The sequence below is a fragment of the Stratiformator vulcanicus genome, from assembly GCF_007744515.1.
Lineage (GTDB): Bacteria > Planctomycetota > Planctomycetia > Planctomycetales > Planctomycetaceae > Stratiformator > Stratiformator vulcanicus.
Map to the genome: position 1 here is coordinate 4,812,741 of NZ_CP036268.1, position 230,686 is coordinate 5,043,426.

General features: G+C 59.4%; 216 protein-coding genes and 2 tRNA genes (1 of these 218 running past the window's edge). 57 read left to right on the plus strand and 161 right to left on the minus strand.

What is annotated here, in order from left to right:
- Positions 1-100: 100 nt before the first annotated feature.
- From Pan189_RS19200 to Pan189_RS19225, 6 genes are all read right to left on the minus strand, one after another.
- Positions 101-1,240, minus strand: coding sequence for a Gfo/Idh/MocA family protein (locus Pan189_RS19200; protein ID WP_145365697.1), 1,140 nt, complete (start codon positions 1,238-1,240; stop codon positions 101-103).
- A 52-nt stretch (positions 1,241-1,292) separates the two neighbouring features.
- The gene (locus tag Pan189_RS19205; protein WP_145365698.1) at positions 1,293-1,856 is read right to left on the minus strand and encodes a 3'-5' exoribonuclease domain-containing protein; all 564 of its coding nucleotides are present in this window, start codon (positions 1,854-1,856) and stop codon (positions 1,293-1,295) included.
- Positions 1,857-1,859: 3 nt separating this feature from the next.
- Positions 1,860-2,642, minus strand: a complete 783-nt coding sequence (locus tag Pan189_RS19210; protein ID WP_145365699.1) for a DUF4058 family protein — start codon at positions 2,640-2,642, stop codon at positions 1,860-1,862.
- A 126-nt stretch (positions 2,643-2,768) separates the two neighbouring features.
- Entirely contained in the window at positions 2,769-3,794 is a 1,026-nt protein-coding gene (locus tag Pan189_RS19215) for a sugar phosphate isomerase/epimerase family protein (protein WP_145365700.1), read from the minus strand.
- A gap of 43 nt (positions 3,795-3,837) precedes the next feature.
- Entirely contained in the window at positions 3,838-4,380 is a 543-nt protein-coding gene (locus tag Pan189_RS19220; RefSeq protein ID WP_145365701.1) for a hypothetical protein, read from the minus strand.
- 64 nt (positions 4,381-4,444) lie between these two features.
- Positions 4,445-5,668, minus strand: coding sequence for a class I mannose-6-phosphate isomerase (locus Pan189_RS19225; RefSeq protein ID WP_145365702.1), 1,224 nt, complete (start codon positions 5,666-5,668; stop codon positions 4,445-4,447).
- A 259-nt stretch (positions 5,669-5,927) separates the two neighbouring features.
- On the opposite strand from Pan189_RS19225, the gene argC reads away from it, so the two are divergent.
- Positions 5,928-6,935, plus strand: a complete 1,008-nt coding sequence (gene argC / locus Pan189_RS19230; protein ID WP_145365703.1) for an N-acetyl-gamma-glutamyl-phosphate reductase — start codon at positions 5,928-5,930, stop codon at positions 6,933-6,935.
- A 241-nt stretch (positions 6,936-7,176) separates the two neighbouring features.
- Here the strand turns inward: argC and Pan189_RS19240 are convergent, their stop codons facing one another.
- Complete coding sequence (locus Pan189_RS19240) at positions 7,177-7,665, minus strand: type II toxin-antitoxin system VapC family toxin (protein WP_145365705.1); 489 nt, start codon at positions 7,663-7,665, stop codon at positions 7,177-7,179.
- A gap of 92 nt (positions 7,666-7,757) precedes the next feature.
- A complete protein-coding gene (locus Pan189_RS19245; protein WP_145365706.1) occupies positions 7,758-8,429 on the minus strand; it encodes a CPBP family intramembrane glutamic endopeptidase in 672 nt (223 codons plus the stop codon).
- 139 nt (positions 8,430-8,568) lie between these two features.
- Between Pan189_RS19245 and argJ the strand changes: the two genes are divergently transcribed.
- From argJ to Pan189_RS19265, 4 genes are all read left to right on the plus strand, one after another.
- Entirely contained in the window at positions 8,569-9,771 is a 1,203-nt protein-coding gene (argJ, locus tag Pan189_RS19250; protein WP_145365707.1) for a bifunctional glutamate N-acetyltransferase/amino-acid acetyltransferase ArgJ, read from the plus strand.
- A gap of 291 nt (positions 9,772-10,062) precedes the next feature.
- Positions 10,063-13,062 carry an L-glutamate gamma-semialdehyde dehydrogenase gene (gene pruA, locus Pan189_RS19255; RefSeq protein ID WP_145365708.1) on the plus strand — a complete coding sequence of 1,000 codons (3,000 nt, stop codon included), beginning with the start codon at positions 10,063-10,065 and terminating at the stop codon, positions 13,060-13,062.
- A gap of 325 nt (positions 13,063-13,387) precedes the next feature.
- Entirely contained in the window at positions 13,388-14,785 is a 1,398-nt protein-coding gene (locus Pan189_RS19260; RefSeq protein WP_145365709.1) for an outer membrane protein assembly factor BamB family protein, read from the plus strand.
- Between the two features lie 60 nt (positions 14,786-14,845).
- Positions 14,846-15,496: a hypothetical protein gene (locus Pan189_RS19265; protein WP_145365710.1), complete on the plus strand. Its 651-nt coding sequence runs from the start codon at positions 14,846-14,848 to the stop codon at positions 15,494-15,496.
- A 107-nt stretch (positions 15,497-15,603) separates the two neighbouring features.
- Here Pan189_RS19265 and Pan189_RS19270 read toward each other — a convergent pair whose 3' ends face one another.
- From Pan189_RS19270 to Pan189_RS19280, 3 genes are all read right to left on the minus strand, one after another.
- Positions 15,604-16,215: a toll/interleukin-1 receptor domain-containing protein gene (locus tag Pan189_RS19270; protein ID WP_145365711.1), complete on the minus strand. Its 612-nt coding sequence runs from the start codon at positions 16,213-16,215 to the stop codon at positions 15,604-15,606.
- Positions 16,212-16,598 (minus strand): toll/interleukin-1 receptor domain-containing protein, encoded by a 387-nt coding sequence (locus tag Pan189_RS19275; protein ID WP_310820799.1) that lies wholly within the window; start codon positions 16,596-16,598, stop codon positions 16,212-16,214. The genes Pan189_RS19270 and Pan189_RS19275 overlap by 4 nt, the downstream gene beginning before the upstream one ends.
- 101 nt (positions 16,599-16,699) lie before the next feature.
- Positions 16,700-17,668, minus strand: coding sequence for a DNA-methyltransferase (locus Pan189_RS19280; protein WP_310820800.1), 969 nt, complete (start codon positions 17,666-17,668; stop codon positions 16,700-16,702).
- A 156-nt stretch (positions 17,669-17,824) separates the two neighbouring features.
- Here Pan189_RS19280 and mutY point away from each other — a divergent pair, with 156 nt between their 5' ends.
- From mutY to Pan189_RS19295, 3 genes are all read left to right on the plus strand, one after another.
- Entirely contained in the window at positions 17,825-18,997 is a 1,173-nt protein-coding gene (gene mutY, locus Pan189_RS19285; protein WP_310820801.1) for an A/G-specific adenine glycosylase, read from the plus strand.
- A 284-nt stretch (positions 18,998-19,281) separates the two neighbouring features.
- Complete coding sequence (locus Pan189_RS19290) at positions 19,282-20,154, plus strand: hypothetical protein (protein WP_145365713.1); 873 nt, start codon at positions 19,282-19,284, stop codon at positions 20,152-20,154.
- A 19-nt stretch (positions 20,155-20,173) separates the two neighbouring features.
- Complete coding sequence (locus Pan189_RS19295) at positions 20,174-21,085, plus strand: hypothetical protein (protein ID WP_145365714.1); 912 nt, start codon at positions 20,174-20,176, stop codon at positions 21,083-21,085.
- On the opposite strand, the gene Pan189_RS19300 is transcribed toward Pan189_RS19295, so the two are convergent.
- The 3 genes from Pan189_RS19300 to Pan189_RS19310 form a co-directional block, all read right to left on the minus strand.
- Positions 21,082-23,595, minus strand: coding sequence for a WD40 repeat domain-containing protein (locus Pan189_RS19300; protein WP_145365715.1), 2,514 nt, complete (start codon positions 23,593-23,595; stop codon positions 21,082-21,084). The genes Pan189_RS19295 and Pan189_RS19300 overlap by 4 nt on opposite strands.
- Positions 23,596-23,837: 242 nt before the next feature.
- A complete protein-coding gene (locus Pan189_RS19305) occupies positions 23,838-25,628 on the minus strand; it encodes a DEAD/DEAH box helicase (protein ID WP_310820802.1) in 1,791 nt (596 codons plus the stop codon).
- Positions 25,629-25,771: 143 nt separating this feature from the next.
- A complete protein-coding gene (locus Pan189_RS19310) occupies positions 25,772-26,281 on the minus strand; it encodes a hypothetical protein (protein ID WP_145365717.1) in 510 nt (169 codons plus the stop codon).
- 180 nt (positions 26,282-26,461) lie between these two features.
- Between Pan189_RS19310 and Pan189_RS19315 the strand changes: the two genes are divergently transcribed.
- Positions 26,462-27,748: a phenylacetate--CoA ligase family protein gene (locus Pan189_RS19315; RefSeq protein WP_145365718.1), complete on the plus strand. Its 1,287-nt coding sequence runs from the start codon at positions 26,462-26,464 to the stop codon at positions 27,746-27,748.
- A gap of 258 nt (positions 27,749-28,006) precedes the next feature.
- Here the strand turns inward: Pan189_RS19315 and Pan189_RS19320 are convergent, their stop codons facing one another.
- Together Pan189_RS19320 and glnA are read right to left on the minus strand one after the other, a co-directional pair.
- Positions 28,007-28,456 carry a heavy-metal-associated domain-containing protein gene (locus Pan189_RS19320; RefSeq protein ID WP_310820803.1) on the minus strand — a complete coding sequence of 150 codons (450 nt, stop codon included), beginning with the start codon at positions 28,454-28,456 and terminating at the stop codon, positions 28,007-28,009.
- A gap of 121 nt (positions 28,457-28,577) precedes the next feature.
- The gene (gene glnA / locus Pan189_RS19325) at positions 28,578-29,990 is read right to left on the minus strand and encodes a type I glutamate--ammonia ligase (protein ID WP_145365720.1); all 1,413 of its coding nucleotides are present in this window, start codon (positions 29,988-29,990) and stop codon (positions 28,578-28,580) included.
- A gap of 126 nt (positions 29,991-30,116) precedes the next feature.
- On the opposite strand from glnA, the gene Pan189_RS19330 reads away from it, so the two are divergent.
- Positions 30,117-30,461: a DNA polymerase ligase N-terminal domain-containing protein gene (locus Pan189_RS19330; RefSeq protein ID WP_145365721.1), complete on the plus strand. Its 345-nt coding sequence runs from the start codon at positions 30,117-30,119 to the stop codon at positions 30,459-30,461.
- Here the strand turns inward: Pan189_RS19330 and Pan189_RS19335 are convergent.
- A complete protein-coding gene (locus tag Pan189_RS19335) occupies positions 30,451-31,236 on the minus strand; it encodes a hypothetical protein (protein ID WP_145365722.1) in 786 nt (261 codons plus the stop codon). The genes Pan189_RS19330 and Pan189_RS19335 overlap by 11 nt on opposite strands.
- A 218-nt stretch (positions 31,237-31,454) precedes the next feature.
- Between Pan189_RS19335 and gltX the strand changes: the two genes are divergently transcribed.
- The gene (gene gltX, locus Pan189_RS19340; protein ID WP_145365723.1) at positions 31,455-33,026 is read left to right on the plus strand and encodes a glutamate--tRNA ligase; all 1,572 of its coding nucleotides are present in this window, start codon (positions 31,455-31,457) and stop codon (positions 33,024-33,026) included.
- Here the strand turns inward: gltX and Pan189_RS19345 are convergent.
- From Pan189_RS19345 to Pan189_RS19385, 9 genes are all read right to left on the minus strand, one after another.
- On the minus strand, positions 33,017-33,664 hold the full coding sequence (locus Pan189_RS19345) for a Uma2 family endonuclease (protein ID WP_145365724.1): 648 nt from the start codon (positions 33,662-33,664) through the stop codon (positions 33,017-33,019). The genes gltX and Pan189_RS19345 overlap by 10 nt on opposite strands.
- 140 nt (positions 33,665-33,804) lie before the next feature.
- Positions 33,805-35,019 carry a hypothetical protein gene (locus tag Pan189_RS19350; RefSeq protein ID WP_145365725.1) on the minus strand — a complete coding sequence of 405 codons (1,215 nt, stop codon included), beginning with the start codon at positions 35,017-35,019 and terminating at the stop codon, positions 33,805-33,807.
- Positions 35,020-35,425: 406 nt separating this feature from the next.
- The gene (locus tag Pan189_RS19355; protein WP_145365726.1) at positions 35,426-36,442 is read right to left on the minus strand and encodes a CNNM domain-containing protein; all 1,017 of its coding nucleotides are present in this window, start codon (positions 36,440-36,442) and stop codon (positions 35,426-35,428) included.
- Positions 36,442-37,758: a CNNM domain-containing protein gene (locus Pan189_RS19360; RefSeq protein ID WP_145365727.1), complete on the minus strand. Its 1,317-nt coding sequence runs from the start codon at positions 37,756-37,758 to the stop codon at positions 36,442-36,444. Before Pan189_RS19360 ends, Pan189_RS19355 begins: the two co-directional genes overlap by 1 nt.
- 158 nt (positions 37,759-37,916) lie before the next feature.
- Positions 37,917-39,662, minus strand: a complete 1,746-nt coding sequence (locus Pan189_RS19365; protein ID WP_145365728.1) for an ABC transporter permease — start codon at positions 39,660-39,662, stop codon at positions 37,917-37,919.
- Positions 39,663-39,908: 246 nt separating this feature from the next.
- On the minus strand, positions 39,909-40,901 hold the full coding sequence (locus Pan189_RS19370; protein WP_145365729.1) for a polyprenyl synthetase family protein: 993 nt from the start codon (positions 40,899-40,901) through the stop codon (positions 39,909-39,911).
- Positions 40,902-41,073: 172 nt separating this feature from the next.
- Positions 41,074-42,825 (minus strand): ArnT family glycosyltransferase, encoded by a 1,752-nt coding sequence (locus Pan189_RS19375; protein ID WP_145365730.1) that lies wholly within the window; start codon positions 42,823-42,825, stop codon positions 41,074-41,076.
- Positions 42,826-43,090: 265 nt separating this feature from the next.
- A complete protein-coding gene (locus Pan189_RS19380) occupies positions 43,091-43,663 on the minus strand; it encodes a helix-turn-helix domain-containing protein (protein ID WP_145365731.1) in 573 nt (190 codons plus the stop codon).
- A gap of 509 nt (positions 43,664-44,172) precedes the next feature.
- On the minus strand, positions 44,173-45,660 hold the full coding sequence (locus Pan189_RS19385; RefSeq protein WP_145365732.1) for an MATE family efflux transporter: 1,488 nt from the start codon (positions 45,658-45,660) through the stop codon (positions 44,173-44,175).
- 354 nt (positions 45,661-46,014) lie between these two features.
- Between Pan189_RS19385 and Pan189_RS19390 the strand changes: the two genes are divergently transcribed.
- The 5 genes from Pan189_RS19390 to Pan189_RS19410 all read left to right on the plus strand — a co-directional run bounded on the left by Pan189_RS19390 (position 46,015) and on the right by Pan189_RS19410 (position 53,892).
- Positions 46,015-47,550, plus strand: a complete 1,536-nt coding sequence (locus Pan189_RS19390) for a sialate O-acetylesterase (protein ID WP_145365733.1) — start codon at positions 46,015-46,017, stop codon at positions 47,548-47,550.
- Positions 47,551-47,667: 117 nt separating this feature from the next.
- On the plus strand, positions 47,668-49,209 hold the full coding sequence (locus Pan189_RS19395; RefSeq protein ID WP_145365734.1) for a sialate O-acetylesterase: 1,542 nt from the start codon (positions 47,668-47,670) through the stop codon (positions 49,207-49,209).
- Between the two features lie 263 nt (positions 49,210-49,472).
- Positions 49,473-51,725: an ABC transporter ATP-binding protein gene (locus Pan189_RS19400; RefSeq protein ID WP_145365735.1), complete on the plus strand. Its 2,253-nt coding sequence runs from the start codon at positions 49,473-49,475 to the stop codon at positions 51,723-51,725.
- A 194-nt stretch (positions 51,726-51,919) separates the two neighbouring features.
- On the plus strand, positions 51,920-52,600 hold the full coding sequence (locus tag Pan189_RS19405; protein ID WP_310820804.1) for a Uma2 family endonuclease: 681 nt from the start codon (positions 51,920-51,922) through the stop codon (positions 52,598-52,600).
- Entirely contained in the window at positions 52,597-53,892 is a 1,296-nt protein-coding gene (locus tag Pan189_RS19410) for an APC family permease (RefSeq protein WP_145365737.1), read from the plus strand. Before Pan189_RS19405 ends, Pan189_RS19410 begins: the two co-directional genes overlap by 4 nt.
- A gap of 24 nt (positions 53,893-53,916) precedes the next feature.
- On the opposite strand, the gene Pan189_RS19415 is transcribed toward Pan189_RS19410, so the two are convergent.
- Positions 53,917-55,389 (minus strand): sulfatase family protein, encoded by a 1,473-nt coding sequence (locus Pan189_RS19415; RefSeq protein WP_145365738.1) that lies wholly within the window; start codon positions 55,387-55,389, stop codon positions 53,917-53,919.
- 142 nt (positions 55,390-55,531) lie between these two features.
- Between Pan189_RS19415 and Pan189_RS19420 the strand changes: the two genes are divergently transcribed.
- On the plus strand, positions 55,532-56,632 hold the full coding sequence (locus tag Pan189_RS19420) for a PA0069 family radical SAM protein (protein ID WP_145365739.1): 1,101 nt from the start codon (positions 55,532-55,534) through the stop codon (positions 56,630-56,632).
- 40 nt (positions 56,633-56,672) lie between these two features.
- Here the strand turns inward: Pan189_RS19420 and Pan189_RS19425 are convergent, their stop codons facing one another.
- From Pan189_RS19425 to Pan189_RS19435, 3 genes are all read right to left on the minus strand, one after another.
- Positions 56,673-57,353 (minus strand): hypothetical protein, encoded by a 681-nt coding sequence (locus Pan189_RS19425; RefSeq protein ID WP_145365740.1) that lies wholly within the window; start codon positions 57,351-57,353, stop codon positions 56,673-56,675.
- Positions 57,354-57,449: 96 nt separating this feature from the next.
- Positions 57,450-58,079 (minus strand): hypothetical protein, encoded by a 630-nt coding sequence (locus tag Pan189_RS19430; RefSeq protein WP_145365741.1) that lies wholly within the window; start codon positions 58,077-58,079, stop codon positions 57,450-57,452.
- A gap of 71 nt (positions 58,080-58,150) precedes the next feature.
- On the minus strand, positions 58,151-58,696 hold the full coding sequence (locus tag Pan189_RS19435; protein WP_145365742.1) for a hypothetical protein: 546 nt from the start codon (positions 58,694-58,696) through the stop codon (positions 58,151-58,153).
- Between the two features lie 423 nt (positions 58,697-59,119).
- Here Pan189_RS19435 and Pan189_RS19440 point away from each other — a divergent pair, with 423 nt between their 5' ends.
- Positions 59,120-61,495 carry a DNA gyrase/topoisomerase IV subunit A gene (locus Pan189_RS19440; protein ID WP_145365743.1) on the plus strand — a complete coding sequence of 792 codons (2,376 nt, stop codon included), beginning with the start codon at positions 59,120-59,122 and terminating at the stop codon, positions 61,493-61,495.
- Positions 61,496-61,498: 3 nt separating this feature from the next.
- Here Pan189_RS19440 and Pan189_RS19445 read toward each other — a convergent pair whose 3' ends face one another.
- From Pan189_RS19445 to Pan189_RS19455, 3 genes are all read right to left on the minus strand, one after another.
- Complete coding sequence (locus tag Pan189_RS19445; RefSeq protein WP_310820805.1) at positions 61,499-62,968, minus strand: sulfatase family protein; 1,470 nt, start codon at positions 62,966-62,968, stop codon at positions 61,499-61,501.
- A gap of 79 nt (positions 62,969-63,047) precedes the next feature.
- Positions 63,048-63,722 (minus strand): hypothetical protein, encoded by a 675-nt coding sequence (locus tag Pan189_RS19450; RefSeq protein ID WP_145365744.1) that lies wholly within the window; start codon positions 63,720-63,722, stop codon positions 63,048-63,050.
- Between the two features lie 50 nt (positions 63,723-63,772).
- The gene (locus tag Pan189_RS19455; protein WP_145365745.1) at positions 63,773-64,453 is read right to left on the minus strand and encodes a hypothetical protein; all 681 of its coding nucleotides are present in this window, start codon (positions 64,451-64,453) and stop codon (positions 63,773-63,775) included.
- A 263-nt stretch (positions 64,454-64,716) separates the two neighbouring features.
- On the opposite strand from Pan189_RS19455, the gene Pan189_RS19460 reads away from it, so the two are divergent.
- Positions 64,717-65,451: an LOG family protein gene (locus tag Pan189_RS19460; protein ID WP_145365746.1), complete on the plus strand. Its 735-nt coding sequence runs from the start codon at positions 64,717-64,719 to the stop codon at positions 65,449-65,451.
- Between the two features lie 79 nt (positions 65,452-65,530).
- On the opposite strand, the gene Pan189_RS19465 is transcribed toward Pan189_RS19460, so the two are convergent.
- From Pan189_RS19465 to Pan189_RS19475, 3 genes are all read right to left on the minus strand, one after another.
- Positions 65,531-66,313: an anti-sigma factor gene (locus tag Pan189_RS19465; RefSeq protein WP_145365747.1), complete on the minus strand. Its 783-nt coding sequence runs from the start codon at positions 66,311-66,313 to the stop codon at positions 65,531-65,533.
- On the minus strand, positions 66,310-66,882 hold the full coding sequence (locus tag Pan189_RS19470) for a sigma-70 family RNA polymerase sigma factor (RefSeq protein WP_145365748.1): 573 nt from the start codon (positions 66,880-66,882) through the stop codon (positions 66,310-66,312). The genes Pan189_RS19465 and Pan189_RS19470 overlap by 4 nt, the downstream gene beginning before the upstream one ends.
- Positions 66,883-66,953: 71 nt before the next feature.
- Positions 66,954-67,427, minus strand: a complete 474-nt coding sequence (locus Pan189_RS19475) for a fasciclin domain-containing protein (RefSeq protein ID WP_145365749.1) — start codon at positions 67,425-67,427, stop codon at positions 66,954-66,956.
- 406 nt (positions 67,428-67,833) lie between these two features.
- Here Pan189_RS19475 and Pan189_RS19480 point away from each other — a divergent pair, with 406 nt between their 5' ends.
- Entirely contained in the window at positions 67,834-68,487 is a 654-nt protein-coding gene (locus tag Pan189_RS19480; protein ID WP_310820806.1) for a YMGG-like glycine zipper-containing protein, read from the plus strand.
- 33 nt (positions 68,488-68,520) lie between these two features.
- Here the strand turns inward: Pan189_RS19480 and Pan189_RS19485 are convergent, their stop codons facing one another.
- From Pan189_RS19485 to Pan189_RS19520, 8 genes are all read right to left on the minus strand, one after another.
- Positions 68,521-68,748 carry a hypothetical protein gene (locus tag Pan189_RS19485; protein WP_145365751.1) on the minus strand — a complete coding sequence of 76 codons (228 nt, stop codon included), beginning with the start codon at positions 68,746-68,748 and terminating at the stop codon, positions 68,521-68,523.
- 311 nt (positions 68,749-69,059) lie between these two features.
- Positions 69,060-69,326 (minus strand): hypothetical protein, encoded by a 267-nt coding sequence (locus Pan189_RS19490; RefSeq protein WP_145365752.1) that lies wholly within the window; start codon positions 69,324-69,326, stop codon positions 69,060-69,062.
- Positions 69,327-69,330: 4 nt separating this feature from the next.
- Positions 69,331-70,470: an aminofutalosine synthase MqnE gene (mqnE, locus tag Pan189_RS19495; protein ID WP_145365753.1), complete on the minus strand. Its 1,140-nt coding sequence runs from the start codon at positions 70,468-70,470 to the stop codon at positions 69,331-69,333.
- 61 nt (positions 70,471-70,531) lie between these two features.
- Positions 70,532-71,104, minus strand: coding sequence for a Uma2 family endonuclease (locus Pan189_RS19500; protein WP_310820807.1), 573 nt, complete (start codon positions 71,102-71,104; stop codon positions 70,532-70,534).
- Positions 71,105-71,165: 61 nt separating this feature from the next.
- A complete protein-coding gene (locus tag Pan189_RS19505; protein WP_145365755.1) occupies positions 71,166-71,726 on the minus strand; it encodes a Uma2 family endonuclease in 561 nt (186 codons plus the stop codon).
- Positions 71,727-71,729: 3 nt separating this feature from the next.
- Positions 71,730-72,299, minus strand: coding sequence for a Uma2 family endonuclease (locus Pan189_RS19510; protein WP_145365756.1), 570 nt, complete (start codon positions 72,297-72,299; stop codon positions 71,730-71,732).
- A 39-nt stretch (positions 72,300-72,338) separates the two neighbouring features.
- Positions 72,339-73,208 (minus strand): UbiA-like polyprenyltransferase, encoded by an 870-nt coding sequence (locus Pan189_RS19515; RefSeq protein ID WP_145365757.1) that lies wholly within the window; start codon positions 73,206-73,208, stop codon positions 72,339-72,341.
- A 234-nt stretch (positions 73,209-73,442) separates the two neighbouring features.
- The gene (locus Pan189_RS19520; protein ID WP_145365758.1) at positions 73,443-74,849 is read right to left on the minus strand and encodes an HD-GYP domain-containing protein; all 1,407 of its coding nucleotides are present in this window, start codon (positions 74,847-74,849) and stop codon (positions 73,443-73,445) included.
- Between the two features lie 273 nt (positions 74,850-75,122).
- Here Pan189_RS19520 and Pan189_RS19525 point away from each other — a divergent pair, with 273 nt between their 5' ends.
- The 4 genes from Pan189_RS19525 to Pan189_RS19540 all read left to right on the plus strand — a co-directional run bounded on the left by Pan189_RS19525 (position 75,123) and on the right by Pan189_RS19540 (position 80,373).
- The gene (locus Pan189_RS19525; protein WP_145365759.1) at positions 75,123-75,953 is read left to right on the plus strand and encodes a type III pantothenate kinase; all 831 of its coding nucleotides are present in this window, start codon (positions 75,123-75,125) and stop codon (positions 75,951-75,953) included.
- A 61-nt stretch (positions 75,954-76,014) separates the two neighbouring features.
- Positions 76,015-77,175: a GTPase gene (locus Pan189_RS19530; RefSeq protein ID WP_145365760.1), complete on the plus strand. Its 1,161-nt coding sequence runs from the start codon at positions 76,015-76,017 to the stop codon at positions 77,173-77,175.
- Positions 77,176-77,272: 97 nt separating this feature from the next.
- On the plus strand, positions 77,273-79,108 hold the full coding sequence (locus tag Pan189_RS19535) for an HTTM domain-containing protein (RefSeq protein WP_145365761.1): 1,836 nt from the start codon (positions 77,273-77,275) through the stop codon (positions 79,106-79,108).
- Between the two features lie 242 nt (positions 79,109-79,350).
- Positions 79,351-80,373 carry a serine/threonine protein kinase gene (locus tag Pan189_RS19540; protein WP_145365762.1) on the plus strand — a complete coding sequence of 341 codons (1,023 nt, stop codon included), beginning with the start codon at positions 79,351-79,353 and terminating at the stop codon, positions 80,371-80,373.
- A gap of 67 nt (positions 80,374-80,440) precedes the next feature.
- On the opposite strand, the gene Pan189_RS19545 is transcribed toward Pan189_RS19540, so the two are convergent.
- Both Pan189_RS19545 and msrA read right to left on the minus strand, forming a co-directional pair.
- Complete coding sequence (locus tag Pan189_RS19545; RefSeq protein ID WP_145365763.1) at positions 80,441-80,842, minus strand: hypothetical protein; 402 nt, start codon at positions 80,840-80,842, stop codon at positions 80,441-80,443.
- 90 nt (positions 80,843-80,932) lie between these two features.
- Positions 80,933-81,409, minus strand: coding sequence for a peptide-methionine (S)-S-oxide reductase MsrA (gene msrA, locus Pan189_RS19550; protein ID WP_145365764.1), 477 nt, complete (start codon positions 81,407-81,409; stop codon positions 80,933-80,935).
- Between the two features lie 124 nt (positions 81,410-81,533).
- On the opposite strand from msrA, the gene Pan189_RS19555 reads away from it, so the two are divergent.
- A complete protein-coding gene (locus tag Pan189_RS19555) occupies positions 81,534-82,928 on the plus strand; it encodes a sulfatase family protein (protein ID WP_145365765.1) in 1,395 nt (464 codons plus the stop codon).
- 153 nt (positions 82,929-83,081) lie between these two features.
- Positions 83,082-84,668, plus strand: coding sequence for a phosphoenolpyruvate carboxykinase (ATP) (pckA, locus tag Pan189_RS19560; RefSeq protein WP_145365766.1), 1,587 nt, complete (start codon positions 83,082-83,084; stop codon positions 84,666-84,668).
- A gap of 74 nt (positions 84,669-84,742) precedes the next feature.
- Here pckA and Pan189_RS19565 read toward each other — a convergent pair whose 3' ends face one another.
- From Pan189_RS19565 to Pan189_RS19580, 4 genes are all read right to left on the minus strand, one after another.
- Entirely contained in the window at positions 84,743-84,940 is a 198-nt protein-coding gene (locus Pan189_RS19565) for a hypothetical protein (protein ID WP_145365767.1), read from the minus strand.
- Between the two features lie 685 nt (positions 84,941-85,625).
- Positions 85,626-85,946 (minus strand): diacylglycerol kinase, encoded by a 321-nt coding sequence (locus tag Pan189_RS19570; protein ID WP_310820808.1) that lies wholly within the window; start codon positions 85,944-85,946, stop codon positions 85,626-85,628.
- Between the two features lie 161 nt (positions 85,947-86,107).
- Entirely contained in the window at positions 86,108-89,137 is a 3,030-nt protein-coding gene (locus Pan189_RS19575; protein WP_145365769.1) for an LPS-assembly protein LptD, read from the minus strand.
- A 182-nt stretch (positions 89,138-89,319) separates the two neighbouring features.
- Entirely contained in the window at positions 89,320-90,894 is a 1,575-nt protein-coding gene (locus Pan189_RS19580) for a hypothetical protein (protein WP_145365770.1), read from the minus strand.
- A 69-nt stretch (positions 90,895-90,963) separates the two neighbouring features.
- Here Pan189_RS19580 and Pan189_RS19585 point away from each other — a divergent pair, with 69 nt between their 5' ends.
- Both Pan189_RS19585 and Pan189_RS19590 read left to right on the plus strand, forming a co-directional pair.
- Positions 90,964-93,246, plus strand: coding sequence for an efflux RND transporter permease subunit (locus tag Pan189_RS19585; protein ID WP_145365771.1), 2,283 nt, complete (start codon positions 90,964-90,966; stop codon positions 93,244-93,246).
- Positions 93,247-93,271: 25 nt separating this feature from the next.
- The gene (locus Pan189_RS19590) at positions 93,272-94,051 is read left to right on the plus strand and encodes a ThuA domain-containing protein (protein WP_145365772.1); all 780 of its coding nucleotides are present in this window, start codon (positions 93,272-93,274) and stop codon (positions 94,049-94,051) included.
- 28 nt (positions 94,052-94,079) lie between these two features.
- Here the strand turns inward: Pan189_RS19590 and Pan189_RS19595 are convergent, their stop codons facing one another.
- Complete coding sequence (locus tag Pan189_RS19595) at positions 94,080-94,454, minus strand: sirohydrochlorin chelatase (RefSeq protein WP_145365773.1); 375 nt, start codon at positions 94,452-94,454, stop codon at positions 94,080-94,082.
- Positions 94,455-94,595: 141 nt separating this feature from the next.
- Between Pan189_RS19595 and Pan189_RS19600 the strand changes: the two genes are divergently transcribed.
- The 3 genes from Pan189_RS19600 (at position 94,596) to Pan189_RS19610 (ending at position 98,638) form a co-directional block, all read left to right on the plus strand.
- Positions 94,596-96,539 carry a serine/threonine protein kinase gene (locus Pan189_RS19600; RefSeq protein WP_145365774.1) on the plus strand — a complete coding sequence of 648 codons (1,944 nt, stop codon included), beginning with the start codon at positions 94,596-94,598 and terminating at the stop codon, positions 96,537-96,539.
- Positions 96,536-97,078, plus strand: coding sequence for an adenine phosphoribosyltransferase (locus Pan189_RS19605; RefSeq protein WP_145365775.1), 543 nt, complete (start codon positions 96,536-96,538; stop codon positions 97,076-97,078). Before Pan189_RS19600 ends, Pan189_RS19605 begins: the two co-directional genes overlap by 4 nt.
- 342 nt (positions 97,079-97,420) lie before the next feature.
- Positions 97,421-98,638, plus strand: coding sequence for a hypothetical protein (locus Pan189_RS19610; protein ID WP_145365776.1), 1,218 nt, complete (start codon positions 97,421-97,423; stop codon positions 98,636-98,638).
- A gap of 67 nt (positions 98,639-98,705) precedes the next feature.
- Here the strand turns inward: Pan189_RS19610 and Pan189_RS19615 are convergent, their stop codons facing one another.
- Together Pan189_RS19615 and Pan189_RS19620 are read right to left on the minus strand one after the other, a co-directional pair.
- Positions 98,706-99,110, minus strand: coding sequence for a hypothetical protein (locus Pan189_RS19615; RefSeq protein WP_145365777.1), 405 nt, complete (start codon positions 99,108-99,110; stop codon positions 98,706-98,708).
- Between the two features lie 80 nt (positions 99,111-99,190).
- Entirely contained in the window at positions 99,191-100,003 is an 813-nt protein-coding gene (locus Pan189_RS19620) for a hypothetical protein (RefSeq protein ID WP_145365778.1), read from the minus strand.
- Positions 100,004-100,152: 149 nt separating this feature from the next.
- Between Pan189_RS19620 and mazG the strand changes: the two genes are divergently transcribed.
- The 4 genes from mazG to Pan189_RS19645 all read left to right on the plus strand — a co-directional run bounded on the left by mazG (position 100,153) and on the right by Pan189_RS19645 (position 103,404).
- Positions 100,153-101,079, plus strand: a complete 927-nt coding sequence (mazG, locus tag Pan189_RS19625) for a nucleoside triphosphate pyrophosphohydrolase (RefSeq protein WP_145365779.1) — start codon at positions 100,153-100,155, stop codon at positions 101,077-101,079.
- 263 nt (positions 101,080-101,342) lie between these two features.
- Positions 101,343-101,606: a hypothetical protein gene (locus Pan189_RS19635; protein ID WP_145365781.1), complete on the plus strand. Its 264-nt coding sequence runs from the start codon at positions 101,343-101,345 to the stop codon at positions 101,604-101,606.
- Positions 101,603-102,466, plus strand: coding sequence for a 23S rRNA (guanosine(2251)-2'-O)-methyltransferase RlmB (gene rlmB, locus Pan189_RS19640; RefSeq protein ID WP_145365782.1), 864 nt, complete (start codon positions 101,603-101,605; stop codon positions 102,464-102,466). The genes Pan189_RS19635 and rlmB overlap by 4 nt, the downstream gene beginning before the upstream one ends.
- A 206-nt stretch (positions 102,467-102,672) precedes the next feature.
- Positions 102,673-103,404 carry a 23S rRNA (guanosine(2251)-2'-O)-methyltransferase RlmB gene (locus tag Pan189_RS19645; RefSeq protein ID WP_145365783.1) on the plus strand — a complete coding sequence of 244 codons (732 nt, stop codon included), beginning with the start codon at positions 102,673-102,675 and terminating at the stop codon, positions 103,402-103,404.
- A gap of 62 nt (positions 103,405-103,466) precedes the next feature.
- Here the strand turns inward: Pan189_RS19645 and Pan189_RS19650 are convergent, their stop codons facing one another.
- Positions 103,467-105,569: a site-2 protease family protein gene (locus tag Pan189_RS19650; RefSeq protein ID WP_310820809.1), complete on the minus strand. Its 2,103-nt coding sequence runs from the start codon at positions 105,567-105,569 to the stop codon at positions 103,467-103,469.
- A complete protein-coding gene (dxr, locus tag Pan189_RS19655; protein ID WP_145365785.1) occupies positions 105,557-106,702 on the minus strand; it encodes a 1-deoxy-D-xylulose-5-phosphate reductoisomerase in 1,146 nt (381 codons plus the stop codon). The genes Pan189_RS19650 and dxr overlap by 13 nt, the downstream gene beginning before the upstream one ends.
- Positions 106,703-107,156: 454 nt before the next feature.
- Between dxr and ftsH the strand changes: the two genes are divergently transcribed.
- The 3 genes from ftsH to Pan189_RS19670 all read left to right on the plus strand — a co-directional run bounded on the left by ftsH (position 107,157) and on the right by Pan189_RS19670 (position 110,947).
- Positions 107,157-109,169: an ATP-dependent zinc metalloprotease FtsH gene (ftsH, locus tag Pan189_RS19660; RefSeq protein WP_145365786.1), complete on the plus strand. Its 2,013-nt coding sequence runs from the start codon at positions 107,157-107,159 to the stop codon at positions 109,167-109,169.
- Between the two features lie 231 nt (positions 109,170-109,400).
- Complete coding sequence (locus tag Pan189_RS19665) at positions 109,401-110,354, plus strand: calcium/sodium antiporter (protein WP_145365787.1); 954 nt, start codon at positions 109,401-109,403, stop codon at positions 110,352-110,354.
- Positions 110,355-110,542: 188 nt separating this feature from the next.
- Positions 110,543-110,947: a phospholipase A2 family protein gene (locus Pan189_RS19670; RefSeq protein ID WP_145365788.1), complete on the plus strand. Its 405-nt coding sequence runs from the start codon at positions 110,543-110,545 to the stop codon at positions 110,945-110,947.
- Between the two features lie 66 nt (positions 110,948-111,013).
- Here Pan189_RS19670 and Pan189_RS19675 read toward each other — a convergent pair whose 3' ends face one another.
- The 26 genes from Pan189_RS19675 to Pan189_RS19800 form a co-directional block, all read right to left on the minus strand.
- On the minus strand, positions 111,014-112,483 hold the full coding sequence (locus tag Pan189_RS19675) for a sulfatase family protein (RefSeq protein ID WP_145365789.1): 1,470 nt from the start codon (positions 112,481-112,483) through the stop codon (positions 111,014-111,016).
- A 299-nt stretch (positions 112,484-112,782) separates the two neighbouring features.
- Complete coding sequence (locus Pan189_RS19680) at positions 112,783-114,015, minus strand: LL-diaminopimelate aminotransferase (RefSeq protein WP_145365790.1); 1,233 nt, start codon at positions 114,013-114,015, stop codon at positions 112,783-112,785.
- Positions 114,016-114,149: 134 nt separating this feature from the next.
- Entirely contained in the window at positions 114,150-114,677 is a 528-nt protein-coding gene (locus tag Pan189_RS19685; protein WP_145365791.1) for a hypothetical protein, read from the minus strand.
- Positions 114,674-115,204, minus strand: a complete 531-nt coding sequence (locus Pan189_RS19690; RefSeq protein WP_145365792.1) for a hypothetical protein — start codon at positions 115,202-115,204, stop codon at positions 114,674-114,676. Before Pan189_RS19690 ends, Pan189_RS19685 begins: the two co-directional genes overlap by 4 nt.
- Before the next feature lie 32 nt (positions 115,205-115,236).
- Positions 115,237-115,893 carry a hypothetical protein gene (locus Pan189_RS19695; RefSeq protein ID WP_145365793.1) on the minus strand — a complete coding sequence of 219 codons (657 nt, stop codon included), beginning with the start codon at positions 115,891-115,893 and terminating at the stop codon, positions 115,237-115,239.
- Positions 115,890-116,429, minus strand: coding sequence for a hypothetical protein (locus Pan189_RS19700; protein WP_145365794.1), 540 nt, complete (start codon positions 116,427-116,429; stop codon positions 115,890-115,892). The genes Pan189_RS19695 and Pan189_RS19700 overlap by 4 nt, the downstream gene beginning before the upstream one ends.
- A 535-nt stretch (positions 116,430-116,964) precedes the next feature.
- Positions 116,965-117,567 carry a hypothetical protein gene (locus Pan189_RS19705; protein ID WP_145365795.1) on the minus strand — a complete coding sequence of 201 codons (603 nt, stop codon included), beginning with the start codon at positions 117,565-117,567 and terminating at the stop codon, positions 116,965-116,967.
- Entirely contained in the window at positions 117,542-118,090 is a 549-nt protein-coding gene (locus Pan189_RS19710; protein WP_145365796.1) for a hypothetical protein, read from the minus strand. Before Pan189_RS19710 ends, Pan189_RS19705 begins: the two co-directional genes overlap by 26 nt.
- Positions 118,087-118,662 (minus strand): hypothetical protein, encoded by a 576-nt coding sequence (locus tag Pan189_RS19715; protein WP_145365797.1) that lies wholly within the window; start codon positions 118,660-118,662, stop codon positions 118,087-118,089. The genes Pan189_RS19710 and Pan189_RS19715 overlap by 4 nt, the downstream gene beginning before the upstream one ends.
- Entirely contained in the window at positions 118,659-119,177 is a 519-nt protein-coding gene (locus Pan189_RS19720; RefSeq protein WP_310820811.1) for a hypothetical protein, read from the minus strand. Before Pan189_RS19720 ends, Pan189_RS19715 begins: the two co-directional genes overlap by 4 nt.
- Before the next feature lie 8 nt (positions 119,178-119,185).
- The gene (locus tag Pan189_RS19725; protein WP_145365799.1) at positions 119,186-119,917 is read right to left on the minus strand and encodes a hypothetical protein; all 732 of its coding nucleotides are present in this window, start codon (positions 119,915-119,917) and stop codon (positions 119,186-119,188) included.
- The gene (locus Pan189_RS19730) at positions 119,905-120,474 is read right to left on the minus strand and encodes a hypothetical protein (protein ID WP_145365800.1); all 570 of its coding nucleotides are present in this window, start codon (positions 120,472-120,474) and stop codon (positions 119,905-119,907) included. The genes Pan189_RS19725 and Pan189_RS19730 overlap by 13 nt, the downstream gene beginning before the upstream one ends.
- Positions 120,468-121,016, minus strand: a complete 549-nt coding sequence (locus tag Pan189_RS19735) for a hypothetical protein (protein WP_145365801.1) — start codon at positions 121,014-121,016, stop codon at positions 120,468-120,470. Before Pan189_RS19735 ends, Pan189_RS19730 begins: the two co-directional genes overlap by 7 nt.
- Positions 121,017-121,090: 74 nt before the next feature.
- Positions 121,091-121,657: a hypothetical protein gene (locus tag Pan189_RS19740; protein ID WP_145365802.1), complete on the minus strand. Its 567-nt coding sequence runs from the start codon at positions 121,655-121,657 to the stop codon at positions 121,091-121,093.
- Positions 121,648-122,136, minus strand: coding sequence for a hypothetical protein (locus tag Pan189_RS19745; RefSeq protein ID WP_145365803.1), 489 nt, complete (start codon positions 122,134-122,136; stop codon positions 121,648-121,650). The genes Pan189_RS19740 and Pan189_RS19745 overlap by 10 nt, the downstream gene beginning before the upstream one ends.
- Entirely contained in the window at positions 122,133-122,633 is a 501-nt protein-coding gene (locus tag Pan189_RS19750) for a hypothetical protein (RefSeq protein ID WP_145365804.1), read from the minus strand. Before Pan189_RS19750 ends, Pan189_RS19745 begins: the two co-directional genes overlap by 4 nt.
- Positions 122,620-123,279, minus strand: coding sequence for a hypothetical protein (locus Pan189_RS19755; protein WP_145365805.1), 660 nt, complete (start codon positions 123,277-123,279; stop codon positions 122,620-122,622). Before Pan189_RS19755 ends, Pan189_RS19750 begins: the two co-directional genes overlap by 14 nt.
- A 780-nt stretch (positions 123,280-124,059) precedes the next feature.
- Positions 124,060-124,551, minus strand: a complete 492-nt coding sequence (locus Pan189_RS19760; protein WP_145365806.1) for a hypothetical protein — start codon at positions 124,549-124,551, stop codon at positions 124,060-124,062.
- A complete protein-coding gene (locus Pan189_RS19765) occupies positions 124,548-125,450 on the minus strand; it encodes a MauE/DoxX family redox-associated membrane protein (protein WP_145365807.1) in 903 nt (300 codons plus the stop codon). The genes Pan189_RS19760 and Pan189_RS19765 overlap by 4 nt, the downstream gene beginning before the upstream one ends.
- A gap of 58 nt (positions 125,451-125,508) precedes the next feature.
- Positions 125,509-126,774, minus strand: coding sequence for a TFIIB-type zinc ribbon-containing protein (locus tag Pan189_RS19770; protein ID WP_145365808.1), 1,266 nt, complete (start codon positions 126,772-126,774; stop codon positions 125,509-125,511).
- A 73-nt stretch (positions 126,775-126,847) separates the two neighbouring features.
- Complete coding sequence (locus Pan189_RS19775) at positions 126,848-127,279, minus strand: hypothetical protein (protein ID WP_310820812.1); 432 nt, start codon at positions 127,277-127,279, stop codon at positions 126,848-126,850.
- A gap of 14 nt (positions 127,280-127,293) precedes the next feature.
- Positions 127,294-127,491 carry a type II toxin-antitoxin system HicA family toxin gene (locus tag Pan189_RS21770; protein ID WP_145365810.1) on the minus strand — a complete coding sequence of 66 codons (198 nt, stop codon included), beginning with the start codon at positions 127,489-127,491 and terminating at the stop codon, positions 127,294-127,296.
- Positions 127,488-127,817, minus strand: a complete 330-nt coding sequence (locus Pan189_RS19785) for a type II toxin-antitoxin system HicB family antitoxin (RefSeq protein WP_310820813.1) — start codon at positions 127,815-127,817, stop codon at positions 127,488-127,490. Before Pan189_RS19785 ends, Pan189_RS21770 begins: the two co-directional genes overlap by 4 nt.
- Positions 127,818-127,833: 16 nt before the next feature.
- Positions 127,834-128,520, minus strand: a complete 687-nt coding sequence (locus tag Pan189_RS19790; protein ID WP_145365811.1) for a class I SAM-dependent methyltransferase — start codon at positions 128,518-128,520, stop codon at positions 127,834-127,836.
- Between the two features lie 237 nt (positions 128,521-128,757).
- A complete protein-coding gene (locus Pan189_RS19795; RefSeq protein ID WP_145365812.1) occupies positions 128,758-129,561 on the minus strand; it encodes a hypothetical protein in 804 nt (267 codons plus the stop codon).
- A 154-nt stretch (positions 129,562-129,715) separates the two neighbouring features.
- Positions 129,716-131,056: a sulfatase family protein gene (locus tag Pan189_RS19800; RefSeq protein WP_310820815.1), complete on the minus strand. Its 1,341-nt coding sequence runs from the start codon at positions 131,054-131,056 to the stop codon at positions 129,716-129,718.
- Positions 131,057-131,261: 205 nt separating this feature from the next.
- On the opposite strand from Pan189_RS19800, the gene Pan189_RS19805 reads away from it, so the two are divergent.
- The 3 genes from Pan189_RS19805 (at position 131,262) to Pan189_RS19815 (ending at position 138,052) form a co-directional block, all read left to right on the plus strand.
- Complete coding sequence (locus Pan189_RS19805) at positions 131,262-133,055, plus strand: TPR end-of-group domain-containing protein (protein WP_145365814.1); 1,794 nt, start codon at positions 131,262-131,264, stop codon at positions 133,053-133,055.
- A 197-nt stretch (positions 133,056-133,252) separates the two neighbouring features.
- Positions 133,253-136,111, plus strand: coding sequence for a M14 family metallopeptidase (locus Pan189_RS19810; RefSeq protein ID WP_145365815.1), 2,859 nt, complete (start codon positions 133,253-133,255; stop codon positions 136,109-136,111).
- Between the two features lie 102 nt (positions 136,112-136,213).
- Positions 136,214-138,052 carry an arylsulfatase gene (locus Pan189_RS19815; RefSeq protein ID WP_145365816.1) on the plus strand — a complete coding sequence of 613 codons (1,839 nt, stop codon included), beginning with the start codon at positions 136,214-136,216 and terminating at the stop codon, positions 138,050-138,052.
- A gap of 128 nt (positions 138,053-138,180) precedes the next feature.
- Here Pan189_RS19815 and Pan189_RS19820 read toward each other — a convergent pair whose 3' ends face one another.
- Positions 138,181-138,798 carry a MarC family protein gene (locus tag Pan189_RS19820; RefSeq protein WP_145365817.1) on the minus strand — a complete coding sequence of 206 codons (618 nt, stop codon included), beginning with the start codon at positions 138,796-138,798 and terminating at the stop codon, positions 138,181-138,183.
- A 224-nt stretch (positions 138,799-139,022) separates the two neighbouring features.
- Between Pan189_RS19820 and Pan189_RS19825 the strand changes: the two genes are divergently transcribed.
- Positions 139,023-140,609 carry a hypothetical protein gene (locus Pan189_RS19825; protein ID WP_145365818.1) on the plus strand — a complete coding sequence of 529 codons (1,587 nt, stop codon included), beginning with the start codon at positions 139,023-139,025 and terminating at the stop codon, positions 140,607-140,609.
- A 233-nt stretch (positions 140,610-140,842) separates the two neighbouring features.
- Here Pan189_RS19825 and Pan189_RS19830 read toward each other — a convergent pair whose 3' ends face one another.
- The 7 genes from Pan189_RS19830 to Pan189_RS19860 form a co-directional block, all read right to left on the minus strand.
- Positions 140,843-141,136 (minus strand): PLD nuclease N-terminal domain-containing protein, encoded by a 294-nt coding sequence (locus Pan189_RS19830; protein WP_145365819.1) that lies wholly within the window; start codon positions 141,134-141,136, stop codon positions 140,843-140,845.
- 307 nt (positions 141,137-141,443) lie between these two features.
- On the minus strand, positions 141,444-142,487 hold the full coding sequence (locus tag Pan189_RS19835) for a DUF1214 domain-containing protein (RefSeq protein WP_145365820.1): 1,044 nt from the start codon (positions 142,485-142,487) through the stop codon (positions 141,444-141,446).
- Between the two features lie 307 nt (positions 142,488-142,794).
- Complete coding sequence (locus Pan189_RS19840) at positions 142,795-143,049, minus strand: hypothetical protein (protein WP_145365821.1); 255 nt, start codon at positions 143,047-143,049, stop codon at positions 142,795-142,797.
- 80 nt (positions 143,050-143,129) lie between these two features.
- Positions 143,130-143,465 carry a hypothetical protein gene (locus Pan189_RS19845; RefSeq protein WP_145365822.1) on the minus strand — a complete coding sequence of 112 codons (336 nt, stop codon included), beginning with the start codon at positions 143,463-143,465 and terminating at the stop codon, positions 143,130-143,132.
- A gap of 384 nt (positions 143,466-143,849) precedes the next feature.
- Positions 143,850-144,605 carry a hypothetical protein gene (locus Pan189_RS19850; protein ID WP_145365823.1) on the minus strand — a complete coding sequence of 252 codons (756 nt, stop codon included), beginning with the start codon at positions 144,603-144,605 and terminating at the stop codon, positions 143,850-143,852.
- A 289-nt stretch (positions 144,606-144,894) separates the two neighbouring features.
- Positions 144,895-145,197, minus strand: coding sequence for a hypothetical protein (locus Pan189_RS19855; RefSeq protein ID WP_145365824.1), 303 nt, complete (start codon positions 145,195-145,197; stop codon positions 144,895-144,897).
- A gap of 284 nt (positions 145,198-145,481) precedes the next feature.
- Complete coding sequence (locus tag Pan189_RS19860; RefSeq protein ID WP_145365825.1) at positions 145,482-146,603, minus strand: SPFH domain-containing protein; 1,122 nt, start codon at positions 146,601-146,603, stop codon at positions 145,482-145,484.
- Positions 146,604-147,104: 501 nt separating this feature from the next.
- Between Pan189_RS19860 and Pan189_RS19865 the strand changes: the two genes are divergently transcribed.
- From Pan189_RS19865 to Pan189_RS19875, 3 genes are all read left to right on the plus strand, one after another.
- Positions 147,105-147,692, plus strand: a complete 588-nt coding sequence (locus tag Pan189_RS19865; protein ID WP_145365826.1) for a hypothetical protein — start codon at positions 147,105-147,107, stop codon at positions 147,690-147,692.
- Between the two features lie 222 nt (positions 147,693-147,914).
- Positions 147,915-148,481 (plus strand): YqgE/AlgH family protein, encoded by a 567-nt coding sequence (locus tag Pan189_RS19870; protein WP_145365827.1) that lies wholly within the window; start codon positions 147,915-147,917, stop codon positions 148,479-148,481.
- Between the two features lie 521 nt (positions 148,482-149,002).
- On the plus strand, positions 149,003-149,965 hold the full coding sequence (locus tag Pan189_RS19875) for an aldose 1-epimerase (protein ID WP_145365828.1): 963 nt from the start codon (positions 149,003-149,005) through the stop codon (positions 149,963-149,965).
- 94 nt (positions 149,966-150,059) lie between these two features.
- On the opposite strand, the gene Pan189_RS19880 is transcribed toward Pan189_RS19875, so the two are convergent.
- Both Pan189_RS19880 and Pan189_RS19885 read right to left on the minus strand, forming a co-directional pair.
- A complete protein-coding gene (locus Pan189_RS19880) occupies positions 150,060-150,635 on the minus strand; it encodes a cob(I)yrinic acid a,c-diamide adenosyltransferase (protein WP_145365829.1) in 576 nt (191 codons plus the stop codon).
- 97 nt (positions 150,636-150,732) lie between these two features.
- Positions 150,733-153,363 (minus strand): HEAT repeat domain-containing protein, encoded by a 2,631-nt coding sequence (locus Pan189_RS19885; protein WP_145365830.1) that lies wholly within the window; start codon positions 153,361-153,363, stop codon positions 150,733-150,735.
- 284 nt (positions 153,364-153,647) lie between these two features.
- Here Pan189_RS19885 and Pan189_RS19890 point away from each other — a divergent pair, with 284 nt between their 5' ends.
- Positions 153,648-154,385 carry a hypothetical protein gene (locus tag Pan189_RS19890; protein WP_145365831.1) on the plus strand — a complete coding sequence of 246 codons (738 nt, stop codon included), beginning with the start codon at positions 153,648-153,650 and terminating at the stop codon, positions 154,383-154,385.
- A gap of 35 nt (positions 154,386-154,420) precedes the next feature.
- Here the strand turns inward: Pan189_RS19890 and Pan189_RS19895 are convergent, their stop codons facing one another.
- Positions 154,421-155,026, minus strand: coding sequence for a hypothetical protein (locus Pan189_RS19895; protein ID WP_145365832.1), 606 nt, complete (start codon positions 155,024-155,026; stop codon positions 154,421-154,423).
- 180 nt (positions 155,027-155,206) lie between these two features.
- Here Pan189_RS19895 and Pan189_RS19900 point away from each other — a divergent pair, with 180 nt between their 5' ends.
- Positions 155,207-155,464, plus strand: coding sequence for a hypothetical protein (locus Pan189_RS19900; protein ID WP_145365833.1), 258 nt, complete (start codon positions 155,207-155,209; stop codon positions 155,462-155,464).
- Between the two features lie 335 nt (positions 155,465-155,799).
- On the opposite strand, the gene Pan189_RS19905 is transcribed toward Pan189_RS19900, so the two are convergent.
- Positions 155,800-156,168: a helix-turn-helix domain-containing protein gene (locus Pan189_RS19905; protein WP_145365834.1), complete on the minus strand. Its 369-nt coding sequence runs from the start codon at positions 156,166-156,168 to the stop codon at positions 155,800-155,802.
- Between the two features lie 170 nt (positions 156,169-156,338).
- The gene (locus tag Pan189_RS19910) at positions 156,339-156,875 is read right to left on the minus strand and encodes a hypothetical protein (RefSeq protein ID WP_145365835.1); all 537 of its coding nucleotides are present in this window, start codon (positions 156,873-156,875) and stop codon (positions 156,339-156,341) included.
- Between the two features lie 443 nt (positions 156,876-157,318).
- Here Pan189_RS19910 and Pan189_RS19915 point away from each other — a divergent pair, with 443 nt between their 5' ends.
- Positions 157,319-157,570, plus strand: a complete 252-nt coding sequence (locus Pan189_RS19915) for a helix-turn-helix domain-containing protein (RefSeq protein WP_145365836.1) — start codon at positions 157,319-157,321, stop codon at positions 157,568-157,570.
- Positions 157,571-157,676: 106 nt separating this feature from the next.
- On the opposite strand, the gene Pan189_RS19920 is transcribed toward Pan189_RS19915, so the two are convergent.
- Genes Pan189_RS19920 through Pan189_RS19930 form a run of 3 tightly spaced genes read right to left on the minus strand, consistent with a single transcriptional unit; the run spans position 157,677 to position 158,483 of the window.
- A complete protein-coding gene (locus Pan189_RS19920; RefSeq protein WP_145365837.1) occupies positions 157,677-157,934 on the minus strand; it encodes a hypothetical protein in 258 nt (85 codons plus the stop codon).
- A 56-nt stretch (positions 157,935-157,990) separates the two neighbouring features.
- Positions 157,991-158,257 carry a hypothetical protein gene (locus Pan189_RS19925; protein WP_145365838.1) on the minus strand — a complete coding sequence of 89 codons (267 nt, stop codon included), beginning with the start codon at positions 158,255-158,257 and terminating at the stop codon, positions 157,991-157,993.
- A gap of 10 nt (positions 158,258-158,267) precedes the next feature.
- Positions 158,268-158,483, minus strand: coding sequence for a hypothetical protein (locus tag Pan189_RS19930; protein ID WP_145365839.1), 216 nt, complete (start codon positions 158,481-158,483; stop codon positions 158,268-158,270).
- Positions 158,484-158,575: 92 nt separating this feature from the next.
- On the opposite strand from Pan189_RS19930, the gene Pan189_RS19935 reads away from it, so the two are divergent.
- Both Pan189_RS19935 and Pan189_RS19940 read left to right on the plus strand, forming a co-directional pair.
- Entirely contained in the window at positions 158,576-158,821 is a 246-nt protein-coding gene (locus Pan189_RS19935) for a hypothetical protein (protein ID WP_145365840.1), read from the plus strand.
- Positions 158,822-158,893: 72 nt separating this feature from the next.
- Positions 158,894-159,799 carry an immunoglobulin domain-containing protein gene (locus tag Pan189_RS19940; protein WP_145365841.1) on the plus strand — a complete coding sequence of 302 codons (906 nt, stop codon included), beginning with the start codon at positions 158,894-158,896 and terminating at the stop codon, positions 159,797-159,799.
- Here the strand turns inward: Pan189_RS19940 and Pan189_RS19945 are convergent.
- The 46 genes from Pan189_RS19945 to Pan189_RS20180 form a co-directional block, all read right to left on the minus strand.
- Entirely contained in the window at positions 159,779-161,239 is a 1,461-nt protein-coding gene (locus tag Pan189_RS19945) for an O-methyltransferase (RefSeq protein ID WP_145365842.1), read from the minus strand. The genes Pan189_RS19940 and Pan189_RS19945 overlap by 21 nt on opposite strands.
- Before the next feature lies 1 nt (position 161,240).
- Complete coding sequence (locus Pan189_RS19950; RefSeq protein WP_145365843.1) at positions 161,241-161,435, minus strand: hypothetical protein; 195 nt, start codon at positions 161,433-161,435, stop codon at positions 161,241-161,243.
- The gene (locus Pan189_RS19955; protein ID WP_145365844.1) at positions 161,436-163,025 is read right to left on the minus strand and encodes a hypothetical protein; all 1,590 of its coding nucleotides are present in this window, start codon (positions 163,023-163,025) and stop codon (positions 161,436-161,438) included.
- Between the two features lie 3 nt (positions 163,026-163,028).
- The gene (locus Pan189_RS19960; protein WP_145365845.1) at positions 163,029-163,862 is read right to left on the minus strand and encodes a hypothetical protein; all 834 of its coding nucleotides are present in this window, start codon (positions 163,860-163,862) and stop codon (positions 163,029-163,031) included.
- A 13-nt stretch (positions 163,863-163,875) separates the two neighbouring features.
- On the minus strand, positions 163,876-166,146 hold the full coding sequence (locus tag Pan189_RS19965; protein ID WP_145365846.1) for a phage tail tape measure protein: 2,271 nt from the start codon (positions 166,144-166,146) through the stop codon (positions 163,876-163,878).
- A 21-nt stretch (positions 166,147-166,167) separates the two neighbouring features.
- Positions 166,168-166,815, minus strand: coding sequence for a hypothetical protein (locus tag Pan189_RS19970; RefSeq protein ID WP_145365847.1), 648 nt, complete (start codon positions 166,813-166,815; stop codon positions 166,168-166,170).
- A 3-nt stretch (positions 166,816-166,818) separates the two neighbouring features.
- The gene (locus Pan189_RS19975; protein ID WP_145365848.1) at positions 166,819-167,013 is read right to left on the minus strand and encodes a hypothetical protein; all 195 of its coding nucleotides are present in this window, start codon (positions 167,011-167,013) and stop codon (positions 166,819-166,821) included.
- Positions 167,014-167,113: 100 nt separating this feature from the next.
- Complete coding sequence (locus Pan189_RS19980) at positions 167,114-167,563, minus strand: hypothetical protein (protein WP_145365849.1); 450 nt, start codon at positions 167,561-167,563, stop codon at positions 167,114-167,116.
- Positions 167,564-167,567: 4 nt separating this feature from the next.
- The gene (locus Pan189_RS19985; protein ID WP_145365850.1) at positions 167,568-168,155 is read right to left on the minus strand and encodes a hypothetical protein; all 588 of its coding nucleotides are present in this window, start codon (positions 168,153-168,155) and stop codon (positions 167,568-167,570) included.
- Positions 168,156-168,212: 57 nt separating this feature from the next.
- A complete protein-coding gene (locus Pan189_RS19990; protein ID WP_145365851.1) occupies positions 168,213-168,641 on the minus strand; it encodes a hypothetical protein in 429 nt (142 codons plus the stop codon).
- Between the two features lie 3 nt (positions 168,642-168,644).
- The gene (locus Pan189_RS19995; RefSeq protein WP_445785723.1) at positions 168,645-169,022 is read right to left on the minus strand and encodes a hypothetical protein; all 378 of its coding nucleotides are present in this window, start codon (positions 169,020-169,022) and stop codon (positions 168,645-168,647) included.
- 35 nt (positions 169,023-169,057) lie between these two features.
- On the minus strand, positions 169,058-169,459 hold the full coding sequence (locus tag Pan189_RS20000; RefSeq protein WP_145365853.1) for a hypothetical protein: 402 nt from the start codon (positions 169,457-169,459) through the stop codon (positions 169,058-169,060).
- Between the two features lie 74 nt (positions 169,460-169,533).
- Complete coding sequence (locus Pan189_RS20005; RefSeq protein ID WP_145365854.1) at positions 169,534-170,439, minus strand: major capsid protein; 906 nt, start codon at positions 170,437-170,439, stop codon at positions 169,534-169,536.
- A gap of 111 nt (positions 170,440-170,550) precedes the next feature.
- Positions 170,551-171,861: a hypothetical protein gene (locus Pan189_RS20010; RefSeq protein ID WP_145365855.1), complete on the minus strand. Its 1,311-nt coding sequence runs from the start codon at positions 171,859-171,861 to the stop codon at positions 170,551-170,553.
- Entirely contained in the window at positions 171,845-173,266 is a 1,422-nt protein-coding gene (locus Pan189_RS20015; protein ID WP_145365856.1) for a phage portal protein, read from the minus strand. Before Pan189_RS20015 ends, Pan189_RS20010 begins: the two co-directional genes overlap by 17 nt.
- On the minus strand, positions 173,266-173,478 hold the full coding sequence (locus Pan189_RS20020; protein ID WP_145365857.1) for a hypothetical protein: 213 nt from the start codon (positions 173,476-173,478) through the stop codon (positions 173,266-173,268). Before Pan189_RS20020 ends, Pan189_RS20015 begins: the two co-directional genes overlap by 1 nt.
- A gap of 41 nt (positions 173,479-173,519) precedes the next feature.
- Entirely contained in the window at positions 173,520-173,873 is a 354-nt protein-coding gene (locus tag Pan189_RS20025) for a hypothetical protein (protein WP_145365858.1), read from the minus strand.
- Between the two features lie 4 nt (positions 173,874-173,877).
- Complete coding sequence (locus Pan189_RS20030) at positions 173,878-175,983, minus strand: terminase gpA endonuclease subunit (RefSeq protein WP_145365859.1); 2,106 nt, start codon at positions 175,981-175,983, stop codon at positions 173,878-173,880.
- Positions 175,984-176,062: 79 nt separating this feature from the next.
- Complete coding sequence (locus tag Pan189_RS20035; RefSeq protein ID WP_145365860.1) at positions 176,063-176,389, minus strand: hypothetical protein; 327 nt, start codon at positions 176,387-176,389, stop codon at positions 176,063-176,065.
- 11 nt (positions 176,390-176,400) lie between these two features.
- The gene (locus Pan189_RS21540; protein ID WP_310820816.1) at positions 176,401-176,559 is read right to left on the minus strand and encodes a hypothetical protein; all 159 of its coding nucleotides are present in this window, start codon (positions 176,557-176,559) and stop codon (positions 176,401-176,403) included.
- Positions 176,559-177,203 carry a hypothetical protein gene (locus Pan189_RS20040; RefSeq protein WP_145365861.1) on the minus strand — a complete coding sequence of 215 codons (645 nt, stop codon included), beginning with the start codon at positions 177,201-177,203 and terminating at the stop codon, positions 176,559-176,561. Before Pan189_RS20040 ends, Pan189_RS21540 begins: the two co-directional genes overlap by 1 nt.
- 520 nt (positions 177,204-177,723) lie before the next feature.
- A complete protein-coding gene (locus Pan189_RS20045; protein WP_145365862.1) occupies positions 177,724-178,377 on the minus strand; it encodes a hypothetical protein in 654 nt (217 codons plus the stop codon).
- A 9-nt stretch (positions 178,378-178,386) separates the two neighbouring features.
- Complete coding sequence (locus Pan189_RS20050; RefSeq protein WP_145365863.1) at positions 178,387-179,055, minus strand: hypothetical protein; 669 nt, start codon at positions 179,053-179,055, stop codon at positions 178,387-178,389.
- A gap of 123 nt (positions 179,056-179,178) precedes the next feature.
- Positions 179,179-179,499, minus strand: coding sequence for a hypothetical protein (locus Pan189_RS20055; protein ID WP_145365864.1), 321 nt, complete (start codon positions 179,497-179,499; stop codon positions 179,179-179,181).
- A gap of 160 nt (positions 179,500-179,659) precedes the next feature.
- Positions 179,660-180,916 carry a S1 family peptidase gene (locus Pan189_RS20060; RefSeq protein WP_310820817.1) on the minus strand — a complete coding sequence of 419 codons (1,257 nt, stop codon included), beginning with the start codon at positions 180,914-180,916 and terminating at the stop codon, positions 179,660-179,662.
- Between the two features lie 82 nt (positions 180,917-180,998).
- Positions 180,999-181,655, minus strand: a complete 657-nt coding sequence (locus Pan189_RS20065) for an alpha/beta fold hydrolase (protein ID WP_145365866.1) — start codon at positions 181,653-181,655, stop codon at positions 180,999-181,001.
- A gap of 125 nt (positions 181,656-181,780) precedes the next feature.
- The gene (locus Pan189_RS20070) at positions 181,781-183,451 is read right to left on the minus strand and encodes a DEAD/DEAH box helicase (RefSeq protein ID WP_145365867.1); all 1,671 of its coding nucleotides are present in this window, start codon (positions 183,449-183,451) and stop codon (positions 181,781-181,783) included.
- Positions 183,451-183,801, minus strand: coding sequence for a PDDEXK family nuclease (locus Pan189_RS20075; RefSeq protein WP_145365868.1), 351 nt, complete (start codon positions 183,799-183,801; stop codon positions 183,451-183,453). The genes Pan189_RS20070 and Pan189_RS20075 overlap by 1 nt, the downstream gene beginning before the upstream one ends.
- Positions 183,794-185,224, minus strand: coding sequence for a DNA-methyltransferase (locus Pan189_RS21545; protein WP_310820818.1), 1,431 nt, complete (start codon positions 185,222-185,224; stop codon positions 183,794-183,796). The genes Pan189_RS20075 and Pan189_RS21545 overlap by 8 nt, the downstream gene beginning before the upstream one ends.
- Entirely contained in the window at positions 185,221-185,463 is a 243-nt protein-coding gene (locus Pan189_RS20090) for a hypothetical protein (RefSeq protein WP_145365869.1), read from the minus strand. The genes Pan189_RS21545 and Pan189_RS20090 overlap by 4 nt, the downstream gene beginning before the upstream one ends.
- A 41-nt stretch (positions 185,464-185,504) precedes the next feature.
- Positions 185,505-185,888, minus strand: coding sequence for a putative endonuclease domain-containing protein (locus tag Pan189_RS20095; protein WP_145365870.1), 384 nt, complete (start codon positions 185,886-185,888; stop codon positions 185,505-185,507).
- A gap of 338 nt (positions 185,889-186,226) precedes the next feature.
- Positions 186,227-187,462: a DNA cytosine methyltransferase gene (locus tag Pan189_RS21550; protein ID WP_310820819.1), complete on the minus strand. Its 1,236-nt coding sequence runs from the start codon at positions 187,460-187,462 to the stop codon at positions 186,227-186,229.
- A 91-nt stretch (positions 187,463-187,553) separates the two neighbouring features.
- Positions 187,554-188,927, minus strand: a complete 1,374-nt coding sequence (gene dnaB, locus Pan189_RS20115; RefSeq protein WP_145365871.1) for a replicative DNA helicase — start codon at positions 188,925-188,927, stop codon at positions 187,554-187,556.
- Positions 188,928-188,957: 30 nt separating this feature from the next.
- Positions 188,958-189,860: a hypothetical protein gene (locus tag Pan189_RS20120; protein WP_145365872.1), complete on the minus strand. Its 903-nt coding sequence runs from the start codon at positions 189,858-189,860 to the stop codon at positions 188,958-188,960.
- Complete coding sequence (locus tag Pan189_RS20125; RefSeq protein ID WP_145365873.1) at positions 189,850-190,332, minus strand: hypothetical protein; 483 nt, start codon at positions 190,330-190,332, stop codon at positions 189,850-189,852. Before Pan189_RS20125 ends, Pan189_RS20120 begins: the two co-directional genes overlap by 11 nt.
- A complete protein-coding gene (locus Pan189_RS20130) occupies positions 190,325-190,561 on the minus strand; it encodes a hypothetical protein (protein ID WP_145365874.1) in 237 nt (78 codons plus the stop codon). The genes Pan189_RS20125 and Pan189_RS20130 overlap by 8 nt, the downstream gene beginning before the upstream one ends.
- A 43-nt stretch (positions 190,562-190,604) precedes the next feature.
- Positions 190,605-192,302, minus strand: a complete 1,698-nt coding sequence (dnaN, locus tag Pan189_RS20135; protein ID WP_145365875.1) for a DNA polymerase III subunit beta — start codon at positions 192,300-192,302, stop codon at positions 190,605-190,607.
- A 3-nt stretch (positions 192,303-192,305) separates the two neighbouring features.
- A complete protein-coding gene (locus Pan189_RS20140; protein WP_145365876.1) occupies positions 192,306-193,085 on the minus strand; it encodes a hypothetical protein in 780 nt (259 codons plus the stop codon).
- 66 nt (positions 193,086-193,151) lie between these two features.
- On the minus strand, positions 193,152-193,409 hold the full coding sequence (locus Pan189_RS20145) for a hypothetical protein (RefSeq protein WP_145365877.1): 258 nt from the start codon (positions 193,407-193,409) through the stop codon (positions 193,152-193,154).
- Positions 193,406-193,711 (minus strand): hypothetical protein, encoded by a 306-nt coding sequence (locus Pan189_RS20150; protein ID WP_145365878.1) that lies wholly within the window; start codon positions 193,709-193,711, stop codon positions 193,406-193,408. The genes Pan189_RS20145 and Pan189_RS20150 overlap by 4 nt, the downstream gene beginning before the upstream one ends.
- A 44-nt stretch (positions 193,712-193,755) precedes the next feature.
- Entirely contained in the window at positions 193,756-194,673 is a 918-nt protein-coding gene (locus Pan189_RS20155) for a hypothetical protein (protein WP_145365879.1), read from the minus strand.
- Positions 194,674-194,743: 70 nt separating this feature from the next.
- On the minus strand, positions 194,744-195,199 hold the full coding sequence (locus Pan189_RS20160) for a hypothetical protein (RefSeq protein ID WP_145365880.1): 456 nt from the start codon (positions 195,197-195,199) through the stop codon (positions 194,744-194,746).
- 127 nt (positions 195,200-195,326) lie between these two features.
- Positions 195,327-195,400 (minus strand) — tRNA-Met (locus tag Pan189_RS20165).
- A gap of 6 nt (positions 195,401-195,406) precedes the next feature.
- Complete coding sequence (locus tag Pan189_RS20170) at positions 195,407-195,928, minus strand: helix-turn-helix domain-containing protein (protein WP_145365881.1); 522 nt, start codon at positions 195,926-195,928, stop codon at positions 195,407-195,409.
- 278 nt (positions 195,929-196,206) lie between these two features.
- The gene (locus tag Pan189_RS20175; protein WP_145365882.1) at positions 196,207-196,485 is read right to left on the minus strand and encodes a helix-turn-helix domain-containing protein; all 279 of its coding nucleotides are present in this window, start codon (positions 196,483-196,485) and stop codon (positions 196,207-196,209) included.
- A 131-nt stretch (positions 196,486-196,616) separates the two neighbouring features.
- Positions 196,617-197,687: a tyrosine-type recombinase/integrase gene (locus tag Pan189_RS20180; RefSeq protein WP_310820820.1), complete on the minus strand. Its 1,071-nt coding sequence runs from the start codon at positions 197,685-197,687 to the stop codon at positions 196,617-196,619.
- A 182-nt stretch (positions 197,688-197,869) separates the two neighbouring features.
- Between Pan189_RS20180 and Pan189_RS20185 the strand changes: the two genes are divergently transcribed.
- Positions 197,870-197,943 (plus strand) — tRNA-Ile (locus Pan189_RS20185).
- 33 nt (positions 197,944-197,976) lie between these two features.
- On the opposite strand, the gene pdeM is transcribed toward Pan189_RS20185, so the two are convergent.
- On the minus strand, positions 197,977-198,726 hold the full coding sequence (gene pdeM / locus Pan189_RS20190; protein WP_310820821.1) for a ligase-associated DNA damage response endonuclease PdeM: 750 nt from the start codon (positions 198,724-198,726) through the stop codon (positions 197,977-197,979).
- Between the two features lie 80 nt (positions 198,727-198,806).
- The gene (locus Pan189_RS20195) at positions 198,807-201,347 is read right to left on the minus strand and encodes a ligase-associated DNA damage response DEXH box helicase (RefSeq protein WP_310820822.1); all 2,541 of its coding nucleotides are present in this window, start codon (positions 201,345-201,347) and stop codon (positions 198,807-198,809) included.
- A gap of 126 nt (positions 201,348-201,473) precedes the next feature.
- Here Pan189_RS20195 and Pan189_RS20200 point away from each other — a divergent pair, with 126 nt between their 5' ends.
- Entirely contained in the window at positions 201,474-201,707 is a 234-nt protein-coding gene (locus Pan189_RS20200; protein ID WP_145365885.1) for a hypothetical protein, read from the plus strand.
- A 255-nt stretch (positions 201,708-201,962) separates the two neighbouring features.
- Here Pan189_RS20200 and Pan189_RS20205 read toward each other — a convergent pair whose 3' ends face one another.
- The 5 genes from Pan189_RS20205 to Pan189_RS20225 all read right to left on the minus strand — a co-directional run bounded on the left by Pan189_RS20205 (position 201,963) and on the right by Pan189_RS20225 (position 208,135).
- Positions 201,963-203,612: an ATP-dependent DNA ligase gene (locus Pan189_RS20205; RefSeq protein WP_145365886.1), complete on the minus strand. Its 1,650-nt coding sequence runs from the start codon at positions 203,610-203,612 to the stop codon at positions 201,963-201,965.
- 209 nt (positions 203,613-203,821) lie between these two features.
- The gene (locus Pan189_RS20210; RefSeq protein ID WP_310820823.1) at positions 203,822-205,342 is read right to left on the minus strand and encodes a sulfatase family protein; all 1,521 of its coding nucleotides are present in this window, start codon (positions 205,340-205,342) and stop codon (positions 203,822-203,824) included.
- A gap of 203 nt (positions 205,343-205,545) precedes the next feature.
- On the minus strand, positions 205,546-206,130 hold the full coding sequence (locus tag Pan189_RS20215) for a YdeI/OmpD-associated family protein (protein ID WP_145365887.1): 585 nt from the start codon (positions 206,128-206,130) through the stop codon (positions 205,546-205,548).
- A gap of 80 nt (positions 206,131-206,210) precedes the next feature.
- On the minus strand, positions 206,211-206,933 hold the full coding sequence (locus tag Pan189_RS20220) for a Uma2 family endonuclease (RefSeq protein ID WP_310820824.1): 723 nt from the start codon (positions 206,931-206,933) through the stop codon (positions 206,211-206,213).
- 161 nt (positions 206,934-207,094) lie between these two features.
- A complete protein-coding gene (locus tag Pan189_RS20225; RefSeq protein WP_145365888.1) occupies positions 207,095-208,135 on the minus strand; it encodes a ligase-associated DNA damage response exonuclease in 1,041 nt (346 codons plus the stop codon).
- A gap of 37 nt (positions 208,136-208,172) precedes the next feature.
- Here Pan189_RS20225 and Pan189_RS20230 point away from each other — a divergent pair, with 37 nt between their 5' ends.
- Complete coding sequence (locus tag Pan189_RS20230) at positions 208,173-208,991, plus strand: hypothetical protein (RefSeq protein ID WP_145365889.1); 819 nt, start codon at positions 208,173-208,175, stop codon at positions 208,989-208,991.
- On the opposite strand, the gene Pan189_RS20235 is transcribed toward Pan189_RS20230, so the two are convergent.
- The gene (locus Pan189_RS20235; protein ID WP_145365890.1) at positions 208,988-209,218 is read right to left on the minus strand and encodes a hypothetical protein; all 231 of its coding nucleotides are present in this window, start codon (positions 209,216-209,218) and stop codon (positions 208,988-208,990) included. The genes Pan189_RS20230 and Pan189_RS20235 overlap by 4 nt on opposite strands.
- Complete coding sequence (locus Pan189_RS20240; protein ID WP_310820825.1) at positions 209,211-209,741, minus strand: ATPase; 531 nt, start codon at positions 209,739-209,741, stop codon at positions 209,211-209,213. The genes Pan189_RS20235 and Pan189_RS20240 overlap by 8 nt, the downstream gene beginning before the upstream one ends.
- A gap of 86 nt (positions 209,742-209,827) precedes the next feature.
- Here Pan189_RS20240 and Pan189_RS20245 point away from each other — a divergent pair, with 86 nt between their 5' ends.
- Both Pan189_RS20245 and Pan189_RS20250 read left to right on the plus strand, forming a co-directional pair.
- Complete coding sequence (locus tag Pan189_RS20245; protein WP_145365891.1) at positions 209,828-211,093, plus strand: putative DNA modification/repair radical SAM protein; 1,266 nt, start codon at positions 209,828-209,830, stop codon at positions 211,091-211,093.
- Positions 211,090-212,496, plus strand: coding sequence for a UdgX family uracil-DNA binding protein (locus Pan189_RS20250; protein ID WP_145365892.1), 1,407 nt, complete (start codon positions 211,090-211,092; stop codon positions 212,494-212,496). Before Pan189_RS20245 ends, Pan189_RS20250 begins: the two co-directional genes overlap by 4 nt.
- Here Pan189_RS20250 and Pan189_RS20255 read toward each other — a convergent pair.
- The 7 genes from Pan189_RS20255 to Pan189_RS20285 all read right to left on the minus strand — a co-directional run bounded on the left by Pan189_RS20255 (position 212,493) and on the right by Pan189_RS20285 (position 222,195).
- Positions 212,493-213,326 (minus strand): 3'-5' exonuclease, encoded by an 834-nt coding sequence (locus Pan189_RS20255; RefSeq protein ID WP_145365893.1) that lies wholly within the window; start codon positions 213,324-213,326, stop codon positions 212,493-212,495. The two genes, Pan189_RS20250 and Pan189_RS20255, sit on opposite strands and share 4 nt — an antisense overlap.
- A gap of 24 nt (positions 213,327-213,350) precedes the next feature.
- Positions 213,351-214,526 (minus strand): sensor histidine kinase, encoded by a 1,176-nt coding sequence (locus tag Pan189_RS20260; RefSeq protein WP_145365894.1) that lies wholly within the window; start codon positions 214,524-214,526, stop codon positions 213,351-213,353.
- 28 nt (positions 214,527-214,554) lie between these two features.
- The gene (locus Pan189_RS20265) at positions 214,555-215,019 is read right to left on the minus strand and encodes a response regulator (RefSeq protein ID WP_145365895.1); all 465 of its coding nucleotides are present in this window, start codon (positions 215,017-215,019) and stop codon (positions 214,555-214,557) included.
- 114 nt (positions 215,020-215,133) lie between these two features.
- Entirely contained in the window at positions 215,134-217,425 is a 2,292-nt protein-coding gene (locus Pan189_RS20270; RefSeq protein WP_145365896.1) for an ATP-binding protein, read from the minus strand.
- Complete coding sequence (locus tag Pan189_RS20275) at positions 217,422-218,060, minus strand: biliverdin-producing heme oxygenase (RefSeq protein WP_145365897.1); 639 nt, start codon at positions 218,058-218,060, stop codon at positions 217,422-217,424. The genes Pan189_RS20270 and Pan189_RS20275 overlap by 4 nt, the downstream gene beginning before the upstream one ends.
- 239 nt (positions 218,061-218,299) lie before the next feature.
- On the minus strand, positions 218,300-219,106 hold the full coding sequence (locus Pan189_RS20280) for an alpha/beta hydrolase (RefSeq protein ID WP_145365898.1): 807 nt from the start codon (positions 219,104-219,106) through the stop codon (positions 218,300-218,302).
- A gap of 77 nt (positions 219,107-219,183) precedes the next feature.
- Complete coding sequence (locus Pan189_RS20285) at positions 219,184-222,195, minus strand: c-type cytochrome (protein WP_310820826.1); 3,012 nt, start codon at positions 222,193-222,195, stop codon at positions 219,184-219,186.
- A 366-nt stretch (positions 222,196-222,561) separates the two neighbouring features.
- On the opposite strand from Pan189_RS20285, the gene Pan189_RS20290 reads away from it, so the two are divergent.
- Together Pan189_RS20290 and Pan189_RS20295 are read left to right on the plus strand one after the other, a co-directional pair.
- The gene (locus tag Pan189_RS20290; protein ID WP_145365900.1) at positions 222,562-223,317 is read left to right on the plus strand and encodes a tetratricopeptide repeat protein; all 756 of its coding nucleotides are present in this window, start codon (positions 222,562-222,564) and stop codon (positions 223,315-223,317) included.
- A 68-nt stretch (positions 223,318-223,385) separates the two neighbouring features.
- Positions 223,386-224,204, plus strand: coding sequence for a dienelactone hydrolase family protein (locus Pan189_RS20295; RefSeq protein ID WP_145365901.1), 819 nt, complete (start codon positions 223,386-223,388; stop codon positions 224,202-224,204).
- A gap of 75 nt (positions 224,205-224,279) precedes the next feature.
- On the opposite strand, the gene Pan189_RS20300 is transcribed toward Pan189_RS20295, so the two are convergent.
- Positions 224,280-229,289 (minus strand): secretin GspD/PilQ domain-containing protein, encoded by a 5,010-nt coding sequence (locus Pan189_RS20300; RefSeq protein WP_145365902.1) that lies wholly within the window; start codon positions 229,287-229,289, stop codon positions 224,280-224,282.
- Positions 229,290-229,588: 299 nt separating this feature from the next.
- Positions 229,589-230,686 carry the 3' portion of a peptidylprolyl isomerase gene (locus Pan189_RS20305; RefSeq protein ID WP_145365903.1) on the minus strand. 105 nt of this gene lie beyond the right edge of the window, so 1,098 of the gene's 1,203 nt are visible here — the last part of the coding sequence; its start codon lies beyond the right edge, outside the window — the gene reads right to left on this strand; its stop codon occupies positions 229,589-229,591.

Sequence of the window (230,686 nt, forward strand, 5' to 3'; positions counted from 1 at the left end):
GGCGGGCGAAAAGAAAGACGGGCCGCACGTCGTCGGCCCGTCACTTCATTTTGAACAGCGAAACATTATATCAACGCCGCGAGACGTTTCGCCAGCGTAATCAGCCCGCAACGTCGGTCCAGCAACGCTCCTTCGCACTGTGGAGCACTGCATCGCAAACCTGCTGGGTCTCCAGAGCATCCCGGAACGTCGGACCGGCGGCCTCGCCGGTTTCGAGGCTCTTCAGGAAGTCCGCCACCTGATGGATGAAGGTGTGCTCGTACCCGATGCATAGTCCGGGGACCCACCAGTGATCCATGTAAGGCATGTCACCATCAGTGATGTGAACCGTCCGCCAACCACGGACGACCGAGTCGTCGCTGTGGTCGAAGTACTCCAGTCGGTTCAGATCGTGCAGGTCCCAGCGGATAGATGCCTTTTCGCCATTGATCTCGAACGTGTAAAGCGCCTTGTGCCCGCGGGCGTAACGGGTCGACTCGAACAGCCCCAGCGAACCGTTGCCGAAGTGGCACAGAAACGCACAGGCATCGTCGATCTTCACCGCTTCCATTTTTCCGGTCAGGTTGTGCATCCGCTCTTTGACGAAGGTCTCGGTCATCGCGGAGACATCGGTGATCGAGCCGTTGAGCCAAATCGCGGTGTCGATGCAGTGGGCCAGCAGGTCGCCGGTCACCCCACTCCCGGCGGCTTCGGCATCGAGTCGCCACAGCGCCGCCCCGCCCTGCGGTAAGTCCGCGTTGATCGTCCAGTCCTGCAGGAAGTTGGCGCGATAGTGGAATATCTTGCCGAGACGACCTTCGTCGATGAGTTGCTTGGCGAGCGTGACGGCCGGGATGCGGCGATAGTTGTACCAAACGATATTGGGGACACCGGCCTTCTCGACCGCCTCGCACATCTTCTCCGCTTCTTCGGAATCAATGGCCAACGGCTTTTCGCACAGGATCGTCTTGCCCGCTTCTGCGGCAGCGATCGCCGGTCCACTGTGCAGGTTGTTCGGCGTGCAGATATCGATCGCGTCGATGTCATTCCGCGCGATCAACTGCTTCCAGTCGGTCTCGACCGATTCGTAGCCCCATTGATCGGCAAAGGCCTGTGCCTTCTCCTTATCCCGCCCGCAGACAGCCTTCTTCACCGGCTTATACTCGGTGTCGAAGAAATGGCTGACTTGTGAGTAAGCGTTCGAATGCGTCCGGCCCATAAAGCCGTAACCGATCAGGCCGATGTTGAGTGGTTTAGACATGGTGTGGGTTCCCTATAGTGGCGAAAAAAAACTCAATTGCGCGGCTGACAAATCAGCGTGACGACTTCAGTTCCGCAAGCATGTTGCAGAGCATTGCTCCTTGCTCAATCGCATCGTCAAGTGCTTTGTGGGTGTGAGGCAACTTGTCGAACCAGCGTTTGGGCATGTTCCGTTTCGTCGAATTACGATAGTCCTTTCGGAGTAAGGCCATCGCAAGCGTCTTCATATCGAGCGCGGAGTGCGAAAACGGGCTGCGACCGACGAATCGAATGAGATACCAATAGACAAACAGGAAGTCGAAACCGGCCGGATAGGCCGCGAACACGGGCTTCCCCTCAAGGCTCTCGATCCAGCTCACATATCGATGCATTGCTTTGTCGGGAGGCTGCGGCTCGGTTCGACACGCGGCCCACGCGTCGGGCTGAGTTTTCCACCACTTCATGGTGTCGGGATGTCCGCTTGCTCCATCAAGCAAATCGAGATTGACCTCGAAGGTGTTCACGAGCGACTTATCGGCAAGATACGCGGCGCTACCGAGACTGAGCATTGAATGCGGGCCGGGGATGGGGCCGTCAGTTTCGACGTCAGTGCTGATGTAGATTTCGGGTTTAGGCATGGTTCAATGTCGCAATTTCGCAGCGCGCAGAACGCCATCCGCCCATGCGGCATCTTCGGCCTCGAGCGGCGGGTTCGGCTCTTCCGTATAGTCGATACGGTCTTCGTAAGGCCCCGTGTCGAAAGCAGCGTTGACGCAAACCTGCAGGTCAAGCACGACATCGGTGTCGCGAGCTCTGAGAGGAACCGGGATGCGCGGAAGGCGTTCGCGAACGCCGAGTAAGTAGAATTCGAAATCCTCGGACCCACGCCGCCCGATGTTGATTGCGTAGTCGTGCGCCTTGCTATTCTCGAAGACAGCCGGCGGCAGGTCGACGATCGGCCGACCACCGCGAAGCAGGTCGACCTCGACCAAGTGAATGCCCGCCCGGCGGGTTTCTTTTTGCTTACGTCGGTAAAGCCTACGACCTTTCCCACGGCTTTTATTTGCCGGACTAACAATCTCGATTCCCGATACGATTTGATTTCCATCCTTGGAATAAATTTCGATGTATGGCTGTCGGTACTCAATCTCGGTTCGAGCGACGCGGATCGGTTCATCGGCGTCGAGTACCGCCACGTTCGGCTCGCGCATCGTGGCGGGACGTCGCAGCACGGTCAGGTCGGGCAGGATTCGCTGGCCAGCCTCCGCGAGCCAGATGCGTTCTCCCACATCCGCGAAATAGCCGGCCGCTCTGAGCGGCATTTTGAGTTGGCGGAGAATTTCGACGATCAAGACTTGATGAAAGCCAACCCAGTGAATCGGCGACTCCAAGTAGGGATCCATTCCCGGAAACGGACTCGGCATATTTTAGCCTCTCACAGTCTCACCGGGCGAACGGACGCATCGCCACCCGGCGTTTACCTCCGCCAGTTTATACGAAGAAGACCTTCGAGCCATAGAACTCTGTTTTCCTCAGCCGGGCATTGAATCCTATTCCCACCCGCACTTTTCACGCACGGCGACCATCTTCTCCAGGATCGCGTTCCATGTCGCGGGCTTCTCCATCACGTCGTTGGGGAACATGCAGCCGTCCCAGCAGATGTGCTCGATGCCGCGACTCGGGGCATCTTTGAGCCAATACTTCGAGCACTCCACGATGTCGAGCTTGCCGCCCGGATCATCGGCGAGGCAGTGACGTCCGGTCTTGTCGTGGCTGCCGGTGCCGTGGACGCTGCCGTCGTTCTGGGCGACATGGAAGTCGATCGTCCAAGGGCGCAGGGCATCAGTCATGGTCTCGTAAGCGGCCCGGAAATCTTCGTCGCTGTAGCCTTCCTGAAGCAGTGCGTGCTCGGGAGCGTTATAGCCCATCAGATAGAGATAGGTGTGTGCGAGGTCGGCTTGAAATCCGAGCGTCTCGGGCATGTCAACCGCTTCGAGCAGGTTGAGCACGTCCTTCCACGAGTGCATCCCCGCCCAACAAATTTCGCCCTCAGCGGCCAATCGCTCGCCGTGGTCGGCTGCTACTTTCGCGGCCTCTTTGAAGGTCTCCGCGATCTTCTTTGTTCCGGCTTCCGGGTCCTTGACCCACTCCTCAGTGCCGGTGGCCGAGTCGATACGGATGCAGCCGTAGGAGCGGACGCCGTGCTCGTTAAAGACCTTCGCAATGCGGCAGGCTTTCTCGACGGCGGTCACGAATTTCTTTCGCTGCTCGGCATCGCCCATGGCCGAATCGCCGACGGTACCCGGCCAGATGGGGGCGACGAGCGAACCGATCTTGAAGTCGTAGCCGGCGACCTTGTCGGCGATCGCCTTGAGCTCGTCGTCCGAGGCATCGGGGTCGGTATGCGGCAGGAAGAGGAAGTAATCGACCCCCTCGAACTTCTGCCCGTTGACCTCCGCGGCGGCGGTCCACTCGAGCATCTGGTCGAGACTGATCGGGGGGTTGTCGGTCCCCTCTTCCTTCCCGACAAGCCCGGGCCACATGGCGTTATGAAGTTTGGGTTTGTTGTGCGGCATTTTTTCTCCTACCAAGGCGACGACATGTCGTCGCCTTGACGTGTTACTCAAAAGGTGATTTCCAATCGAAAACCGTCGCGCCCTGTTCCTCGTGTTTTTTCACATAGGCGACGGCGTTCAGGTACTCGCGCTCTGTCGGTTTCGACTTCATATGACAGCACCGGCTCCAGGCCCGCCCCGAGGTCATTCCTAAGGAGTGCAACTGTCGAGTCGCGGCTGCCTTGAGACGACCAACAGCCTTTCGGATTTCGAGTGAACCGAACTTGGCCAACAGGTGAGTGTGGTCTGACATGACCGCAATCACCGAGGGCTGTAACTCCATCGAACTGGATTCGTCATAGACTGCGGCGACAACAATCTGCTGTTCATTTTCCTCGAGATAGACAGGTTCCGCCGCCATCATCTGCTCAGCACTATAGTGCAGGTCCTCGTATCTCCTCGCCTCGTAGGTCTTTTCGTTATGTTTCGCATACCGCTCGGGCGGCGGCACGTACTCGCGCTTGCGCCATGTCTGAAAGCCGCGGGGGTCGCCAGGAAGCCACGTACCGTAGGTGGACCAAGTAACGAGCCACCACTTCCCGGTCATTGGATTTTCCTCGAACGAATTAAAACCAAGGCGACGACAAGTCATCGCCTTGGTGAGATCGAAATCAATCCTTATAAGCCCCCATCTCCGGCGCATCGGGTTGGGCCCCCGGGCCGAAGTACCGCAGGCCGACGAGGGGTTCTGTTCCCGTGTTCTCGAACTTCACGCCGTCTTTCGCCGCTTTCGCCGTGACGAAGACTTCGTCTTCGGTCATCGCGCCGAAGCGAATCATCGCCGGGGTTTGCAGTTTCAAATTGCCGATCCGGCCCGATCCCTGCACCGTGATCCAGCCGTAGGCGCCGCCGTCTTTGATCGTGCAGTTTGCGCCGGGCTGTAGGGTGAGTTCCTTCGCCGTAAAGAGTTGTTCACCGCCGACCTTGCCGTAGACGATCCACTTGTCGACCCAGCCTTCCGACTCGCCTCCTTCGGAAATCACCGGCTCCAGGTAGTGGTTGTCCTTAAAATTCGGATCGACGTTGCCATCCCAGTCGAGGGCGTCGACGATGTATTCCAGATCCTGATGCTTGTCCTCCGGGAAGTCTTTCACCAAGAGCGACCAAGGCACGTCGCGGCCTTCGACCAGCGACTGGTACATCGCGAAAACGTCGCTGCCCCACTGGGGCTCGTACGTGACGAGACTGCCCGGTGCGTGCAGCACGCAAGGCGGGATCAACCAACCGGTGCCGGGTTTGAGGCGATAGGCCTTCGAGAAGTCGATGATGCCGTTGTCGCCGTCATTCCAGCGCTCCAGGCATTTGACGATGTCGTCCTTCGTGGTGCCCGGCTCAAGCCCCATGAACGTGTACGGGAAGTTATTTCCGATCGCGTTCATCTGCGGCGGGAAGTAGTACGATTCCGGCTTGCCTTCCTGTCCGACGAGTTTGGCCTGCTCGGCGCTTTGGTGCATGTGGTGCGGGATCGGGCCCATGTTGTCGAAAAACTTGGAATAGACGGGCCATTTGCCGTACTTGTTCCAAATCTCCTCGCCGATCACGTCGCCCTTCAGCTCTTCAATCGCTTCTTTAAGCGTGAATCGTTCGCCTTGGAACACACAGTAGCTCAGGCCCTCATCGGGCGGTGCACCTTCATTGGCGGCCGGGGTCGTCGAGCCAAACCAACGTTCGTCGATGCCGCCGCGATCCTTTCCGAGGGCGTAGTAATCGTCCGGGTGGAGTTTCAGCCGACGGCCCGGTTGCAGGAAAGAGCGAGGCACCCATGTCGGGGCGAGACGGAAGATGCCGCCCCCTTCGGTGAGGGCATTGATCGCGGTTTGAGCAGCCTTGGACATCGCAGTGAACCTCTCCGGCAGTCGCCGGTCATTGCCAGGATGAATCGGTTGGAATCCGTATTTTGCCACCGCACTCCGCACTGCGAAACCGTAGGCGGAAATTGATGCGATACTCGAGGGTGGAGCGGCACGTCGCCGTTTGGCCGCGACCGACAGGGAGCGCTACAGCGTGACTCGATTCGCCTTGTCACGACGATTCGTTACCGTAGATAGAGCACGCCGAGGGGTGTGTGGGACGCGACGGCGCAGGAGCACAAAAATGCGGGTGGGAGTACTGGGAGCGACCGGCTACACGGCGCTTGAACTGCTGAAGATTCTCGTGCGGCATCCCGATGTCGAAGTCACTGGTCTGACGACGCGGCAGGAGCACACGCCGCACGTCTCGGAGGTGCATCCGAGCCTCACGGGTCGGCTCGATCTGAAGTGCGAAGACCTCCGTACAGCCGAACTCGCCGAGCGGGCCGAGTTGGTTTTCTGCGCCGTACCGCACGGCGCGGCGATGGCGGCAGTGCCGGAACTACTAGAAGCCGGTTGCAAGGTCATTGACCTGAGCGCCGATTACCGACTCAGCGACCCGGCGGTCTATGAATCCTGGTACGGCCTCGTCCACACCGACCCGACCCGATTGGGGACGACCGTCTATGGGCTACCTGAGCTGTTCGCAGATGACATTCCCGGCAAAGACCTGATCGCGAACCCCGGCTGCTACACCAGCACGTCGATCCTTGGCCTCGCCCCGCTTCTGGCTGAAGGACTGATCGAACCAACGGGGATCATTATCGACGCCAAGAGCGGCGTCTCCGGGGCCGGTCGGACACCCAAGATGACGACGCTGTACCCCGAGTGCAACGAGTCGATCAGCGCCTACGCCGTCGGGCGGCACCGACACACACCGGAAATCGAGCAAGTGCTGTCGAAGGTCTCTGGCAAGTCGGTCGAGGTGCTCTTCACACCCCATCTGGTCCCGATGGATCGCGGGATTCTCGCCACGATGTATGCCACGCCGACGGAGCAGCGCAGCGATGACGACCTGCTCGAAGCGATGCGAAACTACTACCGGGGCAAACCGTTCGTCCGTGTCGTCGACCGACTCCCCGCCACCAAGGACGTCTCCGGCACCAACTTCTGCGACGTCACCGTCCGCCAATGCCGCGGCAAGGTGCTGGTACTCTCGGTGACCGATAACCTCATCAAAGGCGCATCGGGCGTGGCGGTGCAGAATCTGAATTTGCTGGCCGGGTTCGACGAGACCGCGGGGTTGTTGTGAACAAAGCTAAACGTCTCTTTTTGGCAATAGAGATCACCAAGTGGCGGAGGTTTACTCTCTGTCGCCAGACACCCCGCTGACGCCGACAGGCTGCGTCGAATGCGTCGCCGATTTTGGCTGCCACATCGGGCGACCAGACTCCGCGGCACGACTTGCCGCATCGGCGGCGATCGCCGCGACATCACCACCAAACCGTTCAGATATATCGCGCCGGACGCGATGAATCTCTTCGATGGGGCTTTCAGGTTTCGGTTTCTGAGTCATCTCCGAGCAACTCCTCCGGTGTGCAAATTACCGGGATCGGGACACCGGTGTCTAAAAGAACCTGATGAATGCGGGGCAATATTTTCGCGTTTGCAATGTGCTTGCAGTTCCACGTCAGCAAGTATTGTATTCGATGATGGGCAACTGTGGCGATGTGCAATGCGTCCACTTGGGCTTTTGCAGGCAGGATCGCCCTCGACATGATCTCACCGGCAATTTGAGTGATTTCAGGCGCATCAGGAAGAAGCGGGATTCCATCCAGCGCTTGCAGCCGATCCGCGGCGAGAATTGGATCGCCAGCGGAAACTTCGTCGATCACGAATTGGGACACGACCAGCTCGTAATTGTCCCGTTCGGCTTCCCACCATCGATGGGTCAGCAATTGGCGAGCTGCCATCACGACTTGCGAACTCGGACGTTGTCGGAGATAGCTGACAACCGAGGTCTCGATGTAAACGGTGGCCATTACACCACTCTATCCGGCAAAGAGCGAAGGAGATATACGGGGCTAGAACGCAAAGACTGCCCAACCTGAGGCAAGCACGCTACCCCTTCGTTCTAGATACTTGGGGGGAGGAAATGCCATGCCGCCACATTGCTCAACAGGACGATGAAGTTACCGCCGGCGTGGAGCAGAAATGGGATCAAGATGCTCTCGCTGATGACGAATGCCCAAGCGATCAAAAATCCACCAAAGATGTTCTCAGGACTCGGATTTCCGTAGACCACGTGGAGAACGGCGAATACGGCTCCGCTAGTAAAAATCGTCTTCCAGCCGCCGATAGCTGCGGCCAGTGGAACGCACAGGATGAAGCGGTAAATTGCTTCTTCCATCGTCGGTGCGAGGACGCACATCTGCCAGAAGTAACTGGTAAAAAAAGCCGGTGGACATCGTCGAATCGGCAACGTCTGACCGAACAATATTAGCACTCCGGCATAAAGCCCGAGCGCGATCGCAATAACAAGAGCCAGGCCGAACACGGATTTAGTCCACCAGAGCCATCCTTGTCTTGGCGTGAACCGTAGCCCCAATGACTGGGCGTCACCATCCGCCAGGCCGACAATAGCTGCACAGCCAACCAAGGCCAGGACCAGCCTTTTCTCCTCATCGTAGGCGCCCGGAAAGCCTACGATCAAGAAGTCGAGCACCGTCACGGTGAGCGCGAGACTGACGGCGATCGCACGATTTCGTGGCCTTGATCGTAAGCAACTGCCAATCGCCGTCTTCATTGTGTCCGGCCTATTTCGCGGCAGAAGTCGGTCCAATGTATCGGTTTTTCGAAACCAGATTATACTCCGCAACCCGACAGGGAGCGCTCCCTTGCGGTCGCGGCTCAACGAATTCTCTGACGCTCGATCAACAATACCAATGCCTGACCTCCATCTCCCGCTCGGATTCCAATATGCCGGTGTGCATTGCGGGGTGAAATCCGATGCGAAGAAGCCCGACCTGTCGCTGTTCGTCTCTGATCGCCCCTGTGCGGCGGTCGGCGTTTACACGCAGAATCGCGTTGTCGGGGCGCCGGTGATCGTTGATCGGGCGCGGACGCCGAGTGACTCGGTGCGGGCGGTCGTGATTAACTCAGGCAATGCGAACGCCTGCACCGGTGAGCGGGGAGTCGAAGATGCTCAGCGGATGACCGCGCTCGTTGCAATCGCCGTCGATGCGGCGAGGGAGGACGTGCTCGTCTGTTCGACGGGAATCATCGGGCATCACCTGCCGATGGAGCAGATCGAGAACGGGATCGGCCTCGCCAAAGGTGTGTTGAGCGGTTCCGCCGAGTCATTGGAATTGGCCGCCCGCGGCATGATGACGACCGATACCTTCCCCAAGATCGCCTCACGCTCCGAAGACTGGGACGGCACGATTGTCACGGTGACCGGCGCCTGCAAAGGGGCGGCGATGATCGCTCCGAACATGGCGACGATGCTCGCGGTCGTGATGACGGACGTCGCGATCGACGCGACTCAAGCAAGCATGATTTTGAAGGAAGCCGTCGACGAGTCATTCAACTCGATCAGCGTCGACGGACACACCAGCACGAGTGACACGGTGCTGCTCCTCGCCAATGGAGCCTCGGGTCGACCGGCCGAGACTCCCGAAGAGATCGAATCGGTCCGGTCGATGGTGACGCTCGTCTGCCAGAACCTTGCCGAGATGATCATTCGCGATGCCGAGGGGGCCGAGCACTTCGTGCGGATCGAAATCGCCGGCCTGCCCGATCGAAATGACGCCCGCAAAATTGCCAAGACGATCGCCGAGGGAGCCCTGTGCAAGACGGCAATCACCGGCAACGACCCGAACTGGGGCCGGTTCGTCTCCGCGGCGGGCTATTCGGAGGTCGAATTCGACCTCAACCAGCTCTCGCTAGACATCAATGGGGTGCGTGTCTTCGAATCCGGCTCGCCGGTTGTGTATGATGAGGCATTGGTCAGCAGCCGAATGGCCGAGGGAGAGGTCAACCTCCACCTCGACTTCGGCGGCGAGACCGACCCGGCCGGTCCGGTGGTGTTTCTGACGAGCGACCTGACGGCAGAGTACGTGCGACTGAATTCGGAATATACGACCTGATCCGAAGTGGGTGCCGGGGGCGTGTCGCCCCCGCAGTGTTGAGCCCGATTTGATGTTGCACAGTTTCAAATAGCAAAATTTCAATTAGTTGGTCGGATTGTCGATCAGCGGTGCAAGGAGCGATTGACGTTCTCCCTGCGGGGGCGACACGCCCCCGGCACCCGATGACTTATTGGATCGACCCGGAAAGACGCAGGAACGGATACCTGTTGAACGAAAACGCTTCGCGGCGAACAATTCTCTTTCCGTCCGCGGATACGAGTCCGCGCGAGCCGGTATGGGAGAGTCTACATGAGCGTTTCCACTGAAAACGCCGATACAACGAGCGCCGTTGAGGAGGAAACTCGGCGGATCGCGCAAGACGTTTGGCATCGGCTGGCGCATCGCCGTCCGTCGCTGTTCGAACGCCGCTGGTGGGATGATCGGCTGATGGACTGGGCGATGGCCGACGAATCGGTCAAAGTCCAGATGTTCCGTTTCGTCGACGTGCTGCCGATGCTCCGCACGCACGAATCGGTCACCCGACACCTGCGGGAATACTTCGAAGAGGCAAAGCGCCACCTGCCGTTGGCGGCGCGGCTGGTGGTCGACGCCGGCCCGCCCGATTCGATGCTCGGCCGGGCCGTCGCCGTCAGCGCCCGCAGCAATGCGACCCGCATGGCGAAGCGGTTCATCGCCGGTGAGACGGTCGACGAGGTCTTTCACTCGGTGAAGGAACTCCGCGACTCCGGTTTCGCCTTTACGCTCGACTTGCTCGGTGAGGCGGTCATCAGCGATGTCGAGGCCGATCACTATCAGCAACAGTATCTCAAGCTGATCGAAGGACTGAGCGGCCGCGTGGAAGAATGGCCGGAAGATCCGCAGCTCGACTGGGATCACGAGGGGCGTATCCCGAGGGTCAATATGTCGGTCAAGCTGTCGGCCCTCGATAGCCACTTCGACCCGACCGATCCCGATGGAACCTCGGGGCGGGTCAAAGAGCGACTGCGGGAGATTTTCAGAACGGCCCGACAACACGGGGCGTTCATCAACATCGACATGGAACAGTACGCCTACAAAACTCTCACGCAGCGAATCTTCAAAGAGACGCTGTCCGAGCCGGAGTTTGCGGACGTTGCCGATGTCGGCATCGTCAATCAGGCCTATCTCGTCGACAGTGAAGACGACCTGCGATCGCTCAACGAATGGGCGCGAAAACGCGGGACGCCGATTCATGTCCGGTTGGTCAAAGGTGCCTATTGGGACTACGAAACCGTCGTGGCGAAATCCCGCGGCTGGCCGATCCCCGTCTTCCGCCAGAAATGGCAATCGGACGCCAGCTTCGAACGACAGTCGAAGTATCTGCTCGAGAACTACGAGTATCTTCGCCCCGCGATTGCGAGCCACAATTTGCGGAGCATCGCGCATGCCCTCGCATGGGCCAAAGTGCTCGACGTTCCGCAACATGCTTATGAGTTGCAGATGCTCTACGGCATGGCAGGGGACCCGGCCGACCTCTTCGCAGAGCGGGGTTATCGTGTCCGCATCTATACACCGTTCGGGGCTTTGGTGCCGGGGATGGGCTACCTCGTTCGGCGTCTACTCGAGAACACTTCTAACGATTCTTTCCTCCGGCACAGCTACGAGCCGAACGCTTCGATCGAGGACCTGATCATGAATCCGAATGACATCGGCGCGACAGCGCCCCCGGTCGAAGACGAGCCGTACGCCGAATTCGAAAACGAGCCGCTCGTCGACTTCACGCAAGACGAGAGCCGGGAGGCAATGCTCGCTGCGCTAGAGGAAGTCCGCGATCAGTTCGGTCGAGAATACGCCCTGGTCATTAACGGCCGGGCGATCGACACCTCGAAGCGGTTGGAGTCGGCCAATCCTTCCAACAAGAAGGAAAAGCTCGGGCACGTCTCAATGGCGACTCCGGCGCAGGCGACCGAGGCCATCGACGCGGCCCGCAATGCTTTCAAAGCATGGTCGGAGACGCCGGCCGATCGACGTGCCGAGTTACTTGAACTCGTTGCCGCCGAAATGCGGATGCGGCGGTACGAACTCGCTGCGTGGATCGTATTCGAAGTCGGCAAGCCTTGGGCGGAAGCCGACGGCGACGTGGCTGAAGCGATCGACTTCTGCCGCTATTACGCCCAACGGGTCCGCGCGATGGACGACCCGCGCGCCGTCAATATTCCGGGCGAGGAGAACTCCTATTGGTACCGACCCCGCGGGGTCGCGGTCGTGATTTCACCATGGAACTTCCCGCTGGCGATCCTGACCGGCATGACGACCGCGGCACTCGCGACGGGCAACACGGTCGTGATGAAGCCGGCCGAGCAGTCGTCGATCATCGCCTTCAAACTGATGCAGATCTTCCAGAACGCCGGCATCCCCGATGGCGTCGTCAACTATCTACCGGGTGTGGGTGAAGAAGTCGGCCCCGAACTCGTGGGCAGTCCCGATGTCGACTTGATCGCCTTTACCGGCTCGAAAGATGTCGGCTTGGCGATCAACGCGACGGCGGCCGACACCGATGATCGGCAAACATCGGTCAAGCAGGTCATTGCGGAGATGGGCGGCAAGAACGCCATTCTGATCGATGAGGATGCCGATTTGGACGAAGCCGTCGTCGGCGTCATGGAAAGTGCCTTCGGCTATGCCGGGCAGAAGTGCTCGGCCTGCTCTCGGGCGATCGTGATCGGAGACGTTTATGACGCCTTTATCGAGCGGCTGGTGGAAGCCACGAAGAGCTTGCACATCGGTCCCGCCGAGGAATCAGGAACACAGGTCGGCCCGGTCATCGACAAAGAAGCACTGGCGAAGATTCAAAGCTATATCGAGTTCGCCGATGAAATAAACGAGCCGACTTACCGCGCGGATGTGAAAAGTCTCGCGAAGCAAGGACACTTCATCGGCCCGCACATTTACACCGAGGTCGCTCCCGAAGACCGGATTGCGCAGGAAGAAATCTTCGGCCCGGTCCTCGCAGTGATACGAGCCGGCGACATCGACGAGGCGATCGAAATCGCCAACAACACAAAGTTTGCCCTCACCGCGGGCATCTTCAGCCGCAGCCCCGTCAACCTGCGGAAGGCCGCGTCGCGGCTGCAGGCGGGCAACATTTACCTCAACCGCGGCATCACCGGTGCCCTCGTCAATCGCCAGCCGTTCGGCGGCTACCACATGTCAGGCATCGGCTCGAAGGCGGGAGGACCCGATTACCTCTTGCAGTTCGTCGTGCCGGTGAACGTAACCGAAAACACCATGCGGCGCGGCTTCGCCCCTGAGAAAGACAGCGAAGCATAACGGCGATCGATATCAACGCGACCAATGCAGCCGCGACTGGCAAAGAGCGGATCAAGTCACCGGGTTGCATTTGGTGGGGCGGATAGAGACATCAGCCGCTCGTTGCTTAATCCGCTTACTGCCGTGCGCGGCTCTATTGGCGATTCGCAAAGGTGATGCATTCATTGGCGACTCCACCGCTATCATAGAGCGGGCGGGAGCGAATGTCCGGCCCAATCGGCTGCCTGGCTCCAGAAAGACCGGCAACCAACGCCACTTCTGGTTACCATGTTCCGAACTCGATCACTGATCGTCGAACAAAACTGACCATCGAACAAAGCTGTCTATGACAACTACACCGATAGCAAGACTCTTCATCCTTGCCGCAGCGATTGTCTTCCTCGGCTGCGGTCGCCCTCAAGGCGGCGGCCCGGGCGGAGCGACGGAGGAAGTCACCGAGATCAAAACGTCGGTTTCCGAAGGGAAGACGCTCGTTGCCGACGACGACCCGTATATGCTCTCCCCGGCGAAGCCAGGCGTCGAGATCGAGCCCGATGCCAAGCATGGTTGGCCGCAATGGCGGGGTCCGAATCGCAACGGCGTTGCCCCCAACGTCTCCCCTCCGCTGGAATGGTCGGCTGACAACAATGTGATTTGGTCGTCAAAGGTGCCGGGACGCGGCCATTCGTCACCCACGGTTTATGGCGGGCAGGTCTATCTGGCGACAGCCGACGAACAGGCACAAGCGCAATCGCTCTTGGCCTTCGATGCCGAAACAGGGGAGCCGACTTGGTCGGCTGTAGTCTCCAAAGGAGGATTCCCGCCTGACAATCGAATGCATCCCGAAAGCAGCTTCGCTTCCTCGACGCCGGCAACCGATGGCGAGCGAGTCTATATCAGCTTTCTACATGACGCGGCGATTTTCGTTTCCGCCTTTTCGTTAAGCGGCGAACCAGTGTGGGGCGAGGTCGACGCCGGTCCGTTCGACTCGCGCTTCGGTTACGCCCCCTCGCCGGTGCTCTATGGCCCTTATGTGATCATCACCGGGGATCACTCCGGCGGCGGGTTTATCGCCGCACTCGATCGCGCCACCGGCGAGGTCGTTTGGCGGACGGCCCGGCCGGAAGCCTCCAGCTATGCGACTCCGCTCATTGTGACGATGGCAGGCCGCGCTCAGGCGATCATCGGCGGAGCGGATCGGATTGCCTCATTCGATCCCGCGTCTGGCGATGAGTTATGGAGCATCGATGGAACGACCGAAGCGGTAGCCGGCACCGCTGTTTACGCCGAAGGTCTCGCTATTGCCAGCGGGGGCTATCCCGGATCGGAGACACTCGCGGTGTCGGTCGGCGATACGCCAAAGCCCGCTTGGCGGGAACGCTCGAAAGCCTATGTGCCTTCGCTGCTCGCCAAAGACGATCTACTCTTTCTCGTATCCGACAAGGGGCAGACTTGGTGCTTCGATGTGGCGACCGGCGAGGAACAATGGAAGACACGCTTGCGCGGATCGCTGTTCCGCGCGTCCCCCGTTTGGGCAGACGGGCACGTCCTCGCGACAAACCACGAAGGCCTCACGCACGTCTTTAAAGCAACAGGATCAGGCTTCGAATCGGTTACCGAGAATCAACTCGGCGAGGAGATGTATTCGAGTATCACCGTCGTCGGCGACCGGTTGTATCTAAGAGTTGCCGACGGCCGCGGCCCGCAACGTCAGGAGACGTTGTACTGCGTGGGTGGCGAGTGATCAAAAGGGTCGATGACTTCGGACGGCGCAGGATGCAACTATCCCGGCGAGGACGCTTTGATGAAATCGACCCTCCTGACATGCCTCGGCTCGTTAATCTTGGTCGGATCGATCAGTGTTTCCGTTGCCGGTGATCTTGAAGAGAGCGCCAACTCTTTCGAACGCATTGCTGATCGAATCGAAGCAGGCCTCCCCGCTGGCTGGGAAATCGTTCGGTCCAACCAACCGGCGATACTGATTCGGTCAAGCGAGCCGCTGCTTGCAGAAAGGATCATATTCAACCCCAATCCCGATGATGCTCCGCAAAAGGAGCCGCACTCCATTGAGATATCCTTTCGAATCGTGCCGTACTTGTCACCGCTTGAGCAGGCTCGGCAAACGTCATTCAACGCCGCGAAGGAATTGAAGCGAGAACGATTTGCCAAAGAGCAGCTTTCGGGGATCCGCTCAGCGCACATGGGGCCAACGCCATTGCCCCCTTACGCCTTCAAACCCGAGTCGCCCGACGAACAGGCACGGGTCCGCCGGTATGCCTTCCTATGGGTTGAGACGGAGCCCGAGCGACTGCCCACCCATCATGCCGAAGGGCTCTCCTTCGTCATGTTCCGGGACCACTACTTAAGGATTATCGATCCTTCCAAGGCCGAAGAGCTCGAGGCCGTCATCAGCGCTGCTGAAGAAATCGTGGTGCCGTATTCGAATGACGAGTAATTCGATGATGCGGCCGAGACTCAGCGTTTAGAGAATTTCAGCCGTCGTCCATTCTTCGTCGGCAGTCCAATTGAAGACTTTATTGCACATGAGTTCCGTATGCAAAATCACTCGGGAGCGGCAGTGAGTCGACCCACGGTTGGAAGATCACCGCGTTTTCGCATCTTGATGAGTTCCTGAACCAACCGCTCTGCTCCACGGACGATACCTGCCTTCTCGCGAAATCGAGCTGAAATTTCTCCAGACAATGATGGTCTGCGAACAAGTTGGTCCGTCGGGATTCCAACTTCAGAATAGACGTCTCGCAATGTAGAGCGATCTTCGTCTGAAAACGGCTCAATCGTTGGGCGAATCATTTCCGGGAACGAGTTGAGCTGGCTGATCGGCACCATCCTGTATTCGCGGAGAAACCGTGGGATCGACTGAGGTTCGACACCACTGTAGAGACTGAAGATTGGCTTATTCCAAGCCATCGCAGCGCCTGCCTCGTAGGCAAGATTTGGTGACTCGCGGAAAGACGGCGTCAGCAGAAAAACAACGGCACTACACTCTGCAAGGGAATCACGGATTTCGGCGCTGAGGTCTTCTCCCGGTTGAGGCACATCATGCTGGAAAACACCGAGCCCTCCTTGGTCTAGTTCATGAGCGACCAAGTCGGCGAGACTGCTGTCTGCGGAGCTATGTGACAGAAAGACATCAAATAATTGCACGCTACTCACGTGATCTTCCTTTCGATTCGACCGACCAAGTCTTCGAGATAGTCATCGATTTCGTCAAGTTGATACCCACGTCTTCGTGTCACAAAGGCAGGAAGATTGTTCGGTTCAGCGTGGTAAAAGAATGGGACAATCTGGACATCGTCTCTCATATCAGCCATTCCCATTTCATAATGGACCCACGGCCTTTCAGCAGACTCCGGTGTCATAATAACGCAAAACTCGTGGCATTGCTTAATCGCATCCCGAATTGCTTCAGGGATGACATCTCCGCCGTTGATATCGCGGTCGTCACGAAATGTTGTCGCGTTCTCGTGGCAAGCCTCGATCTTCTCGCAGATCACCTTCGCGAGAAATTTATCATACGTCGCATGGCTTACGAACACGCGGAATTCAGCGTCATCCTCTTGGCCAGACTTTTTCCGTTTTCGGCTGGTTGGTCGGGGCACTGCCAACCCTCAGTATATGGTGACCTAAAGTTTTTTTGCTATTTAGCATAGTTAGACAGCCGTCGTCCATTCTTCGTCGACGGCGCACTAACGAGCGGGTTCTCCGGTCCGGTCAGTGGATCGCCGACGACGATGTCGGACAGTCGTTTTTCGGCTTGGCGGGCGTAATCCTTCGACATTTCGCAGCCGAGAAATGATCGGCCCAGCTTCTTCGCGACCGCGAGCGTCGTTCCGCTGCCAGCGAAGGGGTCGAAGACGATATCGCCTTCATTCGAACAGGAGCGGATGATCCGCCCGAGGAGTTGCTCGGGCATCTGGCAGCCGTGCCAGCCGGCTCGTTGCTTGAACGTGCCCGCGACGCGGGGGAAGTACCACACGCTGCCGTCGTCGCGAAAACCGGTCGGAGCGTCCTGAGGACGCAGGACCCATTTCTCTTCGTCACCCTCGGCAACTTCCGGCAGCGATCCGTCGTGATTTGGGATCATCACCCAAGTGTCATCCGGCAGTCGGCCCTTCGGATTAGCCCGTTTATCGCCGTAGACGAGTTGCCTGGCGCTCGGCACGCGGACGTCGGGGTCGTCGGCATTAAAGGTGAAGTTCTTCGGGTCCTTCACGAAGTAAAGCAGGTGCGCGTGCGAGCGGCTGAACTTGTGCGTGCAATTCACGCCGAAGGTGTAGTACCAGATGACCCAACTGCGGAGCTTGAGCCGCTCTTCGTTCTGGCGGGTGAGCATCACTTTCATCTCGGCGGCATACTCATCGCCGATGGCCAGCCAAAACGTGCCATCCGGTTTGAGCAGCCGGGCGATTTCGCTCGTCCACTCACCGCACCAGTCGAGGTAGTCATCGCAGTCGCGGCGGTCGTCGTACTCATCGTACGAGTATCCGATGTTATACGGCGGATCGGCGAAGACGAGGTCGAGGCAGCCTTCCGGAAGCTTTCGCATCTGCTCGACGCAGTCGCCACGGATCAGTCGGTCAAATTTGAGCTGACGCTGTTTCGCCATTGTCGTTTCGATCCTGTCAGGAACATCATCGGATGGCACACTCCAGCGCGATCTCCCTCGTTCGTCAAGCGAGACCGCCGGGACTACACTTCCGGCGGCCACTTGCCCACAGAGTTTTTACAATCTGTGTTCTCACAACTCGTCGAATCATTTGCCTTGTCGAAGCTGCTGACCGAATCCCCCGCCAAGCTGAAGCGGTTCCGAGAGAAGCTCCTCGCGTGGTACGCCGAACGAGGTCGCGATTTGCCGTGGCGACGGACTTGTGATCCGTACGCAATCTGGATCAGCGAGATCATGCTGCAGCAGACGACGGTGGCGGCAGTGATCCCCTATTTCGAGCGGTTTCTCGATCGATTCCCGACCGTGCAGCAACTCGCTGCCGCCGAAGAGGCCGATGTCCTCAAGTTATGGGAGGGTCTCGGTTATTACAGTCGCGCTAGAAATCTGCACGCGGCCGCACAGGATATTGCGACCAACCACGCGGGTTCGTTCCCGCGTACGGCTGAAGAACTGCAATCGCTCAAAGGCATCGGCCGCTACACCGCCGGGGCGATCGCGTCATTCGCATTCGATGAGCGGGCGCCGATCGTCGAAGCCAATACGCAGCGGCTTTACTGTCGCCTCTTGGGCGAGCGCGGCGATCCGAAATCGACGGGCGTCCAAAAGACGTTATGGCAATTCGCTGAGACGATCCTCCCGAAAAATGACTGCGGCCTCTTCAATCAAGCACTGATGGAACTGGGCGGGACCGTCTGCACGATCGAGTCGCCTTCGTGCGGCGACTGTCCGGCATCTCGCTACTGCGTTGCCGCGCGGCATGATCTGCAACAGCAAATTCCGGCGGCCAAACGTCGGTCGAAACCGACGCCGCTGGTCGATGTCACAGTGGCAGTCCGCAAAGACGACCGATATCTCATCCGCCAACGGGGCCTTGGCGAATGGTGGACGGGTCTGTGGGATTTCCCACGGTTGACCCTCGACGAGACGCTGCTGACACGCATCACGTTACCATCGGTCCCGGCACGCTCTTCCCGAGACCAACCGAATCTTTTCACGCGCGAACCGGTTTGCGAGGAATTACGGAGTACGATCGAACAGTTCATTTGTGACCAAACCGGCGTGTCCTGCCGTCTCAGGGGGGCCGAGTTGGAAGTGCGACATGCCGTAACACGATACAAAATTCGGCTATTTTGCTGCCTGGCGGACTATCAATCGGGCCGACTTTCGAGCGATCAGCCGCTCAAATGGGTGAGGGTCAACGCTCTTTCAGAACTCGCGTTTTCGCAGCCGGGCCGCCGTTTTGCCGATCGATTGATCGAAATTTCCTAAGTGAAGACAAGAAGTTGCGTCGAATTCAGTGCTCGTCTCCCGTTTCTTCCAATACGGCCGTATTCGGCGGCTGATTTGCATCATTGTTGCCTCACAGATCGGTTGACCCGATAAAAAGAGAGAAAGAACACGTATTCACGGAGCTTGTTGGGTTCAATCCCGGTTAGAATATGATCGATAATAGTGCGCGACCCGTGTCGAAGGATTTGCCGGCCCAGCGCGGCAGGTCGCACGGAGATCGCAGCCACCGAGGTTCTCAGTCCAAGCGAGATCGAATCGATCCGATGAGTTCAGCCGCCCCGGCCAAAGCTCGTTCGAAGGCGGTGTCCCCGCCCCCACCGGCCCCGAATTGGGTTTCGGGTTCGCGGTCCGCCATCGCTACTGAAGCCGATGCCGATCAGCGGACCATCGACCAACGCGTCTTCGACTGGCTTGTCAGCGTTACGCCGAAGGCCCTGCTGATATCGCTCCTGCTTCACTGCGCGGCCTTAATGATTGCCGGCCTCGTCTTCATATCCGATCCGTTTGAGAACGGCTTGACGACCGTTGCCGGATTCAATCGCGAGGAATCCGAGAGTCTTGACCAGCTCATCGACACATCGTTCGAGCAACTTTCGGGCGGTATGGAGGTCGAACAGACAACGGTGCCGGAATTCGAGCCGGTCCGCATGGAGATGGAACTCAACGAGGCACTTGCTAAGGCGGATGAAGCTTTAGAAGTGAAGACCGATTCGATCGGTCAAGGACTCGGTGAAACTGCCGGAAATGCGGCCGGGCTTGGGAAGAGCGAGCGGGAAGAATTAGGGCTCGCCAAGCCGGGAGGGAACGCGATCACAAAGGGGAACTTCACGGCATGGACAGACCCGGAAGACCCCAAACCACTGGAGCCCTATGTAATCTTCATCGAGATCAAACTTCCGGAAAAACTTCGGAAAAAAATGAAGAAGTATCCTAAGGCTGATCTGTCTGGATTCGTCATCGGCACGGACACTTATCAGCAACCGGTACCCGGACCGGGAATGCCGGCACTCCCGATCAAAGGCAATATCGTGCAGCTTTCCGTGATTGTTCCGGGATCGTACGAGTTGGTTCAGGACACGATCGTGATCAGATCGAAGATGCTCAAAGAGCAGCAGATTCTGAAGCTCACGTTTTGACGACGCCGAGACGACGGCGATGAAGACGCTGTGGGTCGGTAATTTCGACTTTGAGCATCGGCTCGCAACTCAGACCGACGGTCTGAATCACCTGCTGCCGGAAAAGCTTCGGGCGATCAATCGGCGTCTCGCTCCACTGCTTCGACCGCTGCTGCGACCCGGTGACGCCATCTTTATCAACGGGCCGTCCATCGAAGGTCCCGATTTCATCGGGTCAGAAAGCGAACTGACGCGCTTTTCACGGGTCGAGTTCTGGGGAAACAACCAATGGGCCGAGCAGTGGGCCCGCGCGCGTATGCTTCCGTTCTCGGGCCCTTTAGCGAATGCGACGACACTTGCGAATTCGCGGCTAATCAACGATCTGCTCGAACTCCAATTCGGCGTCCGACCGGACAAGACTCGCGTGGTTCACACGATGGAAGAACTCCGTGAGGCGATCGACCATGCCGGATGTGATCGATGGGTGATTAAGGAGGAGTTCAGCGGCTCGGCCCGGCAGCGGATGATCGGTAGCGGCTCTCGCCCCGACGAACGGATTGAGAAATGGGCCGCGCGCCGTCTGGGCCATCCCACGAAGTGCCTGTTCTTCGAACCGTGGCTCGACCGCATCGCCGAAATCGGAATGCAGTTTCATCTGAGTCCGGATGGCAACATCAGCCTCGTCGGCGTCGCTGATCTCAATACCGCCGAAGATGGGCGGTACGTCAGCAGCCGACTTCTCTCCGACATCGAAACTGCGTCATGGTCGGATTGCATTAAAATCGGCCGCTTGGCCGCAGATGAATTAACCAAGCTCGGCTACCACGGCCCGCTCGGCATCGATGCGATGCGCTACCGCGACATAGACGGTAAAGAACGTTTCCGCCCGCTGCAGGACATCAACGCAAGATGGACGATGGGGCGGATTGCCGTTGAAGCGGCGAAGCGTTAATCCTGACTTTCGTCTGCTGTCGAATCTGGCTCAGCTTTCGGCAATTCTTTAAGAAGTTTTTCGACATCCCAAATGCGGGTCGTCAGGTCATTCCCCGCCGTCACCAAATACTTACCGTCGGGCGAGAAGTCCACATCTTGGACACCGTAGACATGCCCGGGAATTTTGAGCCACCTCTCACCTCGACCCAATCTCACAACCCACGCACCCCCGAATTCAGGGTTCCTATCAGAGACAGAGTCACCTGCAATCGATGCGACTGCCCCTACCGGTGATGATGACGCACCTCGCACATAGGCGTAGATTGGAGATTGTTCAGATATGATTTCTTCCGACTGTCGATCGTGAATTCGCAGAGCGAGATCGTACATCGAAGCAACGTACTTTTTACCAGGATCTGATACCGCACCTAACGTCGGGGTCTGCTTCGCCAAGCTCGACAACGCCGACTTCACCTTTCCCGATTCGCAATCAATAAAAGTCAGTCCACGATCAATACCAGAGGAAATGGCCTCCTTCCCGTCGCCGGAGATCGACACATTAAAAAGTGTCGCCCCGTTCGGCCGGAGAACTTCGTGCCTGAGTTCCAGTAATTCCAAATCATAAATTTGAGCGTTGGTGTTATCTGAAGTTATGACAACCCGCCCGTCACGTGAAGCATCAATGTTGCCTTTGATTTGCTTGACCTGCATCGCGATTTCGACTTGCCGAAAACCTGACGCGGCATCTTGCGGGTCCAGTGTCCAGCGAATTAATCGGCCGTCGAACAGCCAAATCCAGACGATATCTTTCGTGGGCCCGAAGTGCGCAAAACGGACACTCCCCATAGGCAAGTGAAACTTTGCAATCCGGGAGAACTCCCCCGTCTCGTAAACGTAGATATCGTTGTGCTGATCAGCCGCAACAAGCCGCGAACCATCCGGGGAAAAGCGAGCGGACATCACGCGACGCCCTTTGGCGGAGTGGTCCATTAGGCAGGCGACTTGGGCTGGCGGTTCGTAGTCAGCATTCGCGTACGCGACGAGCCTTTCCCACTCCTGTCGTGACTTAAAGAACCCGGGAGCCGCGTCGGTACCCAGCTCGCGCAGCAACTGTTTCGCCCTATCGTATTCACGCAAATTGAGTAGTTGCGATAGAGTCATCGATTTTTGAACGTCATTATCTGGATAAACTTCAATGCGGTCATAAACGGCACCGAGGAGTTTGTCGTAGTCGAAGCCGAATTCGGATAAAGAACTCTTTCCATTGTAGCTCGTGACTGTCCGCGCAATCGTCGCGTAAGCCACCTGTTGATGAGTTCGGCTCGTCCGCTTTTCCAGATGTTTTGCGAGTTTCTGAATCTCCTCCGCAGAGCCGCCCCAGCGAGGCAACAGAGCCCCGGCGGCACTGCTTGTTACGGTAATCGACCAGGGACAGCGATCGAGCTGGCCGTCGATCAAGTCATAAATAACCGGCGGACCTTCGCCCAAACCTTTCGCAACCTTAATTAGGTCGGCGTAGAGATACGGCCCGTGCGCCGGCATCTGACGTGCTTGCTCCAAATGAGTTCGAGCCGTTTCGAGCCGGGCCAGAAATTTCTCTGAGTCGTCGGGACTGACATCAATCGCATAACCGGAGCCGCGAGCTGCCCACGCCCAATTGATATAGTATCTTCCGAGAAATCGATCGGGGATCGCCGACTCTGGAAATTGAGTCTTCCAAGCCTGCAACCACCCGAGATGCACGGGTCGCTCTTCTTCATTACTGTAGAAAAAGGACCCAACTGCGTGATCGAAGACGTGGTCCGGCCAGACGCCGCCCCAATTCAGGTTGCGCCTGATTTCTTCCGATTTCCCAACGCCAAAATCTCGGTCAAATTGTTCAAGCTTATCAAATTCTTCGCGAATGAATTGCTGGACCAGTTTCTGAGTAATTAACTTGTAGAGTGACCACTGCGGTAACGATGAGTGTAGAGATGCGTCTTGAATGCGGCCTTTCGCCGAAGTTACCAGCGGCCACGCGAATTCACCTTCGCCCACATTTAATGTCACTTCTTCCGCTGCATCGAAGTGCCGAATTCGGAAAGCGGGAACATTTTGTCGCGACCTGAATTGAGGGTCGTACGCGTACGAGAACTGCAACCAAGCCCAGCAGTTATCAACAAGCGAACGGCCCAACTTCGAATCCGTGCTCTTTGTGTAAGTCAAGAGCACTACCGCTCCGGGCTTCGTCGCCCGAATAACTAGGGTCCGATCACCATCACGAACATCACGCAGAATGGTCGCTTCGCGGAGCAAGGTCGGGAGCTTTGCTTTCGGGTCGCGAAAGCGGAATGGCCGAGTTTCGGCCGATTCGATCCAATGCGTTCCGGTTGCTTCCTCACCCTGAATTTCTTCGAGATTTCGAACGACCGACGAAAACGGCAGCCGATCGTCAGAGCTGGCCGTTGAGACCAATACGCTCGTTAAGAAAACTGCTATTTCGATTCGGAACTTCAAATTCATTTCGCCCTCACGATCACCAATATACATTCGGCGATCCTACAAGCCAAAACGCGAGCGGACAATTCTGAAGTCGCCTAAATATTCAAAAACGCGCATTTGATCTGTTGAATTTACCAACGCGCGTCAACCCTTCATTTCACCTTTGCCGAAACTTCCGATATAGCATTGTTTGAAACCGTACGGCGTCGCCCCATTGCCAGCAACGGAGATACATAGACGCACGACACAAGTCTTGCACGGTATGGGTCATTTCAACAAAACCGGACAGATCACGCCGCCTGCGGGCCGATCTTTCGGGTGCCGCCGCCCTTGGTCGGGGCTTGCATGTCGAACAGGCCGAAGATTTCTCCGGCTGATAGGCTCAGCGATTCCCGCTCATTGTCTCCGTCGCCGAGAATCGCCGCGAACAGGTCTCGCTTCTCCTGAAGGACGCGATCGATCCTCTCTTCGACGGTATCCTTACAAATAAACTTCGTCACGATCACCTGCGACTTCTGCCCGATGCGGTGCGCCCGATTAATCGCCTGATCTTCAATCGCGGGGTTCCACCAACGGTCGAACAAAAACACGTAGCCGGCGAACTGGAGATTAAGACCGACTGCTCCCGTACCGTAACTCATTAAAAGAAGATGTGATTTCGGGTCTTCTTTGAACTTCGATAGAATCGGCTCCCGCTTTTTCGTCGGGACTCCACCGTGATAAATTAGAGGATTACATTCGGGGATCCGCTCCAGCAGTTTCTCGTTGAGCCAATCCAAACTTCGCGTCCACTGGCTGAATAGAATCGCTTTGCCGCCACTGGCGGTAATCTCTTCCATATCGGAAGCGAGAGCGTCGAGCTTGCAGCTTTGGCCGGTGAGCGGGTCGTAGTTGGCAATTTGCTTCAAACGCAGCACCAACTCGAACACGTGCTGCACGGTGGCGGTGTCCCCCATGTCATTCAGGCGGACCACGCCCTCCTTCTCCGCCGTATGATAGGCCGCCTCCTGCGCCGGGTTCAGCGACAGATATTCGTCTCGGTCGAGCCGGGGCGGCATGTCTTTCATGACGAGGTCTTTGGTCCGCCGGAGAATATAGTCTTCGGACAGTTTTCTTAATTGATCGAGATCGGGCGCGGCCCGCGGCGGTAGCACTTTTAAGAACTCATAGAGCGAGGCCAGTTCTTCCGGACGGTTCTCGATCGGGGTTCCAGTTAAGGCCCATGTCCGCCGACGGTTCACGCCACGAGCCTGCTGCGCGGTTCGTGAGTCGCGATTCTTAACGCGCTGCGCTTCGTCCAACACGAGCAGATCGTACTTCGGCTGCTCCTCTTCGGGCATTTCTTCAAAATCACGGACGAGGACTTCATAGTTCGTCAGAAAGATTCCGCCACCGGGAATCGACCAAATCACCTTGCGGCGAGACGTATTCCCCTCAACCGTCGTGACGGGAAGTTCCGGCGCCCACAGGGCAAATTCACGCTGCCAGTTCGGGATTAATGGCTTCGGGCAAGCTAAGAGCACTCTTCCCGCCTGTCCACTTCTTAAAAGGAGCCGCATAGCTGTGATGGTTTGCATCGTTTTGCCGAGGCCCATCTCGTCGGCCAGCAGCGCGGCCGATTGGGAGAAGAGCCACGCGATTCCCTGATACTGATAGGGAAACGGCTCGAACGGCATGACCAGTTCCTGCCCGGCAAGCCATTGCTCCAACGGCGGTTGCAACAGGTAGAACAACCGATCCTGCAACGAGAGCGTCCCCGGTGGCGGCTTCAGTCGGGTTACTTTCGGCGGCGCCTCTTCCGAACTTCCTTCTGGACGAGGTGGCTTCTTCTTTGCAACCGGTTGCTTTTCTTCGGGCGGCGGCAGCAATTCGATGCCGGCCGGAAAGGTCAGCTTCACCGTGAGGACTTTCGGCCGAGTGGGACGTTCCCGCCGGGCAATTTCAACTGTCGATTTCAGCGATACCGACGCGGTGTCGATAGTCGGATTGCGCAGCAATGCCCCGTTCATGCCGGAGGAATACAGCGCGACCTCGGGCCGCAATGAAACGGAGGTGACTTCTGGATATAAATCGTCGGCCAATTCCCGATCGGCGTGAGCGGACGAAGCGCGACCTGTCGTTGATCCGCTTACTGCGTGCGCGGCTTGTGCGGAGGTGGGTAATCCGCTTGTTGCGTGCGCGGCTTGAGCGTTCTCGTGCATTGGCCTCGTGCCCGTTGGCTGCGTTATCGCGTGGCGCTCGCCTTGGCAGTCTCTTCGAGCGCTTCACGGACGCGGCGGAACGGCTCGGTCATGTCGACGGCGGCATGAATCGCTGCGGCCCGATCGGAGACCAAATCGCGGTCGCTACGGTGTCCATCGTGAAAGCGGAGTCGCTGGCGGCCGACCTGAATCGAATCGGCATCTTGCGCAGGCGACTCAAAAACCAAGCCCGCGGGTTTGTCGATATGCGACCGGACTTCGAGGACGGCATCGTCTTCGGTCAGCACAATATCGGGTTTGACGGCGGCTTTGCGGACCAGCGTCTCGGCGATGACTTCGCCGAGCAGATAGGGCTGGAGCATCTCGCCGAAGAGGATTTCCTGCGACTTCGTCGGCTTAACCGGCGTGGTGCATTGGAATTCGAGCGGCCGGCCGTGACGATTCGTCACGAGCAATCCACCCACAAATCCCCCGCCCGGTAAGGCAACGGTCGATAGAAATCCGAGTTTGAAGTCGTCGTCTGCCGCGGCCATGCTCGTCCTGTCGCGAATCCATTCGCATCATTCGAACGGGGCTTCCTCCCCCGACTGTTGATCGACGCGGGACTCCGGGACACTTTAGTTAGCGAAAGAACTGCAAGACTGCGGTGACCTTGCCGGTCGTACCGCTTCCGAAAGCTTTACCGAATCCCGAGGATCGTCTTGGACCCATTCATGGATGCGTCGATCGACGCGTGGCCGCGCGAAGCCATTCAGCGCGTACAGAACGAACGGCTTCGCGCGCTGATCGACGCGATCGTTCCGGACAACGCTTTCTACTCAACGAAGTTCGAGCATTCCGGGATCGGCCCGCGATCGGTCCGTGTGGTCGATGACATCCATCGTTTGCCACTGACGACGAAAGCCGAACTCGTCGCCGATCAGACCGCCCATCCGCCGTACGGCACCAATCTGACGTTCCCCCTGATTCGCTACAGTCGCTATCACCAAACGTCCGGAACGACGGGTCGCCCGTATCGCGTGCTCGATACACCAGAAAGTTGGAGTTGGTTCGCCGACTGCTGGTCGTTGATCTATCGCATGGCCGGGCTGACCAAAGACGACCGAATTTTCTTTCCGTTTAGCTTCGGACCGTTCATCGGATTCTGGGCGGCCTTCGACGGAGGCTGCCGATTGGGCAACCTGTGCATCCCCGGCGGCGGACTCAGCACGGAAGCCCGGCTCGATCTGATGGCATCCAACGATGCGACATTCGTGTGCTGCACGCCAACGTACGCCCTGCGGATGGCGGAAGTCGCCGAATCGATCGGCTTTAACCTCAAGACGTCGGCTGTTCGCGCGCTGATTGTGGCCGGAGAACCCGGCGGGAACGTCCCGGCGACGAAGGCCCGCATCGAAGGTGCTTGGGGCGCGACGGTCTATGACCATTGGGGGATGTCGGAACTCGGCTCATTGGCAGCCGCGGCCGTTGGCGACCCTGAAGGTCTCTACTTGCTCGAAACGGAGTGCATCGCAGAGATATTAAATCCGGAGACGCTCGAACCCGTTGACGTTGGTGATATGGGTGAGCTTGTCGTGACGAATCTCGGTCGCATCGGCTTTCCCGTCATCCGCTACCGCACCGGCGACCTCGTCAAAGCAAGCCGGGAGTCGCCACTGGGCTATCCGCTGTTGCGACTTGAAGGCGGGATCCTCGGACGGGCCGACGACATGATTACGATCCGCGGCAACAACGTCTTCCCGTCAAGCGTCGAGGCGATCCTTCGCGAATTTGACGAGATCGTCGAGTTTCGCCTCAACCTCGAAACGCGGAACTCGATGCACCATCTGCGACTCGAGATCGAGCCGCAATCGGAGGCAGCCGTCGATGCCCTCCTGCCCAAGGTGAGGCGAACGATCAAAGACCGCTTAAATTTTCAGGCCGAGGTCGCCGCTGTCGCACCCGGATCACTGCCGCGATTTGAGCTTAAAGGTCGACGACTGGTGAAAGATGATGGTTAAGCGGCGGCAGAGCAGGAAAAGGTTTAGCCGCGACCGCGAGGGAGCGTTCCCAAGCGGTTCGATCCGCGTTTCTCAGGAAACGCGGCTTGTTGAGGCTATTCAATTGATTTACTTCGCCTCGTAGCCGCACGAGCATCCAGTTCACTCTGACGAACTTCGCGCGAGCTTCCACTTTATCGGCATCGCGCGCTGAATACTCTGGCCGCTGCGCGACACGGACGGTGTCCGTGCCACACAGGACATTGGTCATTTAACCTATTAATTCACCTCGTAACCGACCTCTTCGACGGCGGCGATGGCTTTCGATTTGTCGAACTCTTCGGTCGTCCAAATCTTGGCGGTCCGTTCGCCTTCGTCGGTCGAAATTTGCGTTTCAACCTTGACGACACCGTCGACCGAGGCGATCGCTTTGCGGACCTTCGGGCTGCACATCACATCGCAGTGCATTCCGGGGACATTCAACACGACGGTATCGGTCGCTTTGGCGTCGGAGACCACGAGAATCTGCGGTTCAAAGTCGAGGCCCGAGTTCGCTTCGGCGGCGGCTCCGAGTGCACTTCCTCCCTCAGCGCTCCCCGCTTCGGACGTCGACCCTCCGGAAGGGGCTGTCATGCTTCCGCCGCCACCTGTCGGCGTTTCAGGCTCACATCCGAGCAGGAATGCGGCAGCAAGTGCGGGCGAGACTAGCGAGAGCGAGCGAAGCGACATCGAACAAACCCTTCGGAAGAATGGAATCGAATTCCTCGGCCATATCCGAGTTGAAGCCATTGTCACGCATCGACGCGGAAAGTCCATCGCTTCCGGCACGCGATCGCCCGAAGAGGCCCGTTCAAATATCGTAATACATCGCAAATTCGTAGGGGTGAGGCCGCTGCCGCAGGCCCTCGACTTCATGCTCCGTCTTGTACCAAATCCACGTATCGATGACGTCTTCAGTGAAGACATCGCCACGGAGCAGGAATTCGTGATCGGCCCGCAGCGCATCGAGCGACTCTTCGAGCGAACGCGGCACCTTGGGAACATCTTTGAGCTCGTCCGGACCGAGGTCATAGATGTCTTTGTCGAGCGGCTCACCCGGCTCGATCCGGTTCTGCACGCCGTCGAGCGCCGCCATCAATACCGCCGCCATCGCGAGATACGGATTGGATGAGGAATCGGGACAGCGGAACTCGAATCGTTTGTTGTTCACGTGAGGGCTGTGCACGGGAATGCGAATCGCGGCCGACCGATTGCGGTAGCTGTAGGTGAGATTGACCGGAGCCTCGAAGCCCGGCTGAAGGCGTTTATAGCTGTTGGTCGTCGGGCAGCAGAACGCCATAATCGCCGGGGCATGCTTGAGAATGCCCCCCATCGCGAACGTCGCGAGGTCCGATAGACCGCCGTAACCTGATCCTGCAAAAAGGGTTTCGCCCCCCTTCCACAGCGACAGGTGCAGGTGCATCCCGCTGCCGTTGTCGTTCCAGAGCGGTTTGGGCATGAACGTCGCAGTCTTGCCGTGCCGGGCGGCGACGTTCTTGACCACGTACTTATATCGCAGCAGATTGTCAGCAGTCTGCAGCAGCGGGGCGTACCGCATGTCGATTTCGCACTGGCCCGCGGTGGCGACTTCGTGATGCTGGCCCTCGACCTCGATGCCGCACGCCTCGAGCTTCAGCATGATTTCAGTGCGCACCTGCTGCAGCGTGTCGGTCGGCGGGACCGGGAAATACCCCTCCTTGTAGCGAATCTTGTAGCCGGCGTTGCCGTTCTCGCCCGCTTTGCCACGGGTCCATTGGCCCTCGGCACTCTCGATGTGGTAGTAAGATTCGTGTTCATTCGAGTCGAAACGAACATCGTCGAAGAGGAAAAATTCCGCCTCGGGTCCGAACATTGCCGTGTCGGCGATGCCGGTCGACTTCATGTAGAGTTCTGCTTTGCGCGCAACGTTGCGCGGATCTTTAGCATAATCCTCCCGAGTGATCGGATCCTGAATATTGCAGGTGACGGCGAGTGTCGAGTCGAAAAACGGGTCGACGACAGCCGTTTCCGGCTGAGGAACGACGAGCATGTCGCTCTCATTGATCGCCTGCCAACCCCTCATGCTGGAGCCGTCAAAGCTGAAACCGTCTTCGAAGCTGTTTTCCGTAAGTGCTTTAATAGGAATGGTAAAATGCTTCGGTGTCCCCGGAAAATCCATAAACCGCAGGTCGACGGCGTGGATTTCTCGCTCTCGGCATAACGCCAATACTTCCCTGGGTGTCATTGGAATTCAATTCGGTAGGTCAGCGCGGTCAAAATCACGGATGTCAGTTCACGTCTTCATTTCGACTTTTACTAATGCAAACTGCATACCGTGACAAACCGGTGTGCCTAAATTTTAAGCACATCTATGCCTCGCTTCGTTATCCTGACACACGATCACCCTCACATTCACTGGGATTTGATGCTCGAACAGGGCCCAGCCCTCCGAACATGGCGCCTGAACACCGAGCCAAACGGGCAGGCTGATATCTCAGCCGAACCGCTCGATGATCACCGGCTCGTCTACTTGGAGTACGAAGGCCCGGTCAGTGGCGGACGGGGCACCGTCGCCAGATGGGACGCAGGAGACTACGAGCCGGTCGAAGAAGCATCGGACCGGCTCGTCGTTCAGCTTAGGGGAGAGAGAGTCGCCGGAAAGGCAACATTCACAAAGGGTTCCGACCACTGGACGCTACGAATCGTTAGCGAGTGACCGAGTCGATCGCCTTGGCGGTCGATATTGATTGACCGTCGACCGCGTCATCGAACTTGCCGCGTAGCTGCAATCGATCGTCCGAAATCTCGAGCGACTCCAAAACCGGAATTTCTGCAATGTCTTCGGTTGGCCTCAGAACGAGGGCGAGCCGGTCGTTGTGCCGAGACCACTGATACCGCACCCGCGCTCGGTCGAGTTTTCGCGATATCTCCTCTCGAAATTGGGAGGCGTCGACCGGAATCAGACCAGCGCGCAGTGATTGAATTGTCAGCCGGAGCTGATTTGGCCCGAGAAGCTCGGGCAGCACAGCGAGGCTGACGACCCCCTTAAATTGCGGCGTGTTCACGCGAAACCCGACGCGAATCGCCGAGTCTGCGAGATCGATGCGAGGATCACTGAGTTCGGATGGCACGAAGCGACGGAACTTCGAGGGGAATTCTTCGGCCAGCCAACTATTGATCTGCCGCTCTGTGAACTCTTCCGACCATTCCTCGGAGACTTCGCGAGCCTCTTCCGTGTCGGCATTTGCTTCGTCCGGATCACCTTCGCTGTCGACCGGCTGGTGAGCTGGCTGGCGAACCCGTTGAATGACCGAAGCGAAGCGGCGGCTCGTTTCCTGGGCCTCCTGCTTTCGAACCTCGGGTTCGGTTTCAACGACGCGAACCTGCTCGTAGAAATCAGGCTCTTGCCGGGCAGCCCACCAGAGGCCGCCGAAGCCAACGGCGATAAGCAACGCGACGGCGACGGAGATTCGCAGCAGCCACTTCCACATATTGATCCCTCAACAGGCCCTCAGCAGGCAAAATAGACTGCCGTTTCGGGTCGGCGAATCCGCGGCCGCGCACCGCGATGCTAGGCGGGGGCATCGAGTCGGTCAATACGGCTCCCTTGACCGAAGGCAACGCCCGCTGAATCATCGCCCGACAAACACCGACGCAAACTGCGGCCCATTCCGCAGTCTGTCCCGACCCTATTGAATCGACCGTCCGCATGACCGCCGTTCGCACACGCTTCGCTCCCAGTCCCACCGGCTACATGCACATTGGTGGCATGAGAACGGCCTTGTTCAATTGGCTTTGGGCTCGGCATTGTGGTGGGGAATTCATCCTACGCATTGATGACACCGACCGGGCGCGAAACGTCGAAGAGGCATTGGAGCCGATTCTGAATTCGTTCCGCTGGCTCGGTCTCGACTGGGACGAAGGGCCGGGAGTAGGCGGCCCGCACGGTCCGTACTTTCAGTCCGAACGCGGCGACCTCTACCGCGAGGCTGCCAACCGTTTGCTCGCGAAAGGACTTGCCTACCGCGACTATGCGACTTCCGAGGAGATTGCAGCCGACCGGGAAACAGCGCAACAGGAGAAACGCCCCTACCTTAACATTCGCCGGTCACTGGACCTCGATCAGGCCACGCTCGATGAATATGCCGAAACCGGGAAACCCCATGTCGTTCGCTTTCTCGTGCCGCGTGATAAGACTGTCGTGATCGACGACGCCGTCCGCGGCAACGTCGAGTGGAACTGCGGACTACTCCCCGATCCCGTGATCCAGCGCGGCGATGGTTCTCCGCTCTACAACTTCGCGACGGTCGTCGATGACGCGGGCATGGAGATCACGCACGTCATTCGTGCGGAAGAGCACCTCTCGAACACTCCGATACAAGCACTCATTTATGAATCGCTCGGCGAGAGTTTGCCAACGTTCGCCCACATCCCGTTTGTGACGGCTCCGGGGACTTCAAAGAAGTTAAGCAAACGCGATCTGGCAAAGTACCGCAATAATCCACAATTCAAAAAGATGTTTGAACGCGGCGACACCGTCTTTCCGCAACTCGGCCTTGGCGACAGCGAAACATTAAATCCCGTAATGGTCGCCTACTATGAAAAAATCGGCTACCTGCCCGCGGCTGTCTTAAACGCGTTGGCACGGCTCGGATGGTCGCTCGACGACAAAACTGAGATTTTGTCACTATCCGAAGTCAAAGAAAACTTCACGCTCGACCGCATCGTCAAGAACCCGGCGGGACTCGACCCGGACAAGCTCTTCGCGTTCCAGTCGCATTGGATGGGCGAACTGCCGATGGATACGAAGGTATCGGGCTGCATCGATTACCTGTTGCGGGCCGGCTTAATTGACTCAGCCGACGACCAGATGCGGACCTTTGTCGGTCGAGTCATCGCTGCGCTCGGCGATCGACTGAAGCTCTTCAGCGATATCCTTGATGCCGCCTGCTTCTTTAAAGACGAAGTCGAATACGACGAGAAGGCCTTTAAGAAACGAATCGCCAAAGAGAGCGTGCCACCGCTGCTTAAGCAGTTTCAACAGGAACGCCTATCGGCGATCGATGAGAGCGACTGGACGACGGAGCATTTGGAAGCCGAACTACAATCGTTCGCGACCACCCATGAAGTGTCGCCCGGCCTATTAATTCACGCCCTCCGCATTGCAACCACCGGCCAACCGGTCGGGCCCGGGGTCTTTGACTGCTTGGTCCTCGTGGGACGCGAGAAGACACTCGAGCGGATCGAGTCGGCGCTGGCGCGCGTCGAAGCTCAGGCTTGAGCATCCGAGGAAAACAGTTCCGCGACGGCGATTTCGAAACCTTGAAACAAGACGGACTTGGCGACGTCGCCGTGTTGATAGAGGCCCGATTCTGAATATTCGGTGTCGCCATCGTTGAGAGTCAGCACGGCGACCGTCCGCTCTTTGGGATCGACAATCCAATATTCGAAGATTCCCGCCGCGGCGTATTCCCGTTTCTTTTCGACGAGATCACGTGTGCGTCCGCCGGGGCTGACGACTTCAAGCACAAAATCGGCCGTGCCCCAGTATTGTTCGCCCCGCTGCTTTTCTTTCTCGCCCGATAGCCAAAGGATGTCGGGCTCGCGGATCAAATTTTCGCGTAATCGAAGTGGCAAGCCAGCAAAGTAAGGTGGCGGTAACTTTCGCTCTTCAGTGTAAATGTATAACGCCCGGTGAATGAACATGACCAGCCATTGGTGCGAAGTCGTAGGCATCGGCGGGAACTCCAGTTTGCCGTCCACCAATTCAACGAGCTGCTTCGTCTCCAGTGCGAAATATTCGCTTTCCGACCAATGTCCCTGTAGGGGGAACAGACGCGCGATTTCCCAAGTCGGATCTCCGACATCGCTTGTCGGTTCCTCAGCCGGTGCGGCAATCGGTTCTTGCACAGTCGACATTGAAGGTGTTCCTCTTCGAGCCTCTTAAGAGACGTTCCCTCCCTCATTGTAACGGGGAGCAGCGGCATATTTTCAAGGCGCATAAGAAAAGCCCACGAGTCGTGACTCGTGGGCTTTGAGCAAAAAATCAGGCACGTCGATTACTTCATCGCGAGAGACGGGCCGGCCGACGCTGCATTGCGGCGGCTGTTCCAGCGGTGAGCTTTCACCGTGGAGGTGATCCCCGCGACGGCGACGGTCGGAACATGTCCGGCGTGGTCTGCGATCATGCCGCGTTCTCGCAGCACGTTTTCAAGTTCGCCGTCACTGAGCCGAGTGAAGGAAGGGACCTTCAACTCGCTCACGACCGGAGCCTGCAGCGAGCGAGCTTCGTCACGAATGTTCTTCGATGTCGGCTCCGGACCGTATCGACCGAAGTCGTCGTCGGTCTTTTCTCGCTTGAATTTGTCGTTGCGGCGATCGGCTTCTCGCTTGCGAATCGTTTCCAAATCGGCTGATCGACTGAAGTTCGGGTCCGGTGTCGGGCCCAAAGCCGTTGCCGAGCTGCCGGTATTCCACTGAATTGGACCGTAAGCCACGTTCGTGGCCGAACCGGCACCGAAGCCACCGAAGGCCGTTGTCGCACCGCCGGGAGCATAGGCGACGCTCGTTCCGACTGGGACGGTCCGCATCACGGTGACCGGACGCATGCCGGTGACTTCTTCCTGCACGTATTTGACTTCGTTGACCGCAACTTTGCGGGTCGTCGTTCGTGGGACCATCTTCGTCACTTGGTAGTTCACCTGACGTGTGCCGTGTTGGGCAACCTGACGGGTCACCGGGACCTGCATGGCGACCTGATTTTGCACGTACTGTCGTTGGGCGGTGTATTTCGGTGCGAACGCCGAACGAATGTTGTAGCCCGTCCGGTTCAGCCAACCGAGCACGCCCGGTCGCGGATCGTACTGGCAGGGCGAAACACGGCAGTTCGGCGTGTAATTCGTTCGATAGTAAGAGCGGTCTTGCATGACCGTCTGATACTCGGTGACCGGGGTGTACTGCGTGACCGGAACCGAAGCGGTCCTGTTCTCGGTCACCGGGACATACTCAGTGACTTCGCGATCAACGTATTTCGTTTCGACGACCGGTCGACTGACCGTCTGTCGGACTTCCTGATATTCGGTGACGGGCACCTGCTGATAGCAGGGCTGCACGACCATTGCGGTCTGCTGACAGACGTTCTGAGTGTAGACCGGAGCGGAAGCCGTCTGGCACCCGCAGGGGTCATTTCCGCCGAAGAACTGGGCGGACGCCGAGGTGGCGGTTGTGGCAAGAATCAGCCCGCCCAACAGCGGGACGGCGGCGCGAATGGACATGATCGGAGTTCCTGTCGGCATGGGGACTTCCTGACGGATGGGGTCAGTTGCGATGCGGGAGAAGGATTCGTCGGAAGGGAACGGGCGAACCGGAAGGGGTTTCGATTGGCCGCCCGTCGTCGGGGGCAGATTTCTAGATCAGCCGGAAATCCGGGTCAAGATTCGGGGTCGCTCCGACCGAAGCGAGCCGTCAAATCCGCCTTGGAACGGCCGAATGCCGCGTCGACCCCACCGGGGGATGATCTACCCGAAAGCCATGCGAATTAAAGGGTTGCAACCGGGAGTGTGGCTGTCGACTGACCGTGATTCGTAACTTTTTCAAATTGTGGCTCGGGTGAGCCAACCGCCTCAACCGGCGTGTTGGAGCTCGTGATGAGGCCGATCGTGAGAGCCTTTCGGCGGCGAATCAGGATGTGGGGAGGGCTTCGCCAATCGACTGCGATGACCGGAGAAATTGGCCGATTAACCCGCGTTCTTTCACGATTCCGACGAACTGATCCCCTTCGTAGACGGCGCCGAGCGACTGTTCGGCTTTCCTCAGCGTCATCAACGCCAGCAGTTTGGTTTGCGACACGTCGACCCGCGGCAGCGGCCGCAGCAGCGGTTTCAGCGAGTCCGCCTCCGTCGCGGCGATTTCCGCGACCCGGACGTATTGCAGCGTATTCGGATCAGTCAGGCTGCCCGGAGTTCGAACCGGGATCTCGGTCAATGCGAAACGAACGGCATGTTGCAACGCCTCGGCGGGCGGTGTTTCGACCGAAATTTCATACATCCGTTCGCGCGGCGTGACCGAACTCGAAACACGCTGAGTCGAGCTCGCAACCAGGTTCTGCAGCAATCGGCTTTGCAATTCCCCCAGCAGTCCCTCGCGGTGCCCCGTTGTGAGATATTGCCCGAAGCGGCTGCGGGCCAGCACGAACTCTGTTTGCCGTGCCGGGCTGCGGGCCATCCGCTCGCACAGTCGGCTCACACTCGTCAGCGGGAGGCTGATGGGAAGGAACAGCCAGTAGAACATCACGAACAACGGCGTCCCCGGCCGCAGAAAGTGCATCGGAGCGCGAAAATAGAGGGTTTTCGGTAGCAGTTCGCCCAGTACGAAAATCAAGGGCGAAGTGAGCCAGGTCGCGGCAACTTCAACCAGACCGCTCGTACTGACGAATATCGAGGCGGAAAACAGACCGATCGCCATCGTCGTCAGGTAATTGGCGACGTTGTTGCCCACGAGCGTCGTTGCAACGAATCGGTCGGGATGCCGGGTCAGCCAGAGAAGCCGTCGCCCCGTCCGGTCCCCGCTCCCCGCTTCAACGGCGACCCTTAGCGGGCTGAGCCGATAGAACCCAGTTTCGGAACCACTAAAGAATGCCGAGAGCGATAGCCCCAGAAGGAACAGCGCGATCGACGAAATAAGCATCCAATCGAGCATTACGAAACGCCTCCCGACTCCGGTTCCACCGAGGCACCGCCATCAATACCGGGCGGGGGTTTCAGGGGGATGGCGGCGATGCGTTTGACTTCGCGCGAGGTCGCGTCGATGACACGCAACTCGTATCCGTTCCAGCGGATCGTGTCCTGACGGACGGGGATCCGATCAAGCTGGTCTGCGATCAATCCGCCGACCGTCCAGTTCGCGTCATCGTCGAAGTCGTAAGGGACGCCGAGGGTATGCGACAGTGTTCGCAGTGAGACGACGCCTTCGATGTGAAACACGCCTCCCCCGACGTTGATCACCGGCTCTCTCCGCAAGATCCGCCTCGCGCGACTCGCCTCCGCAACGACGACGGTGTCGATCAGGTCCTCCAGCATCAACACGCCGATGGTTTCGCCATGCTCGTTGATGACTGACGCCGCCCCGCCACGTGGGCCGAGTTCCTGCAAGACGTCGGCCAGGCGAGCACACCACGGCACATGCACCAGTTTGACCGACCTCGTCTCAAGCGGCTCGGTCACGTCGACAAGGTCTCGCAGCGGCACGATCTGTTCGATCTCGGTAGTATCCCCCGCGCGGACGGCGACAAAGTCACCCGGCGGCATCCGTCCGTCGAGATCGGCCCAGCGGATCGGCGTCGGCAACGTCAGGTAGCTGCCCCGCGGCCACATCGACTCTTCAGCCGTCCAATCCGACAGGTCGAGGGCGTTGTGAATCACCTTGCGTTCGGCATCGGTGATTTCGCGGCGATCGGTCAGCGCTTCGACGGCTTGCTCCAAGTCCTCGGCCTTCAAAAACGGTTCGGCCTGAAGTCGCGGCCAGAACATTCGTCGCAATGAATTGGCGATCTCCGCCAGTGCGGGAGTGACGGGATCGAGCACCCGCACCGTGAGCGTCAGCGGGAATGCCAGCGCGACGGCGGCCCGGCGACGAAAGACGACCGCAATGCTCTTCGGCAGTACCTCACCGAATAGAATGATGGCCGCCAGCGAGAGGATGCCGTAGATCGCCGCGGCTGTCGCCATGCCCGCGGTAGCAAGCCGCTGCGCTACGACGACGCCGAGCACGAAGTAGGTGAGATTGATCAGCAGGTTCCAGAACAAAATCGCGGTCAGCACGCGATTGGCGTCGGCCATCAGATCGGAGGCGGCTTTCTCAGCCGGTGACCCCACGCGCATCGCCCGGAGTTCCGTCGGCGAAAGAAAAAACAGAGCGGTTTCACTCGACGAAAAGAAACCGGAAAAACCGATCAGGCAGAGCATCCCCAATGACCACGGAAACCACAGCGATGCCGCTTCGAAGAACTCCCACATATTTGTGACTGCACGAAGTAAATTCTGACGTCAGCTACCGACGCCTGTGAAAGCGAAGCACAACCGGCGAGCAAGTTGAACCGTGAGGACTCTAATGGGTCAGAGCAGAGATTGGTAAGAACACGGACCGCGATGAGCAGGCTACCCGCCCCGAACCCTCACCGTCGTCTCTCGACACTCTTCGCTACCGTCAGCGTGAACTCACTCAACGCGGGAATCAACATCGCGATCGTGGCGAACAGATAGGCCGCCACGACGGCGAGCGTCGACTCGCCCGGCCGACCGAGCATGTAGGAAGCGATCGAGTAGAACGTCAGGAACGGCAGGATCGCCGAGGCCAGCCACAGAGCCGCCGATGGATTCTGATAGGTCAGCGACGCCCCCAGCAGAATGCTTCCCGCCACGATAAAGACCAGAAAGCTCTGAAACTGCAGCGCGAATGAGGACCGCGCCTCCACCAGTAGCAGGATGAAGATGAAAATCCCGACAAAGAGGAAGAAGACGGTCCCAAGGCTGGCCGCGATCGCGTTGCGGGAGTTCGCGTGCGACATCGCTGAATGGAAGCCGACGACCGCCGCAAACGCGACGAGTGAGAGGAATCCTAGCCCGGCGAAAATCAGATTCTCGGCCGACATCTGTCCCTGCAGTGCGATCAGAACCAACGCGATCAGCGGAGCGATGATCAATTCTTTCGTGTTGTAGAGCACGCCGCCGATCTTCCCGAGTACGAACTCGCGCGAGGTGATCTCCGTCACCAGCAGCAGTTCGAGCGTGCGTCCGTCCCGTTCTGACGTCAGCGACGTGACCGCCTGCGCGTTGACCAGCACGAAGGTCACCAACGCTAATGCGACGAACACGAAACCCGGCGCTGTCAGTAGCCCGCCCAACATCGGCTCGGGATCGGCGGGTGATATCGCGATAAACGCGTAACCCGCCAAGGCCATCACCATGTAGACCGCCTTGATGAAAATAACGCGTCGACCGTAGGCCCGCGTGCGGATTTCGCGCCAGATGATCGGGACGTTCCAGACGTCGCGGCTAGTGTCACGCTCTGCGGCGGCCTCTTCAGTCTGATCCTGCTTGGCTTTTTGTGCGAATTGGTAGACAGAACGCACCGGGTTCCACTTGCGCAGGCCGAGCACCGCTGAGGTTTGAAAAGCCGCGGCGAGAAACGCCATCGCCAACACCCCCGGCCAAGCGCTGACCGACACGGGACCGAGGTCGGTCTGAAACGCGAGCGGACAGATCACCTCCATCAGGGAGCGGTACGGATCGAAGCTGCCGAGGACCATTCCGACCGGATTAGTCGCACCCACCGCTGCCACGGCGATCTCGATGACCGCCAGGAATGCGACCATCCCCAACAAGCCGATCGCGAGCGTCTGGAACGTCTTGTCCCGCCAGAAGGCGACGAAAGCGCCCCAACTGGCTGACGCAAAGGCTGCCATCGCGGATATCGCCGCCGTCCAGAGAATCTGCGCCGTCGTGATCCCGCCGAGCATCTGCAAAATAAACATCACCGGGAGCGTGGCGACTAACATCACGGCAACCGAAACGATGCCCGAGGAGAGCTTTCCCCCGACAAGCTCCCGATCCTTCATGTCTGACATCAGCAGAAGGATGAGCGTCGCGCGATCTTTCTCCTGAGAGATTCGCCCGGCGACGAACAGCAGGCCGAAGAACAGGGCCAGAGTCAATTGCAGAAGCGCAAGCAATTGAAACACGATCTGCCCGAAGCGGGCGGAGACGCCCGGGCCGGTCAGCGACTGGAACCCCACGACGGCTTTTTCCGCCGTGTAGAGCAGGATGAATAAGGCCAGCACGAAGCCGGCCCGCATGACGAAGTGCCGAGCGGACCGCGGTTGGGTCAGAATCTCACGGCGAAACAGCGGACCGACATACACAGCGACAACTGGCCTGCTCAGGGACTATTACCAACGCAAGAACGATTCGCCCCGCGCGATGCGTATCATGCGTGGAACGTCGTCGCCATTCAAACGAGAGCGAGTCGCAAATTATCCCGATCGCGATGAACAACCAGCCGCGCACGTAGTCAGCGGATTTGGGAAAGCGTCCGACGCCCCAAACTCATCCGCTTAAAACGTGCGCGGCCTGTTCCGAACATTATTCGATGCGCGGCTTGTTCGGAATTAGCAGGAGCGGTGCACGGCGAAGGCGGTCACGCCCTCTAAGCAACGTCGGGCGGGCGAGTCGGGGAGAATTTCCAGCCGTTCACACGCTTCGGTGGCATACTGCTCAGCGCGATCGCGAGCGTAGTCGAGTGATCCTGACGCCACCAATAGCGGCAGCAACCGTTCGCCGGTCTGTTCATCCGGTTCGGTCAGCAAACGTCGAACTTCGTCCACTTCCGCTTTGCTGCCGGAATGCAACAGATGGACGAGAGGCAATGTCAACTTCCCGGTCGCCAGGTCGGACCCGAGCGTCTTTCCAACACGGCTTTCATCCCCGGTCAGATCGAGCAGATCGTCAGCGATTTGGAATGCGATCCCGAGCCGACGGCCGTAATCGGCCAGTGCGTCCGCCAATCGAGGATCATCCCGCCCGTGTCCAGAGCCGAGCCGACAACTGACGGAAACCAACTCCGCCGTTTTAGCCTCGACGATCTCAATGTACCGCGATTCGGCCAGATTCAGATTGCCTCGCTCGGCGATCTGAATCAGTTCACCTTCGCACACGCGATTGGTCGCTCGGCCGATTAGCCGGCACGCCTCGGTCGACTGCAGACTCGACGCCAGATGAAACGCGTGGGTAAACAGGTAGTCCCCGAAGAGGATGCTCGTTTTCGTGTCCCAACGGGAATGAACGGTTGCAACGTGCCGCCGGGTATCGGCTTCGTCGAGAACATCGTCATGCACCAGCGTCGCGACGTGAATCATCTCGACGACGGCCGCGAGCACGCGATGCCCTTCCTCGATTCCGCCACTGGCCAAGGCCGAAACCAATACGAGTGAGGGTCGCAGCCGCTTTCCCTGAAGCAGGGCGGCATGCTCGACGATACTCTCGACCGCGCGTTCCCCGCAGTCTAACTCGCGACGAAATATCTCTTCTGAAGCGGCGAGGTCGTCGCCGACCAACTCCGTCAGTTCGCTCAGCAAATCAGCTTCAGCGGAGGGGCGGCTCATGGAGGCGGGTCATTCCGGCAGTGCTCAAGCCCGTGAGCAGGGGGAGCGGACGCAAACGCGTGACTATAGGCCGCCCCACGGGCGTCGGCAACAGAATCGAACGTCAACCTTCTCCCGAATCAGGAGAACTTTCAAGTCGGTTACTGCTCTAAGAACCACAACCGTCTTGGTCCTATTCGATTAACCGTTTTCGGTGGAAAAGTCCCCCCAAAACCACACCGCCCCGCCGAATAACGGCCACCGGCTCCCATTCGGAAGCCAGCGACGCGATATCGGCCGCGTCTCCCAGTTCGGCTTTGCGCTCGAACACCACAAGCCAGTCGGCATCGATCGGCTCGCCGGGGCGAAATTCGATCAGTTCGATCGATTGATCAGCCGGGAGAACCGGCGATTGGGTCCGCAACGTCTGCAGTTGGAACGGAAACAAGACCGGTCCGACCGCAACTTTTTGACCGCCGGGAACATTCTCGGCGAGTTCCGTGAGCACGCTGCGTGTGATCGCGTCGGACCAGTAGTTCACTTCAAACCCGAGCCGCTCCGCCCCGGCGATCCCGCCGATCGAAAGGTTATAGCTGCTCAGATAGACCGGTCGCATCACCGCAATTCCGATCGTCTGCGACAGCAACAGTACCGCGATCAGTGCTCCCGAAAGCCGGACGGGCCAACGTTGACGGGTCGCCCACTCGAAAAATACCTCGGTCCCTCGTCCCACCAGTACGGCCAGCAGCGGGAAAGAGATAAGAAACAGGCGTACGCCATCGTAAACGGCGGCTGCGGTCGAGAAGACGATGAGCGGAAACAGTCCGGCCGCCGCAATCCATTGCACGTCGGTGCGAGCTCTGAGGCCCCCTTCCCCGCTGATTCGGCCCACGAGTCCGAGCAGACCCAACCCGAGCAGCATCACCGGTGTTGTGACAAGGCTCATCAGCCACGGATAGTGCCACGGGACCGACACATCGTTCCACTGCCGCCCGAAGTAAAACACGTGCAGCGGTTGTCGGTCGGCCGCACTCGCGAAGTACTCCCGCGCGTGAGTGAGCGGGTCGAGCCAAAGCCAGGGCCAGCCGACGAAGAACGTGCCCAAACCGACGATCGCGACGATCACCAAGGGGCGGACCGCCCGAAACCGCCAGTGCCAAAGCGCCCAGATCGTCAGCGGAATCGGCAGCAGCACCGCCTGTATTTTTGTAAGTAGAGCCAACCCCCACAGAAGGCCGGTCACGATTGCGATGAAGCCAGGGACGCCGCGTTCAGCCCGCCATGTCGCAGCGACATGCAGCGTGAACGCTGTGTATGCCAGGCCGATCATTGTTTCCAACGAAGCCAAATGCGCATGTCCCAGCACGCGTGGCATCAGTGCGAGCGATAGCCCGCCGCAAAGACCGGCAGCTCGGCCCCAGTGAATTTCGCCGTAAAGCGAGACGAGCAGAACCGTCAGGGCGAACGCGGCCGCCGATCCGACCCGGGCCGCGGCGATCGTAAAGGGGTGCGGGGGTTCAACCTCAGCAGGCGGAACAAGCGTGCGTGTGACGTTATGCGCGGCACCGAGCAGATACCGCCCGAGCGGTGGATGATCGGGCAGGTGATAACCGAACTCCGCCCGAGGCCCCAGGTCCTCGGATTCGCCAAACACTTCCCGCAGACTCATCGCCCCCAACAGCCAGTAACGCACACCGACTTCGAGACGGACGCCTTCCTGCACGTTGAAAATCTCATCAATCGTCAGCCCCGGCCCTTCCGGCAGGTTCGGATAGTGCCCGCCATGATCGATTCCCAATGTCACGACGCAGAAGACGGCGACGCTCAACAGTAGCGAGAAACGCCGACGGGAGAGAAAGCCCTTGCACCTTGCGAAGCTGAGGCCGAGCCAGGTGGGCTGATCGGCGGGTTGAACTTCGGCAGATTTCTTCGGTCGGCGAGGCATTGCCGCGTTGTACCACGGGGCGTCGAGGCACGCAGCGCTTCGGGGGGCGGGATCGCTGGCGGCTCCGGGCGCTGACGCTTCCGGCTCGCCTCAACTCTCAACTCTCGACTCTCCACTCTCCACTCTCCACCCTCCACTCAATAAAAAAAACCGCGGCCCGGAGAAGCGAATTGCTTCTCCGGGCCGCGGTCGGTCGCCGTTTCTCGCCTTCGATTGAAGTGTGTGCCCGGCGGAAGAGCCCCCGCGTTCCGCCGGACGACATACCTCAGACGAGTTGCTTCTTCCGATTCACGAGCGTCCGAATTCGTTCAGCGAGCAAGGCTGCGTCGAACGGTTTGCGGAACGTTTCGTTGAAAATCGTACGATCGAAACCGCTGGCATTGTCTTCGTCGGTCAACAGACCGATGAGGACGGTTTCGTTGTATTCGATGTTCTTCCGAAGATTCTGGGCGATCATCAGTGCTTCGCCGCGTCCCATCGCAAAGTCGATGACAACGCAATCCGGATGCAGGCTCTCTGCCTGAATACCGGCCTCGAAGCCACTAGCGGCGAGTTCGATTTTGAAATCGGTCTCGCCCATCATTTCCGTCAGGCTGGAGCGGACGATGTCGTCTGCTCCGACCAGTAGAAGCTTGCCCATCGCCTCGCTTTCGAGTTCTCCGAGCGGCATTCCGTGTTCCTTGAGGAACCGGATCAAGTGTTCGCGGGGAATCCGTCGGTCTTGTGAACCGGGGATGCGATACCCGCGAAGCCGGCCGGAATCGAACCACTTACTTACGGTGCGTGGGGCCACCTTACAGATCTTAGCGACCTGTCCGGTCGTGAAAATTGTCCTCATCGCGGGCTCTCCAAACGTATGGCTATGCCGGAACGGCGGGTCCGGCGTCGTCACGCTTTTTCATCCGTTGACCGTCACTCCGCCGGGTCCGCGGGGTCACAAGTCACTCGGGGTCGAATCAAAAAGCGTCTCTGGCGTTATCGGTCAAAGCGGTTGGACGGCAGAAATCAAACCGTCGCAACCTTCCACTTCCAACGGGGTTCCGGGTCACGCGGGCCGCATAAAGCGCCCCGCTTGACAGACCGGCAATCGCGCTGGGAAAAGTTCCGAACATTCTGCCGGTGACGAACTCTTCGCAACCGAGGAAGTCAAGTTGACTCCGCGGCACAATCGGCATCGTCTGACCCTTACTTTCGACCGCCTTCCCGCGGTGGCTTTAGGCCCCTTACCCCGTTGAGGAACGGTCTGAGACGATTCGCGCTGAAAAACCGTCCCGACCTCCGGAAATTCCCGTAAGTCCTTGGGAGAATGAGCTTTTTCGCTCCGCCAGCGAAGCAGAATTAGCAGGGTTACGAAGCGTTGGACGACGTAGGAATCGCATCGGGATAAGCCCCCCGATCGTTTGTCTCTGAAGGGTCTTCCCGCTCATCCCATACAGTCAGAACGACCTCCCGATCTTCGGTCACCCGCATCGTCTGCCAGCGTCCCCCAAGGAACCGCCACAGCATGCCGACGCCGCAGATGGAGATGTAGGCGATGACCGCGCTCCAGCAGAAGTGGAGGCTCAAATTCCCGTACCAGTCTGCCGCGAGCACCGGCAGCACCATCAAAGACCAGCAGGTCACCAACGACCAGGCCATCGCGAAACGCGTATCCCCCGCGCCACGAATCGCGCCGCTGAAGACAACCGACATCGCGTCGAACGTCAGGAAGACCGCCACGTAACGAAGCAGCACAATCGCCGTCTCACGAACCGGGGCGAATTCCTCGGGCGTGGAGCCGGCCGCGTACAACGAAATCACGACGTCAGGCACTAGCAGGATGATCGCCATAAAGACGACGTTCCAGACCATCGCGCAGCCGAATGCGAGCCAGGTGCTGCGGACTGCCAGGCCGGGCCGGCCCTCGCCGATCCTCCGCCCCACGATCGTCGAGACCGCCGTTGACACACCCATGAGCGGGACAAACACCAACCCGTTGACGTTGAAGCTGAGGTTCGTGGCCTGCTGCGCCACCGGGCCGAGTCGGCCGAGCAGAATCAAGAAGAGGGTGAAGCCCGCAGTGTCGGCCAGATAGTTGACACCCGTCGGAAATCCGTAGCGCAGCAAGCGGCGAAACAATTCCGGATCGAACTTCCAACAATTCCAGAATTGGTAGTCCATCCGCTCGGTCCGACGCAGCAATAGCGCGAGGTAGAGACCGACCGCAATGAGATACGAAATAATCGTCGCCACAGCCGCACCGCGGATGCCCAGTTCTGGAAACGGACCAAGCCCGAAGATCAGAACAGCGTCGAATGCAAGATTGGCGATCGAGAGGATCACGTTGACCAGCAACACAATTCGCGTCGCCCCAATCCCGCTGTAATAGCCCGACAGCGCCGTCGCGAGCGTCATCGGCACGGCACCGAAGCACAGCACCGAGAAGTATGCATTCTCAAGCCGCTGAACTTCCGGGGCGTGATCGGCCCACGCGAATACATAAGGTGCGAGCGGAACCGCAATCAGCAGGGGGAGTCCAGCCAACAATGCCAGATAGACACCCTGCCAAGTCGCCTCGCTCGCCCGTCGACGATCACCCGCGCCGTCGTACTGGGCGACAAATGTGTTGACCGTTGTCGCCGTCCCGATGAACAGCGACATCATCGTCCAGTGCAGCATCCCCGCCGGAGTCGAAGCCGCCAATGCGTCCGGCGAATGCCACGTGAGCATGATCCGGTCGATCACGTGAGCCAGCGAGAGCGATCCCGAACTGAGCACCAGCGGGACCGCTACGCGAAATAATTCGCGGAGCGTGCCAGCCTCGGCGGCGCGAAAGGCAGAGGACTCGGAAGACATGGACGACTCTGGAGCGCACCGGCAGAGCGAACGGACGGAGTGCCAGACACTCTAAGTACCAGCGAGGTTCAGACACACCGTCCCGGAAAAACGCGTCCCCACAAGCCGCACTTCGCGTCGTCCCCTCTACAAGCCGCACTTCCTGAGAAGTGCGGATCGAACACGAGGCGACACGGGAAAGTGTTCTCGCAATTTCTCCCCGCGCTCAGCCCGCGGCTCTCAGGAGCCTCGGCTTGTGGGCGGGAGAGATCGACGACTGCCACAAATCAACGATCGCTTGTGAATCCCCCGCGCGACTCCGTACTCTGAGAAACTCATCGACTGACCTGCCGACCCGAACCGGAGAACATTCCGATGCTGAGCCGCTGGCTGATCACCGCCGCCATTTGCCTATCCACCGCCCTGCCCGCGTCCGCAGAACTGAAGTTGCCGTCGATCTTCAGCGACAACATGGTCGTTCAAGGCGACGCTCCCATCCACGTGTGGGGCGAAGCCGAAGCAGGTGCCAATGTTTCCGTCGACCTCACGCTGAACTGGAAGTCTTCGAATACCGCTTCCAGCAGCACTCGGTCTCACTCCACAGTGGCGGGCGATGACGGCCACTGGAAGGTTGAGCTCAATCCGATCGAATTTGCGCCAGAGGACGCCACGGCGTCCGGCTCATTGACGGTCAAGTCGGGAAACGACTCCGCGACCTTCAACAATGTTTTGTTGGGCGACGTTTGGATTTGCTCCGGCCAGTCGAACATGGGTTGGCAGGTCCGAAATTCGAATAACGCCAAGGAAGAGATCGCGAACGCCGCCAATCCAAACATCCGGCTCTTCACGGTTAAGAAAGTGACATCGCTCGAGCCGGTCGACGATGTCGAGGGCACCTGGGTCGAGTGTTCGCCCCAGACCGTGCCGACCTTCTCAGCAGTCGGCTACTTCTTCGGTCGCGAAATGCAGCAGCATCTGGATCGACCGATCGGGCTGATCAACACGTCATGGGGCGGCACACCGAGCGAAGCCTGGACGAGCAAGGAAATGATTGAGCAGGTCGAAGAATTCGATCCGCTCGTCGCGCGCTGGAACGAAATCGCCCGAAGAGCCGAAGCGGGCAATCCCCAGTTGTTCCGGGGCAAACCGCTCGACGGCAACAACCCGCACCGCCCGGCCAATATCTACAACGCCATGATTCACCCGCTGATCCCGTTCACGATCAAGGGCGCCATTTGGTATCAGGGCGAGTCCAACGCCACGCGGGCTCACCAATATCGCACGATTTTCCCCGCGATGATTACAGATTGGCGGAAGAACTGGGGTCAGGGTGATTTCCCGTTCATCCTTGTGCAGTTGGCGAATTGGAAGCAGCGAAGTGAGAACCCATACGAAAGTCCGTGGGCGGAACTTCGCGAAGCGCAGTCGGACACCCTCGAGAAACTGCCGAACACCGGCATGGCGGTCACGATCGATATCGGCGAAGCCGACGACATTCACCCGCGGAACAAGCAGGATGTCGGCAAACGACTCGCACTCGCCGCTCGCAAAGTCGCCTACGGCGAAGACATCGTTCACAGCGGCCCGACGTTTAAAAGCTTCAAGGCTGAGGGGTCGCAGGCAAAGGTTCAATTCGAGAACACCGGCTCCGGCTTGATGACCCAGGGAGACGAGTTGCTTCAATTCGAGGTCGCTGAAGGCGACGGACGATTCGTCTTCGCCGACGCGGAAATCGTCGATTCGGAAACGGTCGTCGTCACTGCACCAAAGGACTCGAACATCGAGTCGATCGACGCGATCCGGTATGCCTGGGCAGAGAATCCTCAGGCGACGCTATATAACCGTGAAGGACTCCCGGCCGTGCCCTTCCGGACCGACGATCGCAAAGGGGCCACGTTCGGAAAAGAGTGATCTGCTCCCACAAGCCGCGCACGAAGTAAGCGGATCGATCAAGCCCGACGGTCTGAACGCGCGATCCGCTTACTTCGTGCGCGGCTTGTTCTGTCTTACCCCTTGGAGACTGTCTCAATGCAGAGATTTCGACTATTCGCATTCGGCATGGCTTGCCTCGCCGCATTGCCCGCTTCCGCCGAACTCAAGCTTCCGGCGATCTTCAGCGACAACATGGTGTTGCAGCGTGATGCCAACATCAACGTCTGGGGCACGGCTGAACCGGGCAGCGAAGTCACCGTTTCGGTGATTCCGCCGTCAAAGCCACTTCCGTTTGAAGGGAATGAACGGGGAGCGGGCGATCAATGGGTCGCCAGTGGTAAAGTCACCGCCGATTCCGAAGGCCGATTCTCAGTCGAGATGCTGCCGAAAGAAGATATCCCGGCCACGTCCTGGGTGTTGGACGTTCGTGACTCTGCTGGCAACCACGTCAAATTCGAGAACGTCTTGTTCGGCGACGTGTGGGTCTGCTCCGGTCAATCGAATATGCAATGGTCGGTCGGCCAGGCGAAAGACGCGAAGCAGGAAATCTCAGACGCCAAATACCCCAAACTCCGATTGTTCCATGTCAAACGCACGACCTCGGGCGAGCCGCTCGACGATGTGACCGGAACATGGGAAGAATGTTCTCCCGAGTCGGTCCGCGGTTTCTCCGCGGTCGGCTACTACTTCGGTCGCCAGTTGCATCAGGACCTCGACCGACCGATCGGACTCATTCACACGTCATGGGGCGGCACTCCCAGCGAGGCGTGGACCAGCCCTAAAACTGTCGCGTCCGAACCGGAGTTCAATTCGGTTGTCAAATACTGGGACCAGTTGGTTGCGAAATATGAAGAGCAACTCGCCGCGGGAGGCAGCCCGAAGGCGCTCCGCAATCAAAGTCGGCCGTCGTATCTGTACAACGCGATGGTTCACCCGCTGATCCCGTTTTCGATCAAAGGTGTCATCTGGTATCAGGGCGAAGCAAACGCCCGGCGAGCCTACAACTACCGCACGATCTTCCCGGCCATGATTTCGGATTGGCGGGAGAACTGGGGACAGGGCGACTTCCCGTTCCTGTTCGTGCAGCTTGCGAACTTCATGCAGCGGAAGGATGCGCCCAGCGAAAGCGCATGGGCCGAACTGCGAGAAGCTCAGACGATGACACTCGAAGAACTGCCGAATACCGGCATGGCCACGATCATTGACATCGGTGAGGCCCGAGACATCCACCCGAAGAACAAGCAGGATGTCGGCAAGCGTCTGGCACTGGCAGCCCGAAAGATCGCCTACGGCGAAGACATCGTCCACAGCGGCCCGACGTTCGAAAGTTTCGAGGCCGATGGAGCGACGGCCAAGATCAAATTTGAGAACACCGGCTCCGGACTGATGAAACACGGCGACAAACTCAGCGGCTTCGCCGTCGCACAGGGCGACGGCCAATTCGTCTTCGCCGATGCGACCATCTTCGACTCGAACACCGTCAGGGTCGAAGCACCCGAAGGCTCCGGCGTCGAGTCGATCGATGCGATCCGCTATGCGTGGGCCGATAATCCGGCCGCGACGCTCTACAACCGTGAAGGCTTACCCGCAGTGCCGTTCCGCACAGATGACCGAAAGGGTGTGACCGAGGGGAAGTAAATTGACCGTTCGGCAGGGCGGATCTACTCGTGCGGGAAACCGCGTGCCTCGGGAGGCACGCGGTTTTTTTTGCCGTTATGTGAAACTCGCTCCTTGGCGGTCGCGGCTAAACATTTGCCTCTCACCTCTCACCTCTCACCTCTCACCTCTCACCTCTCACCTCTCACCTCTCACCTCTCACCTATTTGAATTCGTCTGGACCCGATGACCGGGAAATTCTCTAATCCGCCCCCTAACTCAAAAATTGACTCGGGTGGCGCGACATGGCGAAGCGAGAAGTGCCGATTGCGGGAACTTTCTCCCGCGTTTGGCCTTACATCTGGCGATACCGCAAAGCGGCGATTCTTTCGCTGTTTGTCGCCGTACTCGTATCGTTCTTCTGGGGGCTCAATCTCTCACTGACCTTCCCGGTCGTGAAAGTCCTGCTCGAAGGCGACAGCCCCGATCAGTATGTCCACGGAAAGATCGAGCGAGCCGAACTCGATCGCACACAGGCGACGGCAAGACTCACGCTGATCGAATCGCAATTATCGGAGTTCGGTACCGATCTTACTGCGGAGCAGAACGACGAACGTGTCGACCTGCTGCTCGACCAGTCGAAGCAGCAGCGGAGACTCTCGGCGGCCGGTCAAACGCTCCTGATCATGAATTGGGTCGACGCATACGTGCTGCCGCTGCTACCGGCAGACCAGTTTGACCTGCTGGCGGTCATCTTTCTGACACTATTTATCACAACGGTCATCAAGGGCATTTGTGTCTTCATCCAGGACGTGCTCGTCGGCACCGTGATCGAACGCACGATCATGGATCTGCGGAAGGAGATGTTCCGCAAGACGCTTGCGCTCGACTATCAGACGGTCGCGATGCGCGGTACGCCGGAGCTGATGTCCCGCTTCACCAACGACATGGGGCAGCTCTCATACGGCCTGCAAATCATCGGCGGGCGGGTCGTCCGCGAACCGCTCAAAGCGATGGCCTGCATCGTCGGGGCGATGTGCGTCAGTTGGCGATTAACGCTGCTGTCCATGATCGTCGCTCCGCTCGCCGGATTCATCCTCTACAGCATCGGCAAACGCCTCAAGAAGGCGAGCCACCGCGTCATGGAAAGCATGTCGCAAATCTACAAGACGCTCGAAGAAACCTTCGACTCGATGAAGGTCGTGATCGCCTTCAACGGTGCCCCATCGCATCGGCGGCGGTTTCACCATCAAAACAAATCGTATTATCGCAAGGCTCTGAAGATTGTTTCGATCGAGGCGATGACCAGCCCCACGACCGAAGCACTCGGTTTTCTAGCCGCCTTCGGGGCACTCCTGCCGGGAGCTTACCTGGTGCTCCGCGGCGTCGATTCCATCTGGGGAATTAAGCTCGCCTCGAACCGACTCGATATTGCCGAGCTATCGCTGCTGTATGGTTTTCTGGCCGGCACACTCGATCCACTTCGAAAACTGTCGTCGATCTACAACAAACTAAAACGCTCGACCGCAGCCGCCGATCGCATCTTCGGCCTGATGGATAGCGATTCGCTGCTGCATGAGCCGACGGAACCGAAGCGGCTTCCGCGACTCGCTCGACAAATCGAATTTAAAGAAGTCGAGTTTCACTACGCCGTCGATAGCGAAACTGTCCCGCCAAGCCATCGTCGACCTGTGCTTGACGGTATTGATCTGACGGTGAAAGCCGGCGAAGTCGTCGCGGTCGTTGGCGGCAACGGTTCCGGGAAGTCGACGCTGTTGAATCTCTTACCGCGATTCTTCGATCCAACGCACGGAAATGTTTCGATCGACGGCATCGACCTGCGTGATGTCCGGCTGCGGGAGCTCCGTGATCAGATCGCGATGGTCACCCAGGAGACGCACCTATTCGACGCCACGATTGAGGAAAACATTCGCTACGGTCGCCCCGGCGCAACTGAGGCCGAAGTTCATGAAGCAGCGCGCCGCGCCCACGTGACCGATTTTCTGTCGAACTTAGCCGAAGGCATTAAGACCCCGGTTGGCGAAAAAGGCCGCAAACTCTCCGGCGGACAGCGTCAGCGGATCGCACTGGCTCGCGCCATTCTACGTGATCCGGCAATCCTGATTCTTGATGAAGCCACCAGCGCGGTTGATGCGAACAGCGAAAAATTAATTCAGGAAGCGATCGGCGATTTCGCCACGGGCCGAACGGTGTTTCTCATTACGCACTCAGTGTCGAAGACACTTCTGCAATTCGTTACGAAGGTCGCCGTCATGCAACACGGACGTTTAATCGGCTACGGTTCACACCATCAACTGCTCGAGACCTGCCCCGCCTATCGCAAGTCGATGAAGACGCAAGGCGAGGAACGCGCCGGAAACTTCGAAGACGCGGAAGCAACGGAAGCCCCGCACGCTGAGGCCTCGGCCTTCGACCCTGAAGAAATTGACAGTCCGATCGAAGAAACGCCGGTCAGCAGTGAGCCGCCACACTCGCCTCCGATGCCGAAAATCCTGAGCTTCGATGTCGCGCGTCGCGTAACCGGCACCGACTCGTAACTGTGCCGGGCGGTTTTTTGCCGCAATCAAGGCTCGCTTCGCGTCGGTGATCGCTTAGACTTGGCAAATGGTTGATGTCCCTTTCGGGCACATCAAACCGATTGCCTCGTCGCCGTGCGATTTGACCGGGCTGCCGCTGCGCTCCGTTCATATTCGTCGCGACATGTTCCTGCGACGAAATTCCTGGTGAAACCGTGCCGACACTCTCTGCCCCGCCTGCGCCGTGGACTGCCGCCGACCTGCTCGAACGGTTCGGCCCGATCCCGCTCTATCGTATCGTCACCGACCCACCCCCCGGAGAAGCCACCGAGGAGGATGCAAAACGTTTCACTGACGGAGCTGGCGACCCTTGCGAACTTGTCGATGGTAACCTAATCAGAAAGTGCGACATGGGCTGGGAAGAGTCGTATTTGGAGATGGAAATCGGAAGGCTGTTGTCAAATTTTGTCCGTGAAAATCAGCTTGGCATTGTTCTCAGTCCGAAGGGGGCATATCGGCTCTTTGCCGGTCGTATACGGATGCCGGATGCATCCTTTATTGCATGGGATAAATTTCCGGATCGGAAGCCGCCGATCGGCCGACGTGTTTTCGCGCTCGATGTTCCGCCTGATTTGGCTGTCGAAGTGATCAGTCCGGGAAACACAAACGCCGAAATGGACGAAAAACTCGTCGAATACTTCGGCTACGGTGTCAGGCTCGTTTGGTATTTCTACCCGGCAGAGAAACGGGTTCGGGCATTTACAGCGATTGAGGTTTTCAAGGACTACCGAGAAGGCGAAGAACTGACGGGCGGAGACGTTCTTCCCGGTTTCTCACTATCGGTAAAGCAGTTCTTTGAAGACCCGTTTCCGCCGGATGAACACAGCGCGCCGTGACCGAGCCGCTTCAGACGCTCCGCCGCGAGTTAGGAGTCGGGCATGCGACGCTGCTCGGCCTCGGGTCGATTCTCGGCACCGGGATTTTCGTCAGCATTGCACTTGCCGCGGAAGCAGCCGGCGTCTGGACGCTGCCCGCGATTCTCCTGGCCGGATTGCTCGCACTTTGCAACGCGTTAAGCAGCGCTCAACTCGCCGCCGCGCATCCGGTGAGCGGGGGCACCTATGAATACGGATATCGGCTGATTTCTCCGTCCGCCGGATTTGCGGCGGGGTGGCTGTTTCTGTGCGCGAAATCGGCTTCAGCGGCGACGGCGGCACTCGGGTTCGCGTCGTACCTCATCGCCATCACCGTCCCTTCGACAGCATCCCCCGAGTTAAACATCGGCATCGCGATCGGCGTCACGATTGCCCTGACGATCCTCGTCGCCCGTGGCATTCGACGATCTGCTCAGGTGAATGCGATCATTGTCGGCCTGACCATTTTCGCCCTGCTTATCTATGTATTCAGCTTCTTACCCGACGCCCTGACCGGATCGCCGCCGGAAAATATTGACGACCCCTCCTCCAAGTTTCCCGGCTTGCAAACGTTCTTATTTACCACCGGATTCTTGTTCGTCGCCTATACCGGCTACGGCCGCATTGCGACGCTCGGCGAAGAAGTGCGGGAGCCGCGAAAAACGATTCCGAAAGCGATTCTCACGACACTCGCTGTCTCAGCCGCGCTCTATGGAGGGGTCACCTTTGTCGGCCTGCGTATCGGCCTCCCGGTCGGAGACCTTCATTCTGCGTCGTTGACACTGTCGGCTGAGGGTGCCGGCTCTCCCGTTGTCGCCAAGATCGTTGCCGTTGGCGCGATGACCTCAATGCTGGGCGTACTTCTAAACTTAATTCTTGGCTTGTCACGCGTCATCTTGGCGATGGGACGTCGGACTGATCTGCCTCCCGTATTTGGCTCAGTCAGCTCGACTGATCGGAGTCCCGTGGCCGCGACCTTTGCCGTCGGCATCATCATCGCCGCGATTTCTCTCGTGGGTGATGTAAAAACAACGTGGTCATTCAGTGCGGTCACAGTGCTGCTTTACTATGCGACGACCAATATCGCCGCCCTAAGACTTGCCGCTGACGATCGGCTGTACCATCCGATTTTCCCGGCGATTGGGCTGATTGGTTGCCTCACTCTGGCCTTTGCCGTGCCCCCGTCCATCTGGGTGATCGCGATCGCCGTTCTTGCAGTCGGCTTCATCTTGCGAACGATCTGCAATCGACTCCATACACCGGATGACAAGTAGCTGTCCTGCGGTAATTTGAATTCGCTACTCGGCGGACTTACTTGTTCCGCTGTCACGAATCTCGTTGAGCCGTGCGGTCAGACGGGCGACGAGTTCTGGGTGGTCGCCCCAGACATTATGAGTCTCTGCGGGATCATCTTTCAGATTATAAAGCTGCCCCTGCGGCTCGCCTTCGACTGGTGTGATTCGCTTCGGCTTCGTAAAGCCGCCGGAACCGAGCCCGTCGATCAACTTCCAATCCCCTTGGCGAATCGCGAACATGCCGTCCAAGGAATGATGAATCACTTCCGCGCGCGTTGTGAAGAACTTAATCGCCCCCTTGAGACGGAATGAGTCTTCCGCGAATCCCTTCGGAAACGCAGCGTTGCCAAAGTCGGCGCATGACACGGCCAGGTCCGTCAGGCAGACAGGACAATCACACGTCGTTCCTGCCAGATTCTCAAGTGGCCGTTCAACATTGAGAGGTAGCTTCACAATCAACGGAACGCGATGGCCACCCTCATGAATATCGGCCTTCATCCCCCGAAATTTTCGGTTCGCTTCGTGATCAAAGTCATCCACATCGCTTGGTCGCCAATGAGCACCGTTGTCGCTCGTGAGAAAAATTACGGTATTATCATAAGTCCCGCTGTCGCGGAGTGACTGCATGATCTCACCGACGACATCGTCGCACGTCGTGACAAAGTCACCATACCAACCCGCTCCGCTCTTTCCTTCGTTTTCAGCCAACGGTAACCAAGGAGTGTGCGGAGCCGACAAGGGGACATACAAGAAAAATGGATCCTCGTCAGGAGCGGTCTTCGTGATATAAGCCGCCGCCCTACGACCGATACGAGGTAAGACATCGGCATGATCAAATTTAAGGGCGGCCTTGCCGGCACGCCAGAAGCCGGCGCCTCCCGCCCACCGCCGTTCCTGTCGAGCAACGTCGCGGGTCGGCGGACTTTCCAAGCCCTCGTCTTCAATCCACACATACGGCGGCATATCGAGCGATGCCGGAATCCCGAAGTAGTGCTCGAACCCGACAGTGGTGGGGCCCGGTGTCATTGGCTTCGAATAGTCCGTCTTTAAATCTGGTTCTCCCGAATCGTATTCTTGCAATCCAAGATGCCACTTCCCGATCCCAGCAGTTCGGTAGCCAGCGTTTTTAAGAACAGAGGGAATCGTCGGCCGTCCCGGCTCAATCAATAAACGGTCATAGCCCCAAAGAACGCCCTGCTTTAAACGTGATCGCCACGCGTAGCGACCGGTGAGAATGGCGTACCGCGTCGGCGTGCAAACTGAGCTGGGTGAATGGGCATCGGTGTAGCGAATGCCGTCCGTCGCCAGAGCATCCATGTGCGGAGTCGGAATCTTGGATTCCGGGTTGTAGCAACCCAAGTCTCCGACCCCCAAGTCATCGGCCAAGATCAGCACGATGTTCGGACGCGGATCGGATTCTGCAAAACCTTCAGTTGTGGCAGCGAGCAAAACCAAAATCAAGAGTGCTGAACGCATTGACGACCTCGAAACTGAAGACACGATTCAGCGAGCCTGCGCTTTCCTGCCCCCAATTTCAAACAATCGGGAAAACAGATTGTAAACGTGCGATCACTTCCTACATTGAGATGTTCTTTCGCGAACGAGTCTGGATCCCCCAATGCCAAAGCCGACTCAGACAGACATAAAGGCAAGCGGCGACACTCTGCACGGTCGCGGTTCATCGATCTCGCCACCGAATCGATTCGACAAAGTGATCGCCGTGCCCGATTTTGAACACGATGCAATTGCTGAGGAAGATGGCAGGAACCGACCGGAAACGCGTTTTCTAGCTGATACCTCACGGAGTGTGGTGAGCGAAAACGACAGTCCCGATATCCCGTTTCGCTACAGTCTCAATCCCTACCGCGGCTGCGAGCACGGGTGTTCCTACTGCTATGCGAGAACCTCGCACGAGTATCTCGGTCACAACGCGGGAATCGATTTCGAGACCTTAATTTACGTCAAGCAGAAGGCGCCGCAATTATTTCGACTGTGGCTCGCACGGCCAAAATACGAACCTGCCGTGGTTGCGTTTTCCGGCGTCACCGATTGCTATCAACCGGCCGAACGTCACTTTCAACTGACGCGTCAATGCCTGGAGGTCGCTGCCGTAGCAGGGCAACCGATTTCGATCGTGACGAAGAATGCCCTCGTCCTGCGGGATATCGATATCTTGAGAAAGCTGGCGACACGTCGGCTCGTTCATGTCACGTTGAGCGTGACCTCGCTCGATCCGGAACTGGCCCGCAGCATGGAGCCTCGAACGAGCACGCCGAAGGCTCGGCTCCGAGCAATCGAGCAACTTTCGGCAGCCGGCATTCCGGTCCGGGTTTCTGTAGCGCCGGTCATCCCCGGATTAAACGACTCGGAGTTGCCGGCCATTCTTATGGCCTCGTCCGAAGCGGGCGCGATTCACGCATCGCTGACGATGCTCCGCCTGCCGGGATCCGTCCTGCCGGTTTTTCGCGACTGGCTCGCTCGGCACCGTCCGAACCAAACATCGAAAGTCGAAGCACGGATCAGGGATATGCGTGGCGGGCGTTGGAATGAGTCGCGGTTCGGCGATCGGCTGCGAGGACTCGGATTAAGAGCCGAGCAGATTCAGGCGACGTTCCAATTGTTTTCCAAGCGATATGGCCTGACCAACACAATGCCCGCATACGATCTCAGCGTCTTCCGCCCGCCGGTTGTCCCCGGCGGGCAAAAGACGCTGTTCTGATCGTTCTTCAGTCAGACCCCGAAGGCCTTGCGGTCGCAAATTAATTGCTCACCGGCCGAACGTTCGGAAAGGAATTTGCCGAGCGAGCCATCGGGCTGGGCGGCGACTCCACTGACGGCACAGGCTTAATTTTTTTCGGAGCCGTCGAAGGGGCCGACTGCTTTACTTCGCCGCGACGGATGACCGTCCCGTGTGACATCGTGTGACCCGGCGTCATGTAGCCGCTCGGAGGTGTCCGAGTGTGATAGTAGTTCGGGTTCGGCGGCGGCGGGATCATACCGGGGACCGGGGTCCATGTCGGTACACGCTGATAGTAAAACCCGAGTTGCGTCGTATCGGTCGGCGTGGCAATGATCGGCAACACTTGGGGATGGACCGAGCCGGGCAAACCGTAATACGTTGACGGGTAATAGCGTTGGTATTGAACCGGATCCCGCTCGATCGCGTAGGGCACGGGCAACTGAAAGCCCGCGTCCGGCGGCGTGTAAGAATCATATCCGAACGGCAAAAATGCACCGCCGTTGGATGAGACATTGTGCGTCGGGAAGCCGTAGCTGACGACCTCTCCCTCGGTGACGTAACCGTCGTGATGGACGGTTCCGCCCGACCATTCCGAAATCGGCGTCGCTTCTACCGACGCGTTCTGAGCGACGGCAGGAATCGTGATCAAGCCGGTCAGCAGCAGGGCTGCAGCTTGCGGCATGGCTTTTGAAATAATCACTCGGCACCTCTCGGCGTTAAGGTCGGCGGACCGCGTCGCGGCCGTCGCTTTAATAGCACATTAGAATCAGTATTGAGATCGGTTCGCCGCGGGGAATTACTGCTGCATCTCGCCGACCAGGCCGCTGACGTAGGGGTTCGCCCGCAGACGAGATACCGGCGTCAGCCGACTGGACGGCACGCCCCAGCCGTAGTTGTAGGTGTGGCGGACGTTCGGCGCCAGCGGGACTGAAACGGGCAACCCGAATCCGTTCGCCGCATAAACCTTGCCGTCACGTTGATCGAAGTAATTCGGGTCGACGGCGTAGACGTAGCTGTAGGCACCGCCCAATCCATGCTTGTTGGTGACCCAGTTGGTGAGCCAGCCGCACAGACCGCATTGACACAGACCCTTCCCACCGCAAAGGCTACAACCGCGGCCGTTGCAGTGTCCGCAGTATCCGTGTCCATGGCCTTTGCAAAGCGATTTGCCGAACAGGCCGAGCTTGCAACCGCCATTATAACAACGGCCTTTGCAATACTCGCCGCATTCCGAGCCGCACACCGGGGCACAATCTTCAATGCAGGGGTTAATAAACTTCTTAAACCCCATTTGAACGTGCCCCCCGTCAACGCCGCTATCGGAACGGTCACTGATCCGGACGACGCCTTCTTCGGCTTGGGCCGACAACGTGACACAGGGCACGGCGAAGGCCACGACGATGATACTTGCCAGAATTCGGGTCATGACTTTCAGTTCCATCTATCGGCCGGAGGGGCGATCCGCAGATGCGGATCGCTTAATCGGATTTCCGGAAGTTAACGATGCCGACGTGACATCGGGGGATTGTTCGACCAGTTTTGGTCCCACAGGAAGTAGTCCGTATTACCGTTCGTGATGCCCGACCAAAATGGGGCGTGCGAACGATATTTGACTTTGACTTTCGTGCCCTGCAATTCCCATGTCTCTTTGTTGCGAACTCCCCATGGCGTAACGACCCACCCGCCTTTGGCGCGATAGTAGTAAGGCGGATACATTGCCACATAATCGTGGGGGTAGAGCATTTCCTGCGGATGGAATGCCTGATTCGTCAGGAGCGTTGCCCCCATCTGAATCGGCACGTCCGGCCGCGGGACCGGGTAGAGCGGAGCGTTAAGGTATACGAAACCGGGCTGGGAGGCGGCGGCCGGCGCGGCCACCGGCATCGGCGGCTGCGCCTGGAATTGCACCGGCCTCACATTCCGGGGTTGTGCGATCTGAGATCCCGGCAACAGGGCCGGCGGATTGGCTGCATGAGAAGTTCCGACCGCGAACGGCAACAGCAGCACGGTGCAGCCGGCTATGCGGAGCAGTTGGCGAGACATCGATACCCCCTCTTGGTTTCGTTCGGACCTGTCCGGGCGATCGTTCGTCGATCGCCGCCAAGAGAACGGCCCGTCTCGTGCCGCAGCCGCCGGTCCTCGACCGACGTGGCGCCACGGCCTTTGTTGATTCGGCACCGCAGGTCACGCGTGATCAATCCAACCGGGTCAAGCGGCGCGATCGGCCACGGACCAACCGATCGCTCCCGTCGATTCCTTGCAGGCGTCAAACACTGTGAGAATTGCCCCGGCGCCGGTAGATTGTCCCGATTACCGAAATTCCCGCACCTTCGCGCGCGGCGCGAAGCAATTCGATTTCAAGATACGCAATTCTCCTTTGTTTAGCCGCGACTGGCAGGGAGCGCTCTCGGTCGAGCGTGGCTAAACAAACTCCACTAGTTTCGAAATCCCCACACGATCGACGACATGGCCTCGAAGAACGGACGCAAAAGCAAATCGCGCACGAAGCCCATTCCCACCGGCGAAATTCGCTATGTGAATCTCAGTGAGGAAACCCGTCGGCGGTACCTGAATTACGCGCTCAGCGTGATCGGTTCACGGGCGCTGCCTGATGTGCGGGACGGCTTGAAGCCGGTGCAGCGACGCATTCTCTTCGTGATGCAAAACGACCTGCGACTCGCCGCGGGAACCAAACCCGCGAAATGCGCACGGATCACCGGGGATGTCACGGGGAAATACCACCCGCACGGCTATGAAGCGGTGTACGAAGCCCTGGTTCGGATGGCACAGGACTTCACGCTCCGCGAACCGCTGGTCGACGGCCAGGGGAACTTCGGCTCGGTGCTGGGGCTGCCTCAAGCGGCCCAGCGATATACCGAGGCTCGTCTGAGCAAGATCGCCGAACAACTCATGGAAGAGTTGAAGTATCAGACCGTCGAGATGAAGCCGACGTACGATGCGGATCATCACGAACCGGAAGTCCTGCCCGCCCGGTTCCCGAATCTACTCGTCAACGGGTCGAGCGGTATTGCCGTGGGAATGGCGACGAATATTCCGCCCCACAATCTGGGTGAGGTGATTCGCTCATCAATCCACCTGATCGACAATCCCGACGCCACCATTGCCCAATTAATGCAAAAGGGAATCAAAGGCCCTGACTTCCCGCTCGGCGGGCGGATCGTCACCGACCGCAAGGAAATTCGACTGGCTTACGAGGAAGGTCGCGGCACGATCAAAGTCCGCGGCGAATGGGAATTCGATAAGGAAGGCCGCAAAGAAGTTCGCACGCGAATTGTCGTCAACAGCGTTCCATACGGCGTCAGTACCGGCCCTCTCGTTAATGATCTCAGTGTAATCGCCGAGGCGCGGAAGCTCCCGCAGCTACTCACAGCCACCGATGAAACCGACAACCGCCACGGGCTGCGGATCGTCCTTTCAATTAAATCACCCGAAGACGCCGAAGCGGTGATGGCATACGTTTATAAACACACCGCCCTCGAACAGAACTTTTCGCTCAACATGACCGCCCTCGTCCCCGACGATGAGGGAACGCTCGTACCGGAACGGCTCGGCCTCGACAGATTGTTGCGTCACTTCCTCGACTTCCGGCTCGAAGTCGTGACCAAGCGGTTCGAGTATCAGCTCGCCCTCCTGGAGCGGCGGATTCACATCCTCGAAGGCTTCGAAATCATCTTCGACGGACTCGATCGCGCGCTAAAGATTATCCGCGGCAGCGATGGCAAGGAGGACGCCTGCCAGAAATTGATGAACGCGTTCGATCAGCTTGACCGCGAACAGACGATGGCCATCCTGGAGCTGCAACTGTATCGCATTTCAAAGTTGGAAATTGACGACATCCGCGGCGAGCTCGACCGAAAACGCTCTGAGGCCGACAAGATTCGGAAGATCCTCGAGTCGCAAAAGAAGCTGTGGGGCGTCATCAAACAAGAATTAAATGAAGTGGCCGATAGCTTCGGTTCCCGTCGGCGGACCGGACTGGGCTCCGAAGAGGAAATCGAGGAATACGACCCCAGTGCCTATATCGTGCGGGAGAACACGAACGTGGTGCTGACCCGTGACGGTTGGGTGAAACGCGTCGGCAATTTAAAGAGCGTCGAGACCACCCGCGTTCGTGAGGGAGACTCCGTCTTGGCCGTCTGCCCGGCCAGCACGGTCGACAATATCGTCTTCTTCGCAAACGACGGCGGCGCTTACACGCTGCCGGTCGAGCAGATTCCCGCCAGCAGCGGATATGGCGAACCGCTCGGCAAGCACATCAAACTCGCCGACGGGGTCTCACTGGTTCACGCCGTCACGACCGATGAACGATTCACCTTTGCCGACTATCCAATCCCCGACCTGCCGACGCCCGGTCCGCACCTGTTCGTTACGACCGCAGCCGGCCAGGTCATGCGATTGTCGCTGAACCTGTTTCGAGAGCCGAGCACGAAGTCGGGCCGCCGGTACTGCCGCCTCGCTACGGGAGATCGCGTCGTCTTCGTTGCGATTTGCGATGACGTCGAAACGGTCATGCTCGCCTCAAAGAAGGCCCGCATCGTTCACTTCCGGATGAACGACGTCCCCGTCCTCAGTGCCGCGGGCAAAGGGGTGCGGGGGCTGAACCTGGAAGGCAAAGACGAACTCCTCGGCGCCACGCTATTCCGCCGACCGGGCGATACGCTGAAGGTCATCAACGTCAACGACAAACCGCTCTCCTTCGGCCAGCAAAAATACAACGTCACCAGCCGCGGCGGCAAAGGCATCAAGACCAGCACGCGAACCGGCTTCAAAGCAATCGTGAACGAGCCGATCGAACTGGTGGACTGGTCGGAGTGGGATTAGCAATCACTCCGATTTTCTCCGCAGTTCCCGCTTGATTCGACCGGCGTATTCCGGACGATTTTGCCAGTCTTCGAGATACGGTTTGTATTCCTTCGCATTGACCCAGCCGCGGGGCTTTAGGTCTGCCGGGGCTAACTTGCCTGCCGGATAGTCGGCTCCCGCGAAGCTTTTTTCGACGGAGGCGTTCCAGGCGAGAAACGAATTTTTTAATTCTTCTGCCTTAACGCGATTGATGTCGATTAAATTATTCGACTCGGTCGGATCGTCAGCCAGGTGATACAACTCGAAGCGGTTCTTAGCGATTCGAGTGGCGACCAGTTTCCAGTCACCATCGACCCAGGCGCCGCGTCCGCCGAAACGAAAACCGATCGGCTTCGACCGTTGCATCGGCTCCCCGCGAAACAGCGGAGCCAGGCTGACGCCGTCGATCGGGTTAAGCATCGCCGACGACGGCAAGCCGACAATATCGGCGATTGTCGGGAAGATGTCCTGCGTGGCTGCGGCGATGTCGGTGGTGCGTTCCTCATCGATGACGGCGGGCCACTCAACGATGCACGGGACGCGGAGACCGCCCTCGTAGACGCTGCCTTTATTGTCTCGCAGACCGCCAACCGTATCGGGGCGGATCACCGAACTCTTGCCATTCCAACCGTGGCCGTTTTCCAAGCCACCATTATCGCTGCAATACCACAGCAGTGTATTTGTGGCGATGCCGAGGTCCCGCAGCCCCTGCCGGAGGGTGCCGACGCTGCGGTCGATCGCGACAATCTCACCGTAGTGATGTTGCGAATTAGAATTAAGATCGTCGAATCCTTCGCGGTCTTCTTCGGTGGCCAGAAATGGAGCGTGCGGCGAACCGTACCAGATGACGGAAAATGTCGGTCGGCCGGACTCCACCTTCTGCTGAATAAATTTCAGTGCTTCGGCGACGATGATTTCGGATGAGTCGCCGCGGAATTGTTCAAACTTCCCTTCCCGGCTCATGACCGGATCGCGATCGAAGAAGTTCGTCACGGAAAGCCACGTGTCGAAACCGAATACACCGGGACTGCGGGGATCATCTTTAAGAATGGGCACGCCCGGACCACGAAAACCGTCGAGATGCCATTTGCCGAAATGCCCTGTCGCGTAACCGGCCGCCTTAAGTGCTTGGGCCAGCGTTTTTTCCTGAGTTCGCAGAGCATAACCGTGACTGAGCACGCCGGTGCGATCGTTCGTGCGACCGGTCAATACCGTTGCCCTGGTCGGCGAACAGACCGGGGCTCCCGCATAGAATCGGTCGAAGCGCAGCCCGCTTGCCGCCATGGCATCCAATTGGGGCGTCTTGAGCACCGGGTGATCATAATAAGAAGTCTCGCCCCATCCCTGATCATCGGCCATCACGAGCACGATATGCGGCACGTCATCGGCTGCGACCAGTATCTGAGTACTGAGACATAAAATTGCGACGGCGCATAGAAGATGCTGAAACACTGGAGGCGCTCCAAAGTGAACTGAGGACCGATGACGCCTCACTTGTAACCTCCCGAATCGTGCGATCGCAAGACGATCGCTAATTCGTTGCCGCCAGTGGATTCACCTCCTCAACATATTTGAGCTGCAGCGCTTTGAGGATTCGCACGATTCGAAGCTCGATTAATTCGGTGGGGGAAAGATGTCCGGAGCGCGCAATTTTGCTGAGCCGGTCGTTCAGTTTTTCATGCCCGGCGAGAATGGTATCGAGTTGCTGCTGTAAATCTTCGCCTACCAATTCGCCGACTTGATCGTCGATTTGCTCGGCGATCTCCTGAATTTCATCCGGAGCGGCATCCAGTTGCTCGATCCATTCCTCGACCTGATCGTGATTCGACTCCACAAACTCTTGAAACTGGACTGAGCTGACGGCGATCAGTTGGTCGGAGCCGGCATCAATTTGACGCGCAATAAATTTTCTGGCTTCCTTACGAACATCGGGCGCCGCCTGAATCAGACTTTGGCTGACGCCCTCAGCGATGTCGGGGGCCGATTCATTGACCTGCATGATGACCATGGCTCGCATTTCCGGATAATCTTTCTTTAAAGCCTCTGTCGCCTGCGCGACAATGCGATCCACATCCGTCAATCGTTGATAGCGATAGTAACTATGACCCGCAAACACGATCAGCACGGTGAGCCATAGGCAACTGAGAATGAGCGTCGTTTGTGCTTGAGATCGAATACGATTGTTGCTCGTCGTCGGATTATCCATTTTTACTTTCGCGTGATGAATTGAATGAAGAAATAATTGAAGAGCGAAGGCTAGCGCCAAGTCGAATTCAAATCGATATCCGCTCCGCTAAAGCTCACGTCCTTGACGCGGAGGACCGCCCAGTCGAGTAGGTAGTCGGCCAATTGAACTTCCAGATCGGGTTCGCCAATGGCCGGCTGCTCGATCGGCTTGATCAACGACCAGATTTCCGCAGTCCGGGCTGTCCGCTCGGCGAACTCTTCGACCCGATACTTATCAACCAACCGATTAAAACCGTATTGCAATTCGGCAGTCAGACGATCGATATTTCGACCGGGGAACTGGGCACGTAGGATGCCCCGATTTTCGGTCAAGAAGACGGCGTACTGCTGCTTCACTTCCTCTCTTAAATCGACCGAGACCTCTTGAGCCAATTCAACGGCCTGTTCTTTGGCGACCTCCTGATATTTTTCAAAGTCTTTCTGGAATTGAACTCGCATTGCCTCGGCGACCGGCGGTGCCGTCTCCGCGACCAGCGAAGCCATCTCCGCGGCGATCACTTCCGGGTTTTCGGCCAGACGCTCCTGAATCGCTTTCGCCAGTTCGACCTTGTCGATCGGAATCGAGGACTCGGCGATGTAAAAGCCGTAAATGTATAAGGCAAGCAGCGCCAGCATTGAGCCGCCAATAATCTTGTTCGCGATTCCCAACGCTCTTGAGCCGCCATCATCGGGTGAGTCAGATGCATTCATGTCGTACCTGTCAAAGAAATTCGGCGGTAACAGAACAGACGTCAGGGTTTCCGCCGCAAAGTCCCAGAGCCCGAACCCTTTGTAAGCCGAGCGAGCGACGATGCTCTATTGGTGAAAAAGCCGAAGGTTTCCTGCGGATTTTCCCGATGCGACCAGCGGCGATCGTTGCCAGCGGCTGGGATTGCAACACACGCTACGCTACAAATTGCCGCCACAAGTAAGAGCAGTGCCAGAAGTGCGTCCCCTCGACCGTAAGACCTCGTATGCCCGACAACGACCGCGACGCCCTCATTCATAACGCTGCCAGCGAGAACATCAGCCTTGGTGATGAAGACGCGACGCTCGAAATCTTGCGCGGCGTCGTGTTCGATTTATGGCGGACCGTAGGGAATCTCACCCGGCTCCAACCATCGAAAAGGCCGCGTTACCGCGTCTCAATTTTCGGGTCGGCGCGGATCAGGCCCGAGATGCCGCTTTACCAAGACGTCAAACGGCTCGCGTTCGAGCTAGCCAACCGCAATTGCGACATCATCACCGGTGGAGGACCGGGGTTGATGCAGGCGGCGAACGAGGGAGAAATGCAGGCCGATCCGGAGAGGGCGAAGACGCGTTCGGTCGGCATCCGCGTCGATCTCGACTTCGAGCAGGAGACGAACGCCTTCGTCGAAGAGGTTTACGTCCATCGGACGTTCTTCTCGCGGCTGCACCATTTCGTCATGGCGTCTGACGCGTTTGTCGTCGTGCCCGGCGGCATCGGCACCACGCTCGAATTGATGATGATCTGGCAACTCCTGCAAGTGCGGAAGCTGCACGATCACCCGCTGATTCTCGTCGGTGACATGTGGGAGCGGCTGGTCGATTGGGTGAAAACCGACATGGTCGACGCGGATTTACAGACGGCGAGTCCCGGCGACGAAGCGATTCCGACATGCGTCAGCACGGTCGACGAGGCGCTCGCCTTGCTGATCGAAACGCACGAGCAATGGAAAAGTCGATAATGGGCCAAAATGGACGAATGCTCGTCCAGCAGGTTAATGCCCGCCCGGTCCGAATTCGTGTTCCACGCAAAATCTCACTTCAAGCGGCCGGGTCGATCTCGGCCAGCAGTGCAATTCGCTCTTTGTCGGAGACGACCACACCGCCCGGTTTTTCGATCGTGACGGCAAACAGCGTCGGCTTCGAAACCTTCAATTTGGCATCAATCGGGACGATGACCGGTCCATCCGCATCGGCCGGAATGTCGAACACGCCCCCGTCGATCGGGTGCTCCTGTTCGTCGTCAAAAATCCAAAGCTGGTACTGATAGGTTTGCGGGTCGTTCGCAGCGAGACCGCTGATGACCATTCGGCCCCGTTGGTTGTCCTGGCTCCACTCAACCCGCCCTCCGGCACCAGTCGCCGCGGGGTCCTCGGTCGCCGTCCAAGCCAGCCGCAACCGGTCGGGGTCGTCGATTGACTGCGGTGCATCGGATTGTCCCCACCAACCGGCAATCGCCGTCAGAGTTGCGGCGGCCGCCGCGAACCAGGCGAGCAGTTCCCTCGTCGAAAACTCCGAGGTGTTCGACGGCCGGCTCGATTGCTCGTTGGTCGCAGATTCGTCGAGGCTGTTCGACAGATACTGCGGTGCATCGTCCAGCAATTTTTCGCGCAATCGATCCGGAATTTCCGAGACCAACTCCGCCTCGGCCAAATAGATTGAGGCCGCCAGCCGCTGTAGTTCGAGCCGATCGACGTCGGAGTGCTTTCCCAGCAGCCGGTCGAGTTCTTCGCGATCACTTTGGCAGATCCCGAACAATGCCTCATCGCCGAGCAGTTCGATCAGCCGTTCGAATTCGGGATCGTTCGAATGCGTTTCGGTCATGAGTTCTCCCCCGTGGTCTTGGGAGTCGGGGGTTGCCGAAGTCCGGCTCTCAATTTCTTAATGCCGCGGAGTGCGTGCGATTTGACCGTTCCGAGCGGCATATCCAATCGTTGACTGATCTGCGTTTGTGAAAGGCCGTCGAAAATGGCGAGGCGAATCACGCGCTGTTCCTCGTCCCGAAGTTGCTCCAAACCATCCCGCACACGTCTTGCTTCTTCTTGGGACACCAGCGAATCGACGTCTGCGTCTTGTACCGCTACCACGTCAATTGTGGACTCCAGAGAAGCAGCCTCAGGGCGGCGATCATTTCGTCGCATTCTGTCGATCAGGCGTCGCCGGGCCAACATCGTCACGAACGTCGACTCCGCGCCACGGGCCGGATCGTAGATATCCGCTTTTTGCCACAATTCGATGAAGACTTCCTGTACGGCGTCTTCCGCTTCGGCGTCATCACGCAGATATCGCCGAGCCATCGACCATACGAGGCCGCCGAATCGGTCGAGACAGCGTGCAACTGCTGATCTGTCTCCGGCAGCGATCGCCGGCAGGATCGGTTCGGAAGAATTCATCTGTGTCCGGAGAAAAGGAACGGCGGGTTCAATCGAACCCGCCGAGCCCACTATAACAGCAATCGTCTCAGTTACGGCATGATGACCGCGTCGATGACGTGAATCACGCCATTACTGCACTTGATGTCGGTCGTGACGACCTTTGCCCCATCGATCATCACCGTCCCGTTCGAGACTTTGATATCGACGGTCGAACCTTCAACGGTTTTGGCTTCCGAAAGGTTGACGACATCGGCTGCCATCACCTTCCCTGAGACGACGTGGTACGTCAGGATCGACTGCAGCTTCTTCTTATTTTCCGGCTTCAGCAATGTCGCGACGGTGCCTTCGGGCAGCTTGTCGAAAGCAGCGTCGGTCGGGGCAAAGACCGTGAACGGACCTTCGCCTTTGAGGGTCTCGACCAAGTCCGCAGCCTGCACGGCGGCGACGAGGGTCTTAAAGCTACCAGCCTTCACGGCGGTATCGACAATGTCCTTCTGGGGCGAACCCGCGAAGGCGGCGGTGGGAGCGAGTGCAATCAGAGCGGCGAGTGCGAAATAACGCATTCTGAGATTTCCTTGGGTTTCAAAGGTTTGTTTCTTCAGAGTTCACCGGTGAGTCATTTTGGCCGGGGAGTTATACGCACAACTCTCAAAAGTGGATGCAAAAAGCACAAATAATGTCGCAGGTCACCGAAATCAGGCACGATTGATCGGGGAATCCCTTACCCGATGGGCAGGTGTTGCTCCATGAATAGCTTCACGAATGACCGAAAACGGTCGGGAGCGACTACGTGAGGCTGTAGCGATTTCGGCCGAAAGTTTCCGTGAGTTCGCTATCTTAACGCTATCGATTTAATAACGTCGTCCACCGGAATCTGCTCTAGCGAACGAGTGCGATAATTCGATAAGAGTTCAGGCTTTCCGCACATCCCGACATGCATGCACAATGCATGAGAACAGCATCCGCGCCATGTTTCGATCAAAATCCGCAGCGCAGTCCGCATGGACGTCGATTCCGCTCATCGCCGTCATCAGTGCCGCGCTAACCGGCTGCGCGGGCGGACCGCCGCAACGCCCCGTGGCGTTCTACAGTGAAGATCCCGGACCTGATAAAGCCGTCGGCGGTGCCGCGGTCGGCGGCGCTGTCGGTGCCGTCACGGGGGCATTGGTCGGTCGTAATAACGGCGGCTCGGGCACGGGAGCACTCATCGGCGCTGCGACCGGGGCTCTCGCGGGCGGATTGCTGGGCAATCACGCCGACAAGCGCGAGCATCGCGACGCCGCAGTCCGCCAAGCCCAATTTGAACAGCACGCCCTGACAAACTTCGAACTCATTCGCATGACGCAGAGCGGGCTCAGTGACGAAGTCATCGTCAATGCTGTTTCCACCGAGGGAGGACGTTTCGATCTTTCCCCGAACGGCCTGATCATGCTGAAGCAGAACGGCGTCAGCGATGCCGTGATCGCCGGCGTTCAGCGAGCCGCCGCCGGACCGATCGACCCGGTCACCTACGTCGAACCGGTCGTCGTTGAACCGCCGCCGGTCGTCTTCGTCCGACCGCGCCCGCGACCCGGGTTGCACCTGCACGTCGGCCCCGGCCGTCCGAGGGGACGCTGCTGGTGACCCGAAACTAAAAGGTTTCGGGCGGGCACCACGTTAAGTTTCCTCTTCGGCCAAAGCGACAAAATGCTCCGTATGGTAGCCGGAATATAGCTGACCGGTCTTGTGGTCGGCGACGACGCAATGCCCCGGCATGTTCGTCAATTCGCCGAAGTACACGTAAACGCCCCCCTCAACGAAGGGGTACGTCCGGTGAAACTCGACCGGCAAGGCCTCGAAGTCGAATCTCACGAGTGTAAGTGGTGGGATGGGCCGGTCGGTCATTTTGACAACATCGCCTCCGACTCGATCAGTTGCGAATGCGATACCGAATAGCAGCCGCGATGAATTCTCGGCTCTTTATTCTAATCACTTGGTGCGGGACGTTTACCAGAAATTGGGCGGGCGCAACGACGGACAGAGCGTCGGGCAATTCTAATGACTCGTCATTGGTTTGAACCGCCGCCGAAATCGCATCCCCGATCCGCCAACGGATCGGGGCCAATTCTCTTTGCGGCCGCGGCTCTTCAACGAATGTCGATCGGTCGACGGTGCGGTCGTCTTGACCAAGACGGTTTTTAAAACTGGTGGGACCCTCAATAGAGCTTGAGGTCTTCGATGAGACGATTCCTACGGTCGATCTCACCGCGAGGAATATTGAAGTGCTCCTGGAGCAGTTCAAGAACACGTCGATGGGCGTCTCCATCAGACCACGCGGATCCGTTGGGATGCTCCCCGTCACGCACGGCTCTTAATACAAGGTCGTCGACGGTGGCCATGTCGCCGAACCACGCCGCGTCGGCTTCTTCGATGCCGAAAGACTTTTCATAGTCGAGCACGAAGTCGGCAACGTCCAGGCCCATCGATTCAAACCGCTGATGCAATCGGGCTTCCGATCCGCCATTGAGCGGGACTCTCTTTTTCTCGCAGCACTTGCCGATACAGCGTGTCCCGCTCGACCGGTTCGCGGCCGGCTTCGCGAATCAAGCCGTGGAGTTGTTCGACGGTGAGACCCTCGGGCGTCTTGGCTCCGGCATCGTGATAGATGAGTTCGTGCACCACGGTGCCGTCGATGTCGTCGGCTCCAAAAGAGAGGGCCGTCTGGGCAATCTTCTCACCCAGCATGATCCAGTAGGCCTTAACGTGGTCGAAGTTGTCGAGCATTAACCGGCCGAGTGCGATCTGTTTAAGATCCATCAGACCGGTCGGTTTATTCAGGTGATCGAGCTTACTGTTCTCCGGGTGAAAAGCGAGCGGGATGTAGGTCTGAAAGCCGCCGGACTTATCTTGTTGTTCACGCAGACGAATTAAGTGATCGACCCGATGCCTTGCCGATTCCAAATGGCCATAGAGCATTGTGGCATTCGTCTTAATGCCGAGCTTGTGGGCGGCATCGTGCACGTCGAACCACGTGCTGCTGTCGGCCTTGTGCTCGCAGATCTGGCTGCGCACCTCTTCGTCAAAGATTTCGGCACCGCCGCCGGGCATGGAGCCGAGACCTGCTTCGATCATCTGCTCGAAGACCCATTCGTAGGGCTTTTTGGTCATGTGGCTGAACCAGTGGATTTCGACCGGCGTCCACGCCTTGATATGCAATTCGGGCCACGTCTCGTGAATGACGCGCACGACATCGAGGTACCAGTCAAATTTCTTCTGGTGATGCAGGCCGCCGACGACGTGAATTTCAGTCGCCCCCTTTGACTTCGCTTCGTGAACCCGCTCGCGGATCATGGCATCGTCGAAGGTGTAAGCCTTCTCGGCTTTCAGATCGGACCGGAACGCGCAGAACTTGCAGCGATAGATGCAGACGTTAGTCGGGTTCAGGTGAATGTTGGTGTTGTAAAACGCGAAGTTCCCGTTCTTCCGCTCACGCACGGTGTTGGCGAGCCGACCGATCGTGAGCAGATCGACCTGTTCATCAAGGAAAACGCCATCGTCGAACGACAGACGCTCGCCGCCCTCGACTTTGGCTTCGATTTCGGAAATTTGGGTGGTGTAGTCGGACATTGTTTGGTTGGTAGGAAGTTCGATGGCCCAGAAAAGAACCGCAGTAGGAACAATCAATTCACTAAAATGTTGTGTTGTCAAATAAGTCTTCGACGGAGCAACGAAACTCGGGAAGCACATCCTGGCCATCGAGCATTTCGGATTCACTCACAATCGCTGCGGATACGTCAGGGCGGAACACATGAACGCAGCGTTTGTTCGGAACGATCACCCACACGGCCTTCACACCGATGCACAAGTATTCGTCGACCTTGGTCTCGATCTGTTTCCAACTATTCGATGGCGAGACGACTTCGACGACGAGGTCTGGCGTTGCTGTCAAGGTTCCGCTCGTCGGTCCCGACTTTCCCAGCTTCGACTTTTCGATAACGAACAGGTCCGGCCCGCGGACAGTGTCGGGATCACGGCTGATCAATATGTACGAGTCGTTTGAGCCGATGACGTAAGGTTGACCTGACCGCTGCGTCCAGGACTTAAGCAGGAATGCAATGTTGACGCACACAATTCCGTGGATAGTCCCCGGCACATCGCACTCCACTATCTCGCCCCGAATCAACTCGGCCCGTCGCTCGAATGGCATGCGCTCGAATTCGGCCATCGTAATGAGATGGGTCCCTGCTTCAACGCTGCTCACGTTCTGACTCCGATTGCGGCGAAAGCTGACTGATTCACGCTCGTGGACCATAAATACAAGTTTAGACCCCGGCGAAGATTTCTTCGACCGGGCAGGTGAAGCCGGGGAGGACTTCGTCAGAACGAAGTTCATCGCCGATAGTGAGAATGAATGGCGCCCGGTTTTCTCGGTAAACGTGAACCTGCCGTTCGCTGACGTCCGCCACCCAAACCTCTTTCACGCCGATCCGAATGTACTCTGCCACTTTTTCATGAATCCCCGTCCAACGATCGGTGGGGGACGTGACTTCGACGCAGAGGTCAGGCGGAACCCGGAGCGTCCCTAGCGGTAACCGCCCGCCCTCGATCCGACTCTTTCGGATTGCCATCACGTCGGCCCCGCGAACTCGATCGGGGTCGGTTTCAATCAATATGTAGACATCGTTCGAGCCGATCCAAAACTCCTCGGCGGCGTCACGCACCCAGAGTTTGAGCAAGAACGCGATGTTGACGCACACTCCACCATGAATCCCACCCGGCATCGGCTGCTCCACAATTTCGCCGTCGACGAGGTCGCACGGGCCCTCGAACGACATCTGCTCGAATTCGTCGACGGTGATCAGTTTGGTCGGCGCGGTCGCCATCGGTTATTCCTCTTCGATGCCCAAGAAGAAGTCGGAAACGCGGCACGAAAAGCCGGGGAGTACTTCTTCGCTTTCAACAGAGTCGCCTGCGCCCAGAGTCCGGAAAGCATCGTCCGCACGGAAAACGTAGACCCGACATTTTTCTGGATCAACGACCCAGACCAGCGCCGTTCCGGCGTCGAGGTATTGATCGACCTTGTCGGTGACCGCCGACCATCGGTCGGAGGGCGAGAGTACTTCGACCGCGAGATCGGGCGGGAAATCGAAGTAGGTCTGCAGGGAGACGCCCGATTCGAGACGCGATTTCCGCACGAAGGCCACATCCGGCCCTCGCACCGTGTCAGGACCTCGTTCCAGAATGAACCCGGTGTCGTTGGTCATGATCCGGCCTTTGGACTGGCGGGGTGACCATGTGGCAAGTAGTTCTGCGACGTTCTGACACACCATGCCGTGTAACGGTCTTGGCCGAGTCAATTCAATGATCTCCCCGCGTACGAGTTCCGCCAACGGCTCCGCCGGCATTTCGGCGAACTCGTCCGCGGTGATGAGTCGCGTCTCGGTGGAGAAAGACATGGCTGCACACTTGGAGATCAAGGAACTTGAAATTCTATTCTACCCCGACACCGCGGCCCGGAACCAGATGTCGGCTGCGCCGATCACCAGTAACCCGAGACTGATCACCGCGTTGACCTGAAAGAAGGCCACGTTGACCCGCGATAGGTCGTCGGGCCGGACCAGAGCGTGCTCGTAGATCAGCAGCAGGGAGATCGCGATCGCGCCGATCAGGAATAACCAACCGAGGTCGGCGGCGTACCACAGGCCGAATAGCCCGAGCACCGCGCATAGATGGCTGATCGCCGCGATTCGCAGCGCCGATCGGATGCCGAGCCTGGCGGGGATGCTGTTGAGACCGGCTTCAGCGTCAAACTCGGCATCTTGGCAGGCATAGAGAATGTCGAATCCGCCGACCCAGAAGAAGATGACCGCCGCCAGCAATACCGGGGGCCACGCGATCGTGCCCGTAATCGCAATCCATGCGGCGATCGGCGAGAGCATCAGCGCCGCAGCGAGCCAATAGTGGCACCACATCGTCCAGCGTTTGGCGAATGAATAGCCGAGCAAGAATGCGAGGACCGGAACGGAGAGGATCAGCGGCCACCAGTTGGGAAGGAACAGCAGCGTCGACAGTACAAACCCCGCGACGCAAATCCCGGTGAACGAGATCACGGCGGGAACGGACAGCAGCCCCGCGGGGATGTGTCGCCCTGCCGTCCTTGGATTCGCGGCATCGATCCGCCGATCGACGAGTCGATTGAAGGCCATCGCCGCGCTGCGGGCGAAAACCATGCAAAGCACGATTCCGAAGAGGTCAGGCCAACGGACGGGGACCTCCTGCCACGCCAAGACCGCTGAAAGCAGCGCAAATGGCAATGCGAAGACGGTGTGGCTGAAGCGGATCAGCCCGAGAAAATGGCGGAACATCAGGCCGATCTCGAGTGTCTGTGGCGGCTACCGAATCGACTGTGCCAGAAACTGATGTGGAGCCTCCGATCGCAACCGCTGCTGATGCGGAATATTCACACTCGATTCGAAAGAGGCGACGTTCGGCACCATGTCGCCGCGACATCGTATCCTCTGCCGACGGATTCGACACCCGATCGCCAAGTTCAGGCTTCGCCGGACACGCTCTGGCGATGACCGCCGTGCCTGACCTGCCTATTCCCAATTGTCGAGATCGGAATCTTCAACGGCGTCGTCCGCGCCGCCGGCATCGGCGACGATCTTCTGAAACTCTTCGCTGAACTCGGCGATCGCCTTGACGATTCGGACGCCGTCGTCGCCGGGCTGCTGCGACAAATCCACAACCTCAACCGTTCCCTCAAGCGACCGTGCCTCGACGGTCGGCGAGTTGAACGCTTCGCCGTTGGAGCGAAGCACGCGTGCTTCGCGACCGTCACTTAATTTGACATAGGAACCGAGCGGAAAGAGCGAAACCGTCCTCAATAGGGCACGAACCGCGGAGGGGTCGAACAATCCGGCTCGCGTATCCTGAAGGATTTTTTCGACGGCCTTGTAAGGCAACATCGCGGGACGGTGCGGTCGTGGCGACGCCAGCGCCACGTAGACATCGGCGACGGCGGCCACTTTGGAGAGAAAATGGATCTGCGTTGCGTCTCGCCCGCGCGGATAACCGCTGCCGTCACATCGTTCATGGATTTGGTACGCGATGAAGGCGGAGCGATTCGAAACGGCCCGCATATCCTTCATCATGTCAAAGACGACGACGGGGTGCTTCGTAATTTCAAGAAACTCGATATCGTTGAGGTGACGCGAAGACGAAAAGCCCTTTGTATTGATTTTCATCATCCCGGCGTCATGAATCAGACAGCCGAGTGAGAGTTCGCGAAGCGTCTGCTCGTCGAGCCCCAACTTGGTACCAATCGCGATTGCCAACATGCCGACATGCACGCTGTGTCTGGCGGGATACTTGCCCGATTCCGGGTTGATGCCCAGACAGGCAAATAGATCGGAATCGCCCATCAAGTCGCTCATGGCGCTATCGGCGATCTCCGAGAGTCCCTGAACGTCAAGCCCTTCACCGGAGGCGAGGGAATTGTAGATATCGGTGACGTGGTCGGCGGACTGATTCGCGTTGGCGTTAAACTGGTCGAACTGCTCCGCGTCGTAGCCGCTCGCTCCATGCTCGACGAGCGCTGCGGCGAAGGGGTCTCCTTGCGGAGGAAGCCCGAGCGCTCCGGCGGTCGACATCTCAACGTCGAGCGCCTGGGTCATCACGTTCTGAGCGTCGGTCACGACACCGCTGCGATTCGGCGCCGATTGGCGGGCAGCCCCAGGCTTGGGAATCTGATTGGTGCGCTGAACGCTCGGCGAGGCCAGCCGACTCAGTTCGGACTTGTGGACCTTAACGTTCGCAATGTTCCTGGCCTGCAATTTGGCGAGGAATTGATCGTTGATTATTTGCCCTTCGGCGAGCAGCAGCACGTCGCGTTCGTCAAATATCGGAGCGCGTAGCCGAGTTCCGCGACGAAGCGTGGCGGCCTCGATCGAGCGAAACTCTTCGGCTGACTGGTCAGCTCCTGACGTCGGCGATGGCGAGTCCAATTTCGGCGGTCGGACTAGAGAACTGTGGACGAAAAGCCGGGGCCTGCTCTCTAATTTTCGTCACTGAATTGCCTCGCCTCCCAAGTCCTTTCAGGTATTCCCCGCACTTTTAATTCCCGCACACCGGCAGGTAGGGAACGAACCGGTTACACTGGCAACGCGTAGGGAGAGTTCCCGATGTACTTCATTTTCACAAAGATTGCCTCATTGCACCGATGTCATGCCGCTAGATGTCGGCATTGGCGCTACTTTTGATCTTGGACGTTATCTTTCATGGCCGCGGCATCTTCAGCTCTGATCGCAGCGGATGTCGGAAATACCCGCGTCAAACTCGGGTACTTTGACGGAACACTCGACGCTTCTGGCCTCCCGGTCTGCGGCAGTCGGTTTGCGATCTCGGTCAATGCGTGTGCTGATCTTGGTCCGGTCAAACGTTGGCTCGACGAGACGGGAGCGGGTTCGGAACCGCGAGTCGTGGTTTCCGACGTGAATCCCGCGGTGACGCGTGACTTAACGCGGGCTTGGAAAGAACAACTCGGGACCAAGCCGGAACAGATCCGCCGACCCGACCCGCAAATTCTTGAGAACCGGACCGATCACCCCGCCCGCACCGGCCCCGATCGCCTGTTCAACGCGGTTGCCGCGAACGTGCTTCGACCGAAGGCCAAGCCCGCCATCATCATCGATGCCGGGACGGCGACGACGATCGATTTGGTCGCCGCGGACGGCGCCTTCGAAGGTGGGGCCATCCTTCCCGGCTTTGCACTCTCAGCACAGGCGCTCCAATCGTACACCGCGCTGCTGCCTCTGGTGGCTTCGGATGATGTGACTGACTCCCGGCCGAATCCGCTGGGTAGAAACACGCGCGATGCAATCCGCAGCGGTCTGTACTGGGGAGGTGTGGGTGCGGTCATCGAACTGGTTCGCCGGATCAGCATCGAACTCGACGATCAACCGGCGATCTATCTCACGGGGGGAGCCGCCCCCCGGCTCGTGCCGTACGTCGCCCAAGCCCGTCATCTTCCGACATTCGCCCTGCAAGGCATGGTCCTCACTTCCCGTCGATCAGCGGGAACTAGGGAGGAGAGCAATTGTGGCGACTAACACAGCCGACCAGGAAATTCGGAATCGTGCGGAAACGACGGACCAATAGGGGCGGCGGTTAATGAATTCGTCCGATATCGCTTGCCGGATCGAAGTGCTGACCGCGGCGGGTCGTGGAGCGATCGGCACGCTGCGATTTGTCGGCCCGGTCGATCTCATTGACGCCGCGGAGTGCTTTCGGGCAGCCAATGGGCGATCGATCGCCGATCAAATGACGAATCGCATTTTCTTCGGCCATTGGGGACGGGGAGAAGCGACCGAGGAGGTGGTACTGTGCCGAACGTCTGCTGACGAATTAGAAATCCACTGTCACGGCGGCTCCGCGGCGATCACTCGCATTCTAAACGATGTCCGTGCTGCCGGTGCGACTGTCGCGCGCGAAAGCACTTCTCCGGAGGATCAATCACACGGACTCAGCGACAAGTTCGCGCAGGTCGTCACGGGCGCGCTGACGGCGCGGACCGCCTTGCTCGCACTCGGCCAATTCAACGGCGCGTTCAACGTGTGGCTCGATCGCATTGAAGAGATCGACTCCGACTTTCAACTACGATCGGAAGTCGAAGCGGTCATCAGTCGCGGTGACGTGGGCATCCATCTGACCGCACCGTGGCAGGTGGTCCTCTACGGTCAGCCCAATGTCGGCAAATCGAGCCTGATCAACGCCCTGCTCGGATACGGCCGCGCAATCGTTTCGTCGACCGCCGGCACAACGCGAGACGTCGTCTCCGCAGAAACGGCGCTTGACGGCTGGCCGATTCGGCTCAGCGACACAGCCGGCTTGCGAGACAGTTCCGATGACATCGAGCAGGCCGGCATCGGTCGAGCACTCGAACAAATTGAAACGAGCGACTGCCGAATCCTCGTCATTGACGGCAGCCGGCCCCTCACGCCCGCTGAGCGGGAACTGTGCGAACAATCCCGCCCCAATATTGTCGTCCGGAACAAATCGGACCTGTCGACCGTGGCGGTGTTGCCTGCCAACTTTGAGGGCGTCGTAGTCTCAGCGACGACCGGCCGCGGGATCGATGAGTTGGCCGAGTTGATCGTCGACGAACTCGTCCCCGATCCGCCGACGCCCGAACTGCCGATACCCGTGACCCACCGCCAGATCGAGTTGCTGCGGGAGGCCGCCGACCTTGCGGCACATGGCCAGCAAACCGCAGCACTGGAAGTCTTGCAGCAGATGCGAACCGGCCAAGACGAATGGCCGACCCGAGAGTGAGTTCGTACCATTTTGCCCGGCCCTTTCCCTCCGCTTTCTGCCGCGTCGTTTGCTGGCTGAAATGAGATAAGCGCCTCGTCCGCACCTCAGTTTCGTAATGTCCGCCGTGACCGCGCCGCCTCCGCCCGACTCCTCTACAATGCACGCGTCGCCGCCGGCGAGTTGGTTGTTTGCTCCGGTTTCGATCGCGACTTTGGTTTATTTTCGGATCGGGCTCGGCCTGATTCTGCTGTGGGAATCGTACCGCTTTCTCAGCTCCGGCTGGGTTCAATCGCTCTTTCTCGACCCGCCGTTGCGGTTCACCTATTTCGGTTTCGGATGGGTTCCCATGCTCCCCGACCCGTGGCTGACGGGTGTCTTCTACGCGCTCGGGGGCCTCGGGATTTGCGTGGCCGCGGGGCTGCTGTATCGCATCACGATGCCGCTGCTGTTTTTGACATTCAGCTACATCTTCCTGCTGGACCAGTCTAATTACCTCAACCACTTTTATCTGGTGGTCATCATCTGCGGGTTGATGTGCTTGCTGCCGGCGTATCGAGCGTTCTCTCTCGACGCAAAGCTCTTTCCGGCAATCCGATCGCAGACCATGCCGCGATGGGTCCGCGAACTCCTTCGCTTTCAAATCGGTGTCGCGTACTTCTTCGGCGGGATCGCCAAGCTCAATCCCGATTGGCTCTCGGGCATTCCGATGCAATTGATGCTGATGGCGAACGACGACTTCCCGCTCGTCCGACCATTTTTCGGCGAAGTTTGGGTCGCGCTGCTCTTCGCGTACGGCGGACTGCTGCTCGATCTGCTGATTGTGCCGGCGCTGTGGTGGAAGCCGACACGAATCCCGGCACTCCTTGTGGCGGCTTCGTTCCATCTGATGAACGACATGCTGTTTCGGATCGGCATCTTCCCGTGGTTCATGCTCGCGGCGACGGTGATCCTTTGGCCGCCCTTCCCGCTCAGGCCGCTCGCCCTGCTGCGGATCTACGGTAGTTTGATCGTCATCCGACAGATTCTCGGCATTTTGGAGATCACCGATGAGGCTGTTCCGATGGAGAACGCCGTCGTCGCCGGACTCAGCGCGGCCGCGCTGAGCCTGTTCCTTTTTCGAAGATCGCGGCTGATCGGGCTGATCGGTTTCATTGCGATCCAAGTCGTCGGTGCCCTCCTGTTTGACGTCGCCGTGCCCGGTATTCTGTTCGAGCCGCAATGGGCGGGACTGGCGTTGCTACTGGTCTCAGCAATCGCCGCGGCGGTCCTGCTCTTTCCCCCACGAGCCCTTCGCGACCTCTCCGTGAGTCAGGAGCAGATGCCTCAACCGCTAAAAGATCGCTCCCCGGCACGGCAGGGACGTTGGGGGCAAACCGTCGTCCTGACAGGGTTGGTCCTACTCATGACTTGGCAGTGCCTCATGCCGCTAAGGCATTGGCTCTATCCGGGTGACGTCAGTTGGACCGAGGAAGGACACAAATATGCCTGGCACATGAAGCTGCGGGTGAAGGTCGCAGACTACGCTCACTTCTTCATCGTGGGAGAGGACGGCCGAACGCTGGCGGACGTGCCGATCTTCACGCCCGGCACCGACTTTCGCTACGACCGGCGCGGCGGAGCGGGCAACAAGGCGGATCGCGAGGCCGCGTTCGAGCAGTGGATCGACGACTTCATCGCACGGACGCAATTAACACCGCGGCAGGCTTCGACGATGTCGACCCGTCCCGAATTGATCCGGCAGTACGCGCATCAGTTGGCCGAGCGATTCGAAGAGGAATTCGCCGCGCCTGTCGGAGTGACGGCCAATATCGCGGTCTCCCTCAATGCCCGAGAGCCGCAGCTCCTGGTTTCGCCGGACGCTGATCTCTCGCAGAAGAATGCGACGTGGGCCCCGGCGGATTGGATTCTGCCAAACGAAGCCCTGCGGCCCGAGATTCGCCGATGGGATTAGCGAGACGCGGATGAGTTTAGCGGATTTGTAAGGCGTCTCGATCCGCTTACTTCGTGCGCGGCTTGTATTCGGCGATTTTCTATTTTCGGCGGGCACTGACCCCGCGACGTGATCGGGGCTGAATTGCGGCTGGTACCGGCCTCGTTCACAATGCGCAGTTCATTGAGCAAGCGGGCCGTCGGCGGCGTTCGTCGATGTCGGCCGGAAGTTGACGTGGGGCGAACGCGCCGGGGCTGCCAAGGATGAGCGACGAGCGCATTGGTGACTACGTGCTGGGGACCGTTTTGGGCCGCGGCACCGTGGGGACGGTCTATCGGGCGGTCCACCACAAAACGGGCGAGGCGGTGGCGCTCAAGGTCCTGCTGCCGCAGGTCTCCGAAGATGAAGACATCGTCGCGAGGTTCAACCGCGAGATCGAAATCCTTGAGAGGCTCAGTCACCCGAACGTGATCGCCCTCCACAGTTGGGGCCGCCACAAGGGGCAGCTTTACTACACGATGGAACTCGTCGAGGGAGGCACGCTCAAGCAACTGCTCCGCAATAAGATCAGCCTGCAGTGGCAGGACGCCGTCGAGATCGGCTGGCAGGTCTGCAGCGCCCTGCAGCACCTGCATAATCACGGCGTGATCCATCGCGACTTGAAACCGGCCAACCTGTTCTTCGCCGACGACGGCACGGTCAAACTCGGCGACTTCGGCATCGCCCTCGATACCGGGGCGACCGAGCTGACGCAAAGCGGCCTGACCGTCGGAACTTACATGTATATGTCGCCGGAGCAGATCCGCGGCGAGCGGGCGATCGGCCCGAAGACCGACATCTACGCCCTCGGCTGTCTGATTTACGAAATGGTGACCGGGCGGCCGCCGTTTCAGGGCGAGAATTTCGCCCAAATCTTCGACCAGCACCTGCAAACGCCGCCGCCTCCCATTTCAATTTACGACCCGTCGATCCCCGAAGAACTCGACGACCTCGTGCAGTTGATGCTGAAGAAGAACCCGGAGAAACGGCCCTTCAACGCGCGAACCGTCCAGGGAATGTTGGCTGAAGTCACGATGAAATGGGACGAGTCGAACGGAAAACGTGAGAGCAAGCGGAAGTCTCGCCAGAAGCCAGACATTTGGGCGATCGAGCGCCGCAAGCCCATTTTGGCCGAACTGATTCGTGAGACGAGGCCCGCCGACGTCAGAACACCCAGTTGGCTCATGATCGCGGTGATCGTCCTCGTCGCGATCTTGCTGGCGACACTCGGCCAGTTCGTCTCTTGAAATCCCGTCGTCGTGACAAGCCCGCGCCGCGAGCAAGGGACTCCACCGAACGATTCTGCAATCGTCCTTAAATCGTCAATCGAAGCATCGCAAAGATCGCAGCTACGGCGATGGCGAACACGGCGAAGAGGACCAATGCGGAACGAATATCGCTCTTCTCCCGGCGACCGATCGCAATCATGCCGTCCGTCATCGCCGCGAAGAGCCGATCGCGGTCCGACTCGTCACTCAGGACCCGCACCTCGTAACGGGACCGCTCATCGTCTTTGAGAAAACCCGCAATCGACTGCCATTGCTCGGTCTCCCGGTGTTTCGCCTCGACGGCGAAGCGGAACAACTGAACCCAACCGGGTCGGCTGATCGCCGCCAGTTCCAACTCGGTGACCCGGGCAGACCGGCCGAAATATCCCGATGCGTCGAGCCAATCCCGCAGGTCGCGCTCCGTGACTCGATTGGCGATCAGAGGCATGACGGCTGAAAGGTGAGAGGTTGGTGGTGAGAGGTAAGTGAACGCGGTGCTCGGGTTCTAAGCTGCGTTACATGACGTCTGTCCCGCCCCTTAGATGTGGCAGCCGCTGCGGCCGGTCTTCTCGAAGTATTGCTGGTGGTAGTCTTCGGCCGGGTAGAACGTCGGAGCCGGTTCGATCAGCGTGACGATCTGTCGTCGGTGCCGACCCGATTCGTTTTGCACCGCCATCGACGTCCGGGCCGCTTCGAGTTGCCCCTCGTCGTGCCCGAAGATCACCGACCGGTATTGAGAGCCGTAATCGGGTCCCTGCCGATTCAGTTGTGTCGGGTCATGAATCTTCCAGAAGACGTCCAGCAAATGCTCGTAGCTGGCGATCTCCGGATCGAATTCGACCTCGGTCACTTCGGCGTGGCCGGTGCTGCCGGAGCAGACCTGCTTATATGTCGGGTTCTCCGACTCCCCACCGGCATAGCCGACGCGTGTCGAGACGACGCCATCCGTTTTGCGGAACGCATCTTCAACCCCCCAGAAACAGCCCGCGCCAAACGTTGCTTTTTCAGTTGCCATCGATTTCTCCTCGAAAGTCGTATTCCATCATACGCGCTACCAGGGCGGCGGCGAGTTGCGTCTTACCATTGTCAGCCCCTAAGCTCTCGATCGACGCTCGCTGACCTAACGGGAAATCAGAACGATGAGAGTTCTCCTGTCTTTCGCCGTGCTTTGCGGCATCGCGGTGTTCGCTGACGCCGAAGATCAATCGCGGCCCAACTTCCTCTTTCTCCTCAGCGACGACCACCGAGGTGACGTGCTCGGCTGCGCGGGGCATCCGATCATCAAGACGCCGAACATCGACCGTCTCGCCGCCGAGGGCGTCCGATTCGAGAACGCGTATGTCACGACCTCGATCTGCGCCGCGAGCCGGGCGTCGATTTTGACCGGGCTCGTTGAGCGGACGCACCAGTTTACGTTCGGCACCCCGCCGCTGCACTGGAGCTACTGCGCGATCAGTTATCCGAGGCTGCTGCACGGGGCCGGTTACTACACGGGATTCGTCGGGAAGATCGGCATTCATTACGACGCTTCCATGCAGAGCAAGATGTTTGATTTCTACCGTCCGATGGGTCGGAACCCGTATTGGAAAGTGCGGCCCGACGGCACCCGCCGACACCTGACCGACCTGACCGCCGATATCGCGATCAAATTCTTGAAGAAACAGTCTGCTGATCAGCCATTTTGCCTCTCCGTCAGTTTCAACGCCGCGCACGCGGAAGACTCCGACAAGAAAGACCATTATCCGTGGCCGCCCTCGTCGAATGATCTCTACACCGACGTCACCTTCCCCGAACCGGAACTTTCCGACCCTGAGATTTTTGAAGCACACCCCGAGTTCCTTAAGGAATCAATGAACCGCGACCGCTACTTCTGGCGGTGGGATACACCCGAGAAGTTTCAGAAGAATATGCGTGGCTATTTCCGAATGCTCAGCGGGATGGATCACGCCATCGGCCGGATGCTGGACGAACTTGAAACGCTCGGCATGGATGACAACACAGTTGTCATCTTTCTGGGCGATAACGGTTACTACATGGGCTCGCGGGGGTTCGCCGGAAAGTGGTCTCACTATGAACAATCGCTCTCGGTGCCGCTCGTCATCCGCGATGCGCGGCAGCCGGATGATGCCAAGGGCAAAGTCGCGTCACAAATCGCATTGAATATCGATATCGCCCCGACGATCGTCGACCTCGCCGGACTCCCGATTCCTGAGCGGTATCAGGGAATGAGCCTCGCGCCGATTATTAAGAACGCCGATTTGTCCGAATGGCGTCACGAGTTCTTCTGTGAGCACCTAATGGACAATAAGCGGATTCCCAAGTGGGCGGGTGTGCGGGATGGACGATATAAATATGCCCGCTATTTCGAGCAGGACCCGCCCTATGAATTTCTGCACGACTTGAAAGACGATCCCGACGAACTCGTCAATCTTGCCGGCGATCCGGCAACTGATGACATTCTGATGCGAATGCGGACGAAGACCGACAACCTGCGATCGCAATTTAAATCGGACCGAACCAAGGGTTCTCAATAAGAGATTCCCCATTCGCCGGACTGCCGAGATATTCCTTGTTTTTCATGGCCGTCAGCTTTCGCGGGGCCGACCGGCCGTCTTTCGTTAGACGTTATTTCACGAATATATTAGACCGATATTTTCAGGGGCGTCACGCCCCGGGAGTCAGCCGACGTGTTCCCCCTCGACCTCGATAAATATGACCTGCAGGTCCACGACATCCGTCGGAACCTCGCCCCGGCCCAGCTCTACGTGGAAGCTCTGCGTGAAGATTCCAAGTGCAACATCGGAGACTCCGGAGCATTGATCGCTTACTCCGGCGAAAAGACCGGGCGGTCTCCCAAAGACAAACGCATCGTTCGCCACGCGAATTCCGAGGAAGACATTTGGTGGGGCACGGTCAACATTCCGATCGACCAGCACATTTTTGATACGAACCTGGAACGAGCAAAAGACTTTCTTAACACGAAAGAAAAGCTGTATGTCATTGATGCGTTCGCCGGCTGGGACCCCGCAACGCGAATTAAGATTCGCGTGATCTGTTCGCGACCTTACCACGCGTTGTTCATGCACACGATGCTCATTCGGCCGACGCCTGATGAGTTGGAAACATTCGGCGAGCCCGATGCTGTCATTTTCAATGCCGGGGAGTTTCCCGCCAACCGGCAGACGACGGGGATGACATCAAAAACGAGCGTTGACCTCAATTTTGAGACCTGTGAGTTCGTCATCCTCGGAACCGAATACGCGGGGGAAATGAAGAAAGGTGTCTTCACACTCGTCAATTATTTGATGCCGAAGCGGGGTATCCTGTCGATGCACTGCTCTGCGACGGCAGACAGAGAGACCGGTCGGTCGTCGGTGCTGTTCGGCCTTTCGGGGACCGGCAAGACGACTTTATCGGCCGACCCTGACCGGCTGCTCGTCGGCGATGATGAGCACTGCTGGTCGGACGACGGAATCTTTAATATCGAAGGCGGGTGCTACGCCAAAGCCATCGACCTGACGCCGTCTTCGGAGCCCGACATTTTCCAGGCGTTGCGCTTCGGCGCCGTGCTGGAAAACGTGGTCTATGACGCGGAGACGCACCACGTCGATTTTCACGACACCACGCTCACACAGAACACCCGTGGCGCGTATCCGATCGAGTTCATTAAGAACGCGAAGATTCCCTGCGTCGCCGGACACCCGACTGATGTGATCTTCTTAACGTGTGACGCCTTCGGCGTACTCCCACCGGTTAGCAAGCTGACGCCGGAACAGGCGATGTATCACTTTATTAGCGGTTACACCGCCAAGGTAGCCGGCACTGAGATGGGCGTGACCGAACCGCAGGCGACGTTCTCGCCCTGCTTCGGTGGGCCTTTCCTGGTGTGGAGTCCGATGAAATATGCCGAACTGCTCGCCGAGAAACTTCGCAAACACGGCACGAATGTGTGGCTGGTCAACACCGGCTGGAGCGGTGGCGCTTACGGCGAGGGTTCGCGAATGAAACTCAAGCTGACGCGAGCGATCGTCGACGCGATTCACAGGGGCAAACTCGTCGATGCACCAACCGAAGCCGACCCGGTCTTCGGGTTTCACGTGGTCACCGAATGTGAGGGCGTCCCTCCGGAAGCCCTTGTTCCGAAGAAGTCCTGGAGCGACCCCGTAAAGTTTGACGAGTCGGCGAGAAAACTTGCCGGTCTGTTCGCTAAGAACTTCGAGCAGTACGCGCCGCTGTGTACTGACGAGGTCAAAGCCGCGGGGCCGCGAATTTAGAAACAAAAATGAAGGCCGACCGACGAAAACGTCGGCCGACCTTACTTCAGTTAATGACGACGATCGCCGTCAGACTACTTATTGCAGCCGTCCGCACAGCAACCGGTTCCGCAGACGCACACGCCCGTTTCCGGGCAATCGCACTCACCGGTGCAATTGCAGACTTCACAGGGACAGGCCGGTCCTGCCGAACTGGTGAGGCCAGCGAAACCGAACCCCATCCCGGCGGACAACACTGCGGCCACGACGACAGCACTGATTTTGGTCAACATGAAATTACTCCTGGGTATTGATAGTAGGCTCGTCGCCGCACGGGGCGACGAGTGAAATTGAAGGACAGTTTTCTCTCAGCCCGTTGCGGGGGCATGGAGCAAGTCGCATCAATTCCGCCAGGAGCAATGCTTCGTTCGGACTTCTCGGCCCGAAAGAGACGGCGTGTCGAGTTGATCCCGCGTCACCGCGATTGTGCAGTGAGCGGCCGGCCGAACGGTCGGTCGGCTCAGACTCGCGACCGACACCAATTCCGACTTCGGCTGCTCGGGAATCGCCTCATTCTGAATTTCTTGACAGCACTGGCACCCGCCCAATCCGAGTGCGCACCGGCTCGGCCCTTTGCTCTGAGCGCTTGTCGGCTCATCCGCATCATCAGATCCATTGGGCTGAAGATCAGGGCGGCGACAGCACGAGGCAGTCGGCGATTTATCTGCTTCTTTAGCCGGTCCCGCACAGCAGGGCGAAACAACCGGCTCGGCGGAAGCGCAGCTCTTCGCAACATCGCTGCAGCAACAGTTCCCCCTCAGCTTCAACGACCCGGCCACCGGCGCGGAAAATAGCGCCAGCGCGGCCGCACAAAGGACGACCTTCCGACCGATGTCGTTAAGGTGAAATGACCAACTCATAACGAAAGACTATGCGATCAGCGATGAGTTGAAAAGTGGATTTCGCCTGAACGGTGGCTTAGCCGCTAAACGCCACGTAAATGTGTTTAGCGAAAATCGCAGCGGCGGTAATCACCGCAGCCGCCCCGGCGGTCATGACCAGGGCCATCGCCAGTCGGGTCATCCGCCGATGGGAATCGGCGGGTAGATCTTCATGGACGGAAGCAAATTCCAAGACCACTTGGTGAACCAACTCGGCGGCAATGATCGCGGCAAAGGCAAATACAAGCACGCACCATTCGATCGCCGTGAGCCCGAACGCCAGCGCGCCGGCAGCAACCAGGGCGCCGCTGAAGAAATGGACGAAGAAGATGCTGTCGCGGCGAAAGGCCTGCGTCATCCCTCGCTCGGCTTCAGCCAGCCGATGACGCCACCCCGCGCGGCGACGGACGGTCCGTCGTTCGCCGTCGGGTGCGTCACGTCGAATTTTTCGATCCACGACTTGCATGGCATTTCGCCTCCGTGCTGCAAACAGCTTGCCGATTGATATCAGTAAGAGTGCTAACGCCCCAGCCCAAATAGTCCGGCCAGGCCGGGATTGGCCGCACGCGGTCCGAATCTCGGCTCGATCATGAAACCGCCCCCGACATTGTTGGTTGCGACATCATTTTGGAACGTGAAGTGATAAAGGAAATCGGCACCAACTCGGGTCAGTTGTGCGACCTGAGCGCGATTTTCAGGATTTTGGATGTCGACAATAAAGCTGGCATTCGTCAGCCACTTCGGACTCAGTTCGTACTGGTAGCTCAGAATGAGCATATTGAGCGGATCACCTCCCGCGTCAATGTGCTGGAAGTATGAGGTGAATGTGCCCCGCCGACCGCGTGAGAGTTCGAATCCGGCGGCGTAGGTTTTTGACGCGTTTTCAAAGAACTCAGTCGTTCCATTGGCGAACAACGTGGTTCGGTCTCCGACGTGCCAACGGTAGTCGAAGCCGACGAGGCCGAGTTCTTCGCCAAAGTTGTCTCGCATGGCATCGGGGAACAGCGACGCTTCCAGATCGAGCGTCATCCAATCCTGAATTCTCAGGTTGCCGGGCGGACCCCGTTTGGTTTGGAGGCGCTGCCTCAGTGCCAGTCGGATCACTTCCTGATCTTCGACCAGTTCGTAAACGGGACTGGTGACCGGCAGGCCGACCCCGGTTCGAATGCCGTACAAACGAGGATCAAACTGATCCGGCCGTCGACCGAAGTTCATTCGAGTGATTTCCTGAGCGTCATCGTCCAGATCGTTGTACTGCGCGATTTCTCCCAGCGGCTGCGTCGTATCGGTGTAGCGGTATTCCGCTTCAAGCCGCGCTTTGTGCATCAGGCCGTTCACGTTGAAGAGTCGGCTGTGCACATTCCGGTACAATTTTTTGGCCTGAATACTGGCTCGAAGTCCGGGTGAAATCGTAAAGCGGGTGATGTCGTCGCCGGTGAGACCCTGCTGCTGGAACAGTGCGTCCCCCATTACGAACGGAACGACGTTGAGCGCGCCGAAGGACAACGGAGCGGCCAATTCGTGACGCGTCATAAACACGCCGCCTTCGACGTCGGAAAGATAAGGGAGCGGCGTGAAACTGTTGGCGTAGCCTGCGCCGTAGACGTTCGGATCGGGCAGGTCCCCGGGATTGATGTCGCCGTAACCCGCCTGTGTGTGCTGAGACCAAGTCAGGCGTCCGTCAAACAGCGGTTCCGACAGGCCATATGTGTCGAATCGCGGGTACCACCCGGTCGCCGGGTCGAAGTCATTGACCGGCACAAAGCCGAGGCCGCTCCAAGCCCAGTTTTCGACTGCCTGGGAAAAGTAGAGATAGTTCTCCGTATTTTTGTCGCTGCGAAATTCGGTCTGGTAGTACTGCTCGAGGAAGTTCCGGTCCGACTCGACTCCGACTTCGAACAGCATCCGAGAATGATCGACTTTGCCGAATCCGTCCGGAAATTGATGCTGATGGCGATAGAGCAGTCGCCCGCGATTCTGCGTCTCGATCGGAATCGATCCGCGTAAGCCGCCGCCAAGCGTGTCCTCGCCCCCATCGTTGACGTAATAGCCGAGGAAGTTCGTCGTCGAATATCCCGGAATACCCAACGGGTCGACTCTTGCTGCCCGGCCGCTGAAGCCGGTCGCCGGACCACGTTTACCGTAATAGTCGGCCAAGACGTTGAGTTCGACGTTCGGCGGACGCTCCTGCCCGAGTACGGAAAAGACGTCCCACGCCGTTTGCACTCTGGCCCCGAATATCTGATCGAAGCCGACTGACAGCGTTTTGAGAGGAATGCCCGGATCGGTAGCCGGGCCGGAGAGCTTGGGCGAATAGAAGATCGGGACGTCATGCACCATGAACTTGTTGTCATAGCTGCGAAACCATGGCGTCTCCGTTGTCGTTTGGCCGGTGCGCGGATCGACGACGGTGTCCCCCAGTCCCAGCCAAGGCACGTCGTACCGCGGTTCCAGAAAGATTTCTTTTGCCTGCAGGCGGTAGCCGGGCTTGCCGAACTTGCTCGTTGAGAGCCAGGCGTTTTCCGCTTTGAATCGGCTCTTGGTGATTTGCCGGAGCCTGTCGGCCCGGACGCGAAGTTCCGCCCCGAGATCGGGCATGAACGTCCGGATCTCCGCGTCGTCAAGTAGGGCCTTCTCTTGGCGAGCGTCGTAGACGGCCTTTTTGGCCCGCATCACACGCCCGCCCTGACGAATGACGATATTGCCTTCGAGATAGACGGTGAACGGTGTATCTCGGCTTTGAACACTCTCGGCTTGAAATTCCGACCCGCCGCCCGGGGTTCTCGTCCATATCACGATGCGATCTGCCGACAGGTCAACGAGGTCGGTCTCGCCCAGTTGCACGCCGTCGATGACCAAATTGACGCCGCCGGTCAGCACGATGATCTGCTCGGACGGAATCGTCTTGGTCGACTCATAACTCAGAACGTCGTAGGGGACCGCGCTACGCGGAAAAATCCGCACGCGGCGAAGGGCCCCGAGCTCAGAATTCGGATCAGGCGCCGGAAGTTCGGCGATCGGCATCGGGTCGACCAACGTCACCGCGGCTCGGCCGGGCTCATCGGATGACTGCCCGATCTCCGATTTCAACCGAGCCAGCGCACGTTGATAGAGCGGATCTTCGACCGCGACCGATTGTTCAATCGGATTGCGTGAGGCAACGTCCAGTTCCAAGCCGCCGGAACCATCGCGGCGAATCAAGCCGGAATTGCCACGGGCCGGGCCGCCCCGCACTCGCGCGTCACCTTCAAGGTAAAGCAGAACCCGCCCGGCGGCGTCTTTCCAGATGATCGCGCTCTCGCCCGAGGCTGTGAAGTTGCCCTGTTCGATTTTCACCCGCGTTCGCAGCAGCGTGACGTCGAACCCTTCCTCGCGCCATTCCAGCGCCATGCCTGCCGAGACCGAAATGGGATCGGGATCCGGCGGTGGAGCGGGGGCGGGCGGAACGTCCTCGGCACAGACCGGGAGCGCGGCCATCGCCAACAGGGCGAAAGCGCACGATCGAACGGTCGCGAGGACTACTCGCTGATTGGGGAAATGGCCCAGCACGGATTCTCCCGGAATCCTTCCGGAGCGGCGTCAGACATCGAAGGTGATCAGCGTGGAGCGGACATCCTGTCCGCGGGTGGAGCCGCCGAATGGAATTCCGGCGACGGAGGTGTTCGGCGCGGAGTTTAGGTCCGGCGGCAAGTCGCTGTCAATACGGGGCTTACGACAATTTATCGACGTAACTATTTTACAAATCTCGACTTATGCCACCGATTCGCTTCAAGAAGCGGAATGGCAGCGAGCACCGCGATCGCAGGGACCAGCGGAGCTCTCATCCGAGCATTCGCCCAGTAAAGGGTATGGACGGCCGTGAACGCTAAGATCAACAGGATCGCCGGAAGGAACTGCCTACGCCGTCGCAGTGCGACGAGCACAAGTCCTATAGCCGCAAGGAGAAACACGGCGGCGTTCCAAATCCCGACGCCCCAGATCGCAATTGCCGGAATGCCCTCACGGGCGGGGCCGATCGGGACCGGCGACCAGAGGCGGGAGAGGCGCAATATGATCGCCCGCGCCGCCCCGCTTGGATCACGGCGGATGTTCACAATCGCCCGCTTGCGTTGATACGAGTCGATATGGAGCTCTACGAGGGGTGAGTTCGGATCAAGCTCTTTAGTGATATCAAATGGGTAGTCAGCAGGTTCAAACTCAAGGGGCCGAAAATCTGCCCTCTTCCCGTCGAGATCAGCAAAGCAATGGTAGATGAACGGGTGATCGATGGACGATTGAAGGAATTGCCAGCGGTGCAGGCTCTCCGCAGACCAAACGGTCCCCATCGGCTGCCGGACGACCTCGTTGTAGAACGTCGGATTGTTCCCAAGTAGCAGCGTGTAGCCGCCGTGCGTCGTCAGCATGACAGGCCGGTTGAAGACCATCGTGTTTCGGATCACCCACGGATTGATCGCCAGGCTGAACCCCAGAACGATCATCGCCGGAGCGAGAAGCCGAACCTGCCCGCGGACGAGCGAGCGAACATTCCAAAACGCCCATAGCGCAGCGGCCAACAAGCCGAACGCCGCAAACGTCGGTCGGCACAACACGCAGAGTCCGAAGACGACCCCGATTGCCAACGGCAGGCCGTATTTGCGGAGAACCGGTACCGGTCTCCAAGAGTCGCCCTCATCGAAGCCCCGACTGGTAAGGAGGGGATCATCTGACGGCGAAAGTTTTTCTTCGCTCATCGAACCGTTGTCCCCGATCCGCTTCCTGCCGGGCGCGGCTGCATTGGGTGTCACGCTCAGCATCGAAATCAGCCACAGCAGCAGCGCTGCGAGAAAGGCGGAGAACACCTCAGTCATCACGTAGGCCGTGTACCGAAGCAAAATCGGGTCGAGCGCGACGATCAGCGCCGCGGCGTAAGACCAATTGCCCAATCCGAGATTACGACACGTCCGTTCGGTCAACAGCACGGTGGCGACGCCGAACAGAATCTGAAGGAACCCGATCGTGATTCCGCGTCCCACGGCCGAATCAGTCAGCCGATCCACCGCCACGTCTGCGGTGACGACGAGCGGATACAGCGGCGGGCGATACGCCCTTTGCCTATCGGTTCCAAATTCCCCGCGCTCAACAAGACCGGAAGCCAGCGCATAATACGCGTCGGGGTCCTCCGCAAATGAATCGAAATACCGGACGAAGACCGCCGACCGTGACAGGCACGCGATGACGCAAATCAACGCGATCCAACGCCAGCGGTGTCGAGGCGCACCAATAAACTTTTCCCCTTCCGATGCGGAGCGGGTCGCCGGGGTGGTCATCGAATTCTATCCTGTTCCAAGTCACTTCCGATCGTAGCATGACCGCCCGCCCTTGTTCAGCGGCACGGTATGAAAGCCACCGGCATCGCATTCCTGATCCGCTACCGCATCCCGCTGCTATTGGTCGCCGTCATCGCGACGCTCCTCGCGATCCGCCCGGCGATGCAGCTCGATTTCGACCGCACGATCGAATCGCTGTACGCGCCGGACAATCCGCGGCTGCTGGAATTCCAAAAAAGTAGAAGGCTGTTCGGCGGTGACGAGTTCGTCGTCGTGGCGTGGGAACAGGACGACGCCCTGTCCGACGAAAGCCTCGAACAGATCTCGCGATTCTCGGACACGCTTTCTCAGGTCCCCGGCATCGAGCCGGAGAGCACGCAGAATATTTCCGACACGCTCACGCTGAAGAATTTCGACTCGGCGATCGGGTCGTCATTCGGCCCCTTCCAAGTCTTCGCCCGACGGGCCGCGCAGATCACGATGCGAAAGCGGTTGATCGCGTTATCCCGCGGACTGCTGATCGGGGAGGACGACCGGACCGTTGCGGTGGTCCTCCGCCTAAAATCAGCCGATGACGCGACAGTTGATCGAGCCGTCACCTATCGCCGCATTCGCGAATTAGCCGCGGAGCACGACCCGAAGGCGTATGTCGCGGGCGAGCCGATTCAGGTTTACGACGCCTTCCGCTATGTCGAGGAAGACGGCTTCAACCTGTTTCTGGTCTCTTTCGTATTGCTTGGCGTCGGCCTGCTGATTCTGTTTCAGAATTTGCGCTGGGTCACCCTGCCGCTGCTGATCGTGGTGGCCTCTGTCTTATGGACGCGCGGCCTGTTGGTACTCGCGGGCGCGCGTTTGAGCATGGTCAGTTCCATGCTCAATGCCTTGCTCACGATTATCGGGGTCGCCGCCGTCGCCCATATTGCCGTGCGATTTCGCGCCGAACGCGTGAATCACTCGGCTCAGGCGGCGCTGTACCGTACGCTGCGGGTGCTCGGCGGGCCGATCTTCTGGGCCGCGGCGACGACGGCGATCGGCTTTCTCTCGCTCACCGTCAGCAATATCACGCCGGTTCGCAGTTTCGGTCTGATGATGGCCCTGGGCACCGGGCTGGTCCTCCTCGCGACGGCCCTCTATACGCCCGGGACGATCCTGCTGGCCAAGAAATGGGTCGACCTGAAAAGCCCGCCGGCCGAGGGGGCATTGATCGCGACGCTGCTCTTAACCGCGCGCACGGTGCGGCGGTTTCCCCTAATGATCGGGGCCGGGACAGCCGTACTCATCATCGCGTCGGTCGCCGGGATGTTTCGCTTAAACGTCGAGACCGATTTCAGCAAGAACTTCCGCGAAGACAGCCCGGTCATCGTCGCCCTTAATTTTATCGAAGACCGGCTCGGCGGAGCAGGCTCGTGGGAGGTCAACTTCGAAGCGCCCGATGAGCTGACAAAAGACTATCTCGACCGAACGCGGGACCTGAGCCAGCGACTCAAATCTTTAACAATTGAAGGCAATGAAGAGCCGCTGACGAATGTCGTTTCTTTAACGGACGGACTCGACCTGATTCCTCCGATCATTTCAAGCGACTTACCCGAAGGAAATTTGAAGCTCCTTAGCGGCTTGCAACCCGAATTGGTACCGAGCCTTTACAATCGCGAAGCGGGACGCATGCGAATCATCTTAAGATCCGCCGAGCGAACCCAGTCTTCGGAAAAGAAACGAATCATTGATGCGGTCGCGCAAGAGGCCCGGCAGGTTTTCCCTGACGCCAAAGTGTCCGGCATTTATGTCTTGCTGACATTCTTAATCGAAAGCCTGCTCGCCGATCAGTTTTTAAGCTTCGGCGTCGCCGCCTGCGGGGTCATCGCGATGACCGGAATTGCGCTGCGAAGCGTTTCACTGGCGATCCTCTCGATCGTGCCGAATGTATTCCCGATCGCGATCGTCCTCGGCGGCATGGGTTGGCTGGGACTGACAATTAATCTTGGCACGGCGATGATCGCCAGCGTGTCGATCGGGCTGACGATCGACAGCAGCATCCATTACCTCACCGGTTTCCAATCCGCCAGGCGACGTGGCTGCTCCGTTGCGGAGGCGATTCTGGAAACACACAGCTCGACCGGTCGTGCCCTTGTGTTCGCCACCCTCGCCCTCGCGGTCGGCTTTAGTGTCCTATCGCTCTCGCACTTTATCCCGCTGGTTTACTTCGGGCTGCTGACCAGTTTGGCCCTGATCGGCGGACTGGCCGGAAATTTGATTTTGCTCCCGATGCTGCTCACGCTGCGATATCCGCAATCCGCAATAGTGTCGGAGCCGGTTCCGCCGACCGCCCCGGAACCACAAGTCATTGCTGAGTAATTCACATCAACACCGAGTCATCGTCATGCAGCGTTTTCTATTGTTTGTCATTGCAACGGCGATTTTGGTTTTCTCGTTCAATCGCGACGGCTTTGCGGATGCCCCGCTCATCGTCTTCATGATCGCCGAACGCGAATACCGGACCGAAGAAACGCTTCCGGATTTCTTCGAGGAAGAACTGGAGCCACGCGGTTTTCGGGCCGAGTTTGTGTTCGCTTCCGAAGAGCATCCGAATCAATTTAACAATTTGGAACAACTCAGCGAAGCCGACCTTCTCGTGCTCAGTGTCCGCCGGCGGACGCCAGCCGAGCGGCAACTTGACTTGATCCGCAAATATCTTAATGGCGGCGGCCCGGTGGTGGGACTTCGCACCGCCAGTCACGCGTTTCACCAACGGAGGTTAGCGCCGCCCGCAGGGCACAGTGAGTGGAAGACCTTTGATCGCGACGTGTTCGGCGGAAACTACACCAACCACTACCCGGCCGACCTCAAGTGTATCGTCTCGTCCGAAAGTACGAGCGAGAAGCATCCCATATTGAAGGGCATCGAAACTCCTTTTCGGGCGCATGGGTCGCTCTATAAGACGTCACCCCTTGAGAAAGGGACGACCGTCTTGCTCCGCGGAAGCGTGGAGGACAATAACAGCGAACCGCTCGCTTGGACGCACGCCTACCGTGGCGGCCGAGTGTTCTACACATCCCTCGGGCACCCGAAGGACTTCTTGCAGCCGGAATTCAAGAGGCTGCTCCGCAATGCGATCGAGTGGGCGATCGACAAAGACGACCCCTCGTCACCGATCGACTGACTCCGTCGACTCTTTGCGACGACTCGCCTCAAATCGCCGCTTCGCCCTCGCCGATGCGATCGAAGATCACGTCGATCACCTTCTCGTGCAGTCCCAGCGGCGGACAGACGTGAAAGCGGACGTTCGGATATTTCGCCACAAACTGTTTGCAGAAATCGTCAAGATCACTGGCGACGTGACGCCCCATCGATAGGAAGTATGGCGACATCAAGACGGTCGTCGCGCCCCGTTCGACGCACCGCGCGGCACCCTGCGGGATGTCCGGCTCGGCTAATTCGAGAAATCCGATCTCGACGATCGAATACGAGCCTCGCTCCGACACAATGGTAGCGAGCTTGTGCAGGTCATCGTTCGCCTCTTTGCGTCGGCTTCCGTGGGCGATCAACAGGACAGCGGTCGACATAGTGCGATCAAAGTTGGAGTGCCGCAGGTGGCCCGGCGGTGGATTGCGCGGGACGGTCATGCGATGATGCATTGAGGTGATATTAGCGTGTGGGCGGATTCGGACCGCCCTGGAATTTCCGATCAGCGGGAAACAAGCCCCATGACGCCTTCGCAGGTCGGCCCTTACCGAATCGAAGAGCAACTCGGCTCCGGCGGAATGGGAGACGTCTATCTTGGAGTGCATGAGGAGTTGGGCCGCCGCGCCGCCGTAAAGGTACTTCCCGCCTCGCTGGCTCGCGAACCCGGGTTTGTCTCCCGCTTCGAACGCGAAATCGACGCGATGCGTCGACTCAACCAGCCGAATATCGTCCGAGTATTCGAAAGCGGCACCGAAGACGGCATCTATTTTCTCGCCATGGAATATGCCGAAGGCGAGACGCTCCTGTCGATTCTCCGACGCGAAAAGAAGCTTCCCTGGCGACAGGTGATCGCGATTTCGATTCAGGTCTGTTCGGCCCTCAAACACGCCCACGACGTCGGCATCATCCACCGTGACATCAAACCGAGCAATTTGATGATTGCCGATAACGGCACCGTCAAGCTGCTCGACTTCGGCGTGGCCCAGGTCTTTGCCGGGACAAAGCTCACCGCGACGGGTGGCATCATCGGAACGGCCGAGTACATGTCGCCCGAACAGGCCGAGGGGAAGCGGGCGACCAAACAGAGCGACCTCTATTCGCTCGGCGCGCTGATGTACGTGATGCTGACCGGGCGCCCGCCATTCAGCGGCAACACAATGCTCGACGTCATCCGCCAGCACCGCTACGGACAATTCGACCGACCGCGTCGATACACCGAAGATATTCCGATCTGGCTGGACGACCTCGTCTGCTCGCTGTTGGAGAAAGCCCCTTCGAAGCGGCCGCCCAACGCCTTCGTGCTGTCGCGCCGGCTGAAAGAAATCATTCCGAAAGTCGAACTGTCGACCGGACAATCCGAGCAGCCGCCGGTCGAGGATACAACGGTCGATGGGCCGATCGATGATCCCTCGTCGGAGTTTCAAGGTAACGATCTGCCGACGCAGACAGCGCCCGGCACAACGGAGAGTGCCCCGATGGGCTCCCGGGGTCCCGGCGAAGCCACCCTTGTCAGTTCACTCATGCGGGCGGAGATCGAAGCCGAGGCGAACTCGCCGCTCCGTCGATTCTTCGACAACACCTGGGTGCTCATTTCGCTGCTGATCATCGTCATTTTGGGCGGTTACGCGTGGATCCAATATCACCACGTGACGCCGGAAGAACGGTTCGAGATTGCCGAACGCGTCCTTTCCGAACCGCCCAGCAATCGTTGGTTGGTCGCCCGAAGCGATCACCTTCGTCCGCTGCTTGAAATCGACCCGGAAAAATGGGGGCCGAAAGTCGATCCGCTATTGCGGCAGATTGCCGAATGGCAGGCTGTGACGGGCGCCGGACAATCGAGGCTTGACCGTACTCCGCCAACCTTGGGAGTAACGGACGAATCGACTGGAAATACCCAAGGCCCCGCACCTCCGGCCGAAGCGGATCGCGATCCCTCTGCAGGAGAACCCGCCCCGAGCGATCGGCTATTGAGCGGCGAACCGCAGCGTATTCTTGATGAGGTCGAAGCCAAGCTCGAGCAAGGTGACATTCTCGGAGCCACCGCTCAACTGGGGTCACTCCGTGATCTATTGGCTGGATTTGAGGACGATCGCTTCGAAGCCGCACGTCAACGGCTCAACGAGCTGCAAACTCGTATTGATGGGTATTCGAGTGGCGACAAAACGACGTCATTTGTCGATGCCGCGATCGACCGGGCCGCCACCGCAATGGCCGACTATGAACTTTCGGGCGAACAGGTGGAACGCACTCGGGCTTTGAAGATGTACGAGGCCCTGCTGTTTTTGTACGGTGACGATGACCCGGAAGTCCGCGACCTCGCCTCCGCGGCGATCCGCCGATTAGAAGGCGAACGGGACGGGAATGAACCCGCACCGTCGCCCTTGAATCGGCCGTCCCCTCCGAATCCGTCAGACACCAAAGATTTAACAGCCCCCGAAGATCAAACAGCCCCCGAAGCATCATGAGCGAAACCGCAATCGCCCCCGGCGATGTCGATTTGAAATCGTATATCCAAGATGTGCCCGACTTCCCGAAGCCGGGGATCTTGTTCAAGGACATCACGCCGCTGCTCTCGGCGCCCGAAGCCTTCGGTGCCGCGATCGATCGGTTCGCGGCGCATTTCGGCGAAAAGGATATTACCGCGATCATCGCTGCTGAAGCCCGCGGCTTCATCTTTGCCGCCCCACTGGCCCTGCGACTGGGAGCGCGATTCGTCCCCGTCCGCAAGCCGGGCAAGCTGCCGCGTGACACGCACAGCTTCACCTACGAGTTGGAATACGGTGAAGACACGCTCGAAATGCACACCGACGCGGTGCAGCCCGGCGACAAAATTCTGCTGGTCGATGACCTGCTCGCCACCGGCGGCACGGTCAAAGCGTGTGTTTCCATCGCGGAACAGACCGGGGCCTCGATCGCCGGTTGCGCATTCCTGATCGAACTCGGCTTTTTGGACGGCCGGAAGGGGCTCGATCAATACGATATTTGCTCGTTGATCACGTATTGATTGGATTGGCGGGCGGTGCTGATTGATCGAAATTCTGCCCCGGGCTCGGTCCGCGGTTCTGTCGAACGCGCGGCTTTTTTGCTGCATCGATTAAACTGCGGTTCATTCGGATTTGCGGCTTGTGGGCCGCGGCCTCGCCGAAACCTCTCTTGACGGCACTCCCGCACCATTTCCTATGCTTGAGGAGATCGTCGGGGGCGCGGTGCGCGTCTTTCGGAGATCGCGGGCCCGTCATAGAGCAACCGAGCCGACTTCAGGCCGTCTTTCAGATAACGACTTCACCTCCGGCAAAATGACTCCGCCGGGACGTGCCCGAATGCGAATATCACAGAGGACCGCGGGATGAATTCCCGGTCACAACGCGAACCGCAGTCGCACTCCGAAACGCAGCGCCCCCGGCTCGCCCCGCCCTTCACGCATCAAAAGCCGCGACGCCGCCCCGTCGGTCGGGTTCACGTCGGCACCGGGGGGCCTCACTTCGGGACGTCATCACACGATGCCCCGGCGCCGCGCGGGTCGACCCTCCAGTCTGCGTCGACCCGTTCGCAAGCGGCACCACAATATCGCACCGTGCGCGAGGCACTCGCCGAATACGAACGACCGCGATTCGGCTCCTCGACCGATGAAGACGCGGTCGCACCCGCGTGGGTCGGGGTCAGCCGCGGAATCTCGCTCGCGCTAGGTTTGCTCGCGATTCTGACCGCGTTCGAATTCACGCTGTTCGGGCGCGACGCCAGCTCATTTTGGTGGATCGATCTCGCACCGCTTCCGCCCGATGCCGCTCGGATCGCAATGGGGGCTCTCGGTGGTCTGCTGACCCTGTTCGCGTTCTACCCGCGGTTGCCGGGCACCGTGCGATTTGCAGCGTCGCTCGCGGCGGCCATTGCCGCGGGGTTCTGCATTCGCGACTCGATCTTGTTTTACGAGGCGTTGAGGACCGGACGTTTCGCAGCCGGTCCCGCCGTGCCGCTCGATACATACTTCGCGGTGCTGCTGCTCGTCGCGATGGCCGGGCTGCGCTCCAAGCCGGCCCGCGGTTCCTTCGGTAATACGATTCTCGCGGCCATCGCGTTCTCGGCGACGGCGGTCGCCATCCCGCTGACACACATCTCCACCGCCGGTCGCATCGACGATCGCGGCCCGGTCGAACAGGTGGTCGCGTTGATCGATCGCGACAACGTGGAAATGTCCGAACTCGTGAGAGAGAAAGCGCGCGAAGTCACCGGCGAGGCCGCCTCGTTCAGAGTGGTCGAGTACGGCGTTTTCGAGCAAACCGATCCGGCAAGTAGCGGCGATTCCGTCATTGCCGATAGCCTCGATCGTGTGCCCGCCACGATTCGCGAGACATGGGCATCGGCGTCGTTACTCGTTGTGGCCGACGCGGCGACACTCGCCCGAGCGAGACTGCTGTTCGAAAGAGACGGCGTCCGAGTCTCCACCGTGCCGGTGCGCGCTGAGCTCTCTCGCGAAGATCAACTGCTCGGAGTTCGGGACGAAGTTCTCGAACTCGCCAAAATCTACGTGCCACTCCCCGCGATCAAGAAAGCACTCAAACGTTGAGTGTGATCACCCCGAAGCCCACGGGCACCGCCCCGTGGGTCCCCCGTTCATTCCGGCAACACGCCCACTACTTCTTCAGGGCCAGCGGAATGATCGATCCCGCGATCTTCAGCAACGCCAGCGGGATCCATATCCACAGCAGGTACCAACCGCCGAGCACCATCATTGCCACCAGCGGTCCGGCCTCAATGTCGATGTTCCGCGCCGGGTCTTTGTAGCTGAGCTTGTCGGCATGGATCAGTTCCTCCATGCGTGCTGCGGCTTTCTCGAAACCCTTGCCTTCGGTCACGATCGAGCCGATCTGTTCGAACACCCGGACGACCATAAAACCGGCGAAGATCAGCAATCCGATCGCGATCAGCAGCGACAACATCCGCAGCACGGCCATCGTCGCCTCAGCCATATCGAACGGACGAAACTGCTCTTCGTCGTTATTCGGCGTGTGAGGCTCTTCGGGACGGGTCGAAGACATCGGCTGCCTCGCTGAGAGTTGATCTCGCTGACGCGGACTGTCGCCATCACGATCGTGGCCAGGCGACGACCAAGCCGCTCCTACTCACCGGCGTTCGGAAGCGTCTGTTCGGCCGGTTTGATCGTACCGAACATGTGCCCGCCGACAGCGTCATGACGCCAGGTGCCGGCGTACTTCTCTTTGTGGAACAGCACGCGTGCTCCGAACGTTCCCATCCCGGGAATCGTCAGGTCGGTCAACGAAATGACCGGTGTGTCGTCGGCCCAGAAGACGTCGACCACGATCGGCAGGTTGAAGTCGTTCTTGCCGTACTTGATTCGAGCCGTGATCGCCCATTTGCTGTCGCTCAGTTTCTTAGCCGAGGCGATCTCATAGCGTTCCGGTCGCAATTTTTCGTTGTTTTTCCCGATAATCGTGAACGAACCGGTCATGACCGCATTCGTGAGCAGGTCGGCAAACTTTTGCTCGCGTTCCGACAAACCGCCTTCTGACTCGGCCACGTCGGTGTCGGGCATTTCCGGTCCGTCGGACGGTGCGGCGGCCAATTCCGTCGGCTCAACCGGCATGGGAACACTGTCGGTTGAAGCGCCTAACTCGTCCTGTTCGTCCGGCTCGATCGGTGCAACTGAATCGGTTGGGGCGGGCGGCGCAAGCGTCGGCTCTCCGGGAGTGACCGGGGCTACCGGCGACCAAGTGTCGGATTCCGGCACGAAGGGACGCGGCGGCAAGGCGGGCCGACCGATTTCGACTTCGATTCGTGACGGGGCCTCGTCACGGTCACGCCTGAGATCGTCTTCCGTCACCCATTCAAATCGAAACTGAAAGAACGGTTCCGCGGCAACCGCGAAATTCGAAGCGGAAACCAAGATCAAAATTGTAGCGATGCTGCGCATGGCAAACTCCTTCTGCTCGAACGACTCGGTCCCATGATACCCGTTGACGGGCCGACATCACATACTCGCTCACATTCTCGGAAGAACGGTTTCGGATTGCACGGGTTTTATTTTGCAGTCGTCCCCCCAGGCTTTATCGTGCGGCCATCATGAATAAACCCCCGACCGCCGCTACGCCGCCGATGTCCACCGGCACGCCCCCCGATCGACACCGCGCGACCGATGCTTTCGCCCGCCTGTGCGAAATTATCGCGCGGCTCCGCGCCCCCGACGGCTGCCCGTGGGACCGCGAGCAGACGCTTGAATCGATCAAGCCCTATACGCTCGAAGAGACCTATGAACTCTTGGAGGCGATCGACTCGGGTGATGACGAGCAGATCGTCGAGGAACTGGGCGACGTCCTGCTGCAGGTGATGCTCGACTCGCAAATCGGGGCTGACGAGGGCCGCTTCGACATCGTCCCGGTGATCGAGCGACTGAACGACAAACTCGTACGTCGCCATCCGCACGTCTTCGGTGAAGCGACGGCGGAGAAGGCGTCCGACGTGTCGCCCCTGTGGGAGCAGGCCAAGGCGGCCGAGAAATCGCACCGCGAGAGTATCTTCGACGGCATCCCCGTCGACCTGCCGCAACTCGCGCGGACGGCTCACGTCACGAAACGAGCCGCGAAGGTCGGCTACGATTTCCCGCACCGCGCGATGCTGTTCGACAAGCTGAAAGAAGAACTCGCCGAACTGGCCGAGCACCTCTTCGAAGACGGCGACATCCCCGACGTCCCCGCCTCGGTTGATGCCGAGGTCACGCCCGATGCCCCACTGCCCGACGACGCGACGCGGCAAGAGGTTGAAGGCGAGATCGGCGACGTGCTGTTCGTCGTCGCCAACATCGCCCGCCGTTGGGGGATCAACCCTGAAGAAGCGCTTCGTAAGAGCAATCGAAAATTCATCAACCGCGTGAAATTCATCGAAGACGAGCTCCGCCGCGAAGGCCGCGACGTCAACTCGGCGTCACTCATCGAGATGGAAGAAATCTACCAGCGCGGGAAACGGTTAGAGCGCGGTGAAGATCCCGTTTAGCCGCGACCGACAGGAAGCGCTTCGCTGCGTCATGAAACATCATCCTCAACCAGAAATTTCCGACGCTATTGAAGCCTGTGTCCAAGCAGGCTGGCGATTCGATCGAGCCACTGGCGGACGCTCGCATGCCTACGGTCGACTCAGATGTCCTTGTGGAAATTGCATGGTTTTCGTGAGGTCGACACCGCGAAACCCGTACAATGAAGCGAGTAAGATACGGCGTGCTTTGACTCACTGTCCACGCGTTTAATCCAGGAAAACACATGCGATGGGTATTTGACCTTTTTATCGACGGCGTCGACTGTGGCTCGGAGAGTTTTGCAGAACAACTCTTCGCATCCTCGGAGGATGCTTCGCCGGGCATGTGTTCCGGACGGCACCTGATCAGCTTCGATCGAGAGGCGTCGACCTTGGACGAGGCGGTACGAACAGCCGTTGCGGATCTCCGCCGCTTTGCTCCAAACGTCGAAATTGAAGAAGTTCGAGTCGAAGGCGACTCGATGCGCCAACTCACTGCCGCCACATGACCCGCCCGCTCCTCGGTAATCACAACCGCTGTTGGATTTGGGGTCGCAATTGCGTGCTCGAAACGCTGCGGGGCGGGCGGTGGAAGCCTTATGAGGTTCGCGTTGCGAGCGAGAACGATTTAGCCCCGACTGGTAAGGAGGGGATCGGGACTCGGCTTCACGATCGCGGCACCCGGCGTGATCCGCTTCCTGCCGGGCGCGGCTTTATAGAACGTGATGAGATCGTCACGCTCTGCAAATCGCGTGATATCCCACTCATGGACGACACGACGAAGGGTCTCGAGAAACTCTGCCGGGCGACCGATCACCAAGGCATCATCGCGAAGATGCCCCCCTTCCCTTACGCGGCAATCGAAGAACTAGTCTCTCAGCTCTCGAACTTAAATTCGCAATCTGCGTCGCCGCTGATTGTCCTGCTCGACCACCTGCAGGACGCGCACAATTTCGGCGCGATCATCCGCACAGCCGAGTGCTTCGGGATCGATGCGATCGTCATTCCGACATCGGGACAGGTCGGAGTCACCAGCCAGGTCGCGCGGAGCAGTTCCGGCGCGGTTAATCACCTCCCCATCGCCCGGTGTGACGACCTGACGGAGACAATCAGCCAGTTGAAGTCGGAGGGCTTTCGCATCGTTGCGGCGAGCGAGAAAGCCGAGGCGCGACCCGAGCAATTTGTCACCGGCCCGACCGCGATCGTGATCGGGAACGAAGGCGTCGGGATTACACCGGCAGTGCTTGCCGAGTGTGACCTCTCGGTCGCGATTCCGATGTCCGGACGCGTCGGCTCGCTCAACGCCGCGGTGGCGGCAGGAATTCTGCTGTACGAGGCCAGTCGGCAGCGGATGGAATCGAACCCCTGATAAACAGGCTTGAGTGCGGGGGCGTGTCGTCCCCGGCAGGGTCAAAGTCAATTGCTGTTGGCAACACATCCACTCTGAGAAACTGACGTGCCAATCAGCGATGCAATCGTCGAACGAGCATCCCGATGCGGGGGTGACACACCCCCGGCACCCGAGTGGCAGGCGCTCACTTCGCCTCGGCTCGTGCCTCGGGCTAGTATGCGGGAATGTCTCTCACACTTCGAAATCCTCACAGCGTCCTTGCGGCTCTCGAAACTCGTCCGCGGGATGTTTCCGCGATTGTGTTGCGCTCGGGAAAGGCGTCCGGCGCTTGGGGCGACGTAGTCGCACTCGCGGAGCAGCACGCGATTCACGTGCGCAGCGAAGGCCGGGGCGGCGGGCTGAAGCCTCGTGGCGGACCGAAAGACTCGCGGGTCGGAATTGCCGAGGCGCAGCTCAAAGAGCGAACACCAGCCTCGCTCGATGAAGTCTTGGGCCATCGACCGGACGAGGGCTACGGTCTCTGGATCGGGATCGACCGCGTGCAAGACCCGCACAACGTCGGAGCCATCTTTCGCACCGCCGCGTTCTTCGGCGTACGGGGCGTGATCGTTACGAAGGACCAGTCGGCACCGCTTTCGCCCGTCGTTTACGACACGGCGTGCGGCGGAATGGAAGCAATGCCGTTTGCGCAGCCGACGAACCTCGCGCGGGCTTTGCAACTGGCGAAGGAGAACGACATCTGGGTGCTCGGCTCCAGCGAACATGCCGAGCAGGACGTGTTCGAAGTTCCTCGCGACCGCGATTGGTTGCTGATTTTGGGCAACGAGGAAAAAGGCCTTCGCCGACTCACCGCCGAACATTGCGACATGATGTGCCGCCTGACTCCACGCGGCCCGGTCACGTCACTCAACGTCTCGGCGGCCGCGAGTGCATTAATTTCGGCGCTGTCCCGCTGAATCACGAGGCCAATCGCATTAAAGCCCACGCGGTGCGACGCGTGGGCTTTGCGATGAAACTCCTAACCCCCCGTGACCATGCGGGCGATGTCGAGATAGATCACCGTGACCATCAGCGTGAGGATAAATAGGATGCCGATATAGATCGCCGTCGTCATAACGCGTTCGTTCGGCTTCTTTCGCGTCACGCCTTCCCAGATGAGGAAGACCATGTGCCCGCCGTCGAGGACCGGAATCGGGAGGAAGTTCAGCACGGCCAGGTTCACGCTCAAAAACCCGAGAAACATTAGCAATTCCGCAAGGCCCTGCTGGGCCACTTCGACGGCGATCCCGGCGATTCCGAGCGGGCCTCGCAACTCACGGACCGACAGGTCTCCGGTAAATAAATTTCTTAACGTCAGATAAATGTCGACGATCGAATTCCGCGTCGAGGAGACGCCGAACGCCATTGCTTCCCCGGCATCCTCAGCCTGCAATTCCTGCACGAGCGGATAGAGCGCGAGCCCCCTCATCGGCAGGTGCCAGCCGTTCTCGAGCGTCGTCGACGGTTCAATTTCGAAATCAATTAATTTGTTCTCGCGTCGGACGGTTAACTTTACCTTGCGATTCGGAAATTTCTGCATGGTGTCAAACGCGTACACATAGTTTTCGACATCGCGGCCGTTATCAGAGTCGAGAAATTTGACCGTTTCGACTTCACTCTCAAGTCCGTCTTCCGGGGCACCGGGCGGGCGGGTGAAGCTGATCGATTCCAAATGATCATTGTTTTGGATGCCGGCTTCGTCCGCGGGGCTGCCTTCCACCACGCCAATGACGCGCTCGCTGATGTGATAGGCGATCCCGATCGCGGGCACGTCGAGCGGTACGCCCCGCTTCGGCAGTCCCGATTCCACCCAGCCGGGGCGATCGTTCGGCACGATCATCACGGTTCGCTCTTCGCGTTCGCCGCCGGGGACTTGACGAGTGAAGGTGACTTCGACTTCCTCACCGGCCCGATCGGCGAAGTAATGAGGCAGAATCAGCGGGTCGATTCCCTGGCCGACATCTTCGCCGTCGATACGAACAAGACGATCACCCGGTTTAAGGCCCGCTTTCTGCGCGGGAGAATCGTCGATTACTCCCGTCAGGTTATTCACATCGGCCATTAGTCCCAGCAGCCGGGCCGGTCGCGCCGGAACGTTAATCGTCACGGTCGTCGTCGAATCGTCCTCACCCGACTTACTTTTGCGCTGCACGTGATATTCAACGGACTGATCACGATTCGCAGCGAGATATTTCACGTAGGCCGCGAAGTCGTCGACCTTGGTATCGCCCAAGCGAACGATTTGGTCTTTCGACTCAAATTTTGGTTCCGCATCGGCGGCAGCCGATCCCGGCATTGCCGTTGGTTTTCCTTCAATATCAATGGCCGCGACTTTGAGATCGGCACTGGCTCCGACCCCCAGAAATCGGCGGGTCCCACTCAGGTCGGGCACGATTGTGTAATCGAATTCAGCGCCGTCAGAGTGCGTTCCTGTGATGTTGACCGCGTCACGCGACAGGGCGACGCCTCGGTTGAGGTCGGTAAAGGCGTTGACGTCGCGGTCGTTGATCGTCTCGATCACATCACCGAGTCTCAGGCCAGCCGTCCACGCGGGCGAACCGGGCTGCACCCAGCCGACGACCGGAGCCTGCCGCATCACGCCAAGCCCGAACGCGCCGGCGAAGAACAGCACCGCCGTCAGTACATTCATCGTTACGCCGGCGGAGATGATCAGCATCCTCTGCCAGACCGGCTTCGCCGAATACGAGCGGGGGTCTTCGGCGATCTCTTCACTCGATAACTGGCTCGGATCGGCGTCATCCTGCCCGAGCATCTTGACGTAACCGCCGAAGGGAACGGCCGAGATCGCGTATTCGGTCTCCCCCCATTTTTTGCTCCACACAACCGGCCCGAGGCCGATGCTGAAGCGTTCGACACGCACGTCGCACCACTTCGCGACTGCAAAGTGACCGAGTTCGTGAAAGAAAATAACGAGTCCGAGGCCGATCGCCGCCAGAACGAGAAAGGCCGCTTTCGAGCCAAGCCCGCCCATCGTCAGTTCGGCGAACAAGCCGGCGAACAGATCGGCGGCGCCGAATAGCGCCGAGAACGAATGCGGGTCGAGGGCCGTCAGGATGTCCACTTCATCACCTCCGTGCGACTCCATTGATCGACCCGTAACAGGTCAGCCAGAGCCGGATCAGGATCGAAATCGTGCGCGTCGAGCACTGCCCGGCACGCGCGAGAGATATCAGTAAATTTCAGTTCGCCAGCTAAAAACCGCTCCACGGCGGCCTCATTGGCGGCATTGAAGACCGCGCCGCTTGTCCCGCCCTGCGCGGCGACCTCGCGGCCGATCGCCAGAGCGGGAAATGCTTCTTCGTCGGGCGGTTCGAACTCCAGCGAGAACGCCGTCCGCCAATCCATCTGCCGAGCCGTCGCCTCGCAACGGTCCGGAAACGTCAGAGCATACTGAATCGGCAGCCGCATGTCCGGTGGAGAGAGCTGTGCCAGCACTGATCCGTCGACGAACTCGACGAACGAGTGCACGATCGACTGCGGATGCACGATAATCTCAATCTGATCGTCGCGCAAATCGAACAGCCATTTCGCCTCGATCAATTCGAGCGCCTTGTTTGTCATCGTCGCCGAATCGATCGTGATTTTCGGTCCCATGTCCCACGTCGGGTGGTCGAGCGCCTGCTCCGGCGTCACGGCTTCAAGCTCCGCCCGCGAGCGTCCGCGGAAGGGGCCGCCGCTAGCCGTCAATACGACCCGGCGGACCTCGGTGGGGGCGCCACTTTGCATTGCCTGAAAAATCGCGCTGTGTTCGCTGTCGACGGGGATGATCTCCGCACCGCTCGTCCGGGCCAGTTCCGTCACGAGCGGCCCGGCGACGACCATTGTCTCTTTATTGGCCAGCGCAACGCGTTTTCCCGCTTCGATCGCTGCCCACGTGCTTCGCAAACCGGCCGCCCCGACGATTGCTGAGACGACCGTATCGACCTCCGGACTCGCCGCAATCTCTTCCAGCACATCGGCTCCGAAGCGGAGCTCGGTCGGATCGAACGCATCGCGAGCGAGGTCCGCTCGTTGGTTTTCATCGCAAAGCACGGCCCATTTCGGCCCGAACTCGCGGCATTGTTCGGCCAGCTCCGTCGACCGGCTGTGAGCACTGAGCGCGACGACATCGAAGCGCTCGCGGTGATGGCGAACGACATCGAGGCAGTTGGTACCGATCGATCCGGTCGATCCGAAGAGTGCGATCCGTGGCATGATCGGCAGGAGTCGCCGCGTGCGGGAGTACCGGGAATGACATCGCCGCGACGACCGACCGCGACGCCCCGCCCGGGCAAAACGGCCCTAACAGCCGTACTGCAAGGATATTAGGCGCTACCTACGTGGGCCGCAAGGTGGGCCATCCCCCAGACACGTGCCTCGCACGACGTACGCGGACCAATCGAGTATAACGCCCGGTCTACTATCCGCTTACTTCGTGCGCGGCTTGTTTCGGATGATTCGCTTGCTTCTTGCGCGGCTTGTTCGGCAAGCGAACAGGCTTGAACTTGTTGACCCTCTCGGAAAAGGGGCTTAGAGTTCCCTGCTTCGCCTCGGCTACGAGAATAGCCACATGATTTTGCGCGGGGCGAAGCCGATTCATTGAACACCGTCTTCTCGCCGGCTGCCAAGATGTTGGCAGACTGGTCGATCAAATTCCTAAAAGCAGCTCATGTCTGACTCCCCCACACCGCAGCCGGACAAACAGAAGCGGCGGCCAGAACGCCCTTCAAATTCCAACCTGATCCTGTACGTCCTCGTCGGGCTGTTGCTCTGCGTCGTGCTGCTGTCGCAGTTCGGTGACGTAGGCAGCGAATCGCTCAATACGAGCGAGTTCCTTAACGGGATCGAAAGCGGCAAATTCTCGCAGGAGACTGTCTCCGATCTCACGATCGGGCAGAGTACCGTCTCTTTCACCTACAAGTCAGATGAAACTGAAGACGGCAAGCCGGTCGAGAAGAACTACCGAGTCAACATCACCAGTTTCGGCGACTCCGGTCGCGTCGACCTGCGGAAATTGCTCGATGAAAACAAGGTCGGCTACAACGATGCGTCCGACCAGTCGCAGTGGCAGATGCTCATCTACACGCTGCTGCCGTTCGCGCTGTTTCTCGTCGTGATCCTGATCATGCTTCGCCGTTTCGGCGGAGCCGGCACTGCCATGAGCTTCGGCCGCAGCCGAGGCAAGCTCGCGGCCCAGGAAGACGTGGGGATCACCTTCTCTGATGTCGCCGGCATCGACGAAGCGGTCAATGAGCTGAAAGAGATCGTCGAGTTCCTCCGCACCCCGCAGAAGTATCAGGCCCTCGGCGGTCGCATCCCGCGCGGTGTGCTGCTCGTCGGACCTCCGGGAACGGGCAAAACGCTGCTCGCCAAGGCCGTTGCGGGTGAAGCCGGCGTACCGTTCTTCAGCCTCTCGGGTTCCGATTTCGTTGAAATGTTCGTCGGCGTCGGTGCGGCCCGTGTCCGCGACATGTTTCAGCAGGCCGTCGCGAAGTCGCCGGCGATTATTTTCATCGACGAACTCGACGCCCTCGGCAAGACCCGCGGCAGTGGGATGCCGGGCGGCCACGATGAGCGCGAACAGACTTTGAACGCGCTGCTCGTCGAAATGGACGGCTTTGACAGCGACCAAAGCGTCATTGTGATGGGTGCGACCAACCGCCCCGAAACGCTCGACCCTGCCCTGCTTCGCCCCGGACGATTCGATCGCAACGTGACGGTCGATCGGCCCGACAAGCGCGGCCGGCTTCATATCCTCAAAGTCCATGCCAAGAAAGTGAAGCTCGCCGACGACGTCGATCTCGACCGAATCGCGCTGATCACCCCCGGCTTCGTCGGCGCAGACCTCGCCAACCTCGTCAACGAAGCCGCGCTGCTGGCAGCACGAGCCGACAAGACGGAAGTCACCAGTGTCGAGTTCGAGGAAGCCGTCGAGCGGGTCATTGCCGGACTCGAAAAACAGGGCCGCGTGATTCATGAAGAAGAGAAAATTCGAATCAGCTATCACGAATGCGGGCACGCCCTCGTCGCCTGCAGCCTGCCGCACACCGATCCGGTCCACAAAATCAGCATCATCCCCCGCGGCATGGGGCTCGGCTACACGCTGCACTTTCCCGAAGACGAACGGCTACTCACAACCCGGACCGAACTGATCGCACGCATCTGCTGCTTCCTCGGCGGTATTGCGGCTGAGGAGATCGTGTTTGAAGAAACGTCGACCGGGGCGCAGAACGACCTCCAACGGGCCAGCGATATTGCTCGCCGGATGGTGACCGAATTCGGGATGAGCGATAAACTCGGCCGCGTCCACTACAGCGAGACCCGCACGTCGTTCCTCGGTCCGCAGGCCTCCGGCGAGTCGATTCACGCCGAAGAGACCGTGCGCGAGATCGATATGGAAGTGAAGCGTATCATCGACGAAGCCAATGCGACGGCACTCGAAGTTCTGACGACCCGGCGGGAAGTGCTCGACCGGCTCGCCAAGGAGTTGCTTGAAATCGAGGTGATGGATTCCGATCACCTTCAGCGGATCCTTAACGAGTACAAGGGCGGCTCCGGCCCGCAACTCAAACCGGGCACGTCGGCGAAAGCGAAGACCGATCCGGTCGATCGCTCCAAAGCCGCCGGCGAAAACCCCGACGTCGGTCCCGCGGACGGTCGCGGGGGGATCGAGATCGGGTAGGCAACGCGCAATGCACTCAAGCCCCGTTCAATCGAAGCCTGGCTGATCGAAGGCCCGGCTAAGACCCGTTCTGTATCCGCTCGGGCATCTTTGGGACAAGGAGATGTTATTTTCATCGTCGTAATCCGAAGCCCGCTGTGGCCTCGGCATCTGACCCCCGGAGTTGATGTTTGAGCGGTCGCCTTCTAATTTGACGATTCCAATTCGCCTCCCGCCTGAGTCGTCCTTCCCGTGATCCTGACCGCTGTTGTCTCATTGATCGCCGGCGGCGTCCTGCTTTATGCAGGGGGCGAATTTCTCGTTAAAGGCGCGTCGAGTCTCGCCCTGCGTTTGGGGATGACGCCACTCGCCGTCGGACTGACCGTCGTCGCCTGCGGTACAAGTTCGCCGGAACTGGTCGTCTGTTTGAATGCGACCATGAAAGGCTTTAACGATGTCGCCCTCGGCAACGTCGTCGGCTCCAATATCGCCAACGTCGCGTTGATCCTCGGCGTGACGTGCCTGATCTCGCCGATCCGCTCGCAAAGCCGACTGATTAAATTTGACGTCCCGCTGATGCTGATCGCCGAACTGGTCGTGGTCGCCTTCCTGTTCGACCGCACCATCGGGCGGCTCGAAGGACTGATGCTCGTCGCGGGATTGATTGCCTACATCTGGGTCAACTTCAGAACGGCGGGCGACGAACCGCCGCAGACTGTCGAAGAGTTAACCGAACCAGCCGGCAAACTGGTCCCGGGTCGGGTACTGCTCGATTTGCTGCTGATCGGCCTTGGGCTGGCCGGACTGATCTTCGGCGGACGCTTCTTCGTCGGCGGGGCCGTCGACCTGGCCCGCTATTTCGAAATGCCGGAAGCGGTCGTCGCGTTGACGGTCGTCGCGTTGGGAACCAGTTTGCCGGAACTGGCCGCCTCGGCCGTTGCGGCACTGCGCGGCAAAGGGGACCTTGCCGTCGGTAATGTGATCGGCTCGAACATCTTCAACGTCCTCGGGGTGCTCGGCGTGACCGGCGCGGTCAGCCCCGTTTCGATGGGCGGAATCACCACCGTCGACGTCTCTGTGATGCTCGCGACGAGTTTTGCCATGTGGCCATTCCTGTGGTTCTTCGGACGGATCACACGCATCGAAGGAGCGATTTTTCTGATCGCTTATATCGGTTATATGGTGTGGCTGTTCCGCTTCGCGTGATGGTTGCGCCCGCGTATTCGCCGCGGATGCGTTTCGATTGGGACACGGACCCCTCACACCCGGATAAACCGACACAAACCACGTCCCCGTTTCGACCCGGAGCGGTTTCGCTGCTTGCCCGGCAGGTCATGTGATGTAAGTACAGGTGAGAGATAATAACTCACCCGTATCTGCCGGAGACCGCACTCATGCTGCCTGCGCCCCTAAAATTTGCCGCCATCGTCGGCGGCGCGATCCTCTACATTTTATTGCAAGCCGCGCCGGCTGATGCAGGTCTGTTCGGACGAAGCCGATCGAACTGCGGCGCCAACGGTCGCCCCTGCGGCCCCGGCGGACCGATTAATTTCCTCATCCCGCAACAAGTCGCCGGGGCGAACTTTCGCTACGCCTGCGCCCGCCACGATCGCTGCTATCGGATTCCCGGGATCAATCGTCAATACTGCGACCGCGTCTTTTATCGCGACCTGATGCGGGCCTCTGATCGCTCCTACTTCCCGCCCATCGCACGCACCTACGCCCGCATGTATTACTTCTCGGTCAAAGTCGGCGGCGCGACCCCGTTCCGCCAGGCCCAAGGCCTCGTCGGCTTTTAAGACAAGAATGCATTTTGACAAGTCGAAAAAGCCCACGAGTTGCAACTCGTGGGCTTTGTCGCGCGCTCACCGAATACTCTCGTCCGGCAACTCCGTTTTAATCCCCTGATCGATCGGCAGCGTCTTCCAGGACTTCCCGCCCGTCTCTGCAATTAAATCGTTGAGCCGCCCCCGAAGCTCTTTCAGCTTGCCGGCGTACCGCGAATCCTCGGCGAGATTGGTCATCTCGTCGGGGTCGGATTTGAGATGATAAAGCTCAGACATATGCCGATCGGGCCCTCCATCGCCGTGCGGGTAGCGGACATATTTCCATTCATCAGTTCGAATGCCGCGGACGTTCGGCGTATACGGGAACTGCTTCTCATAGTTGTATTCGTAATACCAACCATCGCGCCAGCTTGAATCGTCTCCCTTCAACAGCGGTACCATCGAGCGGCCGTGAATGTCTTCCAAAGGCTCGGCTCCCGCGACCTCGACGATCGTCGGCGCGACGTCAATATTGAGTACCTGCTTCTTAATTCTCGACCCCGGCGAGATCAGCTTCGGGTACCGCATAATCAGTGGGACGCGGATGCTCGGCTCGTGCATCGCCCGCTTGTCACTCATGCCGTGCTCACCGAGGAACATTCCGTTATCCCCCGCAAAGACAATCAGCGTGTCGTCCAGCACCCCGGCCTTCTTTAACGCTGCGTACACCCGGCCGACGCCGTCGTCGACCGACTTCATGCTCGCCGTGTACGACGTCACGAAGTTGTCGAAGTCCATTACCGCCGGGGCCGAGCGATCAGGGAACTTTTCACGGAACCCGTACAGCGGCCCGTAAATTCCATGCCAAGTGTCGAGCCTCTGCTCGATCCACTTCGGCTTGCCCTTCAGGTCGAATGCCGAGTGCGGATAATTAATTTCAATCTCGCGATACAGATCCTTGTACTTCGGCTCCGGCGTGAAAGGTGTGTGCGGCGCCTTATGGCCCAGACAGAGGCAGAACGGCTTATCGGCCTCAGACGCACCCTTCAGCCAATCGACGGCAAGGTCGGTCACGACGCCCGTGTAATAACCTTCGATGATCTCCCGCTCGCCGTTGACGTTCCACTCCGTGTCGAAATAGTCCCCCTGCCCTTTATGGCTAACCCAGTGATCGAACCCCGGCCGCGGGCTGTCATCGCCTTCCCCCATATGCCACTTGCCGATGTAGGCGGTCTCGTAGCCCGACTCTTGCAACCGCCGGGGGAAACTTGCCAGATCACGCGGATAGTCGGTGAAATTATTCACAACGCCGTGCGTATTCGCGTACAGCCCCGACAAAAACGATGCCCGGCTCGGCGAGCAAAGCGACGTTGTGATGAAGGCGTTCTTGCAATACGCGCCTTCCTCAGCGAGCCGATCGATGTGCGGCGTTTTTAAGAACGGATGCCCCGCACACGAAAGCTGATCCCACCGCTGATCATCGGTGAGAATAAATAGCACGTTGGGCCGCTCCGCCGCATGAGCGAGCGACGGGAGCAAACAGCAAATCAGCAATGCGAGTCGCAGCATATCAAATCCTCACAAGTGATATACAAGCCGCGCACGAAGTAAGCGGATCAACGGGCGAGCGTCGTTCCTTATTCGATCCGCTTACTTCGTGCGCGGCTTGTGTAGAGTCAATTTACAATCAACATATTAGCTTCTCGGGTGGCCCGGTTCCTGTAGAACCGGGCGGCGAAGCCGCAGGAGGCCTCGGGGAGCGATCTCAAAATTTGGCACTGGCTTGGTAGTTCGTAAGACCTCACTGAGACCTCTTGTCGCTTTGCGACCCGGACGTGTAGCGTCCGGGCCACCCGATCAAGAGAGCATTATCCCAAGTTCTTTCGAATCCGCCCAACGGCTTCCTCAACATTCTCCCGGCTGTTGAACGCGCTCAGGCGGAAGTAACCTTCACCCGCGGCGCCAAAGCCGCTGCCGGGGGTGCCGACGAGATGAGCTTCGTTTAATAAGCTGTCGAAGAAGTCCCAACTGGTCGTTTTGCCCGGCGTCTTGAGCCAGACGTACGGAGCGTTCACGCCGCCGTAGCAGTCGATGCCGATCGAGCCGAGACCTTCGCGGAGCAGCCGGGCGTTCTCCATGTAGAATGAGATTAATTCCCGCACCTGTGATTGCCCGGCCTCACTATAAACCGCCTCGGCGCCACGCTGCACGATATACGAGACGCCGTTGAACTTCGTGCTCTGCCTTCGGTTCCACAGCGGGTGAATCGCGTGCTGCTCACCGGCTGCCGTCGTCCCCGTCAATTCCTTCGGCACTACGGTGAAGGCGCACCGCGTGCCGGTAAAACCCGCGTTCTTGCTGAAGCTACGGAACTCGATCGCGCAAGTCCGGGCGCCATCGATTTCAAAAATCGATCGGGGCAACGACTCGTCGGTGATAAAAGCCTGATAGGCCGCGTCATAGAGGATGATCGAGTCGTTCGCATTCGCGTAGTCGACCCACTGCTTCAGACCCTCTTTGGTGATCGTCGCCCCCGTCGGATTATTCGGGAAGCAGAGGTAAATTAAATCGACCTTTCCCTCCGGCAGCGGTGGATTGAAATCGTTTTCAGCCGTCACCGGCAGATAGACAAGCCCCTCATAGCCCCCCTGCTCCTGCATTTCGCCGGTGTTGCCCGCCATCACGTTCGTGTCGACATAGACGGGATAGACCGGGTCGGTGATCGCGATCCGGTTATCAGGACCGAGGATGTCGAGGACGTTGCCCGTGTCGCATTTGGAACCGTCAGAGACGAAGATTTCATCGGCACTGATATCGCAGCCCCTGCGGCCGAAATCATGCTCGGCGATCTTGTCGCGCAGAAATGCATACCCCTGCTCCGGCCCGTAGCCGTGGAATGAGTCGTGCCGACCCATGTCGTCAATCGCCGTGTGCATCGCATTGCGAATCGCTTCAGGCAACGGCTCGGTCACATCACCAATGCCGAGCTTGATGACAGCGGCATCAGGATGAGCATCGGTAAAGGCCTTCACCCGGCGACCGATCTCGGGAAAGAGATACCCGGCCTTGAGTTTCAGAAAATTGTCGTTAATCCGCGGCATTTGAGAGAGTTCAGGGTTGAAGGAAGAGAATTAGCACACAAGCCCGAAGCGCAAGCGAGCGACTACTTATGCGCCCGCAATTGTCGGGCAATACGTCGGGAAATTCAAACCGAGGCGACGTTTCGCAGTGAGCCTTACTCGTCGTCAATCAAGCGAATCGTTGCTTCGTCGACCACTCGATAGCGACCGTTCAAATCGAAACGTCGTGGCAGAACGTTGAGGCGGAAGGCTCGCTGCAATTGATCGAGTTCGTATTGCTCGATTTTCCCACCTTTTCCGAGTACCAGAAAGCTATGAGGCGACTGGCACGCGACGAGAGTATAGCAATCGCCACGCTGCCTTATTCGCTGATCGGCATCGAGAAGGATGCCAAACGACACCCGGCTGGCGCGATATGCTGCGATGTCGATGGCCGAATCTGTCACCCTCACGGGGAAAACGTGAAAGCTATCAACATCACGTCGTATCGTTTCAATATCCAGCAACCCCCGCACGGTCTCAAAAGATAGATTCGTCTTAACAATCGCCATCGCGACTCGCGGCGATGAGGCATGCATCTCCCAAGCCAACCACGGATCGAGCAGGCCGAACTGGTGCAGTACCGGCAGCAGGACTATTAGAACGGACACCACGGAAGCGAAACGATCACCGATTGAACTCATTGAACTTGCCTTCGCGGCAATACGTTTAATAATCGCTTCGAGATGTCGGACTTCTTAACTCCGATGGAAAACGCACCGTTGCGAAACTCCAGCGACGGGGGATGAACGGCCGCACGTGCGTTGCGGAAAGCATCTTGAAATCCGATGGGAAATATGCCGGGCAGTGCATGATATTGCGGTGATTTTCCGATCATGAATTGCTGCGAAAAGCCATCGCGCATTGCAATTACCACACAGCAGCCGATAAGCATTCTTCGACTTGGATTGACCGGCGAGCCTAATAGCCTCTCGCTCTCATCGGTGAGTATGAGGTCATTGGCAAAGGCATAAACAATTCCACCCCTGGCAAAACCTTTTGGCGATTTGCCCCTATCACCGCCTCCGACACGATTCCACAAGTCAGTTAATTCAGAAGTATGCGATCTAATTCTTGACGCACGCCGATTGTCAGGGTGATACACTGCCCAAGCCGGCCAAGGATCGAGCAGGTGAATTTGATAAAGCACCGGCAACGCGATTACAACCACGGCCAGCGCCGACGTGAACCGGTCGCCGACTGTTAAAAGCGTTTGAGTTTGGTCTCGAGGTATCGAAATAGTTCTACGTCCCTTGGCAGTCCATTAAACCAACCCTGCTCGATGCGATGTGCGACCTGCTGGTAATCGATTGGCGTCGACCACTCGAACCTGTCAACACTTGATCGGTCCGGCCGAAATAAGTTCTGGTCTCGCTCAATCCGCAACGCCCCTCGCAACCGGTAGCGTTCGTCATGTCCCGCATGGGCTGCGTAAGAACCCTGAACATGCCGGGCCAATGCCAGCATCGCCCCAACAGAGACACGTTGGCTGGAATAACTGTTGACTCCCAGAGTGATTCGTGCCCAACCCGAAATCGATTGATACTCGTTATAGCTGTCAGCATGACGCACAAATGGGCTGCGATCAACATCTGAAAAATTCAGCCAACGCCTGGCGAAGCCTTCGGACGCGAAACCCGTATGCCAGTGCTCTCCGAACACCCTACGCTCCCAATCACACAGATGCCGATCCGGAATATTCTCGAGAATTCCGGTGCCCAACCTGATATCGCACTTACTCTCGCGCACACGATACACCTCCCAAGCCAACCACGGATCGAGCAGGTCACATTGATGCAGAACGGGCAGGCCAATGACAACTGCGGCAAGACACGCTGCGGCACGATCACCCAGCTTCATCGTCGCAGCACCTGTGTGATTCTTGTTTGGCGATTAAAGAGCCGTTGGCGGGGCGGCAGCGGTTCGTCAAATTCCCGCATCGGGCATATGGCGACCCACGAATTGGGCAACGAGGTAGGGATGTATCGAAAATCGATTTCGCTCCCTTCCGCAATTCGTCCAGAAGACTTTGCTTCAGCGACGATTCCATCAAGCAGGCGAACTGACGGGTAGGCGGGAACGCCGAGTAACTCTCCAGATTGATCACGAACCAAGGCCTCTCTCCAATACAGCAAGTATAATGACGAAGGTTCCGGAATATCATTTATCACACGGGTCACGCCGCTCGCCCTGGTAGCCTTCATTGGGATGTTCCAAGCACTTCCATCGCTGAGCCGAATTTGAACTTCTACATAGTAGCAGTCTGAATCAACCCACGCCGGCCGAGGGTCGAGCATCCCGAACTGATACAGAACTGGTGCCGTCACGGCGAGAGACGCAACCACCGTGGCAAGAACAGTGCCACTTAATAAATTCGCGTGTTCCGTGGCGTTCATCGAACCCTATTTTGGCTGGCCAATACAGACGATCTTCGTCGAGCGATACCATTCAAATACAGCTCTTCGGTGAACAGGGTTGACCTCAGTTCTCGATCGGTTTTTACCGCGGAAATATAGATCGACTCATGAGGCGGGCCGTATCGAATCAGACAGGACTCCGCACTGATTTTCCTCATCCGAAGAGCCGCATCCATGCATGCACCGATCAGCACTCGACGAGCCGGAACGACCGAAATCGCCAAGCGTCGTCTCGCCCATATCTCCGGTTCGATGCTCCAATATTCAACATGCGAATGCCAACCGCCCGATGTGTATCCGAAGCCGTCAAAAAAAGTTAATTCGGCAATGATGGACTCATCAGAATTCACCTGGGTCGCTAACGAGGATTCGACGTGACTGACACGCCACTCATCAAATTCAGTGCTGGCGACCTCTGCGCGAAAATACAAGACTGACCGCGGAGGCGTCGCATAAACCGCCCAAGCAGGCCACGGATCAAGCAACCCAAACTGATATAGCACGGGCAGCATGGCTACAATTGAAAAAAGGGCCGACGCGGAGACGTCTCCGGCTCTAAGAATTGTTCTCGCTGTAGCAAATTCCATTGATCAATTGCAGTTAATCTGGGTAGCGAGTTGAAGCATCCCCTGCGCAGGTGCGTCGGCACATAACCTTCGTCGATTCGGCAGTTCCATCCGTGGACGAGTTCCAGCCCCACTTCCTCACAATACGATTTGCCTTCCGGGGCGAGGATCGGGGCGTAGCCGAGCGAATTCAGCTTGCGGGCGGCAACCAGGAGCACACCGACGCCGGTACGGTCACTGGCGTAAGGTTCTACCCCTAATACCGCGACAGACCAACGCCGAATGTCGATTTTGCCGTACCTGCGAAGCGGTTTGTCTGAAACCCAGTCGGTGACGAAAGCGGAGCGAATCGTCGCGTCGAGGTCTTCGGCATTCTCAACCGATGCGTGCATCGTCGGGTGAGTTCGATGGCGTCCCGAGGCATGCACCGCCCAAGCAGAACACGGGTCTAGCAGGCCAAAGTGATACAGGACCGGCAACAGCGCGACTGACACAACGAGCAGTGTCGCCAACGTGTCGCCACGGTCAGTTTTCCATCGCAAGATCGGCATTGGGTCGACGCTTTCTTTGACGGGGGGAAGCATTGAGGAGGCCGTCGGCAAAGAAACTTGCGGCTAGCTGTTCGTGGACCGAACAATGCCAAGGCTGATAAAACACAGTAGGCGGGCAGACGAAGAACGATTCCGACGACGGCATTAACAGCGGAATATAGCCGTTGAACGGAATACAGCGTGCCGCCCCGAGCGATGCCCCAAAGCGATAGCGGCCCCCTGACGGCAGGTCGACCCCCAACTCATGCCGAGCCCAGGCTCTCACATCGATTGATCCCAGCTTTAATTCAGAAGTCGTATTGAATTCCTCTTGGCGAAAAGACATTCGCAATCCCACTGGGAACTCGGCAATCTTGTCGCTGACAATCGTCAAATGCGACTGCTTGCTCGCCTCCGCCCGATAAACCGCCCAAGCGGGCCACGGGTCGAGCAGGCCGAACTGATACAGTAACGGGAACACGATGACGATCGCGACCAGCCCCGTCGCTGCCTGATTGCCTGTTTGTTTTAACTTTGTACTCATCGTGCATCCGCCATATCGAATGCTTCGAAGGGACCGCGCGGCAGGGCATTCAAATAGAAGTATTCGTTCAATTGGCGAACGTGAATAGGAAGAATCGTGCCATCGCGATGGATCACAAAATAAAATGGCTGCTCGCCGTAGGTGAGAAAACACAGGCAATCCAAATGATCCTTCGATCGCCGGCAAAAGTCGAGATGCGCCCCCATGGCTAGTCGGTCCGACGGCAATAGCGGCACACCCAGTTCTTGAGCACACAACGGCCCAGGCCAGAAGCGTCGCCGGGTTGGCTCATCATATTGCCGAACAGAAGCTTGGCCCACCGCGGTGCCTCCAATCATATCGAATTCGGTCGGCAACCCACTCAGCGGAGCAGCGACCTTTGGCTGTTGTTCGTAGAACTCAACGAATGCGTCCAGCGGCGCCGACGACGGCGTGACATACACCGCCCATGCCAACCACGGATCGAGCAGGCTAAAATGAAAAAGCACGGGCAACGCCGCGGCGAACGCGGCCACATACGTTGCCGTACCATCGGCCGCCCGAATGAGTCGATTCGGCTGATACTGAATCACGGCGTCTGTATCCTCGGGAGGGCATTCGGGAAGTAAGCTGCCGCGGGACCTTGCAGGTCCCACGGATGACTCCAACCGGTATGCATTCCAATAAACATCGGCGGCCGAACGCGTGACACGGGCAACGGCGACACACCGGAAGTGAAATCCGCTAGTGGTCCGAGCCGAGTCCCGACATTAATGAGTATGCCCGCGTTGACGCGTTCAGCGGGATAACTGTCGACCCCGAGCATAGTTTGTGACCATTCCCGCGGGACCGCAGCCGCGAATAAAATTGTCGACTTTCCGCTGTTCTCATAATCTTCGACGACCTGCGGTAAATGAAAATAGCTTGTCGAAATTGGCAGGTTGTAGTCTTCAGCATACGGATGCCATTTGAGTTCATAAGGCCGATGCCGGGCCGATAATGAAGCGTGCGTTGCCCAAGCCGGCCACGGGTCGAGCAGCCCGAAATAATAGAGCATTGGAACGGCCATCACTGCCCATGTTATTAACATCGCAATTCGATCAGACAAAGAAATCATCACTCGAGGCGCCCCACCTGTTCTCGAAGACGAATTGGTTGAGTCGATCGCGGGTAGGGGTTGAGCACGAAGCGGGACGCCCGTTCCGGAAATTCGTCTTGGACGAGCAGGCCCCGCCGTCTCGCTTTATTTGGCATAAGATAACAACTGCCCAAATCCTTCGTGACCCAGATGCGAACCTCCATTTGCTGACTCTCCTCAGCGAAGCGGCCTCTGTCCCGCCTGACGATGAGCTTCCAGTACTCACCGTTATAAAAAAGTTGATTGACAATTACATTGGCCGCCCCGTATTGAGCGCGGACATCCGGATAGAGCGGCACGCCGAGCGTCTTGATCGACCAGCGGGACAGGTTGAAGTCGATGCCGCGTTGCGAGGATGCCGGAGCGGTGCCGACATAAATGTAGCGGGCGGGCACCCACGACGGGCGAGCAGGTTCGCCAGCGAACCAACGACGAGCGCGGAGCCTTCGAACTTTGTGCCGAATTATTGGATGCTTCCACACGTCGTAAACTCTCTCGTCTAAATCGTGTAGAACCTCAGGAAATACGTGCATCCCTTGGCGATATACCACGGACGGTCGTATACAGTGCAGCAGCCCCTGCTCCTTCTGCGGCACATACACCGCCCACGCCGGCCACGGATCGAACAAGCCGAATTGATAGAGCACCGGCAGAGCGACAATCATCGCAAGAATCGCCGTCGCCGCCCGATCTCCGTTTAATAACGCCACCAATCAATCACCTGTGTATCCCGAGGTCGAAAATTGAGTCCACCCAGCGGGCGATTATACTCTGCTTCCAGCGAATCAATGCCGGTGAAGTACTCCTCCTCGAAATCGCCCCCGAAAAGTTGGTTGCGGAACACGACTTCCTTGCACCACCACGGCCCCAGGGACGTCAATAGCGTCTCGTTTCTTGCGACAATCACGGTGTCGCCCGCCACGCCCCGACGGCTCATCGCGAGTTCAATCCCTGTCATCACCGTCCGCGTCGGTCGCGGATGGACTCCCAATTGGCGTTCACAGAAAACCGGCACATCGAGCCACTGACGCATTGCCCCTCGGAACTCGTAGTCCCACGCCAAATCGTATTGGGGTGAAAACTTCTTAACACGCGGGATCTGCAACGCGTCGTGTACAAGGTCCATAGCTGTCGCAACCGGCGGCTTGAACGACGAATACACCGCCCACGCCAGCCACGGATCGAGCAGACCGAATTGATATAGCACCGGCAGAAACGCGACGACCCCGGTTAAGATAGTTGCCGCCCGGTTCCCACAACTTACCATTGCATTACCTGCGATGTTCTCGGTTCGATGTTCCAAAAGAACTCATCGCCCTTGATCGAGTCCAGCAGAATGATGCCTTTCGAATACGGATCGGACAAATTGAATAGCGTGCGAATGATATGCCTAATCGTCGGCACGCGCATAGGCGGCACGAGTCGGGCATAGCCGGAATTTCCATGAAAGCGGGGATCGGAGCACCCACCGTTCGCCTGATTAATCGCGATGAGTGCGCCGCCGGCTATACGTCGGGCTGGTTTCAACTCGACCCCGAGCCGTGCTTCGCACATTGTCGCGGGCTGAATTTCCAACAACACACCACTGCGGCCGTTGATAGTCAATCGCCCGGCGACTTCAATGACGTCTTCCAAATGAAGATCGCGGGCGGCTTCTTCCGAAAGCGATGCTCGAGCCTGCCAGTAGGAACGACTCGGCCGCCGCCACGCCAACCAGGGATCGAGCAGGCCGAAGGGATGCAGGACCGGCAACACGATCATGATCATCACCAGCCCGGTCGCTGCATAATCTGCGATGCGTCTCGACATCATAAATCCGAATACGAATGCGTTGCCTCGCCTTAGCTTGGTTGGAACGGTCCATCCTGTTGAATTACGACGACCTATTCTGGTTCGATCTTCATGCCGCGCGGATAGTAATTCAATACGGATTCCTGTTGGGGCTCGAAATTGCGAAATACGATCCGCAATCTGAAGTCCGGGCTATGTTTTAGCCGTCGTTTAATATTCGTACGCCACACTTCGAAGTCGGCTTGATTAGTCCTGACCGACTTCGAAATCCAATTTAAGGGTGGCCCGATCCGCGACGTACCGAGTGCTATTCCGACATAAATCCGGTCCGCTTGATAAAGTGGCACGTCGATCTCCGCGAGCGACCATCGGTGAGCGCGAATCGTATAGTTCGTCAGATTGGCGGGCGGTTCGAACCCCGAGGGTCCGCTATAGTCATATCCAACGGAACTCGACACCCAAGGCCTCTGCAGAAAAGCCGCCGCCGGTTCCGCTTCTACTTTTCCAGCATGCAAGAATTGAATTCGCGGTCTAATTTTCGTCACAGCATAGACTCGCCATGCCAGCCACGGATCAAGCCGATCGAATTGATAGAGCACCGGCAACGCGATCACAATCATCGCGACGACCCAGGCCAAACGATTGCCGATTACTTCCATGTCAATACCTGCGATTCGCGAGGTCTGGAATTCAGCCGGTAGAGCGAGTGGGCGTAATCCAGACCCCATGGATAATGCCGCGCAAGGACTTCGCGTTTGCCGGTGTATCGATCGGCCCGTCCCCGCAAGTCAAAGTCGACGCTCCCATATCGATCGGTCAGCGCAGCAATCAAGCCCAATACAAATCGCCCGCCGGAATAAGTCGGCACGCCCAACTCTTCCTCACACCACACGTTGAGATTAAAGGTGATCACTTTCGTGTCCTCGGGGTTAAATCGAATCCCCAAAGACCTGAGCGACCGCCAAGCCGACTGAGGTAGCTCGTCCTCCGGCGATTTCCCCGCCACGGAAAAACTCACCCGTCCCACCGCCGGCGAATACACCGCCCAAGCGGGCCAGGCGTCGAGCATGTGGAACACATGCAGCACCGGCAGTACAATGGCGATCGTCGCGAACGCCGTCACCAGTCGATCACTCATTGTCGCCATTTCAAATCCTGCGATTCGCGTGGGCGAGAATTTAATGTGAAATAGGGATGCATAAAGTCGACCTGCTCCTTCGACACGTCAAAGATTTTCGAACGCCTCCCGTTCCAGCGGTCGCTCCTCGAAAGCACCGTTACGGTTGCCGGCGGAATCCACCATCCGTCAAACGTATCCCGGATCAAGATCGAATACGCTCCGAAGGCGAAGCGCTCACTCGCGTAGGCCGGTACACCAAGACGGCGTTGCGACCACAAGTCGACGTTCGGCTTGCAGTAGTCATAAACCCCGGGAGGATTGTAGTCGGGAATCCGGACCGTCTCGGTGACGAATTCCGGCAACACGGCCTCTATTGGGCGGTACCACACATTCTTGCCGGCGGGCGTGCCGACCGCCCAAGCGGGCCAGGCGTCGAGCATGTGGAACACATGCAGTGACGGCAAAGCAATGACGATCGCCGCAAAGACGGTGGCGATGGTATTACCGGACCTCATCGGTCGTCTTCCATTCGAGCGGGATTTGCGGCTGCGGTTTCGTTAGAAATCGGAGCGAAGCCGAATTATAGATCGGCCACTCATTGGAACGAAGTCCGTCATTCCAAGACACGTCGGTCCATTCGGGGCAGTTCATCGGGTCCCAGCCGATCCATTGTTCTTCGCGGTAGCCGCAGTTCCACAACGAATGCGCGGCGAACGACTCCGATTCTTGAAAGGCGTTCACACGTTCAATCGCGTCAGGCCCGGCCCAAGGCATCGCCCCGCGGCGGAGATCGACGAGGAGAAAACCGGCCTCCCCTGTAGGCGCTATACCCCCGTGATGCCTGATTAAGAGTTCCACCACGACCGTCGTACCCACGGCCGTGCCGGGTGAATCGACGAGCGGCACACCCAAACGACGGCGTGAAACATTACTGAGTGACAACTTTTGACGTGCCGGCGGATCAAAAAAGGCCAGCGGTCCGGTATAGAATTGCTGATTCACAACTGGCGACGGCTGCGTACGCACGACGCCCGATCGAGTAGAAGACTGATGCTGGGTCCAGGCGAACCAGCCGTCGCCGACCCAGCCGTATCGCGCTGCGGGGGCGATGGCGACGACGATTAAGATTACGGTGGGCAATTGATCTTTCAGCCGGGCCATTTTAAGACCTGTGTGGATCGAGGCAGGCAGTTGATGGGAAACCGACCGCTGATATCAGTTCGAAGTGTGCGGGAGCCTGCGTTCGGCTCAAGTTTGAATTCTACGGCGATCCAGATGGCCCGTACGCTCGACCGAGGCTGAACAATTTGTTCGTAAACTTGGTACAAGACATGAGACGACTTTCCTTTACGCGGATGGTAAAGAAATATTATTCCCGTTCCATCTGTATAATTTCGGAAAAAGTCGTCGGCTGCCAAATAAACCCCCACGTTCACTGCGTCGTTCGAATTTGGTGGAACACCAAGAGCCGCTTGCGACCAACGTCTGGGACTTACGTAGCACACCATTTCGAATTCATTGGTATTAGGCCGAAAAAATCTCAATTCACTTTCATTGGTATTAGGCCGAAAAAATCTCAATTCACTTGGCATGAAGCGCATTTTCCGTGGGTGCTTCCAATCCGCGGGCCGCGAATACGCCACGGTTCGGCGAGACGACACCTGTGTCTTCCAAGCAAGCTCAGCGTTCAGGCGGTCGCCATAGTGCAAAGCGGGTACGATGACTGCGGCAAATAATAATAATGTTGCGAATCGATTCCCGACCATCGCTCTTTATTCGCAAATAGACACGATGGATGCACCCGATTGGGGGACTTCAGATGAATTCCACATTGGTTGTTTATTGGTATCTTTCGCTGAATGCTCTTGCGGCTGCGCCGCCCGGACGTTGTCCGGGCCACTCCCGATTTGGTGCGTGAGACCGAGTTTACCTTACTTGGAATTACCAGCCCTGCTGCCATTTGTGCCATGCGACAGCGTCCAACTGCAGCTTTTGACTTAGTCGATGCTTGCAGTCGGTTTCGTCGCGTGGGATGTCGACCTCGAACGGGTGCTCGAACGGCCGGATAAAGAAATGTTTTCCCCTCCTGTTGGCGATACAAATTGAGTCGCCGGAGACCTGTTCGTTGTAAAGCCGCTCCTCGGCCCGGCCGAAGACGATTGTGACGCCCTCAAGCACATGCAGAGACTGCACGATCGGCGTCCCGGTCACATCTTCGCAAATCTCGTCGAGCGAGAGCTTGCTGTTCGGCATTGAAAGGTGGTGCGATACGAAAACGGACGGACCGATGACCATTCCCAACCGAGACGACGACAGGTGCGTCCATGCATGCCAACTATCGTCGTGTCCGAGATAGAAGGTCGCCGGGGCGGCCGTCACCGCGACCAAAAACACCGTCGCAATACCGGTGCCGAGCGCGGCTGCCCGTATCACGACGCCGGCTCTGTTAAATTCGGTGGTTCAGCCCCCGACGACTCATTGTCGTCGCCCGGCTCGCCATCGTCCCCCTCAATCTCTGCGAATGCGGAGCCGGTGCGGTCGTAGCGGGCTTGGTGCTTTTCGCGGAGGCGATTGAGTTCCCATCGCAGCAGCAGCCAGTTCTGCCCGAGGAAGTAGACGTTCCACAGCAATACGCCGCGGGAGTGGTCCAGGCCCCACGGGCCGAGCGCGAGGAGCAGGATCACGTGCATTGCCAGCGAGGCCCACAAGCCGAGCCGCCGGAACCACGGGAAGACCAATGACAGGCCGATGGCCATCTCGTAGCCCGGCAGCAGCAGGGTCGTCCAATTGGCGAATTTCTGATTGAAGGCGCCGTCGAGCCCGACCGCCTTGAGCAGCCCCTCGTTAAAGATGAGCGGCCCCATTTCCTGCATAAAGGTGTAGTCGAACTTCGAAACGGCGCTCCAGAAATAGATGCTCGCCGTCAGATACAGCACCAGCCTCAACGAGCGAGCCGGGCGGGCGATCGTGATCAGGACAATCAGGATCGAAAAGTGATAGGCCCAGACCTGCAGCCGGTTCTGGTCGAGCGTGACCATCAGGAGCATTGAGAGAAATAGCAGCAGGGCTGAGATCGGCGGGAGATACGACCAGTACCGCTGCGTCGCACCGCGCATCTTCGCGACTGATGCGGCGAGGAGCATCCCGTACGCCCCGTAGATGCCGACGCAGCCGACCCAATCGAGCCACAGCGGCCACGTGCGGGCAAAGCCGAACAGGGGGATTTGCGGAAAGACGTCCTGCGGCGTCCACAACTTCCACGTGGCGCCGGTCAGAATTAGACCGAACAGCGCGAGCCAGAACCGCAGGCGGTAGATGAGGCGATCGTCCATGAACGTATTCGAGCGCACACGAACGCAAAATACAAGCGCGAAGGGAAACGAGGCCCTCTCACCGGAAGATCGCCGACCCTCCGAAAATCAACCAGAAGACGATCAGCAATGCGACGATCCCCAGCCCCGCCAGCGTGATCTTCCACATGCTCCAGGGTCGTTCGCCCTGCACCTCACCCGTTGCGGCATTAATCACGACTTGATACGGCTTATCTTTAAAGCGGTAGGCGAGCAGCCAGACGGGCATTAAGAGGTGCTTAAAGGTTAAAGCTCCGTATTTTGTATTGATCGATTCAACGCGCTGGGTATCGCCGCCAATGCGCCCGACCACATCGGCGTGAATTGCCTGCTCGATCCGTTCCTTGCCGAGGTCGAATCCTTGCGGCAGTTCAACGTCATAGGTCCGTGCCAGAAAGCCCGCGACCATCTGCTGGTTATAGGGGGCGACGGTGTCGAGCGGCCACGGTTCGAGCTTTCGCACCAACGCACGTTTCACCCCGTTCGATGCGACGATGAGCACATCATCAAAGAATCGCTGAAAGCTGCCGCTGGCCGGATACCAACGGGTGCGGCGCGAGCGGCGTTTATTCTTGCCGGTCCCGGTGGTCACATAATAGTACTCGCCGCGCTGCCCGGAGTACGTTGAGGCGGTCATGGCGTCGAACGTCCAATACGGAAGATAAACGCCATTAAAGGTGGATTTTATTCCTTGACGTTTTAATCGCGTGGGCGCGAACCACAATGACTTCACCCAACGTTTCAGTGCCGCCTCTGCCTGCTGCTGCGTGACCTGAAACGGCATGACGCCGTCGACCGCGATCCGTTGCTCGACCTGATGGGCCCCGTCGACCTGAATTGGGGAGGCACAATAGGGACATTGCCGGCTCGTCAGCGTGCCTGAGAAAACGACGTCGCCGCCGCAGGAGTCGCATCGGACCTCCTGAAAGCCTTCGAACGACTCCTGCCCCTCATCGTGTTTCTTGCGAAGGTCCTCGAGCATCGCGCGCAAGTCCTGCTCGACGATGCCGGCCGATTCGTCGACTGCGACGTCCTGCTCATGATTGCAGAACTCACACTTCATTCGCTGCGTGCCGATGTGGAACAGCAGGTCCGCCCCGCACTGTCCGCAGGGGAACACGCGGCCCTTGCCTTCATCGGTCACATGCCCGGCAAACTCGGTCGAACCGCGCGGCTGTTTTGCCGGATCGGGCGGCGACTCCTCGACGACTTCGATGTCGACATCGCTTTCATCGACGACTTCCAAGATTTGTCCACGTTCGGCTGCCGTTCGATCTTCGGCGGGAGGCGGCGGCGGAGTGGGCATACGACTTTCCGGCGGAACAAAGAAGTGCGCAGTTCAGACAAGCAACGATCGGAGTGGCACTTTGGTTCAAAGTTTATCGATCGACGTTGCCCGCGTCAGTCGAGTTTGCCATGGAAGCTCGCTCCGCGGCGGCAATTCGGTAGTGAGCCAGCACTGCCAGCATTGTGAAGATTGACCCGACGATCGCCACCGGTCGCCACAGTGCGTTACCGATGACCGGGGCATCGTAGATGACCGCGAGGATGGCGAGCAGCGACAACACATAGAGGACGTTAAATCGATCGGTCGCGACGAGCAGCCGTGTCCGCGCGCGGCGTGCCCACAACCCCCAGCCGATGAGCAGCAGAAAGACCCCGATCCAAATGACGAGCCCGGCCCGCACCAATTGACTCAACGCGATATGAGCGCCGCCCAAGATGAACATCCAGGACGTCGACCCGGTCAACATGCCGAACCAGGCGACGCGGTTCCATTGGTCAGGTCGGGACTGCATCAAATTCCGCATGCGAGACTCGAAGGTTACGCTGCCGAAGGCGGTTCGGAGACTCCAAGTTGTCGACAGATCGACTTGACCAATTTTTTCGGAATCTCACTGTGTCGAGGAATCGCCGACTTCCGCTCACCGGAGGCATCAACCCAGAGCAAGTGCCGCCCACCCTCTCTCACGAAACGGCACTTCTGTGCAGCGAGATGCTTAATGAGCTTATGACGCTTCACGAGTTCGCGACAGCCACATTTTTTACGTGAGCACCGGCGGACAGAATGAGATAGATTGGCTCCACGATATCCGCATCAGGATCGGTCCTGTTCGAATCTGGCCGCGGAAGCGTGCGTCCATCCAGCATATCGGACTCGGCCATATCGACGAGTGCCGAGGCTAGCATGTCGCGAGCCTCATTCAGGTTCTCGCCACTCGACAGCGCGCCCGGATAGTCAAGGACCTCCGCATGCACTCCGTCGTCGCAAATTGTGTAGGCGGCTTTGTAAACCAGCATCGCAGTCACCTTTTCGAGCAACAGGTGCCCCACATTGTAACACGGCACGTCGCGGAAGTTACCGTCACGACAACCTGAAAATCACGACATCATCGCATATCACATCGAACCGGGCACCCCGATCTTCAGCGAGCCACTCGAACGTTGCGGCCGAATAGAAGCAGACATGCGTCGGATCCTGCTTGTAATGCCACTTGGCGAACGCATCTCGATCACGCACGCGCTTCGTCATCAACCCGAGCAGGCCGCCCGGTTTGAGCAGTGAGAACAAGCGGGCAAATTCCTCGGCAGGCCGATGAAAATGCTCGACCACCTCGCTCGCCGTCACGAAATCGTATTGCTGCTCCAGCACGCTGCGATTCGGAAAGTAAAACGGATCGAACACGTCCATCGTGTGCCCGGCTTCCTCGAACATGACCGATAACGTCGGCCCCGGCCCGCATCCAAAGTCGAGGCCGCAGCTTCGGGGAGGTAGCCGCTCGTGCAAGGGACGGAACACGCGGCTTAGAAACCGGCGATAATTCTCGTCGCCGGGGTCGTTTTCATGCAAATCGTACTGCCGTCGTTCGACCTCACGAGATGGCAGGTCGGAGTTAACCACAAAGACAAGCCTGCAAACCGAACACTGTCGATAGGTCCGTCGCTCATCTTGCAGATAGGGCGCGCTGATCGCGGCACAAAGCGGGCAATTCAAGTCTTCATCGTAAGTTCTTCGGCCGCGATCTGATGGCTCGGCGGTGTGATCGCTCATGAGACACAGCTGCCAAATACGACTTTATCAGATTATCAGCACTCGAATGGCCAAGTCTTTAACTTAAGGCCTGGTAGCTCGTGCCTCGCGACTGTCTCTAGCCAGCAGTTTCAATACCAGTCAGCGGCGCAAGCCAATAGTCGATCAACAGTGATTCTCCCGACGGCTTGCGACTCGGGCTTGTATTGAAGACGCTTTAAGACCACTTCTAGTTTTCTTGAAAATCTTTCGAGGTCGTCATCGACTCCACACGGCGTCATAGAATACGCCGGGGCCGGATTCACGAACGGCGAGATCTACCAAGTGATAGCCGTCTTTAATCATTGCATCGTGTTTCGTCTTAAGACGCCGCAACGGGAGGCGATGCTCCGTTTTCCACTCGGTATCGAGGTCCTTCTCCCATATCGCGGAGAATATTTCCGTCCTGTTCGCCACGTGCGAATTCACATCGACGAGCCGAAAGCCCTGCTCTCGATAGTCGGCGAGTTCCTGCTGATATTGCCGATCGCTTAATCGGTAGCGAATTCGACACTCCGGTTCCGTTCGCCCCTCCCAAACGACGGCATAATAGTCCTCACCGTTGATGGCAATGCTGCTGAGCATCGACGGTCGGCAACCCATTTCGATTCTGGCGTCAAACGCTTTCTGAAAGTCGGCGGCAGGCAGGCGAATCTCAAGCTCCTGTTCAGGCCCCAGCGTTTTTTCCCAAATCGCCGCATAGTAGTCCTGGCGATTCACGGCGTAGCTGCAAAGGTCGACGAGACGATAACCCTCGCTGGCATAATCAGATGCCAACTTCTTGAAGTCGTCGGGCTTCGTCCGATAGCAAGCTTTCCACTCCGGTTCGTCAATTCGATCCCACGTCGCCGCGTAGTAATCGCGGTTGCGGACCGCGTAACCGTCGATCGAGACGACCCGGTAACCCTGCTCTGTCAGAGTTTGATCGAGCTTTAGAAATCGGTCGTAACTCAGGGCGAATTCCGTGCGCCGCTCATCGACGGCTTCACGAAATTGCGTGAACCCGTCGCTCAGCGGCAACATTCCGCAAACGCAGAGGAGAGCGAACAGAAACTTGCTTCGAGTAACGCTTGCTTCCCAAAGCATCTCAGCCTCCCGAAAGCAATGAATTGACAGGTGGTTATTATCGCACGGACCGAATGCAGGCTGTCAAGGAAATATTGAGCACTAGGATCACTTACGGTTTGACGCCTTTCACTTTAACGCCAACCTCACTCGCAATCGCGTTCATTCGTTGACTGAGTTCGGAAAGCCGCTCCGGCTCAGTTTCGGCACGGTTAATTCGTTCGAACGGATCGGTCTTCATATGAAACAATTCGGGCGACCCCGTGACTGTTCTTAATTTCCATTCACCAAGCCGCACCGCCTCTAGGTCGCCGCGGAAATACCAGTACTCGTCGCGCGGCGACCTGTCAGTTTCACCGGTCAGAAGAGGCACGAGGTCGTGCCCATCGAGTTTATGATCGGGCAGCTTGGCGCCGGTGACTTCCAGGATTGTGCGGTAAACATCGGGCATGCCGACCAATTCGTCTGAGACACGACCCGCTTCGATTTTCCCCGGCCATTTAAAGATCGCCGGCACGCGCGGCCCACCTTCGTAGGTCGTCGCCTTCGATCCCCGCAGAGGCCCGGCTGACCCCGCGTGCCAAAGCTCGTTGCCCGCCTGCTGCATTCGAGGAGGCATGTCGACCCACGGCCCGTTGTCGGAGGCGAAGAAGACCAAAGTGTCTTCGGCAATGCCTTTGGCCTCCAGCGCCTTTAAGACCTGCCCGACGCTCCAATCGACCTCTTCAATCACATCGCCGTACAAGCCGAAGTTTGACGTCCCGCGCTTCTCATCAGAAACGGCCAGCGGGAGGTGCGGCATCGCATAGGCGAGGTAGAGCAGAAACGGTTCGTCGTCGCCGTCGCGAATGAGATCGACCGCTTCACGGGTGTAGCGTTTGGTGAGCGGGTTTTGGTCGAACGGGAATTCGACCATTTCCTCACCGCGGTAAAGGCCCAGCGGTACGTCGGTCTGCACCCAAGGCTTCATATAGTCATTCGAGTAGGGTAACCCGAACCAGCTATCGAATCCCTGATTCACCGGCAGGAACTTCTTCGATTGATATCCGAGGTGCCACTTCCCGACCATGTGAGTCCGGTATCCGGCATCTTGCGCCGCCTCGGCGAGCGTCCATTCGGAATCGGGCAGGCCGCCTTTGCCGTTCGAGCCGGTTCTGCCGCCGAACTTCACGCGGGGCATGTAACGCCCCGTGATGAGCTGCGTTCGCGACGGCACACACCATGATCCCGTCACAAATGAGGTCAAGCGAAGGCCTTCGTCGGCCAGTTGATCGAGATGCGGCGTGCGAATCGCCGGGTGCCCGTAGCAGGCGAGATCGCCATACCCCAGGTCATCGGCGAACAGAATGACCACATTGGGCCGATCATCTGCCTGACTGACTGACAGGCAGACGCAGGCGAACGGTGCGAGCAGCACTGCGAGACAAAGCAGGCGGAGGTTGGATGAATTCATAGCGAGCGTCATCGGAGGAAAGGGACCGAACCTATGCTACACGATCCAAACCGCCCCGACGGCTGTAAAGTCAGTTCGCGATTTCGGTCGCTCTCACGTCCGAACGCCGGCTTGACGCTGCTCCCCACGCCGATCACCGTAAACGCGGACACCGGCGTGGCCGCGATGTCCGTTGATCCCCTTCAGGCCGCAGAGAAACCGACCGATGCCCGAGCCGAAAATCGCCGCCGTTTCGATTCAACGCCGCGTCGGAATCACCGCCGCTGCGCTCTGCCTGATGCTCCTGGCAACAACGAGTGATGCAACGGCCGGGCTCGATGTCGAAAACGTGCTGGTCGCCGTTAACGCTAACGATGAAACCTCGCAACAGATCGCCGCGGAATTCGTCAAGCTCCGCGGCATCCCGGAATTGAACGTTGTCGAGCTCGAAAATGTTCCCGAAGGGAGCACAAGTACGGTCGAAGCGTTTCGCGAGCAGATCCTGCTGCCGATTCGGACGGCTATGACTCAGCGGGAGATCGATGCGCAGATATCCTGCATCGCCTATTCCAGTGGCTTTCCGACCGCCTACCGCGTCAACGGCGACCTTCCGGACGGCAAACGCACCTCAAAGGTTCTCACCCCGGTCGCATCTCTCACCGGGCTGACGTTTCTGTACGAGCAGGTGGAGGAGGCCGACATTGATTATTTGAGCCTGACCGCCAATCGCATGTATCGCCGACCGACCCGCCTGGCTGAATCGATTCGGCTCACCGCGGAAGACGCTGCGACTCTTAATGAGGTCGGCAAGTTAATGAGCTCGAGCGATTGGGACGACGCCGCTCAACTCTTAAAGGATCTCGCCGAGCGGCACCCGGAGCAGTCGATCTTCCCTTACCAACTCGCCTGCTGCCTGGCCAAAGCGGAGAAACCCGAGGAAGCAATCAAGCAATTACAGAACGCCTCCGAAGCAGGTTGGTGGAACGCCGGGATGGCCCGCCGCGATCAGCACCTCGTTTCCCTTCGCGAACGTGAAGACTTTAAGGCCTGGCTCGCATCGCTGGAGCCACCGCTGTTTGAAGTGCAGCCGAGTCTTCGAATCGAACCCGGCGACCGCTGGGCCGCCGACGGCACGCGGTCCGACGAAGGCCGCCGCTATCTGCTATCGACAATGCTTTCCGTCACGGCGGAAAACGGGCTGAACCTCGACGAAAGCCTCGAACTCTTAAGACGCAGCAAATCCGCCGACGGTACTCATCCCACCGGAACTGTCCATTACATCGTCAATAAGAATATTCGCTCGCGGACCCGCCAGCCGCTGTTCGCCTCCGCGATCGCCGCGTTGGACCGGCTCGGTGTGAAAGCCGAGGCAACCAACGGCCTATTGCCGAAAGAGCGAGACGACGTCATCGGCTTAATGGCCGGCTCGGCCATCTTCGACTGGCCGGCATCAAAAAGCAAAATGAAACCGGGTGCGATTGCCGAACACCTCACGAGCTTCGGCGGCGTCTTCGGTCGCAAAAACGGACAGACGCAGCTCACCGAATTTCTCCGGCACGGTGCCGCGGGCTCCAGCGGAACCGTGACGGAGCCGTACGCGATCCCCAACAAATTCCCCAATCCCTTCCTGCACGTGCATTACGCCGCCGGATGCACATTGGCCGAAGCATTCTACCAGTCGGTCCATGGCCCGTATCAATTGCTCGTCGTCGGCGATCCGCTGTGCCGACCCTGGGCTGACGAAGTCGCGCTGCAGATCGACATTGATTCCCCCGCACCGGACGGCGATGGCTCAATCGCGGTCTCGGTCGACGCCGAAAACCTCCCGGAGGTCCCGACCGGCATCGCGATTTACCTCGATGGGAAATGGACTGCTCAATCCCAGCCGGGCCAATCGATACGGCTCCCGGCGATGCAGCCGACCGATACACCTCGAGACATTTCTGCCGTCGCCCGATTCGAAAACCGGACCAACTTGCGGGCCCGCGGATTCGCAACGTTCGGTTCGATCGCGGATTAGTTCGCATCCTCAGCGGACCCGACGCGTTCGAGGCGTTTTCGACCCCGATGTCGGTCTCTTTAGATTCGGGGGCCGAGAACAAAACGTGGTTGCAATGCCGGCGATTTCCGCTCACTGTAAACGCACGTAAACCACACCCATGTGCTGCGGGCGATCGGTTCGAGAGCGGTCGTCCGGGTGCCTCAGAAGGAGCGCTCATGCTGGCAGTACGCAATTTAATCTCCGCCTTGGCGTTGTTGATTTTGCTCGGCGGTTCTTCTTTTGGGTCAGCCGACGAACAAACGCCGTCAAAGCGACCGATTGTGATTCGCATTGACCGCGGCGACGAAACGATCGTCATCAAAGTCCCCGAGGGCGGGCAGATCACAACGAAGTCAGCCGCCGGGAACGCCACGCGAACTCCCGCCGAAAGCGACACGCAATCGGAGCTAACGCAACCGGCCACGAACTGGGTCGTCATCAACAATCCGAACATCGCGGGACGAATGACCTTTGTGGAGCGTGATCGTATTGATCTCCGCGCTCTCCAAGCCGACGGCACCTATCGCATCCTGGCCAAAGGCATCCCGGTTCAGGATGTCTCCAAAGATAAATCAGGCAAGGTCAAACGCATCATTCTCGGTGACAGAGATCGCATTCTACCCCTGATTCAAATCATCCCGAAGAAATGGCTGGAAGTCGTCACGTCCGGGCAGGGCAACCCTTCCGAAGAGCAATCGACCTACGAAGCGTTAAGCGATCCGGCGGGGCGGTTGCGATCCGCCCTCCGATATTGGGATCGCAACAGCGAAGACCTTGCCTCACGGAGCGCAAAAGATGAATCGACCGAACGGACGCTGTGGATGCTGCTCGATCGAGAAACAGTTCAGATTACGCCGAACTATATTCTTAATCCCAAGCCGCTTATGACTGATGAGTGGGCGGGTGCATTGGAAGCCTTAAATAAAATCGACAACCCGAACTTAAATGCGAAGGTCCTGCGCGCATTTCTGGAATCGCCCCAGCCGAATGAAACAATCAGCTTCGGAGCGAACAACGGCATCGCAATGTTCTTTCCCCCGAAAGTCGCCGCAGCCGCCGGCCAGACAACCTCAGCCGGGGGCGGTCGATATGATGATCTGCCGAACGGTGGGTGGACCGGGATCTCATCACTTCATTCCGTTCGCCCCATGCTGCGAATCGCCTCCCCCTACCACTTGCCGTTTCACGAAAACGTTGATGTTCCGAAGAAATCGGTCTCCGCATTCGGTGAGATCATGCTGCGTCGCCCGGCGCCGCAGGATCGCAGCACTTTGAAAGTATCACTTTATAATACGGACGGCTATCCGATCAGAGGTTGGAAATTCCTCTACGGTCCCGTCACGTTCGGCGGACAGTTTGGCGAAAGCCGGGAGATGGGATCGAACGGAATCGTCACGATCGAAGGACTCGCGCCCCAACGCTTTCTCATCGGTTTCGACCAGCGAATGGAACAGAAGTGGCGGCACGAGGTCATCTTGAAACCGGGACACGAGACCCACGTCAAATTTAATCTCGACTGGTATCAGGTTCTTAAGGAACCCCGGGTCGTCCATAAGAGCTTTGACGAAATTAAGGCCGAAGCGGCGCGGCGAGCCAAGTACGCCAAGTTGACGTCGATTGTGAAAGAATCAGGTGTCCGCACGATCGAAGGACCAGACGGCGTTAAGCTCTCCGACGGCATGCCTTTTTCCCCCAAATATGGAACGCTGGGCGTCGTCGGGCCGAACCACTTTCAAGTGAAGTACGAGGGCGAAAATCGCGAGGAGTCCGGCTGGTTTCTCTTTGGCATTGAAAACGCAAAGGGAAAGCAGATCACGCTCGACCTCGTCGGCGGGCGACAGGACAAGTGGCTGACGTTGAACCCCTCGATCATCGACGCGAGCGACCTGACCGATCCCTCCGCCTACGCCGTGGCCAATTCCGACTCGCAGCCGGGCACGACCAAAGCGATTAATGGCCCGCTGCTACCCGATACGTCAGGGGAGCGGTGGCGATTCGTGAAACGCTCCGAGTACCTGCCCGCTGAAGACACCTTAAGATTCACATTCACGCCGGAGTCCGATCAATCGCACCTCGCCATGCGACCGACCTTTACAATGGGGTTCTATCAGCAATGGTTAGCCGAGCTTCGCATGGATTCGACCGTCACCGTACACGACGTCGGGACCAGCGACGACGGTTTCCCACTCGTGATCGTCGAACTCGGTCGGCAGGACGATCCGCACCGCGAAACCGACCGCTGTCTGGTACTTAATTGCGGCGAGATGGGGGACCAACCCGATACGAATTGGGCCGCCTACGGGGTCGTCGAAAAGTACCGCCAAGCGGTTAAAGAAGGCAATGCACCTTGGCCGAAAGACACGACGGTTCTCGTCGTCCCTATGATGGACCCAGACACGGCTTATCAAGGGAACTGGCTCGGGTCTTACGTCAGCTTCGATTGCTGCGGCTCGCGGAAAGGGACCACCGCAACCAAGGCCTTCGCGAAGTTCTTTACCAACTGGGTCAATGACGGATTTCGTCTCGACTTGGTTCTTACACTTTATAACCCGGAAAGTGCCGAAGCGGCGAACGTGCGGATGATCGGCATCCCATCCGGCAGTCGTTATAAGTCAGCGTTGGCCAGCCTGCACTCTTCGATTCTTAATACCTTTAAAGACCGTTCTTATAATGTCGACAAAAAGCAGTATCCCCGCCGCGGTCGGCCGAGCTGCCGAATGTCGGGCTACTGTGGTGATCGGTTTGGTACGATGTACCTCGCCTATTTCGTCAATTCACGCGGCCCCAAACGTCACCTGACGTTAAAACAAACCCGCGCCACGGGCCCGCTGATCGTCCGCGGAGCGATTGACTTCCTACACAGCAAAGAAGCCCGCCAGGCCTTAAAGCAGGTGGATGAAAAACGAGACGAGCGGGCCCGCAAGTGGCAGTTCTACGACAAACCGCTCAACGTGGCCGATGGCAAGCGGGCGATCGAACTCGAGTGGGATATCTATCGAGCGGACGATCCCCGCAAAGTTTCGAAAGACAAATAGCAACCGAACCCACGGCGTCGGGCTTGCCTCGCGACTTGAATCTCAGCCACCGAGTTGCGTACCGTACTCGCATCAATATTCGATGATCCGTAGGACTGGCCGATGACCGCTTTCCGACTGACGCTCGCCACCGTCTTCTCTCTCGTTGCCTTTGCTGCCATTGAAGCGGCCGAAACTCGCCCGAACGTGATCGTCGTGATGACCGACGATCAGGGTTACGGCGAATTCTCCTGCCATGGCAACCCGATCGCCCGGACGCCGAACATCGACCGCTTCGCGTCCGAAAGCGTAAGCCTCACCGACTTCCACGTCGCCCCGATGTGTACGCCCACCCGCGGGCAGTTGCTGGCTGGCTTGGACGCTTTTCACAACGGAGCCGTCAACGTCAGCAGTGGCCGCACTTTATTGCGACCGGAGCTCGAAACGATGGCGGACGTCTTCAGCGCCGCCGGATATCGAACCGGCATGTTCGGCAAATGGCACCTCGGCGACAACTATCCTTTCCGCCCCGAGGACCGCGGCTTCGATGAAGCCCTGTGGTTCCCGTCATCTCACATCAGCGCGGTTCCCGATTTCTGGGATAATGACTATTTCGACGACACCTATTATCACAACGGTCGTCGGGAGAAATATCGCGGCTATTGCACCGATATCTTCTTTAATGAGGCGATGGATTGGATCGACGATGACGACGCGAACGGTCAGCCATTCTTCGCTTACCTGCCGCTCAACGCCGCACACTGGCCGTTGTTTGTCGATGAGAAATATCGCGACGAAGTCCGGGCGGTATTAAGAGACAATCCGGAATTGAAGAATTTATTGAATGACGTCACGATCGAAACACTGGTCAGCTTTCTGGCCATGGGAGCGAACATTGACGAGAACATGGGTCGGCTCGATCAGTTCCTTAATCAGACCGGTCGTCGCGACAACACGATCGTCGTCTTCTTAACCGATAACGGCAGCACGCTGGGGCCGAACTACTTTAACGCCGGAATGCGCGGCAATAAGACCACGCTGTGGGAGGGTGGGCACCGCGTTCCCTGCTTTATCCGCTGGCCCGCCGGGAAATTCAGCTCGCCCGCCGAGTTCGACGACCTGTGCCAAGTGCAAGACCTCTTGCCGACGCTGGCCGAGCTCGCCGAAATTGACGCCGTGCCAGAAGACCTCGACGGCATGTCGCTCGCCCCACTCTTTCGCGGCGACGTTGATCGCCTGCCCGAGCGGACGCTCGTCATTAATTACAGCCGGATGCCGCCAATGAAGGTGACCTACACCGACGAAAACCCTTCCATTCCGCAGCGAGACGGCTCAGCCGTACTTTGGAAGCATTGGCGGCTCCTGGAGTACAAACGCCTTTATGACCTGCGGACCGATCCGCATCAGGATCATGACGTCGCCGCGGAGCATCCGGCAGTCGTTAAGAAATTACGGGACCATCTGAATCAGTGGTGGGACGAGGCGAAAGAGACCGCCCGCGCGGTGCAGCGAGTCGTCATCGGCAACGAGGCGGAGAACCCGGCGATGCTAACGGCGTGCGAATGGCTCGACGTCTTCATCGATCAGCAGCGGCAAATCCGCCGGGGTACCCGAAGGAACGGCGTTTGGCACCTCGTCGTCGACCGCCCTGGCTCATACAGTTTTGAACTGCGTCGCTGGCCAAAAGAAACCGGCTTAAAATTAACGGACACAGTTCCGCAAACGACCGTGGTCGACGGGACATACGTCGCCGGTAAAGCCCTGCCGATTGCCCTCGGGCGTCTCCGCATTGGCGAGTTCGATAAGACCGCGGACCCCGACGATGCTGCTCAAAGCGTCCGCTTTCAAGCCAAACTCCCCGCCGGGCCGACCGAAATGCAAACCTGGTGGCTGAATGAATCTGGCGAAGACATTTGCGGGGCGTATTACGTGTATGTGGAATACCTTGGTAATTCCAACTAAGCCTAAGAAGACCTCAGCCCGTTTAATCGTGGGCGATACGCACGCCCGCCTCGACGAAGCCGCCTATCCACAACGTGCTTCTTAAGCGGTGGCAGTCTCAACCGCTTACTTCTATCCCGCCGCGGCATCTACTGTTGAAAGAAATCTTTCACACCGGCGAGGACGTTCCCGGTGGCGATCGAGGCTAAGATCATCCCCATCACCCGGCTGACGATGCTCGCGCCGCCGTCGCCAATTAATTTCGAAATTCGCTCCGCCCCGAGCATAAAGAGATAGGCCGAGAGCAAAACGGCCAGCATGATGACGGCCGTCACGACCTGATGCAGGATGGAGTAGCGATGATTCTCGGTGAGCAGCACGGCCGCCATCATCGCCCCCGGCGAAGCCAGTGACGGCGTCGCCAGCGGGAAGATCGCCTTATCGGTCGCGGATCGAACCGACCGGATCTCGCCCTCCTGCTTGCTCTCGCCGAAGATCATCGTCAGCGCGAACAGGAACAGCACGATCCCACCGGCGATCTGAAAGCTGAGCAGCGATACGTCCATCGCCACCAGCAGCAGTTCCCCCGCGATGATGAAGAACAGCAGAATCCCCGCCGCCGTGATCGCGGCGATGCGAGCAATCCGCCGCTGCTCGTGCGCCTCGGCGTCCCGCGTCGACGCGATAAAGACCGGCACCGTCCCGATGGGATCGATCACGGCCCACAACATCACGAACGTGGTGAGTATCTCCTGCGGCGTCTGCATGGGGAGAGCGTATCGGCAGGAAGAGCGGCAGCAAAGTGCGGGCGGGTGAGCAAGTCTCAAACCGGTGGCCGGGAGGTCGACACCTCCGGGGTCCCCGCGCGATTCGCGATCAGTCGTCGATCTCTTCGGACAAATAACGCACAGTGACAATGGCCGCGTTGACGAGTATCCTGATGTGTTGCAACTGCCTTCTGCCACATTTCTCCATTGATCGAGGGTCGCCGATGCAGTCTGAGACCAAACTCTCAGCGTTTCACTTCCAGTTTCCAAAGGAAGCTTATCAAGCGCTATGCACTTCGCTTGTCGCGTTCGCAATCATCCTTACGCCCATCGTGGGAGTTGGAGATGAAACGGAGTTCGATCAATACGGTGGCAACAAGTCGATGATATCGGAGGCCACCGGGTTCTTCCGGCTCGAGAAATTTGAGGACCGCCACTTTCTGGTCACTCCTGAAGGGCACGGCTACCGGGCGCTCGGGATCAATCATTTTCACAACATGTCGTCGAAAGACTACGACGCGGCAATTCAGCAAATTAAGTCGTGGGGATTTAACGCCGGCTGCTACCAAGGACCCCGATGGATGTGGGAGCGCTACCCTTACACGAAAGGTATCAATCTCGTTCCCGTCTGCGTTTGGAAGCCGGCTTCGCAGTTCGCTTTCAAGGATGTGTTTGATCCCACCTTTTTAACCGAAATGGAAACCGCTGTCCGAAAGGTCGTTGAGCCGCAATCCGATAACAAGATGCTGATCGGCTATTTTTGGACCGATATTCCGATTTGGTCACGCATGAAAAACGGGGGTTGGATCAAGTTCTATAAGTCGCTCCCCGCAGACTCGGCGGGCGGGATGAAATGGCGGTCATGGAAGGCTGCGCACGAGGGAAATGACGAGAGTGAATTTCTCGCGGTCATCGCAAAGCAACTTTATAGTAAAGGCTACGAAATCGTTCGCCGATATGACAAGAATCATTTGATTCTCGGTGACCGGTACCATCAAGTCGACATCCCGGAGGCCGTCGTTCGAGAAGCCCTGCCCTACATCGACGCGATTTCCATCCAGCCGACGAGCCGCGAGTTTAATTTCAAGGTTTTTGATCAAATCTATCAGCAATACAAGAAGCCGATTTACATCGCTGACCATGTCAGTTCTTATGCGACAGACGCCTTTCCCGTGACGATGGGCCAGGCCGCCGGCAGCGCCGATGCCTATGGCGCCTACTATCGTCGTTACGTGACTGCCGCGCTGTCACGTCCTTACATGATCGGCTTCAACAAGTGTCAATATCAAGACGAGCCAAGGCCGCGACTGTTGAAGCAGGGATTGCTGAACGTCAATGAGCAACCCTATCCGGTGGTCGACCGAGTACGAGAAGCGAATTATCTTGCGTTGAATCATGCCTATGAAGGAACGGAACCCCGCTTCGCAGCCCGCATTAAGAATGAAGAGCGTCCCGATGTCGCTGATCCAACCACGCCCTTGCGGATATTGGCTCCGGCCAGCGGTGCGAAACTTTCCACGCAGGCCGACGTGGTGATCCGTGCTGCCGTCGACCTCGAGAAACTCGGTGGTCGCCAAGTCCGCTTTTACTATGTGGATAAGCAATGGAAACTCATCGGCCGCGACGAGACGGCACCATTTGAGGTGACTTGGAAATCACCCCCCGCCGGCGATTGGGACATCGTCGTTGCGGTCCACGGAAACGACTGGAAGATTCTTTCAAAGTCACGCGTGAGTGTCTCTGTGGCAGAGGGCTCAATCGCTACGGACGCCTCTGATGCTCCACCGTCCTCATCAGTTGACACTGATTGAGCCGGCTCGGCGGAATGCTCCGTCGCAATCATCACGATCGAGTCGAACGCGGGGTGGCGGGTCTGAACCGAAGGGCCCGACCCGGATCGCTATGTCTGGTCTCACCGACGAAGGTTGATGAAACGACTCAACCCGCACACTTCGCGGCTCGCCTTTCAGTTGAGCCCCGCCGTCTGCCGACCATCAGCCTCGCTCCTGAATTAAAAGGACCCGGTTCTTGAAACCACGCTCTATCACCAACCGTCGGCAGGATCTCGATTGCCGCGATGCCGCGACGAATCGGACTGAATCATCCCACGGAAGTACGCTTTGCCCTGCGGATCTTCATCGGGATAGGGATCGATGCTTTCCGGGTCGTCCGGGTCCGCTCTTAGAAAGCTGATGACGCCGAAAATCGGGAAGAATAAAATCCAACCCAGCCACAGCATCTTGAGCTTCGGCGGCAGGTCCAAGGTCCATAACCGCCGGAATGCCCAGAGATAGAGTGCCAGCACGGCAATAGAACCGGCGATCAGCAATACTTCCATCTAAGACTTCCTCTACTTTCGCGGATGGCCCGGAGGTTAATACCTTCAGGCGGCGGAGCCGCAAGAGGTTTGGTGTTCGATTCCGGCCGCTGAGGGTGGTACCAAGTTGCCCTCTGGCTTGGCTTCGCCGTAATCTCGAACAGGTGTCATCTATCGGAAGTCCGCCCCAAAACCTCTTGTCGCTTCGCGACCCGGAGGTGTGACCTCCGGGCTACCCGTGCGGGGTAACGCGGCCTTGCTGGAGGGGTTATCTCCAAACTCGCTCAACTGGGGGTAGGCGAAAGCGCCTGTCCCCAGCCACCCGTCGCTATTTCAATGACGCCTTGGCCTTTGGGAAGGCCCAAGTTCCGTCAAGTATTTCAGTCCGCGGTCGATAGAGCCTGACCATATAACTCCATCCCGCCATGATGCGAAGATAGTTTGGTGCATCTGGGTCGCCGCCGAAGTGAATGGTGATGGTGCCGTCCTCTGCGGGTTGCGCGGAAACGTTGTTCACCGAAGCTTGTTCAGCGGGCGCCTCGAAGAATCCATCCTTGTTGTAAACAATGACTGACCAGAAGCCGTCGACCGGGACATCCTTCACAGTCAATACGTGCGGGGTTTGTCCGTCATTCTTCTCCGGCGACACATTCAGGTAGATCGCGTCTTTTCTCTTGTTCCCCCCGAAGCCTCCTGCCGTTCCAATCAAGTGCCGGACCGGATCTACTTCATCTTTGCGACCAAACATCCCTGAGCTGTCCGGTACCCAAGGGGACGTCGCTAAAATTGCTTTCCGAAGATTGGCCAACTCCGTTACATCCCAATCGGGTGCCACAAATTCTCCCGGACTTTTTTGTGTCACCTTGATGGAATCTTGAATTCGACGAAGTTCCGCAATGTCAGCAGGGTCGTCGGCATTCACGAAGGTCCGCAAGTTCACCTGGATGTATCGCGTCCCCATTTCTTCTTGAGTAAACGTGTATTTGTCAGGTTCGTAGATCGTCCGCTGCAAGTAGTGGTCTTCGTTGACCACCAGCATGGACTGAAAGCGGTCACCTGTATCTGGCTTTTCGATTGTGACTGGGTTCGTGAGGTCAAAAATGGCGACACTGTAAGGCGTGTCACGGTTCATTCGGATGACGGGTTGTCGATCGACCGGTGTCGGTTCTCGGTCGTGAACGAACTTCCCAAGCGCACCCTGCGCGACTCGTTTCCGAAAGTAATTATCCGTTTCTGCGCGAACGAAATTATCGATCGTAATTTTGGGCGCAGTTTCTTGTGCGACGATCGGCGATGTTGGAAGAACAGAAAGAACGAACAACGCTGCCGCATACTTTTTCGCAATCAATTTCGCAACGTGGAAAGACTTCATAGTTAAATTTCCCTCGTGAATTGGGAATGCTCCCAGGAATTGGCCTGAGAGCAATCGCGGTTGGCCCCGAGGTTATTACCTCCGGGCGGCGGAGCCGCAAGAGGTTCGGTGTTCTAATTTGTTGGAACAGGGTCGTCCCGCATCGTCGTCTGACTGGGCCTCGTTGTGATCTGAAACCCGCGTCGTAAATCGGAAGTCCGCCCCAAAACCTCTTGTCGCTTCGCGACCCGGAGGTGTGACCTTCGGGTTACCCGTGTTGATCAAGCCGAACCTACTGTCGTAAATAGCAGACCCCCGATCGGGGCGCTTAACCGGCATCGGAAAGCCCGAAGTTTGCCGCGAACCCACGAATGAAGTTTTTAACCTCTGGGTCGGTCTGCTCAACTGCAAGCTCTTCGAGAGTACGGCAAACATCCTCAACTTCTGATTCAGTAAGGCGCTGCAAATTCGCTGCAATTCCTTCTAAACCGCGCACGCTCACGTCCTCATCGATAGCATCATCGTGGCAGAATTCAAAAACTGCCGCAGCGTCCACGATTGTCTTCACAAGTATCCTGTTCATTGATCACTTCGATCTCAATATCAATTATCCGAGGTCGATAAATATTTTGCGCGAATGGCTCGGAGGCTATCACCTCCGGGCTACCCGCTACCCGCGTTCAGGTTAACTTCTAACAGCGAAATAAACTTTGCCCCGCGTTCCCGAAGGGATTCAAAGCTAGGACTTAAATCTGGATATGAAGTATCACAAAGCCGAATCGGAATAATATGAGAATCGGCAACATCCCTGGTCACCTCTTTTTGGAGTTTAGTGACTGTCTCTGCCGCTTCAGCGAAGTCTTTGCACGTGCATTCAAGCAAGGCCGCGTACGCGATTCCTAAGATGAGTCCATGAACTTCAACCGGATCGCCACCGAAGAAGGTGGGATACTTCAAAACATGCCTGGCAGCCGCCACAAATTTTTCTGGATTCGCCATGTATCTTACAGCTTTGGTGTAGACGTGGGTGGCGCGGAGTTCACCACCTCCGGGCGGCGGAGCCGCAAGAGGATCGATGTTTAGGTCCGCTGGCTTAAGGGCATATCGAGTCGCTCTCTGACTTGGCTTCGCCGTAATCTCGAACAGGTGTCGTATATCGGAATTCCGCCCCATAACCTCTTGCCGCTTCGCGGCGGGTGGCGGGTCTGAACCGTAGGGCCAGACCCGAATCGCATTGAGTATCCTCCCAGCGAATGGACGCAAGTCGTCAGTCTCACACTTCGGGACTCGCCTTTCAGTTGAGCCCCGCCACACATCGTGAATCTGAGTCATTTAGCACCCTCGATAGACGGAACGAGTACTTGCCGAGTGTCCGAAAGATTCTCACCAGCTAGGCAACTGGTGTTTAACTTCTCCGTTTTCGTCATGCGCTCGCAATTCAGGAAAGCCGTTACCGGGTCCCCAAGAAATAAGTTGGAGCCGCGTAGCCTTGCCATCATTCAGTATGATATATGCGTTACCAGCGTCTTCCGAGACACTACTTCTTGCGATTGCTTTCATTTCAATGCGATTGAGGCCATCGCTGTCGAGGATTCTGACCCGACCGTTGATCGCGAGGACGACGTCTTTCAGATTTTCGTCGTATCGTACTGTAAGACTCTTATTACTGAGCGAGAGTGTTTCCGCTTCGAGTCCGCGAGTGACCCTCGCTGGTCCATTCACAACGAGAACACCGTTTTGGTCTATAGAGAGGCTGGGCAGCGCCTCAACAATCTTTCTTGCCCTTTTCGCATTCTTCTGAGCTTCCTCTGCCGCAGCGATCGCTTTCTGCTTCTTCTCCTCAATTTCTTTGATCACCTCTTCAGGTAGTCTTTGTTCCACCTCCTGTTTCACTAGTTCCGTAATCCTTCGAGGTATCTCCCATGCCGATAGCCCGAATAGAATCAAAATCGCTACGGCAGCCGCGCCTCCAATGGCAAGTGTTTTGTGCTTTAATCGTTCCAAGCGAGCAACCCGCTGCGGAAGGCGTTCCAGCTCTTCCACCCGCTTGGAAAGGCGTTCCAGCTCTTCCACCCGCTTGGAAAGTTCGTCTACTTTCGCGTCAATTTGGCTAATTGCTTTGTCAGATTCAGCGGACATCGATCTTCTCCTTCTATCGAAATTAAGCCAGCGTTTAGTGGTTCAGGGCGTTTATTAGACATTGCGCGGGTGGCCCGGAGGTTACTACCTCCGGGCGGCGCAGCCGCAAGAGGTCTGGTGTTCGGTTCCGACCGCTGAGTGTCTTACCGAGTCGCCCTCTGCCTTGGCTTCGTCCTTATCTTAAACCTGCGTCGTAAGTCGGGAGTCCGCTCCAAAACCTCTTGTCGCGTCGCGACCCGGAGGTGTGACCTCCGGGCTACCCGTGCATGCATGTAACTCATTTCGTAATTCACCCCGCATTCGCCCGCTCATCGACCTCGACTCGGGTCATGTGAAGCAGTGAGCAGAAGGCGTCCGACTCCGGGATTTCGGACTGCTCGTCGGCGTAGCGGCCGATATAGAGTCCGCCTTGAGTCAGGAGTGCCGACTCCGGATGACGGACCTCGAATTCACTTCCGTCCGACAGATAGAGCCGGAAGGATCGAAAGGGTCTGGCCCGCAACAGCCGGTGAATCTTCTGAGTGAATTTGATCGGCTCGTCTTCCATATCGCGTCTCGCGCTGTTGTCGAACCAGTTCTCAAACCATTCCATTCTCAAACGCAGCGCAACCGTAATTGCACTTGGCGAACGGTCGCGCGTCAATGGTCATCGGATCATCAGCAGAGCGCGAGTTGGGAGAGAGGCGTGCGTGGCAGCAATTCCACAATAACAAACGTCGGCGCAACCGGGGTGGTTCATGGGTCCGGATCGAAAAATTGCGGCGGCGATTGTCCCCGGGTGGGAGGGGGGAATCGCCGCCGCAATGGGTGTGTGTTGGTGGTGCGGGACTTCTCTTGGTTGCGCGCTCCCTGGCGGGCTTGGCTCGACGGGGGTGATTACGTCGCCGGGGCCGGTGGGGGTGGAGGAGCCGGGTTGCTGCTAAACAGGCTCACTAATTGGGGGACCTGCCCGGCGGGTTTCCAGCCGTCCATACCTGCGGTCCAGACAAGCGTGTCGGGCGTCACCTGACCGCTGAGAATGCCCTGTTGGAAAGATTGCTGAGGGAATGGTCCTTGGGTTTGTCCGTTCGCGGCGATATGCCAGCTTGCTTGAGGTGGCGGTGGGGGCGCCGAAGGCATGCCTTCGGCTTGGGGAGCACCTCCCATGCCTGCGAATTTATTGGCCATAGCGAAGCCCATGCCCATGCCGAGGCCTTCGCCCATCGCTCCGCCGCCGCCGGGATTATTCGCCATATCGCCCATCGCGGTGCCGAACTGATAGGCCTGATAGCGACCCATATCGCCGATGATTCCCATGCTGCTCCGCTTGTCGAGGGCCTCCTCGACCGCCTCGGGCAGGGAGACGTTGAGGATGAACAGAGCCGGGACTTCGAGGCCGTATTCGTCGTCGATCCGCTCATTGACGAGCTTGGCGAGTTCGTCCCCCATCTCGCGGTAGTTCGCCGCAAGGTCAAGGGCTGCCACCTTTTGCGTTCCGAGCAAGTCGGCGAAGGCGCTCACGATGATCGATCGCATCAGCTCGCCGATCTCGTCGGCATCGACTTCGCTATCTGTCCCGACGAGTTCCTTGAGCAGGATTTTCGGGTCGAGCGCCTTCATCGTATAGGTGCCGAAGGCGCGGAGCCGAACGGGACCGAAATCGTCGTCCCGCAGCATGATCGGGTTTGGCGTGCCCCATTTCAGGTCGTTGATCTGCCGGGTGCTGACGAAGTAGACCTCACTGCGAAAAGGGCTGTTGAAGCCGTGTTTCCAGCCCTGCAGCGTGGAGAGAATCGGTAGGTTGTCGGTGGAGAGTTCGTAGTGACCCGGCTCGAAGACGTCGGCCAGTTCGCCGCGATGGACGAAGACCGCAACCTGTCCCGGTCGGACGATCAATGCCGCCCCGTTCTTGATTTCATTCTGATAGCGGGGGAACCGCCACACGAGCGTCGAGCGGCTGTCATCGACCCATTCGATGATGTCGATCAGTTCGGCGCGAAGTTTGTCGAACAGTCCCATAGTCGCGGTGCTCCGGTTGAGAATTGAGAGTCGAGGGACTCTTCGGGGAGGCATCGCCTCCGATTCATGTGAGTATCGTAACGTCGAAATTTTGCGGGGGCCAAGCGAGAACGATCGTCTGGCCGAAGCGGTTCATCGAATCTTTGTGATTGACTGACCCGAGGATATCGTAAGTTCTGCGTGATCGGCACATTTTGCCCTGTTTTACCGCCCGGCAGGGGCGTCAAACTGCTTGGGACATTTCGGCTGCGAAGTAACAAGCGGCCGCGCACGCGGCGGCTCATGGGGTAGCGTTGCATGTTCTGTCGATTTGTGACCTGAGCATGTTCCGCCGCCCCGTCCGGAGGCTTCTTGATGCTGATCTTTGATCTACTTTTCCGCCGATGCGTCCCAATCGCGGCCGCGCTGCTTTGCGTAGTCTCCGTGGCTGACGCGGGTTGCAAGAACTGTCAGAAGGGGGGCCACGCTTTCAGTGGTCCAATCCGACCGATCCCCGAGCCGATGACCAATCATCATTCGGTCTACGGAGGCTCGACGATCCATCAGAGCGTGCCCCAAGGCATCGTGACGCATAGCGATCATCCGCATGTCGCGACGCCGTCTCACGGGCATGTGGAGTCACACGGGCATTTCGGGTCGTCCAATCGGGCGATGGTTCGGCAACCGATCGCGCCGCCGCCGGGAACGTTGGGCCGGAGCTATTTCCAGAAGACCGAAGCGATACCCGCCGACGAGCACCCGCGAATGGCGATTCTGGAGGTGAAAGTCCCCTCGCAATACGTGCCTGATCCGGCTCCCGGCGTGAGTACCCGGGTCACGCTCGAAGACCCGCGCGGTCGGCTTCCGGCCCTCGAAGAGAAGGACATCTACTATGACGAAATGAGAGATGCCTGGGTCTTCGAAACCGATCCGCTGTGGCCCGGTGTGCCGCAGATTTATCGGATGCGGATCGAAAAAGTCTTCTATAAAGAAGAGCAAGTCCGCCGTTACGGTCGATTGGTGGCCCAAGAGGTGGAAACCGGTTCGGAAGTCGTCGGCGAAAAGTTCTATCGCCTGATCCCCGGCCGACGCCTGTACGTCACCTGGTAGGGGCCATTGGCGGAAGCACCGCTCGCACAAACCGGCGACCGCAGCATGTTCGAAGCCCGGCGATCTTGAAATCGCCGGGCTTTTTCTATTGCAGTCGGGCGTCGAACGTGTTTTTTTCAACACTCGCTACCCCTCACTCGGTGAGGAACACTCTTCTCAGACCAGTCGCAGATCAGAACAGTCGCAGATCAGACCGTCGAAGCCGTTCGTTCCGGGCCAGCAATGACTGATAGCGTTCGTGGCAAATACTTGATCGCCGGACATCACCTGAAGGATCCGAACTTCTTCCGGACCGTTGTCCTGATGGTGGAAGACAACGACGGCGGGTCGATGGGGTTGGTCGTGAACAGACCGACCGAAGTCGAAGTCCGGCAGGCCATCGCCGAGCACTTCGACCTGCCAGAGCTCGATGAACCGGTCTACTATGGCGGGCCGGTCGAGCCGGAGGCGTTGTTTGTGCTGCACAATTCGGTGGAGAACAGCGGAGGAGAATTGCCGATCCTGCCCGGACTCTTCGTGGGCAATAGTGCCGAGGCATTCGAGCAAATCGTGAAGTCGGTCGCGGCCAACGGCGACGAAATGCGATACCGAGTGTTCGCCGGCTGCGCCGGATGGTCGCCGGGACAACTCGATGGAGAAATTCGTCGCGGGGACTGGCATCTGGTCGAAGGTGAGACCGACCTGCTGTTCTCAGCCGACCCTTACGATGCCTGGGATCGAATGATTCGACACGCCGGCGATCCGCACCCCTTCTTTCCCGATCAGAAGGGGAATCCGGAATGGAATTGACCGCTGTGCTCCAAGATATCGAGTCTTGTTCAATGCGAATAGAATGATTTTTAAGAACCGATTCTGGTTATCTGTTGCGGCTTTATAATGGGCTATTCCTGCAAACTCTGAAGAACCGCCGGTCGCGGTCCCTCTATTGACGGGCCACTCGCTCCAGAGAATTGGGCAATAGCTTTCATTGTTGCGGTCAGGCCCTCGATAGCCCGACGCGCGAGCAAGGCGATTCGGCTTCCGCAGGTGGGGCCGCAATGGGCCTCTTTGCCGGCCGTTCTTCGGCAAACTATTTGCGTCGCAGGACGATCCAAGATTCAATTTGTTTGAGACGCTCTCACTCGCTGGCGCGTCGGGCTATCTGTCGTGATGCTTTCGTTGGACCGTCTTTCTTTGCCCGGCCATGTAGCGGATCAATTGTGTCACCTTCGGTGGTGCTTCTCGACCGCATTGATGACAATCAGCCTCAGACAATTCCTCCTGAGATACCGAATCGGGCGAATCGCTTTTCTCCAGCACGATCAAGCAAAATGCCGCACGTTAAACTGACCGATGCCGACTCGGGCTCCTCGGCGATAATTGCCGCGGACCTCGGGTTCAACTGCTTCGAATTCGTCGCGAATCTCGGCGGGACCGAGGTCGATGTTCTCGCCAGGCAGCCTGAATTCCCCGACGAAGGTGGTAAACCGAGTTGGAGCGGGATTCCGATTTTGTTCCCGTTTCCGAACCGAATCGCCGCGGGCAAATTTACCTGGGAGGGAACAGATTATTCTCTTCCTAAAGAACTGGTCGGGTACGCCGGTGACAATGCCATCCACGGGTTCTGCCTCGACCGTCCGTGGCGTGTCACGCGGCAAACGGCGAGCGCTGTGACGGGCGAATTTCAGCTCTCCGTCGATGATGCCGAGCGTCTCCCGCTGTGGCCGGCTGATTTCAAGATCGAACTTACCTATGAGGTTCTCGGACCGGCCCTTCGCGCTGACATCAAGATTTCCAATCCGGATTCCAAGTCGCTGCCGTTCGGCTTTGGGACGCATCCCTATTTCAAATTGCCGCTGTCCCCGGGGAGCGATGCCGCCAAGTGTATCGTCGACGCTCCGGCATCGACCCGCTACCTCCTTGAGGACGGCATCCCGACGGGCGAAATCGTCCCGGCTGAAGGTGAATTCGATTTGCAAGGCGGGGCCGAGTTCGGCTCGCTGAAATTGGATGACGTCTACGGCGGGCTGTCTTATGAAGAGCAGGGATTCGTCTGCTCGGTGATGGACCCCGCCGCCGGTCTTCAAGTAACCCAGACCTGCGATGCCTCATTTCGAGAACTCGTCGCGTTCACGCCGTTCTGGCACTCGGCGGTTTGCCTGGAACCGTACACCTGCCCGACCGATGCAATGAACATTGGGGATCGAGGGCTCGACTCCGGACTGCGGGTGCTCGAGCCCGACGAAGAGTTCCACACTTGGTTTGAAATCCGCGTCGGTCCGGTGGTGGCGTGATCGACAAATCGCGGAAGTTGCGGCGGCGGCTAATTAGATGGCTGCTTTTGCTCTGCCGTCCCTTGCTTGCGCTGCGGGCTTGTGTGTGTGCCAATTACGCTGGGGTGCCCGGACTCCAGAGGACGTCTGCCCTGCCCTCGTCATTCGCCAGGCGGGCGGCGACGAATAATAAATCGGACAGTCGATTCAGATAGATAGGAACAAGGGGGTTCACCTCTTCCCGTTCGGCGAGTCGCCAGACTTCGATCTCGGCGCGGCGGCACAGCGTGCGGGCCAGATGCAGAGACGCTGCCTGCTCAGTTCCGCCCGGAAGAATGAAGCTGGTCAGCGGCTCCAGCCGGTCCGTCGCGGCATCAATCCGCCGTTCCAACTCTGTCACCTGATCGGGTTTCACGCGCAGTGCGGCATCCGGCTCTGGCCCTTCTTCGGACGGCAGTGGAACGCAAAGGTCGGCACCTAAATCGAACAGATTATTCTGAATGCCGATAATGAGCTGTTCGCATTGATCTGGAAGCCCTGCCGCAATCGCCACGCCGAGCGCGGCGTTGAGTTCATCGACAGTGCCATACGCCACGACGCGCTGCGATGTCTTCGCCACGCGTGCGCCATCGCCGAGTCCCGTTTCGCCATCGTCGCCAGACTTTGTGTAAATGCGATTCAGATAAACCATTCAGTCGGCTCGGAGACCGGCACGCACAGGCGCCGCGGGGAACGGGAGGGGATGCGCTTGATTCGCTTCGAAATTTTCGGGTACTCGGATCAGTCCATCACTGATCGGCAGGCGGGTCATGTTGAAACTCACCGAGCATAGCTTCGTACTCCGGCAGTCCGTGCAACGAAGTCAGATCGGGGTCTTTGGCCATCCATTCGATCTGATCGAATCCGAGTCGGACGGATTGACCTAAGAGCGTGATCGCTTTGGTTTCCATTTGCCGCAGCCGTTTTTCGTCGACCGGTTCCTCCTGCGCTTTCAGGCGAGTTAACGCCACGCCGTATACACAGGCCGTGTTGTAAGGATAGAGCGCACTGTTTTCGAATTCCTCGGCCCACTCTTTCGTGCGCTCGATCGCCGCTTCGATATCGCCCCCGGTTTGCACCGACAGGATGGCGAGGCCGGTGATCGCGAATTCGTCATAGGGATTGAGCTTCAGGGCGGTCTGATAGTCGCCCATGGCCTGTTGCAGATTGCCGAGTTGGTATCGCGCGTTGGCCCGCCCCGCGAAGGCTTCGGCGTGCTGATCATCGATTTCGACCGCCAGCGTGTAGAGCTCCTCGGCATTGCCCCACTGCTCTTTCGCGGCGGCGTTCTTGGCCGGCAAAAAGAACTGCTGGGCGGGTGATCGATAACGCAATTGCCGCAGAGTCATCGCGACGTGCCGGCTGCGATCGCTTCGCAGGTCGGCCATTACAACCTGCAACGCCTCTTGGGCTTTCGACGAGCCGATCTTGGCCAAGGCGTTCACCGCAGCCGTCCAAATCGACCTGTTACTGTTGGCAACCTGCTCGATCAGCAACTCGACGGCCTCCGCGCTCCCGTCGCGTTCCAACCCCTGAATCGTCGTCAGAACGACAGCCGCACTTCCCGTGCGTGTCGCTTCGGGAGCGAGCGCCATGAATTGCGGCGAGCCGATGTTCGACAGGGCCCGCATCGTAATTTCCCGCTCACCGGCCGACATGCTTCGAAATGACTCGGCAAGAAGGCCTGCCGTTTGGAGATCACCCAGTTCGGCGAGCAGCGTGATCAGTTTCACGCGGTCCCCGGCTCTTGCAGCCCGAAACTGGGCCTCTGCGATGTCTTTGGTGCGGGCATCTTTTGTTTGCAACAGCAATCGGAGGACGTCACTCGACAGTCGACCCGATTTCAGCCGATCGAGCGCGAACTCGGTCGCGAGTTCATCGAAGTCGGGATCGGCCTTGTTGACGACGGCTGAAAACGCAACTTTTTGCAGGTGCTCGTCATCGCCGAACAGCAGCTTTCGCAATAGCGGCAGCAACTGCGGATGTCCGATATGCACGAGGGTCTGAATGGCCTCAGCCCGCACCGGTGACTCGGGATCGATGGCTGCTTCATAAACGATCTCTGACCACATCGGCCGCGGATGTCGGCCCAAAGCCCTGACAACCGCGGCTTGCGACGCGGGAAGCCCGCCGGCCAGCAGGTCCGTCAACGCTTCGTGCGCCGTGGGAAAACGTGAACCGGCTAAGCTGTCGAGCGCAGTCGCGGCCGCCTCGTCATCGTCGCCTCGGGCGAACGCCACGAGCGCGTCGACCGCCGCCCGGTCACCAAAGTGCCTGAGTCCAGTGATGGCCGCATTTCGGACCTGGAGGTCTTGTTCGCGCGACCATCGAATCAAGAGACGAGAATCCGGAATATGCTCGGCTCCGATGCGAATCACGGCCGGTCGAACCAGCGAATGCCCTCGCCCCGCCTGCGCGAGCAATTCGGACTCGCTGAGCTGCCCGATCGCCGTGCGAAGGGCAGCCGCGACGGCATCGGACACAGAATCATGCGCGTAGTTGCGCGGGGGCGGCTGGGGATAGGAGTACCGCGGCGAAGGCGGGTTCTCGGGAAGTCCGGAGATGTGGAATTCATTAATTCCGCCCGGAAAATTGGGAAAGGCATTCTGTTCGAGCGGAGTCGCCCCGAGTCGGGACGCCTCCGTCACAAGCCACTGCAGAGCGCGCTGATCGGCTTGCTTCTGCGTGCCATCGAAGGCAAGCACAAAACGTGTCGCGCCCTTGCCGACCAGTTCACGCAGTGAGTTCGTCAGCAGCCGGGCTCCGGCCACGTCCAACGTCCCGGAGACCGTGAGAATCCCCAGTGCGTTACTCGGTCCCGTCTGTTCGACTTGCAGCTTCAAACGCTTAGCGGCGTCTTCGCCGAGATCGACGGCCACTTCCTCGCCGGTCGATGCAAAGAACTTCAGCACCAGTCGTTCGGGTTCTCCGTTGGGGAGGCCGAAGAACGAGATGTCGATTTGCTCGGACTCGCCCCGGCCGAGCCGAACCGGCTCTTTCGTCTCGATCAGCCGGGTCTGGACGTTTCGATCACCAATTTTCAGTAAGAACAATCCCTTTTGCGGCCCACGTCCGAGCGGGATGGACTTTTCATCCGCCTCAAGCCGAATGCGATCTCTCGGGATTGTGATCGGGCCGTCGGACAGGTTTTCCAGCCGGACCGTCGCCGCGAGGTAAGTCTGCGCCGGCAAACCGACACCACCGCCGATCGTGTCGGACGAACTGACCTCAACGCTGGCCCGGAACGGAGGTTGAGTTCCCTGCGCCGCGGGATCGTCGCCAAGGACTACCCCGGACCCGACGGCGAGCAGGGCGAGGCCGAGACCCCCGCGAAAAAACTGATTTCGGAAACAATTTATCGCCAGCATGTTCGTTCTCATCCGGTCATTCCAGCACGTCCGGCTCGGCAAGTGAAGCCAACTCCCGGCCAAGTCGGACAATTCACTCGATTTGTCTGAGAGCTCGACTCGAGTTGGTTCGCGGTCATGGAACTCATCATAGGCCGATGTGAGACCGTGGTTGAGTGACGTTTCGTGCGATCGAGTCCATCCGTCGAAATTGGAAACTCCGGTTTACGGCCGAGCGGGAAATTTGCTAGATCACGCTCCCCATCTCCCGGCCGCCCGGCCGAAATTACCCTCCAATTGATCACTTCGAGGTCCTCATGCGATCCCTGTTCGCTGGCGCGCTGTTGCTGTCCGCTGCCCTGTCCGGAATCGGCTTTGGAATGGATGCCGATCCCTTCGTCTCAGATGACGCTTGCTCCATTCCGTCCGCCACCTGCGGAAACGCGATCCCATCAGATGCCGGCATGCCGGGCCGTTTCATCCCGGCGGACGGTGCCAAGGCGATGTCGGTGTCGGTGACGCAGACTTGTTCAAAAACAAATTCGGAGTGGACCGACGTGGGCGACAGCCTGCGAAGCTGGTCGAACGCCTCGAAGACCCTGTTTCCGGTCACCTCGGCCGAACGGCTTCGCCTGGCTTACCAGCACGCCAACTGCAGCGGTCATGAATTGAGCTTGCTGGCGGAACTGCGAGGACCAGTCGACGTCGCCGAGCTCGGCAAGCAGTATCGCTGGGAGAAAGGCGAATCGGATCGCACCCTCGTCGGTCGCCCCACCGATTCGATGGAACGGCTATTCGTCGATCGCTTCGAGGTCACGCTCGACGAAAAAACGAATCTGCCGACCAGCGTCAAAGTTTGGTCCCGACGCACGCTCGGAGACGAAAACACCTTCGCCCTCGATACCGCCACGCGTCCGACGCACTTCACGCAGGTCCGACCGCCGGCGAATCCGATCCGTTTCGCCTCTGCTGAAGCGCCCTATATGGCGGCCCCGACTGAGTCAGGCATCGTGACGGCTTCGGCAACCGACGTTCCGCCTGCTCCGGCGCGTTGATCCGGCGCGTTAATCAGATCAGTGCGAAAACATGACTACCGCGGGTCTTCCGCCGCTTCGAGCGGCGGGAGCTCTTCGGGATTCGCAGCAAGCTGCGTCGCCCATTGATGGATGAGTTGCTCCAAGTCGCGATTGGAGAGTTCGGCGCTGCGGGCGAAGACGAGCCAACCGGCCGCGTACCAGAAATTGCCCGACATTTCGTGCGGGGCGACACGGAATTGAAACATCCGCGTGGCTGCGGTCCCGCCGAAGGCGCGAAAATGAAACCGGTCGCCGTCGTCGAGAAGTTCGCGGGCCGTCTGATAGACCTCTTGTTTCTGATCGGTCGACGCCCGATAGATGTGCAGGTCGAGCCGACGATCGCCGTTGCGGTATTCCCCGTGTGCTCCGGGCAGATCGATCTTTAGCGCGGCGAAGGCGGGCGTTTCGTCCCATTCCACCAGCTCGTAGTCACCAAGTTGGCTGGGGAACATCGCCGCAGGACCCACGTCGGCAGGCGGTGGCAACCAACGTGTGGAAAACTGCTCCCAACGCTGCGAGCGTTCCAATTCTTCCGCTGAGTAACGCGCCGCATTCCACCCGAACAGTACGAGCAAGCCGCCGCACGAACAGACGAAAACAACTGCGGTGGCGCAACCCATCAGCAAGACGTTACGCCCACCGGATCGCGTTTTTTGCTGCGAATCTGACAAAGGAATAGCCTATAATATCTTCACGGTTTCAGCAGGCAGGCCCAAAGATTCCGCCTTCGCGAGAAGGCTTGGGTCAGGCACCTAAGACTGGTCAAAATCAGACTATCGAATCAGAGCGTGGAGTTCGACGTGGAAAGCGAGCCTGACAAATTTGTCGATAAATTGCGGCAACTCCAACGTGCGCAACCATTTCGTCCCTTTCGACTCTATCTCACTGATGGAACACAATTCGAAGTTCGACACCCCGAGGCTGCTTGGTTGACGAAGGGGGGGCTATACGTCGGCCTATTTGAAGACGGTTCCGAAGATGACGTGCCGGAGTCGTCAGCATTCTGCTCACTCCTGCATATCACACGCGTCGAAGTCGGCGAGCGAGCTTCTGCATAGGTTTTGGTCGTTTGCCGAAATCGCAGAGTGGCCCAATTGAGCCTACCGCTCCGAACCTATCGACTTACCCTTGTGACTCGTCTCGCGTCGAGCGGTCGTGGCAGTTGACGTACAGCTCTGAGAGTCTCACCATGCCCGACCCGCTTGCGATGCGAGTCAAACATATTTCGCGGGGCCCTAGCTCAATCGGTTAGAGCAGCGGACTCATAATCCGTCGCCGGTGGCGGTATTTTCGGTGTCCTCCCTTTGTTTTTCAGTGTTTTTCAACGCGGGCGTTCTGGTGAATACCCTTAAATGTCGTTCGTTGGGGGTCGGGCGGGCGTCGCGACGCCCGCTCAGTCGTATGCCTCAATGCTGCCATCGGATGCCCGGTGGCCGCGGCGAACTCGGCTCAAGTCTCCGCCTCCCTTCAATCGCTCCCACCATGCCATCAGCGTCGGGTAATCGTAGAGCGTTTGTCGGGCTACTCCGACCTCCCGTGCGACCTTGGACAGATTCGGTCGGTCCTGATCGAGCAGGGCGAGGATAGCTTCTCGCTCGATATTCCGAGGATGAGGTTCGGCGGTTTTCTCGGCAGGTGGCAGGCGACTTTGTGAGCAAAGAGCCTGCAGGGACTCGGCTATCAGCCGTTGACTTTCGGCCATCGAGCGGAGCAGCTCGACGGCTTCGTCTGGAAATTGTGTTGACGTAACGCGATCGGACACGATACGATCCTGTCGTTCGTGGGTAGCCTCATGGACCTGTCGGCCTCGGGGAGTGTTCCTAGCACTGCGATCCGATGGCCGGCACGAAGTTCTCTCGCTCACGCGATGCAATATCTGGCCCGGTGTGTTCTAGCACGCCGGGCCTTTTGCATTGGCGGAGCGGCTCCGTCTCATCCGCTCATGGGCTCGGCCTCCAATGCGAAACCCCGCTGCCGCGGAGGAATGGTCCGCGACAACGGGGCGTAATCACCCGGCAGTGCCGGATGCTGATTTGTATCTCGCGGCGTCCATTCCACGCCAATGGCTGTGGCACGCTTTGTAGCTACAATTCCCCGATGCTGCAACTGCGGTATTCCCCTAACCGGCAAATTTTGCTTTGATTCGGGAATGAAGAAAAAGGCACGGAAGCCAGAAGGCAGCGACGAGGCGACTTCCGCCCGGATTTCCGAAGTCACGCTCAGGTTTCGGACCGATAGAGCGAGGGCCGACTGGTATAAGAGGGCCGCTGCAACAACGCCGACGGGACAGTTTTCGTACTGGGTTCGACTCGCCTTAGACGAGGCGGCTGAAAAAGCGACGGGCGAGCGGCCGAAAGACATCGTGTAGGTCACCCGGGCGATCAGCTCGGCGAGGGCCTCGACGGGGTCGATCAGGGCGACGGCGGTTCTCGTGGTGAGCAGCCAGCAATAGACGTACGGGTAGCGCATGGTTGAGGCCAGAGGCTAGAGACGATGGGCCGGAGACACCGCGCAGCTTCGATCGAGTCGAGCGGCGGCGGAGTGACGCGACAGGCAGGTCCGACAGGGGACGCGTTGCGTTACAGGGCCGGAGAAGCGAACCGGCGGAAACAGGCGGCGTGCCGCATTTCGCGATCAAACTTCGCGACGGATTGCCAGCCGGACCAGAATGAACTGCCGGCGGCGATCAGGTTTTGGTTGTCGATCATTGTTGCACCAAGGTTGCCCCGAACGGGGCCGGTCGTTCGCCGTCCTGGCGTCGATTCCGATGGGTGTAAGCTAGTGCAGTTCCCTCCCCTCCGCAAGATGCCGCGGCGGATGTTTGGATAAAATTTTCCGATTGCGATCTTGTCGCCCGTGGGATGATGCGAATATATTATCGCATCACCGGATTCCGAGCGAGAGGGGGCGACATGACCGACCGGGAAGTGATCCAGGCGGCGGCGGCGAAACTGCGACGAAGCGGTGACCTGGAAGACGCGGCGATCGTCAGGCGGCTCGACGAGATCGCGGCGAGTCTCTACCGACGCGGCCGGCGACCCTCAGGCAACTACATCGAGTTCGAGCGAGCCGTCGCGACCTACGGCAGCCAGCGCAAAGCGGCCGACGCCCTCGGCGTGTCGCAATCGGTTATCAGCCGAACCCTCGCCAACCGCCCTAGCTGACCGGCGATGCGGTTATATTTTCGCATCAGCCTTAGTGTCGCAGCGGGCGACGATTCACGCGCGAAGTTCCGCGACGCAGCGTCTACGGCGACCGATCACCGACCGACTACATCAACTCTGCGATCGAGCGGGCCTTCGGCCCCGAGTCGGCCGATACCGGGGCGGCATGACCGTCAACGAGCCGGGCGGCGAGGTTGCCGAGACTGCCGCCGATGATCAGGCCGAGCGAGCCGACCACGAGGGCGACCACACCCCCGATGGTGAGGTTGTCGGCCGCGGCGATCGGGAGCGTCCACGCGGGCACGAACGCGATCGCGACGACAACGCGGACGGCGAGGTTGGTGATGAGGTGGGCGTCGGACATGCGATTCCTGTTTGAGTCGGTGATTGAGATACGAGCGGCGCACGGCCGCGGACGGATCAGCCCGCCGTGAGGATCGAGGCGAGGTCATCGCCGTCGACCGAGACGCTGAGGATTTTTGCGTGCGGGCCGCACCGGCCGAGTGTCTCCGCAAAAGAGCGGATGGCCTCTTCGAGCGATCGGGCTTCGCGGTGAACGCTGGCCGTTGGAACGCCGGCGTGAACCGATAGGGTGCAATCGTCACCGCCGGAAGCATAAAGCCAGTCGGCAAATTCGACGCTGCCGCACTCCGGCGGCAGCGTCACGTCGAATGAGTAGGTCTTCATCGTCGTCCTTTCATGTCCCGCACGGGCAGTTATCGATTTTGCGGCGAATGTCTTTCGCGTGATTCCCGGCATTTCGCGGTGTCGAGGAAACGAACACAAGGCAGACGCCGGGACACTTGAGCGAGCCGCACGCGTGGCCGCGTTTGTGTTCTTCGTAGGTCCAGCCGCGCCCCACAGCGTATTCGATGGCCTTCGAGATTTCTTTTTTCTGGTGATACTTGGCCATCGTTCCCGCCCTTGGTCTTGCTTGCCCCTGCGATGTTTGAATAATACCCGAAATCAGATTTCATTCAATATAGAAAAAGGGAATATTTCAAAATGCCCGAAAATAAATCGGACGGCCGGGGCGGAGCGAGACAGGGGAGCGGTCGGCCGACGCCGTTTGAGGCGGGGACCGACCGGACTGCGGTTCGGATCAATCTGCCCGGATCAATTGTTGCCGCCGCGGACCGGTGGGCCGCGGAGCGAGGCGTCGACCGGACCGCCGCGATCGCCTACATGATCGGCAAGGTGACCGGCGAACCGGTCCCGTGGCGGGATGGAACGCCCCCGCGAAAAAGCTGATCCGATCAGAATTGCACTTCGTTCAGGTGGGTTTACGCTATGCGTACCACTTCTCACTGATCGGAGAGCTCGATGATGCTGCGGATCGTCACCCTTGGAATTGCGGCCGGGTTCCTCGCTATGTTTCTGGCATGCGGTGGGTCGGATCGGCCGCGGAGTGCGACGTTCCGCGAATCGACACCGGCGCCGCAGGTTCCGCCACCACAGGTCGCCTCGACCAATGAGAGTGCCCCCGTCGAATCGGCCCCCGCGGTAGAACCTTCGGCTCCTCAGCAGCCGAAGATGGGGAGCTACTCAGCCATGTCGATTGCGAAAGAGGCGGTCAAGAAGACCCTCAAAGCACCCTCGACCGCGGAGTTCCCCTCCCTGACATGGTCTACCGGCAACAAGCTGACCACCGATAGCGACGGTCGAATCTGGATCGAATCGTACGTCGATTCGCAGAACGGATTCGGAGCACAAATCCGAACCGAATGGTCCGCCGTACTGCAACCGCTCAGCTCGACTCAAGCGAACATCCTGTTCCTGCAGGTCGGCGAGACCATCGTCGTCGACAAAATGTCGGCCTTGCTGGCTGAGAAGCAACGCGAGCTGGAAGTTGCAAGACTCGCGGCCAAGCGGGCTGAAGCCGAAGCGAAAGCGAAGGCGGAGCGGGAACGATTGGCGAAGATCGATCTGGAACAGGCTCGGCCCGCACTCAACGATGTCATCGCGTCGATCGATCCGCCGACGACCGCCAAGGACATTGATGCGGCGCGGCAGAAGCTGGAAGCGGTCGTCGAGGCTTACCCCGGCACCGGTTCGGCGGAACAGGCTGATGACGAGAGCAGTGCGTTGGGATCGCTACGAACGGTCTTTCTCTACCTGAACGCTGGCAGCAAAGACAAAGCCGCCGACAAGCTGCGGGACGTGATCGAGCGGAAGCCGGGGACGATCGCCGCAAAGGCGGCCGAGAAGCTACTCGCCGACCTGCAGTAGCTCCGACTGCGAAGCCGTCGGAGTCGCTGCCGCAGGCACATTGGGTCGAATGACCCCCAGGCGGCCGCGTTTTCCGAGCGGGCGATTGAGACGGTCGGCGATGGCGTGGGCGAGCTGCCATTCGGCGTCGCGGTGGACGTCGTCGATCACGATGACGGTGTCAGCGTGACAGAGCGGTTCGATCCGGCTCAATATGCCGCGGCGGTTGCCTTCGCCCTGGGGGCCGTCGATCAGGATCAGATCGTAGGGCGGACCCTCCAAGGGCGGACCTTGATGCCGGACTTCGTACCAATCGCCCGCGAGCGGGCAGTGGAGCGCTCCGCTGTCGATGGCGACCTTGCGGTCCTGCTCGATCGCGAGGTGATCACGGACCCGGCCGCGGATCAGACGCGTCGACAGACCGCTGCCGAACTCGAGCGTCCGCATGTCGTGCCGCAGGAGGTCCCGCAGCGTATGCCACGAATCGAGGTCGATCGACCAGCTCGGCGAGTGACCGAGACCGTGCCACCAATCGACCGCGGCATCGTATTCGGGGTCACCCGTCCGGCGGGCCCGTCCGTCCGCCTCATATCGGACGTAACCGGTTTCGGCGGCGAAGACGGCTTTCGGGTCGACCTCATCAGGCACGACGTGAGAGGCCCGCCGGCGTCCGCTGTTGTCACCGTGACCGACCGCCGAGTGCTTCGCGATATGCTGGGCGAGCGACGGATGATAGACGCGGCCTTCGAGGTGCAGCTCGCTGACGGCCATGCCGATCATCGTATCGACGTTCTTGATCGTTTTCGGGTCGGCCTTGCGGCGGGCCCGTTCGGCTTTCGATCCCCCCGCCCCGGTCCAGCCCCGACAGGTTTTCGAGTCGAGAATCCGCCGGAGCTGCCGCGGTTGAAAGACCAGGGCACACGCCCCCCACAGCGACGGCGTGCCGGTGCGATGACAGCCGACCGGTCGCTCTTCGGTTTTCACCTCGAAGCCGCCGCCCCCGCCTTCGCCGCCGCGACGAGCCGTGCGATTCGCGGCCTGCTCGGTGAGGTGGCGGCTGACGAGTTCGCCATCGGGGCGATAGACGCTCCACCGCTGGCTGTAGTGCTTCGCACAGTAGAGCGAGACGTAACCGACCCGCTCGCAGGGCCACAGGTCGGCTTCGAGAAACGTTCGCGACTGCGGATGGACGACGGTGTCGTCCTGCACGATCAGGATCGCATCGGCATCCCCATCGAGCAGGTCGTCGGCGGTCTCGATCCAATTCCGGTAGCAACCGCGGGTCGTCTCACGTCGGACGATCGGCACGCCGAGGCGGTCGCACTCGGTCAGGTGGACCGCACAGCTCCCCGGTTCGGCGAACACGATCGGTTCGAACCCGGCGGACATTAAACTCTCGACGGTCTTGATTAAGGTCGGAGAACGACGCGGGGCGGTGGTGACGCCGACTCGGAAATCCATCTTAATGGTCCTCGCGATTTCGCTGGTGGATATAGAGGTGCTCGCGGTTCTTCTCGGCCGTGAACTCCGAGCGTTCGAGGCCGTCGCGGAACCCGGACTCACGGCCCGCCGTGTAGGCGAACGCGATCACCGCCGCGGCGACGGCGACGGCGATCAGGAATCTCGGGAGGGTGGCGTAGCGATCGAGGTCCGGCATTTAAGGCCCCGCGGACGGGGTGAGCGTGATGGTCGCGGGCCACGTGTAGTGCCAATAGCCGTCGCTCTGTTTGGTGAGGACGAGATCACCACCGGTCAGCAGAGCACATTTCTCCGCCTCATCCGCGTAGAGTGCTCGGTAGAGGGCGATCCAAGTGTTGCGGCTCGTTGAAATATCGAGTCGCAGCCAGCCCCACGGAGTGTCCCACAACCGCAGAGACCCAAACCGACAGTCGTCAGCCGGAGCGGCAAAATTCTCGGTGCCGCCGTGTATATCGTTGTCGGTCCACTCGCACCCCGATGAGTGACCGAGGCGGTGGTATTTGGTGTACGTCGCCGTGTCACCGGGTGTGCAGTCCCAAGTCGTGGTGCGGATGATGTCGATCGAGTCGATGTCCCAATACTGCGGCACGTCATCGCAGCCGCAGGCGGTGACCTTGGGGATGACGATCGCGGAGCTACTCGATCCGCTACTGGCAGAGCTACTCGAGCCGCTGCCGAGGGAGCCGCTGCCATCGGAGGCCGAGACCGATCCCTGGCTGTTCGAACCGCTCGCCGAAACCGAGGGTCCGCTGCCGGAGATCGAACCGGAACCGCTGCCCGATCCACCGCTCCCGGACCCGCCGGTTCCCGATCCCTGGGAGCCGCTTGCCGATGCGGTGCCGGACCCGCTGAGTGATCCGGTGCCGGAGGGCGAACCGGAGCCGGAGGCCGAACCGGACACACTCGGCACGACGGCGATGCCGTAGCTGTTGAGCACGAACAGATCGCCGCCGGTGCCGGGGGCAAATGAGACGAGCAGGTCGTCGGAGTAAGTGATGTCCTCCGGGGCGGCCGCAAAGATTCGATCTCCCGATAGGTCGACCGTCGAAGACACCTGCACGCCGGCCGCATCATTGAACAGGACCGAGACCGGCTGCAGCTCCCACACCCGCAGATCACCGCTGCCGGTCGAGGCGCTGGCCGAACCCCCTTCGGACGTGCACCGCCCGAGCCGCACACCGCCACCATCAGAGCCACCGATCAGAGCGAGGGCCCATCGTAAATCGACCCCGGCGGTCGATTGCCCGGAGCCGGGGTCCGGCTCGACCCACCACAGCTTGAGCGGCCCGGTGGTGCCGGTTTTGAAGTGGCGTGCGAGGTGGTCGCCCGTCGTGGCGGCACTCGCGACGTCGGTCACGGCCGCGTGGTCATCATCGTCATCGGTGACCTCGACCCGCACGAGGCTCGCCCCGATCATCAAGACGCGACCGGTTTCGCCATTCGGGATTGATTCCAGAGCGATCGCCGGTGTCGCGAACGGGTCCCCCGTGTCGAGCGTCAGCAGGCCGGTCGGCGAGTCCTGCTCGAACCCGCCGTCAGCGGGGCCGAGAATCGACCCGGCAACGAGGCAGGCGTCGAACTGCTCAACATCCCGCCCCGTGTCATTCTCGACCAGCAACCAAACCCCATTCACCCCCCGCCCCTTCGACGCTGCCGCAGGCCCGGAAGCGGACCGTGTCCGCCTGCCCGCGCGGATCATGGCGTTCCAGGTCGACGCGCGGAGGTCGATGCGATCGCCGGGCTGCAGGACGGGAAAGGGTTCGTTCATCACTCACGTCCCGATCCCGAGTGCGGCGAAGTCGCTGCGGAGGAAGACGCGTTCGACGTAGGCGGCCACCGGCTGTGAAACCATGCGGCCGGAGGTCGCGTCTTTCGTCTTCTTGCCGCGGTAAACCCACAGATAGTCGTGGCCGCTCTTGGTGATGCCGGTGATGGAGCCGACCGTTAAATTGGTGGCGTTGTAAGAGACTTCGAAATTGAACGTGCCCGCGACTTCGGCATTGTTCCGGCTCTGAAAGCTGGCCCCGACGAACTTTAATTCGCCAAGCTCAAACCCCTTAAACGGGGCGTCGTTGACCGGAGCTTCGGAGGCGATGAGGCTGAGCGTGCGGTAATAACCGGAAGGGATCGTTGAGACATTAAAAATATGCGACTCTTTATAGACCGGCGTGGCGACCGGTACGTCGACCCCTTCGGCTTCGCCCTCCTCGTCGACCCCGATCAAGCCGTTAAAGTCGGGGGCGGTTTCACCCGGTGCGGCGTACGTGTTGACGGTCGCGTGCGAGACATGCCGCTTCACCGTCGTGGTGCCGATATCGATGCTGATATCGGGCGTCGTGCTGCCGTAGTCGCGGGCGGGCTGTTTCTCGCGGGGCTTGACGGTGCCGTAGCTGGCAGTGGCACCCCAGGTGCCGCGGGCCATCCATTCCACGTCGACCTTCTGCAGTAACGCTCCGCCGAACACGTCGGGGACGGCGGCGTCGAGGGCGGCGGCGACGTCGACTTCGCTTTCGGAGCCGGTGACGGTGTAGTACCGCTCGTAGGTGCCGTCCGGTCCGAAGCTGATGCGTCGGCCCGACCATCCGGCGACGACGTTGATGGCCATACCCTGCCCGTGTTTAACCCGCCCTCAGTCCTCCATCCTGTATGCCTCGATCGATCCGGCCGAGCAGTTGATTGCTGCGATCGATCTTCTTGGCGACGTCGTCCCCGCCGACGCCGAGCAGGGCCGCGCCGGAGGCACTGAACGTGCCGGTCCCGGCGTTCGTGATTCCGGTGGCAAGCGTTGCGGCTTCTACGGCTGCGTTCTTCGGCCGTTCGGCGACTACTGGCTTCGGTGCGACTACTGGCTTCGGTGCTTCTGCGGGCTTCGGGGCTTCTGCGGGCTTCGGGGCTTCAATCGGCTTTCGATTGCGGAACTCGACATCGGCGATCACGCGGTTGAGATCGGCCTGGGCCTTTTCAATCTCGTCGGTCAACGCCTTTTGACGTTTCAGTCGATCAGCCTCGATCTCTTCGAGTTGGCGAGCCGCTTTTTCCTCCCGCCGCTTGGCGTTGCTTTGGTCATCCTGCCCCTGCCGACCGCTGCGTCGAACCGACGTTGCCTTGATGACACGAGCCGCATCGGCACTGCGTCCCTGTGATCGCAGGAATCGGCTGAGAATCGTCCCAGCCATCTTCATGGCGTTAATGAGGCGCGGGACCAGCAGTGTCGTGAACTTCACCCAGATCGACGTGAGCTTCGCGACGACCCACTCCCACGCCCCGACCAGAAAGTTTGTTACGTCCTTCCAGCTGGTACTGAGGACTCGCACTCCGATCGATCGAAAATAGGACTGAAAATTGATCCAGATCGACTTGAGACTCGCGACACCCGCCGTCCACGCGAGCTTCACCGCCGCCCAGAATATCTGCAGCATCCCTTTGAAGTCGCCAGCCGCAAACGCGTTCTTAATTCCTTCGAGAACCTTCTTGACCGTCGACAACAGTGGGCCGAATTTCTCGCCCAGCCAGTCGAGGGCCCTTCCGCCGATTTCGGTCTGAGTTAAGAAGTACCCTCCCAGTCCGACAACCGCCGAACCGAGCAAGCCGACACCGGCGATGACGAGGCCGATCGGGGAGAGCAGAAACGTGACCGCACCGGCTACTAGCCCGATCGTTGCTGTGGCTCCCGCGGCCATCGCGCCGACAGTGAACAGGGCCACTCCCAACCCAAAAACAATCGGGACCGCGGCCGCAACCCCGATGACAATCCCGCGATTCCGTTCAACAAATTCGGCGATCTGACCGCTGGCCCGACCCAGCCATTCGGCGACCTTCTGCACGGACGGAGCCAGCACGTCCCCAACCGCGATCGCTGTTCCTTCGGCGGCTGAGAGCAGCTTTCGCCACGCACCGCCGATGCCAGACTCCATCTCGGCCGCCGTTTTCGCCGCGGCCCCGGAAGACTGTTCGAGGGCGTCCATCAGCTCGCGGGCGTCGGCGGCGTTCTTGCCGATCGAACTCGCCGCGGTGATGCCGAGCAGGCCGAACGCTTCATTAAATTTCGCGGCCCGGTCGGCACTGCCGAGATCGGCGGTCGCGGCGTTGATTTCGCTCAGAACGTCGATCAGGGGGCGAGCATTGCCTTCGGCGTCCTTCGTGGCGACGCCGAACACCTGCTGAAACTTCTCACTCTCGGCGGCACTGAGCGTGAGCAGACGCCGCACAGCGGTACCGGCGGCGGACCCCTGAATGCCGACGTTGCCGAGTGCCCCGAGAATCGCGAGCGTCTCATCGAGACTCATGTTCGCATCGGCGGCCACGGGTCCGGCGTAGCTGAGGGCATCGCCGAGACCTTCGACCGTGTTGAAACTCTTGTTCGCCGCGGTGGCGAGACTGTCGGCGACTTTGGTGGCGTCCTCGGCTTCGAGACCGAACTGCCGGATCGTCGCGGCCATGATTCCGGAGGACTGCGTGGCATCGGTCCCGGTCGCCTTCGACAGGTCCAGCACCGCCCCGGTCATCCGCTCGATCTGTGCCGGCGAAAACCCGGCCCGGCCGAGTTCGGTCATCAGGTTCGCAACCTCGCTCGCCGTGAACGACGTGGTGCGACCGAGTTCCTTGGCCTTGTCCCGCAGCGAATCGAACTCCTCGCCGGTCGCGCCGGTGACGGCTCCCACCTGTCGGATCGCATCATCGAACGACGTGAAAATTCGCATCGGGTACGCGAGAGCCGCCCCTCCGGCCGCCCCCAGCCCGAGCAGCTTCCCGCCCATGCCCCGCATCGACTGACCGAACTGTCCGATCTGCCGCTTCATCGCTTTGAGGCCGCGGGTGACGGCGGAGCGGTCGAAGAACGCTTTCACGTACGCCCGGCCTGCTTCGATCCCGCGTTTCTTTCCGGCCATCGTTGTCTCCCATCTGCGGGGTCACTGGCCCCGGCAAAAGATCGCGGCGACGTCGAACAGGTTGTCGGCGGTGATCTCGATCGAGCCGGTCGACTCGGCCCCCAACCCGCCGGTCGGGTCGAATGCGGCCGCAGGTTTGCGATGTTCACGATCGACCTGCAGGTTGAACGTGAGGGCCATCAGCTCCGCCGTGCGGGCCCAATCGTGTTTGCGGCGGGAATCGGCCAGCGCGACCAATTCTCCGTACGTCAGCGGACCGGGATCGACGCCGACCAGACCGGCGAGGGCGTATATGTCGCCCCACAGATCGGCGGCGGTCAGTTCCCGCTCAACGTCCCCCTTCGGTTCACCGGGGGATAGCTTCGGACTGGCGAAGAACGCCGCGAGCTCGGCGAGCAATTCGTCGGCGAGGTCGGACGGCGAGACGGTCCAGCCCCACAGTCGACCGCGGAGCAACCGCCCGAACTCCCTGTCGGACACGGAGTGTCTTTGTGCCTCCGGCAGCAGCAACGCGTAGGCGGCGTCGACGAGGGCGGCTCGGCTGCCGGGGAGCGATTGCGTGAGGCCGAGTTGCATCACGTCGACACCGGCGAGGTCCCGCATTCGCACCGCCGCCGCGACATCGAGCCGGTGAGACCAAAGCCGCCCACGCCGATCCCTCAGTAACATTCGTTACTCTGTGCCTGCGGCAGCGGCTTGCTCATCGTCATCTTCCACCTCCGCGGGCGAGGGGGTGACGGGGGGAGCGGGAGAGGCGGGCGGTCCGGCGACGGCTCGCTGTTCGATCTCTTCGGCCGTGTGGACATTGAGTTTGACTTCCTTGACGCCGTCGGCGGTCCGCACGCGGTGGGTCTGAATGTTTGACATGTCGGGGCCTGTGTCTAGGGTCTAGCGGCCAGAGGCCAGTGGATAACCAAGTCGACCGCGAAGCCGTCGACGACTGCTGCCGCAGGCACGGACGACGGCGTCACGCCGTCACGGTGGCGAAGCTGGGGGCGAAGGAGCTGTCGGCGGCGAGTTTGAGGGTGACCGACATTTCCTGCGTCTCGCCCTGGGCACCACCGAACGGGAACCCGAACACGACGAAGTCTCCCGTAAAGACCTCCTCGTCGACCGTGGTGATGGCACCGCTGGCGAGGGCGATCCCGATCGGTGTTCCCGCAAGAGCTGACGCTCGGAGGGCGTTGTAGAAGGCGTGATTGACCTTGCGGTTGATGTTGAGCGTGAGGGGGGCATCGAGCAGCCCCTGCATGTATCGCTTCCAGATCGACGACTCATCCTCGACGACCGCTTCGTCGGCGGAGAGATCGAGCTGCGGGTTCTTCGTGATCTCGGTGGCGGTCCAGGTGCCCTGCCCCGCGCCGGCGGCGTCGTAATAGGTTTTGCACCGCCTGCCGGTCTTATAGCCGCCCGCCATTGTCTCACCTCATCGAGTTCCGCCACTGCGCGAGGTGGCCGAGGTTCTTTTCATGCGCGGGAACCATGTACGGCCTTTGACCGACCGCAACAGTCCGCTTCCTTGTCCGGCTGTATGCCGATGGCCCCCGTTTCCGGCTGATACGAGCCCAACCCTCCCCCCAGATATCCTCCCCTTTCGTGAATCGCCCACCGGCCCCGCGCCCGGCTGCGGTGCGCCCGACTTTCACCCGGCCGTACCTTTCAACGATCCGCATCATCCCGCCATCTTCGAGGGCCTCTGGCACCGTGCCCTTGATCGGTTTCCCGTCGCCGCCGGGGTGTGTTGATCGGAACCGCATCGGCCCGATCGTCACGCTTTGATCGCGAGCATCGAACGCAAAGAAAATAAACCGCTTGAGCGTGCCGACGTGCGAACTCGGCGGCTGGCCCGGCTGCGATGGCGTCTTGCGCTTGCGGATCGACGACTTCGACGATCGCCGCACAAAGGCACCGAACCGCGACAGGATGCGGCGTGCGGCCCTGTCGAGCGACGACGTGACCTTCTTGTCGAAGAACCGATTCTTAATAAACTTGATATCAATATCAGCCACGGAGGGCCCTCCGATTGTGCCTGCGGCCCCACTTCGTGGGTTTGTGCCTGCGGCAGCTCAGATGAAGTGGCGGTATTCCACGCGGACCATACCGAGGAAGCGGGCATCGGCGAGCAGTGTCGCGGGGTCGAATTCGATCGTGCTGCCTTCGGCCGGGATCCCGGCCCCGTCGATATCGGTCGCTTCGAGGTGGGTGGCGATCTCGTCGAGCAACTGCAGCAGCCCCTCGTAGGTCACCGCGTCATCCCGCTCGCATTGCTGCTGCACCAGGACCTCGACCGGGTAGTCACGCTCGGCGGCGGCCTCATCGCTGTAGGAACTTTCGATCGGTCCGACCGGGACGGCGTCGATCTTGAGTGCGGCGAGGTCTTCCAGCTCGTAGTACGGGGCCGCGGCGACTTTGGCTGCGGAGGTGTCGCGGCTGAGGTCGGCCGCGGCCAGATCGGCGGCAACGGCTTCGGCGATCGTCCAGTGCAGGCTCGGCACGGTCTATTCCTCAGCACCGATGTCTTTGGAGTGCATCCGCCACAACCGGCGGTCCTGATCGCTGGGCCGATAGACCGGCTCGCCGCCGAACGGCTGCAGGCGGTAGACTCGGCCGCGGAACGTGATGCGGTCGCCTTCGACCGGCACGGCAGCGGCCCCGAACTGGGCGGTGAAGTCCTCCGGGCGGATGAGCCAGTCATCAGATCGGACGGTGACGGTGCCGCCGTTGCCGTCGACGTCGGCGTGATCGGTCCGACCGGGAGCGGCAACGACCGATTCGGTCGTGCCATCCTTTCGGCGGTAGGAAACGGACACGCCGCGAAGCCTCACGGCTGTCGCGGCGCGTAACCCGCTGGCTCGGTCGATAATTCCCAAGGGCACAGCCCTCCTGCCGGAGCTGCCGCTCCACTACGGGCTTAACAACGCAAACTCAGTGTGGCCGACTTGCCGCTGGCATCGCCCGCGGCGGAGTTGGTCGCCTTGAAACCGACGTAACGCTTCACGTCGGTCGGTGGACGATAGCGGGCGGTTGCGGCTGCCGCCCCCGCTCCACCGGCCCCGGTCTGCGTGATCAACGCACTCGCGAGCGTGACCGGATTCGACAGGTCCGCAGCTTCCGACGCGACGAGATCGTAGGTCATGGTGTCATCGTCGCCGAGTTCCCCGGTGGCGAGGGCCGGAGCTTCGAGTAGGAACTCACAGTTGGCGAGAAAATCGCCGGTCGGGGTGACCTGCAGGTCGATCGCGTCGGAGGTGACTGCCGACGCATCCGCGGGCAGAGCCTTCGACTGTTTCAGTAGTGCGTCGGCAAGGTTCATAACATTCTCCGCGGGGTCATTGCTGGTCACTGAAATATAAAGCCGATCGCCTCAATCACGCTGCCGCAGGCACATCAAGCCGAGAGGCTTTCGGTGTCGAGCAGGGAGTCGGTAGCGACGATCGGGACGCCCTGGTATTCGGTCGGCGTGGGTGCCGGGGCACCGGTCACCGTGGTGGCCGTGCGGCTCTTTTGAAGCTGCGTCAGGCTACGTCGACTCATCAGCAGGACGTCGGGCCGGTAGCCGACACGGAACTTGCCGAGCAGATCGGCGAGCAGGTCGTCGGTGAGTCCCTTGCCGACATCTTCGGTGAGGTCCTTGATCCGGCCTGCACCGTTGAGGTTTCCGACCTGCAGGCCGATCCGGGCGAGCATGTCCTGCACGTACCCGGTCAAGGGTTTATTGTTCTGACCGGTGATCGTCTCAGTCCACACATCGTTGATTGTGATCGACCCGCCGCGGCCCATGACCCACTGCACTCCCTGCTGGCCGAACGTGAGGGCGTAGACCGACGAGCCGGTGCCGGCCGTCGTGCCGCCCGCGTCGATCGTCATGCTGTCGAGGATCGAGTCGGAGAGCTTCGGGAAACCCTTGGGATCGTCCCCGTAATACATCTGCGTCGCGATCCGCTCGAAAGCAGCATTCGACATCACGGTGGCTTCCTCAGCGATGTACGCCTCCGGCCCGTCCTCGCTGGAATCGGCAACGGCTTTGTCGCATTGCCAACGCGGGTTCAAGATGAAGGTCTCGACGAGGCGATTCTCGTATTCACCGACCACCGTATCAGTTCCGTCGTTCGCATCGCGAAACGAGACGGACGGGTTCTTCTTGAGTACCCGCGTCCTGTAGTTCAGTCCGCTGATCGTGCGGCTGGCGATCAACCGAATTTCGGGGTGAACCTTGCTGGCTTCGTCGATCAGACCGACAGCCATGTCCGACCCATTACGGGCAGCGATATCGAGCAGGGTGGGCATTTCCATCGGTCAGTCTCCTCAGGGCAAAGGCCCGTGATCAGTTTCGCTAAAGTGGTTCCGTTTAAGGCGACCGCGAAGCCGTCGCCCCCGCTGCCGCAGGCCCCCGCTGCCGTGCGGTCACGGCAGCTTGATTCCGCTGGCGATCTTCTGTTGGGCCTCACTGAGGCCCTGCTGTTTCGGTGTGCCTTCAGTCTTTGGTTCTTCGGCCGAACCGGACGACAGCGGTTCCGCTTCGCCCGACGCGGCGAGGGCTGCCTGCAGTCGCCCAGTGAGCGACTTGTTCTGTTCGGTGAGTTCGGCGATCCGCAGCGACTTGGCCTCTTCGAGGCTCTTTCCCTCGGAGAACCACTTCGCTCCGCTTTCGTTGCCGCACTCGACGGTGAACTGGCGGAACTCGGCGAGGGCGGCGGCCCGACCGCTCAGCTGTTCGGGGTCGCCTGCCGGTTCATCGTCGCCGCCGCCACCTTCGTCATCGCCCGATTCTTCCGTCGACTCGGATGCCCCATCGCCAGCGTCCGAGACATCGGTGGCGGCTTCCGCCGGGGTGATAGCCGGGGTCGACTCCGGGGTTTCGTTGGTCGGTTCGGCGGGGGTGTTGTTTAGCGGCATAACTGGTTCTTTCGGAACGACGGCGAGGCCGTGATTCGTGAGGTAACGGGCGACGAAGCCCTTCACTCTCTCCGGGTGTATGCCGGAGAGAGTGAATAACTCCGGCGCGGTGTCGCGGCGGCCGAGGGCGAACGACAACAGGGCATCGGCTTCGGCCGGGATGTCGGTGGCGTGGAACATTCCGGACGGGTTGGCGGCCGGTTCATCGACGATGTCGACCGCCCGCAATTCGGCGAGCCGGGCGTGCGGCAGGTTCTTCGTATTGAGCGGATCGGGGGACTTGAATTCGGAGTCGTCCCAGGTCTCGAAGCCGTAGTCATCGACGAAGATTCGCCCGCCATGTTCTTCGAAGTGGGCCTTCTCCGCCTCGTAATCAACTTCGAACACGATCGACGCACCGAACAGTTCGGGATCCTCTTCGGCCAGCCCCACCACGTAGGCGGCGAGGTCGCCGTCCGGCGTCTTGTGGCTCATTTTCGACAGGTGCAAATCTCCCCGGAGGATATCACCGTCGATCTCGCTGAATGTCACCCGACCGAGTTTCTTGCCGAGTCCATCCGAACTGAGACCAGGGTGAGTGAAGCGAGCCCGGACCCCGTCGCCGAACCCGTCGCGGACCTGCCCGAGGAAATCGTGATCGATCCAATAGCCGTGGCCGAGAGCTTCACTGCGGGTGATCACCGCGAATCCGGGGATGATTCCCGCTCCGAATTGCCCGCCGCTGTCGGACGCCGCGGTCCCTTCGGCTTTCAAGCCGCGAACGATCGCGGATCGCAGGTGTTTCGGCCGGTCTTTCAGGGCCTCACTCATCTTCGTCATCGTTCTTCCCTCCCCCCATGAATTGACTCAGGTCGAGCAGCGGCTTCGCTCCGGGCGTGACGCCCTTTTCCCGCATGTACTCCTGCTGCTCGGCGATGCGGTCGACGACGTCTTTCAGCGTTCGGCCAGTCCGTTCCTGAATGATTTCGTCGTAATCCTGAAAACAGTTTTCGACCGCCTTGATGTCGCCGTCGATTTCCCGGCTCTTGTCGAACCAGGGCACGCCGCGGGCGATCCACAGCCATTGACCGTCGATGTCGTCAAAGGTCAGACCGTAGCGGGCCGGGTCGAGTTCGCCGCGGGCGATCGCCATGCCGACACGCCACCGCGTCCAATGGTTGAGCAGGTCGCGGTTGTCTTCCCGCTTTTCGTCGCACGCCTTGAGGTAGATCGTGAGGGCCGCTTTCGAGCCGAAGAAGTTGGTGTGAGCCTCATCGAAGAAGCTGTAGGGGATGTCGAGGCTCTTGAGGGCGATCCCGACCACGACCTGCATGAACTCGATGAAGGACGATCCCGGCTGATTGGAGTGCAGGAATTCGGCCTTTTCGTCCTTGTCCATGTGGAGCGTGAACGGCCCCTTTTCGGGTTCGAGCTTAAAGTCGGTTTCAGCGGGGTCCTCATCCTCGTCGGCATCTTCGTCGAGATCGCCATCGTCATAGGGATCGGCGAGCCTCTTGTAGATCGCCAGGCCGAACAGTTGCACCACCTTCGCCTTCGCGAGGGCGTAGTCGATGCCTTCGTAGGCGTCATTGAATCGATTGAGTGCGGACGCCAGAGGGCTGATGCCGCGGTGTTGGTCGACGCGGTCGAAATAGCCGTGCAGATAGAATCGGCTGGCCGGAACCGTTCGCTCGAATTCGAAGCCGGTGCCTTTCCGCTTGTGGATAGCGTAGGCGACCGGGCGACCGCGGGCGTTGACCTTCACGCCGTGAATCCACTCACCCTCGGGCATCATGCCGAGTTTATTGCGGATACGATCGCCCTCGATCATCTGCGTGGTGCCGTCGTTGATCTTCACCCAGCCGATGTCGCCGGCGACGGTGCGGAGGGCTTCGGACAGCCGCAGGGATTTTCGCAGTGAGTGCCGACCGGAACTGTCGAAGTTCTCCCGCTTCGAGGCCGTCTTGATGAACTCATCGCAGGCGTCATCCCACTCGGCGTTGCCGGTCGACGATCGGAACTGAAAAGACGAGACGAAGTCGAGGTGGCGGCGAATGGCCCACGCCCCGACCTCGATGTTCCGCCGGGCATCGTGAGCGGTGCTGATCAGCTTCCGGCGGCTCGACGCATCCAGTTCTTTGTCTTCGGACTGCGTCACGCGGGTTCGCGTGCGGCGATGCGTCTTTTCCTCGATCGCATCGTAGCCGAATGAGCGGGCCACCCTGTCGGTGAGTCGGCGAAACATCAGTCACCGCTCCCGAAGGTGGGCGTCGCGTACGGGTGGCCGGTCTTCTTGCCGAGCCGCTTTCGCTTCTTGCGTTTCAGCTCGGCGAGGCGGGTGCGGGCTGCGGCAATATCGAACTTGTGCGTCGTCCCATCGGCCGACGTTTCGGTCACGCCGGAGTTGAGCAGCTCTTCAAGGTCCGCGATCGCGGCATCAAGTTCGGCATCGGTCATTCGGCTCGCCCTTTCGGACGGGCTATATGTCGGCGGCGGCACTACACCGGAACGGAAGCGACCGTATCGGGCATATTGAGCGTGATCCGGTCGACGCGGACCTGCCCGCAGTCGAGGCACTGCTTGCGTTCCCATCGGACGTGGGAGTAATGCGAGCCGTCCGAACGAATGCCCCCGTAGGCGAGTTCGCGGCTCCACAGCGGATCGGTTGCTCGGTTCGAGCCGCATTTGCGGCAGGTCGTCTCGATCGCCGGCGGCTCATCGGAGAATGGTTCAGGGGCGGGAGGGCCGATCGGTTCCTCATACTGCCGGGTCGGGGATGTTTCCGGCGGTGATTTCGTCGGGGGTGTGAGTGTCTTCTGCTGTCGTTTCGCTTTCGCCGCCTTCGTCGCCATTGTGTTACTCCGAGTAGGTGATGCCGCGGCGTCGGCGGCCCTTGCGTCGTCCCTGTTTTTTCTGCCCTCTGCCGGTGGGCAATATGTCAGGGAGCACGCACCCGATGACGCTGGCCGCGACGGCCGAACCGACGAGGTTGTCGAGGAAGTGGTTGTCCGGAGCCCCCGGCCTCACCCGCCACTCATCGACCCGCCTCCCACGGCCCTCCGTGATTGTGCGGAACTCGGCGGTGAGGTGATCGGCGATCAGCTCGTGGCGTCGACCCTCGGAGCCGAACAGGGTCAGGCTCGCCGCGTCTCCCTCGGCCGCCGCCAGTCGCTTATGCACGAACGACTTCCAGACGTTCGGATCGAATAGGACTCGACGCACGCCGGCCTTTTCGTCGATCCCGTATCGCCAGTGGTGGCCCACTCGCTCGGCGGTGTCGCGTTCCTTCCACTCGGTCATCGGCACGTTGGCGGCTTTGACGGCCCAACCTTTCGCCGCCCGCAGGATGCGCTTGTGCTTCGACCGCCGGATCACGCGATGCACCAATTTCGATTCGTAGCCCTCGTCGATCAGAGCGAGGCTCATGTGCTCGGCGAGGTCGCCGGTTTCTCGAGACCAGTCCCGGCCGCAGAGGTAGTCGATCAGCTCTTCGAGGCCCTTCTTGATGGCCCCCTCGGTTGTCGCCTTGGGGTATTTTTCGCCCAGCGGAAACCAACAGTCACGCAGACTGAAATACGGGAGCGTCTGCTCGGGCCAGGTGCCGTAGTCAACAACGAAGCCGCGGAACGATTTCGACCAACCGCCGACCGCGTAATAGAGCAGCCGGTCATGCACGTCGATGTGACAGGTCAGGTAGTCCGTTTCGAGCGGGACCACGCCGCGATCAACTTTCGACAATCGCTGCCGGATTTCCTCAGCCGACAGGAATTCATCGCCGTCCTGCGAATCGTCGAGCGGGTCGTTCTGGTATTCCGCGAAGAATGACTCCTTGTTCGCGAGGTAGAGGTTCATCGCGTGCTGGATGGCCGAAAGGTCTTCCTCCTGCTTGCGGTCCTCCCAACTCGCCTCGGCCCCGTCATCCATCGCCGCCCGATGCTGCCGGTAGAACTCCGTCGCTACCGATCCGTCGCCATCATTGCGGAGGTCATCGGCTCGGATTTGCCAGTACCGCTCCCACAACTCGAGAGCTTCCTTTGACGGCAGGCTTTTGAGCATCCGCTTCCGCTCGCCGCGCCAGATCGGATTGATCGTGCGGTTGAGCATCCGGTCGGCCATGTCGCCGCGGTAGATGACCGTGACGGCCATCAGAATGCTGATCGACTCGCCCGGACCCGCCATGCCGCGGACGTCGCCGTTGAGGATCCGTTCTCGCGTCCGGCTTTCGCTCGCCGACGCGGCCGACTTGCGGGTCTGTGGGTCATCGACCAGCACCACTTTGGGCCGGACGATCCGGCCATCAGGGAGCGTGTGCTTGACGCCGCGGATGCGACCGCCCGTCAGCCCGGCCGAGACGATCGCGTAGCCGCTCGACACACTGCCCTCGATCGTCGGGAAGACCAATCGATCCTGCGTGATTCGCATCCGCGTCGGTTGCCCGCAGCAGGTTTGCCCGCGGGTCCGATTGTTGATGCGTTCGAGACAGGCGATCGGGTAGCAGACCTCGGGGAAGTCCTCGAACAGCAGCTCGTTGACTTCGAGCTCGCTCTGCACCATTTCGAGGTTCTTGCCGGCGGCACCGTCTTCGGCCGCGATCAGGACGGCGAGCGGGCAGTGGCCGTATAGCACGGCCCACAAGATCGCGAGCACGAAGATCGTCGTTTTGCCGGAACCGCGCGGCATCGCCTGGGCTTTGAGCGTTCCGTCGAGAATCGCCACCTGCGTCTTGGCGATGAAGTCGATGTGATCCTCGGACCACGCCAGCGGGAATGCCGGGGCGTGATAGGTTTCGAGGTAGAGCTGCAGGTTCAGCCGACAGGCGGCTCGGCGTCCGGGGTCGACGACCTCCGGGATGGGGCCGATGTCGCGGCCCTTGGCGGACTGGTCGGCCTGCCGCTTCCGCTCCCGTTCCTTACGTTCAGAGTATTTCAGGATTTGCGGTGAATCGTCGATCTCACTGCTCATCCCTCCGGCCTGCAAGCAAGTGTGTCTCTATTCGCGACTGTTCCCGATGTAATAGGGAATCGGACCGCGAAAAAGTACCTTACGCCTTCAGGCATACCTCGATCTGCCCAACGGCGTCGCCCACTGCCATGAGCCACGGCCACCCGGCCAGCGCCTGCGGCAACTGGTACCCCTCTCCCGCCGCGACCACCTGCGTGACGGCGGACCCGCCATCGTCGTGGCACGGCACGTACACCCCGCCATCGCTCATCGACCCATGCCACGTCAGCGACGTCAGGCTCGATCCCGCGAGCACAGCCACAGCGCCAAACGCCCGCTCCCGCAGATCAATGGCCCCGGTCGTCGCCAGCGAGTCGGTCACCTCGACCGCTTCGACCATCGGGTTCCGCTCAATCCCACTTCCCACGTTCACGCCCCCTACAATGGTGTGAGCATACCCACGACCGGTTTCCGTTGCGGCGGCTCACCGCCGCCCTCCGCATCCTCCCCCCACAGCAACTCATCCCCGTCGCCGTCCCCCCACATCAGGACGTCATCCTCTCCGTCGCCCCAGGCGATCACGTCCGCCTCGTCCATCAGTCACCCCCGAGGTTAATCACGATGGCATTAACCGACGCAAGATATTCCGCCGCCTGAATCGCTGCGGCCGTCTCGCGATACGCGTGCGTCATCGCCGCGAGCGCGATCCCGCCGTCGACAATCGCCCCCTCGTAGTCGGCCAGACTGGTGAACACTACGGTCGAATCGTCCGCCCCGGTCGCCGTGACCTCATCGTCCGCTGACCACGCCGCCCCCGTCGCCGGGTTCGTCCGTCCGAGCCGGATCGCGTCTCGCAGATTGTCGAGTTGCCCGCGATACGCGAGCGCCGACAACATCTCGGCCTTGAGTCGCCGCCCACCGCCGACATCAATCCCGGCCTGCTGAGCCGCCGCGTAGGCCTGATCTAGTTCCGCTATCTGTCCCGCCCTCGCCGCCTCCAATGCGGCTGCCTGAGCAGCTTCCGATGCCGCCGCATCAACCGCTGCCTTTTCGTCGGCGGTCATCTCAACGATCGTCGTCCCGTCCACAGACAGCTTTCGGTATCTCGGCTCGATGCTCCGAATCCTCTCAACCTCGGACATGTCATGGGTAACGACAATTACGGAATCGTCGTCTTCGAATTGACGAGTCTCGCCGACCCGCTCGACAGTTAAATCCGATTTGAGCCACGCCACTGCCATTATTGTATCTCCCTGCGTCTGTTCGCCCTGCGAGGAATTGAATAGCTAAAGGTCAGCGTAAATTTAGAGCCATTCAGCGGACTGACTCTCCACTCTTGAAACGACGAGGCCATTGATCCGTCTTGAATCACACTGACTATCGACGCATCACCCGCATCCACAATCTCTTGTAACTGAGAGGTTACATTCCATGATTCTGTAGACGCCACCACCGCTTCATCTGTGTAAGACGTAGTCTGGCTGCGATTCTTAAAATTAGTGGCGGGTACAGCAGAATTACCTGACAACTCCATCCGACTGCGTGTCGTACGATTCGCTCCCGCTCCGACGATCGAACTGATAGTGCACACTGCCGATTCGACTATGGCTCCTGACGGGATCGTCTCCCCAAGCACAAATCTGGTGATGCCGTACCAGACTGCATTGCTGTCTGAGTCTCGGCCTCCGAGGTAAAACAGCCCATTGTAAAATGTGCTTCCCCGCTGGATGGCATAATGCGACGCGGTCGCGCTACTCATCGTCACGCCCTCGGTACAAACAGGACCATTCCGGCGAAGAGCAGATCGTTCACGAACGCACTGTCCTCCGGGTCGGTTTTAACAAGCGATAGATCAAAGAAATCCCCTAGCTCCAAATCCATCTCTCCCGCACCGTCGCCGATCGGGATGACAAACGTATCGACCGACATCGGAAAACTGGCCCCTAATGACGGCAGGTCGAAGTCGCCGATCTCGATGTCGACGGATCCCGCGTCATTGGAGTCGCCGTCTCCTAGTTTGCGATAGCCGAGAGTATACGCGACTTTGTAATCTCCGGTCGTGTTGGTCTGCCGATGAATAATGTAGCCGGTAATCGTGCCGCTCAGGTCGACATCACTATTGACGTAAAAGGCGTTCGGGGCGTGCAGCATCTCCTCAAGTGTATCGTCCAGCAGCCAACCTTCATTCAGGCATCCCCCTGCACTCAGAACGGACCCCCACTCGGGATCGTCCCCCGGGTTGGCACTCCACGCCGCAGCGGGCAGGTTCACCACCAGCGGCGGCGTGATCAGCCCCGCAACCTGTGCGAGGCTCGCCCGCGTCGCGGTCGTCTCCCCGTCGCGTTGCACCGCGATCTCATCGACCAACGCCAACGCCGACGCCGCCGTCAGTTCGCTGATTTTCTTCGCAGCCATCAGACCTACCTACTCTTCGTGGTCCGCGTCGAGCAAAGCCCCCAAGGCTGGTCTCACCTCGCCGTACCGCGACCAGACCCGCCGATCACCACCCGCTTCGGCGAACACCACCTCGGTCACGAACTGACCATGCAGCCGCACAAAGTCACGCACCACCCGCTGCGACCGCTCACTCCCATCAAACCGCAACGCAATCACCCCCACGTTAGGAGGCGACCCACCGCTCAGTGGTGCCTGTGCCTGTGACACCACTTCTTGGTTCTGTGCCTGCGGCAGCGTGGCCGACGGCTTCGCGGTCGGCTCCGGGTTCGGCACCTCACCCTCTACCGCTGGTGGCTCCACAACAGGCGGCTCAGCAACAGGGGCAACCGCATCAACCCCCGCCTCCCCCAAGCCCGCTCCGCTCAGCACCAACAACTCCGCCGCATCCTCCGAGGTCAACGGCAGCTCCCCCATCGCCCCCCAGGCCAACACCAGCGGCTCAGTCCACGGGTCACCGAAGTCGATCGCCTCGGCCGACAGCATCCCCTCAGCCACCGGCCGCATGTCATCGAGCGTCTCATCCCCCGACATCGCCGGCACCGGCTGATCGAACGTCGCGATCTGTTCCAAGGTCTCGGTCAGACGCCCCAGCGTCTCGGCGTCAAGACTCGTTTCAATGTCGGCAAAGGTCAGCATGATTGAAGCGGTGGGTTAAAGGTGATCAGCGAGGTGATTTATTAAGACCCAGCGGGGCGGGGCGTTCCGGCTCCTAAGACCGGCACTCGCCCCGCCCCTTCTCACAGGGTTGTCAACTGGCCCTTACAGGCCGATTTCATCCAGATCGGCGAGCATTTCCTGAGCAAGCCCGGCGTGTTCGTCTTGAAGCTGACGCAACTGGGCCTCCCGCTTCTCGATCTCTCCGTCGAGCATCCGATACTGAGCCAACCGATTATAAATCCGCTCAATCGCCGGAGCCGCCCGCCGCAACCGCTCAAACTCCCCCGCCCCCGGATACCCCGTCACGGGGTTTTGGGCCTGCGGCAGCGGGTCGGTGTGAGGGGCCGCGGCTTCTCCAACCGCACCAGGCTCCGCCCCCACCGGCGACCGCGAAGCCGTCGCCCCCCCACCTGCCGGAGGCACAGTCCCACTGTGTGGGGCCGGAGGCACAGTCCCACTGTGTGGGGCCGGAGGCCCAGTCCCACTGTGCGGGGGGAAGCTGACTTTGGCCGGTTGCGTTGCCGGTCGATCCGTATCGGTTGCCATTTTAAGACCTCATTGTGATCAAAATTAAGACTGAGAATTAAACCCGCGGCCGCCCACCCACTTCGTGGGGATGTACCTGCGGCGGCTGATAAGGCGGCCCTCCTTCATAAGGCGACCGCGAAGCCGTCGCCCCCCCACCTGCCGGAGGCACCCCATGCGGCGGGGTCGCCGCCGGGAAGGCGTGGGCGGGTGGGGGTTGATAGCCGTAGGGCGAGACGTCATCGATATCGAGATTCGGGTCAAACCCGAGCCGCTTTAAGATGCGACGTTTCACCCGCCGCTCGACGAGCCATCCGATCCAACCCCCGATGCCGGTCCCCAACCCGAGCGCCGCCAGACCGGTCGTAATCAACCAATGCACGCCGAAGCCGACGACCGCTTGCACATACCCCCCGCTCCCCGCGGGCGGTGCCTCAACACCACTCGGCACCGGAGGCGGAACATTGGTCCCCGCTTGCGTATTCACCACGCCAGAACCCGCCGGAGGCACAGTCCCACCGTGTGGGGCCGGAGGCACCCCCTGTGCCGGGGTCGGCACCCAGCCTATTTCGCGCATGAATTCGCGGGTCGAGGCGTAATCGGTACACAGGCCGAACGGGTATTTCACGTCGAGGGCGTAAACCAGCCCGACGAGTTCGCCGTTGTAAAGCACCGCGCCCCCCGAATCACCGGGACGCACGTTGGCGTCGAGGTAGGCCGTATCCTGCAGGTCGGACCGCACCGCCGATCCGTCCGTGTTACCCAGGTCAACATCATGCCGGTAACGGCTCGATCGCTCGAAGAAGGTCTCGCCCCCCGTGTAGGTCTGCAGCGTCACCTCGGACCCGTCCGGCGGCTCACCGCGGGCGAACACCGCCACCGGTAAATCGAGATTCGACTCGAACGTGAAGACCGCGAGGTCATACTTCGTCGACACGGCCCCCAAGGCCGCCCGCGTCTTGGCATTACCACCGAACGGCCGCAGATCGATCGACAGCGACGCCGGCCGAGCAGCTTGCGAATCGAAGGTCACGACATGCTTGTTCGTGAGGCCCCAATACCGGTTGCCATCGCGAGCCACGAGGACCGAGCTCCCAACCTGCACGCTCCCTAACGGGCAAATCTTCCGCCCGAACACGTCCACGATGCACCCCGCCGACAACGCCTTCGCCTCCACCGGATGGGCGACACACACGACACGGTCGTGTTTTGGGCCTGCGGCAGCGTTGGCGGTGGCGAGCCAACAGAGGGTGATGGCGAGGCCGATTGCGATCGCGATCAACCATGGCAACACACTCGGACCCGGAACTCGCATGAACTGATTTCCCATGACTTTCACCTCACCCTTTGAGCTATCACCCCACTGGCCTCTCACCCCTGGCCTCTGGCCTCTTCAGTCACTCCGGCGGAGGCCGATATTCCAGAGCCACCTCGACCGCCGCGTTGACGAAGGTCGGATGGTTGTCGACGTTGACATGATCGGCATCGAGCAGGCCGCGATCGTCGATCTTGGTCACTTCCGGGTCGGCCGCGACGAGCTGATGCCCCCGTGGCATCGCCATCGTTTGACGCCAATACATGACGCGGCTGACGTTGTCGGGCACCCTGATCCGGGGTCTCCACCCTGAAATCGGCAGCTCCCCCACGAGGGCCAGCCACCGCGTGGCGAACAACCGCGAGCGATAGACCGGATCGCACAGCACCATCGCATCGACGGTCACGCCGCGTCGGCGAAGCTGCTCGGCGAGCTTCATCGCCCCGTACCCGGCCCCCCACGAATAGCCGATGATGACCACCCGCAGATCGCAGCCGTTGCGAAACGTCAAGATCGTGTCGGCGACATCCCGAAACCGCGAGTTCCAGAACATCAGGTGCGGCAGGAATCGGACCGCGTCAGCATGCCCGAGCAGCTTCCGCCAAATCCCGAAGATCCCCGAATAAGGCGACCCATGCCGCTGCAGGAACCCCGTAATGCAAACCACATGCGTCGACACCCGCTTGGGTGAGGGTGCCTGCGGCAGCACTTGCTCGACAGTCGCTGATTGATCCGACACCGATCGATTCTCACCCGAGTGAAGATTTCACCCGGAGGTATGCCGCCCACTGCGTGGGTCTGCGGCCGCGCAGGGCGGGCTGTGCCCGCCGGTTGAGAGGTTAGGGGTGAGAGGTGAGGGGCTGCTCATCCGGAGCTTTTCAGATACCTCCGAGCCAGCTTCTTAATCGCTTCCCCGGAATCGACCCGTTCGACCAGCTTCGTATCGCCATCCGCCCGGATGCCGTCGACCTGTTGCCGCTTCAACCCGAGCGTCTCGGCCATTAAGGGGTCGAGCCCCCCTTCGGAAAGCATGTAGTAAGCCGTCACCGGATCGGACTGCCCGTCACGGTGAATCCGCCCGGTGCATTGCTCATGCACGCCGGGTGACCAATCGAGCTCCCCGAACACCAACGTGCGACCGCGGTTCTGCAGGCCGTCCAGACCCGCCCCGCTTCGCAAGCTGATAATCAGCAGATCGGTCTCGCCGGCGACGAAGCTGTCTTTCGCCCGCTGCTTGGCCGCGGTCGATTCCTCGCCCGTATAGAACGCCGGGTGAAACTCGCCGAGCTTCGACTGCCAAAGGTCATAAACCGCCCGGTGCCAGCCGAACAGCACGACCGGCTCCCCGCTTTCGATCAACATCCGCACGAACGCCGCCACGAAGGGAGCCTTGGCGATCCCGGTGGCCTGCCGCAGGATCATCGAGAACTCCGAAGCAGCTTCCATCCGGGAGCTGCCGGTGAGTTTCTCCTCGCTGAGGATGATCCGGGCCAGCTCTCCGGCCGCATCCTCGATCCGGCTGAGGGCCTTCTCATCGCAGTCGACGAATTGCGTCACCCGCGTCAGGTCGGGCAGTTCTCGGTCGACATCCCGGCGGGTCCGTCGCAGCATCAGGTGATTATCCTTGAGCCAGCACCCGAACGCCTCCGCCTCCTTGATCCGCTCTTTGTTCGTCCAGACGGAGCACCATTCGCGGATGAATTCGTCACGTCGGCCGAGGGCGTCCGGCTTTAAGACCCGAAAGATGTTCCAGATTTCCGAGCCGTAGTTATAGATCGGCGTCGCGCTGAGTCCGATGACGTATTCGCACTGATCGGCAATCTCGGTCGACGCCATAAACTTCTGCGAACCCGCGTGTCTTAATTCCTGGCACTCATCGAACACGATCGCACGGCAGTAGGTCCGCAGCACATCGGCCCAACCGGCCAGCTTGTGATAGGAGCTGATCAGCACGTCGGGACCGCGGCCGAAGAACGCCGGCAGCTCGTACGGCGTCGATTTCTTAAGAATGTGCGTCGACAGATCGGGGGCGAATTTATTGATCTCCGCCTCCCACTGCCGCGGCAGATGAGCCGGGCAGACGACGATCGCCGGTCGGCAGTCGGTGCGGATCAATCCCGCGATCGTGGTGACCGTCTTGCCGAGTCCGAGGTCATCGGCGAGCAGCAGCCGCGAAGTCGCCGCCCACAGATCGGCCGCGACCGCCTGATAGTGCCGCGGCGGCAGAGCCATCGGCACCGGCTCCGGTCGATAGTCCGACCCCGTGATCTGCCGCAGACGCAGCAGCTTGTCCCGGTGCCGGCGCGACTGGGCGGTGAGATCCTCCCGACCCTCGATCGAGAGCGGAAAGCGATCGCAGAACCATTCGAGATTCCGACCGACTTCCGGCGTGTCGGGCAGGGAGACGACCCCGGCCGCCGCGGTGGGGATCGAGCGGAATATCCGCTTGACCCACAGCTTCACGTGCGGCTCGCACTCAATGAGCCAGCGGCCTTCCTCCTTCCAGAGCCGCCCGTATGTCTTTGCCGCCTGCATTAAAACACCCCTGCCACCCAGACCACTCGAAACGGTTTGCCCCGCAGCTGCTGCATCGTGAAGCGATGCGTGTGTCGGCTCGTCACCAGCACGATCGCACCGAGGTCGGTCACGTCGGCGTACCGCATCAGTTGCCGCAACACCGCCGCCGGACCTCCCGCGACCTTGCACTCGATCCCGATTCGCCCCACCCGAAAGTCGATCGGCCCCACGCCGGTCTCCGACTCCCGCTCGAAGGTGATCAGCAGCGACCGCAGCAGTCGCTCGATGTCATCCTGCATTTCCCGCTCGGTCCCGAACCGAACCCGATGCCGCCTGATCTCATCAGCCAACCAATCAACATCACTCACGCCGACACCTCATCTTCGAAGAGTGAGATTTGCCCGGTGTCGGCTTCGGCGGTGTCTTCGACTTCGCCGGTCTTAAGATGCGACGTTCCGCCAGCTCGGCGTACTCCGGGTTCAGCTCGATTCCCCAACCGATCCGCCCGAGATCGATCGCCGCCCGGACCGTTGTCCCGCTGCCGACAAACGGATCGAGCACGACGCACGGCACCAGCTCGTCGCGGGTGTGTTCGTGATCGCAGGTCGGTTGCCAACCGATGGTGCGGAACGTCGTTTGGTGCCGGTTTGGATCACGGTTGCCGACGATCGATCCGTTCTGTTGCTCATACGGCGAAGCCTCATCATTGCTCGCCCGGTTGACCTTGCTGTTCGTGCCCGGTCGTGTCGCCTCGCGGTTTCGCTCCACGATCCTCTCCCAAGGTGCCCCGCATGTCGGGCACGCTCCGACCGCCGAGGTGCCGGCCTTAATGCAGGTGCGGGGGACCGCCGAGGGGAACGTCGCGAAATGAGCCTCGCCGAAGGGTTCGGTGGAGAACGTCCATAGGTCACCACCGCCGACGTCGGCGTTCAGGAACTCCCAAAGTGCTTCGGCGTCGTCGATGCCGTAATCGGCCGACCAGACGCCCCGCTTGTTTCGGTCAGTCGGCAGATCATCGCGAGTCGCGTTATAGACCGACGCAATGAAGGACGCGTTGGCTTTCACGCCACCCGTTGCCGCCTCACGTACCGCGACCGAGTCATAGAAATAATTTGGGGACTTCGTGAGCAGGAAAATATACTCGTGGGCTTTGCTGCAGCGGTCGCGCACACTCTCCGGCATCGGCGATTTCTTCGCCCAGATAATATCCTGCCGCAGATACCAACCGGCGTCTTGCAACGCGAGTGCGACACGCCACGGGATGCCGACGAGGTTTTTCTCTTTAAGACTCTCGACCCCCTTGTGGGCGTGCGACAACGGGGATACGTCCGCACCGTCTCTGCGATTCGCCGACTTATTCCGATTCGGCCCGTCGACCGGGTAGTCCGCGACGTAGGCGTGTTTGCCCGCGTGGCCGCTCCGGACTCGCTTATTGATTCCGGACGGAGAATGCTCTTGCGTTCGCGTCGACGTCAGCCCACTCTTGTCCTGGCCGTTCATCGACCCCTTCGGCTTGCTGACATAGGTATCGCCGAGATTCAGCCACAGCGTCCCGTCGTCTCTTAATACCCGCCCGACCTCATCAAAGACCTCGACCATCCGGCTGATGAACTCAACCGGTGACGCCTCAAGCCCGATCTGCCCTTCGTGCTGATAATCGCGCAAGCCCCAATACGGCGGGGAAGTCGCGACGCACTGCACCGATCGGTCCGGCAGGTCCGATAGCCGATCGAGCACGTCTCCGACGAGGATCCCCCAGTTGCGGCCGGAGTGATTGAAATCAATGCTCACTCATCACCCCCTTCCGTGACCGCCGGCATCGCCCGGAAGGCTTCGAGGTGTTCCAGGTTGCTCAACCGTCGAGCCGACGCGACCGCATCGATCGCGGCGTTCCCGAACTCGGCGGCGACGTACCGCTTCTCGCCGGTCTCTTTTAAGGTCACCTCCCAAAGTTTTAATCGCTGCCCATCGTCAAAGAACGCCGGCCCGATATCCTCGACCAGGTCGCCCAACCGCCCGTAAGCATCCATCGCAAACCCCTCTCGTCTCTGGCCACTAGACACTCGCCCCATCAAACATCCGCCCCCGCGAGCCCGCGTCGCGGTGTTCGCTCCCCGATCACCCGCTCGATCTGTTCGAGCGTCTGCAGCGGCCTGTCCCTCACGTCGACGATGCTGTACCGCAGCACCCGCCAGCCGAGTTCCGCCGCCCGGTTATATTTCTCGATGTCTCTTAAGACCCCGCCCTTCGAGCGATGCCCGCTCGGACCGTCACTCAGAATCCCGCCCTCCAATTCGACCGCGACTTTCATGCGCGGCCACGGCCACGCGAAGTCGAAACGCCACTTGCGATCCGTATCGAACGCGAACTCCCGCACATAGTCCGGAATCCCCTCCACCCCCAGCACCTCCGCCCGGTTTAAGAGTGCCTCAAATTGTGCTTCAAGTTCGGACATGAAAGTGGCTAGAGTCGAGGGGTTAGAGGCTAGAGGTCGCTGAGTGATGATTAGGCCGGGTCACTGCTGCGCGGCGAAGATCTCTTCGTTGACGTTAAGTCTCGAATCAAGCAGAACTGGATGAAACTCGACGATTTTCTCGGGTCACCACAATGCGGACGGAGGATGAGATACCGCAGGAACCGCGACAGCGTCTTAAGGTCGCAATCTTTCGGAAGCGTATCGCATCCTCGAACGACGGTCAGCAGTACGCCCTGATACCGCAGCCCGAGTCTGCACACCCAGTCCTGTAAAATGCCGTTTTTCATTGCTCTCTATCTCCCTATTAAGATTTTCGATTAAGACCTCTCGGCTCTAGCCCCTGGACTCTCGCCTCTCTCATCGGTGGAATTAAATTGCTGCTCGGCTCTTAAGATTCGCCTGGCAATCCATGCCGCCACGGGGGCGGCGACACCGTTGCCGCACATGCGGTAGCGGGCCGTGTCGCTGATCTCGACCCTCTCGCCGTCGTCTCCGGCCCCCCATCTGGTCCAGTCGTCCGGCCAGCCCTGAAGCCGCTCGCATTCCTTTGGGGTGAGTCGCCGAACGCCGAACGTGGTCTGCAACACATTTTGAGTCGGATCGGTACTGCAATTGAGGGCTGCCGTCCGGTCGCCCTGCTCCGTGACGCCGCAATTGCCGGAGGTCCGATACGAAACCGGAATTAAGTGCCCTTCCTTCGTGTCGCTGTCCGGTCCCTTCGCATCCCGTTCCTGCAGGCACCACGCGGTCTCGGGGATGAGCCGATCCTCCTGAGCCGCATTGTCCGCGTACGGCCGTGCCGTGATCGGGTGAGACAGAAAGGGAACGCCACCCGAACCGTTGGCCTGTCTTAATGTGCCGGCCGGCCCGACGTTCGAGCCGTGGCATTGATAGGCGATGAGGTGTCCGGCCTGTCCTTGATTGTCATCTGGGCCACACGTTCCAACGCCGTTCGAAGTGAGGGCGCTAACTCCCGCCCCCGCTTCTCGGCTCGACGGAGGATCCCACGACACGCTTTCGGACTCAAAAAGTATTTCGGCGGGATCGGGTCCGTTTCCAAGGCGTCCGACAATGAAGACACGGCGGCGTCGCTGTGCCACTCCGTCGTATTGAGCGTCAAGCATCCGGTAGGCCCACCGATACCCGAGGTCCCCCAGCGTCCCGAGGACGATTCCCATATCCCGTCGCTTGTTTGATGACAGAAGGCCAGGGACGTTCTCGATGAGAACCCAACGGGCACCGCTCGCATGAGCGAGACCTGAGCAGCGGAAGAACAGGGAGCTTCGCTCGCCCGCCAATCCCTCACGGCGTCCAGCCACGCTGAGGTCCTGGCAGGGGAATCCGAAGCACACGAGGTCGGGTCCGGATCGTCGAAGAGCGTCTTCTGTAGCATCGTCATTCACGTCCTCGGTTCGCTTCACGTCAGACCAGCGGTGCTTCAACACCCGGTTGCACGCCGCGTCCTGTTCACACTGAAACACCGGCACCATCCCCGCCGCTTCCAGACCGAGATCAAACCCCCCGGCCCCCGTACACAGGCTGCCAAATCTCATATCCCACCCCCACTTCGTGGGTTTGTGCCTGCGGCGGCATGACTCCGGCTTCCCGATTGCTGCTGCCGCAGGCGCCGGCCCACGAAGTGGGTTAGAAGCCGAGGTCGGTCTCGGTGTAGCCCGCCGGTTCTTCGGCTCGGGAGGCGTCCAGGAACTGCGTGCGATTCTCCGCCCATGTCAGCGGCACCGTGCCGGTCGCCCCGTCGCGCTGCTTGGCGATAATTAAGTCCGCTTCGCCCGGTCGGTCGCCCTTGTCGAAGAACGATGGGCGATGCAGCAGCATCACGATGTCGGCGTCCTGCTCGATCGCTCCCGACTCCCGCAGATCGGAGAGCCGCGGCCGCTTGTTCTCTCGCATCTCGCTTTGCCGGTTGAGCTGAGCCAGCACGATGATCGGCACCTCGGCCGTTCTCGCGATCGCCTTGAGCTGGCGGCTGATCGTCGAGACCTGCTGCTCGCGCGGCACCCGCCGATCCTCCGGCTCGATGAGCTGCAGGTAGTCGACGATCACGAGCTTGACACCGTCGCCGGTGGGGCCCAGTCTTCGCCGCCGGTACCGCCGGACGATCGCCCCCATCCGCCCCGTCGTCGCCGCCGGTCGATCGTCGATCACCAGCGGCAGGTTCTGCACCTGGGCGTTGCGTTGCAGGATCCGCTCCCGTTCGTGTTCGAGCAGGGTTCCGGGTTCCTTGATCCGATGCGAATCGATCGCCGCCAGACTCGACAGCATCCGCACCGCGATCTCCTCCTTCGATTGCTCGAGACTGAACAGCAACACGCCGTCCCCCGCCTCGGCCACGTTGAGCGCGATATTCCCCGCCAGAGCCGTCTTGCCCATCGAAGGCCGGGCGGCCAGCACCACGATCTGACCCGGCCGCAACCCGTGCGTCAGTCCGTCGAGGTCGAAGAACCCGGTCTTGAGCCCCGGCTCCTGCCCCGTCTCGAAGGCTTCCCACGCCGTTCTGACCGCCACGTCGAGCGACACGGCCCCATCGTCGTGAACATCGTCCGAAGTCTGCGACAACGCATCCCAGGCGGATGCAACGACCTCTGAGACATCGCGGGTCCGGTCGTGAGCCGTTTGGGCCATCGTCAGCCCCGCGTATAGCACCGCCCGCCGCAGGGCACAGTCCCGCACGATCTGAGCGTAATGCACCGCGTGACCGGCCTGCGGCACCGCTTCGAGGCAGTCGAGCAGATAAGCGGGGCCGCCCGCCTCGTCGAGCTTGCCGTCGCGCTGCAACTGCTCGGCCACCGTGACCGTGTCGACCTTCCGACCTCGCTCGTACAGGGCCCACGCCGCCCGGTAGATGAACGCGTGCCGCTCCCGGTGAAACATCTCCGGCCGGAAGAACTCCCCGATGTCGTCGAGCTTCGACGCCTGCAGCAGCACCCCCCCGATCAACGACCGCTCCGCCTCCAAATCCTCCGGGGGACTTCCGTCCCGTTGTGCCTGCGGCGGCATGACTCATCCTGTTTTGATTGTTCGTTTCGCTCACGACTGATGCCCCTCACCTCTCGCCTCTAAACTCTCACCCGCAGGCAAAGCCTGCCCATCGATCTCGGCGACGATCGCGTGGGCCTGCCGGACGATCTCGCTCGTCGTGACCTTGGCGAAACTCCCGCGGCGGAGGGCGAGGCGAAACCACCGCACGGCGTCGAGCGGCGGCTCATCGTCGCGGAGCTTCCGGTCGAGCGGCGGCGGCAGGTCCGCGATCGATTTCGCCTCGGTGACCCGCAGAGCGAGGGCATGAGCCAGTCGCCGGTGATCCGACCGTTCGCCGGCAAGTGGCCACGGCCCGCCTCGCTCCGGAGCCTCGGCGAGCCACCGGTCGAGCCGCCGCGGATCGGCGAGGATCTCCGGCGTCAGCGGCGAAGGTGCCGACGACGACCCAGGGCGAGGCGAAGCCGAGCCTCCCCCCTCCTTCCCCAAATCCGAAGCCCCCCCCGGGGGGTTTGGGGGGTTATATTCTCTTTTCTTATCTGGTAACGCTTCCGGTAACGCTCCGCCCGTTACACCGCCGTTTCCGGCCCCGTTACGGTTGCGTTTCTTTTCGCGGTGTTGGGCGACCCGCCGATTGCTCTTAGCCCTTTTCTTGCTTGAGGTTCCGAGAAATCGCTCGAAGTTCGGAATGGTCACCGCCCCGTCACCTTCGGCGGCGAGCCATCCGACCGCGATCATCGCATCGGCGAAGCCGTCAAGGTGTACGTGCCGGTCGATCCATTTTGGTGTAACGCTCAGAGCGTTACCGGTTTCACTGTGAGAATCGGCCCACGACCAGAAGCGATGGAGCTTGCCGACGATCAGGTCTTCCTCGACATCCAGACGGGTCGACATCGCGATCACGTCCGGGTCGGCGGGCAGTTCCTTCCGCATCATGATCCACTCAACCGCCATGAGAGGCCCCCCGTTGCTCGGCTGCCATCCTCGCCCTCTCCTCGGCCGCTCGCTCGGCGATCTCCGGGCTGGGCTTCGGCTTCGGTCGTGCGGCGTTCTCCGCCCGCACACGGGCGTCGGAGACGGCGTTCGCGAACTGCAGTTCCACCTCGCGGCCCCAGCCGTACCGCCGGTTCATGTCATGGGCGAAGTTCACGAGCAGGGCGAAGCCGTCGGTCGAGGCGGTCACGGTGCGATGCCCATCCACGTCGGGACACTGAACGATCCGCTCCGACGCCTTAACGAGCAGCTTCACCTGCTGCTCCGCCTCCCACTTCACCGCCGGCCGATCCGATCGACCGAGATAGTTCAGGTGCGTCGAAATCAAACTCGTCAACCAATCCCACACCCCCGAGGGCAGCGTCACGCTGCATTGGGCCTGCGGCAGCTTGGTCGACGGCTTCGCGGTCGACTTGCGGCGTTTCTTAGTCATCGGTGCCTCCCTGTGTTGGGAGAAGCTGCCGGACCTGTTCGGCGATCAACACAGCATCGTCGAGGAACTGAATCTCGGGATCGGTCGGCAACTGGTCATCATCAACGTTCGCATGATTGGCCGCGACCTGTCCCATCGACTCGATGCACTCGGCCAGCTCACTCGGCGACATCCCCCGGTGAGGCTGCCGTCTCCGAAGCCCGTTCACTTCAAAACCGAAATCAGTCATGTCTCAATTCCTTAAAAGCTGCCGCAGGCCCAAAGTGACGAAGTCACCGATCCCGAGACAGCGGCATGATGATGAAGGTCCACGAGCCGACCGTGGCTTTTAATTGCGAGTCGCCGTCGGTGAATCCGAAGTCGATCACGTCGTCGCCGGCATGTTTTAAGAAACCGGCAATTAACGTGACGTCGAGCGTGATCACCAGGTCGAAGTCGCAGGCCACCGGCAACTGCACTTCGGCCACGCCGAGGTCTTGCGACGCGGCCTTAATTTTGAGCGTGCCGTCGGATAGGAAGTACAGGTCGATTCCACGCGTCTCTTCGGCCGTCGTAACCCGTGCCTTCTCGACCGCCTTTAAGAACGGGGCCGCCGGGATCGAGACATTCTTGGGCGTGTCCGGTGGGATCACCGTTCGATACCGAGGAAAGCGACCCTGCATCAAACGCGTCTGCAGTCGCCAGCCTTCCGACCGGAACGCCGCGGTGTTCGAAGTGAGCATGACTTCGACGTCCGCTTCCCCGTCCGGGCAGAGTGCCCGCAGGACCTGCATTGCTTTGGCCGGTACCACCGGCGGAGCATCGGCCGCTCTTGGCTCCGATGGCGCGATCACGAGTCGCTCGACCGATAGCTGCCGGCTGTCAGTCGCAGCAAAGACCAGGCTGTCAGCGTCCCGCTCGAACAGCACACCGCCAAGGACATACAACGACGACGTCTTATCGCAAACGAACGCGACGTGATCAATCACTCGCCTTAATACCCCGCCGGGAACCGACAGTGGATCATCCCCGGCAAACGCCGCCTCCGGTGGAAACTCCGCCGCATCGGCGACGTTTAATTTCCACTCATCGGCACCCGAGCGGATGACGAGGTTGTCATCAACGGTCAGGTCGATCGATTCCTTGCCGTTGATCAGCCGGAGAATTTCGCCGAACTTCGCGGCCGGGACCAGCGTTTCAAACATCCCGCCGCCGATGGTCGCCTGATCCACTTCGGCCACGAGATACATTTCACTATCGGTGGCGTGTATTTCCAGCTTCCCGCCCTCGCCGACCAGACGGAAGTTCTTTAAGACCTCCATCGGTGTTGTTTTCTTGGCAACCGGCAGCGCGAGAGCGACCGCCTTCTGCAGTGCGGCTGCTGACACGTTGCAGCTCGCCGCGGTTAAGGAATGCGGCATCGGATAAAAACCTCCCCGTGCGGCCGGGTGATGAAATTGGCCCAACGCCCGCCGCACGATCGGACGCGATTCAAACAGTCTTCGACTGATCTCTACTTCGGTCAGAGACAGCTCGGCCGCGGCCTCGCTTCTCGACATGTCATCCCGCTGAACCTTCAACACGACCTCCGCGGTGACCTCGTCGAGACCTGCCACCGCGAAGGACCACAGGTCCTCGGCTTCGATCGCGAGCGTGGGATCGGTGGCGGTTTCGGCAGCCGAGTCGCCGTCGAACGTCACCGGATCGCAGGTCGCGGTCTGTTCCCGCTTCTCTCGCCGACCGTGGCCGCGTGCCTGCATCAGGCAGGCCCGCCGCACACTCCGCCGCACGTAGTGCAGCACGTCCCCCTTCGACTCGTCTTGCCGCTCGAAGCACCGCCAGACCGCCTCCATCGCCGCCGACTCCATGTCGTCGCGATCGACTCGCGGAAACCGCTTCGCCATACCGGCGACGATCGGTTCCGCGACCGCGAGCAGCTCGACGAGCTGCTCATCGGGAGTCGAGGGGCGAGGGGAGAGCGAATCAGCCACGGTCTACTCGGCCCCCACTTCGTGGGCTTGGGCCTGCGGCAGCTCGGTCGGTCCGGCCGGACTGTCCGCTCGCGATACCGCCCAACTCGCCGCACTGAGCCCGGCAAAGAGCACGACCATCGAGACGACGAACATCACGCGCGCTTCGATCACCCACTTCCGCATTTCGTCGTGATGGTCAGACACCGCCCGATGCGAATGGCCGACCTCTTCGATCCATTCGCCGAGCTTGTCGCTGCGAACGGCGATTTGCGTCACCGACCGATGAGCTTCATTCGCGTGCTCAGCCGCCTTCTCGCAATGAGCCAGCGTTTCATCCCGCAGCACCGTGCAGGACTGCTCGGCGGTCCGGCAGACCAGGGCCATTTCGATCGGTTCGAGCAGCAGACTCCGCAGCGAGTCCCCCTGATCTTCGCACGCGGCGATCACCTCCGACGTGTCATCCACATCGATCGTGTTCAGCCACGAGCGGAAGTGATCGAGCTTCCGCCACGTCCCGGCCGACATCGTGAGCGTCTTATAATCGTGCAGCCCGACCGAATCGGGCTGGCCCGTCACCTGCAGGGCGTTCCGCATCGCCCGCAGCCACCGCCGTTCGTCGGGCGACGTCCACGGCCCATCGTCATCCTCATCGTCGAGCAATGACAGGAACGTCTCGATCTCGCCGACGCAGGTTCTTAAGAATTCGACCGGAAACCGAATCCGGGTCGACGCCTCATCGAGCCGCCCCTCCAGATTAAACACCCCGTTCGCCGTCGCTGTAATCACGTCTGTCTGCGACATTAAATCACCTTTCGTAAGAATTAGACTTTCCCTCTGGCCACTCACCTCTCGCCTCTCGCCTCTCCCTCACTCCTCCCAATCCACAACGGTCAATTTCCACTCGCGGCAGTAGCGTTTGAGCCGGTGGGGCATCTCCGCATCGGGGCAGAACCAGTCGACCCAGATCGCCCGCGTGTCGAATTGGAACCACGGCAGTTTCACCGCCCAGTGCCCCGGCCGGAGCCGGCGGGCCTGTATCTCGGCCGAAGGCGTCACGCGTCGGCCGTCGCGGCGGATGCCGCTTTCGGTGACCACGATCAACCGCATCTTCTTAATGCGTCTCACGACCCGGCCTTTCGTGAAAACTGTGTCGGAATCGCATCGGTATCGATCAGCCCGGTCGCGGGCACCGTCATTAAATCCGGGTCGGCCTCAAGCAATTTCTCGACCGAGACGCGGGCCTTCTCCGCGATCCGTTCGACATACTCGCGCCGGTGAACCTGTTTGGTGGCGTTGTAATACCGAGCCAGCTCCAACGCGGCATTCGCCGCCCGCAACCGATCGGGCACGCTCCCCGATGGCCCCGAAGGCAGATCGAACGCGAAGCCGATTAAGACTCTTAATTCCGTGAGTTGTCGGGAATCCATGGGGATAGGCCAGAGGCTAGAGGTGAGAGGTGAGAGGTCCTGTCTCACGAGTCTGCTGAATCCGGCAGCAAATGCCGGACGCACTCCGGAACCGGGTACTCATTCCCCGGCGTGCTGTATATTTTCTGAAGAGGACGCTTTTCAACGAATGCCTTAAATGCAGTCGCTGTCCGGCGGAAGTGCTCCCGCTGCCCCTGGTCACCCACGTGGTGGCGTCGCTGATTGTTAATCAACGACACCATCAACGACTGGGCCGCGACCTCGTTATCAAGAGCCGATGCCTGCCCGCAGAGTATCGCGCAGAACCGACGAAGCTCTGTCTCGTGTCCCGCATAGAACGCTCTAACCATGACCGCCCTGAACGGCACAGTCGTAATGCCCCGGACATTCGTTTGAATCGCTGATTCAACGACATCAATGCCGTCTGTTAATAGATCAACGGCTTCATCGACGATCGCGTCAGATACCCGAGACACCTCCTTCGCTCCCATTTTAAGGTCACCAACGAGGGTTCTCCTTGCCGTACTGATCCGCACCTGCGTTGTCGGTTCGCCCCGCATCTTGCGATCATCGCGGAGTGTGCGACTTACAGACTTATCCGTGCCACCAACCTGTTCAACGCCGAATACTACTAAGGTCGTGAAGGGCTCGCCTGACCGCACACAAGCACCGAGCCGATGCTGCCCGTCGTAGAGTTTCCCGGTCTTGTCAAATGCGATCGCGTGGGCGTTTTCGAACCACACCCCGCGCTTCATGTCCTCCGAAAATCGGTAAACCGATTTCTTTATATGGCGATTGTTGTCGATGTGATGATGATTCAATATGTCTTCGGCAGCGTCTGGCGGGATAACCGCTCTGGTTATAAACCGGGTCGAACATCCCGGAACTCTGACCGGCTCCGGCCAGCCGTACTCATTGCAGAATGATGCCATCCACGCTTCGTAGTGCTGCGGATTATCCATTTCATTAACCCCGTGTTGAGAGAGAGAGAGAGAGAGAGAAACCAAAGCAGATTGATGAGACTAGGTGCGTTTAATTTGCAGCCGCTGAGACGACGCCGAGCGGTGGTTGACTGGCAGCCGTACCCAGTTTTCCGCTTTCCGCTTTCGGCTTTCGAACAGTTCGCCGCTTCCGCTTCTTCTTCACCGGCCCCGCCTTCTCAAAGGAGAGGTATTCGATCTTGCGGCGGCGTTGTTTCTTCTTCGCGGCCTCGATCGCTTCGGGACCCTGAGAGTCACGCAGAGCGGCCTTGTAGTCGGTCGGCTTTTGCCGCTTCGACCGCACGACGCGGATGTCGCCACTGCCGAAGGCATCGACACCGCGGGCCTTTAATTCCGCGTCGATGACCTCTTTGTATTCGTCGTAATCACTCTTAATGTCATCGGCCCGCTGATACTGTTTTCGGTATCGCTGCTGCAGGTCGGCTGCCTTGGTGATCAGTTCCCCGAGCCGTTCATCGGACAGCCCATCCCGCCGTCGCCTCGCCATCACATCCGCCTTTCATTAAGGTCGGCGCGTACGCTGAGCGCAGACGCCGCACTAAGGTGTTCGACCGCACATGCGATCGATAGAAATCACTCTCGCCTCTGGCCACTCGCCTCTGGCCTGTTTCGAATAGCCGCGGCAGGATTCGCACCTGCGACCTCCGGGTTATGAACCCGGCGAGCTACTGGACTGCTCCACGCGGCGTCGGTCTTAATAAAACTCGGTCACCCCCTTCTTGGTCCGCTTAGGTGCGATGTTCTTCGGTCGCTTCACGACCTGCCGGTCCTGTTCGAATTTCTCGATGTCGGACACGAGGATCCGATATCGTGGTTTGCCCGTCCCGCCGCGGTCGCTGATGTCGATCGCCCGCAGTTCCCCGCTGCGGATCAAGACCCGCACCTTCTCCGGAGTCACCCCGAGCCGCTTGGCAACTTTCTTCGTTGATATGCGTTGGCCCTTGGCCGTTGAAGGTGACTCGATCGGTGAATTGGCGAAACCAACATGCTCTTCCGTATTCCTCTCGTCCTCACTCACGTGGAGTTGCAGGCATACGTCAGGGTTTGGCTTCAGCTTAAGTATCACCCACTGCCTCCGGGTTACGGTCCACAAGTGGTCGCCGAACTCGACTTGGTCCCCAACGGCAATACGGGTAATCCATTCGTCCTCGGAGAACTCGCGTAGCGTGCGCCCTGTCTTGGCTTCCGTGTAGCAAATACTGGTTGATATTTTCATCGTCTTAATCAATGTTCGCTTGCGAAAGCTCGGAGGTGATCTGGATTAATACAATCGTGATTCCCGCAAGTCGTCACGATCCTTTTTGAACTCCCGATGGTTCCGATATAAACGAAGTAGCTCGCTCGTCGAGCGTCCACCTTTCGCCCGAGAAGCTCAATTTCTCCCGGCAGGCTCCAACATCCCGTCGCGATATTTGTTTCACTTGCTTCCTCTAATCGACGTTTCACATCCTCGGGGGACTCAACCACAGCGACACCCTGTGACACGGACATAAATTACCCTTTAATCCAGCGACGTGATCGAGCCCGCTTTCGCCTCTTCGACCGTGGCGCGGAACCCTCGGACGATCGCCGATCGATGAAATCGTTGAGCCATTCCCGCCGTACCCGATAAGTCGGGCGACGGCTTTCCGGGTTCGGCGAGGCATTGAAGCTTCGCAGTCCCCTCTGTGGGTCCGTTGAGTACAGCCGGCAGAGGTCGCGGACCGTTTTTGCCGCAATGCCGAGTTCGTCGGCGACCTGCTGAACATTGAGAATGTTGTTTGTGGTGGTCATCGTTTCTGCCCCTCTATAAGCACTGAGGGTGCAGGTGGATTTGTCAGGCGGCGACAACTGCGTATTCGCCGTAAGTGATTGCGTGGCCTGAATTAAAAAAATCCACAATTTTTAACGGCGTCACCATGCTGTCATGCTGGCGACACATTCGGCAGCAGCCAGTGCCGCACGTGTTCGGCAACCTTCAGGAGTCGATGCTCGAATATCTTCTCGCGGTACGTTGCGGCCATCGACTGATCGGAGTGGCCCATCATAAAGTCTGTCGCTACTTGGTCGGCCGAGTCCCCAGCGATCGTCTCGAACGTGTGCCTCAACACGTAGAAGTTAAGCCCACGTCGGTCGAATTCTCTCCCCTTCAATAACTTTTTGAACGTCTGGGCCACGATGTCGATATTTGTAATCTTTGAGTCTCCGTCTTCGACCTCCGTCTCCTTCACGCGCACGTACCTCGCCCCGGTCCGCGTGAGGAACACGAGACCAGCGTCTGCGGGATCCTTCGGGACTACTCGCACCGTCATTGCCAGCCGAAGCATAAGTTCGGTTTCGGGCCAGAGCGGGCACCGCCTCTCCTCTCCGGTCTTTGGCCGCGGGAAATCGAGAAAGGCGTGGCCATCAACGTAGAGCAAAGCCCGGCGTGGCAGCGTAGCGACATCGGTGTTCCCGAAACCACAGTTGATTCCGAGCAGGATCATGGCCCGCATCTTCACATCGGCCACCGGTAGAAGTTGCCGGATGTGTTCCGCGGCGATCAGCTTCTTTTCCTGTTCGTTCCTGTGCCGCTTCATTGCCCGTTTTCCGGGCTGCTTGAAGCTAGGCCCGAAGCGAACCTGAACGGGCAACAATTCGGATTCGAACCCCCAAGTGAACATCATGCGGACGTGAGTAATTTCGCGGCGGAGCGCGTGAACGCCCCTGCCCTTCGTCAATCGCTCCCGGACCCGCTGAAAGTCACTCGGCTTGATGGAGTCAGCCGGGGTATCGGGACCGAGGATATCAACGACAGTTTGAGCGGTACGGCGGTAATCACCCCAAGTGCGGAGGGCAAGCTCTTTCGATTGCACCCTCGCCCGCTGGTCATCAAGCCACTCGTCCGCTAGATCAGCGATCGTCGTCCCCTCACCACGGCGAACTTCTCGCCCGGCTTGCAGGTCATCCTTTTCGTCCAGATACTTTGCGAGGGCATCCGCTGGATTAGCCCACACTCCGAAAAACTTGGTCTTTCCCCGTATCTTCTTCGCCCACTGACCGTTTCGGTGTGGATACAACGGGAAATCAACAGATGGCTTCGCAGGCTTATCATTCATGATCGGGCGTCGTACCGGGCGTCGCTACATACTTGACACCAATGTACAACACAGCCGAAAATACTGCCACATAACAAGTTGGGGCCCTAGCTCAATCGGTTAGAGCAGCGGACTCATAATCCGTTGGTTCCGGGTTCGAGTCCCGGGGGCCCTATTATTTTCACCGTCAGTTCCAGTCTCCGCCCGCTCAATGGGAGCGAGCCGAGCGACCTCGCTTCGGCCGCGAATCGGCCGACTCCGTGCAAGTATCCGTGCGCACTTCGATTACCTGGCTGTCTGCGACGACGAAGACGCGGTCGCCCTCGACCGGTGAGATCAGCCCGCCATCGACGAAACTGCTGAAAGCCGGCAGGACGAACTGCGACGCGCCAAGGTAGAAGCAGGGGAGCTTCAGCGTCTCCTGCGGTGTTGCCGCCAGCTTGACCTTTGGATGCAGGTGTCCGGCCAACACGAAGGGGTCGTCGGCTGATCGTCGCGGCGCCGCTTCACTCGCATCGAGCGGGAAGTGGCGCAACTCGAACGGGCCGAAGCGGTGTGGCTCATCGACCACGGAGAAACCCCACTCCGGAGCCGGATCGCCCGCGGATCGATCGTGATTGCCGCGAATGAGAATGCACTCGAGTTTTGGCACCATCTTGCGCCACTCGGCAATTTCCTGCATCGTTGCCGCTTCATCGCGGCCGGTGCGGGCGTGCATCAAGTCGCCCAGCACGATCAGTCGCTCGGCTTTGTGTTTCGTCACGCAATCGGTGAGCCGCAGCAAATCGCGACGCATCACTCCGGCGGGAATCGGAATCCCATGGGCGCGAAAGGTCGCCTCCTTGCCCCAATGCGGATCGGCGATAATCAGCGCGCGTTCGTCGTTCCAGAAGACCGCGTGATCGGGCAGCAGGGTGAGCAGTTCACCGGCCACCTCAACGGGGAGTCCGTGTTGCACTTGTATCCTTACCTGTTGAATTCAGAATCCGTCCTCAATCGATCGTGCAGCCGCGACCCCCAACATCGACGGTCACACGATCATCCCGCCGCCTTCTCTAAGGCGACGCTCATCCGCGAAATGCGGGCGGAGAGCTTCTCCGACGATAGCTTCTCACGCAAGCGATCGACCATGAGTGGAAAGCCGAGCGGCGTCGGTTTTCGAGGGTTTTCCACCACAACTCGTGACCGGCCAATCGCTTGCAGCGTTTCAAACATTCGGGAATGTTCGAGTTGACGTTCGAGCACTTCGTCTCGCGCCTGCCTCAGCAGGAGGTTAGACGGATCATAGTTCGCGAATACGTCATACAGCAGCCCGGTCGACGCCTGAAGCTGTTTTGCTGTCTTTCCGGAGCCGGGATAACCGACATACACCAGCCCCGCGACGCGAGCGATCTCGCGGAACTGCCGCTTCGCCATTTCAACGCCGTTGAGGCTGTCGAGGATGTCCTCCCGCAAATTCGCCGGGTCAAATAATCCCTCTTCCAAGGCGCGCTCCAGCGGGGCTTCCTTCGCTGCGAGCAATTCGAAGCCGTAATCATTCATCGCCATCGTGAAGGTGATCCGGTCAAGCTGCGAGAGCCGAAAAGCACACAGCGCCGCGAGCCCCTCATGCACCAGCCGACCGGCGAACGGATAGAAGAACAGGTGATAGCCCTCGCGCGTTTTCGTCCGTTCAATCAGCAATTCGTCCCTCGCCGGAATCCGCGACCAATCCGCTTGAAGCTGCAGCACCGGTTTGACCGCCTGCATCTCCGGGCAGTCATATACCCCGCTCTTTGCCTGTTGCAGCTTTTCGCGGATCGCCGTCGAGAGTTCATTCGAAAGCGGCATCCGTCCGCCGGACCACCGGGGCACCGTGCCGGTCTTGTTCTTCGCGACGCGAACCCAGGCCTTCATGTCGAAGAATTTGACCAGCTCCAACACCCGGCCTGCGAACAGGAACCGGTCCCCCGGCTTCATGCGAGACACGAACGACTCTTCGACCGTGCCGATGCGTCCGCCTTTGAGATAACGCACTTCGATCGCGGCGTCGGATGCGATCGTGCCAATGCCCATGCGATGCCGCTTGGCGACCTGTTTGTCATCGACGCGATACTCACCTTCGGCGTGTGCAACGCGGCGGTACTCGTCATAGGCCCGAAGCGCCTCGCCGCCGCGGGTCACGAAGTCGAGCACCCACTCCCACTCGGCGTCGGTGACATCGGCAAAACCGGTCGTCCGGCGGACTTCGTCGAGCAGTTCGTCGCTGCGAAACCCCCCGCCCAAGGCAATCGTGACGGCGTGCTGCACCAATACATCGAGCGGCTTTCGCAACGCCTGCCGACTCTCGATGTGCCCGCTCGCGATCGCGTCCCGGCACGCGGCGAACTCGACCAGTTCCAGCGCGTGCGTCGGTACCCCGACGACTTTGCTTGGCCTGCCGGGGGAGTGCCCGCTCCGCCCTGCCCGTTGCAGCAGACGTGCGACACCTTTCGGGCTCCCCACCTGCAGCACGCAATCGACGGGGGAAAAGTCGACGCCGAGGTCGAGGCTCGACGTGCTCACGACGCACTTCAGCTTCCCCTGCCGCAGGCCGTCTTCGACCCACCGCCGCGTCTGTTGTGCGATCGATCCGTGATGCAGTGCGATCAGTCCCGCCCAATCGGGCCGCTGCTTCAGGATCGACTGATACCAAATCTCCGTCTGCGATCGCGTGTTGGTGAACAAGATCGATGAGTTCGCCCGCTCGATCGCCTCGATCACCATCGGTAGCTGCCGAATCCCAAGATGCCCCGCCCAGGGAAACCGCTCCATCGTCTCGGGGATCAGCGTTTCAATGGCAAGCACCTTTCGGGTCGTCGCGGAGATGAGCCACTGGCGCGGCTGGGTGAGAGGTGAGTGGTGAGAGGTGAGTGACGCGTTCGTATCCGGACCCTCACCTCTCACCTCTAACCTCTCACCTCGCTGCGATAGCAGCGCCGCCATTGCTTCGTCGAGGTTACCGAGTGTGGCGCTGAGGCCCCAGATGCGGAGGTCGGGCCGCCAGCGGCGCAGGCGGGCGAGTGCGAGTTCGGTCTGCGAACCTCGCTTTGTTGAGAGGAGCTCGTGCCATTCGTCGACGATCACGCAACGGAGGTCCGCAAACCGCTCTTCCGCGTCGTCGCGCGTCAGCAGCAGGCACAGGCTCTCGGGCGTTGTGATCAAAGCCGTCGGCAGCCGCTTCCTCTGCCGGGCGCGGATTGCGGCGGAGGTGTCTCCCGTACGAGTCTCGAGCGTCCATGGGATGGCGAGGGCATCAAGCGGTTGCCGCAGTGCCTGTTCGGTATCGGCGGAAATTGCCCGCAGCGGGGTGATCCACAACACTTTCAGCGGCAGTTCTTTGGCTTTGGTCCCTCGCTTGCGCTTCGGGCTTGTGTGTTCTTCCTTCGCCCGCTTGCTCTCCGCGAGATATTCGATCAACGGGCCGAACCATGCCGCGTGCGTCTTTCCCGTCCCCGTCGTCGCGTGCACGAGGCCGCTTTCGCCGGCGAGATAAGCGTCCCAAGTCTCGCGCTGAAACGGAAACGGCTTCCAACCGCGCTCGCCAAACCAACCGCGCACACGACGTTTCGCGCGCTCGATCGACGCTTTGGTCAGCTTGGCAGGAGTTTCGGCGGAAGACAGCGGGGTCACCTCGGACTGCGCACATCACTCGTTATGATAGGCGCCCTTTCATTGGAGGCACCCATGCTGGGCGATCAGGACCGCGATAAGATCATCGAAACCGTCAAGCGAGAGAACCGACGGGCCAATCGCACCGGTCTCGGCGTGTGGTTCGCCCTCGGCGCCCCGGCTGCGTACAGCCTCGCCTACCACTTCCTGCCCCGTTATCGCGAGGCCCTCGTAGGCCTCGCCGTCCCGGCGGTGGTCATCTACCTCATCATCCTGCTCGTGTGGTCCCGCTCCCTGCTTCGCCGATGAAGTGAGCAAACAAGCCCGCAGCGCCAGCAAGGGATCCAAGGGAAAAGTCAAGATGTCGTGTGACCCGGACACCGTCCGGGCGGCAAAGCCGCAAGAGCAACCAGCGGAGTCGGAAAAGCTAACGAATACAAGCCGCGCACGGAGTAAGCGGATATCGCACGGGTTGATCCGCTTACTTCGTGCGCGGCTTGTCGAGGAACCTCTCGGAGCGAAATCCCTTGCTGGCGCTGCGGGCTTGTGTGAGGGGTGCACAAGTTAAATGTCAGGCAGCAATTTCTTAATTGCGTCCAGCGCATCGGCCTCGTCCGCTTTCTTGTCCGTCCGCCATTTCGTGATCCGCGGGAAGCGAACCGCGATGCCGCTCTTGTGGCGACTCGACAGCCGGATGTCTTCGAAAGCGAGTTCAAACACTTGCTCCGGTTTCACACTGCGGACCGGGCCGAAGCGTTCGATCGTGTTGCGGCGGATCCACCGGTCGACCTTACCGATCTCCTCGTCGGTCAATCCGCTATAGGCTTTGGCGAATGGGACCAGTTCTCCCTCATTCCACGCGGCGAAGGTGTAATCGCTGTACAGGCTCGCCCGCCGACCGTGGCCGCGCTGGGCATAAATCATGACCGCGTCGACCGTGAAGGGCTCGATCTTCCACTTCCACCACGGCCCCCGCACCCGCCCGACCCCGTACTCGGAATCGTTGCGCTTGAGCATCAAACCTTCTGCACGACGCTCGCGACTCGTCTCCCGCAATTTGGCTAAATCTTCCCAAGACGGCGATTGAACAACCTCGCTTAACGAGATCGCCAACCGCTCCCGGTCCGCCGCCCCCTCCAACGGCAACGTTGATTCAACCCCCTCACCTCTGATCTCTAAACTCTCAACGAGCGACGCAAGTCGCGCCCGCCTCTTTGCCATCGGCCACGTGCGAACGTCTGCCCCGTCCCACTCCAGTAGATCGAATGCAATGAAATGCGCCGGCACGTCTGAAAGAATTTTCTTGCCGAGCGTCTTCCGCCCGATCCGCCGCTGCAACTCACCGAAGGGCAAGACGTTGCCCTCCTTCATTGCGACGAGTTCGCCGTCGAGGGCCGTGCCGTCGGGAAGCGCTTCGATCACCGGCTGCAGGTCGGGAAACCGCTCGGTCAGCAACTCCTCACCGCGCGACCACAGAAAACTCTGCCCCGATCGGCGGATCATCTGTGCTCGGATACCGTCCCATTTCCATTCGACCTGCCACTGCGTCACCTCGCCGAGCGAACTCGGCTCCGCTTCCAACGGATGGGCGAGGAAGAACGGGTAAGGCCGGCTCGCTTCAAGTTCCCCATCGTCTTCGGTGGAGATGAGCGACCGGAAGAACTCCGGCGTCGGCTCCCATTGGCCCATCAAGCGATGCGCAACGAGGGCGACATCGATCTCGGCGACCTCAGCAAGTGCCTTCGTCACCGATCGCTGCTGCACGCCAACGCGAAAGGAGCCGGTCAGCAGTTTATTGAAGACGAATCGCTCTGCCCTGTTCAGGCCAGACCACTTGCTCCACAGTATTTCGCCCTGCTCTTCGGGTGAAAGTTTCTTCAATGGCAGCAGCGTGTCCTCGATCACGGCGTGCAGCGGCTCAGCGCTCGACACGGTCGCTTCGGGCAATAGGAGCGCGATCGTCTCGGCGAGATCGCCGACGACTTCGTAGCTCTCCTCGAACAACCATTCCGAGACCCCCGCCGCTCCGATCGCCGCCGCCCGCAGATCACCCGACTTGATGACCCGCTTCAGCTTCCGCCCCGTCAGCACATGCACCGCCCACGCGGCGTCCTCGGGTTCCGCTTTGCGAAAGTAATCGACGAGCGCAGCATGTTTCGCGGAGGTCTTATTCGTCTCATCAAGACGGGTAAACAGCTCGGCAAACAGGCGCATGCCTGATTATAGCGGGGATATCCACACAAGCCCGCAGAGCCAGAAAGGGATTTCGCTTAAAACTCGCCGATCCGCGCACGTCGTGAGCGAATCTCCCCAACAAGCCGCGCACGTAGTAAGCGGATCGAGCACGTCGCGGGGCCTCCAAGTCGGGATGCCTCCCCGTGATCCGCTTACTTCGTGCGCGGCTTGTGATCAATGCATATGTTTTACTTCGGGCCCGCTTTATTAATTCGCGTGGCCTCGCGTTCTGCACCGGCGGGGTCGCCGTAGATGTCCCCTCGGCCATAGGGAACTTTGCCGGTGGGCTGCTTTCGACCGCCCGTCTCGCGATCGTAATAGTCTTGAGAGTAGTTCTTGGGAATGGTGTCGCCTGTCGCGTACTGCCAAGCATCCATAGCTTCGCGTAGCTCTGTAAGAATTCCCTCTGCTGCGGAGTCTCCATCGCCTTGGCGGAAGCGGTCGACCAGATTATCCGTTTGCGTCGCGTCCTCGGGGCGATAGAACTCCTCCTCGGGCCGCGGAGCGAGGAAGACGTCCGCTTGGGCCTTGCTCAATTCACCTGCGTCCCGTTTCTTCCGCAGGTCCTGATGCGACGGCGAGCGCACGGAATCGGCCGGGCCCTGCCACGCATATTGCGGACGCGCATTGCGAATATAGAGCCAGCCGTCCTCGCGTCGGACCGATCGGCCGTGGGCTTCGTAGTCGTGCCAGTTATGCTCGCTGAAGGCATACTTGCGGAGGTCGTCATCCGGATTCGCAAATAGTTGATCGAAGCTGACGCCCTGCACCTGTTCGGGAATTTCGACACCGGCGAGGTCGAGGACCGTCGGGCAGATGTCAATCGCGCTGACGAGGCTGTCGCAAGACGAGCCGGGCTGCGTGATCCCGTTCGGCCAATGGGAGACGAACGCCGACTTCATTCCGCTGTCATGCACGCGGGTCTTGGCCCGGGGGAACGGCCGACCGTTGTCAGCCATGACCATCAGCAGGGTGTTGTCGAGCGCCCCCTGCCGCTGCAATTCATCCCGCACCTGTCCGATGAACCAATCGAAGCGCGTGATCTCGTTGTAATACGAGGCGAGGTCCTGCCGGGTGTCGGGCGTGTCGGCCAGATACGGCGGGACGACCACATCGGTCGGATCGTGCTTCGACCCATAGAGGTCGGGCTTCCATTGGACATCAGCATCCCAATTGCGATGAGCGTCATACGCGGCAAACCAGAAGAAGAACGGCTGGTCCTTCGGCCGATTCTCCGTGAGCTCGACCCAATCGGCTTCGCCACCCGACATGTTCTTCGTCTTGCCACCGGTCTTCGTCGACCAGACCTCGGAGTCGTCGACGCCATTTTGCGGCATGTGGTTTTTGCCCGATAAGGCAGTGTAATAGCCCGCCTCTTTCAGAAGTTTCGGAAACTTAACGAGATACTCCGGCAGCGGGCGATGCAGTTCGCTCGCCTCGCCATTGTTGTGCGGATAACGCCCCGTGATGATGCTGCAGCGGCTCGGGCTGCAACTGCTCGCCGTGAGGTAGAAGTCGGTGAACCTCATGCCGCCCGACGCGAGGCTATCGATGTTGGGCGTACGTGCCGCGTCGTTGCCGTAGCAGCCGAAGTCGTTCCAACTCACGTCGTCCGCGATGAACAGGATCACGTTCGGCCGGTCATCGGCGGATGCGGTAAAGGAGACGGAAAAGACACAGAGCAGCGCGAGCGAGCGAATCGAAGTCATCGGCATCAATATCCGGTTGAAGTGCGTGCTTGACGTCATTGAGCATCGGCGAGGCAACAGACGTCGTCAACGCTCCCCTTATAAGCCGCGCACGAAGTAAGCGGATCGAGCAAGTCTGGATGCCTCCCCGCTATCCGCTTACTACGTGCGCGGCTTGTGAATCATCATGTTATCCGCTTACTTCGTGCGCGGCTTGTGAATCATTATGGATAATTGGCTCGCACGTTTTCCGCGGCCTTTGCGACGGTTTCGGCGATTCGCTTCTCCCGCGTCGCGGAACGTTTGGCCGATTTGATCCACCACAGAATGCCCTTCTTGACGGAATCGGGGAAGGCGTCGAAGTGCTGTTTCGCCGAACGATTCTGCTTCAGGGCCTTCGCCAGATCGGGAGGAATGACAAGGTCTTCAACGTCGTCAAGGACCGTCCAGCTTCCGTCGGCTTTTGCCTGCTCGATTTTTGCCCAGCCCGCCGGGGTCATCAGGCCGTCACTCTCCAGTCGCTCGACGCGTTGCTTGTTGAGCCGTGACCACGGGCTGCCCGGCTTCCGGGGCGAGATGAGGAGTTTCGTCCGTTCGGTATCGACCTTGCCCGGTCGGCTGTCGATCCACCCGAAGCAAAGGGCCTCTTCAACGATCGCGTCGTAAGGCAGATATTTTTCCGGCACCGCCTTCCGGTACGTCACGAGCCAAATGCTCTCGGATTGTTCGTGGTGCTCTGCCAACCAATGCCGCCACTCGTCGCGAGAGGCGACTTCGACGTGTTCCAGTTCGTCGATGGCCGACGGCAACGCTTCCGGCTCCGCTTGGGTTCAGTCATGTGAGAGCCGCGAACGATCCGCTTACTGCGTGCGCGGCTTATTCACTCTTGTTATGAGTGTGTCGATCTTTGCGATTTGAGGCGATCAACGAAAGCATGATGGGCTTCCGATTTCATGCCCTCGGCCAACACATCGAGAACCTGCTTCAGGTCACCTTCGACCAATGCCTGAACGTCAAGCACGAGGCCGGGAAACGTCTCGCTTTCGATTCGACCCGAATCATCGAGATCGAGTTGTTCGAAGTTCCCCTCGCGAAGCACGAACCAAGCAATTGACTGACTCTGGGTCATCCACACCAGATATTCTCTGACGCCGCTGCGGCGGTAAGCGTGCAGCTTCTCATGCAGATCGTAACTCGCCGAACTGGCCGCGACTTCGCACACGAGTTCCGGGGCATTTTGAATGTAGCCCTTCTCCGTCATTCGCGTCTGCCCGCCGTACTCCGGCTTGATTCGCAGCGAGGCGTCCGGCTGCGGACTATTGTCGATATCGAGTAGCACCGTGCTATTGTCGGCAGTCCCGACGCCCGGTGTCGAAGCCTTATAAAATGACAGCCAGCCGATCAGATCTGAGTGCGGCTCACCATGACGATCAGTTCTTACCGGCGATCCCATGTAGACCCTCCCATCAATAAGTTCCGCCTTCTTCAATTCCGGCATCGCTTCGTAACGGCGCAGAAACTCCGGCAGAGTGAGGTGATCGCCGTTGACCAGCGGCGGCACCTCCGTCGCGGATTCCTCGCGCGGTAAAAGTGCTTGGACATCGATCGACAAGGTCTTCTCCCCAAATCTGGCCCTCAGATCACTTCAATTTAATCATACGGTAAAAACGTTGCACTCACACAAGCCGCGCACGTAGTAAGCGGATCGAGCAAGTCTGGATGCCTCTCCGATATCCGCTTACTTCGTGCGCGGCTTGTTTGCGGAGCATCCACCTACTCGCCGCCCCCGCTCTTCCCATCGCCCGTCTCACCAGTCTCCCCGTCATCCGACTCCCCTTCCCACCACGTGTCGAGCATCTCCGCCTCGTAGCCTTGCTCCCGCAGGCGGCGGACAACGGCGCGGCGGGAGCCATGGGTGGCGAAGACGCGTTCGGCTCCGGTCGCTTCAATCGAATGGAACAGGCTCGGCCAGTCGACGTGATCGCTGAGGACGAATCCGCGGTCGACCGCCCGCCGTCGACGCTGGCCGCGGACGAGCATCCACCCCGACGCAAACCCAGTCGCGACGTTCCCGAATTTCCGCAGCCACGGCGTGCCCTGCGCGCTGGGCGGGGCGATCACGAGGGCCCCCTGCCAATCCTTTCCCCGCTCGCCCCGACCGGCATACTCGGTCTCAGGGAGTTCAATGCCGGTCGCGCGGTAATCGCGATTGCACATCTCCACGGCTCCGTGGCAATAAATGGGTGCGATCGACGGGTCGACTCCGGCCAGCAATCGCTGCGACTTCCCAAGAGCGTAGGCGAATAGCACGCTTACCTTTCCCGCATCTCGGTTCGCCCGCCACCAGTCGTCGACCTGCTCGAAGACCGACACCTGCGACGGCCACTGGTAAATCGGCAACCCAAACGTGCTCTCTGTGATGAAGGTATGACAGCGAACCGGCTCGAAGTTCGCACAAGTACGATCAGGGTCGGTCTTGTAATCCCCGCTCACGCACCAAACCTCGCCACGATGCTCAATCCGAATCTGAGCCGATCCGAGGATATGCCCGGCAGGATGGAGCGAAACGTCGACGCCGTTCATCGTCAGCCGCTCACCGTAATCGAGCGTGTCGATCACCGCCGACTGGCCCATTCGCGACCGCAACACGTGCTCGCCGTCGGTCGCCGTCAGATACTTCTCGTGCCCCCGCCGCGCGTGATCGGCATGGGCGTGCGTCACCACGGCTCGCGCGACCGGTTTCCAAGGGTCGATGTAAAAATCGCCCGCGGGGCAATGGAGACCGCGATCGGTGAGTTCGAGTACACTTCCCATGACAGCAGTTTAGGACGCAGCCGGGAGGAGTCACGTAATGGATGAAAAGTCAGCCTTTCGCGAGGAGAAGTTAGCCGTCGTCAGCGATGCTGCTGAAGCTCTCGCTTCGGCGTGGAAAGCCGACGGCTTCAAGGGGCGAAAACGCAAGCAAGCAGTGGCTCGGTTAGCGGAGACATTCGGGCGTGTGGAAGCACTTTTCCCCGGCGTTCGCGGGACGGCTGAAAGGGTCTTCGAAGCCTATCTGACACCGTGTACCGTTCGTGACGCCGAAGCGATTCTGGCTGATTTGGAGCGAACCGGCCCCTTTCCGGTGGAACATCCGCTGCTGGAGCGTCTGTGGGCCGCGGGCGGACCGGACATCGAACAGGTGCCGCCGACCGATCGGGTGATCCGAGCGCGACTGGGCCCCGTCGGCCTGATCCTCGACGGCCCGCCACGCCGTCACAGCGGATACGATAACACGCCGCTCAACGCCGTATGCTTCGCTTCGACCGGAGGCGACGGCGATCACTATTCGCTGATCCCGATCGACGGAACGATCACAGCGCAATCGCCCGTCGTGCTTTCGTTTCCCTCAGAGGAGGAACCCGTTTTCGTCGGCGAAAACCTGAAGCAATTCCTCTGCGCCGGACTGCATTGGGGATACTTCGATTTCTTCGCCAATCTGGAAGACGAGCAGTCGGAAACCGCGGGCTGGTGGTTCGGCGAAGAGGTTGATGCCCAGCAGCAAGAATTCCTGCGGTCGCTTGCCGAAGAACTAGATTTAGAACCGATCCCCCCGGCGACAGTCGATCCTGACGAACTTTGGGCTAAGTTCAGCCCTCTGCTCGAAAATCGCTCCGACGCCATGCTTTAGTTGGCCGTGCCGTCTACTTCGTCAGCCGCACGAATCACGTGAATCTCGCCGGAGTGCGGGTACTCCTTGATCAGTTGCCCGTCTTGCTCGTAGACCAGCGCGGTCTTCGTGCGGATTGCCCGCTCCCGGGCATCTTTGGCGGCTTGGTCCAAGCCCCTTTCAATACCGGCGATCCAAGCTCGGAACTCCGGTGACCGGGTGGTTCGTTTAGCCGCCGTATTACTCATCAGCAGGGCCCTCCGCAAGCTTTCTCTTGGCGTATTTTGAATTATCGTACAACGTCCAGTAGTCGACAAGCCCTTTGTAGACATAGTCGAAATTATCGAGGCCGCGGCGATAACGTCGGCGGATCGTCTCTTCCGGGATATTGTGACCGCCGTGTAATACCCGTTGTCGAACGCGTAGAACGGCTTCTTCAACCGTGCTCAATGTAAGAAACAGGAGTTCTACACGGTACCCGTTCGCCTTCCATTCGACGATCCGCTTAGCGTACGTTCGGCCCGATAAGGTTGTCTCGAACGCGAAGCTGACTCCTTGTTCGGCGAGTTGGTCGAGACGTTGCAACATCGCGATTCCCGCTCGGATCGCCGTCGCCTCGCTATCCGGATCGGGCAGGCTCGCCGCAATTTCGTCCGCATTGACGAAACGCTCCGGCGGGAACTCGCCTCCGAGATACGCCTTCGCGAACGTCGTTTTCCCAGCCCCATTTGGCCCGGCGATAATGAGAATGCGGGGGCGGTTCTCGGCCACGATTTTCTCTGGATGTTTCCCACTTTCCGATTTCGACCCTGCGACTATACTAACGCATCCACAGGACTCGCACATCGTCGTCACGGATGCCAAAATACGATCTGCGTGAGAAACTCACGATTCTCGCCGACGCGGCGAAGTATGATGCGTCGTGCGCCAGCAGCGGGGCCAAGGGAGCGCGGGATAACCGCCCCGGGCTTGGCAGCACCGAGGGCATGGGCATCTGCCACAGCTATGCCCCCGATGGTCGCTGCATTTCGCTGCTAAAAATCCTGCTGACGAACTACTGCATTTTCGACTGCCAGTACTGCGTCAACCGCATCAGCAGTGACACTCAGCGCGCCCGGTTCACCGTCGATGAGGTCGTCACGCTCACGTTGGAGTTCTACAAACGGAACTACATCGAAGGGCTGTTCCTCAGCTCGGGGATCATCCAGAACTCCGACTACACGATGGAGCAATTGGCCGAGGTCGCTCGCAAGCTGCGCCAGGAGCACAGCTATCGCGGCTACATCCATCTGAAGACCATTCCCGGGGCATCCGAAGAATTGATCGAGCGGGCCGGCCGACATGCCGATCGATTAAGCGTCAATATCGAGTTGCCGACCGAACCTGATATTAAGAAACTCGCGCCGGAGAAAAAGCTGACCGACATCGAGGACTCGATGTCGGAAATTAAGACGCGAAAAGATGCGGAACAGAGCGATCGACGGCAGGGCTTCCAGGTGCCGACATTCGCGCCAGCGGGCCAAAGCACCCAAATGATTGTCGGGGCGACCGACACACCCGACCGATCCATTCTCGACACGTCGAATCGCCTCTACACGCGACATCGGCTCAAGCGGGTCTATTTCTCGGCGTTCAGTCCGATCCCGCATGCCGATGCCCGGCTGCCCGGTCAGGCACCACCACTAATTCGAGAGCATCGCCTCTACCAAGCCGATTGGCTGATGCGGTTTTATGGGTTTAAGGCCGAGGAAATCACTACTGCGGAAGAACCGAACCTCAGCCTTGACCTCGATCCCAAGACCGCGTGGGCACTCCGGCATCGCGGCCTCTTTCCCGTTGACATTAACAAGGCATCCCGTGAGATGCTGCTCCGCGTGCCGGGGCTGGGCGTCCGCAATGTCAAACGGGTGCTGCAAATTCGACGTTTTAAATCATTGCGACTGAGCGATCTTAAGAAACTGCGGGTGCCGCTCAAGCGGGCGAAGCCGTTCATTATTACGTCTGACCGCAATCCTGCCGCGGATTGGATCGACTCGGTCGACCTGGCGAAGCGATTTGAGCCGAAGCTGAAGCAACTGACGCTCTTCGACGCGGCATCCGGAGCCGCAACGGGTGAGCTATGATCGCTCGTTCGGTCTCGTGCTTTGACGACTGGCGACCGGTTGCGCGAGAACTACTCAATTGCGATGTCCCGCCTGAAGAAATCTGTTGGACGAACGGCAGCGGACCCTCGTTGTTTGACGAGTTGCCCGAGACATCGACATCGCAGGCGACCCGGCATCAGGTGCCGCCGAAGTTTCTCGAGCTTGCAAAAACCGCAGCCTGCCATCGCGATGCGGCTCGCTGGGAACTGCTCTACCGCACGCTATGGCGGTTGACGCATGGGAAATCGCACCTGCTGAGCGACCCGACCGACGACGATATCCGCCGATTGCAGATGATGGAAAAAGCGGTTCGGCGGGACGCGCACAAGATGAAAGCCTTCGTGCGTTTCCGCAAGGTGGAGCGAGATGGCGACGAGTACTATATCGCCTGGCACCGGCCCGATCATCAAATAGTCCGGCTCACCGCGCCGTTCTTCTCACGCCGATTCGGCCCGATGAATTGGTCGATTCTGACCCCGGCGGAGTCGGTGCATTGGGATCAAACGCAATTGACCTTCGGCCCCGGTGTCCCGCGATCGGAGGCACCGGCGGGTGATGATTTGGAAGAGCTTTGGAAGACCTATTACGCGTCGATCTTTAACCCCGCGCGGGTCAAAGTGAAGGCAATGATCGCCGAGATGCCGGTGCGACACTGGCCGACGATGCCGGAGACTGAGTTAATACCGGACCTTCTGCGACAGGCCGAAACGCGTACTGAGCGGATGGTCGAAGTGACGGACAGCAACGATCGCGGAGCCCGCCTCTATTTTCCTGACCAATTTGACGGCCTTAACGAGTTGCGATCGGCCGCAGAAGGCTGTGAGGGATGTCATCTGCATGAACCGGCCACGCAAACGGTCTTCGGCAAAGGCCCCGCCAACGCCCGCCTGGCTCTGATCGGTGAACAACCCGGTGACATCGAGGACCAAGCCGGTCAACCGTTCATCGGCCCCGCGGGAAAGGTGCTTGACGAATGCCTTGCGGAGGCCGGGATTGATCGCGACGACATCTATATCACCAACACGGTGAAACACTTTAAGTTCAAGTTAATTTCTGGAGGGAAGCGTCGTCTGCATCAAAAACCGAACGCTCGTGAAATTTCCGCCTGCCGACCGTGGCTCGATGCCGAAATGAGCGTGGTTAAGCCAGACGTAGTCGTTTGTCTCGGCGCGACGGCGGCCCAATCCGTCATCGGACGCGAATTTCGCATCACGCGACAGCGGGGCGAGATGGTCACGAGTGACATTTGCACGCAAACACTGTCGACGTGGCATCCATCGGCGATTTTGCGGCAACCTGGTGGTGATTGCAAAAGGGCAATGCAGGCGGAACTCATCGACGATCTTCGCAGCGCCATTTCCGCTTTGAGCAAAGACGGTTAACTACTATCGCTTGCCGACGCATCGGATCGAGACTTCCAATCGCCCCAGTGCTCCAGATAGTGCCGGAACGCGGCGCTGTCGTCCTTGCGTTCATCGAGCCACGCATGGGTCTTATCGACGATCTTTTGCTCGTCTTCCAAGGGAAGCTGACCCGTTAAGACGCGCGACCTTAAGAATACGAAATACGAATCGAGCACATCGCAGCGGCAGTAGTCATTGATCTCTGCGACTTTGCCGGCGTCATACATATCCTGCACCTGCGAGCCGTCAATGCCGGTCTTGCCCGGCTTGCCGATTAAGTTGGCAAATAGATTTAATCCGCCTGTCAGACGCACAGCGCCGAAGTTCGAGAGCAAGTCCATCAAGTCGATGTGCGCCGCGTTGTTATAGCGGTTGCGGCGTTGCTCAAAACTGCGGCCGTCGACGTTAAACCACGCGGGCAGGCTCAATCCGTAGCGATACGCCGCGAACTCCATCACCGGCAGGTCGTAACCGCGTCCGTTAAAGGTGACGAACGTCGGGCGGCGATAGGCTTCCCAGCCCTTCCAGAAGTCATGCGTGATTGCCGATGCCCGGAACTCCGGTTCATCGAGCGTGACCAAGTCGATGAGCCGAAAGTCGCGACCGACCTTAGCCACGGCGACGGAAATCGGCACGACGAACGTCGGGGGCAGAACATCTTTGCCGGTCTGTTCGATCAGCTCGTCGCGGTGCCGGCGCAGAGCTTCGGCGGATGTGAGTTCTTCGTTCGGATATCGAACCCGAGCGATCAAATCACCGTCGCCGACGGTTTCGACGTCGAACACCAGAAATGAGACAGGCGACGACATCGGAAATCTGATCTAAAGGCGGCGTCAAGCGGACGGTGCAAGCAGATACTCGTCCTGTGTTTCCGAAGTCCCACGGTCATCATCGACCGCGGGGAGCGAGAAATGAAAGGTCGTGTTCGTGCCGGGGATTGATTCGACCCAAATCTGTCCGCCATGCTGCTCGATCACACGTCGGCAGAACGCCAAACCGATTCCCGTACCTGAAATCGAGGAATCCTTGGCATGTTCAGGACCTCGGAAGAACATATCGAATAATTTATCGTGATACTCAGGCTCGATCCCGACTCCGTCGTCGGTGACCGACAAGACCGGGCCCTTGTCAGTATGCTCCGTTCCGACGTGGACGTGCAGCGTGGGCTTACCGCCGTACTTGATGGCGTTGCCAAGCAAATTTTCAAAAACTTGCCGCAATTGGACGGGCCGACCTCGCACGACCGGTAATGGGTCATGCGAAATGCTCACCCCCGCCGAGGTCGCCCGATGGCGAACGGATTCCCAGGCAGCCTGAAATGTCTCCGAGAGGTCGACCTCTTCGAAGGGAATCGACTGCGAAGCCCGCGAAAACTGCAATAACTCGTTGATCAGTTCGTCGAGATTGGTGACCGATCGGGAAGCCGCCTCAATCAGTGCCGTCGTTCGACCATTGAGATTTTCGACGCCGGGCGAACAGATGTATTGTAAGCATCCGGAAATGATCGAGAGGGGGTTGCGGACTTCGTGAGCCAGCGTGTGCGCGAACCCTCGTAACTCTTCGTTGCGGCGTTCTAAATCGCGGGCTTGCTTCTGAAGCGCGACGTGATTGGCTTTTCGAACCATCGCGTAGCGTAAACTTCGCTCCAGCAGGGCCCTGGTCAGTTCCGATTTGACAAGGTAATCCTCAGCGCCTTGATCGACGATATCCGCTCCCAGCCGCACGTCTTCATGAGACGTCAGCACCACGATTGGGACGTCGGGATAGTCTTCTGCCAGAACGGGTAGAAAGTAATCGGGGTCGGCATCGGGCAAACCGAGATCCAACAGGATCAGCGTAATATCTCCGTCGATCAACCGCTCACGTGCCGCTCCGAACGTCGCTGCGTGCTCAACCTTCACGTCGGCCGACTGTAAATCGTCGAGATAACGTTTGATCAGACGGGCATGATGATCGTCGTCTTCGACGAGCAACACGATGCCCGAGAGACGGTCGGGAGTTTCGCTCACGGCACGAATTGCTCAGGTTCCGAAAGGATCAGATGGCGGCCAGCGGACGAAACGTGTGGCTGGAGGAATCAACGCCGCAGTCGGTCGAACGATTATAGCAACCCCAAAATCGAATAATCGCAGACACCTTACGCGTGTAATGATCATAATCGGTTGGCTTCAGAACGAAACCGCGGGCTCGCTCCTGGTAGGCCAAGAGTCGATCCGACAGGTCTTCCGTACAAGATAATACGATGACCGGCACGCCGTGCCAGCCTCGCAAATTCTTGAAATACCGCAAAACCACGTCCCCGGTTTCGCCGGTGAGATTCCAGTCAAGGACGACAAAGTTCGGCTTTCCCCGATTGCTGGCTTCGATGCCTTGGACATAGCTGGCAACGGCCAAACAAGAAGAGACGCGGTCGATCGCCAAATTCGGATCGACCTTTCGAGCAATTCGCTCAAAAAGTATGGCGTGCCCGTCGTCGTTCTCGACCAGCAAAACGCGACCCATCGCTCGTTGTCCCACCTAACCCTTTTCAAGCGGCTTTCCTTCGAACAGCGCAACCGATGGGACGATTTTACGCGTAAATCAATCAGTCGACTATTATCAACCTCGTAGAAACCACTATTTTTTTATTTCTGACTCAGGAAAGGCAAAATGGAAGGTCGCCCCTTCGCCGGGGGCTGACTCGACCCAGGCCCGCCCCCCGTGGTGCTGCATAATCTTCCGAACGGAGGCAAGCCCGATGCCGCTGCCCTCGCCGTCGCTGTGACCTCGCTGAAAAAATTGGAAGACGCGATCATGGTCCCGTTCAGCGATTCCAGCACCATTGTCGGACACGAAATATCGAGATTCATCGGCCTCTGACGATCCGCCGACCGTGACCTTCGGTGCCTCACTGCCGCAGCCATATTTGAGGGCGTTACCGATCAGATTATCGAGCACCCGGCACAATCCGTCGAAGTCTGCCCACGCCGACGATAGTTCGTCGACCTCCAGATTCACTCCTTTATCACGACACTGTGACTCATACCGGTCGAGGACATAGCGTCTGATCTGGTCTCCTTCGACCCGGCTGCGTGAGCGTGCCACCTGCTCCAGACGACTGAAACTCAGCAAATCATCGATGGCCCGATTCATCTGCGCCGCAGCCTGATCAATACGGGTGGCCGAGTCTCGGACGTCGTCCATCTTTCCGCTCTCGAGGTCATCCGCCATCAACCCGATGAAGCCCCGGCACGTCACAAGCGGCCCTTTGAGGTCGTGGGAAACGGCTGCGATCAATTGAGTGATCTCGTCGTTCGTCGACACGAGTCGGCGCTGAAGCTGCGACACTTCATCAGCGCGCCGCCCCAGGAGCGATTCGATCGACGATTTCAGTAACTCGGCGACTTCCAGATTTGCCTCGGTCCAGGGGACCGATCGCCCACGGACCGACTCTGCGAATATCGCGAATGAATTCCTTGGCGAAAGGCGATCAAGCGGGGAGTCCGATTCGCTTACCGATGCGGGTCGGTCCTCGACTTCCCGGTAGGGATTGCCAGCCCATTTGATCGTTCGAACCGTCTCAGGGCGAAAGAACAGGATGGCGTCGCCATTGACGAATCGCATTGCCAGCACGCCGCAGCAATTCTTACTGAATTGGCTGAAATCGGCGGAGAGTTCAGCGACTCGCTCAAGACGACTGATCGGCCCGCCGACAGAATTTTCGATCTCGTCAAGGATACGCGTGACGTTCTTAAGTTCGGGCGTCGTGCCCAGCAGCCGGGTTGTCCCGCCTATAAAGACCGCCGCACCGGTCGCCTCAACCAGCGAGAGAAATGGCCGCTCGTATTCCACAAGCGCGTCGCTGATCGAGGCACGCGTTGCCGCCGCCTGAACGATTTTCGCGCAATCGGCATTCGCGGCAGCTCGCCGCCGTTCGGCAATGGCCTGCTCGGCCGCGGTGATCTGCCCCATGACGACAGCGCCCAGCATCTCACAGGCTGCCCGACGTTCGTAAGAGACGAACCGAGGGCCGCGGTGATGACACGCAATCAGCCCCCACAGCCGCCCCCCTTGAACCAGGGAAATCGACATCGACGCTCCGACGTCCATGTTGCGCAGATATTCGATGTGTGTTTCGGAAACGCTGCGAAGCACCGCGTGAGAGAGGTCAAGCGGGACGCGAGCTTGCCGATCGTCGGAGGCGACCACCGGTGATCCGGGGTCGTCCACGTCGACGATCAGCCGCAATAAACTGCGGCAATAGAGCTTCCGGGCCTGTTGAGGGACGTCCGACGCCGGGTAGTGCAGCCCGAGGAAAGGCTCCATCTCCTCAGGGCGATCTTCGCCGATCACGACCCCGTGTTCATCCTCTTCGAACCGATAAAGCATGACCCGGTCGAAACCGGTGTAACCGCGGACCGCCCGAGTGATTTGTTGCCCGATCTCATCGAGATCGCTCAATTGCGCCACGTCCGCAAGAGTTCCGCGAACAAATTCGAAGTGCTGATCGATCACTCGTCCACGCGGGCTGCGGGCATGAGCCTCGGTCCTCGGGTTTTCCAACTCGACAATGACGCAATCGCCGGTCCGGTGGACGACGCCGTCGAATGTCACGCTCTCACCGCGGACGGCGATATCGAGTCGAAGCGGGTTGTTCTTTCCGGCAGACAAGTCGTGCAAGCAGGACTCGATCACATCGCGGAACTCGCCGGAGAACACACTCGGGGCGGATTGACCGAGCAAGTCCTCCGGCCGGATCCCGATGAGTCGTTCCGAATTATCCGAGACCCGGACGATCTGCAGATCGCCCGCGTCGAGGGCCATCAACAAGCCGTGAGATTGCACCCGACCGAGAAACTGAATCGGTTCCCGATCACATCCCTCCGTGAACTCGGTCGGCCCGACCAATTTTGTCGCGTATTCGCTCACTGCTGCGTGACCAATTGATTCGGTACGACCCAGTCACCGAAGCTCGAAAAAGTCGCGCGGGCCGAATCGACCGCCGCGGCGATTTCCGCTTCGGCTTCGACTAGCCGGCAAGCCGTTTGAGAAAATGCCTGCCACATCATGCCGGTGGCGTCACGATATCCTTCGAAGAATCGAACCGCCGCCCCTTCCGGCAGACCACGCGGCGGACCGTACCGCCTCAGCAGTACTTGCCCTCCCAACGTCGCACCCTCGAGGACATACATCCCGCCGATCAAGTGCGACCGCGTTGGGAAATCGGGGAGCGTGAGTTCTTCGGCAGAGCTTCTCTGATCGCCCACCACCGGAACCGCTTCATTCAATTCTCGCAGATCATTGCGAAGCCATTTCGACTTCTCCAGCCGCTCCGAGCCGAATTCCCGGACGATGAAGCGATCCCGCCGCACGATTTCTTCGAAGCATCGATAGTAGGCAGCATACCGCTCTAACAGCCGACGATAGCTGTCAATGTCGCCAAGCGCCTCCGCCGGCCGAATCCGTTGTTCAATCCGTTCATGCAGATCTCTCGTGCCCGACCGCATCGCGGACATGACATCCGCGCGGGACGTTGAATCGAGACCTTCGGCAACGGAATTCAATTTTTCTCTCGCAGCACATCAGTGTTTAAGGAACGATATCTACGCTGCTGCCGGGTAGATTTGAATCGCCACGCAACTCTCAGTCGACGAAATCAACACGTTAGTTTCGTGATTAGTGCGATCGTGAGGAAGTATATCGACTCCGGCGTCGTCCAGGGCGCCCCGCTGGGAAAAGGGGCTTTCCCCCACCCGCAAATTTGCGGGGGGATGCCAAGAGAGCTTCGGCTTCCAGCAAAAATTCAGTCGTCCGATTCGCCAAGTCCCCGAAATTGCGGAAGGTGCTCGGCGAGGAATCGGCGAACGCGTTCGTTGTATTCCGGCGGTCGGCGGTCCGAATGATTCATTCCGGGGAGCGTCATGAACTCGACCGGCCCGGCCGTCGCTTCGACCAAACGCTCGGCATGAGCATAGGGAATCAACCAATCGCGATCGCCATGCGATACGAACAAAGGCTTAAGGTATTGCGATAGGAGATCGATCGAGCCAAACCGGTTTCGCATCCAGCGCTCGGTCGGCAACCAGGGCAGGCGTGCGGAAGGCACCTCGGTGAGACGGGTGAATGTGCTCTCCAGCACAAGTGCCGCATGCGCCGAATCGTGGGCCAGATTCACCGCAACGCCGCCGCCCAGTGATTGCCCGACGATCACTATCCGCTCCGGGTCGACGGCCCGATCCTGCGTTAAGTACTCATAGGCCGCGCGGGCGTCGATATAGAGCCCCGCCTCGGTCGGCGTGCCCGAGCTTCGACCGTATCCGCGATAATCAAGTACCAGAACGTCGGCTCCGAGTGCGTCCTGCCAGCGGCTTCCGATATGCCGCCAGCGGCGAATCGAGCCGGCATTCCCATGAAAGAACAAAACGACCGGTGACTGCTCCGCCGGAAGTCGCCGGTATTCGTCGGGGCATTCGTAGAACGCCGCGTGCAGCTCGACTCCAACTTCGGCGGTCAGCCAGACGTCAGCCGCTTCAGCAACCCGGGCGGCAGGAAAAGGAACGGCCGGGCCCCAATTGTAGAAGACCGAGAGCCGCTCAATCGTGCGGAGCATCGCAACGAACCTAAGACCCTAGAAAAGCGGCGGCGCACCGTGGCACGCCGCCTGAAAACCTTCAATCAATATCGGCGTTAATCCCCTGCGTCGAACGCCCGATCGTCCGGATCGCCGCCGCTGCGGAGATACGCGATCAGGTCGAAAATCTCTTCTTTCGAGAGGACATTAATCAGGCTCTTGGGCATCTCCGATTGCTCCGAGAGGAACCGCTCGTCGATGTCGTCTTTCATGACCTTGGTTAGTTCGCGAGCGAACGGGTCAGTCCGAATCATGATGTAGTCCGGCTCATCCTGAATGACCCGTCCGGCCAGGACTTCACCGTTGATCGTGACGATCGTTTCATTCTTGTACTGGTCGGAAATCGCCTTCGACGGCGCGACGACCGACTCCAGCAAATACTGCGGATTGAAGCGGCCGCCGACACCGGTGATGTCCGGGCCGGTGTCGCCGCCGACCCCGCGAAAGCGGTGGCACTTCGCGCACTGTGCTGCCTCGTACGCCGCTTTGCCGTTCTCGAAGGACCGCCCCGATTCGACGCGATCGAGCTGACCTTCGAAGTCGTCGAGTTGCCAGTTCTGCACAAACTGTCGACTCGTTTCGATTTGTACGACCTCGACGCTCGACTCGCCGGAGATCACATCGGCCAAAGCTTCCTTTTCATCTTCGCTCATATGAGCGACCGCGTCGTCGCGGATCTGCTCCACGAATTTCTGGAAGCTCGCACCGCCGCGATACTTCTGGCTCGCGAGATTGATCCAACTGAAGTACGCCTTCCTCAGTTCCGGCGTCCAACCGGTTTTCATGTTTCGCAGCACGAAGATGTAAAACATCTGCTCCTGCTGCGTCTGAGCCTGTTCCAATCGCTCCATCGATTTTTCGATGATGATCGGAGCCTCCAGATAGACGAGCAGCTTCGTCAATTCCCGACTGACGAAGTTGTTCGGATGCGGCACGAACGGAGCGAGCCGATCGACCACCGATTGAACGACTCCATCGTCCTGCTTGCCGCCGAGGCGGATGAACGCGAGTTGGTACGCCCGCAGCGCGTCGAGCATTTGCTCTTCGGAAAGGCGTTTGAGCGGCAGTTCGTTCAAGCTGGCGATCACGTCAGCCTGCATCTCATCGCCGGCCGTGCGAGCCAATGCAACCATCGCCTGAATGCGTCCGTTCGTGTTCTCCTCGGCCAACGCCCGTTTTTTCCAAGCTGCAAGCGGCTGATTTTCAATCGCGACTCGGGCGGCATAGCGAATGGCCCGGTCGTAGCTGTTGAGGTGCGGCCACAGGAACTCGACCGCCTGCGGATTGCTCGTGCGGTGATACTCTTCGATCTTGTGTCGCAACATACGAGCTTTCTCGGCCCGCGGGTTCTCCGCCATTTGCGTCGGCGCTGTCGACTCATCGCCGACATACCGCACACGGTACAGGCCGGACTGAGCCCGCCGCCCGCCGATTGCGAAGTAAAACGCCCCGTCAGCCGGATTGACGACCGCATCGGTCACCGGCAGCGGTCGCCCTTTGACGAACGTTTCGAAGTCGGCCCGGTAAGTCGCTCCGTCCGGCTTCATGTGCACGGCGTAAATCTTGCCGTAGGTCCAGTCGTTGATATAGAGCGCTTCGCGATATTTCGCCGGGAACTTGGCGTCATAGCCGAACTCGATCCCGGTCGGTGAACCCAGACCAATATCGACGACGCTGCCAAAGCTGTCCGGGTAGTACTCGGGCCACTTGCCGGTCCCGAACCGCCAACCGAACTCGGCCCCGGAGATCGCATGGTTGACCCGCGTCGGCCGATACCAAGGCGTCCCGGTATCCCATTCCATATCGGCGTCGAAGGTGAAGAGTTCACCGTCGCGGTTGAAGGCGATGTCATAGGGGTTTCGATATCCCGCACAGTGCAGCACCCACTCGGTCGCTTCCGGATCGGTGTGAGCAATCCATCCTCCCGGTGCCATCCGACCGGTCGCGTGCCCCCGTCCGTCGGGATTGCGCGGTAGCAACAGGTCTTCTTCAAAATTGTTGTGCGGTGAATCGGCTGCTACTGGGGTTGGGACGGAAGTGTGATTGCCCGCGATGACCCACAGCCGACCATCGGGTCCTTTGCGAATCGCGTGCGGACCGTGCTCGCCGCCGCCATCGAAGTCCGTCAACTTTTTAGCCGAGTCATACTCACCGTCCCCGTCGGAATCGGTGACCTTGAACAGCCCCGAGTTCCCGTTTCTAACCACATACAACCCGCCGTACGCGACGAGCAACCCCTGTGCGCTGCCGACATTAACCGGGATCTTCGTGACCTTCGTATCGGACGTCGGTTTGCCGATCGGAGCGGGAGTGACCCGATAAAGACTGCCGTATTGGTCTGACGCGATTAGTCCGCCACGGTCATCGGGCGTGAGTGCAACCCACGAACCTTGGTCCCCCTTCGGCACTGAGTAGACAAGGTCGACGGCGAAACCCTTCGGCACGTCGATGTCGGAAACCGGTGTCGCCGCGTCCTCCGGAGGCTTTTGACCGAGAGGGATATCGCCCCATGGTTCAGCGCCGAGGGCCCCGAGCGAGGTCGCAGCCTTCCACTGGCCGGCTGCGGGTTTGTATCCGTCTTTGGCCCAGCCGAAGTCTTTCGGCGACTTCAGAACCTCGGTCTCCTCGCCTGAGACAACGTGAAAATCTCCTTGTTTTTTGTAGTACCGCCCCTTCAACTCAAAGATGACGCCGGCGGGACCGCTGTCGTTCTTGACGTAGATCGCCAACACGTTCTTGCCGTCACGCAGGTGGTATCGAACATCTTCGAATACCGGCTTCCTCCAATCGTCGCTGCGGACCAGTTCCTCGCCGTTGAGGAACACGCGGATGTGGTCATCGCCCGCGACCGATAATTCCGCGTTCGTCACCACGCTGTTGATGTCGAACACCTCGCGGGCCACGATCGTTTCGCCCGCGGCCGGCTCGCTGCCCGCCCAAACCCAGTCGGGCGAGACTTCCTTGGCATCGTCGGCGACCAGCGGCGACGAATGGCCGATTAGCAGGGCAACGCACAGGCCGAACGAGCCGACAAGGCCCAAGACTCCGGGAGCGCAAAAGTACTTCATCGGATCACACTGGCTGCGGAAGATTGGTGAGGATCCGGCCCGGCAGTAGTTCGATGCCGTGGCAGGACATTTTGGAGTTTCAGTCGCCTCGCCCGCAGGTATTCCCCCGACCGAGTTGACACAGACAGTATAGGATCGTTCCATCAAGGTTCGCCAGCGCGTATGCCTACGAGATACCGTAAGTTCGGCATCGACGCGTTTCGGACTGCGGGCACAGTATCGATTCCGCGGGTTCATCCCTGTTCGTTTGATGCCGGTCGATCGATGCGATCGAATGATCTGCCAAGTTTGATGACCGGTCGATTAATTTCAGCAGCGTCTGCGTTTCCCAAGTATGAATAATCCAACGCCAGCGACGAGGAAGTGATGAATCTCCAACAAACCTTTGGGCGACCTCGGGAAGGCGCACTGAGACGAGGACTGATCCGGGGGCTGTCGGTCGCATTGATCTTTATCGGCTTGAACTGCGCGGTATTCGCTCAACCGCCGCGCGGCAGCACCAAACAATTGGACAACAAGGCCGAGCAAATTCGGGACGAGTTCGTTCGCGAGACCGGTCTGCTCGCCGAGGAATACGAACGATCCGGAGAAAATGACAAAGCCATCGTTATGCTGCGGCGGATTCTCGATGTGCGGCCTGACCTCGTCCAAGCCCGCGAAAAGATCAAAGAGATCGAAGAACGACGCCTCTCGGCGAACGAAGTCACCACCGAGATTGACGTCAGCCGCGGTTGGGTCGGCCCAATCACCAACGTGCAGAAAGGGAAGCCGTTCCGGATTTCCGTCACCGGCGATTACCGCATCGTCTACTCGAAGTTGATCTCCGGAGACGGCCCCCCGACGAGCGATGACCCGGCAACCGGACTTTACGACGGCATCGCATTCGGTCGCTTGATGGGAATTGTCGCACCGGCGCCGCAGGCCGCTTCCGGTCGGCGTCCCTCGGGGAACCGCCGCGGTGGCAATAAGAACGGCGGACCACCGGAGCCATTTGTGATCGGCGCCGATGCTTCGATTTCACCACCGGAGAGCGGGCCGCTGTACCTGCGCGTGAACCTCCCAACCGATTGCCGCGCGACCGGAAAACTCAAGGCGACATTGACGGGCAATATCGGATCATAAACTCCGGCGATTCTGATCCGCTCGCTATCTCTATCTCTTAACCAACAAAGCTTGAACGAGTAACAACCATGCGTCCCGTTGTCTCAATCGCGACTGCGACGATCACCGTCCTTGGCTTGATTGCCATCAGCACTGAAGCGCCGGCCGAAATCGTGACGAAAACTATTGAATACGAGCACGACGGCACGCCGCTCAAAGGCTTCCTCACCTATGACGATACCGTCGAAGGTCCGCGGCCGGGCGTGCTCGTGGTCCATGAATGGTGGGGGCTGAACGAATACGCCAAACGCCGGACCGAAATGCTCGCGAAACTCGGCTACGCCGCCTTCGCACTCGACATGTACGGCGAAGGCAAGATCACCGAGCACCCCAAGCAGGCGGGCGAATGGGCCGGACAGGTTCGGCAGAATGTCGAGTCGTGGCGGAGTCGCGCCTTGGCCGGACTCGAAGTTCTAAAGTCTCAGCCGGTCGTCGATCCGGAGAGGCTCGCCGCGATCGGCTACTGCTTCGGTGGCGCGACCGTGCTGCAACTGGCTTACGCCGGGACTGATCTCAAGGGCGTGGCCAGCTTTCACGGCGCTTTACCCATCGCATCCGACGCCGACGCCGAACAAGTTCGCGCGGACATGTTGATCTGCCACGGAGCCGAGGACGGCTTCATCACGGCTGAGACGATTCGTGGCTTTCGGTCTGCGCTCGACGAAGCGGACAAACCCTATTCGTTCGTGGAATTTGCCGGAGCGCGTCACAGCTTCACCAACCCGTCGGCTGACAGCCACGGCATAGATGGCTTGAAATACGATGAGCGGGCCGACGAGCAGAGCTGGGCGTTTCTGAAAGTCTTTCTCAGCCAGAAATTCAGCCGAGACGGCAAGACGAGCGATTGAGCTGATCTCTCCGCGCACAAAAAAGCCCACGGGTTGCACCCCGTGGGCTTATCGCGTCAATACTCGGATCAATCCTTACAGTGGAATGCCGAGGAGTTCTTCCTCTTCTTCCTGAATGATGATCCGCGGCGTAACCATGAGCATCAGGCTTTCGGTCTGGCGACCGAGGCCCGTGTTCTTGAACAGGCGGCTGATGTAAGGCAGCTTGTTCAGGATCGGCACACCGGCACTATTGCGGGACTCGCGAAGCCGCTTGATCCCGCCGAGCAGCACCGTACCACCGTCCGGCACGCTGACCGTCGTCGTGACGTTCACGATTTCAAAGATCGGCTGCTGAACCGTCAGCGTCGTACCGCCGCCGACCGCACCAGCGGCACCGGCACCGGCCACGCCAGCCGTTCCGGCCGTTCCCGCCGTACCTGCGGTTCCTGCGGTCCCTGCGGTTCCTGCCGTTCCAGCCGTTCCCGCAGTACCTGCCGTTCCAGCCGTTCCGGCCGTCTGCGTCGGTAGTGCGTGGAGCAGACTGCTTCGGGCGGACATGCCGCCCCCGATCCCTGCGATACCAAGGGCACCACCGGCACCGCCAGCGAATCCACCGGCACCACCGCCGAAGCCGCCAGCACCTCCCAATCCACCGGCACCGGCCGCACCACCGAAGCCACCTGCCGCACCGCCTGCGGCACCAGCCACACCACCGCCGGCTGCACCGGCTGCACCGGCGATACCGCCGGCACCACCGCTGGCGAACGAGAACGTCGCGACGTCAGTAATGTTGGTGAACGCCGGGATGACCGTTAGTCGGACGAATCGACGATCCGCGCTGATCACCGCCTGCACCGAGAGGGTCACCCCTTCACTGAGCACGGTAATCTGCGGTGTGAATCCGACGCTGAAGAATCCGACCGTCGGGATCAAACTCGTCACAAACGGCCGCTGCACGGTGTTCTGAACCGTCGCCTGCTGTCCGTTGAAGAGCGTTACCTTCGGGGCGAACATCAAGTTCGACCGTTCGCTGCCCTGAGCAGCCTGAATGAAGAAGAACGCTTCGATATCGCTCAGCACGGCGAAGCCCAACTGAGCACCGACGGCCGGGTCGAATCCTCCGAAGTCAGGCACGCCGACCGCGAACGAACCCTGCTGAACGGCAACGTCCAGGTCGGACGTAAACGTTCCCGGTGCCGACAGACCGACCACCGTTCCCTTCCGATAGGCATCCCGGTCCCGCAGGTCGCGTCCGGGAGGATCATTAAAGAAGGTGCCCGGCGTGGCTGCCGAACCGTCGATTTCACCGAATTCGAGGCCGTCATCCGGGCCACCGATCGTGTCCTGAATGTCGAAGTCGAAGTCGATACCGATGACCTCGAAGAATTCATCCGACACGGTGATGAACCGCACTTCGACCGTTACCTGCAGGTCCTGCAGACGTCGCAATTGCTGAAGCAGGTCGCGAATTTCTTCGTGAACGGTTTCCGTCTGGCGAATGACCAGCGACAGGGTCGTTTCGAACGGCCGGATCGATCCGTTTCCGTTCACTTCGGCCCACGTCTCCGGAGAGATCGTCATCACGATCAACTCTTCAAGACTGTCGAAGTCGACATTCTGATTGCCCGCGGTGGCCCGCGGTCCGCCGAAGCCGGAAGAAGCTCCCGGCCCGAACTGCGGGACGTCCGCCCCGATCTGCATGAAGCCCTGCCCCACTTGCGGTTGGGCAAACGAGGGAACGCTATAAGAGCCGCCCCCCATCGGCGAGCCGGAGTAGCCCGTGCCGTTGGAGTTCATGGCCGTGCCGCCCGGGGCGACAAAGTTTTGAATCGGAACGACGAGGTCGGCCACCGGATAGGTGCGGACGACGAATTTCCCTTGCTTCCGCAGGTAGCTCGTAATCTTGAGGACTTCATCCTCGACGAGATATCCGAGCTGCAGCGGTTCAAGCAGAATGTTCAGAGCACTCTTAAGTCGGATGCCTGAAACGTGAATGTTGACCGGCGTGTCGGTCGTGATGCCGACCTCGTCGAGTCCCATCTGATCGAGCACGATGTTGACGTCGGCAAGCACCGCGAGGTGTTCCACGACGTTCTTGAGCGGCTCGTTGTCAAAGTTCAGCGTGACCTGACGCTCGAGACTCCGCTCGATTCGCAACTCTTCCTGGGTCCGAACTTTGTTGTCCGCACCGTACTTGCTGCGGTTGCGCGTCAGCTCTTCCCACTTCGAGATTTCGGGGAATTCGATTTCCCCGGTCATGCCCATGGCACCCTCGTCAACTTCACGCAGAACTCGCAGAACGTTGTCGGCCTTCCCTTGTCGAATTCGATCGTTCTCAAAGTTCGCGTAGGCGAACTCACTCTTCCAAACCATCGAAACGACAGCCGGGTTTTCCGGATCGAGTTCTTTGGCCTGCTTGGCCAGAACAACCGCTTCGGCGAACCGTCGCTGCTCCATCATTTCGTTGAAGTCTTCGACCATGCGTGCCAGTTCGCGTTCCCGCACGATGAGTGCGTTGCGACGCTGGGCGTTGCCTTCGAGGACCTCTTCGTTTCTACGTTTCTGATCGATCCGCGGCTTCATCTGCTTGGCGTAGGAATCGATCGATTCGCGGCTGCGGCCGAGCTGCCGGAGCAGCGGCTGCTTGGCTTCCTCTTTCACCGAGGACTGACTCACCGATTCGGACGTACGGTCCAAAATGGCCGTCGCTTCGTCCGGGTTAATCTCGCGAAGTCGCTCAGCGCGGAAGATTGCGTTCAGAACTTCCGTCCGCAGACGATCGTACTGAGCCGCTTCCCGGCCCTGAGCGGCTCGCAGGCGATTCGTGCCGGGATCAAGCGGATCCCCGCCTTCCTGCGCCGAAGTCAGGCGAATGTTTTCATTCCGCGGGGCAAGCTCTCGCAGATAGTTCTGCAATTGCCGCTGACGGAACGGATCGAGTTGCTGCTTGGTTTCGAAGGCTTCGCGGAAGGCCGTGTAAGCCGCTTCCCGATCGCCTGCCGACAACATCTGAGTACCGTAGGCGTACAGGTCTGAAGCGTCCGGACCGTTCGAAGCCAGCAGGTGCGGCGCTCCGCCGTCCGGCGAGTGCGTGCTTCCCGAGAATCCTCGCTGATCGGCCGTGACGATGCCACCAGCCGTCGGGTCGGATGCTTCGGTCAGCCCGACGCGTCCGGCACGACCACCGTTCGGGTTCCCCCAAACCGAGTCATCACCCTGAGTGCCGGCTGCGGCAATCGTGGGAGTTTCATTCGTACCGTTCCCGCCCCGGAAGCCGGGGGCGAACAGGTCGTTACCGTTTCGATTCGACTCGGCAATTTGAGTCGGCGACGAACCACGCTCCGGCGTCAGCCCTTCATTCGGAACGGGTCCGAGTTGGGCCAGCAGACGCTCGGGACGATCCTCGAGAACACCGTAAGTCACATCGTACTTCGCCGCGGCGCTGGCATAGCGCCGTGCCTGGTCGATATCACCGGCTCGAAAGGCTTCTTTGGCTTGGTTCAGCAACGCGACGGCTCGCGCCTTTTCCGGACTCGACGCTCCGGTAGGATTCGACCGCGGAGCGGAAGGATTTCGTGACGATGCATTCCCTGACGATGTCGGCGACGCTCCCCGATTTCCGGTTCCGGCAACCATCACACCGCGCTGCTGCTGCTGCACCAATTGAGCCACGGCCCCTTCGATGAGTTCAGGGCGGTCGTCAAATACGCCGTAAGTCACACCGAGATTTTTGGCCTGATCGGCTTTCGCAAGTGCGGAGTCGAGGCGGCCGGCCTGCATATCGAGGCGAGCCTGTCGGAGCAATTCCGTCGCTTTCGACTTGCCCTGATTGGACGTGTTATTGTCGGCAACGATCACCTGCTTTTGCGCGGTCTCGGCTTGAGCGATTTCGCGTTTGAGCAAATCGGGTCGTTCATCGAACAGACCGTAGGTGGCCGGCAGTTTTTCCGCTTCGCCCACTTTCGCGACGGCGCCTTCGACGTTGCCGGCGGCGAGATCGCGACGAGCCGCAGTCAGCAAGGCGTGGGCTTTTCGCGTCGCATCGTCTCCGGTTACGACGTCTTTGGCGACGATCGTTCTCGTATTCGAACGGCGATTGACTTCAGCAATGAGGTGTTCGGGACGTTGTTCGAACAGACCCCACGTCGTCTTGAGCTTCGAGGCCTCCAACGCTTTCGCACGCGCCTGATCAAATTGACCGGCGTCGAGGGCTGCGCGAGCTTCCTCCATCAGTTCATTGGCCGATTTGCCCGATGAAGCGACGGCTTCCGCTTCGGCGGCGGTCAATTGAAGCGAAGTCTCGTTCCAATTAACGCGGGAAGCGCCCCAGTCGTCGGTGGCGAAGTTGTCGATCGCGTCCGCGCCGCCGGCCTGAAAGACCGACGAGTTCGGATTGCGATTGATCTCCGCGAGAAGTCGTTGCGGTGTGTCGCTACCGGCCGGCCATTCGACCGGGAGCTGCGCCGCGGCATCTGCCATTTGCTTGGCCCCCACGATATCACCGGAGGCAAGAGCTCGCCGACCTTCCACAAGGTAGAGCTTCGCCGTGTCCTGATAGGCACCGCGAGCCGAACCACGATCGGTACCGGCGGCAAACTGCGCCTTATCGAGATAGTTGTTCAAATCCTGCTGCTCGAACGAATCGAGTTCGCTACGACGCGCCAGCGCCGTTCGAAGTGCGACCACGGCAGCGTGATATTCGCCGCGTACGTAGTGGTCTTTCCCTCGCTTAAGCAGGACCTGCGGATCGGCAGAGCCTTGCGAGCCCCTCCCGTCAGCGAACTGGTCGGCTTCGACTGTGGTAACGGGGCGATGATCGGCTGTAAGCCAGACCACGGCGAACAGAGCCGCCGTTGACGCCGCCACGATTGCGATGCGTTGAGCCAACGTTCCTACCTCCTTCAGGACTTCGTCTGGCTGATACCGCCAACGGCCCCGGGCGAATCGTTCGCCCTCCCTCTCGGCCGAAAGCTGCTTCTCTAACTGTCCGTTCTCGGCCGTTAGGCCGAGGCTGATCTGTCCGTTGAACGATGGGCCGAACGCCATTGGTCCGGGCACATTCTGCGCGACAACTCCGGCACGAGGCCGAAGCAGTTGGGTCATAATGAAGCCGCGTCAACAGGGTCAACCCGAAGTTGCCGAAGAATCCCCACTTCGATCAAACCTACAATTACGAAGTCATGGAACGAGCGGCCGATCCCAGAATTTTTGGCCGACCACCCTGAAGGATTTCTTCATCAGCACCAGCCGCGCACGTAGTAAGCGGATAGGAAAGACGCAGCAAGCTCGTTACCCGCTTACTGCGTGCGCGGCTCGTCTCGCGATGGGCGCAAAAAAACTCGGGGCGACGGTGTCGCCCCGAGTTTGATCGATTCAAGTTGCCGCAATATCGCAAATCCGTGTCAATGAATTCGCGTCTCGATCGACGCTGATTTCATCAGGTCGGCGATGACTTCATCGGTCGTCGCTTTGCGTGCTTCTTCGGCAAGGATGTCGCGGATTTCGTCCTGCACTTCGGTCAGGCTCCGCGTTCCACCTTCGTCACGCTCGGAGACCCGGATCAGCCGGAAGCTGCTCTTGTCTTCGATCACGTCGCTGACGCCGCCGACCGGAAGATTGAAGATTGCCTGCTCCCAGGTGTCGTTGCTCAGCGCTCCCGGCTCGGTCCAATTCCACTGACCACCGCGCTCGGCTCGCGGGCCGTGTGAGTGCTTCTGTGCGACCTCGGCAAACGGCGTCCCCGATTGAAGCTGGTCGACGACGACCCTCAGTTGGTCGAGTGCCGCATCCCGCCCGCCTGCTTTGCTGAACAGAATAACGATCTGCTGCCAGCGGGCCCGACGGGTCAGCGTGTAGTCATCAAGGTGGTCTTCGTAATACCGGACGATCTCCGCCCGACCGATCGACTTCTCCACCGTTTCGACGCCCGTGTGCAAGTAGGCCATTGCCATTTGCTGTCGGCGGAACATGTCTTTGAGCTCATTGAGGGACATGCCCTGTTCTTCTTTGAGCTTCGGCTCCAATTCGTATCGAGACGAAACGCCGGCTTTGGCCTGAATTTTTTCCAGTTCGCCCTGCCAAACCTGATCGATCGCACCTTCCATGGCCTCGAGCCGCTCGGGCTTCATCGAGTTCTTCAGCGCCTGCGTCAGCAGTTTTCGCTCGATGTGTTTGTCGAGGTCTTTCCGGATGAGATCTTTCTTGATTTTTTGCAGTTGGGCGGCGATCGCCTCGTTGATTTCTTCTTCACTGAATTGATCCGCCTTGGCCGCCTTCACCCGCATTTCAGCTTCGGCTTCGCGGAATCCCTTGGCGTAAGGGGCGAGAATATCGGAAGCGATAATCGGCTCCGCATTGACCGTCGCCACGATCGAGTCTTCGGTGAGTTCCGTACTCTCAGCGGACACCGTCAATATCTCACCGGCGTCGGCGGAGGCATCGGCATATTGAGCCTTCCCGACGGGATCAACCTCGACGTACGACTGACGGATCGGCGGCGG

Coding starts and splice junctions, on each gene's coding strand:
- Pan189_RS19200 (WP_145365697.1), bottom strand. CDS start 1,240: ATGTCTAAACCACTCAACATCGGCCTGATCGGTTACGGCTTTATGGGC.
- Pan189_RS19205 (WP_145365698.1), bottom strand. CDS start 1,856: ATGCCTAAACCCGAAATCTACATCAGCACTGACGTCGAAACTGACGGC.
- Pan189_RS19210 (WP_145365699.1), bottom strand. CDS start 2,642: ATGCCGAGTCCGTTTCCGGGAATGGATCCCTACTTGGAGTCGCCGATT.
- Pan189_RS19215 (WP_145365700.1), bottom strand. CDS start 3,794: ATGCCGCACAACAAACCCAAACTTCATAACGCCATGTGGCCCGGGCTT.
- Pan189_RS19220 (WP_145365701.1), bottom strand. CDS start 4,380: ATGACCGGGAAGTGGTGGCTCGTTACTTGGTCCACCTACGGTACGTGG.
- Pan189_RS19225 (WP_145365702.1), bottom strand. CDS start 5,668: ATGTCCAAGGCTGCTCAAACCGCGATCAATGCCCTCACCGAAGGGGGC.
- argC (WP_145365703.1), top strand. CDS start 5,928: ATGCGGGTGGGAGTACTGGGAGCGACCGGCTACACGGCGCTTGAACTG.
- Pan189_RS19240 (WP_145365705.1), bottom strand. CDS start 7,665: ATGGCCACCGTTTACATCGAGACCTCGGTTGTCAGCTATCTCCGACAA.
- Pan189_RS19245 (WP_145365706.1), bottom strand. CDS start 8,429: ATGAAGACGGCGATTGGCAGTTGCTTACGATCAAGGCCACGAAATCGT.
- argJ (WP_145365707.1), top strand. CDS start 8,569: ATGCCTGACCTCCATCTCCCGCTCGGATTCCAATATGCCGGTGTGCAT.
- pruA (WP_145365708.1), top strand. CDS start 10,063: ATGAGCGTTTCCACTGAAAACGCCGATACAACGAGCGCCGTTGAGGAG.
- Pan189_RS19260 (WP_145365709.1), top strand. CDS start 13,388: ATGACAACTACACCGATAGCAAGACTCTTCATCCTTGCCGCAGCGATT.
- Pan189_RS19265 (WP_145365710.1), top strand. CDS start 14,846: ATGAAATCGACCCTCCTGACATGCCTCGGCTCGTTAATCTTGGTCGGA.
- Pan189_RS19280 (WP_310820800.1), bottom strand. CDS start 17,668: ATGGCGAAACAGCGTCAGCTCAAATTTGACCGACTGATCCGTGGCGAC.
- Pan189_RS19290 (WP_145365713.1), top strand. CDS start 19,282: ATGAGTTCAGCCGCCCCGGCCAAAGCTCGTTCGAAGGCGGTGTCCCCG.
- Pan189_RS19295 (WP_145365714.1), top strand. CDS start 20,174: ATGAAGACGCTGTGGGTCGGTAATTTCGACTTTGAGCATCGGCTCGCA.
- Pan189_RS19300 (WP_145365715.1), bottom strand. CDS start 23,595: ATGTATATTGGTGATCGTGAGGGCGAAATGAATTTGAAGTTCCGAATC.
- Pan189_RS19310 (WP_145365717.1), bottom strand. CDS start 26,281: ATGGCCGCGGCAGACGACGACTTCAAACTCGGATTTCTATCGACCGTT.
- Pan189_RS19315 (WP_145365718.1), top strand. CDS start 26,462: ATGGATGCGTCGATCGACGCGTGGCCGCGCGAAGCCATTCAGCGCGTA.
- Pan189_RS19320 (WP_310820803.1), bottom strand. CDS start 28,456: ATGTCGCTTCGCTCGCTCTCGCTAGTCTCGCCCGCACTTGCTGCCGCA.
- glnA (WP_145365720.1), bottom strand. CDS start 29,990: ATGACACCCAGGGAAGTATTGGCGTTATGCCGAGAGCGAGAAATCCAC.
- Pan189_RS19330 (WP_145365721.1), top strand. CDS start 30,117: ATGCCTCGCTTCGTTATCCTGACACACGATCACCCTCACATTCACTGG.
- Pan189_RS19335 (WP_145365722.1), bottom strand. CDS start 31,236: ATGTGGAAGTGGCTGCTGCGAATCTCCGTCGCCGTCGCGTTGCTTATC.
- gltX (WP_145365723.1), top strand. CDS start 31,455: ATGACCGCCGTTCGCACACGCTTCGCTCCCAGTCCCACCGGCTACATG.
- Pan189_RS19345 (WP_145365724.1), bottom strand. CDS start 33,664: ATGTCGACTGTGCAAGAACCGATTGCCGCACCGGCTGAGGAACCGACA.
- Pan189_RS19350 (WP_145365725.1), bottom strand. CDS start 35,019: ATGTCCATTCGCGCCGCCGTCCCGCTGTTGGGCGGGCTGATTCTTGCC.
- Pan189_RS19355 (WP_145365726.1), bottom strand. CDS start 36,442: ATGCTCGATTGGATGCTTATTTCGTCGATCGCGCTGTTCCTTCTGGGG.
- Pan189_RS19360 (WP_145365727.1), bottom strand. CDS start 37,758: ATGTGGGAGTTCTTCGAAGCGGCATCGCTGTGGTTTCCGTGGTCATTG.
- Pan189_RS19370 (WP_145365729.1), bottom strand. CDS start 40,901: ATGAGCCGCCCCTCCGCTGAAGCTGATTTGCTGAGCGAACTGACGGAG.
- Pan189_RS19375 (WP_145365730.1), bottom strand. CDS start 42,825: ATGCCTCGCCGACCGAAGAAATCTGCCGAAGTTCAACCCGCCGATCAG.
- Pan189_RS19380 (WP_145365731.1), bottom strand. CDS start 43,663: ATGAGGACAATTTTCACGACCGGACAGGTCGCTAAGATCTGTAAGGTG.
- Pan189_RS19385 (WP_145365732.1), bottom strand. CDS start 45,660: ATGTCTTCCGAGTCCTCTGCCTTTCGCGCCGCCGAGGCTGGCACGCTC.
- Pan189_RS19390 (WP_145365733.1), top strand. CDS start 46,015: ATGCTGAGCCGCTGGCTGATCACCGCCGCCATTTGCCTATCCACCGCC.
- Pan189_RS19395 (WP_145365734.1), top strand. CDS start 47,668: ATGCAGAGATTTCGACTATTCGCATTCGGCATGGCTTGCCTCGCCGCA.
- Pan189_RS19400 (WP_145365735.1), top strand. CDS start 49,473: ATGGCGAAGCGAGAAGTGCCGATTGCGGGAACTTTCTCCCGCGTTTGG.
- Pan189_RS19415 (WP_145365738.1), bottom strand. CDS start 55,389: ATGCGTTCAGCACTCTTGATTTTGGTTTTGCTCGCTGCCACAACTGAA.
- Pan189_RS19420 (WP_145365739.1), top strand. CDS start 55,532: ATGCCAAAGCCGACTCAGACAGACATAAAGGCAAGCGGCGACACTCTG.
- Pan189_RS19430 (WP_145365741.1), bottom strand. CDS start 58,079: ATGACCCGAATTCTGGCAAGTATCATCGTCGTGGCCTTCGCCGTGCCC.
- Pan189_RS19435 (WP_145365742.1), bottom strand. CDS start 58,696: ATGTCTCGCCAACTGCTCCGCATAGCCGGCTGCACCGTGCTGCTGTTG.
- Pan189_RS19440 (WP_145365743.1), top strand. CDS start 59,120: ATGGCCTCGAAGAACGGACGCAAAAGCAAATCGCGCACGAAGCCCATT.
- Pan189_RS19450 (WP_145365744.1), bottom strand. CDS start 63,722: ATGGATAATCCGACGACGAGCAACAATCGTATTCGATCTCAAGCACAA.
- Pan189_RS19455 (WP_145365745.1), bottom strand. CDS start 64,453: ATGAATGCATCTGACTCACCCGATGATGGCGGCTCAAGAGCGTTGGGA.
- Pan189_RS19460 (WP_145365746.1), top strand. CDS start 64,717: ATGCCCGACAACGACCGCGACGCCCTCATTCATAACGCTGCCAGCGAG.
- Pan189_RS19465 (WP_145365747.1), bottom strand. CDS start 66,313: ATGACCGAAACGCATTCGAACGATCCCGAATTCGAACGGCTGATCGAA.
- Pan189_RS19470 (WP_145365748.1), bottom strand. CDS start 66,882: ATGAATTCTTCCGAACCGATCCTGCCGGCGATCGCTGCCGGAGACAGA.
- Pan189_RS19475 (WP_145365749.1), bottom strand. CDS start 67,427: ATGCGTTATTTCGCACTCGCCGCTCTGATTGCACTCGCTCCCACCGCC.
- Pan189_RS19480 (WP_310820806.1), top strand. CDS start 67,834: ATGTTTCGATCAAAATCCGCAGCGCAGTCCGCATGGACGTCGATTCCG.
- Pan189_RS19485 (WP_145365751.1), bottom strand. CDS start 68,748: ATGACCGACCGGCCCATCCCACCACTTACACTCGTGAGATTCGACTTC.
- Pan189_RS19490 (WP_145365752.1), bottom strand. CDS start 69,326: ATGGGCCTGGACGTTGCCGACTTCGTGCTCGACTATGAAAAGTCTTTC.
- mqnE (WP_145365753.1), bottom strand. CDS start 70,470: ATGTCCGACTACACCACCCAAATTTCCGAAATCGAAGCCAAAGTCGAG.
- Pan189_RS19505 (WP_145365755.1), bottom strand. CDS start 71,726: ATGGCGACCGCGCCGACCAAACTGATCACCGTCGACGAATTCGAGCAG.
- Pan189_RS19510 (WP_145365756.1), bottom strand. CDS start 72,299: ATGTCTTTCTCCACCGAGACGCGACTCATCACCGCGGACGAGTTCGCC.
- Pan189_RS19515 (WP_145365757.1), bottom strand. CDS start 73,208: ATGTTCCGCCATTTTCTCGGGCTGATCCGCTTCAGCCACACCGTCTTC.
- Pan189_RS19525 (WP_145365759.1), top strand. CDS start 75,123: ATGGCCGCGGCATCTTCAGCTCTGATCGCAGCGGATGTCGGAAATACC.
- Pan189_RS19530 (WP_145365760.1), top strand. CDS start 76,015: ATGAATTCGTCCGATATCGCTTGCCGGATCGAAGTGCTGACCGCGGCG.
- Pan189_RS19535 (WP_145365761.1), top strand. CDS start 77,273: ATGTCCGCCGTGACCGCGCCGCCTCCGCCCGACTCCTCTACAATGCAC.
- Pan189_RS19540 (WP_145365762.1), top strand. CDS start 79,351: ATGAGCGACGAGCGCATTGGTGACTACGTGCTGGGGACCGTTTTGGGC.
- Pan189_RS19545 (WP_145365763.1), bottom strand. CDS start 80,842: ATGCCTCTGATCGCCAATCGAGTCACGGAGCGCGACCTGCGGGATTGG.
- msrA (WP_145365764.1), bottom strand. CDS start 81,409: ATGGCAACTGAAAAAGCAACGTTTGGCGCGGGCTGTTTCTGGGGGGTT.
- Pan189_RS19555 (WP_145365765.1), top strand. CDS start 81,534: ATGAGAGTTCTCCTGTCTTTCGCCGTGCTTTGCGGCATCGCGGTGTTC.
- Pan189_RS19565 (WP_145365767.1), bottom strand. CDS start 84,940: ATGTTGACCAAAATCAGTGCTGTCGTCGTGGCCGCAGTGTTGTCCGCC.
- Pan189_RS19570 (WP_310820808.1), bottom strand. CDS start 85,946: ATGACGCAGGCCTTTCGCCGCGACAGCATCTTCTTCGTCCATTTCTTC.
- Pan189_RS19580 (WP_145365770.1), bottom strand. CDS start 90,894: ATGACCACCCCGGCGACCCGCTCCGCATCGGAAGGGGAAAAGTTTATT.
- Pan189_RS19585 (WP_145365771.1), top strand. CDS start 90,964: ATGAAAGCCACCGGCATCGCATTCCTGATCCGCTACCGCATCCCGCTG.
- Pan189_RS19590 (WP_145365772.1), top strand. CDS start 93,272: ATGCAGCGTTTTCTATTGTTTGTCATTGCAACGGCGATTTTGGTTTTC.
- Pan189_RS19595 (WP_145365773.1), bottom strand. CDS start 94,454: ATGTCGACCGCTGTCCTGTTGATCGCCCACGGAAGCCGACGCAAAGAG.
- Pan189_RS19600 (WP_145365774.1), top strand. CDS start 94,596: ATGACGCCTTCGCAGGTCGGCCCTTACCGAATCGAAGAGCAACTCGGC.
- Pan189_RS19605 (WP_145365775.1), top strand. CDS start 96,536: ATGAGCGAAACCGCAATCGCCCCCGGCGATGTCGATTTGAAATCGTAT.
- Pan189_RS19610 (WP_145365776.1), top strand. CDS start 97,421: ATGAATTCCCGGTCACAACGCGAACCGCAGTCGCACTCCGAAACGCAG.
- Pan189_RS19615 (WP_145365777.1), bottom strand. CDS start 99,110: ATGTCTTCGACCCGTCCCGAAGAGCCTCACACGCCGAATAACGACGAA.
- Pan189_RS19620 (WP_145365778.1), bottom strand. CDS start 100,003: ATGCGCAGCATCGCTACAATTTTGATCTTGGTTTCCGCTTCGAATTTC.
- mazG (WP_145365779.1), top strand. CDS start 100,153: ATGAATAAACCCCCGACCGCCGCTACGCCGCCGATGTCCACCGGCACG.
- Pan189_RS19635 (WP_145365781.1), top strand. CDS start 101,343: ATGCGATGGGTATTTGACCTTTTTATCGACGGCGTCGACTGTGGCTCG.
- rlmB (WP_145365782.1), top strand. CDS start 101,603: ATGACCCGCCCGCTCCTCGGTAATCACAACCGCTGTTGGATTTGGGGT.
- Pan189_RS19645 (WP_145365783.1), top strand. CDS start 102,673: ATGTCTCTCACACTTCGAAATCCTCACAGCGTCCTTGCGGCTCTCGAA.
- dxr (WP_145365785.1), bottom strand. CDS start 106,702: ATGCCACGGATCGCACTCTTCGGATCGACCGGATCGATCGGTACCAAC.
- ftsH (WP_145365786.1), top strand. CDS start 107,157: ATGTCTGACTCCCCCACACCGCAGCCGGACAAACAGAAGCGGCGGCCA.
- Pan189_RS19670 (WP_145365788.1), top strand. CDS start 110,543: ATGCTGCCTGCGCCCCTAAAATTTGCCGCCATCGTCGGCGGCGCGATC.
- Pan189_RS19675 (WP_145365789.1), bottom strand. CDS start 112,483: ATGCTGCGACTCGCATTGCTGATTTGCTGTTTGCTCCCGTCGCTCGCT.
- Pan189_RS19680 (WP_145365790.1), bottom strand. CDS start 114,015: ATGCCGCGGATTAACGACAATTTTCTGAAACTCAAGGCCGGGTATCTC.
- Pan189_RS19685 (WP_145365791.1), bottom strand. CDS start 114,677: ATGAGTTCAATCGGTGATCGTTTCGCTTCCGTGGTGTCCGTTCTAATA.
- Pan189_RS19695 (WP_145365793.1), bottom strand. CDS start 115,893: ATGAAGCTGGGTGATCGTGCCGCAGCGTGTCTTGCCGCAGTTGTCATT.
- Pan189_RS19700 (WP_145365794.1), bottom strand. CDS start 116,429: ATGAACGCCACGGAACACGCGAATTTATTAAGTGGCACTGTTCTTGCC.
- Pan189_RS19705 (WP_145365795.1), bottom strand. CDS start 117,567: ATGCCGATCTTGCGATGGAAAACTGACCGTGGCGACACGTTGGCGACA.
- Pan189_RS19710 (WP_145365796.1), bottom strand. CDS start 118,090: ATGAGTACAAAGTTAAAACAAACAGGCAATCAGGCAGCGACGGGGCTG.
- Pan189_RS19730 (WP_145365800.1), bottom strand. CDS start 120,474: ATGGTAAGTTGTGGGAACCGGGCGGCAACTATCTTAACCGGGGTCGTC.
- Pan189_RS19735 (WP_145365801.1), bottom strand. CDS start 121,016: ATGTCGAGACGCATCGCAGATTATGCAGCGACCGGGCTGGTGATGATC.
- Pan189_RS19740 (WP_145365802.1), bottom strand. CDS start 121,657: ATGGAAGTAATCGGCAATCGTTTGGCCTGGGTCGTCGCGATGATTGTG.
- Pan189_RS19745 (WP_145365803.1), bottom strand. CDS start 122,136: ATGAGTGATCGACTGGTGACGGCGTTCGCGACGATCGCCATTGTACTG.
- Pan189_RS19750 (WP_145365804.1), bottom strand. CDS start 122,633: ATGAGGTCCGGTAATACCATCGCCACCGTCTTTGCGGCGATCGTCATT.
- Pan189_RS19755 (WP_145365805.1), bottom strand. CDS start 123,279: ATGGCCCGGCTGAAAGATCAATTGCCCACCGTAATCTTAATCGTCGTC.
- Pan189_RS19765 (WP_145365807.1), bottom strand. CDS start 125,450: ATGGACGATCGCCTCATCTACCGCCTGCGGTTCTGGCTCGCGCTGTTC.
- Pan189_RS19770 (WP_145365808.1), bottom strand. CDS start 126,774: ATGCCCACTCCGCCGCCGCCTCCCGCCGAAGATCGAACGGCAGCCGAA.
- Pan189_RS19775 (WP_310820812.1), bottom strand. CDS start 127,279: ATGCGGAATTTGATGCAGTCCCGACCTGACCAATGGAACCGCGTCGCC.
- Pan189_RS19790 (WP_145365811.1), bottom strand. CDS start 128,520: ATGAGCGATCACACCGCCGAGCCATCAGATCGCGGCCGAAGAACTTAC.
- Pan189_RS19795 (WP_145365812.1), bottom strand. CDS start 129,561: ATGTTGCCGCTGAGCGACGGGTTCACGCAATTTCGTGAAGCCGTCGAT.
- Pan189_RS19800 (WP_310820815.1), bottom strand. CDS start 131,056: ATGAATTCATCCAACCTCCGCCTGCTTTGTCTCGCAGTGCTGCTCGCA.
- Pan189_RS19805 (WP_145365814.1), top strand. CDS start 131,262: ATGCCCGAGCCGAAAATCGCCGCCGTTTCGATTCAACGCCGCGTCGGA.
- Pan189_RS19810 (WP_145365815.1), top strand. CDS start 133,253: ATGCTGGCAGTACGCAATTTAATCTCCGCCTTGGCGTTGTTGATTTTG.
- Pan189_RS19815 (WP_145365816.1), top strand. CDS start 136,214: ATGACCGCTTTCCGACTGACGCTCGCCACCGTCTTCTCTCTCGTTGCC.
- Pan189_RS19820 (WP_145365817.1), bottom strand. CDS start 138,798: ATGCAGACGCCGCAGGAGATACTCACCACGTTCGTGATGTTGTGGGCC.
- Pan189_RS19825 (WP_145365818.1), top strand. CDS start 139,023: ATGCAGTCTGAGACCAAACTCTCAGCGTTTCACTTCCAGTTTCCAAAG.
- Pan189_RS19830 (WP_145365819.1), bottom strand. CDS start 141,136: ATGGAAGTATTGCTGATCGCCGGTTCTATTGCCGTGCTGGCACTCTAT.
- Pan189_RS19835 (WP_145365820.1), bottom strand. CDS start 142,487: ATGAAGTCTTTCCACGTTGCGAAATTGATTGCGAAAAAGTATGCGGCA.
- Pan189_RS19840 (WP_145365821.1), bottom strand. CDS start 143,049: ATGAACAGGATACTTGTGAAGACAATCGTGGACGCTGCGGCAGTTTTT.
- Pan189_RS19845 (WP_145365822.1), bottom strand. CDS start 143,465: ATGGCGAATCCAGAAAAATTTGTGGCGGCTGCCAGGCATGTTTTGAAG.
- Pan189_RS19850 (WP_145365823.1), bottom strand. CDS start 144,605: ATGTCCGCTGAATCTGACAAAGCAATTAGCCAAATTGACGCGAAAGTA.
- Pan189_RS19855 (WP_145365824.1), bottom strand. CDS start 145,197: ATGGAATGGTTTGAGAACTGGTTCGACAACAGCGCGAGACGCGATATG.
- Pan189_RS19860 (WP_145365825.1), bottom strand. CDS start 146,603: ATGGGACTGTTCGACAAACTTCGCGCCGAACTGATCGACATCATCGAA.
- Pan189_RS19865 (WP_145365826.1), top strand. CDS start 147,105: ATGACCAATCATCATTCGGTCTACGGAGGCTCGACGATCCATCAGAGC.
- Pan189_RS19870 (WP_145365827.1), top strand. CDS start 147,915: ATGACTGATAGCGTTCGTGGCAAATACTTGATCGCCGGACATCACCTG.
- Pan189_RS19875 (WP_145365828.1), top strand. CDS start 149,003: ATGCCGCACGTTAAACTGACCGATGCCGACTCGGGCTCCTCGGCGATA.
- Pan189_RS19880 (WP_145365829.1), bottom strand. CDS start 150,635: ATGGTTTATCTGAATCGCATTTACACAAAGTCTGGCGACGATGGCGAA.
- Pan189_RS19885 (WP_145365830.1), bottom strand. CDS start 153,363: ATGAGAACGAACATGCTGGCGATAAATTGTTTCCGAAATCAGTTTTTT.
- Pan189_RS19890 (WP_145365831.1), top strand. CDS start 153,648: ATGCGATCCCTGTTCGCTGGCGCGCTGTTGCTGTCCGCTGCCCTGTCC.
- Pan189_RS19895 (WP_145365832.1), bottom strand. CDS start 155,026: ATGGGTTGCGCCACCGCAGTTGTTTTCGTCTGTTCGTGCGGCGGCTTG.
- Pan189_RS19910 (WP_145365835.1), bottom strand. CDS start 156,875: ATGCGCTACCCGTACGTCTATTGCTGGCTGCTCACCACGAGAACCGCC.
- Pan189_RS19915 (WP_145365836.1), top strand. CDS start 157,319: ATGACCGACCGGGAAGTGATCCAGGCGGCGGCGGCGAAACTGCGACGA.
- Pan189_RS19920 (WP_145365837.1), bottom strand. CDS start 157,934: ATGTCCGACGCCCACCTCATCACCAACCTCGCCGTCCGCGTTGTCGTC.
- Pan189_RS19925 (WP_145365838.1), bottom strand. CDS start 158,257: ATGAAGACCTACTCATTCGACGTGACGCTGCCGCCGGAGTGCGGCAGC.
- Pan189_RS19930 (WP_145365839.1), bottom strand. CDS start 158,483: ATGGCCAAGTATCACCAGAAAAAAGAAATCTCGAAGGCCATCGAATAC.
- Pan189_RS19935 (WP_145365840.1), top strand. CDS start 158,576: ATGCCCGAAAATAAATCGGACGGCCGGGGCGGAGCGAGACAGGGGAGC.
- Pan189_RS19940 (WP_145365841.1), top strand. CDS start 158,894: ATGATGCTGCGGATCGTCACCCTTGGAATTGCGGCCGGGTTCCTCGCT.
- Pan189_RS19945 (WP_145365842.1), bottom strand. CDS start 161,239: ATGGATTTCCGAGTCGGCGTCACCACCGCCCCGCGTCGTTCTCCGACC.
- Pan189_RS19950 (WP_145365843.1), bottom strand. CDS start 161,435: ATGCCGGACCTCGATCGCTACGCCACCCTCCCGAGATTCCTGATCGCC.
- Pan189_RS19955 (WP_145365844.1), bottom strand. CDS start 163,025: ATGAACGAACCCTTTCCCGTCCTGCAGCCCGGCGATCGCATCGACCTC.
- Pan189_RS19960 (WP_145365845.1), bottom strand. CDS start 163,862: ATGGCCATCAACGTCGTCGCCGGATGGTCGGGCCGACGCATCAGCTTC.
- Pan189_RS19965 (WP_145365846.1), bottom strand. CDS start 166,146: ATGGCCGGAAAGAAACGCGGGATCGAAGCAGGCCGGGCGTACGTGAAA.
- Pan189_RS19970 (WP_145365847.1), bottom strand. CDS start 166,815: ATGTTACTGAGGGATCGGCGTGGGCGGCTTTGGTCTCACCGGCTCGAT.
- Pan189_RS19975 (WP_145365848.1), bottom strand. CDS start 167,013: ATGTCAAACATTCAGACCCACCGCGTGCGGACCGCCGACGGCGTCAAG.
- Pan189_RS19980 (WP_145365849.1), bottom strand. CDS start 167,563: ATGGCGGGCGGCTATAAGACCGGCAGGCGGTGCAAAACCTATTACGAC.
- Pan189_RS20000 (WP_145365853.1), bottom strand. CDS start 169,459: ATGAACCTTGCCGACGCACTACTGAAACAGTCGAAGGCTCTGCCCGCG.
- Pan189_RS20005 (WP_145365854.1), bottom strand. CDS start 170,439: ATGGAAATGCCCACCCTGCTCGATATCGCTGCCCGTAATGGGTCGGAC.
- Pan189_RS20010 (WP_145365855.1), bottom strand. CDS start 171,861: ATGACGAAGATGAGTGAGGCCCTGAAAGACCGGCCGAAACACCTGCGA.
- Pan189_RS20015 (WP_145365856.1), bottom strand. CDS start 173,266: ATGTTTCGCCGACTCACCGACAGGGTGGCCCGCTCATTCGGCTACGAT.
- Pan189_RS20020 (WP_145365857.1), bottom strand. CDS start 173,478: ATGACCGATGCCGAACTTGATGCCGCGATCGCGGACCTTGAAGAGCTG.
- Pan189_RS20025 (WP_145365858.1), bottom strand. CDS start 173,873: ATGGCGACGAAGGCGGCGAAAGCGAAACGACAGCAGAAGACACTCACA.
- Pan189_RS20030 (WP_145365859.1), bottom strand. CDS start 175,983: ATGAGCAGTGAGATCGACGATTCACCGCAAATCCTGAAATACTCTGAA.
- Pan189_RS21540 (WP_310820816.1), bottom strand. CDS start 176,559: ATGGACGAGGCGGACGTGATCGCCTGGGGCGACGGAGAGGATGACGTC.
- Pan189_RS20040 (WP_145365861.1), bottom strand. CDS start 177,203: ATGGCAGTGGCGTGGCTCAAATCGGATTTAACTGTCGAGCGGGTCGGC.
- Pan189_RS20045 (WP_145365862.1), bottom strand. CDS start 178,377: ATGGCTGCGAAGAAAATCAGCGAACTGACGGCGGCGTCGGCGTTGGCG.
- Pan189_RS20050 (WP_145365863.1), bottom strand. CDS start 179,055: ATGCTGACCTTTGCCGACATTGAAACGAGTCTTGACGCCGAGACGCTG.
- Pan189_RS20060 (WP_310820817.1), bottom strand. CDS start 180,916: ATGCGAGTTCCGGGTCCGAGTGTGTTGCCATGGTTGATCGCGATCGCA.
- Pan189_RS20070 (WP_145365867.1), bottom strand. CDS start 183,451: ATGCAGGCGGCAAAGACATACGGGCGGCTCTGGAAGGAGGAAGGCCGC.
- Pan189_RS20090 (WP_145365869.1), bottom strand. CDS start 185,463: ATGGATGCTTACGGGCGGTTGGGCGACCTGGTCGAGGATATCGGGCCG.
- Pan189_RS20095 (WP_145365870.1), bottom strand. CDS start 185,888: ATGTCCGAACTTGAAGCACAATTTGAGGCACTCTTAAACCGGGCGGAG.
- Pan189_RS21550 (WP_310820819.1), bottom strand. CDS start 187,462: ATGAGATTTGGCAGCCTGTGTACGGGGGCCGGGGGGTTTGATCTCGGT.
- dnaB (WP_145365871.1), bottom strand. CDS start 188,927: ATGCCGCCGCAGGCACAACGGGACGGAAGTCCCCCGGAGGATTTGGAG.
- Pan189_RS20120 (WP_145365872.1), bottom strand. CDS start 189,860: ATGGCGGTTGAGTGGATCATGATGCGGAAGGAACTGCCCGCCGACCCG.
- Pan189_RS20125 (WP_145365873.1), bottom strand. CDS start 190,332: ATGACTAAGAAACGCCGCAAGTCGACCGCGAAGCCGTCGACCAAGCTG.
- Pan189_RS20130 (WP_145365874.1), bottom strand. CDS start 190,561: ATGACTGATTTCGGTTTTGAAGTGAACGGGCTTCGGAGACGGCAGCCT.
- Pan189_RS20140 (WP_145365876.1), bottom strand. CDS start 193,085: ATGTCGCAGACAGACGTGATTACAGCGACGGCGAACGGGGTGTTTAAT.
- Pan189_RS20150 (WP_145365878.1), bottom strand. CDS start 193,711: ATGGATTCCCGACAACTCACGGAATTAAGAGTCTTAATCGGCTTCGCG.
- Pan189_RS20155 (WP_145365879.1), bottom strand. CDS start 194,673: ATGGATAATCCGCAGCACTACGAAGCGTGGATGGCATCATTCTGCAAT.
- Pan189_RS20160 (WP_145365880.1), bottom strand. CDS start 195,199: ATGGCGAGGCGACGGCGGGATGGGCTGTCCGATGAACGGCTCGGGGAA.
- Pan189_RS20170 (WP_145365881.1), bottom strand. CDS start 195,928: ATGAAAATATCAACCAGTATTTGCTACACGGAAGCCAAGACAGGGCGC.
- Pan189_RS20175 (WP_145365882.1), bottom strand. CDS start 196,485: ATGACCACCACAAACAACATTCTCAATGTTCAGCAGGTCGCCGACGAA.
- Pan189_RS20200 (WP_145365885.1), top strand. CDS start 201,474: ATGCTGGGCGATCAGGACCGCGATAAGATCATCGAAACCGTCAAGCGA.
- Pan189_RS20205 (WP_145365886.1), bottom strand. CDS start 203,612: ATGCGCCTGTTTGCCGAGCTGTTTACCCGTCTTGATGAGACGAATAAG.
- Pan189_RS20210 (WP_310820823.1), bottom strand. CDS start 205,342: ATGACTTCGATTCGCTCGCTCGCGCTGCTCTGTGTCTTTTCCGTCTCC.
- Pan189_RS20225 (WP_145365888.1), bottom strand. CDS start 208,135: ATGGGAAGTGTACTCGAACTCACCGATCGCGGTCTCCATTGCCCCGCG.
- Pan189_RS20230 (WP_145365889.1), top strand. CDS start 208,173: ATGGATGAAAAGTCAGCCTTTCGCGAGGAGAAGTTAGCCGTCGTCAGC.
- Pan189_RS20235 (WP_145365890.1), bottom strand. CDS start 209,218: ATGAGTAATACGGCGGCTAAACGAACCACCCGGTCACCGGAGTTCCGA.
- Pan189_RS20245 (WP_145365891.1), top strand. CDS start 209,828: ATGCCAAAATACGATCTGCGTGAGAAACTCACGATTCTCGCCGACGCG.
- Pan189_RS20250 (WP_145365892.1), top strand. CDS start 211,090: ATGATCGCTCGTTCGGTCTCGTGCTTTGACGACTGGCGACCGGTTGCG.
- Pan189_RS20255 (WP_145365893.1), bottom strand. CDS start 213,326: ATGTCGTCGCCTGTCTCATTTCTGGTGTTCGACGTCGAAACCGTCGGC.
- Pan189_RS20265 (WP_145365895.1), bottom strand. CDS start 215,019: ATGGGTCGCGTTTTGCTGGTCGAGAACGACGACGGGCACGCCATACTT.
- Pan189_RS20280 (WP_145365898.1), bottom strand. CDS start 219,106: ATGCTCCGCACGATTGAGCGGCTCTCGGTCTTCTACAATTGGGGCCCG.
- Pan189_RS20285 (WP_310820826.1), bottom strand. CDS start 222,195: ATGAAGTACTTTTGCGCTCCCGGAGTCTTGGGCCTTGTCGGCTCGTTC.
- Pan189_RS20290 (WP_145365900.1), top strand. CDS start 222,562: ATGAATCTCCAACAAACCTTTGGGCGACCTCGGGAAGGCGCACTGAGA.
- Pan189_RS20295 (WP_145365901.1), top strand. CDS start 223,386: ATGCGTCCCGTTGTCTCAATCGCGACTGCGACGATCACCGTCCTTGGC.
- Pan189_RS20300 (WP_145365902.1), bottom strand. CDS start 229,289: ATGACCCAACTGCTTCGGCCTCGTGCCGGAGTTGTCGCGCAGAATGTG.